The following is a 230686-nucleotide window of genomic DNA, read 5'->3' as shown; positions in this document are numbered from 1 at the left end:
ATCAAAGGCTCGTAAAATAATGGTGGTGGATGACATGGATAAGATAGCTCCTAAGAAAATACTGTCCATAAAATTCCATCCCATTAGTTTACCTGTAGTAAAACCAACAATAATCATAGCGGCAATTTGTACACCCGCAGTAATGCTGGCAGAACCACCTACTTTAACCAGTTTCTTAAAGCTAAATTCAAGTCCTAAACTAAAAAGCAAGAAAATAACCCCAATTTCAGCCCATACTTCTACACTTGCCTTTTCTTGAACGGTCGGAAACAACGGAAAGTGAGGTCCTGCTAAGAACCCAGCAATTAAGTAACCTAAAACCAAAGGTTGTTTTATTTTCTTGAAGATCAGTACTGCAATACCTGCTGTCATTAAAATCAAGCCTAAATCAGAAATAAGAGGATATAAGTGGTGAGAAGTCTCTGCGGCTCCTTGCATAAAGTATGTTTTTGAGATTTTTTAAAGATACAAAATTACCACGAGTGTGTATTGCCTATTTGTATATTGTTTGCAATAAAAAAGCTGCTTTCATTGAAAGCAGCTTTTTTTATGATGATGTGATTTTGTTTCTTAATGAATTTCAAAATTATCAATATGTAAATCATAAGCAGCATTGCTACCTACTTTTAGAGCAAAAATATCACCAGTAGCAGCCGTGTTTATAGCAACATTAGAAATATTTAAGGTTACTTTAACCCATTTGCCATTCGTATCTATTGTGCCAGCATACGCATTAGTACCATTGCCTGCATCATTAAGATCGGCTTTGTTTAATGTTACTGCCATACTGTTTAGGTTAGATACGTTAAATACATCGTATCCTGAACCAGCACGGTAAATGTTTAAAGATAATGATTTGGTTGATGTACCTTTTACCCAGAACGTAATTTTGGTTGGTGTTGCAGGAATGGTTCCTTTAGCTGATGCCATAATAGTGAAAACATAATCATTAGCTGTTGGCGTACCATTGATGTGTAACGAGTTAGTGCCTAAAGCCCCAGTACCCATACCTTGAACAGCATATGATTTTAAACCAAAGTTGTTTACACCACCTGTAAAGCTAGCCCAGTTTTCAAAATCTGATCCAGTAAAGAAAAGATTGGTTGGTGCAGTTGGTTCTTCTCCGTTTCCAGGATCTTCGCCAATGCGATCTTCTGTTAACTGAATATCATTAAATGTGCGCGCCATAAATTGGTAATCGCTGTTGAACTTAGTTAAAACACCACGAATTTTACCGCTGTTTTTCACCACAACCTGTGATGCAAACTTAGCAAACTCGCTTGTTCTAAAAATCATGGTACCTGTAGCGTCTTCAATATTGTGATTGGTTGCACCGCCTAAAACATTAGCCGCATCGTAGTACGTTTTTCCAACTGCTTTATCAGCAAATTGTACTTTTTCAATTTCTACTAAAGTGTTTATGTATTTGTCGCTTTTTAATTCAGCAAGCGTTCTGGTGTGTACCAAATCTTTTTCAGCTACTTTGACATTTGAAGGCAGTACTTTTTTGTAGAAATCAGATTTTGACATTCTACCCACACTTGTTTCTTCAAAGATATCACCTACAACCAAAGATCCATTGGCAATCATAAAGTGCATATCTTTTAAATAGATGTATACTTTGCGCCCTGGAGCCATATCGTTTACAATGTTGTACATATCAACGGGTACCGAAAAACCTAAAGTACCTTCTAAATTTTGAAAAGATACCGATTTGTAAAACGTACCGCCTTCATCGCTAGATGATACATATGCCTCTATAATATCGTTTTCTGTATATTGTTGCAATGTTGTGTTTGCTTTAGCATACAATTGGTCTAATGTTATAGTAGGTGTAGCTTGGTGGTACTCAATAGTTGGTACCGAAACATCGTCGCTATTGGCACAGCTTGTTGTTATTAAAGTTGTAGCAATTGCTAAACTTAAAAAGGTATATTTTATAGCTTTCATTGTTACTTTAATTAAAATACTTTAATGTTATCAATCATATAAGAACCAGCGTTTGCACTTGCAGTTCCGCCTGTTGCTTTAAAAGCAATATGTATGTTGCCGCTAAATTCTTTTAAGTTAATACCACCAGAATTTACCCATACATAGTTTTTAGAACCAGCTTCAGGTTTTTTAAACTCAAATTTTACCCAAGTAGCGGTAGCAACATCGCCTGTAAAGTTGTTAGAAACATACAACTCTAAGTTGTTATTGGTACTGTTTACTACGTGGTGTTGTGACGATTGAAAAGTAAGACGTTTTACATTTGCCGCATCAATATTAATGGCTGGGGTTACAAACCACGCAACGTTTAACTGTTGGTTGCTTTGAAAAGGTGAAAATTCGTAATATTCGTTCTCAGATCTTGCGTCTTTTTTTCCTTCCCATTTTCTTGTACCTGCTTCCGCAAAATTAGTATAAGGTGTTTCGTCAAACTCTTTTGTGCTAGCACCTTTAAAATCTACTTCAAAAATAGTATTGTTAATTTTAGGTAATACTTGCTCATCTTCTGGGCTACATGCTGTAAACAAACTTGTAAGAGCAATAGCCGCTATAGGGAATATATAATTTATTTTTTTCATATCACTTTCAATTAAAAGTTGATGTATAAGTTTAAGAAATAAGTTCTGCCGTACCCGTAGAAATACTTAGGACCAAATGAACGTGTACCACTTGCGTGATCCATTAACAATTCGCGGTAATTTGCATTACGTGCTTGTTCAAAACCACCAGTTTTGTATTCTAAACCTAAAACGTTGTTAATAGAGGCAAAGAAACCAAAGGTTTTTCCGCTAATTCTCCAAGATTTACCTCCTGTAATATTTAATAAGAAAATATCGTCTAGTTTTTCTTGTTTTAATAAGTTGCGCGCTGTGTTGGTATCAATATCAGAAAAAGCGGCACCACTTTGTCCTGGTTCTGCAAAGAAATTGTTGGTTCTTAACAATGGCGAAATATCTAAATACAAATCGGTTAAGAAGTTAGCATTAGCCCCAATCCACCAATAGTTAGGATCGCGGTATTCAATTCCTAAAGAGTATGCTTGTTGTGGGCTTCCTGCAATACGGTAGTTTTTAATGTAACTTGTACCGTAGTTTACCATTGGGTTTAAACCATTTTCACGACGGCTGTCTACGTTTAAGTAAACATCTGCATTGTCTGAGTAAATTGCCTGGCCAAAGTTGGCAGCAGCAGTAACTTTAATGGTTTTAGTTGCTTGGTATTCTGCACCAAACTCTAAGCCCATACTTTGTTTGCTAATGTTACGTGTTACTTCAGAAACAAAATCACTAGGGGTGTCTGTATCTACATCAATACCATCGGCATAGAAGAAAGCAACTTCAGCAGCGTCTTTAATTTCATTGAAATAGGCACCAATACGACCTTTTAATTTAGGTGTACGAATGATGTAACTTAAATCGGTACCAAAAACTTTCTCATCTGTTAAACCGTCAATTGTAGCATCACTAATGCGTACGTTTGAGTAGCTGTTTCGAATTGATGGCGCTTTGGTGTAATAACTTGCGTTAAAGTTTAAAATGTGTTGACCAGTAACTTTGTACGTTGCACCCCCTTTAAAACCGTAGTTTTCAAACGATACTTTTTGTCCTTTTCCAAAAGAAGTATCTGCATACAATCCGTTTTTATACAAACCATCTCTTTGATAATCTGTGTACGATGCGTTTTGTGCTAAATAGAAATCAAACTTACCAAAGTTAAATTTAAACTGAGTAAATAAATCTACCACATTAGCGCGCATAATGTAATTGTATCCGTAACGGTCTCCTTCGTAAATTTTTCTGTTAGGATTGTTTAAGTCAGAGTCACCGTTTTCAGCTTTTAAGAATAAATCTTTATCAACTAAATATGATCCACCTAATAAATCAATCATTTCTTGATAGTTTTCAGAATATAAATTGCGGTACGTTAAACCAGCATTAAAACCAATGATGTTTGATAATTGTGTGTTAAATAAGGTGTTAGCTGTTAACTGTTTGTCTTGCATAACATCTGCATATAAAGCGTTTACAGAAGCACCGCCTAATGAGTCTTTAGCATTTTGTTTGTACAAACGGTTCCAATCAATTTGAGCGTTTTCTAAGAAATTAGCTCTTGCTTCATCAGCCTTAGTATAATTAGGAGCCCAAATTGGGTTGGCACCATCTGTATTGTGCAAGTTCATGTAATAACTTGGCAATTCTTTATAATAGGTAGGGTCTGGATTGTTAGCACCGTTGTAATCTAAACGAGTGTTTGATATTTTTCCAAACTGATATGCTACATTGGTATTTAAGCTCGATTTTTCACTGATGTTCCAGTAATGGCTCAAAATAAATAAAGGCTCTTCTACATCTTTATCGCGAGAGTTGCGTTTTTTACCGTTTTGATACCCCCAGTATGAGTTGTATTTGTATCCTTTTAAATCAATTACTTCTTGTGTGTTTGGCGAGTTTTTACCACGGCTGTTTTGCGCGTAAATAGAAGATAAGTTGATGCTGTGTTTGCTGTTGATTTTTTTCTCGATAGCTAAAAAGAACGATTTTGCATCGTAATCTGTTCCATCAAAGAAACCTTCTTTTGCCATACGATACGATCCTGATGCTGCATATGCCCATCCGTTTGCTGTCATACCAGATCCGTAAGTTGCCATAGCACGTCCGTTGTAGTTGGTATTAGTACCCGATAAAGAAATACGAGTACCTGTACGCATAAACGATGCACGTGTGTTAATAGCTTGGTTACCTAAAATACCACCAAAAGTATAATCATCTGGCATTGATCCTGTGGTAAACTCTTGGTTACGTGTAGCATCATTTAAACCACCCCAGTTAGAATATTGCGGGCGACCATCGTAAATTTTGTTCATAGAAATACCGTTAATAAACGTATTTCCATACTCGTTATCAAGTCCACGTACTCTAAAACGTGCTTGCCCCCAGTTAAAAGCTGCTGCTTGTTGAAAAGCATCACGTGATGCTTGTAGTAAACCCGAAGTAGTTTCAGAACCCGAATTGTCATCACCTAAATCGTTTTCGGTTAACGTAATTAAACTTAACTGTTGTTCAGAAGTTAAATCTTCTTCTAAATAAATAGTACCTAAATCGATACTTTCTGTTGTAGAAACTTCTAAAGCAAAACGTTTTTGGGTGTACCCCGTAAAGTTAATAAGCAACACTTGGCTACCCGCAGTTGGGTTTGTAATTACAAACGTACCTTCTTCATTTGTAGTTGCCGATAAATTAGTGTTGGTTAAATTTGCTGTTACATTGAATAAGGGTTTCTGCGTTTTTGCATCAACTACCAAACCACGTAACTCTGTTTCTTGTGCCCAAGATGCCACTGTAAATAGCATTAAAAAAATACAAAGTAGTAATTTTTTCATAAAAAACTAATAATGAGTTATTTAAAATTTGCGAAGCTTAAAATAAACTTAACATGCTGCAAAGGTATATATTTTATAAATATTAATTAATTTTGTCAACAGTTTTGTTTAAAACTTCATGTTAACTTAATATTGTTATGAAACTAAAATTACTACTTTTAGTAGCTTTGCTTGGCGGTACTGTTGCAACACAGGCGCAAAAAAAATCGTATATGGTACATACCGTAAGTTTTTACAACTTAGAAAACTTGTTTGATACCATTAGAGATGAAAAAATTTACGATGAAGAATGGACACCGAAAGGAGAACGCAGCTGGGATGGTAAAAAATACCAACAAAAATTAGAAAACCTAAGCAGAGCTATTGCTGAAATAGGTACCGATGAAAACCCAAATATGCCTACTATTTTAGGGGTTAGCGAATTAGAAAACAAAAAAGTGTTAGAAGATTTAGTAGCCATGCCCAAATTGCAAAAAGCAGGTTACGGTATTGTGCATTACGATTCGCCAGACCGTCGTGGTATTGATGTAGCGTTACTTTATCAAACCAAACACTTTAAACCAACAAGCTCTAAAAACATACCGTTATATATTTATGATGCCAGCGATGCCAAGTATAAAAACGATAACAACGGTAAAGGCAAACGTATTTATACTCGCGATCAACTATTGGTTACAGGTTTGCTTGATGGTGAAGAAATGCACTTTATTGTAAACCACTGGCCATCGCGTTCTGGTGGCGAAAAGAAAAGCAGCCCTAATCGTGAGGCAGCCGCAGCTTTAAACAAAAAAATAATCGATTCTTTATATCAAATCAACCCAAACGCAAAAGTAATGACGATGGGCGATTTAAATGATGGACCATATAATAAATCGGTGAAAGAAGTATTAAACGCCAAAGCAAAGAAAGAAGAAGTGAAAGAAGGCGGCATGTTTAACCCTATGTACCAATTGTATAAAGAGGGGCACGGTACCATTGCTTACCGCGATGCTTGGGATATTTTTGATCAAATTATTTTATCAGAGCCTTTGTTAAGAAAAGACTATTCTTCTTACCGTTATTGGAAAGTAGGTATTTTTAACAAACCTTTCTTGGTACAAAAAACAGGACAATACAAAGGGTACCCATTGCGTAACCAATTAAGCGGAGAGCCTGGTTTTAGTGATCACTTTCCGGTATATATTTACTTAATTAAAGAACAGTAACAATAAAAATCCATCTTATATAAAGATGGATTTTTTTGTTTTTTTAAACTGATGTATTACTATAGTCTTTTTTTACTTATATTAGTTTTTGCTCATAAAACGTTAAGGTTTTATTACAGAAAACTAAATTTAAGTATCTTTACACGAATTTTTATTAATTAATACAAACAACGCAAGTTGTTCTATATATATGGCATGTACCAATTGTTTTCAATGTTTGTGAGGATATCTAACTCGTGTCATAATTAAGATTAATAACAAGTTCTTGTCAAGCTAGTTTGAACCGACGTTGTGTTCGTAATCTCAAATTTAATGAACTGTGTTCCATTGTAAACTCTAGTTAGTATCATATCTAAATAAGTAATGTCTAGTTTAGTGCTAAGCATAGTTTAGTAAATTCATCCTTATCATTAAAGTTGGTTTTATATTACTATGTTGAGCATTAATAACCGCAAACAAAAGTGAAAACGTTATGTGTTATTAAAAACAAAATAATGGGTATAAAAACATAACTTAAAATTACCTATTTTTGCTACTGCAAATTTTAAATCATTAACCCAAATTTATCTATGAAAGTAGCTGTAGTTGGCGCAACCGGAATGGTTGGCGAGGTAATGCTAAATGTTTTAGCAGAACGTAATTTTCCTGTAACAGAATTAATTCCGGTAGCATCGGAGAAATCGGTTGGTAAGGAAATAGCTTTTAAGGATAAGAAGTATAAGGTGGTAAATTTGCAAACAGCCGTTGAAATGAAACCCGATGTGGCATTGTTTTCGGCAGGTGGAGAAACATCATTAGAGTGGGCACCAAAGTTTGCCGCGGCAGGTATTACGGTTGTTGACAACTCATCGGCTTGGAGAATGGATCCAACCAAAAAATTGGTTGTTCCAGAAATCAATGCAAATGTGTTAACTAAAGACGATAAAATTATTGCCAATCCTAACTGTTCTACTATTCAGTTGGTTATGGCATTGGCACCCTTGCACAAGGCATACAACATTAAGCGTGTAGTGGTTTCTACCTATCAATCTATTACAGGTACAGGTGTAAAAGCGGTACAACAATTAGAAAACGAATACAATGGCGTGCAAGGTGAAATGGCATATAAATACCAAATTCACCGCAATGCTATTCCTCATTGCGATAGTTTCTTAGACAATGGATATACCAAAGAAGAAATGAAATTGACCAATGAAACCAAAAAAATTATGGGCGACGATACCATTAAGGTTACGGCTACTGCTGTGCGTATTCCGGTAGTTGGTGGACATAGTGAAGCGGTTAATATTGAGTTTGAAAACGATTTTGATGTAAACAAAGTACGTGCCTTGTTGCAAGAAACGGAAGGAATTATGGTACAAGATAATTTAGATACGTTTACCTACCCAATGCCTTTGTACGCACAAAATAAAAACGAGGTATTTGTAGGAAGAATCCGTAGAGATGAAAGTCAGCCAAATACATTGAATATGTGGATTGTTGCCGATAACTTACGAAAAGGTGCTGCAACCAATACCATTCAAATTGCCGAATATTTGTTAGCAAACCATTTAATAGGATAACAACCTTATAATTTTACAAAACGTACTAAGAAAGTTTCTATAACAAGTAGAAACTTTTCTTGGTTTTATATAGTATGAAAGATAAATTATGGTCGGGCAATTTTATGAATGCCTGCATTGCAAACTTTTTAATGGGGTTTGCTTTTTACTTAATTGGTGCTACTATGCCCTTTTATATTGGTACTAAGTATGGTGCTACCGAAGTTGAAACTGGATTGGTTTTGGCAAGTTATATTATAGCAACATTAATTGTACGTCCGTTTTCGGGGTATATTGTTGATGCGTATTCACGCAAAAAGGTATACATTATTGCGTATTTCTTTTTTGTGTTTGTGTACTTTGGTTATATGTGGGCATCAACCCTTGTATTGTTTGTAATAGCACGTATGTTACATGGCGTAACGTGGAGTGTTATAACCACAAGCAGTAGTACAGTAGCTATTGATATTATACCATCGGCTCGTAGAGGTGAGGGGTTAGGCTTTTTTGGATTAACCACAACGGTTGCCATGGCAATTGGACCTTTTATTGGTTTGTATTTGTATGAGCATTATCCGTTTGAATATAATTTTTACAGTACCATTACCGTTGGTATTATTGGGTTGATTACGGCTTTGTTTATAAAGGTTCCTAAACGCGCTTTAAAAGAAAAACAAATACTATCATTAGATCGATTTATATTAAAACCCGCATTGCCTATTGGGGTTAATGTTTTGTTTATTGCAATTAGTTTTGGAATGGTTTTTACGTATGCAGCTAAGTTTGGCTTAAACGAATTAAAAATAACCAGTACAGGCTTTTTCTTTTTGTTTATGGCTATTGGTATGGCAGCTTCGCGTTTTTTTGCGGGTAGGTTGTTAGATAAAGGCTATGTAACGCCTTTAATGTTAACGTCTTTATTTATTATTACATTAGGATATACCGCTTTTGGTTTGGCAACATCTGAATTGTTGTATTTTGGTTCGGCATTATTTATTGGTTTAGGTTACGGTATGGCATCGCCATCCTTTCAAACAATGATTATTAATATAGGTACAAACGATCAGCGTGGTACAGCCAATTCAACCTTCTTTTCTTTTTACGATTTAGGCATTGGTATAGGTATGGTATTAAGTGGTTTTTTGGCAACGGCGTTTTCAAGTTTTGGTCATTTGTTTTTATTGTCTGGTTTACTAGCCTTTATAGGATTGATTTATTTTTACTTTGTATCAAGAAAGGTTTACCAAAGAAAGAAACAGTTGTAAAACAATTCGTTGCAACAAATAAATAAAATGGTTACTTTTGTAAAATGAGACTAAATAAGCGTTTTATATCGATGTTCTTAAGCATGTGCGTTATGGTAACGCTTATGTTTCAATCGGTGCATACTTATACGCATTTAGTTACTGATTATTTATCAGAAACATCTCATCAGCATACAAAACACGATAAATATGCAAGTCATCATTCTGATGATTGTCAAATTTGTCATTTTACTTTAAGTCCATTTACAACTGTTTCTACAGATGTAATTCACTTTTATCCTACTACTTATTATCCAAAATTAAATGTTGCTTACCATGTATCTTTACATGAAACTTCGTTTGATTTTGTTCAACTTCGCGGACCTCCTGTTTTTGTATAATTTATTACATTAAGAAAATTACAAATACAAATAGTATCACAAATGCGTTTATTTATAACGATTGTTTTGTGTATGCTTAGCTATGGCGTTTACAGTCAACATATTTTAAAAGGTGTGGTGCAAAATGCTATGGGCGAACGTATACCTAACAGTCATATCGATTTAAGCAGTAATTGTGTTGATACCGATTCTCAAGGCGTTTTTACATTTCAAAACCTTACAAGCGAAACTTATGTTTTAAAAGTTTCAGCGGCTGGTTATGGTATGTATCAAGAAACTATTCAGTTAAATCAATCAAAAGAACTAACGATTGTTTTAAACGAAGAAGAAACCTTGGAAACGGTTGTTATACATACTGCCCAACAAAATGCTTACAATCAGCAAAAAGTTAATCAAAAATATCTTCAAGAAAATTACAGTGGTAGTTTAGCTAAAACACTTGCTAATGTGGTAGGGTTAGATGCGGTAACTATAGGATCGCAAACTGCCAAGCCCATGATGCGTGGTTTAGGCTTTACCCGTATGGCGGTAACCGAAAATGGTATTAAACAAGAAGGTCAACAATGGGGTGCCGATCACGGCTTAGAAATAGATGCTTTAACTACCGAAAGTGTTGAGATTATTAAAGGTGTAGGCACTATTACACACGGATCGGACGCGATTGCCGGAGTGGTAGCTGTTAACAACGAAACCATACCAGCCAATGGTTTTAAAGCACAATATGTAACCACAGGGCATAGTGTAAATAAATCGTGGGCAAATGGTTTGAATGTTTCCTATAAAAAGAACAATCATTTTTATAAGTTAAAAACATCGTACAGTTCTTATGCCGATTATAAAGTACCTGTTGATGAAATTACCTATTTAGGCACAAAAATACCTTTAACAAATGGTATGATGACCAACACTGCTGGAAACGAATTTTCGGTTTATGGGCAATGGGGGTATATATCGGATAACTTTCAAAGTATTTTAAGTGTAAGTCAGTTTCAAAGTAATTCTGGTTTTTTTGCAGGTGCGCATGGTATTCCGTCTGTTGATGATGCAAAGCCCGATGGCAATGATCGTAACGTAGGTATGCCTAATCAAGAAGTAAAGCATACCAAAATTACCTATCATGCCAAATGGTTGCAAACGCATGATGTTTGGGACTTAAAAGTAGGATTTCAACGTAATCATCGTCAAGAAAACAGCCTGTTTCATTCGCATTATTCCAACCAAGTAGCACCAGAGTTACATCCTAATTTAGAGTTAGATTTTAAACTAAATACCTTTAATACCGAACTAACTTATAAGAAAGATTGGTTGTTAGATCATACATCAACATTTGGTGTACAACAGCAATATCAAGTAAACGATATTGATGGGTATAGTTATTTAATGCCAAAGTATGATAGATGGAATGTTGCTGTTTTTGGAAAGCATTTATGGAACATCAACCCAAAATTAAATGTTGAATTGGGGGCAAGGTATGATGTAGCTAACATGAAAGTAGCTTCGTATTTTGATGATGTTTTATATGAATATCTTATCAATCGTGGTACAAAAGAAGATACCGCTAAAGAAAACGCACAACGAAGCAACGCGTTAAACAAAGATTTTTCAAGAGGAAATGTGACGTTAGGCGTATCGTACCAAATTTCCGAAGATTGGGAAAGTACGTTTACGGTAGCATCTAATTTTAGATTTCCAACAGCCATGGAATTAAGTTCTAATGGAATTCATCATGGGGCTTTTCGCCACGAAAAAGGAAATCCTAATTTAGATGTTGAAAAAGGATGGGCTTTTGATTTAAGTCAGCACTACCACATTAAAAATTTCAAAATAAACGCAAGTGCCTATTTGTACTACTTCACTAATTATATTTTCTTAAAACCTACAGGCAGTTTTTCTATTTTGCCTCACGGTGGTCAGGTTTATGAGTATAGTCAATCTAAAGCAATGCTTACAGGTGTTGAGGTAGATGCGCAATACCAATTAAAACAACTAGGTTTGCAAGCGCAGTTTGCTTATTTATACAACCAACAAATTAGTGACAATGGTGTTAATTACCCTTTGCCGTTTTCAACACCTATTAATGGGCAATTTAAAGCGAGTTATTTATTTAACGATGTGTCTTTTTTTCAACAAAATCAGTTGCAGGTAAGTACAAAGGTAGCTTTAGCGCAAAATAGAATTGCCCAAAACGAAGAGGTAACTCCAGGATATGCCCTTTTTAATGCGCAATGGAGTTCGGTTTTAAATTTTAAAAGCGTGAAACCTCAAATTCGCTTACAGGTAAACAATTTGTTTAACAAAGTGTATTACCACCACAACAGTTTTTACCGCGCGTTGGATATTCCAGAGTTTGGTAGATCTGTACAAGTTTTTTTAACAATCCCAATTAATTAAAAAGTAAAATCAATCATGAAAAAAATAATCAATTTAAGTTTCGTCTTATTAAGTTTCGTATCAATTGTAGCATGTTCAGATAGTGAGGACGCTGATACAACAAAACCAACAGTGAATATCATCTCACCAACCGATCATCAAGAAATTGAGCCTGGTACTACTTTAAACTTTAAGGCTGCTTTAGCTGATAACGTAGGACTAAAAAGTTATAAAATTGAAATTCATTCGGCTGAAGATGGTCACGAACATAAAGCTAGAAAAGGAGGTGGAGATTTTGAATACCATATAACAAAAGATGTACCTAATAGCGCTAAAGATTTTGAAGTGAATCAAGCAATATCAATTCCTACAGATGCTGCCGAAGAACATTATCATGTGGGTATAACCGTAATTGATGTAAACGGTAACCAAAATCAGCAATTTGTTGAGGTATTTATTGGTCATGAACACAATCATTAATGTTAAAAGAAGACTCGTAACGAGTCTTCTTTACATTTTAACGCATACTAAATTTTAAAATTATTCGTTTATCTTTGAAAATTAAATATTTAAATATGAAGTTTTTTAAACACGTTTGTCTTTTGTTTTTAGCGATTGTTTCATTAGTAAGTTGTAACGATGAAGAGCCAGATACAGTTGGTCCTACGATTGAAATTACCAACATTCCTGATAATAAAGAGTATAAGTTTGGTGAGAGTTTAGTAATGAACTTTAAGTTTACAGATCAAACGGGGGTATATGAATATGCTTATGAAGTTTATTCTAAAGATAATTTACCAAAAGAGTTTTCAGTTGCACAAAGGTTAATTGATTTGCAAGGATATTTCACAGAAATCAATCAAATACAAACGATTTTGTTACCAGAAAAATCGGCTGCAGAAACCTACCAAGAAGGTGATTATATTATAAAAGTACAGGCTTCAGATATTAATCAAAGAGTTACAACGTATTACAAACCAATAAAAATTGTTTACCCAACAGAATAATTAAATAAGCTATGAAGAAAATAATTGCCCCGTTATTAATTTTATCTGTTTTTGCTTTAACATCATGTAAAGATGATGATAAAATAGATGATTTTAAACAATTACCTAAAACCATTACAAGCACTTCAGGAAACATTCAGTTTACCTACAGCACAAATGGTCAGTTGGTAAAAGTTACTGATAAAGATTCAAATACATCCTATACAGAGACACTGTTTACCTATGATAATGAAGGAAGAATAGTGAAATTTGTAAATGTTTATAATGAAGAAGGTAGCGTTGAAACAGATACTTACACTATTACCTATTTACCAAATAACGAAGCTAAAATTATAGACGAGAGTAATGATTATACTTTAGTTAAGTTTAATGGAAATGGTCAGGTTTTAAGTTTTAATAACTTATCTGAAGTAACTACTTTTACTTATGACAGTAAAGGAAATGTTGTTAAGATTAGCGACGATACATCAACTACAACAGTAAGTTATAATAATGATAAAGGTATATTAAGTGGAGTAACTTCACCTAAATGGGTGTTGTTATTAACTGATAGTGACTTATTCTATTTTGGAGGAAACAATCCTGTTTCTGTAAATTATGTCTATCAAAATAATGGTAGTACCAATACAGCTTCAGATACCTATACCTATCCAGTAGAGCATATTGTAAACGGATATCCTACGCGTATGCTGGTTAAACATACCGAATCTGGTGAAACTAATAATGAAACCTACAGTATTAATTATTAAATTGTATATATTTGTGTCATGTTTAATATAAGAAATTAGCTAAAACATAGTGTTTTTCTTATATTAAACTTTTTTAATCTTAAAAACATTAAATTTAATTTATAAAAATATGAAAAAAATTACTCTAGCTCTTATTGCTATCTCAGGAATTGCTTTTTCGTCTTGTGCTGATGTAGTACCTGCTGACGACCCTACAGAAGGAGGTACAAAATTGGTTCCTTTAAAAATTGTTGAAGAAGACGGAACAATTGCTTTTACGTATGATGCCCAAAATAGATTTTTAGAAATTAAGGAAGAAACTACGAATCCTGAAGATTATACACTAAGTACATTTAAGTACGAAGGAGATAAATTAATAAGTTTGAAAGTTGATGCAAAATCAAAAACTTCGTCTTATGTGGAAGAGTATACCTTTACATATCAAGCAAATAAAGTTACTGCCAATTTAAAATATACTGCCAATAATAATACAGAAGAATATACAGACGAGTTAAAGATTGATGATAAAGGGAGATTAATTAATTATGATTTTGCAACTCTTAGTTATGACTCATCTGGAAATGTTAATAAAATAGTTAACCCTGATGAAGAATATTTGTTTCAGTATGATTTTAGAAATGGAGTCTTTAAAAATGTAAAAACACCTCAATGGGTAATGGTTTATGCATTAGATAAATTCTACACCAATTCTGTCAATAACTTTACTAAAACTACTTTTATAGATCAAGAAGACGGAGAGGAAATTGATGTTAATATTTTTTATGAATACAATAGATTCAATTTTCCTAGTAAAATGACGGTAATCGATGAAGATGCCAAAAGTTATATTTCAACAATTCAATACAACACTACTTTTAAGTAACTGTATTTTAATACCAAACAACAACACTTATGAAAAAAATCATTTTATCAGCTATTGTATTAGCAAGTATTTCTTTAACATCTTGTAAAGATGATGATGACAAAAAAACGGATGAAGGAACTGTAGACATCTCTAAAATGTACTTGCCTTTAAAAATGGTAGCAGATGATTATACTACTAATTTTACCTATAACAACAAAGGGCAAGTAACCAAAATTGTTGAAAGTGATGGATTTGAATACTCTTTTAAATACAATGACAATCAGTTAGTTGAAGTTGTTGAAATAGATACTTCTACATCAACTGCTTCAACAACAACTTATACTTATAAACAAAATGGTAACACCATTACTTTAAATTCAGTATATGAATATAATGGTAGTAAAAATGAAGATAGCGAAACATTAACTCTTGATGCTAAAGGTAATTTAATTGATGATGAATACTTTACCTATTCATATGATGCAAATGGAAACATTACGCAAATGGCAAACAAGTATGGTGAAAAAGCTACCTTTACTTACGATGCTAAAAATGGTGTTTTTAAAAACTTAAATTTACCTAAGTGGGTTACTTCCTATATAATAGATTACAAGCCTAATATGGTTAATAATGCAGTAACTATTAAATTCGAAAGTGAAGAAGATCCAGAAGATAATGATTCTGGAACAATTAAGTATGATTATAATGCAGATGGTTACCCAGTAAAAATGATAGTTGATTCAGTAGTTGAAGGGAATTTCACGCAAACAATAGAATACACTAAAAAATAACAAACAACACTTAAGAAAAAAATTATTTTATCAGTTATTGTATTAGCAAGTATCTCATTGACTTCTTGTAAAGATGATGATGACAAAAAAGCAGATGAAGGAACAGTAGATATTTCTAAAATGTACTTGCCTTTAAAAATGACAAGTGATGGATATGTAACCTCATTTACCTACAATAACAAAGGGCAAGTTACTAAGATTGTAGATACCGATGGGTATGAGTACTCTTTTACTTACAATGGCAATCAGTTAATTAGCTTTGCAAGTATTGATCCTAGCTCTAAAACAATATATACATTTAAGCAAAATGGTAATACAATTACTATAAATTTGGATGGAAATGTAAATGGTGAAAAAGTTTCAGATACCCATATCTTAGAAATAGATGCTAAAGGTAATTTATTAAAAGACGACGAAGCTACTTATACATATGATAGTAAAGGAAACAACACTAAAGTGTCTTATGGTGAAGGTGAAGAGGTAATTTTAACATTTGATGATAAAAATGGTATCTTTAAAAACTTAAACTTACCTAAATGGGTCTCTACTTATTTGTTATCTTATAACGGAAACTTAGTAAACAATCTTTTATCGTATGATTATAAAGATGTTGATTTTCCAGAAGATAATAATTCGTCTAAAATTACTTATGAATACAATGCAGATGGTTATCCATCAAAAATCACTTCAGAGTATAAAGATGAAGCTGGAACTGATTCTGAGGTACAAACAATAGAATACACTAAAAAGTAATACTACACAACTTAATCATAAAAACTTGCCAACCTCGGCAAGTTTTTTTATTTTGCGGGTTATCTAAAACAGTAAAAATGAAAAAGCTAGTTCGTTCTATCTTTATTGCATCGGTGATAACATCATATACCGCACATGCACAAACAAATACAATGAAATATCCTGAAACGCAGAAGAAAGATGTGGTTGATACCTACTTTACCACTCAAATATCCGATCCTTATCGTTGGTTAGAAGACGATCGTTCTGCAGAAACTGCTGCTTGGGTTAAAGCCCAAAACAATGTTACGTTTGCCTACCTAGATAAAATACCTTATCGTGAGCAATTAAAGAAACAGCTAACCGAAAAATGGAATTATGAAAAAGTAGGCGCTCCGTTTGTTGAGGGCAACTATACGTACTTCTATAAAAACAACGGTTTACAAAACCAATCGGTGTTGTACCGCAAAGACAAAGCAGGTAAAGAAGAAATTTTCTTAGATCCCAACACTTTTTCTAAAGATGGTACTACTTCTTTAGACGGTGTTTCGTTTACAAAAGATGGTAGCTTGGTGGCTTACTCTATTTCTGAAGGAGGAAGCGATTGGCGTAAGATTATTGTATTAGATGCCGTTACCAAAAAACAAATAGGTGAAACGTTGGTTGATGTAAAGTTCTCTGGAATGTCTTGGTATAAAAACGAAGGTTTCTATTATTCTAGCTACGATAAGCCAAAAGGAAGCGAACTTTCTGCTAAAACCGATCAACACAAATTGTATTACCACAAATTAGGTACTAGTCAGAAAGAAGATAAAGTAATCTTTGGCGATAAAATACAACGCCGTTACGTAGGCGGACGTGTTACTAATGATGCCAATTATTTAATCATTACTGCATCTACATCAACATCAGGGAACGAGTTGTATGTAAAAGATCTTACCAATTCATCGGCACCATTAGTTACCATTTTAAATAATTTTGATACAACCACGGGTATTTTAGATAATAAGGGCACACAATTTTATGCCGTTACCAATTACAAAGCCCCTAACCAACGTGTAGTAACATTTGATATTGCAAATCCAAAACAAGAAAATTGGAAAGATGTTATTGCCGAAACCAATTTTGTGGTAAACCCATCAACAGGTGGCGGTTACATCTTTGCAAATTATATGAAAGATGCTATTTCAGAAGTAATTCAGTATGATTTTACAGGAAAGCAAATTCGCAAAGTACAATTGCCAGGTATTGGTACCGTAGGTGGTTTTGGAGCCAAAGAGAAAGAAACCGAATTATACTATTCATTTACCAATTACATCAATCCAGCAACCATTTATAAGTACGATATTGCTAAAGGAACATCAACCGTTTATCAAAAACCTAAAGTGTTGTTCAATAGCGATGATTACGAATCTAAACAAATATTCTATACCTCTAAAGATGGTACAAAAGTACCTATGATCATCACGCATAAAAAAGGATTAAAGTTAGATGGTACCAACCCAACTATGCTATATGCTTATGGCGGATTTAATGTATCGTTAACACCTAGTTTTAGTGTAGCAAATGCTGTGTGGATGGAAAATGGCGGCGTATATGCTGTACCAAACCTACGTGGTGGTGGTGAATATGGTAAAAAGTGGCACAATGCTGGTACCAAAATGCAAAAACAAAATGTGTTTGACGATTTTGTTGCCGCAGCGCAATATTTAATTGATAACAAGTACACATCGTCTAGTAAATTGGCTATCAGAGGAGGGTCAAACGGAGGGTTATTAGTAGGTGCTACCATGACTCAACGCCCAGATTTAATGAAAGTAGCTTTACCAGCCGTAGGTGTATTAGATATGTTGCGCTACCATACCTTTACCGCAGGCGCAGGTTGGGCGTATGATTACGGAACAGCAGAAGACTCTAATGAAATGTTTCAGTATTTAAAAGGATACTCTCCTATACACAACGTAAAAGCAGGGGTTTCTTACCCAGCAACTATGGTTACAACTGGTGATCATGATGATAGAGTAGTACCTGCTCATAGTTTTAAATTTGCTGCCGAGTTGCAAGACAAAAACAAAGGCAACAACCCTATGTTAATTCGTATTGATGTAAATGCAGGACACGGCGCAGGTAAATCGGTACAACAAACCATTAATGAAAATGCCGATATACAAGCTTTTACCCTTTGGAATATGGGTGTTAGTAAATTGTAATTATAAGTTTACACTTATCAAACACCTGCAAGGTATAATTCCTTGTAGGTGTTTATAAAAAAAGACATTATGAAAAAAATGAAGTATCTCTAAAATATGCAGCCTATTCTACCTTATATATTGTAGTAGCAATATTAGTATTTGTTTACTTGCTTTTAGGAGAAGCGAGTTTAGGAGCTATATTATCTCCTTTGTTTTGGATTCCATTGATAAGTACTTTTTTATCTGGTTATTATATCTTTACAAAAATAAAAAAGGCTTGGTTGTTGGGTATTACGCATTATATACTTGCACATGTTTTTGTGTTTCTTTTTTTCTTCATTATTAGATTTATGTATAACTTTAAAGAACATAGATTAATCACTAATCTTGTGGAGTCTTTTGAAAAGGGAGTAGAATTAGTGATAATGAGTTTAGTTGGAAGTTATTTTATTTTACCTTGCTTTATTTTAGGAGGGTATTATTTAAGGAAAATAACAACAGTTAATTATTTTTACAGAACAATAATTAAAAAACAAAAAATCCATCGCTAGAACGATGGATTTTTTTATACAGATGGTTTATCTCCGTTAGCCATAGTAAATTTAATTGATTTCTTAGGATAAGCCTCAACACTCATGGCGCTAGGGTTATTTATTAGTTTTTTAATACTAATTTTATCGCCTAATTTAAAATCAGCCATAACCATTTTATAATCTAATAAATAAGGTCCGCAAAAAAAGTTCCCTTTTTCATCTTGCTCAATAATACCTTGGTACAAACCTTCTTTTGTTTCTTTTCCCATAAAGCGTGTTATTAAACAACAAAGATACAAATTGCCCACTAATTTAGCGGCTATTTTATTTTTAATACACCACTAAACCAATACTATTTTAAAAGTGATTTTTTACCTAATTTAATAATAAAATGAAAACGTTTAAGAGTATGAATCCAATCAATAGTGTGTTAGACCAAGAAACCATAGCTGCTTTTTTAACACAACAAAATCAATTATTAAACATTCTTACAAACGCAGAAAAGATCAATTTAAATAGTTTACGTATTACTACAAGTATTTCAAGTATCATCAAACTAAAATTAGGCGACACTTTACGTGTTATTATCTATCACAACAAAAGACATATAGTACAAGCACAAAAAGTTATAGAAGGTATAGCAGATAGTTAAAAGGCACATTTTTTGATATTATTAACATATAAAATACAATTGTATGAAAAAATATCTTTTTTTATTAGGTTTTGTTGTACTAGGTATAACAACTAATAGCTGTTCTGATAATGAAAGTAACACAAGTGATGATAAAGCAAAAGTAGAGTTAAGACTTACCGATGCACCAGCACATTTTGATGCAGTCTTTATTGATTTAGTAGGTGTATCATATAAAATGAGCAATGGAGAGTGGCAAACATATACGATTACTCCTAAGGTTTATGATTTACTTGAGTTAAATAACGGATTAGACGTTGTCTTAGGAAACGAGTGGTTGCCTGTGGGACATTTAGATGAAATTAGATTACTTTTAGGTAAAAATAATAAAGTAGTTATTGATGGTGTTACACATGATTTAGACACACCGTCAGCACAACAAAGTGGTTTAAAAGTGAAAGTTAATACCAATTTAGTTGCGGGAAATGTCTACAAAATGTGGTTGGATTTTGATGCAGGAAAATCAATTGTAGAGCGTGGTAATGGTTCTTATGGATTAAAGCCTGTTATACGCGCATTTACAGAATTAACAAATGGACAAATTGAAGGAAAAGTAATTCCATTAGAAGCACTTGCTACTGTTTATGTTATGCAAAATACTACAGATACTTTAGCTATTTCAATTCCTAATGAAACGGGTTATTTTAAATTTATGGGACTACCAGAAGGTAAATATACTTTAAAGGTAAATCCTGCTAATGAAAACTTTTCGAGTCTTACTCTAACAGATGTTCCTGTTCAATTTGGAAAAATTACTACTGTTGAACCAATAACGTTGCAATTAAAGTAAAAAGTAATGTTCAAAAAAAATAAAACACACTATCTACAAACAGAATAGTGTGTTTTTTTATTATTTATTTTTTAAGTAAAGTTTACTTACGGATTAAAAATCAGCAACATAAATACAGCAAATAAAACCAAATGCATTATCCCTACTATGGGCGTAGTACGCTTTCCCGAAAAAGTAATAACACTTAATAGAAGCGTAATGGTAAACAAAATGGTTTCGGTTGCAGTTAATCCAAACAAAACATTTTTTTGACTAATTAAACCTACTATTAAAACAGATGGAACGGTTAAACCTACGGTTGACACAAATGCACCATGACATAAGTTAATAGCGCGTTGAAATTCGTTATTTAATGCTGCTTTTACAGCTGTCATAGATTCTGGTGTAAACACAATAATAGCAATTAAAACACCACCTAATAATGTTGGTAATTTAGCTGCTTTTATACCAAAATCTACTACTACAGCCATATTGTGCGATAATAAAACAATAGGTAATATCATGGCTAATAATATTCCGGAACGTATCCATAACTCACGTTTATCATTTTTACCAGAATGAGTGGTATCATCATTATTTGCGGTAACATTTCGCTCATTAAAAGGAATCTCTAAAAAACCTTTTTTGGGTTGAATATACAAATGTTGATATCCTTTCATTTGAAACTTTAAAAACAAACCGTACAGCACTACAATAAAAACAGAAAATGCAATTGCTTGGGTGTTGGTAAACATACCTCCGCCGGCACCTTCAATAAAATTAGGTAATAACAAACCAATACCACCAAGCATAATAATCATTCCTAAGTATGATGTAGTTCCTTGCGCATTGTATTCTTGTTCACCGTATTTTAATCCGCCAAGTAAAATACAAAGTCCAATTACAAGGTTCATAATGATCATCATAACAGAAAAAATAGAGTCTTTTCCAATAGTAGGATTTTCTCCTGGACCTAACATTACAGCCGAAATTAGAATTACTTCAATAGAAACAATAGAAAGCGTTAAAATTAAAGTTCCGTAAGGTTCGCCTAATTTATGTGCTAATTCATCGGCTTCTTTTACCACGCCAAAAGCGGCTGCAATAATAGTAAAAAGCAACACTAAAAATCCTAGAATAGCTGTAGTAATGGTCATGCTTTCATTAAAAACATTATGACCTAAAAACATAAAAACGCCAACAACTACCCAAACCAATAACAGCCTAATACGTGTATTGGTTGGTACAATTTCTTTGAACGATAATTTTTGATTATTTTCCATTCGTTTGATTTTTTTATTTAAAAAACGATGTAAAAATAGAAAGAACCCACAAGAAGAAATTTATCCTATGATAAATAATGCGATTATTTTATTTTTCGAATTCTACTTAAACTTACTTGTGTAATGCTAAGGTAAGAAGCAATATGTTTTAAGGGAACTCTTTGAATAAGACTAGGCGAAATCTCCATTAATTCGTCATAACGCTCTTTAGCTGATTTCATTTTGGCCGAGATTAATCTGCTTTCAATTTTTAAAAGTTCTTTTTCGGCTAAACGTCTTCCCCAATTGGCAATGTGAATATCTTCTTGAAACAGCTTACGCAATACTTCAATATTCAATTCATACAACTCACAGTTTTCTATCAATTCAATATTTTCGTATCCTTTTTTACCTTCAACATAACTTTTCATAGACAATATAGTAGCCGCTTCTTCGCCAAACCAAAAGGTAATGTCTTGTTCTACAAAAGGTGCAAACGCACGCACAACCCCTTTTTTAATAAAGTAAATGTTTTGTTCAACACAATTTGCCTGCATTAATAGATGATTCTTAGTAAAATGTATTTCTGAAATATGCTTTTTTAACTGCTCTTTTGAAGTTATAGGCATTTCATAAATTTGATCAAGAATGATATCTATTGTCATTTAATATTAAAGTTTTTACTAAGATACTGTTTATTGTGTTTGGATTAGTGATATATGTTAGCCTTAAGCAATTATAAAAAAGTGCAAATGCATTATTTACTTTTTAAACTTAACGATTCGATGTAAAATGTGGTTAAAGTTTGGTTGTTAGCTGTAATAGTTTTTTTTCAGTACTTTTTTCACTATATAAAAACTTAGAACAATTAATATTCCAGAAATTATACCTGTTAAATATCCCATTTTAAGTACATCAATTTTTACTACATAAACAATTCCTATTTGAAAAATAACAACAGCTAAAATTAAATATAAAACCTCTTTAATGGATATTTTTTCAAACGGAGCATTTGTCATTTTTTGCTTATACAATGCTTTAATATCCTTTTTAAATAACAATACTATAAGAAGTGTATCAATAATAAATTGACATATGTTATTCCAAAACAAAACATTAGGTTTTAAAGATATTAATGTTAAAGGAATTGAAATAAAGTATAAAATAATAAATACTATTCTCATCCAATTTTTTCTTTTTAACAAAAAGTATCCCATTACTCCAAAAATAAATAAAGTAATGTAATTCGTTATTTGAATATAAAAAGGTCTGTTTAAAAAGATATTAGAAGTTATCATATTTGAAACTCCCAAAAAAATATGTAATAGGACAAGAAAAAAAATGATTCGATTTTTTCCTAAAGATTTTGAATAAATTTTGTCATCGACTACCTCAATATTTTCATGTTTTACTTTGTTAATTGGTTTAGGCTTACCTGATTTATATTTGTATTTTATTGATTTTACATTTGGCTCTATTGAAAAGATATCATCACCACAAGTTTGATAAATTACACTCATAATTAATTCATCATCCGTTAAACCAGCAAATTCTTGAGGTAAAGCCTTTCCTTCGTTTATCTGAACATCACCTTCTGAGATATATTTTTCTCTTATAAGCTTTTTATTTTCATAATATTCAAAATAATACTGACTAGAAGTGTCTCCATAAATAAATTTGGAAAATTTTTGTCCTATTTCGGATAGGGCTGAAAAATCTTCTCCAAAAAACGGAATGTTGGCTCCCATTGTAATGAGGGTTCCATTCTTTAATTGAGTAAAGAATATTTCATCATCTTCTATGTTATTTGAAATAGCTTCTTCAAAACAATTTTCTTCAATTGGTCCTTCTATATTTATATTCAGTTTGTCAGTAATTTCTCTTAAATCATTAATTTTTGCACTAATTGCAATTCCAATAGTATTAATGCCCATTTTAGATTATGTTTTTATAATTGATGCAACTAATGTTTCATCGTAATATCGTTTTGTACGTTGCTGTCTAATTTAATCATGTGCTTATCAAATTCTACAAATTCTGAATTTTCATCATTTACTTCTTCGATAAGTTTTTCTTTTTAAAAAAGCTTTTTCTAAGTTCTAGTGTAATTCTAGCTCCCAACATTCATAGGGAGGTTCAACTTTAAATGATGAATCAAAATAGAAATGTAAATAATCAGTTGCTCTTTTTTCTGCATATTTTGCATTTATTACATTCCCTTTTTCATCAAGCTCAATAACATTTGTAAATATTGCATAAACTTGTTCTATTGCACTTGGTTCCTCTCCCTAAAAAGATAAGTAATCAATACCTTCAAGTGTATTTTGTGTACCACTAGCCAAAAAATATGAAAACTTTCTTAATGCACTAGAAAAAGAATTACTAAGTTTCATTTATAATAATTCTTTAATTTTTTAGGACATCGTCCTAAAAAATTAAAGATAATACAATTTCATTAAAGCGTTACTATGGCTTGTTTCATATCGTGGTATAATAAAACAGTCCAATGGTTTTGTTTTGTTTGTTGTTCTGTAAAAATCTAGGCAATTCTTTTACCCAATATTTTTAAACCCTTTTCTTCTCCGTCAAGTAAAGCAATATTTGGAAGGGTTGCCCAATCTTCAAAACCAAAGTGATGAAAAAGTTTTAAACTAGGTTCATTATGAGAAAAAATAAAGGCTAGTAAGGTTTTTACACCAAAGCTTGGTGCTTTTTCTATACAATAAGCAATAATTTGCTTACCAAGTCCTTTTCCTCTTTGTGAAACATCTAAATAAATGCTTATTTCTACTGTTGCATCATATGCAGCACGACCATAAAACGATTGAAAACTAACCCAACCAATAATTTCATTTTCAGTATTTTCTATTACCCAAAGTGGACGATTTGTTGCGTTATGATCATGAAACCAATTCATTTTACTTTCAATAGATACAGGTTCAAGGTCTGCTGTAACCATTCTTGATGCAATAACCGAGTTATAAATAGATACAATGTTTTTTAAATCAGTAATGGTTGCATTTCTATAAGTTATATCTAACATTGTATTCTTTTTTTGCAAAGATACTTGTTTTAAGCTTGGCAAAAGGAGATGGTTTTAGGTTTTAACTTCAATATTGGTAATCTTGAACTTGTTTCAAGATCTCACAAGTGAATTTTTTAGAATGCTAAATTAAAATCTTAATTATTAGGTATTTTAAACAATAACATTAAAGCATAAATTTGTAAAATAGTTTGTATAATATTAACTACTGTAATAATCGGGTTTTGTGTTATATTAATAATCATTATAGGCAATGTAATTAACCCAAAAATCATAAAAATCAATAAAACATATTTCATCCAATCATAACCTTTACTTACTAAATATCCCATTGCCACAATTATTGCTAAAACCAAAAATGCTATGAAAATTCCAAAAAAATTACTTAAAATATCTGGGCTTAATATCATGTTTATAATACCTAATGCCGCCGATATATACATAAGTTGAGCCGCTTTTGTATGGTTTGGATGAATAATGACTTCAGAAGCTTTGTTCTTGTTATCAACTAACAATAATATACTTTGGGCTTCTTCTTCGGTAAACACTCTTCCTCTTGTTTTAAGTATTTCAAATGCATATAAACTTGCTTCGGGTACAAACCTGTTCCCTTTTTTTATGTATTCTTCAAGTTCAGTATTGGTTTTGGTTTCTAAAACACTTTTTCTTACGCTCATAATTGTTAATTCAGTAAGTATTAATTTTTATTGCGAATATATGTTTTAAGCTTGATATAATGGTGTAAGTTTTATGTTGAATGTTCTATGTTTTAGGTTCAATCATTATCATCTTGAATTTGTTTCAAGATCTCACAAGTGAATTTTTTAGAATACGAAGCTGAGATCGGAGATTCAACGTAGTTAAACAAATTCAGTTTCACAAAAAAATAAAGAATCAACCAATAATAAATCAAACCTTATTTGTTTTTCATATCTCTATAAATACTTACATTTATACAGCTTAAATTTTTGCTATGTACGGTTATTTACTTGTTTTACATTCTTATATGCGTTGGTTAGTGGTTATTTTGCTAGTTGGCGCGCTTATTTTTTCATTTATAAATAAAAAAAAGCAGGCTATATATACCATAAGACATTACAAAGCATTTAATTTTGTAAAACATTGCTTTAATATTCAGTTTATTATAGGTTTGGTGCTACTAGTTCAAAGCCCTTTAGTACGTATTTTTTGGAAACAAATAGTACAAGCAGTAAAGTGGCGCGAAATACGTTTTTTTGGTTTAGAACATCCCTTTATGATGATTTTAAGCATTGTATTACTCAATCTTTTTACTCACAAAAGCAAAACAAAACTTAATACTACCAAAGGTTTTGTGTATTTGTTTACGGTATATTGTATTATTTTGTTTCTTTTATTTGTTTCGGTTCCGTGGTCGTTTTCTCCGTTTACATCCCGACCAAATTTTAGATTCTTTTAAGCTAATAATCGTTCTTTTTTTATAAATTCATACAAAATTTAATCAGCAATTCATGCAAATTAATAAAGTAGAGCTTAGAAATCTAGAAATAGAAGATTATATCGAGTTAAAAAATTCAATGCTGCAAGCATATGAAGAAGGAGTAGAGGATCCGTATTGGAAAAAGGAAGAAATTCGTCGCTTATTAAAAGTTTTTCCCGAAGGTCAAATTGTTATTGTGGTAGATGATGTTGTGGTGGGCGCGGCTTTATCGCTTATTGTTGATGAAAGCTTGGCTTTAAGTAATCATAAGTACAACGATATTGTTACCGATAGTAAATTTAATGCACACAACCCCGATGGCGATGTTTTATATGGTATTGATGTGTTTATACATCCTAATTACCGTGGTTTGCGTTTGGGTCGCCGTTTATACGATGGTAGAAAAGAGTTATGTGAACAGTTAAATTTAAAGTCGATTATATTTGCGGGGCGCATACCTAATTATCACAATTTTTCGAAAGATCTTACCCCAAAACAGTATTTAGATAAGGTAAAAACAAAAGAAATTCACGATCCTGTAATTTCTTTTCAAGTAAATAATGATTTTCACATCAAACGTTTATTAAGAAATTACCTAGAAGGCGATCATGACTCAAGAGATTATGCTGTTTTGTTAGAATGGAACAATATTTCGTACGAAAAATCGCCGGTATTAATCAATGCCAAGAAAAGTGTGGTGCGTTTGGGGTTAATTCAGTGGCAAATGCGTCCGTTAAACAATTTAGAAGAGTTTTTTGATCAGGCCGAATTCTTTATTGATGCGGTTTCGGGTTATGAAAGCGATTTTGCTACCTTTCCCGAGCTTTTTGTGGCACCTTTAATGGCAGATTATAATCATTTATCCGAATCTGAAGCTATAAGAGAGCTTGCCAAATATACAGACACCATTCACAAACGTTTTCAAGAACTTGCCATACAATACAACATCAATATCATTACAGGTAGCATGCCTTATTTAGAAGAGGGTACGTTATTTAACGTAGGTTTTCTGTGTAAGCGTGATGGATCGTCAGAAATGTATCGAAAAATACACATTACACCTAATGAGCGACTATATTGGGGTATGCAAGGCGGCGATGTAATTCAAACTTTTGATACCGATTGTGGTAAAATTGGTATTATTATTTGTTACGATGTAGAATTTCCTGAATTGCCCCGAATTATGAGCGAAGATGGTATGGAAATTTTGTTTGTGCCGTATTTAACTGATACGCAGAATGGATATACTCGTGTTCGCAGCTGTGCGCAAGCGCGTGCCATAGAAAATGAATGTTATGTGGCAATAACGGGTTGTGTTGGTAATTTACCAAAGGTTAATAATATGGATATACAATATGGGCAGGCAGCCGTTTTTACTCCGTCGGATTTTGCATTTCCAAACAACGGAGTTAAAGCAGAAGCTACTCCAAATACCGAAATGACACTGATTGTTGATGTGGATTTAACCGCCCTAAAAGAATTACACGAATTAGGAAGCGTGCGCATTAAAAAAGACCGTCGTTTAGATTTATACAAACTTAGAAAACTTAAATAATTGAAAAATATTGCTTTATTAGGTGCTGGTTGGTTGGGTACATCGTTAGCAAAACAGTTACAAGAAACGTATTTTGTAAAAGTATCAACAAGATCGTTAGAAAAGCAAGTAAAACTGCAACAACAAGGTTTGAAGACTTTTATTGTTGATTTAGATGCAGATGATACTCATACTAATGATGCCTTTTTTATAAATGTTGATGTGCTTATAGTATCATTAACACCGCAATCTATAGAAGTTTTTAAAAAGTTGATTGCTTTGGTTGAAAAACACGCTATTAAAAACGTGTTGTTGTTTAGTTCAATTGGTGTTTATGCTGGTTTAAAAGGAGCTGTTACTGAAACTTCTGCATTAAATACAGAAAACCCAAAAGTAGCTTTATTAAAAAGTATCGAAGATATGTTTTTAAGCAACAACCATTTTAATACAATTGTTTTACGTTTGGGAGGATTAATAGGTAATGACCGGCATCCGGTATTTCATTTAGCCAAGAAAAATGTTATTGAAGATGGCAACGAACCTGTTAATTTAATTGATAAAGATGCTATTATTGAAATAATTAATACGTTATTATTAATGCCTTTTACATCAACAGTTTTAAATGTGATTAATGATAATCATACTACAAAAGAAGTTTTTTATACCCAAGCAGCAAAACAGTTAAACCTAACATTACCTGCATTTAAATACAATGAAATCCCACATAATAAAATAGTATCCAATGAAAAACTACAACGTTTTTTAAACAATAAAAGCTGACATCGTCAGCTTTTATTGTTTAGAAGAAAAGAACTTCATGTGCTACAATTTCTGTAATGGTACGTTTTATCTTATCCTTATCTTCATAAGTTCTGTATGTAATTTTACCTTCAATGGCTATTTCTTTGCCTTTTTCAACATACTTTTGAATTATTTCTGCTGTTTTGCCCCAAGCTACTATATTATGCCATTGGGTTGATTCTACTTTTTCGTTTTTATCATTATAATAAAAATCGTTAGTGGCTAATGAGAAACTAACTTTGTTTCCGTTGTCAAAATTTTTTGTTTCTGGTGTGTTGCCAACTCTACCAATTAAACGAACGCTGTTTCTTAATGTACTCATGGCTTATAAATTTTTAAATGATTAATTATTATGATACAAATGTAAAATGGTTGTCAAATTATAATCGGTTGTTAATCGTTTAAAGTCGATTATAAACATTTGTTGTCGGTTAAGATGCTATATTTCCCGTTTAAAAGTATAATGAAATGAGAAAGATGTACCACTAACACCTAAATCTTGTACATTGACTAATTCCCAACCTTCTGCACCTAATTTGTTCAAAATAGTATCAATTTCGTTAGTATCATAATTTAAACTCCAGCTTCCTTTTGAATCTATTTTAATGGTTTTGTATTCAAATTGTTTCATTTTAGTATTTTATTTATTTTAAATAAAGTTACGTTATTTTTTATACGTAAAATAAAAATACAAATTAAGTTTACAACCAATAAGCACTTATAAAAATTAAAGTATACATTTGAAAAAAAATACAAAATGGTTCAATCAAAGCTAAGTACTACCGCCTATTTTTATAGTTTATTAATTTTAAGTTTTCCTATATTAACTGTTGTTTTAGTGCGTAAATTTCTAGAAATGTTTCAAGATAATTGGCATTGGGGTTTAACTGTATTTTTAATTTTCTGTGGCTTAGTTAGTTTGTTCATTATTATTTGGGGCTTTTTTATTGAGATGAATATGCGTATGGGTATTGTATCGGTAGATAGTGAAAATGTAATGATGAAACAATTGTTAGGTTTTGGTACAAAACACTCTTTTAAAACACAAGAAATTGATGGTTTTGTAATTCGTGATTTTAAACAACGCGGACAATATCATGAATATTGCTATCTAATAAAAGATAAAAAAGCGGTATTAATGTTTTCTAGTTTGTATTACAAGAATTACATGGAAGTGCGTGCTGAAATTCAAAAACACATAAAACAATTAAAATAATATGAACAAAAAGCAAAAACAAACCTCATTAGAACGTATTGTTGATGGCATTGTTTTTATAAGTTTGCTTGTTTTTTATTTCATTATTTGGCGCTACAACAGAAAAAATAATGTAGATATCCCTGTACATTTTAATATACAAGGTACTGCCGATGCATTTGCAAGCCCAGAGCACTTATATGGTTTAGCCGCTTTAAATACAGTATTAATTGCAGGCTTATATCTTTTAAAATGCAAAAACATATCTTTAAATTTTGGACAAGAGGTTACCCCGACTAATAAAGATGCTGTTATGCAAGTAATGCGCCAAACATTATCGCTTTTTGCTTTAAGTATTGTGGTTATTTTTGGTATTATTCTATATGAAACAATTACTTACGATAGTAACAATACTGCTTATTCTTTTATTTTGATATTTGTTAGTATTAAAGTGCCTATTGTTTTTTACTTTCTTAAAACGCAAAATATTAAACAGTAATTTGTATATTTAAAATAAAAATGACCAAAATTTGTTTAGAATGCGGTGAAAAAATCGTTGGTCGTGAAGATAAGAAGTTTTGTAACGATGCTTGCCGCAATACCTACAATAATAAACGTAATAAAGATACTACCAACTTAATTCGGAACACACATAATAGTTTGCGAAAGAATTATCGTATTTTATTGGATAATAATACAGAAGGAAAAACAAAAATCAGTAGAAAAAAATTAAAAGATTTAGGGTTTGATTTTTCTTTAATAACATCTATCTACACTACTAAAACAAACAACACCTATTATTTTATTTATGATCAAGGTTACATGCCTTTAGATGACGATTGGTATATTTTAGTAAAGAAAAACTGAAAATTGAAAAAATATAATAGATAAACGCTTTTTTATTTTAAACGTACAAAATAACAATAAGAAGGAATGCTAAATTTTTGAATTCCGTAGCCGTTGGTAGATGGAAAAGAAGAATACAGTTCCATTTGGTTGTTTTCTACATCAATTGATTTAACAATACCACAATGCCCCCAAGTTTCTGTCCAAAACTGTACAAAATCACCTGCTAAAACATCTTCCTTTTCTATAGACGTACCAACCCCTTTTGCTATTAAAGCATAATGCACTCCTTGGGGTATAGGTGAGTTGTTTTTTATTAAATTTTGAATATTTTGCTTGGTAATAATGCGTATTCTTTGCTTATCTGTAGGGTTTATATCTACAAATTTCTGAAGAATGGCAATAACTAATTCGGTACACACTGCTTTTTCATAAGTTGATGAAATAGTAGGACCCCATTTTTCAACCGCGTTAACAATTTCTTTATTTTTTTAGGAATTGATACTATAATAGGTTGTTTTACCTGTTTTTCGGGTACAACTGTGTTTTTTTGCTGGCAACCAGCGCAAACACCACTTAATAATAATATGTAAATTTTATAGTTCATTTAGATAAAACTGTATAAAAAAGAATGGACTAACACTAGTTTAAGGTTAAAAAAAGGATTATTTTTTTCAAAATATGTAAAGTAGTGCGTAGGTTATTCTTTATAACTTATTTTTTTCCATGTTTCTAAAGCCCATTCTAAATCCTTTTCATTATCAAAGTAAAAAAAGTTTTGCAAAACAGTATTGTCTGCAATGGTAAAAGCACATATTAAATGATACTCAAGATCTCTTTGGGCATCATACTCTTTAATATGATACCCTATTTTTAATAAATGGTCTTGTTTAAGTTGGTATCTTTTAATAATATCTATTTCTAACCCTCTCTTGCTTATTTCTTGTTCTTTTTCTTCACAAATTGCTTCTTTTTGTTTACCAGCGTAGTTTAAAAGGGTTAATCTTACCGTTTTATCGCCGGTTGTAAACATTAAATCATTTCCTTCGGGTTTTTTAATAAATAAATTGTTAAGAAGTAACGTCCATTCGTTTGTAAGTTGATGTTCTACCATAAAATCATCTTCTAACGGATAATCAATTACCTCAATCCATTCATTATTTGTTGTTTTTTCCCAAACACTTCCAATTCCTTTATATAATAATAAATGAGCAATGGTTTCATCTATCTTTAGAATTGTTTTTGGATCGTAAATACCAAAATTGTTTGGGTTTTCTGAATATTCATCTGATTCAAAACCCGAAAAGATACGCCATCCGCTATCATTTTCATTAGAAGGCTTTTCTCTAAAAATAAAATTTGGTTTATAGTTTTCTTCTGTAACCATTTTAGATGACATGACAGCACCTATGTTTGGAAAATCGTTTATTTGAAAATTTCTCATAGCATATTGGCTTACTAATTTGTAGCGTTGTTTTGTTGGTTAATAAAAGTACATGGTAAATATAATTTTCGCTTTTATTACTCAATATTAGGTATCGATACTTTTAAATGGGTTTTAGTTTCAAAATTTGCAATCCACTTTTTACCGTATTTTTGTTGCATTTTTAGGTTATTGGCAGTGTTAATTACTTTTACACTATCAATTAGTTTAGAGGTAACCTCACAATAAGCAACTCTTTTTAAGTTAAAGCCATATTTTTGTGTAATAAGGGTATCTCTATCTTCAATATAGTCAATAGGCGCTAATTCACCGTACAATAGAAATGTAGGCAAGGGTTCTTGCTTGTGTATTTTTGTTTTGTTAGTATGAGTTAACGCTTCTTTATTATAAGTATCCGTTTTATTACTACAAGAAAAAAAAGATAGGGTTGCAAAACAAAATAAAACCATTTTCATTCTTATAAAGTTTATAACATGGTGTATAACAGTATTAAAGGTATGAAAAATAAATTGTTTGGGATGGAATTACTTTAAAAAATGATGAATTTATACTTGTTGTTTTTTGGAAATTAATAACATAATTGAAGTAAACTATTAGTAAGTTTTAAAGTGAGACAAAGTCTCTTAGGAAAGATTACTATATAATACTTTAAACGATTATTGATTATTTTAAGATATTATTAGTGTATTTTATTGCTTTATTAAGCAATGTATGTTGGTTTAAAATCAAAAGTTTTAAATATTTCTTCAATATTAATTTTACTATTCTTTGGTAAGTTTATTGTTGCTATATTTCCAAAATCAATTTGCCAAAATCCTCCAATTTTAGATATTTCTTCGCCTAATAATTCGTATTCTTCTATTTTAAATTGCGAGCTCAGCAAAAATTTATATGTTACAAAATCAGATTCTTTTATGATTTTTACAATCTCGTGAAATCCTTCATCATTTATTTTAGTTTCAAATTCAACTCCAAGTGATAATCGACAATCAATGATTTCATCTTCAATTGTTCTAAATATATTATTAGAGATTTCTTCTACAATTATAGTTGTTGATGTATTTTCTGTTTGATTATATATTTGGATTTCCTTATTTTTCATAAGAACTAAAGATAATACAATTTCATTAAAACGTTACCATAGCTTGTTTCATATCGTGGTATAATAAAACAGTCCAATGGTTTTGTTTTGCTTGTTGCTCCCAAATTTTACGTAATTCCATGGCTTTATGTCCGTCATAATCGGTTTTAAAAGCAATGTGGCGCTTTAAATGTCCGTAAGTAGGTAAGTTATCGGCACCATAAAAAACAGTTTCGTTGTTTTCATTTATCCAAAAAACTTGATGGTAAGGTGTATGTCCTCCTGTAACTTCAAATGTAATTTCAGAAGATAATGAACCTGCATCGTCTGTCATCCACTCTACATTTGGCAATGTTGCTAAAGCACTTAAAAGTTGATTATCGTAAGACAAACTTTCGGTTTTTTCTAAAGCATATTCAAACTCTCTTTTTTGAATGTAAATGGTTGCCTTAGGAAAATTCTGAATAAAAACATCGTTTTTAAAATAACCTAGTCCATCAGTATGATCTTTATGTAAATGCGAAAGTAAAATTTTAGTAATGGATGATGGATCAACATTGTTTTCAATCAATCTTTTTATAATAATGGGTTGATTATCCTCAATAAAACCTAAACCAACATCTAACAAAATTACATCGTTTGCAGTAGTAATTAAAAAAGGTTGAATAGCAAGTTGAATGGCTACCTCAGCATCATTTGGAACTAAATAACGAAAGTTTTTGGCTTTATCAACTTTAAAATTTCCTTGTTTAATTACTTTAATTTCCATTCTTAGCAGGTTGTTTTATGTGTAGAAATAAATGTTTTACAAACAAAAAGGGTATAAAATAACAAAAGTACCTGCCATAAAGAAAACAGATACTTTTGCTTAACCAAAAAAAACACTTATGAAATCCAAATGTACGAAAAAATAAATACCGTACAACTTAATCTACATTAAGTTTATGTGTTAAAATTATCTTAATTATTAAAGTTAAGTTTATAAGTTGCACCTAATTGTATCCAACGACTTGGCATTGGTACTGCAGCAACTTCTTTATAAGTACTATTAAATAAATTAGTGCCTTGTAAATAGGTTTCTATTTTATTAAACTGATACATTAGTTTTAAATCAGACACAAAATATCCTTTGTTTAGCTCTCTTTTAACGTAACGATTTTGAAACTGCACACCAAAGTTATTATACTTATAATGTAAACCAACAATGGCTTGATGTTTTAAACTTTCGATTGAGTATTTTGATAATACCCCAGAAACATCTTCTTTCTTAGGACTTAAATACTGGTAACTTAATGTATAGGCTAATGTTTGATTTGCTGCCACTTGTATATCTTGATTATAACGTACATTGAACCCTTTTATGTTATGATTTCCTAAATTTTGCGGTTGATAAGGAACATCGGCAGAAACTCTTGTCCAATCAATAAAATCAGAAATATTACGTTGAAAAGCACTTACAACCAAACGTTTGTTGTTTTTGTTATAATGCACGCCCAATTCATACTGCCAAGCTGCTTCTGGCTTTAAATTTGGATTTCCAATGTTACCTGGTCTTTGATTTAAATACAAATCTGTAAACGACGGAATGCGCTGACTACTGCCTACACTTGCTTGTAATTTCCAATCGGTATGAAACCAATAAGCAACATCAGCACCAGGATACCATTGAAAACCATAATCGGTATTGTAATTCCAATAAGCTCCTACATTAACTACTAATTTATCGTAAAAAGTATTTTTGTATTCTGCAAACCATCCGTGATTTTTACGATCATGCGCTCCTAAATTAGAACTATTAATATCTTCTAATCGCATTTCGTATCCAACACCAAAATCACCAAAATCGGTTGTGTAACTTCCATTCAATTCAAACATAAAAGCGTTAGAATAATGTAAAGAACGCGCTTTGCTTAAATCGTTTCTATAAAATCGATAATCGTCTTCATTGTAACGATTGCTAATTCTGGGCTTAATGGTTAATTTATCGGTTATTCTATGAGTACTTCCTACACTTAACAATAAGGTTTCAACCAACTCATACGATTCTTTATCATGTGGCGCCGCGTAATATCCGTTTGCACCAAATTCGTTGTTAATATAACCACCCATCCACTGTATTGCATTGGCATCGTTTACATTAAAATTACCTTGATACATTGCTTTTAAATTGTCTGATGCCGTGTTGTATCGTTGACCATTGTAATCTTCTTTACCAATACTTAATAAATGACTTGTTTTACCTGTATTTACACCAGCTGTTGCTTGCACACCACCGCCCGCATACATACCAGAACCATCACCAGCTTCTTTATCTTTAAACGAACTACCTGCATAAGCATGTATTTGTATAAAATTATCGATACTTGCTTTGGTTACAATATTTACAGCACCTGTTAAAGCATTAATACCGTAAACGCGCGCAGCTGGGCCTTTTAAAACTTCAATACGCTCTATAGCTTCTAACGGAATGGGTAAATTCATGGAATGATGTGCCGTTTGAGCATCGCTCATTTTAACACCGTTCCATAAAACCATAGTTTGTTCAAAAGATCCTCCGTCAATACTAATATCTGCTTGAGAACCAAACGGACCTCTTTGACGAATATCTACACCACTTACATAAGCAAGAATCTCATTTAAGGAAGATACCGGTAACTTTTTAATATCTTCTTTGGTAATAACTTGTGTATTACGGGTTGATTGTTGAAAAGGAATTTGCAATCGGTTTTCATTGATGATAATTTCATCCATTACTTCTTCAGATGGATCTACCTGCGCAACGGATACCATAGGAATAAATAGTGTTGCTAAGAAAAGGTATTTGTTTTTCATTATTTAAATCGTTCATTAAAAATCGATGCAAAAATCGTAACTTGCCGGACGATACAAATAGTCCACTTTAAAAGTAATGTATAGTCCGGATAAAGATCTTCTTTTAAACATCATCAGCCCAAATAAAAATAGCACAACTGCGCTTTACATACAAATAGCGCAACAACTTATTAATGCTATACAAAGAGGATATTTGCCTGTAGGTACATTATTGCCTGGCACAAGGATATTAAGTAATTGGTTGCAAATTCATAGAAATACCGCTGTTGCTGTGTATGATGAGTTGGCATCGCAAGGTTGGGTTGAAATTGTTGCCAATAAAGGTACTTTTGTGCTGAATCCAGTAAAGCAAAAACCAAGCACGCAAACGATATCTATTCCTTATTCAGAAAATTACCCCACCCGTACAGGTTTTAGGTTTCATGAAAGCATTCATTTGGCATCGCCTTACGAAACCATCACCACAGAATATGCTTTTAACGATGGAAGCACAGATATACGCTTGCATTCTAAAAACCAATATGCACGTTGGTATACAGCGGCTTTAAAAAGAGCATCGATACTTAAAAAAGAAAAGACATTAGGAGAAAAAGCATCGTTTTTTGAAACGCAATTATGTAATTACTTAAATGCAACCCGTAATTTACATATTACTCCTAAAAACTTATTGGCAACAAAAAGTACCGAAATGAGTTTGTACTTAATTGCACAATTATTATTAAATCCAAATGATGTTGTTTTGGTGGGAAATTTAAGTCATTTTGCTGCTAATATGATTTTTCAGCAAGCCAAAGCAACCATAAAAACAATTCCAGTTGATGCTTACGGATTGGATGTTGATTACATAAAAAAACATTTTACTAAAAATAGTATTCGGTGTGTATATTGTACTCCGCAAAGACATTATCCATCTACTCAAAGTTTAAGTGCGCAACGCAGATTGGCTTTGTTGCAATTGGCAAAAGAATACGGTTTTGCTATTATTGAAAATGATTATGATTACGATTTTCAGTTTGATGCTGCTCCTACATTACCCATGGCAAGCGCCGATACTCACGGACTTATTATTTACATAGGTACTTTTGGACAAGTATTGTTTCCATCATTTGAAACAGGTTTTATAGTTGCACCCGATAATTTTATTAACGAAGCTAAAAACTACAGCAATATGATTGATCCGCAAAACGATGTTATTAAAGAACAAATTATTGCAGAAATGATTCATGAAGGCGAAATACACAGACAAGTAAAGAAAATGGCGTTGCTTTATAAAGAGCGTCGTAATACAATGTGCACATTGCTCAATGAACATTTTGGATCATTAATCACTTATCACAAACCCAATGGGGGTTTAGCTTTATTTATTGAGTTTAAAAAACACATATCATTAGTAAAACTTGCTGCTATGATGCATCAAAACCACGTTACTTTGCCTAAAAACATTTTGTATCAAACTAAAAATACGTGTGGTATACGTTTAGGTTTTGGTCATTTAAATAATAATGAAATGATATACGCAATAGAAACGCTTAAAAAAGCCTACAATACCGTTATTTCTGAACAACTATTACCTTTTATTTAAGAAAGATGCCTGTTGTTTTATATTATATTTGAAGCAAACATTTTTGAAATGAAAAAAAACATCGGCTCTATATTATTTCTTGTAGTAATTTTTTTATTATTATTTGTGCCATCGTTTAAAGCATTGGTAATAAAAGGATTTTTAGCAACAGGTTTGTTTAATTCTAAGATTCAACCAAAAACCGAACAAGTACATATAATAAATACGGTAAACGGTAATGTTACTTTTTTAAATAACCAAAATCAAACTATTTCTTTAAGTAGTTTAAAAGGAAAAGTAGTTTTTATCAATTTTTGGGCTACTTGGTGTGCTCCTTGTCTTGCTGAAATGCCTAATTTAAATGAATTATACCATCAATTTAAAGATAACACCCATATTGTTTTTATAACAGTTGAAATGGATGGTAATAAAGAAGGTGCACAAAAACTATTTGCTACCAAACAATGGAACTTGCCTTTGTATTATCCACAATCTTCATTACCAGAACAATTATATACAGGCTCTTTACCAACAACAGTTGTTATTGATAAAACCGGAAACATTGTTTTTAAGAAAGAAGGTTTTGCACAATACCATAACGCAACTTTTATACAACAGTTGAATGAGTTGGCGCGTTAGGAATTATATATTGAGCATTATTAATTAAGCATAAAACACTTTCATTTAAAACAATAATTATGTATTTTTAATAAAAATAAACAAAGTTATATATGAAAAAGTTAATCATTCCTTTTGTATTTGGAGCTTTGGTTTTTACATCATGTAAAAAAGAAGAAAACAAAATACAAGAACCAATGGCAGATCCGCCAGTTGAGAACAGCACAGAAGTAGTCAATACAAATACTGCCGAAGATGTACAGGTTGAAAGTATTCCTACTTTTAAATATGCCGAAGCTGATAAATTTGTAAAAGAATACGACACTTTTATTACAAGTTATAAAGTTGCTACTGCAAATAAAGATGATAAAGCCTTAAAAGAGTTAGGGCCTAAGTTAAATGATTTTCAAAAACGTGGAGTTGAGTTAGCTAAACGCATTCCTGCAGAAGAGGCGGTTGCTTTTCAAAACTTTTTAACCAAAATAGAACAAGAAATTAAATAATTTAAAAAGACGGTTACTAGAACCGTCTTTTTTTACACATTAATAGTTTGTAAGTTTGCAGACAAATTCTGTTCAAAATGTTAGAAAATAAAGATCAAAGTAAAACTGCTCTTGGCCAATTAGGCGAGTTTGGTTTAATACAACATATTACTCAAAACTTTGCAATACAGCAAAAATCAACAGTAAAAGCTATTGGAGATGATGCTGCTGTGTTGGATTTTAAATCAAATAAAGCAGTTGTGTCGACTGATTTGTTGGTAGAAGGTGTGCATTTTGATTTAAGTTACATGCCATTAAAACATTTGGGTTATAAAGCTGTAGTTGTCAATATTTCTGATATATGTGCAATGAACGCAGTTCCAACCCAAATTACAGTTTCAATAGCGGTGTCTAATCGTTTTCCATTAGAAGCTATCGAAGAATTGTATGAAGGTATTCGCTTGGCTTGTAATTTTTATAAAGTCGATTTAATTGGTGGCGATACCACTTCAAGTACCACTGGTTTATTAATCAGCGTAACTGCTCTTGGAGAAGCTAAAGCAAAAGAGATCACATACCGTTCTGGTGCTAATGAAAGCGATTTAATTGTCGTTACTGGCGATGTAGGTGCTGCTTATATGGGATTGCAGGTTTTAGAAAGAGAAAAACAGGTTTTCTTGGTAAATCCTAATAATCAGCCTAATTTAGAAGACTACTCTTATATTGTTGAGCGACAATTAAAACCTGAAGCACGTACCGATATTAAAGATTTATTAAAGAAGTTAGATGTACAACCAACTGCTATGATTGATGTTTCAGATGGTGTTTCTTCTGAAATCATGCATCTTTGTAAGGCTTCAAATGTTGGATGTAATTTGTACGAAGATAAATTACCTTTAGACCCACAGCTTATCAACGTTTGTGAAGAGTTTAATTTAGATAGTACCACCATTGCCATTAATGGAGGCGAAGATTATGAATTGCTTTTCACTATTAAAATGACCGATTTTGATAAAATTAAAGGAAATCCTCATTTCACAGTTATAGGTCATACCACTATTGCAAGTGAGGGTATGCATTTAATTACACGTGAAAATACCAAGTTGCCATTAAAAGCACGTGGTTGGAATGCCTTAAACGAAGAAGAGTAAATTTAATAAACACTATATGAGAAAAATTTTTACATTTTTGCTAATCTTTATTTTTACTAATTTATTTGCTCAAAATAAATTTGAACTAGGTTATTACATCGATCAATCTGGAAATAAAGTTGAAGGAGAAATTTCTGAAATTCAAATAAATAATTTTCCTGATAATTTTATATTTCGTAATGGAAAAAACACAGAAGTAATTCAAACAAGTTTAGTCTCAAAGATAAAATACGGTATTGATGTTTTTGAAAAAAGACAGTTTCAGTACGATTTATCTACAAGTAATGATTTGAAGAAGATGTCTAAGCAAAAGGATGTTGAATTAGAAGATAAAACGGCCTTTTTACAGTTAATAGTTGATGGTAGGTACAAATTATATAAGTATGTTAATAATGGAACATCAGTGTTTTTTTATGAAGATACATCAGGACAGTTAACAACTTTAAATTATAAAAAGTATGTAGAGAATGGTACAGATATTAAAGAAAATAAAGAGTATCTAACACAATTATCTCAAAATGTACAAAGTGATTCAAAAAAGAAAGATTATTTTTCTTCTGCAATAAAATACAATGATGCAGATTTAATAGATTATTTTACAAAAGTTAACGGTAAGAGTGTTAAAAGAGAAACGAAGTCTCAATTTAAATTTAACTTTTTTGTTGGATATTCAATTAGTACCATGGGAATTAATTTCTTACAAAGTGTTGATTCTAAAAAATATCAGCACATAACCGCAATGCCAGAAATAGAATATGTTCTTAATAAGAATGTTAGTAATCCAACTAGTTTTTATTTCAATGTTAAATACCGTTCAATAAAAGCTGATTATGAAGAGGTTTATGTTCGTAAAAATTGGAACCATAAGGTAGATTACCAATCATTGTGTTTTTCAATAGGAGCAAAACAATATTTCTTGTCATCAGATAAGGTTCAGTTATATGGAAAATTAGGGATTGGTTATGATAATCCTCTAAAAGCTGAAATTTTATCTCCAATGGAATCATGGAATTTGAATCCAATCTTTTTTGATCATCCTAGTGCAGGATTAAATTCTGGTTTAGGAGTTAAGTTATATAATTCTTTTTTAGTTGAGATTGATTATGATTATGTATTTAAAACATCATATCTAAACAAGAACACTTCATTAAACTTAAAAGTAGGCTATTCATTCTAATAAAAAACCAGAGTTACAACTCTGGTTTTTTATTTAATGCGAACTCAACATGTTTTTAGGGTCTAAATACATATCTAACTGTTCTTTAGTTAAAATATTGTGTTCTAAAATCAACTCATAAACACTACGGTTTTCGGCAAGTGCTTGCTTGGCTATTTTGGTACTGTTTTTATAGCCAATTATAGGGTTTAAAGCTGTAACAATACCAATACTATTCTGTACTTCGGCTTTTAAATGATCTGTGTTAGCAGTAATACCTTCAATACATTCAACTCTAAGGGTATCTAATGCATTTGTTAAAATTTCGATAGAATCAAATAAAGTAAGAGCAATAATAGGCTCCATTACATTTAATTGTAATTGCCCCGCTTCTGCTGCCCAACTAACAGTGGTTTCATTTCCAATGATTTTAAAACACACTTGATTAACCACTTCTGGAATAACAGGATTAACCTTTCCTGGCATAATGGATGAACCTGGTTGTTTTGGTGGTAGATTAATTTCAAATAAACCCGTTCTTGGTCCTGAAGCTAATAAACGTAAATCGTTACAAATTTTAGACAGTTTTAGAGCTAATTTTTTTAAGGCAGCTGCATATCCTACAAAACCACTAGTGTCTGATGTAGCTTCAACTAAATTCTCTGCTAGTTTAACAGGCTCGTTTAATAAGGTTGCCAACTTTTCGGTGCAAAGCTGCGCATATCCTTTAGGAGCATTTAATCCTGTGCCAATTGCGGTAGCGCCCATATTTATTTCTAAAAAATGAAAAGCTTGTTCTTGTAAATAAGGAATTTCCTTTTTCAATGTAAACGCAAAAGCTTCAAATTCTTGCCCTAAAGTCATAGGAACGGCATCTTGTAATTGAGTGCGTCCCATTTTTATTACATTTTCAAACTCTTTTGCTTTTCTATCTAATGAGAAAAATAATTTTTCTAAAGCATTTGTGACGTTTTTTGACGATTGAAACAAAGCGAGTTTTAAAGCAGTAGGATATGCATCGTTAGTAGATTGCGACATGTTTACATGATCATTTGGTGAGCAGTATTGATAATCACCTTTAACATGCCCCATTTTTTCTAAAGCAATATTTGCAATTACTTCATTTGCGTTCATGTTAACCGATGTACCCGCGCCACCTTGAATCATATCAATAGGAAATTCATTAAAATACTGATCTTTTAAAATGTCTAAGCAAGCCTCAGAAATAGCTTTTTTTAAATCTTCATTGATTAATCCTAATTCAAAATTAGTTTCCACGGCTGCTAACTTAACTACAGCTAACGATTTTATAAAAATAGGATATTGATATAATTTGTGTTGAGATATTTTAAAATTATTTAAAGCGCGTTGGGTTTGTACACCATAATAGGCATCTGTAGGAATTTGAAGATCGCCTAATAAATCAGATTCTGTTCTATAGGAATTCATTTTTTATTTCTAAATTACAAAAAATGTAGCACTACAGCGTTATGATTTCATTAATATTAACAAAAATAAGTTCGATTTTCTAAAAATGATAAAAAGCATTTTCAATATGCTCTATTTTATTTTCGTTTTTTTCAATAACAATACTAATTATATCAAACCTAATTTCGTTGTCTAAGTTGTGTTCCTCGCAAAACTGATTAATAGCCAAAACCATGAGTTTTATTTTGGCTTTGTTTACAAATTCATAAGGCAAACCTACTTGAGTTGAGGTTCTTGTTTTAACTTCAACTACAATTAATTGATTGTTATGTAGTGCAATAAGGTCTATTTCGGCTTTTTTGTAACGATAATTTTGAGCAATGATTTCATAACCTTTTGATACAAGAAAATCTTTGGCTAGTTCTTCTCCTTTCTTACCAATATCATTATGAATAGCCATTACAAATACGTTAAAAAAGTGTTTTCGTTTGTTACTTCAAAACCAACTTTGGTACCCAATTTTAAAGCTCTATTATTTGATATATGTCCAGCAGGAAAATCAAAACAAATTGGAAAATGATATTCTTTACAAATATCCAAAACAATTTGTTTTACATCGTATCCAAAAGGAATTTGATTATCGTGCATATCGGTCATTCCACCAATGATTAATCCAGCTAAATGATCAAAATAGCCATTGCGTTTTAAATTATAAAACATGCGATCAATATGATACAAATACTCATCTAAATCTTCTAAATATAAAATTTTACCATGTGTGTTTAAAGACGATTTTGACCCAAGCAAACTATAAATAATAGATAAATTTCCGCCAACAAGCAATCCTTCGGCAGCGCCTATTTTGTTACTTGCATTTGTAGGAAAACAAAAAGAATAGTTGTTATTAAAAAGTGCATTTTTTAAGGTTTCTTTAGCTTCCGCACTTGCACGTGGTACCGAATAAGGCATAATGGCATGAAGTGTTGCTACACCTAAATTATGAATATGATTGTGCAAAACGGTAATATCGCTAAAACCAATAAGCCATTTAGGATTTTCTAAAAATGCTGTGAAATCAATTTTATCAATAATTCTAACAGTTCCGTAACCACCACGAGCAATCCAAATAGCTTTAATATTAGGGTTGTCTAACATTTGTTGTAAATCGGCAGCTCGTTGTTCATCGGTACCTCCTAATTGGTTTACATTAACATCTATTGTAGAACCTAATTCAATATGCAATCCCCAGGATTCAAAAAGACGAATTGCTTCTTGAGCATCATCACTAGAAAAGCTACGTGCCGTACAAATAATGCCTACAGTATCGCCCTTTTTTAAATAAGTTGGAGTTTTCATTTGTTAGAAATTTTAAACAAAAATATTAGTTAAATTGATAGTTGTGTATTTATTACAAAATTAAAACACAAGAGCTAAGATAAATAACATTTCTTTAAGTTTTGATTGCTTTTTACTATAAGTAAAAATGATTAAATTTGTATAAATTTTTAAATTAAAAAATTATGTATCCACAAGAAATTGTAAAACCTATGCAAGAAGAGTTAACTTCTGCTGGTTTTCAAGCATTATATACTGCAAATGAGGTTGAAAACGCTTTAGCTAAAAACGGTACTACTTTGGTAGTTGTAAATTCGGTTTGTGGTTGTGCAGCTCGTAATGCGCGTCCAGGTGCAGTTATGAGTTTAGACAATACTAAGAAACCTGAAAATATTGTAACTGTTTTTGCTGGTGTTGATAAAGAAGCTGTTGATGCAGCGCGTGAAAAAATGTTTCCTTTTCCACCATCATCTCCTTCAATGGCGTTGTTTAAAAATGGTGAGCTAGTACATATGTTAGAACGTCATCATATCGAAGGAAATCCTGCAGAGATTATTGCTGAAAACCTTAAGGAAGCTTATAACGAGCATTGTTAATTTTTTTCTTAGAAATAGCATAAAAAACCATCGTTTTACGGTGGTTTTTTTTATTTGTCGTATATTTGACAATAAATCGGTTAAAAGTGCACAAAGTTTTATCTTATCCTATAAGTATTGTATATTATTTGTTCTTAAGTTTAAGCTTATTACTATTTCATCCAGTACAATGGATTTGTTTAAATTTATTTGGATATCAGGCACATAAAAATAGTGTTGATATTTTGCAGTGGTTTTTAATGAGAAGTGCAAATGTTTTAGGTACTACTTTTTCGGTTAAAGGAAGAGAAAAGTTGCCAGTTGATAAACCTATCATTTACGTTTCTAACCATCAATCAATGTTTGATATTGTATCTATTATTTGGTTTCTGCGAAAAACACATCCAAAATTTGTAAGTAAAAAAGAATTAGGAAAAGGCATACCAAGTGTATCCTATAATTTAAAACATGGTGGTTCTGTTTTAATTGACAGAAATGATCCAAAACAAGCATTACCAACCATTAAAGGTTTGGGTGAATACATTCAAAAACACCATCGCTCAGCGGTTATTTTTCCTGAAGGAACACGTTCTAAAGACGGAAAACCAAAGCGTTTTTCAGAAAACGGTGTAAAAATGTTGTGTAAATTTGCTCCTGATGCTTATGTGGTGCCATTAACCATTAACAATTCTTGGAAAATGTTCCGTTTTGGTATGTTTCCAATGGGGTTGGGTAGTGCAATAACTTTAGAAGTGCATGATGCAATGAAAGTTTCAGATTTTGACTTCCAAACGTTATTTCAAAAAACCGAGGAAGCTATTGTTTCTTCTATAAAATAACGCAACTTTTAAGTTGTACAAAACATAATAAAATGTCTATTCAAAATGTTAGATTAGAAGTAATGCAGTTCTTGGAAAAGAACATAGATACTTTTGTGCAGAATTATTTAATTCCGGTAGAAAAGATTTGGCAACCTTCTGATATGTTACCTGATTCTCGCAACGAAAACTTTTTAGAAGAAGTGCGTGAATTACAAGCATATGCAAAAGAATTGCCTTACGATTTCTGGGTTGTTTTGGTTGGTGATACTATTACCGAAGAAGCTTTGCCAACTTATGAATCATGGTTGTTAGATGTAGATGGAGTAAACCAACGCGGGGGAGAAGATGGTACTGGAAACGGTTGGGCAAAATGGATTCGTCATTGGACAGGTGAAGAAAACCGACATGGTGATTTGTTAAATAAATATTTGTACTTATCTGGGCGTGTAAATATGCGCGAAGTTGAAATTACAACACACCATTTATTAAACGATGGTTTTGATCCAGGTACAGACCGTGATCCGTATAAAAATTTTGTGTTTACCAGTTTTCAAGAATTAGCTACTTATGTATCGCATAATCGTGTAGCGCAGTTAGCTAAGAAATATGGTGACCATAAATTGTCTAAAATATGTAAGTTAATTGCGGGTGATGAAATGCGTCACCATCATGCGTATTCTGAATTTGTTGAGCGTATTTTTCAAGTAGATCCATCAGAAATGATGAAAGCGTTTCATTACATGATGAAAAAGAAAATTACCATGCCTGCTAATTTAATTCGTGAATCGGGTGGGGCAATTGGCGATGCTTTTCACAATTTCTCAGAATCAGCGCAGCGTATTGGTGTATACACCTCAATGGATTATGTTGATATTTTAAATAAGCTTATTAAGCGTTGGGAAATTGATAAAATTAATAATTTAACCGATGAAGCTGAAAAAGCACGTGATTATTTGATGAAATTACCAGATCGTATGGCAAAATTAGCAGATCGTATGAAAATTTCAGAAGAGCCTCACGTTTTCAAATGGGTTACTCCTGCAATAGTAAAATAACAATACAAAGCTGATAGAAATATCAGCTTTTTTAATGCAAACAATTATGACATATATTGATTTAACCATAAATTACGTAAAAAAAGAACTAGAAAATGTAGAAGCCGGCCATGATTGGTTTCATATAGAGCGCGTTTACAAGAACGCTCTGAACTTATTAAAGGAAGAAAAAGCAAATGAACAAGTAGTTATTTTAGGCGCTTTATTGCATGATATTGCCGATAGTAAGTTTCATAATGGTGATGAAACCATAGGTCCTAAAAAAGCTTTGGATTTTATGAATACCCTTGATATTTCAGATGATGTAAAAGACCATGTAGTAAAGGTTATCGAAAATATTTCATTTAAAGGAGGTAATTTCGAAAGAAAGTTCACTTCAAAAGAATTGGATATTGTGCAAGATGCTGATCGTTTAGATGCAATTGGTGCCATTGGAATTGCACGTGCTTTTCAGTACGGAGGTTTTAAAAATAGAACCATTTACAATCCTGAAGAAAAGCCAAAGTTTAATATGACTAAGGAAGAATACAAGAAACACGAAGGCACAACTATAAATCACTTTTACGAAAAGTTACTTTTGCTAAAAGATTTGATGAATACCGAAACAGGAAAACAAATCGCTCAAAACCGTCATGAACATATGGAAGGTTTTTTAAAGCAATTTTTGGATGAGGTTGAGGGGGTGAAATAAAAAACAGAGCATTTGCTCTGTTTTTTTTACTTTATAGAACTCATCATATAAGCTTGTAACGATTTTAACTCATCATCGCTCATTGTTTTTAAAACGGCAAAATTAGTTTCCATTAAACTATATTGAGATGGATCTACAATAGGATCAGCTTTTTTACGTAAAAAAGCGACCATATCACCGTTTTTCTCTTTGTAAATTTTAGCAATATCTTTAATACTTGGACCAATTACTTTTTTATCCATTTGATGACAAGAAAAACAAGCTGCTTTGTTGCTCTCAAACAATTCTTTTCCATCGGCAATTAATTGCTCTTCAGGACTAAGAGTAGATGCAACTTCCTCAGGATATAACTCCTCTTTTTTTTCTTCTTTCTTTCCACAAGAAATAACTGTTAAGGCTACAATAGCCAGTGCGAAAATTTTTTTCATATTACTTTTCATTTAATAAAATAGCTGCTTCTTTAGCAAAATAGGTTGAAATTAAACTGGCACCTGCGCGTTTAATACACATTAATTGTTCCATCATAATTTTATCGTGATCTAACCATCCTTTTTCGGCTGCAGCTTTAATCATCGCATATTCGCCCGAAACATGATACACCGCAACTGGTATGTTTACGTTATCTTTAACTTCACGAACAATATCTAGATAAGCAGTTCCCGGTTTTACCATAACCATATCGGCACCTTCTTCGGCATCCCAAACCGCTTCTTTAATAGCTTCAATTCGGTTGGCATAGTCCATTTGGTATGTTTTTTTGTCTTTAGGAACTACTTCGCCCGTTTCTTTAGGTGCAGAATCTAAAGCATCGCGAAAAGGTCCGTAAAAAGCCGATGCATATTTAGCTGAATAACTCATAATACCTACATTTATAAATCCTGCTTTATCTAAACCTTCGCGCATACGTAAAATTCTGCCATCCATCATATCACTTGGTGCAACAAAATCGGCACCAGCTTCGGCATGAGAAACCGCCATTTTTACCAACGCATCTACTGTTGAGTCGTTTTCAATATCGCCGTTTTTAATGATACCATCATGACCATACATTGAATACGGATCTAAAGCTACATCGGGCATTACAATCATTTCAGGCACTGCCGTTTTAATGGCACGAATGGCTCGTTGCATTAATCCATCACTATTCCAAGCTTCTTTTCCCGTGTTGTCTTTTAAATCATCGCTAACTTTTACGTAAATATTTACCGCACGAATACCTAAATCAAACAATTCTTGAACTTCTTTAACTGTTAAGTCGATTGATCTGCGAAAAATCCCTGGCATTGATGGAATTTCAACGGCCTGATTTTCTCCTTCCACAATAAACATTGGGAACATAAAATCTGCTGGACTTAAACTTGTTTCACGAACCAAACTTCTAATTGATTCGTTTTGTCTTAATCTTCTACCTCTTTGTAATGGGAACATAATGAGTGCTTATTAGATTTCAGAAATCAGATTTCAGTGATCCGTTTCTGAATTATTTAGTTTATTAATTAATGCGTAAAGCATTTTTCTTATTTCTTGAATTTTCTCTTTAAGATTTTCGCCATTATTAGCATCAAGATACCTTAAATCAACACTTAAAATTATTTGATATTCTAGCTCGTTGCAAGAGCCATAAGCAATTGATAAAAACCTAGCGAAATCTTTATTTGTAAATCTACCAGCTCCTTCAGCAATATTAGTTGGAATTGAACTAGATGATCTTTTCATCTGACTTATTAATCCAAATATTTCATCTTTTGGAAAAACAGTTAGCTCTTTATAAATCTCTAAGGTTAAATGATGTGATTTTTCCCAAACTTGTAATTGTTTATAATTTCTCATATGACAATCTTTATGTTCTGATTTCTGTTTTCTGAAAGCTGCTTTCTATAAGATTAAACCCAATCTCTTGGCTCTGTCAAAACTTTAATCAGTTTTTCTTCTTCGCTTCCTTCTTCAGGATGATGATCATACACCCATTGTACATGCGGTGGTAAACTCATTAAAATAGATTCAATACGACCGTTGGTTTTTAGTCCGAAAATAGTCCCTTTATCATGAACCAGATTGAATTCTACATAACGCCCACGACGGATTTCCTGCCACGTTCTGTTTGCATCTGTATAAGGTAAATTCATTCTTTTTTCAACAATAGGCACATAACAATCTAAGAAGCTATTTCCTACTTCGGTTACAAAATTGTACCAATCTTCCATAGACATTTGTTCGTTTTCTACTAAATGATCAAAGAACAAACCGCCAATTCCGCGGGCTTCGTTTCTATGTGCATTCCAGAAATAATCGTCACAAACTTTTTTGTATTTAGGATAAAACGTTGGATTATGCTTATCGCAAGCTGTTTTACATATTTGATGAAAGTGTACAGCATCTTCTTCAAACAAATAATACGGTGTTAAATCTTGTCCGCCACCAAACCAAGAACCTACTTTAGTTCCTGCTTTATCATACATTTCGAAATAGCGCCAATTAGCGTGAACTGTAGGTACCATTGGGTTTTTAGGATGGATAACTAAGCTTAAACCACAAGCAAAAAAATCGACATCGCCTACGTTAAATGCTTTTTGCATGGTTTCGGGTAATGCTCCGTGAACAGCCGAGATGTTTACACCTCCTTTTTCAAAAACGACTCCGTTTTCTATCACACGTGTTCTTCCACCTCCGCCACCAGGGCGTTCCCACAAATCTTCTTGAAATTTGGCAGAACCATCAACCTCTTCTAATTTAGCTGTAATGGTATCTTGTAATTGTTGTATGTATTGATAAAATTTATCTTTCATTTTTTTTATTTTTTTTCTAATGAAAAAGGGTTTCAACTAAAAAATTGAAGCCAATTACAATTAGAAACATAATATAAGGTATTGCTACAAACTCAAAATCAGTCTTGTATTTTAGTTTACAAATCTTATTTGTAATTGCCATAATAGTTACAATAAGAGGAAATAATAGAATAGTTAGCAATATTAAAATTGCATTAACCATCATTCCTCCGCAATTTATAGGTTCAATTGAAATTTTAAACCAATAATAAATAGCTACACATATCCATAATAGCAATATGAATAAAATGGGATAGTTATATTTATTTTGGATTTTAATCATTCCTTTATTAACCTATAAATTCTTTTAGCCTTGTGATATTATTACTTATATTTTTACAAGGTTTTTTAAAACCTTGCAGAATGTTTTACAACTTTCCGATTTTATTCATAATTTCAAACGAAAACATTTTGCTTTCTTTTTGTATGAATTGATACAAGTTTTTTGCTCGTTCTTTTAATTGTTGATTCGGCATTTTTGCATCTAAAGCAACCAAAATATCGGCTAATTTTTCAATATGTTCCCAAGGCCATTTTAAATCAATTAATTGTTGAAAAAACAATTTTTCTTCTTTAGCTAAAACATCACTTTGAGATAAGCCTGTTTCTTCTAAAGTTGTCCAATACAAAGCTTCGTTCCAATTTTCGGGCACAAACGTAATTCCTGAAAGCTTTTCTAAAATTGAATTTAAACGTTGTTGTATTTCGTCTTTTTTACTTGTAAGCATTTTGTTGAAATATTAATCTGCAAGGTTTTAGAAACCTTGTAGGTTTACAAAAATATTGAATCAATTTAGTTAGAATTTTCTATTCAAAAGTGTAAAATTCTGTTAAGTTTTCGATTTCTTTCAAGTGCATAAATTTAAAATTTTCGATGTCAGAAAAAAGATCAAACACATCTTCTCTTGGTAAAAGCGTTTCTTTATCTGAAAGAAAAGAAGCATAAGATGAAAAAGGATATTTAGTAAAATTTAATTGTAAATGTTTCATTGGATTTTGATAAATATAAACAATTAAATTCCGTAAATAATTTTCATCTTTTAATTGAATCCTCTTAAAATGCTTTTCAAACAAACTTCCTGTTCGGTTTTCTTGTTTGTTATATGCCTTTGCGTAAGCATTAAAAAAGTTTGAAAACTTTTGTGTTACCTGTGCTTCATTTAAAACTTTAATGGCTAAATGAAAATGATTATCCATTAAACAATATGCATAAATGATGATTACATTTTGCAAATGCTCTTTAAGCTTTTTTAGAAAGAATCTTTTATTTTCATCATTAGAAAAAATAGTACAACTGTTTATTCCACGATTATAAATGTGGTAAAAACATTCATTTTGTAATACTTCCAATTTCATAATTCTAATCTAAAAAAAGAATCCTACAAGGTTTTGAAACCTTGCAGGACTAGCTTTATTTATTGTACTCTTTAACTGCTTCAATGAATGCTTTGGCGTGATCTACTGGAATATTTGGTAAAATACCATGACCTAAATTCACTACTAATTTATCTTTCCCAAATTCATCAATCATTTGGTGAACCATTTTTTTGATGGTTGGTATTGGCGATAATAATCGAGAAGGATCAAAGTTTCCTTGTAAGGTAATATCGTTTCCTGCAAATAAACGTGCATTTTTAGGAGAACACGTCCAATCTACACCTAATGCTTTTGCTTTAGATTGTGCCATTTCGCCTAATGCAAACCAACATCCTTTTCCAAAAACAATCACTTCGGTAACTTCAGACAATGCTTCTACAATTTGATTAATGTATTTCCAAGAAAATTCTTGATAATCTACTGGAGATAACATTCCGCCCCATGAATCAAAAATTTGAACAGCATCAACACCTGCTTTTACTTTTTCTTTTAAGTAAGCAATGGTAGTATCGGTAATTTTTTGTAGTAATACGTGCGCTGCTTCTGGTTGAGAAAAACAAAATCCTTTGGCTTTATCAAAGCTTTTAGAGCCTTGCCCTTCTACAGCATAACAGAAAATAGTCCAAGGCGAACCTGCAAAACCAATTAAAGGCACCTCGTTATTCAACATTTCTTTAGTTATTTTAATGGCTTCCATTACATAACCTAAGGTTTCTTGAATGTCTGGAACAATTACTTGCTCAACATCTTGCGCCGTACGAATTGGATTTGGCAAAAAAGGTCCAACGTTTTCTTTCATTAAAACTTCAATATTCATTGCCTGAGGTACTACTAAAATATCCGAAAATAAAATAGCAGCATCTGATTTCACGATATTGATGGGTTGAACGGTAATTTCAGCAGCAATTTCGGGCATTCTACAACGTGTAAAGAAATCATACTTGTCACGTAATGCACGGAATTCTGGTAAATATCTACCTGCTTGGCGCATCATCCAAACCGGAGGTCTTTCAACAGATTCTCCTTTTAAAGCTCTAAGAAATAAATCGTTTTTTAACATATTTTAAAAGTTTTCAGTCAACAGCAATCAGCTGTAAATGTTGTTTTTTATTTGTAATTCGAGAATAGAGGAATCTTTTTAGATTTCTCACTTTGTTCGAAATGACATATTATTGTTTATAATAATTAATACATTGTATGATGACATTTTCAACTGTTTGTTGGTTTGCAATCACAATGTTTTCTGTAATTCCTTTTAAAGCATCGGCAGTTGTGGTACCAATACAAAAACACATTTGATGGGTAATGGTATTTTGTTTTAAATAACTATGAATGCCCGACGGACTGTAAAACAACAACGCATTGGTTTGTGCGTTGATTTTTATCGAATGTTCGCTGTTTGCGTATACGGTATACTCATCAAACATAATTTTAGCATCATGCATGGCAGTTGGCAAAGTATCTCGACGAATACTGCTGGCAAAAAAAGCAATGTGCTCATTTTTATACTCCGCTTGAATGATTGGAGCCAACTGATCTGCGTATTCTCTTGAAACTAAAACGTTAAAACCGTTGTCCTCTAATAATTTATGTGTTTTAGAACCTACACAAATAGTAGGTATTTGTTTTAATTGATGTATTTCTTTATTTTCTAACACACTTTTTACACCATTTTGAGAAGTAAAAAGTAATAAAGAAGGTTTGCTTTTAATTTGAAATGGAAGTGAAGTGATTTTAATAAAATCGGCTTCAATAACAGAAAAATCGGCATTTAACAAAAATTGCTTTTGATTGCTTTTTAATTTTTTTGTTGATAAAACACAGATCTTATTTTCCATTCTTTTATTTCTCCACTTTTGTCATTCCGAGGAACGAGGAATCTTTTTGAGATTCTTCACTCCACTTTGTTACGTTCAGAATAACAAATGAATTATTTCTTTAATTGCGAACGCAGCTCGGTCATCAAAGCAGTTCCACCGTTTTCTAAAATTTCTTTGGCTGCAAAAAAACCTAATTTTTTCCATTCGCTAATAGGTACTGTTTTTTCGATTTCAAACTTTTGCTTGCCATCTAACGAGAACAAAGCACCTTTAAAATGCATAGTATCATCATGCTCATTGTATTTTGCAATAGCACCAATTGGAGCAGTACATCCACCTTCTAACGTGCGTAAAAACTGTCGTTCAATATGCGTAGCAATTTCCGTTTCAATATCGTTTAATTGCGCAAGGGCATCTAACGTAAAATCATCATTTTCCATCGCCACCACCAACATAGCACCTTGAGCAGGAGCAGGAATCATCCAATCTAAATTGATGAATTCGGATGGCTTTAAGTTGATTCTTTCCAAACCAGCCGCAGCAAAAATAGCTCCGTTCCAGTTGTTGTCTTTCAACTTTTGCATGCGCGTATTTACATTTCCACGTAAATCTTCTACTGTATGTGTTGGGTATTTATGCAACCATTGCGCTTTTCTACGTAAAGAACCACTTGCAATGGTACCTTTGGCATTCAAAAAATCAGTTGAACCTTTGTGTACTAAAATATCTAAAACATTGGCTCTTTGCAAAACGGCAGCTTGTACAATACCTTGCGGCAAAGCGGTAGGCACATCTTTCATAGAATGTACTGCAATGTCTACTTTGCCTGAAATCATAGCAACATCTAAGGTTTTTGTAAAAATTCCAGTAATACCTAGCTCGTACAAAGGCTTATCTAAAATAATATCACCGTCTGATTTTACTGCAACAATTTCTGTTTTGTAGCCTAAATCGTTTAATTTTTTTGATACCGTATTGGCTTGCCACAATGCTAATTCGCTATCGCGGGTGCCAATTCTAATTGTTTTACTCATTACTTAAAGTTTCTAATTGAAAAACTTTTTCAATCCATTCAATACTTTCCTCAACTTCTGTTTCTTCATTTTTTAAATGATTGGCAAAATGAGTCGTAATTTTTTGAATGATTCTATTTGAAATAATGTTAGCTTGTTCTTCGTTGAAGTTTTCTAATTTCTTTTTTTGGTAGTTTAATTCATTCTCCTTAATTTCTTGCAACTTGGCTTTTAAGGCATGAATTGTTGGTGCAAATTTGCGTGCTTGCGTCCAGGTAACAAATTCATCTTTAATTTCTTCGATGATTTCCATTGCCTGTGGCACATATTGTTTGCGTTTCTCTAGTGTATCGTCTGTCATTTGCGATAATTGATCTAAATGAATCAACTCTACACCCGGAATTTCTAAAACATTATCGTTTACATTTTTAGGAATTGATAAATCTAAAATCAACAATGGTTTCTTTAGGTTTAACAATTCTTTATCAATGGTTGGATTTTGCGCACCTGTAGCAACAATTAGCACATCAGCATTTTGAATTTCGGCTTGTAAATCGGCATAATCTTTTACAATTAAGTTGAATTTACCTGCAATTTTTTGTGCCTTATCTTTTGTACGATTGATTAGTGTAATTTGATTGTTTTTAGTGTGTTTTACTAAATTTTCACATGTATTACGACCAATTTTTCCTGTGCCAAACAAAAGAATGTTTTTATCGGCAATTTCAGGAACATTTTTTAAAATATATTGAACCGATGCAAAAGATACAGATGTTGCACCTGTACTTATTTCGGTTTCATTTTTTATACGTTTACTTGCTTGGATAACAGAATTTACCAAACGCTCAAAATAGTTATTGGTTAACCCTTTTTCACGCGCCGATATAAACCCAGTTTTAACTTGACTAATAATTTCAAAATCGCCCAAAATTTGGCTATCCATTCCGGTACCCACTTTAAATAAATGGCTAACAGCTTCGTTATTTTTATGCACATAAGCTACACGCTGAAAATCTTCAACCGTACCGTTACTGTGTTTACATAACAAAGATATTAACTGAAAAGGATGCTCTGCAAAACCATAAAGTTCTGTTCTGTTGCAAGTTGAAATTGCCATTAAAGAAGGAATGCCTTCTATTTGTGCTTGATCTAATACGTTTAATTTTGCTTGGTCGCTTAAACTAAATTTACCTCTAGTTTCTGCGTCTGCTTTTTTGTAATTTAGTCCCACAACATAGAAATGCGATGGTTTTGTTTTATTATTGTTTTCCATTCTCTATCAATCATAAAAAGCAATACAAATTTAAGTCCATTAAACGGATTAAAATAACGCTGTAAGGACTAAAATTATCGAAAAATATTTTCAGTTGTTTTTTTATCGATATTTTTATTATAAGCCTTATATTTGTTGGAGTTAGCAAAACGCAAGAATCTAAAATTTAGAACTATTCTAAATAATAATATCGATTCTTTAAAATGATAAATAACTTTAAAAATAACGCTATGAGTACCAACGAAGATGTAATTTTAGAAGATGATTTTATTTGCATGCGATTTAAGAATGATTCTGATAATCTGCAAGTTATAGAAAGAGATTTAACGCATGGCGTAATGCAGTTTCATTTTGTTTTAAAAGGGAAAGGAAGGTTTTTGTTCAATCAAGGTGCTTATGACATTCAAGTAGACGAAGAAAGCAGTTTAACGCTTTATAATCCGCAAAGAAGCTTGCCTATTCACTTAGAAATTAATACTAATTCTTGGGTTGTTTCGGTTATTATATCTATTAAAAAATTTCACGAATTGTTTTCAACAGAGGCAGAATTTATTCCTTTTTTGAATAAAGAAAATATTGATCGCAAGCATTATACGCAAGGCAATATTACACCGTCTATGTCGGTTGTTTTGTATCAAATAATGAATTTTAATTTACATTCATCGGTAAAAAAACTGTACTACAAAGCAAAAGTGTATGAGTTGCTAAGCTTGCTTTTTAATAAACCGGAAGATACAGACGATGAAAGTTGTCCGTTTAAAACCGATGAAGAAGAAACAATGAAAATTCAACAAGCCAAAGATATTTTGTTGAAAAACATGGCTGAACCACCAACATTACAAGAACTTGCTGATAAAATTGGATTGAATATTAAAAAATTAAAACAAGGTTTTAAGCAGGTTTATGGCGATACGGTTTATGGTTTTCTTTTTGATTACAAAATGGAATACGCACGTAAATTATTAGACAGTGGTACTTATAATGTTAACGAAGTAGGTTCAAAAATTGGATATAGCACTGCAAGTCATTTTATTGCGGCTTTTAAAAAGAAATTTGGCACTACTCCAAAAAAATATTTAATGTCTGTAAATTCTGCAACAAGTAATTAAAATTCATTTATAATTTCAATTCAATACAATTCACCCAAATTTGTTGGCGGTCTTTTGTGGCTTCAAAATTGTGCAACATAAAATCTTTGTTGTAGACTACTTTACTGTCAAAAAGCAAAATTCCGTTTACATAAACCATTACTTTTTTGTTTAGATTGATCATTTCTGGTGAAATATTGATAGCGAACGATTTTATACACGATGTTTCTATCCTAAATACGTTTTGGTTGTATTCTGCTTTTATTTTACCTGATTTTCTAGGGAAATCGAAAGCCTTTTTATCAACAACTTGTGTTATTAAACTGTCGTTTTCATTATAGCTTAACCATTTGTCAATTTTAAAATTCAATTCTTTATGCCAACTGGTTTTTGAGCTTAAAGTATCTAATTTTGCTTCCGAAATCCAATCGATGTTTCCATAATTATCATCATCAAACTCCCAAGTAATTGTTTTAGGAAAAGAATTTCGCTTTCGGGACATTAAATCGTTAAAAAGAATAACATAAGCAGGTTCTGATTCATCAAATTCAGGAAACCAATGTGGAAAACCATTGTAGCGAAACTCTTTATAATCTGCATTGACTTGATGCATTAACTTGGTAAAATCATCGTTTGCATTGGGCGGATAATAATAATCTTGATCTGTAGAAAAGTTGATAAACGAACGATTTTTACTGTTTTCAATAAAAGTACCGCCTGTAAAAACTTTTGGTTGCGTATTAAAACCATAAAACCCTGCAAAAGGTGTTGGTTGTTTCATTAAATACGAAAAAGAACCTGTTGCACCGTTAGAATGTCCTGAAACAAAAACTTTATCATCGTCTACATTGATTGTTTGCTTAATTTGTTTCAACATTTCCGAAATCATAAAAAAACCGTTGTCTGAAGTCATCCAATTGTATTCTTTATTTGCACTAGGAAAAACCAAAATCACATCATTTATATTAGCATATTTTGTGTAAAATCGGTTCCAATCACCTAAGTTCCAATTTGCAAGCTGGTATTCAAATAAATTAGAATAACGTACAGCTCCGTGAAGAAAAAACAAAACAGGATATTTCTTTTCAGGCGAATAATGAACAGGCAAATGAATAAAATACGATGTTTTTACAGAATCGTTTATAGCAAAAGAAATCGAATAATTTTGATTGTTTTTAGCTTTGTACGGATGAAATTGCTTTAATGCTTTATAAAGCTTTTTTGTGTTTTTAATTTGTGAGAAATCGTTTTTTGAAACATCGTAAAACTCATTCTCTTGCTCTTCTAGTGTCTTAAAAAATTGTTCCTTTTCTTTTAAAGCGTTATCTTTTATAGCAATCCATCGGGTATCTGCTAAAATATTTTGGAATTCTGTTTCAGCTAACTTTCCAACAATATATTCCCAAACCGGATATCCATCTTCATCGGTTTTTAATTTCACTAATCGGTTAAGGTAATTAAACGCTTCATTGTTCTTTTTCAACTTTGCAGAAAGAGACGATGCTATGTACAAACCATCAACATTTACACTATCGGGATATGTTGCAAAGGCATTTTCATACATGGCTAATGCAGTTGTATTGTTTTTGCCATCTTTTGTTTTTTGCATAGTTTCATACGCTGCGTCTATTAAAGTAGTGTAATTTTCTTGGGCGTTACCCAATGCAAAAGCTAAACAAAAAATGAAGATTGCTAAATGTTTCATAGGTTTATAATTGAAATGTAAAATTAGCTGACCATTTTTTGAAAAACTTGTAAAATTGGAACATTACTTTTTTATATGCCAAAAAATGTCTGCGTCACCCAACACAGTTCCTTTTTCAAAAAATGTTTTTGGCGCGTTTTCGGTTAGTTTTTTATATGTTTTGTTGAAGTGCGATTGATCGTTAAAATTAAATTCGTGTGCTAATTCTGTGAAATTTTGATCTGGATTTTCGAAGAGTTTTTTATTGATTGTTTGACGAAAAAGTACAATTTCGTGAAACTTTTTAATAGAAACACCTAAATGCAATTGAAAAAGTCGGTTTAAATGCTGACGACTTATTTCTAAAACGTCCGAAATTTCGGCAACTGAAAAATTCTCATAATGCTTAAAAATATAAGCAATGGCTTTTTCTAACGGAGTATTATCAAACTTACAAAATCTTTTTTCTAAGGATTGATCCAATATGTTAGTTAATTTATGAATATCAATTGTACTAAAAAGATTAGAAAGTTCTTCTTTTGATAAAAAATCAAAATGGGTGATGTAATCTGTAAAATTTTGATTGTTATAAAATTGCTGAATTCCCAAAGGATGAAAAACAATTACAACACGATAAATAGCGCCCAAACGTTTTACATTCAAAACTTTATCACGAATTGGAGTGAAAATTTGAAAAGGTTTTGCTATTTTGTTAAAAGTAATTTCGCCGCTTTCTAATAATGTATGCGACTTATACAAAGATAAAGTGTTGTTGAAATGCGGAAAACATTCAAAAGCATCTACTTCATTATCGGGCTGAATATCTAAATAATAATAGTCAACATATTGCCGAATAAGAGGATTTTTAGGTTTAAATGTTTCAAAAATAGTTTTCATTTAAGTTTCAAACTAATACAATAGTCAAAGATAAGGTTTTCGTAGTTTTAAACCTTAAAAGCTGTGATTTAACTTTTGAAAGTACCATTTACAAACTGTCAATTATTTATTGTAAATCAAAAGCTTTATCTTTGCAAAAACATAAAAAAATGAAGGGAGTTTTATTAGTAAATTTAGGTTCGCCCGAAAGTCCGGAACCAAAAGATGTGAAACCTTATTTAGACGAATTTTTAATGGATAAGTACGTTATTGATGTGCCTTATTTATTGAGAGCTTTTTTAATTAGAGGAATCATTCTGAGAAAAAGACCCGAAGAATCATCACACGCTTACAAAAAAATCTGGTGGAAAGAAGGTTCGCCTTTAATTGTTCTTTCAGAGAGAATGACCGAGAAAGTAAAGAAAAACACCGATGTTCCTGTAGCACTTGCTATGCGTTACGGTAGCATGACTATTGAAAAAGGATTGCAAGAATTGGCAAACGAAGGCGTTACCGATGTACTATTATTGCCTTTATATCCGCAATACGCTATGGCTTCTACTTTAACTATTGAAGTTTTAGCAGAGGAAATTAGAAAGAAGAAATTTCCGAACATGAAAATTACAAACTTTCCTGCTTTTTATAATAAACCTGATTTTGTTCGTGTACTTTCTAATTCAATTAAAGATCATGTAGCAGGTTTTGATTATGATCAGTTGGTTTTCTCCTATCACGGAATTCCTGAACGTCACGTACGTAAAACCGATAAAACCAAATCGCATAAGAAATTTATAACCAACGAAATGTGTTGTGAAGTGGGAACACCAGCGGCAGAATTTTGTTACCGTACCCATTGTTACGAAACAACACGTTTGGTTGTGGAACAATTAGGTATTCCAAAAGAAAAATATTGCGTAACTTTTCAATCTCGTTTGGTAGGTGATAAATGGTTAGAGCCTTATACCGATGTTGAAATTGATAACATGCCTGCAAAAGGTATTAAGAAAATTGCAGTTGTAACGCCCGCGTTTGTAACCGATTGTTTAGAAACATTAGAAGAAATTGCCATGCGTGCCAACGAAGATTTTAAAGCCAACGGTGGTGAAGAATTTTTAGCTATTCCTTGTTTAAATGATGATGACGAATGGTGTAAAGTTGTTGGCGATTGGATTAACAATTGGGCTAAAGCGTAATTTATGTACTTATATTTAAAAGCATTACATATTATTTTTATAGTATGCTGGTTTGCCGGACTTTTTTATATTGTTCGGCTTTTTGTGTATTATGCAGAAGCACAATTAAAGCCAGATATTGAAAAGGAAATTCTTTCAAAACAATACCAAATCATGACCAATAGGTTGTGGTTTATTATTACCTATCCCGCAGCAATTTTAGGAACTATTTTTGGTTTGTGGATGTTATTTGAAAATCCTGCTTTGCTAAAAATGCCTTGGATGCATGTAAAATTATTGTTTGTTGCCTTGCTGTGGATTTATCATTTAAAATGCCATCAGTTTGTAAAACAAATAGCATCAAATACACTTCAAAAAACGGGGTCTTTTTTTAGAATTTGGAACGAAGGCGCTACCCTTATTTTGTTTTCGGTAGTGTTTTTAGTTATCTTAAAAAATGCTTTTAATTGGATTTTTGGCGTAGTAGGTATTTTTGTATTGGCAATGTTGTTAACTTTAGGGTATAAATACTATAAAAAAGTACGCAATAAAAACTAAAAGCGTTTATGGCCAAACCATTCAGCATACAAAGAACATCGTTACGTATAAGAATTTTCATATCTATGATTTTTCTTATCATTGTATCGTCTGTTTTAATTGCAATGGTAACCATATATCAATTTAAAAAAGAGGCTAGAAATTATCATCAAGATCGATTAGAGCGTAAGGAAAGTGCTGTTAATGAGCATGTTAATTTTATTTTACAAACCACCAAAATTCCTGCAAGTACAGAGAATCTTCCTTTAATTTTTAAAGATAAAATTTACGAACTTTCTACCATTCATAATATTCAAATTAATATTTACGATTTAAAAGGGAACCTTTTAATTACTTCAAAAGGCAATTTTATTGTTGATAAAATGGATAATGAAGTGGTTTCTCCCATTATTTTGAAAATTATCGAATCAACTGCGTCCAAACGTTTTGTTGATTTGCGTATTATTGATGGCATCACGTATCGTTCTTCTTACAATTACATTAAAGATGTGTCTTTTAAACCACTTGGTATTATTAGCATGCCTTATGCCGAGGAAACTTCTTTTTACGATAATCAAGTAGAAAGCTTTTTAATTCATTTTGGTCAAATTTATATCTTTATGTTTGTTTTGGCTATTGTATTAGCTTATGTTTTATCTAGTTACATAACCAAAACCATAAAATTGATAAGCGAGCGTATCCAATTAACGAATATCAATCAGAAAAACGAAAAAATTAAGGTAAGTAATGCCTCGTATGAAATTGAAGCTTTAATTGTTTCTTATAATGAAATGGTTGATAAGTTAGAAGAATCAGCCGATAAATTAGCGCAAAGTCAGCGTGAATTGGCTTGGAGAGAAATGGCAAAGCAAGTGGCGCACGAAATTAAAAATCCGTTAACACCAATGAAGTTAACTGTGCAAAGTTTTGCTCGTCGTTTCAATCCAGAAGATCCCAAAATTGATGAAAAAATGAAAGATTTTTGCGATACCATGGTACAACAAATTGATACCATGAGTGCCGTAGCATCTGCTTTTTCTAATTTTGCATCGATGCCTGCACAAGAAAATACTACTTTAAATGTGGTGAAAGTAGTGCAGTTGGCGTTGGATATTTTTAATGAAGATTTTATCCGATTTGAATCAACCGAGAAAGAAATAATTGCCGTTTTTGATCAGTCGCAAATTATCCGCATCATTACTAATTTGGTTAAAAATGCCATACAAGCTATTCCTAATTATGAACCTTTTCCGCGTATTTTAGTAAAAGTTGAAAAAGTAGAAACAGATGTTTTAATTACCATTTCAGACAACGGTACAGGCGTGCCAGATAGTATAAAAGATAAAATATTTGAACCCAAATTTACAACAAAAACAAGTGGTATGGGCTTAGGTTTAGCTATGATTAAGAACATGATTGAAGGGTATGGCGGCACCATTTATTTTGAAACGCAAGTAAATAAAGGCACTACATTTTATGTGCAATTACCAATAACTAATTAAAAAAGAAAATATATGTCATTTGAAAACATTTTAGTAGAGAAAAATCAAGCAATTGCAACTATTACAATTAATCGTCCAACTAAGTTAAATGCTTTAAATAAAGCTACTATTCAAGAATTACACAATGCTTTTGCAGATTGTGATGCCGATACAAACATTAGAGCTATTATTATTACAGGTTCTGGTGAAAAAGCTTTTGTAGCTGGTGCCGATATTTCTGAGTTTGCTAGTTTTAGTACATCTGAAGGATCAGATTTAGCAAGAAAAGGACAAGAGTTATTGTTCGATTTTGTAGAGAATTTAAATACACCTGTTATTGCGGCTGTAAATGGTTTTGCTTTAGGTGGTGGATTAGAATTAGCAATGGCAGCGCACATGAGAGTAGCTTCTGATAACGCTAAAATGGGATTACCTGAAGTTACTTTAGGTGTTATTCCTGGTTACGGCGGTACACAACGTTTGCCTCAATTAGTAGGTAAAGGACGTGCAAATGAAATGATTATGACTGCTCAAATGATAGATGCTAACACAGCATTAACTTACGGATTGGTAAACCATGTAGTTGCACAACCTGAATTGTTAGAGAAAGCAAACGAGATAGCGTCTAAAATTGCGAAGAATTCACCAACTGCTATTACACAAGCTATTAAAGCAGTTAACGCTAATTTTAAAGATGGCGTTAACGGATTTGATGTAGAAATTGATCGTTTTGGATATTGCTTTGGTACGGAGGATTTTAAAGAAGGAACAACTGCTTTCTTAGAAAAACGTAAAGCCGATTTTAAAGGAAATTAAAAGTTATAAAAATAAAAACCCATTCAATTTGAATGGGTTTTTTTACTAAAATTATTTAGCTTTCATTTTGTCTAAGGTTTTGTTGTAACCTTCTTTAACATCTTCTCCTGCTTTTTTAGCTCCTGCTTCAACTTCTTTTCCAACTTCTTTAGCTTTATCGCCTACTTTTTCAGCGCCTTCTTCTACTTTGTTGGCAGCATTGCTAACTCCGTCTTTAACATCTTCAGCAACATTACTTACTCCTGCTTTTAAATTATCCCAAGAAGATTTAGCTTCATCTCTTACTTTAATAGCAGCAGCTTCTGCTTTTTTATCACCTTTAGCAATAGCAGCTTGTACATCAGCTTCTGCTTTATCATACTTTGTTTTAGCTTCGTCAATCTTTGCTTGAACCGCAGGATCTACATTTGTTTCAGTTGTTGTAGTGGTAGTCTCTGTTGTTAATGAATCATTAATTGAAGTTTCTGTAGTAGTTGTAGTTTCTTTTTTACAAGCTGTTATAGACAATAAACCTGTAGCAATAGCAATTAATAAAATGTTCTTTTTCATAATTTAGTTTTAAATATTTAGAATAAAAGTAATAAAAAAAACGAAACATTTTAATTTTTATTATTTTTTGTAATTGGGTTTTTCGTAAAAATTCATTTGTCGTTTTATGGCATTTTTTCTACGATTGGTGTATTGCGAACCATTGGCTGCTTTAAATTTTCTTGGGTTGGGTAAAATAGCAGCAATAGCAGCAGCTTCGGCTTTTGTAAGATTGTTTGCCGATTTGTTGAACCAGTGTTGAGATGCCGCTTCAATACCATAAATGCCATTGCCCATTTCAATAGAATTTAAGTACACCTCCATAATGCGTTCTTTGCCCCAAACAACTTCAATAAGAACTGTAAAATAAGCTTCTAAACCTTTACGTAGATAACTTCTTCCTTGCCAAAGAAAAACGTTTTTTGCCGTTTGTTGGCTTATTGTGCTTCCGCCTTTTATTTTCTTTCCTTTTTGATTGTTTTGATATGCTTTTTCAATGGCTTTTACATCAAAACCGTTGTGCGATGTAAACTTACCATCTTCACTAGCAATAACTGCTTTTTGAATATTGATTGACATTTCATCAATAGAAACCCAATCGTGCTTCCATACTACTTTTTCGCCTGTAGATATTTGTTCTACACAACGTATAACCATTAGTGGAGTTACAGGAACTGGAACAAATTTAAAAATAATAACCAACCCAACACTTATTCCTAAGAAGTACAGAATAAGCTTTCCTATAAATTTTAAAACTTTGCTAAACATAAATCTAATAAAAAACGGATGTAAATATACATCCGTTTTTTTAATTCTTAGCTCTTTTGTTTTTGATCAGTTTTATAACAAAAGGTACTGTTGTTATTATAATTATGATAATGATAATGTGCTCTATATAATGCGTTAAATCAAAACCATAGTTGTCTAATAAAATGCGGTACAAGTAGTGCCCGGCAAATATCAATGAAAATGCCCACGCTATTGAACTAATAATGTTGTAAAACAAGAACTTTTTAAACTCCATATTAGCAACACCTGCAATAATAGGCGTAAAAGTACGAACGATAGGTAAGAAACGTGCAAAAATAATAGCTCTACCACCGTGCTTTTCAAAAAAAGCTTTTGATTCTAGTAAATATTTCTTTTTAAACAAAAGACCATCTTCTTTCTGGTATAAGTAATTGCCACTTTTAGCACCAAACCAATAACCAAATAAGTTACCTACAATACCTGCTGCTGCTACCATTGATGCAACACCTAAAACATTTAAAAAATCGCTTTCTATCTCAACAACTTCGCTCATTAATGCCTTACTGTAGATACCCGATAAGAAAAGTAACGAATCACCCGGTAAAAAGAAACCTGCTAATAAACCTGTTTCGGCAAAAACAATAAACAAAACAACATATAAGCCAATTTTATGGCCTGCTATCTCTAAATTTATGTAGAATTCAGGATTGATTAAATCGCCCCAATTAAAATCTTCCATTCTAAAATAATTGTGTAGTATTTTTTCGTCCGTGAAATTACTCATAATTTTTTATTTTTTAGGGTCTCTAAATAACCTAAAACAAAACTTTAAGGAATTTTTATCATTTATATTTTCGTAATTTTAGCCACAATTAAAAAAATGTTCAAGAATGAAACGTATTTTATTGGCAACTTTATCTGTTGTTGCATTAAATGCTACAGCACAAGATAAGGTAATGACCAAAGAATTACTTTGGCAATTAGGGCGCGTAAACCCAGTTGGAATTACCGAAAAAGGCGATTACCTTATTTATAAAGTAGGTACGCCTAACATGGAAAAGAATAAAATTGAGTACAAATCATACCAAGTAAGTATTGATGGTAAGAGAGTGAAAGAACTAGAAAGTACGGATGGCTTATTGAAAGACAGAAATCTTTCGCCAGATGGTAAATTTTCGCTTTCATCAGAAGACGTTAAGGTAAATAAAGTGTTAGGGAAAGATCGTTATCCTGAGTTAAAAGACGCTACCGTTTATGTGTACGATGGTTTAGATTACCGCCATTGGGACAAAGACAGCGATGGATCTTTTAGTCACGTGTTTGTAACCAATTTAGAAACCAAAGAAAAAACCGATCTTTTAAAAGATGAGCCTTATTACAGTCCGCAAGCGCCTTTTGGTGGTGAGGAAGATTATATTTGGCATCCATCGGGTAAATCGGTTATTTATGTTTCTAAAAAGAAATCGGGTACTGCTTATGCAACTAGTACCAATACTGATTTGTACGAGTATAATTTAGATACCAAACAAACCGTAAATCTTACCGAAAAGAACGTAGGTTATGATACCCATCCAACCTTTTCACCAAATGGAGACTTGTCTTGGTTGCAAATGAAAAACGATGGATACGAAGCCGATAAAAACGATATTATTGTACGCCACAAAGGGGTTGACATCAACTTAACTGCTGGTTGGGATGGTACTGTAAACAGTTTTGTTTGGAGTAAAGATGGCAAAAAAGTGTATTTTAATGCAGCGGTTGATGGTACACAGCAAATTTTTGAAGTAAACTTTCCGGGCGTTAGTCGTATTGCTGTAACCGTAAAGCAAATTACAAAAGGCGAGTTTGATGTTACCGGCTTTGTTGGTTTTTCAGGAAACAAGTTATTGGTTACCAGAACCGATTTTAACACAGCAAGCGAAGTATACTCATACGATTTAAAAGCTAAAAGCTGGAACAAAGTTACCCACGTTAACGATGTTGCTTATAGTAAAATTGCTAAAAGCAAAATAGAAAAGAAATGGATAACTACTACCGATGGTAAAAAGATGTTGGTATACGTTATTTTGCCTCCTAATTTTGATCCTAACAAAAAATACCCAACCATATTGTATTGTGAGGGTGGTCCGCAATCGGCTTTAACGCAATTTTACTCGTTCCGTTGGAACTTTCAATTAATGGCTGCCAATGGTTATGTTATTGTAGCGCCTAACCGCAGAGGAATGCCAGGGCACGGAGTAGAGTGGAACGAAGCTATTTCTAAAGATTGGGGCGGACAAGTAATGAACGATTACTTAACTGCTATTGATGAAGTTTCTAAAGAAAAGTATGTAGATACGGCTCGTCGTGGGGCTATTGGTGCAAGTTATGGTGGTTATTCGGTATATTTTTTAGCGGGTATTCATGAAAACCGATTCAAAAGTTTAATTGCACATTGTGGTGTGTTTAATTTAGAATCGATGTACGGAACAACCGAAGAGGTTTTCTTTACCAATTGGGATGCGGGTGGACCGTATTGGGATAAAAACAACGCAGCAGCACAAAAAACATTTGCACAGTTTAATCCTAAAAACAACGTAGCTAAATGGAATACGCCTATCTTAATTTTCCATGGTGGTAAAGATTATCGTGTGCCTATAGGCCAGGGGCAAGAAGCCTTTGCAGCAGCACAACTACAAGGTATTAAAAGCAGGTTTGTGTTTTTACCCGATGAAAACCACTGGGTACTAAAACCACAAAATGCTATGGTTTGGCAAACCGAATTTTTTAATTGGTTAAAAGAAACATTGTAAATGACATAAAAAAATCCTTCTAGAACACTAGAAGGATTTTTTTATATTACTTATTTAAAGTATTGTTTAAAAAATCAATTCTCTCTTGTAGGTAAACATCTTTATTGTTTTTAATGTCAATTAGAATTGGGAGAGAACTGTAACTTAATATTCTATAGCATAAAAAAAAATCACAATTAACTAATTGTGATTTAAAGAGCCCTCGAAGGGATTCGAACCCATATCATCAGAACCGGAATCTGATATTCTATCCAGTTGAACTACGAAGACAATAACGCTATTAAGCTGTTAAAAGTTTTTTAACAACAGTTGAAATTGTTTTTCCGTCTGCTGTACCTACTAATTTTGCATTGGCTAAGCCCATTACTTGTCCCATTGCTTGCATACCAGAAAAGTTGCCTTCACTAATAATAGTAGCAATAATGGCTTCAACTTCAGCTTCGGTTAATTGTTTTGGTAAAAACTGTTCAATAACCGCAGCCTGTGCTAATTCAGGTTCTGCTAAATCGCTTCTGTTTTGTTCTGTAAAAATAGCAGCTGCATCTTTGCGTTGTTTTACTAATTTCTGAAGGATTTTAATTTCATCGGCTTCTGTTAACTCTTCTGCGTTTCCAGATGTTTTTGCTAACAATAATTCTGATTTTATTGCACGTAATGATTCTAAAGCCACTTGATCTTTAGCTTTCATTGCTTCTTTTAAAGCCGTAGTTATATCATTTTGTAAACTCATTGATTGGGTATTAGTTAAGGTACAAATATACAAAAAAGCCTTAAAAAGCGTGATGCTTTTTAAGGCTGAGGTAAATATAATCTAATTAGAAATTAGTCTACATTGTCATGTAAAAACGAATTGTTAGATCTTAATTGTACATCATTATTTCTGTCTGAAGAAATTGAGGTACGAGAAACATTACTGTTAGTGTTTTGATTTAAATCAACTCCCATGCGTTTGTAAGCAGGTTCACGTTCTAAATCGTTTAACTGATTACTTGCCGCATTGAATTTGTGGTTAAACTCTTTCATTTTGCGTTTGCGTTCTTCAGCACGTTCTCTAAGAATATCGTTAATTGATGCTTCTAAAGGAGAACTATCGTCTTGTAATAAACGAGTTTGTTGTACAGCTGGAATTGCTTCATCAGTGCGTACAGAAAACATAAAAGCTTCTTCCTCTTTCTCAACTACCTCTTCGGTTGGTTGAGATTGTAAAAGTTGCTCTTCTACTTCCATATAATCGTTTAAATTATAACGGATAACTTCTTGAGCTGTTTCATTTTGTTGAACAATTTCTGTTGGAGCATTTGTTTGCTCTGTATTAGTGTTCAAGTCAAAACTAAACTCGTTTGCAGTACCGTTAAAATCTAATTCTTGCTCAAGTAATTCAAACGAAAACTGCTCAGCCATAGTAGGTTGTAAATTTTGAACAACTTGCTTAGGCTTTACAATAACAAACTCAGGTTCGTTTACAATAATATCCCTAATGTCTACTGTTTTAACCGTATTTTGTGGTGTTTCAACTATTGGCTGTGGTGCAGGAGTAGCTTTTTGTATTTCAAAAGCTGTATTTTGTACTGGCTGCGCCACATTTTGTTGTTGATTAATAGTTTGAGTTTGGATTATTGTTTTTTTTTCAACCTCGTTTGCTGCGCTATTTCCTGATTCATCGTCTAAATTATAAACAATTTTTGGAGCCGCCTGAAAGTTGAAATTGTTTTGCAATGGTTGTTCTGGCGTTGGTGCAGCTGTAAATGATGGCTGAGCCGAACCTGTTAAATCGGTTGTAGCTTTTTGCTCTTCGCCTAAATGATGAATGATTTTGTTTTTATTTTCATCATTCGCATTCACAATCATTTTTTGTTGCTCAACATTAAAACCTGTTGCAATAATGGTTACCGAAATTGCATCGCCTAAAGAATCATCTTCACCAACACCCATGATGATGTTAGCGTTGTGACCAGCTTCCATTTGGATGTGATCATTGATTTCTCCGATTTCATCAATTGTGATTTCGTTTTCACCCGAAACAATTAACAACAATACATTTTTAGCACCTGTAATTTTATTATCGTTTAATAAAGGCGAATCTAAAGCGCTTACAATTGCCTCTTTTGCACGATTATCACCACTTGCTTCAGCCGATCCCATAATAGCAGTACCTGAATTTGATAAAACGGTTTTTGCATCTTTTAAATCGATGTTTTGAGTGTAATGGTGCGTAATAACTTCAGCAATACCGCGTGATGCTGTTGCTAAAACTTCATCTGCTTTAGAGAAACCTGCTTTAAAACCTAAGTTTCCATAAACTTCGCGTAATTTATTATTGTTGATTACAATTAATGAGTCAACATTTTTACGTAAGTTTTCAACTCCTTTTAAAGCTTGTTCTTGGCGTACTTTTCCTTCAAATTGAAAAGGAATGGTAACAATACCAACTGTTAAAATATCACGGTCTTTAGCTAACTGAGCAATAACTGGCGCAGCACCTGTACCGGTACCACCACCCATACCAGCAGTAATAAAAACCATTTTTGTGTTAGAATCTAAAAATTGTTCAATTTCTTCGATACTTTCTAATGCCGATTGTTGTCCTACTTCAGGATTAGCACCCGCACCTAAACCTTCGGTTAAAGTTAAACCTAACTGAATTTTAATAGGCACTGGGCTGTTGTTTAATGCTTGCGCATCGGTATTACATACCACAAAATCAACTCCTTTAATACCTTGATTGTACATGTGGTTAATGGCATTACTACCACCACCACCAACTCCAATTACTTTAATTACATTCGATTTGTTTTTTGGCAAATCTGGAGAGAATGCTAAATTTTCAAACGCTTGATCCATATGTTGCGGTGTTTTTCTTTTTACTCTGCTTTGTCAATAAAATCTTTAAACTTCTTTATAAATTTTCCTAAGAAACGGTTTTCAATATAAGCCGATGTTCCTGGTTCTACATCTACTTGAATTTCTTGGTTATCTGTTTGCTCTACTTGCTGTGCTTTATCGCTAATAGTATTAATATGTAAATCTACTTTGCCAGCTTCAACAGGTGTTCCTAAAGGTTCTGCCTTTGGTTGAATTTTGATATTGGTTGGATGTTCTTGTACATACAATCTGCTACGTAAATTGTTAATGTCGCTTTCCATCATTAAACCAACTGCTGTAGCATATAAAGGTCTTGATACTAATTTTGCTGATTCTCCTGAAATATGCTCGTTAGGAAAACCAATTCTAGTGTCAATTCCTGTAATGTACTCTACCAATTGTTTGATGTGTTTCAATTCTGATCCACCACCTGTTAAAACAATTCCTGCAATTAATTTTTTACGAGGATTGTCGTATCCATATGCTTTGATTTCCGAAAAAACCATATCGATAATTTCAACCACACGTGCGTGAATGATTTTAGATAGATTTTTTAATGAAATTTCTTTTGCTTCCTGACCTCTTAAACCTGGAATTGAAACAATTTCGTTGTCTTTGTTTTCTCCTGGCCAAGCCGATCCAAAACGTATTTTTAATTGTTCTGCTTGTTTTTCAATAATAGAACAACCTTCTTTAATATCTTCTGTAATTACATTTCCTCCAAAAGGAATTACAGCTGTATGGCGAATAATACCATCTTTAAAAATAGCTAAATCGGTAGTACCACCACCTATATCAATTAAAGCTACACCTGCTTCTTTTTCTTCTTTGCTTAAAACCGAATCAGCCGATGCTAATGGCTCTAATGTTAAGCCTGATAAATCTAAACCAGCATCTTTTACACAACGACCTGCATTGCGAATAGAAGCCGATTGCCCCACAACTACGTGAAAACTTGCTTCTAAACGGCGACCGTACATACCAATTGGTTCTTTTATACCACCTTCTTCATCAACTTTAAACTCTTGCGGTAATACATGGATGATTTCCTCACCAGGTAACATGTTTAATTTTTGTACCTGACCAATTAGTTTTTCAATATCTACTTCAGAAATTACTGTTTCTGGTTTATCACGTGTAATGTATTCTTGATGATGTATGCTGCGAATATGCTGCCCTGCAATTCCTAAAACAACATCGGTAATTTTGCAACCCGCTTCTGTAGAAGCTTGTGCCACTGCCTGTTGAATTGATTGAATGGTTTGGGTAATATTGTTAACAACGCCACGTTTTACACCTAAGCTTTTAGCGTTGCCAATGCCCAAAATTTCAAGTTTTCCATACTCGTTTCTCTTACCTACCATTGCAACAATTTTTGTTGTTCCAATATCTAATCCTACAGCAATGTTTTCTCTATTCATAATCGTTTTATTTCGTGCAAACTACTTGCTCTGTAAATCTTAAATTAACGTTTTTGTAATAACCAATCAGTGTATCGTTTTTTGAATAATGTACAAAGGCTTTGTAGTTATCAAACTTGCGTTGTACATCTTTCATGTGCCCAAATTCTACAATGTAATCATAATCGCGTACTGTAAAATTTAACGATTGATCTGCATTGATTTGTACAGCTGTTATGGTTGTTTTTAAAAAATCGTCTGTATAAATTTCATTCAATATTTTTGCAAAAACTTCTTTGTTTTTATCTTTAATCTGCCCAAATACTATGGGCACATGTGCGCTAAACTGGTTTGATAAAGGCATTTTGTTGCCTTTGTTGTCTAAATAATAGCTTTGATTATTATTTATAACCCTTGCAATGGCTGTTTTTTGTGTTACTTCGGCATGTAATTTTCCATCTACATCTACATAAACATCAGAATGTTCAATCATTGCATTTTTGTTCAGCTTGTCTTCAATCGCCTTTAAGTTTAAATCATTGTTGATGATTTTTGAATCGCGAGGAAAGGTTTGAACAATTAATTTTTCAACCATATCTTGCGTAATAAAGTGATTGTTAGAGCTTAATAATTTTACATCAATTTTTTCAATGTAGCGGGCGCTGTTTCTTGCGTTGGCAAAAAAAAGTAACGACCCCATAAGGACAATTACAAGCCCCAAAAGTACATCGAACCAATTGATTTTTTTTATCATTTTCTTAATTATTTTTTTCTAAGATCTCCTTAATTTCATCTACCATTTCTCCAATATCACCTGCTCCAATAATTAATAAAACATCAAGGCTTTTTTTTGATAAAAAAGATACTACTTCTTCTTTTGGCAGCAAAATTTTATGTGCCGATTTTATTTTATTTATTAACACTTCAGAATTGATACCATCCATCGGCAACTCGCGTGCTGGGTAGATGTCCAGAAGAATTACATCATTAAATGTTGATAAACTTTCTGCAAATCCATCCATGAAATCTCTTGTTCTAGAGAATAAATGAGGTTGAAACACTGCTGTAATGTTTCGGTTTGGGTACATTTCGTGTACCGCTTGGCTTACTGCGTTTATCTCGGTTGGATGATGAGCATAATCATCAATCATCACCAATTTTTCGGTGTTTATTTTGAACGAAAAACGTCTGCGAATTCCTTTAAAACTATCTAAACCTGCTTTTATTTCATCGTTACTTAAACCATAGGTTTTTGCCATTGAAAAAGCCAACGAAGCATTTAAAACATTGTGTTCGCCCGGCATTAACAATTTTATATTACTGATTATTTCGCCTTTAAAATCTAAATCGAAAACACGTTTACCATTTTCAAAACGTAAATTATACGCGTTAATAACCGCAGATCCGTTTACTGAAACTTCGGTTCCATTTATGTTTTTGATGCCTTGCGCTATGAATAAATGTTCCGAATTATCAATTTTAGCAGCAAATTCAGCAAACGATGATTTAATGGCGTCATTCGTTCCGTAAATATCTAAATGATCAGCATCATCCGAAATAATACAAGCAATGTTTGGATGCAAATGTAAAAACGAGCGATCAAATTCATCAGCCTCAACTACGGTTGCTTCGGTACCTGAACCAATTAGGTTAGAATCATATCCTTCTACAACACCACCTAAAAAAGCGGTAACAGGCGCATTTGCATGTACTAAAATATGTGCCAACATGCTTGATGTGGTTGTTTTTCCGTGTGTGCCTGCAACTGCCAGCGAAAAACTATTCTGCGTGATGATTCCTAATACTTCGGCACGTTTTTTAACCGCAAAACCGTTGTTTTGAAAATAATTTAGTTCAGTATGATGTTTTGGAACAGCTGGTGTATAAACCACTAAAGTGTTCTTGTTATCACGGTATTCTTCCGTAATGTGTGCAACATCATCTGTGTAATGAATAACAATACCTTCGGTTTCTAACTCATGTGTTAAATGCGTAGGTGTTTTGTCGTATCCGGCAACATTTTTACCCATACGTTTAAAGTATCGGGCAATGGCACTCATACCAATACCGCCGATACCTACAAAGAAAACATTATGTATTTCTTTAATATTCATTACTGAACTAAATTTAAAATTTGTTTAACTATATCTTTTGTAGCATTTGGTAATGCTAATGTTTTAATGTTTTTTGATAATGCCTCCGCAACCTGATCGTTTGTTAACAGGCGTAGCATTTGTTCTTGAAACTGACTGTCTAAATCGGCTTCTTTCAACAAAACAGCTGCGTTTTTATCGGTAATGCTTTTGGCATTTTTGGTTTGATGATCTTCGGCAACGTTTGGTGATGGAATAAAAATAACTGGTTTGCCTACAATTGCTAATTCTGAAACTGATGATGCGCCGGCACGCGAAACAATAACATCGGCTGCTGCAAACAACAAATCCATTCGTTCAATGAAATCGAAAACAAAAACATCTTTGTTGTTGTGGTATTTCTTGTAATCGTTAATGTAAAACTTACCGCATTGCCAAATTACCTGAACGTTTTGCTCTTTAAAAAAAGACAATTCCTTTTCTACCAACTGATTTATTCTGCGAGCACCTAAACTTCCACCTAAAATAACAACTGTTTTTTTGTTAGGATTTAATCCGTAAAACGTTTGTGCTTCGCTGCGTTTGGTATCTATCGTTAGTAAATCTTGGCGAACAGGATTGCCTGTTTTTGTAATGTTGTTCGATTTAAAATACACTGCCAAACCATCATAAGCCACACAAATAGCGTTTGCTTTCGGAGCCAACATTTTATTGGTAATACCAGGATACGAATTTTGCTCTTGTATTACTGTTGGAATGTTCATTTGCTGTGCTACTTTTACCACTGCGCCGCTTGCAAAACCACCTGTACCAATTACAACATCGGGTTTGAACTCTTTGATAATTTTACGCGACTTAAGTAAGCTAGAAACAAATTTTAATGGAAACATGGCATTATCTAACGTAATTTTTCGTTGAATGCCCGAAATCCATAATCCTTTTATTTCATAACCCGCAGCTGGTACTTTCTGCATTTCCATTTTATCTTTAGCGCCCACAAACAAAATCTCAGCCGCAGGAATTTGCGCTTTAATTTCATTCGCAATAGCAATGGCCGGATAAATGTGTCCGCCTGTACCGCCGCCGCTAATTATAAATTTAGGATTTGCTTTCATAGTTATTTTTTTAATACCGCAAAAATTGGGTTGTCTTCTGAATCTTTATCTAATGTTGCGTCTTCTCCTAACTGTTGTTCTTCTAAAATGCGTTTGAATTCTTCTTGTTTTCGTTCTTGATCTGCTAATTGCGCTTTTACCTGATCTTCTTTTCTAGAAATACTTAAGATAATTCCTAGCGAAACACAGGTCATCCAAATAGATGTTCCTCCTGAGCTTACCAATGGCAAGGGTTGCCCTGTTGTAGGAAATATTTCTACAGCTACACCCATGTTAATAAACGCTTGAAAGACAATGGAAAAACCGAGTCCGAAGGCTAAATATTTACCAAACAAATTGGGTGCGCGATTACTGACAACTAAAAAGCGTAAGAGCAATAATACATATACAATTAATATGGTAATGCCTCCTAAAAAGCCAAATTCTTCAACAATAATAGCATAAATAAAATCGGATGATGATTGAGGAAGAAAGTTCTTTTGAACACTTTTTCCAGGACCAACACCAAACATTTGTCCTTGTGCAATGGCAATTTTAGCATTTTCAATTTGATAGCGATCTTCGTCTTTATCTTCTGATCCAAATCTAGAAAAACGAGCTTCCCAAGTTTTGTAACGCGATGGTGCCAAATCTGGAAACGCTTTGAACATACCAATTGCAAATACAATCATTATAGCACCAGCTGCAATTATTTTTGCCATGTACTTTGTTGGATATTTTCCAACAAAAAGCAACAATGCAATGGTGAATAATATTATAGCAGCGGTTGATAAATTGGATGGAAGAATGGGTCCTACAATAAAAGCCATAGGAACTCCTAACCATAATAGCGACCAACCAAAAGTGTATTTTTCATCAGCAAAACGCCATAAAAACCATGAAACATAAGCAATTAAAGCAATCCATCCTAAAGACGAAGGTTGAAAAGATATGTTTAACAAAGGTATTTTTAACCAACGGCTTGCATTTGCACCACCAATCATCATTCCTTGTAAAGAAGTAATGACCAATAAGGCAGTAACTGGTATCCAAGCAATAGGGGCAATGAATTTTAAACGATCAAACGGGATGCGATGTACAAAAAAGATAATGACAATACCTACAAAGATATGACCAAAATGTTTGAACAATAACCCAATGATTGAACCTGTACCTACCACGTGTACCAAGTTGGTACTTGCGCTAAAAACAGGCATAAACGAGAACAGGGCCAGCAATATTACATAGGCCCAAATAGCTTTATCTCCTTGAAATTGGGATAATAACTTTCTCATTTTTTATAAATTTTGTACTGCGTTTTTAAATTGTGCGCCACGGTCTTCGTAGCTTTTAAATAAATCAAAACTTGCGCAAGCTGGTGATAATAAAACGGTATCACCTTCTTCTGCAAATTGTGCTGATAATTTTACAGCTTCTGCCATAGAGGTAGCTTCAACCATAATATCAACAATGCTACCGAAAGCATTTTTTATTTTCTCGTTATCAATTCCTAAACAAACAATAGCCTTTACTTTTTCGTGTACAAAGCTCATTAGTTCATCGTAATCGTTTCCTTTATCAACACCACCTACAATCCAAACAGTTGGTGCAGTCATACTTTCTAGTGCAAAATAAGTTGCGTTAACGTTGGTTGCTTTAGAATCGTTGATGTATTGTACTTTGTTAATTTTAGCAACTTTCTCTAAACGATGTTCTGCATTTTGAAAATTTGATAAACTTTCGCGAATTGTTTGTTTGCGAACGCGCATCATTTGCGCAACTAAAGTAGCAGCCATAGCGTTTTTTAAATTGTGTTTGCCTTCTATTGCAATTTCGTTTACTGCAACTGTTATTTCTTCGTTGTTTATCATTGCTATAATGTTGTTGTTTTCTAAATAAGCGCCTTTATCAAATTTTTTGGTTAATGAAAAAGGAACCAATTGTGCTTTTGTTGTGTTGTTTTTTAACCAATTATTTATGGCTTCATCGTCTGCATCGTAAATCAAATAATCTTCTTCGGTTTGATTCACGGTGATACGAAATTTTGATGCAATGTAATTGTCGTATTTGTAATCGTATCGATCTAAATGATCGGGACTTATGTTGGTGATTACTGCGATATGCGGGTTGTAATCGATATTTCCGTCTAACTGAAAACTGCTTAATTCTAAAACAAACAATTTGTCAGGATGCGTTGCTACTTGTTTTGCATAGCTTTCGCCAATATTACCTGCCAAGCCAACATTTAAACCTTCTTGTTTTAACAAATGATAGGTTAAAAGGGTAGTGGTGGTTTTGCCGTTACTACCTGTTATGGCAATGGATGTGTTTTCTGCAAATTGATATACAAATTCAATTTCAGATATCACTTTAATGTCTTTCTCGTGCAATTTTTTTACGATGGGTGCTTTGTCTGGAATTCCCGGACTTTTAACAACAACATCGGCATTTAAAATTTTTGCTTCGGTATGTTGCTGCTGCTCCCAATCAATTGTGTTTTTTCTAAGAACTTCTTGATACTTTTCTGAAATGGCTCCAAAATCGGAAACAAAAACATCGTATCCTTTTTGTTTTCCTAACAAAGCAGTACCAACACCGCTTTCTCCTGCACCTAAAATTACCAACCGCATGTTATCTTAATTTTAATGATATAACACAGAAAATGGCTAAGAAAATACCTACAATCCAAAAGCGGGTAACGATTTTACTTTCGTGATATCCTTTCTTTTGATAGTGGTGGTGTAATGGCGACATTAGAAATATTCTGCGACCCTCGCCGTATTTTCGTTTGGTATATTTAAAATATGCGACTTGTACTACTACTGATAAATTTTCTGCCAAGAAAATACCACATAATACAGGAATCAACATTTCTTTACGCACTGCAATGGCTAAAACGGCAATAATACCTCCAATGGTTAAACTACCTGTATCTCCCATAAATACTTGCGCAGGGTAGGCATTGTACCAGAGAAAACCTACCAGTGCACCTACAAAGGCGGCTATGTAAACCGTCATTTCTCCGGAATTGGGTATGTACATAATGTTGAGGTAATTGGCAAAAATAAAGTTACCCGAAACAAATGCGAAAATACCCAAAGCAACTACGGTTATGGCGGATGTTCCGGCGGCTAATCCATCAATACCATCTGTTAAATTGGCACCGTTTGATACCGCTGTAATAATGAAAATAACAATTGGAATGAATATTAACCAAACGTAATTTTCATAACCATCGCCCATCCATGATATTAATTGACCATAGTTAAACTCGTTATCTTTAAAAAACGGAATGGTTGTAGTAGTCGACTTAATATCAAACTTACTGGTTACACCGGTTTCTAATAAAATACTCGGTGTGTCGCGTACGGTGATGTTGGGATGAAAGTAAAAAATGGCTCCTACTATAATTCCTAAACCAATTTGTCCTACAACTTTAAATCGTCCTTTTAAACCTTCTTTATCTTTTTTGAATACTTTAATATAATCGTCTAAGAAACCAATAACACCCATCCAAATGGTTGTCAATATCAATACTAAAACATAAATATTATCAAGCTTAGCTAACAATAATACAGGTATTAAAGTGGCCATAATAATAATGATACCACCCATTGTTGGTGTACCTGCTTTTTCGTTTTGACCTTCTAAACCTAATTCACGAACTGATTCACCAATTTGCTGTCTGCGTAAATAATTGATGATTTTTTTACCAAAAAGGGTTGAAATTAATAACGATAGAAAAAAAGCTACGCCAGAACGAAACGTTATAAATTGGTATAACGCGGCTCCTGGGAAGTCGAAAATAGAATCTAAATATCTTAATAAGTAGTATAACATAGGTTACTTATTGAATTCGTTTAAAAATTGAATCACTTCTTCTAAATCGTTAAAGTGATGTTTTACTCCTTTAATTTCTTGGTAATCTTCGTGACCTTTGCCGGCAATTAAAATAATATCGCCTGCATTTGCCATTTTACAAGCCGTTTTTATAGCTTGGTGGCGGTCTTCAATTGTAATGTAACGGTTGGTATTTTGCGCTTCAACACCTGCTTCCATATCTTTTAAAATTTCATACGGATCTTCGTTACGCGGGTTGTCTGATGTAAAAATAACCGTATCGCTCATTTCTGTTGCAATACGCGCCATAACTGGTCGTTTTTCTTTGTCTCTATTACCGCCACAACCTACGACTGTAATTAACTGTTCGTTTAATGTGCGAATTTCAGTTATGGTTTTTAGTACATTTTCTAAGGCATCGGGTGTGTGTGCATAATCAACAATGGCTGTGATTTTACTTGGCGATACAATGAATTGAAAGCGACCTGAAACACTTTTTAAGGTGCTTAAATGCAACAAAACTTCTTCTTGGGTTAAACCTAACTCAGTTGCGGTTGCATAAATAGCTAATAAATTAGATGCGTTAAATTTACCGATTAGTTGCACCCAAACTTCGTGATGGTTAATATTAAGCAACATACCGTTAAACTGACTTTCAATGATTTTTCCATTGATGTCGGCAACATTCTGAATGCTGTACATTACTTTTTTCGCAGAACAATTTTGCAACATAAAAGCACCGTTTTTGTCATCGGCATTACTAATGGCAAAAGAAGTTTTGGCTAATGAATCAAAAAATGATTTTTTTACGTTGCGGTATTCTGCAAATGTTTTATGATAATCTAAATGATCGTGTGATAAATTAGTAAAAATGCCTCCTTTAAAATCTAAAGCAGCTGTGCGTTTTTGTGCAATGCCGTGCGAGCTAACTTCCATAAAGCAATGCGTACATCCTTCTTGTACCATTTGGTTTAAAAAACGATTAATGGTAATAGAATCTGGTGTAGTGTGTGTTGCTGGATAAGTTGTGTCGCCTACTAAAATTTTCACTGTAGATAATAAACCTACTTTATAGCCTGCTTTCGTAAATAATTGATGTAATAAAGTAGCAATGGTAGTTTTACCGTTTGTGCCTGTTACGCCTACTAAAGTTAATTTTGATGATGGATTGTCAAAAAAATTAGCTGATATATGTGCTAACGCATCATTTGCATCGTCTACTTTTACATAGGTAATACCTTCGTGAAAAGTTGCAGGATTGTCTTCATATATAACAGCAATAGCACCTAATTCAATGGCTTTTTCTATGTAATCGTGCCCGTTTGATAAAGTACCTTTTTGAGCGATGAAAGCCGAACTTGGAGTCACTTTTCTTGAATCAAAGACAATATCAGAAATAACTACATCTGTAGTACCTCTAACAGCATCAAGCGATACGCGATATAATATGTCTTTTAATTTTTTCAACTTAATTCTAATGTAATTACTTGTTGTTTTGTTATTTTTTCTCCGCTGGTTACTGATTGTTTGTTAACTTTTCCAAAACCAATGGTGTGTACTTTTACACCTAAATTTTCTAATATAGCTACTGCGTCCATTGCAGGTAATCCAACTACATTTGGCATTACGTTACCCGATTGTTTTACGTTGGCATAATACGTTTTGTAGCTTTTTTGAGCTTTGCCCGATGGTGTTTCAATGTTTTTAATTTCTTTCATTGAAGGCACATCGGTAAATATTTTTTGAGCGATACGTTTGAAAACTGGTCCTGCTACATCGCCTCCGTAATAACTGTGTTTTGTTGGTCTGTGGATAACTACAATGCACGAATATTTTGGATTATCAGCTGGGAAATATCCCACAAACGATGATGCATAATACATACCGCCACGATTTCCGTAATTCATTTGCGCCGTTCCCGTTTTTCCTGCCATTGAAAAATCATCCGATAAAAGACCTTTTCCGGTACCTCTTAAAACCACGTTTTTCATAATGGCCTGCATTTCTTTTACTACTTTAGGTTTTACAATTTGAGGGTTAATTACTTGTTTATCAAACGTTTTTATAACCTGATTAACATCTCTAATTTCCTTTACAAATTGTGGTTTCACCATTTCACCGTTGTTAGCTATTGAATTGTATAGCGTTAAGGTTTGCAAAGGTGTTACCAAAATACCATACCCATAAGCCATCCAAGGCAGTGCAATTTTGCTCCAGTTTCTATCTCCAGGTACAGGAATGTACGATTTTGGTTCGCCTTTTAAATCTAAACCAAGTGTTGCATTAAATCCAAAATCTTTCATTTTATCGGTAAAATCCTTTGGATTGTCTTTATAAGCTTGATATACAGCCTGTGTAATTACGGTGTTTGATGATACTTCAAATCCTCTGGCTAATGAAATTTTACCATACCCTCTTCGGTTAGAATCGCGTACTTGTCTGCCAGAAAAAGTAACAATACCACCATGTGTACCATAAATGGTGGCTGTATCTGCCTTACCATCATCTAACAAAGCCATAAACGATGCTAATTTGAAGGTAGAACCTGGATCATGACGCTCTAGTACTGCATAATTTACAGTTTCTGTATACGATCCATCGCCAATTTTGCCAAGGTTAGAAATAGCTTTTACTTGCCCCGTGTTTGTTTCCATTACCACTACAGTTCCGTGATCTGCTTCGTAGTATTCCAAAGAACTTAATAGTGCGTGATGCGCAATATCTTGAATGTAAACATCAATTGTTGTTGTAATATCATAACCATCTTTTGGGTCTACCACGTTTTCATCGTGAATAGGTTTCCAAAGGTTTTTAGACATTTTTTGTACCTTTCTTTTTCCTTCTTTACCTGTTAGGTAATCAGTAAAAGCAGCTTCAATACCTTTTCTGGTAATGGTTTTATCATCGTTTAAACGTTCGTAACCAATTGTTCTGTTGGCAATCATTCCCATAGGATACTCGCGCACATGTACTTGGTTTACAATCATTCCGCCTTTGTACTTACCTAAATTAAACAGCGGAAACGATTTTAGTTTCATGTACTGTGTATAACTTAATTTAGTGGCAATATGTACGTATCTTTTTTTGTTTGAACGTGCTTGTCTAAAGTATGATTCATAAGCTCCAGCTGTTTTCTTAGGGATAAATTTTCCTAAAGAATCAGAAAAACCACGAATGTATTTTTCAAAGTTTTCATTTGATGGCGCTAAAGGATCAAAATAAATGGTGTACTTAGGAATGGATGTTGCAAGTAAACTACCATCTGCAGAATAAATATTTCCTCTATTTGCAGGGATAATTTCATCCTTAATTGTTAAGCTATCTGCTTTGCTACGCCATTCTTCGCCCTCTTTAAATTGTATGATGCTCATTTTAACAAAAATGGCCAAACCAATGGCTAGCATACCAAAAAAAACGAGGTAAATACGATTGTTATCGTTTTTCTTCGCTAATCCCATATCTCATACCATTTTTTTTCTTTTTCAACAACAACTTTGATCTTTTTTGGAGGTACTACTGATGGTACTATTCCGTAAGTTTCCATTTGTTTAGAAACGTTTGATTCCATGCGTAACTGCATCAATTCAGATCGTTTATCAACAAATTCAGATCGTAATTCTTTAACTTGCTCCGTTAAATCTTTAGCCTTCATCATTTTTTGTTCGTAAAAATGGTTGTTGGCAATTAAAACAAGTGTCCAGAAAACAACATATATAATGAAAAGCCAATTTTTCAATGATTGCCCTTCAACCAAGAACTTAGCTTTTATTATATTGTTTAAACCCATATTATTTTTTTTCTGCTATTCTTAATTTAGCACTGCGTGCTCTGTTATTTATTTTTATTTCTTCTGCGCTTGGCACAATTAGTTTTCCAATAGTGTCAAAAGGAACTTCAAATCTTCCGTAGAAATCTCGTTCTGGTTCTCCTTCAAACATTCCGTTTTTTATGAATCTTTTCACCAAGCGATCTTCTAATGAATGATAAGAAATAACACTTAAACGCCCACCAGGTTTTAATAATTCTAACGATTGTTCTAAGAATTCGCGCAGAACATCAATTTCTTGATTTACTTCAATGCGAATAGCTTGATATATTTGGGCTAAAATTTTATTGCTTTTATGGGCAGGTAAAAATTTAGCTAGTACTTTTTTTAATTGTTCCGAGTTTTTAATAGGCTCTGTTTTACGTGCCGTTACAATAGCTGCTGCTAAACCACGTGCATTGCTTAATTCGCCATAAGAAAAAAAGACTTTGCTTAGAGCATTTTCTTCGTAATCATTAATAACTTCATAAGCAGATAAATTGCCGTTTTGGTTCATGCGCATATCTAAATCTGCTTCAAATCGAGTAGAAAAGCCTCTTTCGGCAACATCAAATTGATGTGATGAAACGCCAAAATCGCCCAAAATACCATCTACTTGTTTAATTCCGTAAACACGTAAAAAACGTTTGATGAATCGAAAATTTTCGTTTATTAACGTAAAACGCTCATCATCTAAAGCATTTGCTAAAGCATCGGTATCTTGATCAAAAGCAAATAACTTTCCGTTAGGACCTAAACGACGCATAATTTCTTTAGAATGACCACCGCCACCAAAAGTAACATCAACATAAACGCCGTCTGGTTTAATGTTTAAGCCGTCTACTGTTTCTTTTAACAAAACAGGGTTGTGGTATTCGTATTCGTTATGCTCCATAATTTGTTATTGTACCCATAACTTCTTCTGCTAAATCGCCAAAGTCGGTATCTTCATCGTTTACAATGTTCTCATATAAATCTTTGTCCCAAATTTCAATCAGATTAATTTTTGATGAAAAAACAACATCTTTAGAAATTGAGGCAAACTCAATTAAATCTTTGCTTACTTGTAAGCGCCCAGCCTCATCAATATCCACTATCTTTACACCAGCCATAAACTTGCGAATAAACGCATCGGCTTTACGGTCAAAACGGTTTAATTGATTCAGTTTTTGCATCATTTCATTCCACTCATTCATTGGCCAAAGTTCTACGCATTTCTCATAAACAGAGCGTTTTAGAACAAAACCATCGGCTACAGTAATAAGCTGTTTTTTTAACGCAGCAGGTATCAACACCCTTCCTTTGGTGTCAATTTTACATTCATATGTACCTACTATTGGATGCATAAAACAAGCATGGTTTTAATTGATAAAACAAAAGTAAGTAAAATTTTACCACTTTTTACCACTTTTTACCACTTTGTTGAAAAGTTTTTGAATTACGCTGTTTATGATGTAAGTTGTTGATTTTGAGATTGTAAAATTTTTTTAGTTTTTTCTTAAAAGCATTAAATATATTTCATTGATATTGAGAACTATCTATGTTTTTTTAGAGATTTTTTACTAAATTTAGTAAAAGTGAATAGAGTTGCTAACAGAAATGAAAACGAGAAATGTTAATAAAACCACTTTAATTTTACATGAAATTTTATTAATATCGTATATTTGTACGAATTGACAATCGCATATATGGAGCGAATTATAAAAGAAGAAGGTAAATTTAGGTATGTAGAAATTGGAGAAGGTACTCCAATTGTTATTTTACATGGCTTAATGGGTGGCTTAAGTAATTTTGATGGTGTATCGGATTATTTTCCTAAAAAAGGCTACAAAGTGGTGCTTCCTGAATTACCTATTTATACATTAAGTATTTTAAAAACAAATGTAAAAGCATTTGCAAGATTTGTAAATGACTTTATTAAGCATAAGAAATTTGAAAAAGTAATTTTGTTGGGTAATTCTTTAGGTGGGCACATTGCTTTGTATTATACAAAATTACATCCTGAAACAGTAGAAGCACTTATTATTACGGGTAGTTCTGGTTTGTATGAAAGTGCAATGGGCGATTCATACCCACGCAGAGGTGATTATGAATTCATTAAAAAGAAAGCCGAGGATGTTTTTTACAACCCAGCTGTAGCTACCAAAGAAATTGTAGACGATGTTTTTAATACGGTTAACGATCGTATGAAATTAATAAAAACATTAACCATTGCTAAAAGTGCAATCCGTCATAATATGGCAAAAGATTTGCCTAAAATGCACACGCCAACTTGTATTATTTGGGGAAGAAATGATAAAGTTACGCCACCAGATGTAGCCGAAGAATTTCATGAATTATTACCCGATTCTGACTTGTATTGGATTGATGAATGTGGGCATGCGGCAATGATGGAGCATCCTGATGCGTTTAATACGCTTTTAGACCATTGGTTAACAGAGCGAAATATAAAATAATATGAAGATTAATACAGCCGAATTCATCATTAGTAATTCTGATGTAAAAAAATGCCCAACAGAACCTATACCAGAATATGCGTTTATAGGCAGATCTAACGTGGGCAAATCTTCGTTAATCAACATGCTGACCAATAATAAAGGTTTGGCTAAAACATCTAGTCGACCTGGAAAAACACAACTAATCAATCATTTTAAAATAAATAGCAATTGGTTTTTGGTTGATTTACCTGGTTATGGTTATGCTAGAGTTTCTAAATCAACCAAGGCTGTGTTTCAAAAATTCATTACCGAATATTTTGAAAAAAGAGAACAGTTGGTAAGTGCTTTTGTTTTGGTGGATATTCGTCACGAAGCACAAAAGATTGATTTAGAGTTTATTAATTATTTGGGTGAAGGTGGTGTTCCGTTTGGAATTATTTTTACAAAAGCCGATAAAATTAGCAAAGGTGCTATTCAAAAGCATGTTGCTGCATATAAAAAAGCGCTTATGGCAAATGATTGGGAAGAAATGCCACCGTATTTTGTTACATCTTCTGAAAGTGAATATGGTAAAGATGATGTGTTAAATTACATTGATCAAATCAATCAAGATATTTTTAAAAATAACAGTTTTGTATAAAAAAAAGGATTTCAATTTGAAATCCTTTTTTATTGATATACGGTAAATATTAAGATTAATAAGGTTACAAGCAATCCTAAACTAATAAAATGCAGTTTGGGTGTGCGTTTTTTTAATCGTGCTATTAATGCAATAATTAAAAAAGGTAATGCATACAAAATAATCATGAAAATAAGAGCTGTCATTTCAAAAATAGCTCCTGTGACTATATACTTGTATACATTAACATTTAAAGCAATACCCCAATACAAAACCGTGCAAACACTAATCGCAAAAATAATATGCGAAAGTTTCATTTTAAAGGGTGTTACATTCATGTATAAAGGATGTTATTTTTTATGTAACTCTAGTTTTTCTGCAAAGTAAGCGCAAAAATCGCGCATGGTATCGCTCATTTTTTTATCATCGGTAGCTCGTTCAAAAGTATCCGCCATGGCAACTAATGTTTGGTGAAAAAATACCTTCATTTCATCAACAGGCATTTCTTTTGTCCATAAATCAATACGCAATGTTTCTTGTACTTTACTATCCCAAACAGATAAAAGCATTGCCTTTGCTTGTTCGTTTTCTATACCACCGTCTTTGGCTGTCCATCTAATATCATCTGGAACTTTATTTTCGTCTACGGTTACTTTTATTTTAATTTCTGAAGTATGATTAGCCATTACTTTTTAGGTTTGTATTTAGATTGATCAAATATTGTTTTGGCATCTTTAAGAACCATTTCTTGCAAAGTTACATTATTATTTTTCATATATGCCTTTACAATTTGCCAACCTATGTAAACACCTACACTTCCTGGCGATTCATGATCTAGTTCTAGATAAAATTTTGAGAAAGGCGCACGTTGGATAAATCGAGCAACTAACTTAGAATCATTGTCAAATAAATATTTTTTTTCAACAAAATGTTTCCAAACTTGTGCTTCATTATTTTGCATCCAAGCCATTTGTTCTTTGCTGTAATTCATTTTTAACTCGTCAGACTCATTAGGAAGCAAAACATCTTTCATATACATAACTTTTCCCCAATAAATCATTTGCGAAAGAAAAGTACGATCTTGCGGACGCGGTGTTTTTTGCATAGCAAAGTTTTCTGCTAAATCAACAAAAATGCGGTTTGGTTCAAAATCGCCTAAAGTATATTCATCAAAATCTACATAAAATTTATGGTCTTTTCCTAAATAAGTATCTAACGAAACAATAGCAATAGAATCGGTGTAAATAACACGGTTCATAATATCTACCTCAGATATAATAGTGATTACCTTTCCAGGATTTTCAGTAGGGTAGTAGTATTTTATGTGCTGGAATAATAGCTTTAAATTGTTTTGTAAAGGCGTTAAATCTGCAAACTTCTTTTGGGTTTCGGTATATAATTGTTGAAAAAGCGTATCGTTTTTTTTGCTTAACCAAGTAGAATCAGGAACATTTGGTGTAAGTAAAAACGGATATTTTTGTTTTAATTGCGCTAAATTTTCAGGTGTTGCTTTTGCAAAATCTTGATCAAAACGCTCAATAGAAACCTGCATTGGTATGTTTAAAACCTCATCAGAAACGGCCGTTTCCTTTTTACAGCTAAATAATAATACAGAACCAACAAGTAAATAAAACAAGTTTTTCATCTTTACAAACATTAGTTTTTATAATTTTAAGTCACAAATATACTTAATCAAAATTGGCAATGGAATACAAAAAAATAAATTCTGAAAAAATCGTTGAGCATATTGTTACATGGCTGAAAAATTATGCTGAAAAAGCACATGTTAAAGGATTTGTAGTAGGAATTTCGGGTGGAATTGATTCGGCTTTGGTATCAACGCTTTGCGCTAAAACAGGTTTACAAACTTTATGTGTGGAAATGCCGATACATCAAGCTGAAATTCAGGTTTCACGTGGGCAAGAACATATTAATTTCTTAAAAAACAACTACCCAAATGTAAGCAATACCATTGCCGATTTAACCGCTACCTTTGATTTAATGAATGCTAGTTTGCCAAATGGTACCGATGAAGCGCGTTTGAATTTAACGTTGGCAAATACACGTGCGCGTTTGCGTATGACTACTTTGTATTATTATGCGGGTATTCATCAGTTATTGGTGGCGGGTACAGGAAATAAAGTAGAAGATTTTGGCGTTGGTTTTTTTACAAAATACGGCGATGGCGGAGTTGATGTAAGTCCTATTGCTGATTTAATGAAATCGGAAGTAAGAGCGTTGGCAGCATATTTAGGTATTACCCAAAACATTATTAAAGCAAAACCTACCGATGGTTTGTTTGGTGATGACCGATCTGATGAAGATCAATTAGGTGCTAATTATGATGAGTTAGAAGCGGCGATGTTAGCCTACGAAGCTGGTAAAACGGAAATGGATTTTACAGGTAGAGAATTAGAAGTTTTTAAAATTTACAAACGTTTAAATACCATAAACCAACACAAAATGAATCCAATACCGGTTTGCGAAATTACAGATGAGGTGAAGTTTTAATGAGAATATAGAAAATAGATTTAAAAAAGTCCTATAAGTTTTGCTTTTAGGGCTTTTTTTAAGAGCTAAATCTAGACATTACCCTTCCTAATTGTGTAGAAAAGGTTTGTTTTAATTGGTTGTAATCTACAACATCATTTAGTAATTCGCGTGTGTTTTCTGGTTGCAGTTGCAATTGTTTTTTCAATCCTTCAATAATTTCAAAAATCAAGAACGATCGTAAGGTTAAAATGGTTTCGGTAACGTATTGTTGTACCCCTAAATCTTTGGTTTTAACAATAATGTTTTGTTTTTCCCATTGGTGCAGGTTGTAACGCTCCTCATCCATAATAATCGATGTTATTTCAGAAGATAATTCGGGTGCTACCTGCGTAAGATAACTTTCTAAGTTCCAGTTTTCGTTTGTGTGGTAAAAAGTAATAATGTTGTTGTAAATGGTTTGAAAAACAGGATTGCTCATTTCAATTTCATCTTCTTGCAGGCTTAAAAAAACCTTATCAAATACCTTGCGCTTCACTTGTTTTTTAACGGTAACTACTTTTTCGTCTTCCACTTTTAATTCGTGCTCATCAAAATCTTCCTCGTAATTGCCGTAAATTAGTAAAATCTCAATAATTTTTCGTTCTAAAAGATACATTACATCTACCTTTTCTTTGGTTTCGGTAGGTGTATCCTTTACCACTTCCATCTTTTTTTCTTGAACGAATTTTTTATTGGCTTCCTGAAGTTCTTTTTTACCAATTTGCGCTAAAGTACTAAACAAAACATCTTCCGAAATGTCCATGATAGATGCACATTCTTGCACGTACACTTCGCGCTGAATATAATCGGGAACTTTGGAAATAGAAACAACGATATCACGAATAACATCGGCTTTTTTAATAGGATCGCCACCCGCTTCTTTCATTAAAAGATTGGCTTTAAAACGAATAAAATCGGTTGCGGTTTCTTTTAAATAGCGTTGCAACTCATCAATTGGCGTTTTTTTGGCAAACGAATCGGGATCATCACCATCGGGAAACGTACACACTCGCACGTTCATACCTGCTTCTAAAATTAAATCGATACCACGTAACGATGCACGCATACCCGCAGCATCACCATCAAACAAAACGGTAATGTTTTTGGTTAAACGATTCACCAATCGAATTTGATCGGGTGTTAACGCGGTACCCGATGATGCCACTACGTTTTTAATACCCGCCTGATACATTTGTATCACATCGGTATAACCTTCTACCAAATAACAGGTGTCTTTAGAGGCAATTTCTTGCTTGGCTTGAAAAATACCGTACAAAATTTTACTTTTATGGTAGATGTCGCTTTCGGGTGAATTCAGGTATTTGGCTGCTTTTTTATCGTTGGTTAAAATACGCCCACCAAAACCCAACACACGACCACTCATACTTTGGATAGGAAACATGACACGACCTTTAAAACGATCGAATTTCTTGTCTTCTTTTACAATGGTAAGTCCTGTTTTTTCTAAAAATTCTAACTGATATTCCTTTGAAATAGCTTCGTTAGTGAAAGCATCCCATTGATCGGGTGAATAACCTAATTGAAAGGTTTTGATGGTATCCTCGGTAAATCCACGTTCTTTAAAATACGAATGCCCAATGGCTAAGCCTTCATCGGTTTTCAGCATTACATCGTGAAAATACTTTTTAGCAAACTCGTTTACCACAAACAAACTTTCACGCTCATTTAACGCTTGTTTTTCTAGATCGGTTTGTTCGGTTTCTTCAATTTCAATTTGATATTTGTTAGCTAAGTAACGCAATGCTTCGGGATACGAAAAATGTTCATGCTCCATAATAAAACTAATAGCATTACCACCTTTGCCCGACGAGAAATCTTTCCAAATTTGTTTGGCAGGTGAAACCATAAACGATGGTGATTTTTCGTTTACAAACGGACTTAACCCTTTGTAATTACTGCCCGCTTTTTTAAGTTGAACAAAGTCGCCAATGACTTCCTCAACACGCGCTGCTTCAAAAATAGCATCTATGGTTTCTTTTTTAATCATATTGCAAATATAGGGATTTGACGAAAGATGAAAGAGAAAAGAAATTTAGATTTATTTTTTTATAATTTTTGCATGTTGCGTACCATGATCTGTAGTAATCTTAATAAAATATATGCCTGATAAAAAGCTTTCCATTGTAACAATATTACTATCTTGCTTAAAAGTATCTTTTTTAATTAATTGACCAGACTGATCGTAAATTTCAAACGATTTTAGATTGTAATCGGTTTTGATATATACTTCATTAATAATAGGATTTGGGTACAATGAAAAAGCATCAGTTTTGTTGATGTCATTCAAAGATAATGCACAGTTAGAGGTTATTATAACAGAACTTGATACGGCAGATTTTACAAGTGAACCAAAATGTGAGTTTGGGTCATCAATACAAATACCTAATAAATTATCTAATCTCTCAAGATGATAGGGTTGTAATTGTATCTTATGGTTGTTTCCGTTTTTTAGATTAATGTATTTTAAATTTTGATTATTCAAAAGACTAACATAAGTAAGATTAGGGTTGTTGCTGAAATCTATCGATGTATATACATTATTACTGCCAGAAAAATTTCTTAACTCAGGTAAATTTGATACATCTATTTGAGAAATATAGTTATGAAAAATAGTGACTATTTGTAATTTTGGATTATTTTTAAAATCTATAGATTTTAAATTTCCTCTAGTTACTACAACTTCTTCCAATAAAGGTAAATTTGATAGATCTATTCCATTTGTAAAATTATTATCACTTGCTCCAACGGCTTTAAGTAATGGATTAAGCTGTAGATTAAGGCTGGTAATTCCAGTATTACTAACACTAATTTTTTCTAATGCAGGGTTTCCTGATGTGTCAATAGTTCCTACTGGATTTGAAGCTACATAAAGAGTTTTTAATAATGGATTTTGTGAAACATCTAACGATGTCAAATTATTTAAACTTAGATTTAAATCTACTAAAAGACTATTTTGTGTAAGATCAATGTTGTTTAATTTGTTACTGGAAAGACTTAAATCTTCTAATAAAGGATTTTGGGTTGTGTTAAGTGTGGTTATTTTTGATTGTCCAATATTAACTTTCCTAAGTATAGGAGATCCTGTAATGTCTATTGTTAACAGTTCGGGAGAAATAATACTTAAATTTTTTAATAAGGATTTACTTGATGTGTCTAAAATACTGAAATTACCATTGACATCTATATGCGATAATGTGTGTAATCCTGTAATGTTTAGAGCAGGTATACTGCCATGTAAAGTTAGTGTTGTTAGTTGTGTATTAGATGTTAAATTTACAGGAGCTGAAACTGGGTTATTTCTCAAAACAAGTGAAGTTAAGTTTGGCATTGATGCAATTCCTGTCAGATCCGTAATACCAAAATTAGTGCTTTCAGATATACCAGTAATATTTAAAGCTTCAGTAAGCGAAATTTCGCCATCATTATTAGTGTCGTACCAAGGTTTTATAAATAGTTGTTTAAAATTTGGGTCAGTAAAAATAACGTTTTGTGAAAAAGAACTATTAGTTATTAAAATAAAAACGATTAAAAAGTAGAGTTGTTTCATGATTTGTTTTTTTTTGTTGATTAACAAATGTATGTTTTTTTTGTTAAAGTTTTAAATATATCTAAATAAAATCCGGTTCATAAATTTAAAAATTCATGAACCGGATTTTATTATTATGAAAATATTTTTATTTCGTACTACAACTACTTGTGCATGCTTCTGTAACAATAGGTAAACTGGTTTCTTTAATTTTACCAAAACCACCAATAACATCCATCATATTATGAAAACCGCGTGCTTTTAAAATAGATGCTGCTATCATAGAACGATAACCACCTGCGCAATGTAGGTAGGTTGTTTTTTGCGATGGAAAATCGGCAATATGGTCGTTGATAAAATCTAATGGAAGGTTAGGTACGTTGGTAATATGCGCTGAGGTGTATTCGCCTGGTTTACGAACATCAATTACTGATTCTTCGCCATTATTCATTAATGTTTCTAACTCGGTAGCTGTAATCCTACCAATACTATCGGTTTCAAAACCGGCATCAATCCAACTTTGCATACCGCCTGCTAAATAACCTAATGTGTTATCGTAACCCACACGAGCCAAACGTGTAATGGTTTCTTGCTCACGACCTTCTGGGGTAACCAACACAATAGGTTGGTTAATATCAGTTATTAAAGCACCCACCCAAGGAGCAAAACCACCATCAACACCAATAAAAATAGCACCTGGTATATGCGCTTTACCAAAACTATCGGCATCGCGAACGTCTAAAATCAACGCATCGTCTGATGCTAGTTTAAATTCGGTTGGTGTAAACGCTTTGTTTTTTTCAATAATGGTATCAATTGCTTCGTATCCGTTTTTGTTTAAACGTACATTTTCTGGGAAATAGATTGGTGGAGGTAATAAACCATCGGTAACTTCTTTTACAAATTCTTCTACCGACATATCAGCACGCAATGCATAATTGGTACGCTTTTGCTCTCCTAATGTACCTACGGTTTCTTTGCTTAAATTTTTTCCGCAAGCCGATCCCGCTCCGTGTGCAGGATATACAATTACTTCATCGGCTAAAGGCATAATCTTGGTACGCAAGCTTTCGAACAAAGTCGCTGCTAATTGCTCTTGGGTCATATCTGCTGCTTTTTGAGCTAAATCTGGGCGACCAACATCGCCTAGAAATAAGGTGTCGCCACTAAAAATAGCATAATCTTTACCGTTTTCATCTTTTAAAAGATACGTAGTACTTTCCATGGTATGCCCTGGTGTATGTAAAGCGGTAATGGTGATGTTGCCTATTTTAAAAACCTCACCATCGGTTGCAATGTGTGCATCAAATGCTGGGTTAGCTGTAGGTCCGTAAATGATTTTTGCACCTGTTTTTTCAGCCAAAGTAACGTGACCGCTTACAAAATCGGCGTGAAAATGTGTTTCAAAAATATATTTAATGGTTGCATTAGCAGTCGTTGCTTTATCTATGTATTGTTGTACTTCACGTAAAGGATCAATAATAGCAACTTCGCCGTTGCTTTCAATATAATAAGCGCCTTGCGCTAAACATCCTGTGTAAATTTGTTCAATTTTCATGGTTGAAATCTTTTTCTGGTACAAAAGTACTAATTATTTAATTGTGTAAAAGTAACTTAGGTTACATGGCTTAAAACAGCTCTTTGAATAAAATATAGATGGACATAACGAGTATGAACCATCCAAAAATCTGCCGTAAATTTCCGTCAATTATTCGTTTTGATAATCGATTTCCTATAAATAAACCTAATATCGATATGGAAGAAAATGATAATACAATAGTCCAATCAATGCTGTGTTGACCTAAATCGCCTGTAAAACCTATCAAACATTGAATAGCAATAATGGTTAACGAGGTGCCAATGGCTTGTTTCATAGGTAAATTGGCAAAAAACACCAACACAGGAATAATTAAAAAGCCACCACCAGCGCCAACTAAGCCTGATACCATACCAATTAACAAACCTTGTGTAATTAAAGGTGTAGCTGAGGTAACTACTTTAGGATTTGCAATATTTTTTTGACGCGGTTTTCGAATCATTTTAGACGATGCTGCAAACATTACTACAGCAAAAATCAACATAATTAGTTTTGATTTGGAAATACTAACATTATTGCTTAGCGTAAAAACATCAGGTAATAAAGGTAATAGCTGCGAACGAGTAAAAAATACGGCTAGTAATGAAGGAATACCAAAAAGCAGTACAATTTTAAAATTTACGTTTTTGTCAATCGTATTTTTAATACTGCCAACAGCCGATGTACTTCCTACAATAAAAAGAGAATACGCTGTAGCAATTAAAGGATCAATACCTACAACATACACTAAAATGGGCACCGTTAAAATAGATCCGCCGCTACCAATTAAGCCTAAGGTAACGCCAATAAAGAGTGCTAATACTAAACCAATATAAAAATGTATGTCGTGCATAATGCTAAAAACGTTCTGCAAATTACAAAAAAAATCAACTGTTTGTGCGGAAATATCTTGTTACCTTTGAATGATATTATTCTGTTTACAATGAAAATCGAAACTACAAAATTAAGTGCTGTTTTAAATGCAACTGTATCAATTGAAAATGCGGAAATAGACGTTTTAGATATTTCTATTGATAGTAGATCGTTACGTAATGCGCCACATACCTTGTTTTTTGCCTTAAGTGGTAAAAATCATAATGCACATAAGTATGTTGAAAGTTTGTATGAAAAAGGAGTTCGGTTTTTTGTAGTAGCTCAAAACGTTGAATTACCCAATGACGCGGTTATTTTTACCGTAAAAGATACGCTTAGAGCATTACAAACTTTTGTTGCTTTTTATCGTAAACATTATCATTTTCCGATAATAGGCATTACAGGAAGCAACGGAAAAACCATCGTAAAAGAATGGTTAAATCAATTGTTGCTGCCTTATTATCATATAATTAAAAGTCCAAAAAGTTATAATTCTCAGGTTGGCGTACCACTTTCGGTAATTGCTATAAATGACGAACATAATTTAGGGATTTTTGAAGCAGGTATCTCTCAACCAAACGAAATGATTTTTTTAGAAGAAATCATTCAGCCAACAATTGGTATTTTAACAAATATTGGTCCTGCGCATAACGAAGGATTTGCATCAAAAGAAGAAAAATTGATTGAAAAACTCGTGCTTTTTAAAAATGCCGAAGTTTTAATAAGTGAAAATACATCCTTCATTCAAAAATACAAACCTAGCAACGTAACCTGGTTTAATTGGAGTTTTTCAGAAGATGCCGATGTGCAATTTAAAAGAGAAAATCAAACATTAGAAGTTCGATATTTAAACCACGCATTTACAGTACAGTTGCCTTTTACCGATTTGGCTTCTATTGAAAACATAGCAACCTGCATTACTGTTTTGTTGTATTTAAAAATAGCAGTTGCTGATATAATTGCTTTGGTACCTAAATTACACACGGTTCAAATGCGTTTGCAGGTAAAAAAGGGGAGCAACGATACTTTGTTAATTGATGATAGTTATAGTTCTGATTATCAATCGTTAAAAATAGCATTAGATTTTTTAGAGCAACAAAAAACACATCCTCAAAAAACGGTTGTTTTATCAGATATTTTTCAGAGTGGTTTTCCTTCAGAAGTTTTGTATCAAAAGGTAGGCGAATTGATGAATCAAAACCACGTAAACCGGGTAATAGGTATTGGTACTGAAATTTCTAAATACCTAACCAATGTAACACAATTTCAAAGTTACCCCGATACCAAAACATTTTTGAGCGATTTTAATTTGAAATCATTCCGAAACGAAACGCTTTTGATTAAGGGCTCGCGCAGCTTTGAGTTTGAAAAAATAGTTGCTGAATTAGAAGAAAAAACACATGAAACGGTTTTAGAAATCAATTTAGATGCCGTTAGTCATAATCTTAATTTTTACAAAGAACGCTTACAACCTGGCACCAAAATAATGGTTATGGTAAAAGCCTTTGGTTATGGCAATGGTAGTTATGAAATTGCCAAATTATTGGCGCATCATCAAGTAGCTTACTTAGGCGTTGCTTTTGCAGATGAAGGTGTTGAATTGCGAAAGGCAGGCATTAAATTGCCTATAATCGTAATGAATCCTGAAAACTCGGCGTTTTCAAATATGATTGCGTATCAGTTAGAACCTGAAATTTATAATTTAACCGAGTTGTCTGCATTTATCAATGCAGCCGAAAGTCAAAACATGATGCATTACCCAGTTCACTTAAAACTAAACACAGGTATGAATAGGTTGGGTTTTGTTGAAAATGATTTTGATACTTTAGTAGAAATTTTAAAAAACACGCAAATTGTAAGTGTGGCTTCCATTTTTTCTCATCTTGCAACCAGCGATATGCCCGAAGAAACCGAATTTACACTACATCAAATTAAATTGTTTCAAAGTTGGACAACATCCTTAAAAGATCGTTTAAAAATAAATCCAATACTTCATATTTTAAACACGTCTGGTATCTTTAATTTTAACGAGTATCAGATGGATATGGTGCGTGTTGGTATTGGTTTGTATGGTGTGGGTAATAGCACACAAGAGAATGATCAACTGCAAAATGTAGCAACCCTTAAAACGGTTGTTTTACAAATCAACAATATTAATATGGGTGAAAGCGTAGGTTATGGGCGCCGTTTTAAAGCAGATAAACCAAGCAAAATAGCTACTATTCCTATTGGTTATGCCGATGGTATTCGTCGTAGTTACGGTAATGGCGTAGGATGCGTTTTAATTAATGGTATAAAGGCACCTATTGTAGGATCGGTTTGTATGGATATGTTAATGGCTGATGTTACAAATTGTGATGCAAATGTAGGAGATGAAGTTATTATTTTTGGAAACGATTTACGCATTACCGAAGTTGCAAAGGCATGGAATACCATTCCTTATGAAGTTATGACTGCTATTTCGCAACGTGTAAAGCGAATTTTTTACAAAGAATAACAAAAGTTTAACAAAAAAATGTACTTTTGCCTAAAATAGAAACTAAAATAAGTTGTTATGGGATTTTTAAAAGAATTTAAAGAATTTGCTGTTAAAGGTAATGTAATGGATTTAGCCGTTGGGGTTATCATTGGTGGCGCATTTGGAAAAATTGTAGACAGTGTTGTAAAAGATATTGTTATGCCAATTGTATCAGCAATCATTGGATCGCCAGATTTTAGTAATATGTACTTAGTACTAAAAGATCCTGCAAGTAAAGTAGTACAAGGTATGGCTTTAGCTGATGCGCAAAAAGTAGAAAACGTTGTTATTTTTGCTTACGGAAACTTCATTACAGTTGCAATTAATTTTATTTTATTAGCTTTTGCTGTATTTTTAATGGTAAAAGGAATTAATAAAATGAGAAAACCTGCTGTTGAAGCACCTGCGGCTCCAGCTGGTCCAACTCAAGAGCAGTTATTAGCAGAAATTCGCGATTTATTAAAAAAGCAATAATTTAAAAGCCAATCGAAAGATTGGCTTTTTTTATGATTATGAAAAAAATAATGATGTTTTTGTTGTTCATTATTTCAACAACAGTATTCGGTCAAGAAGAGTTTTATGCTTATGAAGCCTTTGGTGTAAATAATAAGTACGGTGTTGTAAACAAAGGTTATGGTATTGAAATGGTAGCGCCAACCTACAGTAACATTGATTTCTTTTTTAAAGATTATATCGCTTTGTCTAATAAAGATACCGTTGATTTTTACAACAAAACAACCAATGAAAAAGTACGTTTGCAATCAATGGATAATTTCTTGTATCTAAACAACGCCTATTACGCACAATTTAATGACAGTACAAGTACGTATTTAATTCCTGAATATTTTGATAAAAAAATAAAGTTAGCAGCAAAATACCGTTTGATACATAAATACTATCAGTACCTTATTTGTGCAAGCCAAAAGGGGTATGATGTAATGGATTTTGCCGATTTAAATACAGTAAAATTACATGTAAAAGCTACCGATTATTTTTCTTACCTAGCAAACAATAAAGATAATGAAGCGCTATTTATTAATGTTTTTTATGGAGATAAAGCAGTGTTTGTTTACGATGAAACATTAACGCTTTTAAAAACGTATAAAGCCAAAGAAAATGATTTTGATAAGGTAAGAGCCATTGTTTTTAAGGATTTCCCAGAAGCAGACACAAAAGCTATGATGAATTACGAACAGCCTTTGAGTGTTCTTTGGTCTTCAAAATTTGATGGAACATGTACAAAAGTATCTCGTCAAGATAAATATAGAGAACAGTTTTTTACTATAAAAGGTGATTTCAAAGTTGAAATTGTACCTGGAAATACAAATTGGGTACGTTTAATTGATAAAGAATCAAACAATACCTATGAATTTAGAGTGTATTTTGATCATCAAGTATTCGTAATACCTCCAAAATATGTTGAAAGTTTAGAGCTTACGTTTCAGTAATAAAAAAAATCCTTATCGTTTGATAAGGATTTTTTTGTGCTCTTTTGAGCGGAAGACGAGGGTCGAACTCGCGACATTCAGCTTGGAAGGCTGACGCTCTACCAACTGAGCTACTTCCGCGTTTTACGATTTTTAAATCTTCGTTTGATTTTCCAAGAGCGGAAGACGAGGGTCGAACTCGCGACATTCAGCTTGGAAGGCTGACGCTCTACCAACTGAGCTACTTCCGCATTTTACAATTTTTAAATCTTTGTATTGATTTTTCCAAGAGCGGAAGACGAGGGTCGAACTCGCGACATTCAGCTTGGAAGGCTGACGCTCTACCAACTGAGCTACTTCCGCAATTTTTCGATGTTTAAATCTTCGATTGATTTTGTGGTTGCAAATATAGCGATAAAATAAATTTCAATCCAAGAAAAATATCGTTTTTTTTAGTAAAAGCCATCGTGTTTTGTTATAAGAATTAAAATATCAAATAGTTATGTGTGTAAATTTATAAAACGCAGTAAAATCTATTTAATACAAAATTAACACAAAATTAGTTCGGTGTTTACCGAACTAATTGTAGTTTTGCATCAAAATACTTGAAATGCATCAATATTTAGAAAATAGTTTGTTCAAAGAAGTTTCGCTTCATTATGAAAAATACTATAAGTTACAGCCTTTAACAGCCAAAGTTTATGCTTTGTTGGTGTTTGTTAATTGTGCAGAAGGCGTAACGTTTGATGATTTTGTTGAAGTGCTTCAGGTTAGTAAAAGCTCGGTTTCACACAGTTTAAATACACTTGTAGAAATTAATTTTATTGAGCAGTATAAAAAAGAAAACGAAAGGAAAAGGTATTTTAGAATCAATCAGAATCTATTTCTAAAACGCTTAGAAGATGTTCAGGAACGTTTAATTGAAGAAAGAAAAATATATACCAAAATACGAGATTACAAAAAATCGAATACGAATGTGCTGTTTAAAGATGAAGCTTTTAGCTTATACATTGCACATTTGCAAGATGCAAGTAACTCCATAACAAGAACAATTAAAAACTTAAAACTCCATATCAAAACAAATGAAAAGTAAGCTTAAAACTCTTTTAATGGTTATTGTAGGAACCTCAATTGTTGGGTGTTCTAAGAAAGATGCTGCTCCACAAGCGCAAGCACCTATGTTAGATGTTGTTTCAGCAACTACTAAAGATGTTGTAGGATATACAGCTTTCCCAGCTACCATACAAGGAAAAATTAATAACGATGTTCGCGCTAAAATTCAAGGATACATACAAGAAGTTTATGTGCATGAAGGGCAAGTGGTTAGCAAAGGGCAACCTCTGTTTCGTTTAGAAGCAAACAATTTGGCTGAAACAGCAAGTGCTGCAAAATCGGGTATTTCGGTGGCGCAAGCTAATGTTAATGTGGCGCAGGTTGAGGTTGATAAATTGGTGCCATTGGTACAAAAAGGCATCATAAGTTCTGTTCAATTAGAAACGGCTAAGGCAAATTTAGCTTCGTCTAAAAGTATGTTGGCGCAAGCGCGTGCAAATTATGGTACAGCTAGTGCAAATGTTGATTATTCGGTAGTACGCGCCCCAATTAGTGGTGTGGTAGGTCAGTTGCCTTTGAAAAAAGGTAGTTTGGTTGGTCCGGCTGATCCTACGGCTTTAACAACTATTGCAGATGTTAGCTCAGTTTATGCTTATTTTTCAATGAACGAGAAAGAGTATTTTCAGTTCTTAAACGCATCGCCAGGAACAACAATGAATGAGAAAATTAAAAATCTTCCTCAAGTTGAACTGCAATTGGCTGATGGAAGCATTTACACAGAAAAAGGAAAAATTGAAACAGTATCAGGACAAATTGATGCAGCAACAGGAACCGTTCAGTTTAGAGTTGCTTTTTCAAATCCGAATAAGTTGTTAAGCAACGGTAACAGTGGAACCATTCGTTTACCTAAAAAATACACCAATGTTTTAGTGGTGCCAGAAGTAGCTTCTTATGAGCAACAAGGAAAAATTAATGTGTATAAAGTGGTAAATGATACAGCAATTTCTGTTGTGGTTGATGTGGTTGACCGTGTTGATAATATGATTATTGTAAAAGAAGGGGTAAAAGAAGGCGAAACGATTATTGTTAGTGGCGTAGGATCATTACGTAACAAAACGGCAATTAAACCTAAGCAAGTAAACTTTGATACTATTGTTAATGCTATAAAACCAGTTTTCTAAAAAATAAGGTATGTTAAAAACGTTTATTGAAAGACCTGTACTTTCTACAGTAATTTCTATTTTAATAGTTATTCTGGGGGTTTTAGGGTTAACCGTATTGCCGGTAACTCAGTACCCAGATATTGCGCCACCTACGGTACAAGTGGCGGCATCGTACCCAGGAGCCAATGCTCAAACGGTACTTGAAAGTGTTATTGTTCCTATTGAAGAGCAGATTAATGGAGTAGAAGGAATGGATTATATTACTTCTACAGCCAGTAACGATGGTTCTGCATCTATACAAGTAGTTTTTAAACAAGGAATTGATCCGGATATTGCTGCGGTAAACGTACAAAACCGTGTGGCGCGTGCAACGCCTTTGTTACCTAACGAGGTAACACGTTCTGGGGTAACTACGCAGAAACAACAAACATCATCGTTAATGTTCTTGTCGTTTTATTCTGAAAATAAAAACTACGATGCTACTTATATTCAAAACTATATGAACATCAACGTTATTCCTGAAATTAAAAGGGTAAATGGTGTTGGTGATGCATCGGTTTTTGGAGCAAAGAATTACGCTATGCGTGTTTGGTTAGATCCTACAAAAATGGCGGCTCATGGTTTAGTTCCTTCAGATGTTACAGCAGCAATTAACGAGCAATCGTTAGAAGCGGCGGCAGGACAGTTGGGTGAAAACTCGGGTGAATCGTTTCAGTACATCATCAAATACAGCGGTAAATACAAAACAGAACAGCAGTATGAAGACATCGTAATAAAATCGTTGGCAAACGGACAAGTATTGCGTTTAAAAGATGTAGCTGAAGTTCAGTTAGGCGCACAAACTTACGGAGGATATTCTGAGTTAAACGGTATGCCAGCTGTGGCAATGGCCATTTATCAAACACCAGGTTCTAACGCGCAGGATATCATCAACGATATTAAAAAAGAATTAGAAACCATTCAGAAAAATTTACCTGAGGGTATTCATTATAAAATCAATTTAGATTCTAATGAATTCTTAGATGCTTCTATTGAAAAAGTAGTACATACGTTAATTGAGGCCTTTATTTTGGTATTTATTGTAGTATATATTTTCTTACAAGATTTTAGATCTACGTTAATTCCGTTAATTGCAGTACCCGTTTCTATTATTGGAACTTTCTTTTTCTTGAATTTATTTGGATTCTCGCTTAACTTATTAACGTTATTTGCGCTTGTCCTCGCCATTGGTATTGTGGTAGATGATGCCATTGTGGTAGTTGAAGCCGTGCACGCAAAAATGGAAGAAACAGGGCAAGATGCACGTACAGCAACCCTGAATGCTATGAGCGAAATTTCGGGTGCTATTGTATCTATTACCTTGGTAATGTGTGCGGTATTTATACCTGTAACTTTTATCACTGGGCCAACAGGTGTTTTTTACAAACAATTTGGTGTAACGCTTATTGTGGCAATTGCTATTTCGGCTTTAAATGCATTAACATTGAGTCCGGCGTTGTGTGCTTTGTTCTTAAAGCAACACACAGATGAACACGGAAAAAAACGCAATTTTGTACAACGCTTTTTTGATGCTTTCAACAATTCGTTTAATGCAATGACCGAAAAATACGGACGTTCATTTAAGTTTTTATTCAAGCATAAATGGGTTTCTTTAGGTATTTTAATTGCATGTTTGGGTATTACTTATTACGCTAATAAAACAATGCCAGCAGGTTTTGTACCAAGTGAAGATCGTGGGTTTATTATGGGTAATATCGAATTACCTGCAGGAGCATCTGTGGATCGCGTTCAAAAATTAGAGAAAGAGTTTTCAGCACAAGCTCAGAAAATTCCAGGAATTGAATCGGTAACGGTTATCTCGGGTCGATCTATTATTTCGGGTGCGGGTTCTAACTACGGTTTCTTAATGATTAAAATGAAAGCGTTTGCTAAACGTACTAGTGCCGATGAAGCAACGGACGTTGTAATTGGTAAGTTGTTTGGTTTAGCTGGTAAAAACTTCCCTGAAGCAAAAATGATTTTCTTTCAACCGCCAAGTATTCCAGGTTTTGGTATGTCAGGAGGTTTTGAAATGAAATTGTTAGATAAATCGGGTGGCGATTTAAAAGATTTCGATAAAGTAACGCAAGATTATATTGCGGCTTTAATGCAACGCCCAGAAATTATGTATTCGCAAACATCGTTCAATACCAATTATTCGCAGTACGAAATTAAGTTAGATATTGTACGTGCAAAACAATCGGGTGTTTCGGTAAGTAATATTTTCTCTGCTTTGCAAGGATATATCGGTGGTAATTATGTAAGCGATTTTACGCGTTTTGGTAAACAATATCGTGTAATGTTGCAATCAATGCCAAACGATCGTAAAAATATTTCAAGTTTAAACGGTATGTTTGTTCGTACAGCAACAGGCGCAATGGCTCCATTAAGTCAGTTTGTAACCTTAGAAAAAGTATACGGACCACAATCGGTAAACCGTTTCAACTTATTTACTTCGGCAAATATTTCAGGAGCTCCTAAACCAGGATATTCGTCGGGTGATGCTATTAGAGCGGTACAAGAAGTTGCTGAAAAACAATTATCATCAAATTATGGTATTGATTTTACAGGTTTAACTCGTGAAGAAATCAATGCAGGTTCGCAAACCATCTTAATTTTTGCATTGTGTATTGTGTTTGTGTATTTTATTTTGGCAGCGCAATATGAAAGTTATATGTTGCCATTTGCAGTAATTTTATCATTACCAACAGGTATTATGGGGGCGTTTATGTCGCAAAAAATAGCAGGATTAGAAAACAATATTTATTTCCAAATTGCACTCGTCATGCTCGTTGGGTTGCTCGCTAAGAATGCCATCTTAATTGTAGAGTTTGCCTTGCAACGAAGAAAACACGGCGAAAGCATTTTACAAGCAGCAATATCAGGAGCCAAAGCACGTTTACGACCTATTTTAATGACATCGTTTGCGTTTATTTTAGGATTGATGCCGTTGGTTTTTGCAAGTGGTGTGGGTTATATAGGAAATCGATCAATTGGTACAGGTGCTGCTTTTGGATTGTTAATTGGAACTATTTTAGGAGTATTTGTTATTCCGGTATTATTTGTGATTTTTCAAGCTATTCAAGAGAAAATCAAACCTGTAGTATTTGATCAAAAAGTAATTCAAGAATAAATATGAGAACGATATATAAATTATCATTTGTAGCATTTTCGGCGATTACTTTACAATCGTGTATCGCTACTAAAGATTATCAAAAGCCAGAAGTTTGGAATAATGCTTCGTTTAATACTAATACAGTAGTGCGCGATAGTGCGGTGCAACAAGTAGTTGCTTGGCGCGATGTTTTTACCGATTCTATTTTGCAAGGATATATTAGTACTGCTTTAGAGAACAATTTAGATGTGCGTACTGCTTTAGAAAATATCAAACAGGCAGAATCGTATGTAGCGCAAGGAAAATTTGGATATTTACCAACGTTTAATGTAGGTGCTAATTATACACACTCTGTAAACTCAATCAATACGCAATTTGGTCGTATTTTGGGGCAACGTCAACGATTAGATCAGTTTGATATTACAGGGAGTTTAGGATGGGAAGCTGATATTTGGGGTAAAATTACCAGCCGTAAATTAGCTGCTGAGGCTACTTATTTGCAAACTGTAGCAGCACATCAAGCCATAAAAACGCAGTTAATATCTTTGGTTGCTAGTAATTATTACAATTTATTGGCTTTAGATGCGCAAAAACAAGTGGCTTTAAAAACCATTGAAAACCGTACTAAAAGTTTAGAAACCAATAAAGCCTTAAAGGATGCAGGTAGAGTTACCGAAGTAGCGGTAAAACAAACTGAAGCACAATTGTTAAGCGCGCAAGCTTTGTTGTTGGATATTGACAACAATATCAAAGTACAAGAAAACAGTTTGAGTATTTTACAAGGATTGTTCCCTAAAGAAATGGAACGCTCTTCGTTTGATGGTCAACAATTAGCAGTTAATGGAGTAGAAGGTGTTTCAATTGAAGTATTAAATAATCGACCTGATGTTTTGGCTTCAGAGCTTGGCTTTAGAAATGCTTTTGAATTAACCAATGTTGCCAAGGCAAGTTTTTATCCAACCTTGAAATTAACAGCATCGGGTGGTTTGCAATCAGTTGATTTTGAAAAGTTATTCGATCCAACATCGTTTTTTGCAAGCATTATTGGTGGTATCACACAGCCTATTTTAAACGGACGTCAAATTCGTACTCAATATGAGATTAGCTTATCAAATCAAGAAAAAGCATTTATCAATTACAAACAAACGGTTTTAAATGCCAGCAAAGAAATATCAGATGCTTTGTATGCTATTGATACCAATACTAAGAAATTGGTATTGAAAGAACAAGAAGCAACTGCTTACAGCACTGCTGTTCAATATTCGCAAGAATTATTAAACAATGGTATGGCAAGTTATTTAGAAGTGTTAACTGCAACAGAAAGCGAATTAAACGCGCAGTTAAATATTATCACTACACAATATAATTTATGGAATGCGAACATTCAGCTTTACAAAGCAATGGGTGGAGGTGTTGAGTAAATTAAGTAAACAACAAACAACAACAAAAAGCAACTTGTAAAAGTTGCTTTTTTGTTGTTGTAGAGAATTATTCTAACTTATCAATATATTCCCTAGGAGTAATACCCGTATGATCCTTAAAAATACGATTAAATGTAGGCTGCTGTGAGAATCCTGCTTTTGTATAGATGTGTTCTAAAGTAAATGTTTTGAAATTTTTGTTATTCAGTTCATCAAGAACATCATTCATTCTGTATTGATTAATTAATTGATTGAATTTTACATTACCAATGTTTTTCAATGATTTAGAAACATAAGTAGTATTTGATTCTAATACATCAGCTAATTTTTTAATGGTAAGATCAGAATCCCGATAAATTTTTTCTTCTTCAAAAAGGCGTATTATTTTAGAATACAACTCTTGGTATTTATCGTAATTGATTAGAGATACATCTTCGTCTTCCGTTGTTGTAAAAAAGCCTTGAAAATTTTTGTCAGTAATAGTTTGTGTTGCTTGTTCAATAGTAGTATATCGTATAGAATAGGTCTTAATAATCCTACTATAAAAATACAAGCATAAAAGCGAAAAATAACTAGCAATAAAGGCAATAATAAAATTCAGATTATTGATGCTTTCTTCATTTCCAACAAAAGAGTTTCGGTCCAAACCTATACCTAAGTATCCTGAAATATCTTGCATTACATAACAAAGTACAATAATAATGCCTGTTAAAATAACCGTATTTCTAAAGCTTGAAACTACTCTCATAAAAATTATTGTAGGTACATACAATAAAAAAACTCCATAGTTAATAGTACAATTCAATAAACATATCGAAGTTATGATTATTAAGAAGGAATAAAGAATAATGGTAAGTATTTTCTGATAATCAAATGTAGCTTTAGATAAAATATATCCTACAAAAATAGTTATTAAAGCTCCTAAAATAAAAAGTGTTAATGGTATGGCTAAAGAGCCATGATATATTTTAGGAAATAAAAAAAAGCTTAAAAGAATATAAAATAAGTAAACAGATAATACAGAGTATAAAAACCATTTACTAAATGATTTCCATACTTCTACTACATCAATAGTAAATTCTTCATTCTGCATACTAAGTTCATTTAATTAAAACCTTTCTTTTAAGCAAAAGATAACTTTGATGTTCAAAGATAACCAAATGTTAAATTAAAATAGTTTTAACTATTGTTTTTTTTAACATTTAGTTCTTTTTTCTTTTAAAAACCAAACAATTTTCAAATACAAAAAATGATTAGTTGTTGATTATTAATTGTTTATGTTCTTTTTTCAATCAATTGTTTTATTGGTTGAGGAACCGTTTTTTTTAGTTAAAATTTGGATAAATCTTTACAGTATTAAAAATCAATCTGTTTTTCACAACATAATTAGGGGAGTTTTTGTGGAAAAGTTAAAAACAGAAATGCCTTCTTTAATAAATAGTTTTATATGTTATAAGACTAAAAGAAGGCAGATTTTTTATTTAGAAAAAAATATTAATCCAGAAAAAAAATGTTATGAAAAAAGAAAAAAGTACTTAACAAGGTAGCAAATACCGTAATGATTTTTTATTGAGATGCTATGTTAACTTTCTTAAACATCATCCAATAAGTATCTCTTAATAAAGAGGTGCAAATTCTCAATCAAATATTTATTTAAAAATTGTTTAATATGAATTTAAAGCTACTCAAGAATTCTATTAACAGAATAGGAATAGTAGGAAACAATTATTTGTTCTCCGTTCTTATGATGTTAGTACTGTTTGCATTTACAGTCCAAACCGGATTTGCTCAATGTAATATCAGTACATTTACAGCTACACCAGTAAATGGTGTGTGTGTGCAAGATGGAGCTATACAAATTGCCGTGCCAGGTGGTAATAATTGCTTAGCTAGTGCAATTTTAACTAATGCAGGAAACAGTACTGTTTTGCAAACTATTACATTAGATAGTGCTGGTGCAGGAACTTTTAATAACCTAGCACCTGGTAATTATGATGTAACTGTGTCGCAATCTGGTTCCTCTTCAGTAAAGAAAACTGTGTCAATAACTTCTACCTACCAGCCATTTACATATACTGTTGTGGCAAAAAATATTACTTGTAGAACAGGAGATCCATTGTACACAGCAAATGGTGAGGTAACAACAACCGTTTCTCGTACAGGAAATTATGTTTATGAGATTAAATCATTAAATCGTACTTCTGGACCAACTAATGCTACCAGCTGGACTTTTAACAATTTATCTCCAGGAACTTATCAAGTTACCATTACTGAAAATTCTTCTCCAACTTGTATCGTTTCAAAAGATCAAGGTTTTACAATTTCTAATTATACAGGAGGTAAATTACAAACATTTATCCCAGGAAACATTATGGAGTTGCTTTCTACTACAAATTGTAATGCTTGGAATATTGTATTGAATACTAACGGGGTTTTTAATTATGACAATGTTCTAGTTAATAAAGTACTTACAGAGGGTTCTATGACCATAACCTATGGTGGAAATACTTATAATCGAAAAAATTCAACATTACCTGGTATACCTGGTACGGTACCTTATTTTGAGAACGTGCCACCCAATACACCAGTTACTATAAAAATTTCAGATGGATGTGATGAGCGTACTTTTTCATATACTACAGATCCAATAGATAGAGATGATTTTGTTTATAATTTAAACAGTACTTATTCATCAGTACTTTGTGGAGCATTAAACACTGTTACGGTGGAGCAAACACGACCTTCAAATACACCAGGGGTAGGCCGCTATTTGGCTTACAGACCAAATCCATTGGTTACACCAGCAACAGGTACAATAACCTATAAGATTTACGAAGAGCAACCTTTAAATTCTGGGAATTGGGTTTTACTTGAAGCTATTGATGAAACCAGCTATATAATTGGTTTAACTTCAGACTCAGGAATTGGTAGAATATTTCCTAATAATGCAAATGCTGGATATAATCTTGTACAAGGAAATAGATATCGAATTGAAATTGTAGATAATAGTTGTGGTACACCAGTTATACACAAAGATTTTATCTTTAACAAAACCCCAGCAACGCATCCTTTAAGTCGTATGAAATTATCGCAGGGAAATTCGGTGTTAGACGGAACAGGTTATGTTAGTTTAGAAACAACAGATTTAGGACCAATTGGTTTTGATTATACTTTAGGAAAGACCCGTTGGTCTATAGAACGTACCGATGGAGTTAATAGTTATACTTATGCGCCTTCAAATCCTTATAATTTAGCTACAGCAGCAGCAACTAAAACCATTAATTTTCCGTATGTGTTTGAAACTGATTATGCTAGTTTACAAGTTAGACAAGCATTTGATGATCTTCCTCCAGGAGACTATAAAATAGTAGGTACAGATTTGGCTTGTAATATATCAGGTTCTGCTACAATAACCGTTTCTAAATTAGCTTCTTATAATCCTGTAATAAAAGTTACTGCTTCTTCTTGTGGTGCTAATACGATTACATTTGATATGGGACAAGTTAATACTTTAGGATTAACAAACAATACAAGATTGTACAATGCAGTTAATGGAGCAAAAGGTACTTTAGCACAAACTTATACATCAACAGATAGATATAAAGGACAGTTTACCAATATTGCTCCAGGTGATTATTTCATTGTAATGAATGATTTTAGCACTAGTGGGATGTCTGTTCATTCTTTAGCAGTTGGAGGAACCGATAGAAACTCTTCTGTAACAGGTAGAGAAATTTTGGTGCCAGTTACAGTATTGCCTAGAGAAGAGGTTAAATTTACTACAGCCAGTTTATATTGTGATCCTAACAATCCAAATTCAGGAATTATTGTGGTATCAACTACTGGTCAGGCAGTTGGGTTTATCAACTATAAAATTTGGCCAAGTACAGCTAATCCAGATACAGATGCGCCATTAGATCAATATAATACTACAAATGTAACGGAGACTTCTCACATATTCAAAAACTTATCAGCTGGCAAGTATATTGTTAGAGTTATTACCAATTGTGGTTTTACGCAACAAGAAGTGATTTTAGCTAATGGCATACCTACATTGCCAAATCCAACAGCTAGTAAACCAGAGATTTGTGCTCCAGGTAAAGCGGTGGTATTATCAGTAGCTCTTTCAGACGCGGTATTTGATATTGTTTGGAAAAACGGAGCTACTCAGATAGGAACAGGAAGTTCAGTTAATGTAAATCCTACAGTTACAACTACATATACAGTTACATATGCTTTGAAAACTAGTTTAGGATGTGCTAATGTAACACCAACATCTGCCAATGTAACAGTTACTGTTAATACAGATGCAGGAACAGTAAATGCAGGACCAGACCAAACATTGGCGGGTACTACTTTTACAATGAACGCTAAGCAATTAACTTCGGCAAATTCTCAAGGAACATGGACTGTAGTTTCTGTAAAAGATGTTAATGGAAATTCATTAGCAAATAATACAGTACAGATAACTAACGTAAATGTTTATAATACGCAAGTGATTATTCCAGCAGCTTCTACTGTTGAAATGAAATGGACTGTGACTAATGCAGACTGTTCTGGGTCAGATAATGTAATTCTTGTATCAACCGAATCAATAGATGCAATAGATGATAACATGTCATCAACACCAGTTGTAGGACATGCAGGAAACGCAAATGTTGTAAATATATTAACAAACGATGTATTAAATGGTACACCAAACATACCAGCAGCATCGGTAGTTATTTCAATCGTAACTCCAGCAACACCAGTATCTCCAGGGGCAAATGTACCTGTAGTTAATACCACAACAGGTGTAGTAAGTGTGCCAGCAGGCACTCCAGCAGGTACTTATGTAATTGAATACAAAATTTGTACAGTAAACAATACATGTGACACTGCAAAAGTAACCGTAGTAGTAACCGCAGCTAAGATTGATGCAGTAGATGATAACTACGGACCAATCAACGGATATGTAGGCGGTAACACCCCAAGTGTATTAACAAACGATACCTTAAACGGTCAACCAGTAAAACCATCAGAAGTAAACTTAACCCCAGGTACATCAAGCAACCCAGGTTTAACAATGAACCCAGATGGAACTATTACGGTAGCCCCACAAACACCAGCAGGTACGTATACGTACACGTATACTATTTGTGAGAAGTTAAATCCAAACAACTGTGATACTGCAACAGCAACCGTAGTAGTAACCGCAGCTAAGATTGATGCAATAGATGATAACTACGGACCAATCAACGGATATGTAGGCGGTAACACCCCAAGTGTATTAACAAACGATACCTTAAACGGTCAACCAGTAAAACCATCAGAAGTAAACATAACCCCAGGTACATCAAGCAACCCAGGTTTAACAATGAACCCAGATGGAACTATTACAGTAGCCCCACAAACACCAGCAGGTACGTATACGTACACGTATACTATTTGTGAGAAGTTAAATCCAAACAACTGTGATACTGCAACAGCAACCGTAGTAGTAACCGCAGCTAAGATTGATGCAGTAGACGATAACTACGGACCAATCAATGGATATGTAGGCGGTAACACCCCAAGTGTATTAACAAACGATACGTTAAACGGTCAACCAGTAAAACCATCAGAAGTAAACTTAACCCCAGGTACATCAAGCAACCCAGGTTTAACAATGAACCCAGATGGAACTATTACAGTAGCCCCACAAACACCAGCAGGTACGTATACGTACACGTATACTATTTGTGAGAAGTTAAATCCAAACAACTGTGATACTGCAACAGCAACCGTAGTAGTAACCGCAGCTAAGATTGATGCAGTAGACGATAACTACGGACCAATCAATGGATATGTAGGCGGTAACACCCCAAGTGTATTAACAAACGATACGTTAAACGGTCAACCAGTAAAACCATCAGAAGTAAACTTAACCCCAGGTACATCAAGCAACCCAGGTTTAACAATGAACCCAGATGGAACCATTACGGTAGCGCCACAAACCCCAGCAGGTACGTATACGTACACGTATACTATTTGTGAGAAGTTAAATCCAAACAACTGTGATACAGCAACAGCAACAGTAGTAGTAGAAGCAGCTAAGATTGATGCAGTAGATGATACATCAGCACCAATCAACGGATATGTAGGCGGTAACACCCCAAGTGTATTAACAAACGATACGTTAAACGGTCAACCAGTAAATCCATCACAAGTAACCTTAACCCCAGGTACATCAAGTAACCCAGGTTTAACAATGAACCCAGATGGAACTATTACAGTAGCCCCACAAACCCCAGCAGGTACCTATACGTACACGTATACTATTTGTGAGAAGTTAAATCCAAACAACTGTGATACTGCAACAGCAACAGTAGTAGTAGAAGCAGCTAAGATTGATGCAGTAGATGATAACTACGGACCAATCAACGGATATGTAGGCGGTAACACCCCAAGTGTATTAACAAACGATACCTTAAACGGTCAACCCGTAAAACCATCAGAAGTAAACTTAACCCCAGGTACATCAAGTAACCCAGGTTTAACAATGAACTCAGATGGAACTATTACGGTAGCGCCACAAACCCCAGCAGGTACCTATACGTACACGTATACTATTTGTGAGAAGTTAAATCCAAACAACTGTGATACTGCAACAGCAACAGTAGTAGTAGAAGCAGCTAAGATTGATGCAGTAGATGATAACTACGGACCAATCAATGGATATGTAGGCGGTAACACCCCAAGTGTATTAACAAACGATACCTTAAACGGTCAACCAGTAAAACCATCAGAAGTAAACTTAACCCCAGGTACATCAAGCAACCCAGGTTTAACAATGAACTCAGATGGAACTATTACGGTAGCCCCACAAACCCCAGCAGGTACCTATACGTACACGTATACTATTTGTGAGAAGTTAAATCCAAACAACTGTGATACTGCAACAGCAACAGTAGTAGTAGAAGCAGCTAAGATTGATGCAGTAGACGATACATCAGCACCAATCAACGGATATGTAGGCGGTAACACCCCAAGTGTATTAACAAACGATACCTTAAACGGTCAACCAGTAAAACCATCAGAAGTAAACTTAACCCCAGGTACATCAAGCAACCTAGGTTTAACAATGAACTCAGATGGAACTATTACAGTAGCGCCACAAACCCCAGCAGGTACCTATACGTACACGTATACTATTTGTGAGAAGTTAAATCCAAACAACTGTGATACTGCAACAGCAACAGTAGTAGTAGAAGCAGCTAAGATTGATGCAGTAGATGATAACTACGGACCAATCAACGGATATGTAGGCGGTAACACCCCAAGTGTATTAACAAACGATACCTTAAACGGTCAACCCGTAAAACCATCAGAAGTAAACTTAACCCCAGGTACATCAAGCAACCCAGGTTTAACAATGAACTCAGATGGAACTATTACGGTAGCCCCACAAACCCCAGCAGGTACCTATACGTACACGTATACTATTTGTGAGAAGTTAAATCCAAACAACTGCGATACTGCAACCGCAACAGTAGTAGTAGAAGCAGCTAAGATTGATGCAGTAGATGATACATCAGCACCAATCAACGGATATGTAGGCGGTAACACCCCAAGTGTATTAACAAACGATACGTTAAACGGTCAACCCGTAAAACCATCAGAAGTAAACTTAACCCCAGGTACATCAAGTAACCCAGGTTTAACAATGAACTCAGATGGAACTATTACGGTAGCGCCACAAACCCCAGCAGGTACCTATACGTACACGTATACTATTTGTGAGAAGTTAAATCCAAACAACTGTGATACTGCAACAGCAACCGTAGTAGTAACCGCAGCTAAGATTGATGCAGTAGATGATAACTACGGACCAATCAATGGATATGTAGGCGGTAACACCCCAAGTGTATTAACAAACGATACCTTAAACGGTCAACCAGTAAAACCATCAGAAGTAAACTTAACCCCAGGTACACCAAGTAACCCAGGTTTAAGCATGAACTCAGATGGAACCATTACGGTAGCCCCACAAACACCAGCAGGTACCTATACGTACACGTATACTATTTGTGAGAAGTTAAATCCAAACAACTGTGATACAGCAACAGCAACAGTAGTAGTAGAAGCAGCTAAGATTGATGCAGTAGACGATACATCAGCACCAATCAACGGATATGTAGGCGGTAACACCCCAAGTGTATTAACAAACGATACCTTAAACGGTCAACCAGTAAAACCATCAGAAGTAAACTTAACCCCAGGTACATCAAGCAACCCAGGTTTAACAATGAACTCAGATGGAACTATTACGGTAGCCCCACAAACCCCAGCAGGTACCTATACGTACACGTATACTATTTGTGAGAAGTTAAATCCAAACAACTGTGATACTGCAACAGCAACAGTAGTAGTAGAAGCAGCTAAGATTGATGCAGTAGATGATAACTACGGACCAATCAACGGATATGTAGGCGGTAACACCCCAAGTGTATTAACAAACGATACCTTAAACGGTCAACCCGTAAAACCATCAGAAGTAAACTTAACCCCAGGTACATCAAGCAACCCAGGTTTAACAATGAACTCAGATGGAACTATTACGGTAGCCCCACAAACCCCAGCAGGTACCTATACGTACACGTATACTATTTGTGAGAAGTTAAATCCAAACAACTGCGATACTGCAACCGCAACAGTAGTAGTAGAAGCAGCTAAGATTGATGCAGTAGATGATACATCAGCACCAATCAACGGATATGTAGGCGGTAACACCCCAAGTGTATTAACAAACGATACCTTAAACGGTCAACCAGTAAAACCATCAGAAGTAAACTTAACCCCAGGTACATCAAGCAACCCAGGTTTAACAATGAACCCAGATGGAACTATTACGGTAGCCCCACAAACCCCAGCAGGTACCTATACGTACACGTATACTATTTGTGAGAAGTTAAATCCAAACAACTGCGATACTGCAACAGCAACCGTAGTAGTAACCGCAGCTAAGATTGATGCAGTAGACGATACATCAGCACCAATCAACGGATATGTAGGCGGTAACACCCCAAGTGTATTAACAAACGATACGTTAAACGGTCAACCAGTAAAACCATCAGAAGTAACCTTAACCCCAGGTACATCAAGTAACCCAGGTTTAAGCATGAACTCAGATGGAACTATTACGGTAGCGCCGCAAACCCCAGCAGGTACGTATACGTACACGTATACTATTTGTGAGAAGTTAAATCCAAACAACTGTGATACTGCAACAGCAACCGTAGTAGTAACCGCAGCTAAGATTGATGCAGTAGACAACGAGTATGTAGCATTTGATGGTAAAGTAGGCGGTACTACAGCAAGCGTATTAGAAAACGATACCTTGAATGGAGTAGCAGTAATTCCAACAGAAATTACATTAACTCCAGGAGCAAGTCCAAATGCAGGTTTAACAATGAACCCAGATGGTACTATCAGCATTGCAGCAGGTACACCAGCAGGCGCTTATACATATCCATACACCATTTGTGAGAAGTTAAATCCAACCAATTGTGACAATGCAGTAGCTATTGTTATTGTGGATGCAGCACCAGCAGATGTAGTAATAGAGTGTAGCGAAGCTTTACCAACCGATGCACCAATATTCACACCTTCGTCATGTGATCCAGTACAGGTAACGATGACCGAAGAAAGAATAGACGGAACATGTGGTAACAATTACCAAATTGTAAGAACATGGACAGGAGTAGATGCATGTAACAATGTACGCACAGTATCACAAACCATCACGGTTCAAGATACCAAAGCACCTGAGTTTGTAGGCGTATTACCAGAAAACGTAACCGTAGAATGTAATGCAGTACCAAGCGCCCCTGTTTTAGCAGCAGAAGATTGTAATGATGTAACCGTAGCTTACGCAGAAGTACGCAAAGATGGATCATGTGCAAATGATTACGAATTAGTACGTACTTGGACAGCAACTGATGCATGTGGCAACACAGCAACACACACCCAAGTAGTAACAGTTCAAGACACAACAGCACCAGAGTTTGTAGGTACCTTACCAGCTGCAGAGCTTTACATGGCATGTGAAGATTTAAAACCAGCGGAAGTATTAACAGCAACCGATGCATGTGGCGCAGCAACTGTACGCGTTACCGAAGAAAAAGTAGCGGGCAATTGTGATGCTAAGTACGATATTGTAAGAACATGGATTGCAAGTGATGCATGTGGAAACGAAACACGTTATACACAAGTTATCCACTTATCATGTCCAATGGAAGTGTTCAATGCCGTAACACCAAATGGTGATGGAATGAACGACGAGTTGGTATTGAAAGGAATCGATTGTTATCCAGGTAACACCGTAGAGATTTACAACCGTTGGGGTGTATTGGTTTATGAAACCAAGAACTACAACTCAAACGGCAACACGTTCAAAGGTTATTCAGAAGGGCGTGTAACAGTTAAGAAAGCGGATAAATTACCAACGGGTACCTACTATTATGTAATTAAGTACAACTTCGATTTAGGAAACGGACAAGTGTATCCAAAAGAGCAAGCAGGTTACTTACATTTAGAGACAAACTAAAACAGCACGGGACATGAATTTATCACATAAAATCACAAAAATATTGATGGGAATAATCCTGTTGGGCAGCACGCAAGTGCAAGCCCAACAAGACCCACAGTATACCAATTATATGTACAACACGGTGAACATCAACCCAGCGTATGCGGGTAGCCGTGGCGCATTAAGTATTTTTGGATTACATCGTACCCAATGGGTAGGATTAGAAGGGGCACCCACAACCAACTCGTTCTCAGTAAACACACCTATTCAAGACAGTAAGTTAGGAGTAGGGTTAAGTTTTGTAAACGATAAGTTAGGGGTTATTAATGAAAACACCATTAGTTTGGATGTATCGTACACCATTGATTTAAATCAGCGCGATAGCAAGTTAAGCTTTGGTGTAAAAGGATCGTTGAATATGTTAAACGTAGCGTACTCACGCTTAAACAAATTCAATCCTAATGATCCAATGATTCTACATGATATATCAGACGAAGCATCGCCTAACATAGGGGCAGGTATCTACTGGCACAATGAAAAAAGCTACGTAGGTTTATCGGTACCCAATTTCTTAGAAAACAAACGCTTTGAAAACGGAACGCTTTACAGCGCAATGAACCAGCGTCAGCACTTCTATTTAATGGGAGGTCATGTATTTGAAATCAATCCAACCTTGAAATTCAAACCAGCCTTTTTATTAAAAGCCGTAAGTGGAGCACCATTACAAGCCGATGTAACGGCGAACTTCCTAATTCACGACAAGCTAACCTTAGGGGCAGCTTACCGTTGGGATGCCGCATGGAGTGCCTTAGCAGGTTTCCAAGTAACTGATGGGTTGATGTTAGGATACAGCTACGATTCAGAAACCACCAAACTGGGTCGTTACAACAATGGATCACATGAATTATTTGTACGCTTTGAATTGTTTAACAAGTACCGTCGCGTGAATTCGCCACGTTTCTACTAAAAACAAAGGTCATGAAAAAAGGAATCATAACAACAGCCTTAGTATCTGCCTTATTTTTAGGGCATACAGAGATGCAAGCACAAGCCGGCTTAAAAAAGGCCACCAAAGAGTACAACCAATGGGCGTATACCGATGCCATTACCATTTATGAAAAAGTGGTAAAACGCGGTCATGCAACAGAAGAAGTACTTTCAAAATTGGCAAATGCGTATTATTTTAATGCACGCTATGCAGAAGCACAGCCACATTACGAACAATTAATCAACGAGTTTGGAAGCAATTTAGCACCAGAATACTACTACCGTTATGCGCAAACCTTGCAAAACGTAGGACGTGATGCTGAGGCAAAGAGCTATTACAAACAATTTGTAGACAAAGTAGGAAGCGAAACGCAAATAGGGCAAATTCGCAAAAACGAAGCAGCCTTAGAAGCACAAATTCAAGCCAACTCAGGTCGATACGATCAGTTAAGCAACCTGGCTATTAACACGCCAATGGCCGATTACGGAAGTTATGTACACAACAACCAATTGTACTTTACCAGCGCCCGCGATACCGGTAGTTTAAGCAAAAAAGAACACACCTGGACAGGCGAAGCCTTTACTAGTTTGTATACAGCCAATGTATCTAACAACCAAGCAAGCGGCGTAAAGCGCATCAAAGGTCGTGTAAAAAGCATGTACAATGAGGCATCGGCGGTAGTAACCAAAGATGGGCAAACCATGTACTTTACCCGTAACAACTACAACAACAAAACACGTAAGTTTGATAGCGATGGCAATACCAAGCTAAAAATTTACCGTGCAGAGAATGTAGATGGCAAATGGAGTAATGTAACCGAGTTGCCTTTTAACAGCAACGAGTTCAACACATCGCATCCAGCGTTAAGTAAAGATGAAACCATGCTTTACTTTTCATCAGATCGCGCAGGAGGCTACGGTTCAACTGATTTATGGAGTGTAACGGTAAACGAAAAGAGTTACGGATCGCCAAAGAACCTAGGACCACAAATCAACACCGAAGCCCGTGAAACCTTTCCGTTTGTAACAGCTAATAACGAGTTGTATTTTTCAAGCGATGGTAGAGTAGGCCTAGGCGGATTAGATGTTTACGGAGCCGGTATCTTAAGCAATGGTATGTTCTCAGAAGTGCAAAACTTAGGAGCGCCTGTTAACTCAAATTACGATGATTTTGCGTATTATATCGATACACAAAGTAAAAACGGTTTCTTTTCATCAAACAGAGAAGGCGGTAAGGGTAACGATGATATTTACAGCTTTTATGAAAACCGCGCATTGGTATTACAATGCGATCAAAACTTAAAAGTAAAAGTAATTGATGCGCAAACGCGTCAGGAAATCAAAGATGCCACCGTATCGTTATACAACGTGTATTATGAAAATCCGTTAAGCAGCAATGGCTATCAAAACGATGGCTACCGCTTTAATGCTGATTTTGATTGTGGATCAACCTACCGCATTCGAGCAGAGAAGCAAGACTATTTTACCCAAGAAGCTAATGTAACCCTACCAACAGAGAGCGGAGAAACCGAAGCAGTAGTAGTGTTAGAGCGCAGTAAAATACCGCTTAAGAAAGGCGATGATTTATTTAAAGTGTTGCAGCTAAACCCAATTTATTTTGATTTAGACAAACACAACATTCGCCCAGATGCAGCAGCAGAATTAGCAAAAGTATTGGCAGTAATGGAAGAATACCCAGACATGGTTGTAGACATCCGTTCACATACCGATAGCCGTGCATCGCACAAATACAACGACAATTTATCAGACAGAAGAGCCAAATCAACAAGAGAATGGTTAATTTCTAAAGGTATATCTGCATCACGTTTAACCGCAAAAGGTTATGGTGAGCGTGAGTTGGTAAACAAATGTGCAGATGGTGTTAAATGTTCAGAAGAGCAGCATCAACAAAACCGTAGATCAGAGTTTATCATAGTAGATATGTAAACCCGTCTAGAGAATAGAAAATAGAATAAGTAAGAAACGGGGAGAAATCCCCGTTTTTCATTAGAATGAAAATGAATTTTAAAGACATACATATTGGTAGTATTATAAGCACTTTGTTTAAAGAGCAAGAAATTGACATGCAACGAGCAGAACGATTTTTGAACATCAAAGAAGCAGCAATACAACAAGTTTTTGCATCCAAGAACATAGATACCGAATTATTACTACGTTTTAGCAAACTATTAGAGTACGATTTTTTTAGAATATACTCACAACATTTGGTGTTGTATGCGCCGCCCGCATCGCAGAACTACAAAGTGGCAAGTAGTAAAGCGCCACAGTTTAAGAAAAATGTGTACACCAAAGAAATTATAGAGTTCATAGTTGGTTTAATACAAACCAAACAAAAAACAGCAAGTCAAATAATAGAAGAATACCGCATACCAAGAACTACCTTATACAAGTGGTTAAAGAAATATCAATGAAAAAGAAGCAATGAAGATGAAACCAGATTATCAGAAAATATTCCAAGACATGCTCAAATACAATTTTGTTGAGCACAATCAAGCATTATCAGAAAGATTAGAGAAAGGTCCGTTAACCAGCATAGAAGTTATGCAGTTAAATAACCGATTGTTTTACAAAAGCAAACAGCAGCCTTCTATTTACAAGGCATATGATAAAAGTAGTATCAAGAAAATACTACAATACCAGAAAACCCACAACCTAAACAATACAGAACTAGCCAAACACTTTGGTATTAGCAGAAACACCATTGCCAAATGGAAAAATACTTATAGCTTTTAAGTAAGAGTATACAAAATCTTAATTTATTAATAGTTTTATTCCTCCTTCTTCTTACTTTTATACATCTTTCTAAAATGTATTTTTTGTAGCATTCGTTCAATGATTAAATCCGCAATTGTTTCGGCAGCAGGTAAGGTACTTTCAAACAAAGCGCGTTTTAATTTGTTTTCATCTACATCAATTCTATAAAGAATTTGTAGTAGTTTACTAAAATCATTGTGTAGTAAATTGTTAATTACAGCAACAAGTTGGGTACGTTGTTCTGTATCTTCATTTGTATCTAAAGCAACTGTTGTATCAAACAATTGCAAACTCCAATTAACAGCTTCGTTTCCATTCATAACTTAAAGGTATTGAATTTTTAATTTAATGTAGATTTGTTGGCTAGGAAAATGATTTAAACTATCTTCATTAAAAAAAAGAAAATGAAAATTTGGGTCATGTTATGTTCTGTTGTTTGTTTTTGGGCAACAGCACAGAAAAGTGTTGATCATTACGAAGGTTTTGGTGTTAACAAGAAATACGGATTGGTTGATAATCTATCAGGAGTAGCAATTATTGCACCGCAATACGATAGAATTTTATTCGACTTTAATCAATACGTAGCCTTGAAGAAAGGTGATGTAGTTGATTTCTACTCTAAAGAAACAAGCGAAAAGCTATCTTTTAAAAGTACCTATCAATCAGAAGTGATTTTTAAGAACGAAGTTCATTATTATTATCAAGATGATAGGTTTGGTTACTTAATACCAAGTAATGTTGCTAATAGAGTACAACTTCCTAAAATCTACGATTTTGTAAATACAATTCAAAACTTGGTGATAGGTTTTAAAAACAATGCCTTTGATGTTTATGAAGATACAAATGTTACAACTCCAAAAGTAGCGTCTATCAAGGCATCTCAATATCATTTCTATCCTCGTACAATTAGCAATAAGTTAGAAAACGTCTATGTTTTTTATGGTTTAGGTACTGTTTATGTGTACAATGAAACTTTTGTAAAGTTAAAAGAATACAAAAGCAAGGTAAATAATGAAAATGATGTAATGACTCTATTAAAAAAAGATTTTCCTAGAGCCGAAACCAAAGAAATGTATGCTATGGGTATCACAGGACCACCCGATTGGAAATATCATTATTCAAATGGTGTAACCAAGGTTTCAAAATACAGCAATTCGCAACATTATTTCTATCTAACACAAAAGTGCGAAGCGCAAAGTGTACCAGGATCTGAATATTGGGTAGAAATACAGCTAACAGAAAAAGGCGAAACCTATCAATTTAGAGTTGATTTTGAGCAACAACATTTTTATCTTCCCCAAGAATACGTTCAATCATTAGGATTAAAATTCGAAAATTAATATGAAAAAGTTAACAACCCTTATTTTATTGTTTCATTGTGTAATGACTTTTGCACAAAATACCTACGAAGTTTTTCAGTACGATGGTAAATACGGAGTAGTAAACACCAGCACTTTAACAGAGTTTGTAGAACCTAAGTTTGAAAATTGGAACGATTGGTTTAAAGATGCTGTTGCTTTGCGTAATGGGCAAGAATATACTTTTTATAACAAAACCACTGGTAAAGACGAAAGTTTTACAAACACAGAGCAAGGCGCAAGGTTTAATAGCGATTATCACATGCATTTTTTACGAGATGGTAAAACAGTGCTTATTCCAAGAGAAACTAAAAACATGCTTTTTTTTGATAGACGATTTGATGAGATGAAAGGCAGTGGCGGCGATTTAATAGTAAAGTACAACAACATATTTGATGTATACGTAAGACCTGATTTTAAAACGCCTAAAATTAAGAGTATTGAAGCAACAAAGATTTACGATGGACAGATTTTTAGAAAGCGCACCCAGAAAAGTGAGTATGTAACTATTTTCTACGGAAAAGAAGCTGTTTTTGTATACGATAAAAACTTTAATTTGCTTAAAAAATACAACAAAGCAGCTAATTATGATACCCAAATGTACGATGCTATTGCAAGCGAGTTTACCAAAATAGATGAACCTAATGAAGAGTACGGTGTAATGGCTGCACCTGATTATTGGCAAGTTATGTTTAAAGACGGATATTCTATTATAACCTCACAACATTACAAGATATCGTTTAGTATTAAAGGTGATTTTAACCCTAGCACTTTGTACGGCAACCATAATTTTGTTTACTTAAGAGATAAAACAACCCAAAAACGATATGCTTTTATTATAGATTATGATAAAAAACAATTTCAGTTTCCTAAAAAATATCAAGAAGAACTGCAGTTAAAGTTTGTTGATTAGCAAATGATTTATCCTAATAATAGGTATTTTGCTGTACGTATGTTTTTATGATATTTGATGATTAATAAAAATAGAGTTAAATGAAAAAGTACGGTTTGTTTTTAATAGGTTTGGTGTTACTGCTAAGTCAAAATACTTTTTCGCAAAAGCACACCACGCGTATTGATAGCTTATCAAATGTATTAAAACATGCAAAAACCGATACAGCTAAAATAGGTGTGAGAGGTCTTTTGGCGCAAGAATTTATTAAAGTAGGCGATAGTGTAAATGCATTTTCATACGGTTATCGTAATTTAAGAATAGCAAATAAACAAAGTGATAAAGTATACAAAGCATTAGCAAATAGCGATGTTGGATATTTACATTTAAAACTATTGCATACCGATAGTGTAAAGTTTTATTACAACCATGTTTTAAAATTATTAAGCAATCATACCACTTATAAAGCAAAGCGTCTTAAAATAATAGCAACAAATAACTTAGCATACGCTTACTCTGTAGAAGGTAATATGCAAAAAGCATTGCAATTGGTTATAAGCAATTTACCTTTAATTAAAGCAGTAGGCGATAGTGTTGCTTACCGCAGTACCATTCATAATATTTCGGCAACATTCACCTCTTCTGGTGAATATAAAAAAGCCTATCCTTATATTTTAGAGGATATTGCTTTGGTTGAAAAAGGACATTCTGAATACGATAATAAAGCCGAAACATATCTTAGTGCAGCATTTCTTTTGTTAAAGATGGATAGCTTACAAAAAGCATCTTATTATTTAGATAAAAGCAAAGAAAACTTAGTAAAGAATGTACCTCATAATTTATGGGGACGATATTACAGTATTAATGCTCAATACTTGGCCAAAGTAGGTAACATAAAAGAAGCGCGCGCTAATGTTGATAAGTTGTTTACTGATATTAAACTAAATAAGAACGGTACAAATGCTATTGATGCTTATGTAGCCAAACAAGAGGTTGAATGGGCAGCAAAGAATTATAAAGAAGCCAGACAAGCCGCTTTTGAATTGTATAATAGTTATACAAATATGGAATATCTGTTAGCGGCATCTTTATCGGCAAGAGATATATCCTATTTGTCTGAGTATTTAGGCGATTATAAGAATGCGTATACCTATATGTCTAAGTATGCGCAATTAAATGATAGCATAGGAAAACAACAATTAGTGTTTGATTTGCATAATTTAGAAAGCCAATATCAAACCTCAGAGAAAGAAAAAGAAATACTGCAATTACAAGCAGATAAAAAGCAAAGTCAACTAATTCAAAAAAATCAAAAGTTATTAAATTGGTTGTTTGGTATTGGTGCCATGGTTCTTTTATTAGGATTGCTTTTCTTAGTGTATGTTTATAGGAACAATAAATATCAAACCGAACAAAAACTAAAAGACATACAACAACAAACCGATTTAGAAATTACTCAAGCTGTTTTAGATGGCGAAGAACGTGAAAGACAACGCATAGCTCGTGATTTACATGATGGTTTAGGTGGTGCTTTATCGGGTATCAAAATAAAACTTTCGGGTCAGTACAAAAACAATCAAAGTAATGCGCTTAATGAATCCATCATACAATTAGAAGAATCAATAGGCGAGTTAAGAAGAATTGCGCGTAACATGATGCCCGAAACTTTAATTCGTTCTGGTTTAGAAGTTGCTTTAAAAGATTTATGTGTATCCTTAACATCTCCAAACACACAAATAGAGTTACAAACAAACGGCATACAAAAAAACATTGCATTGGTTACCCAAGTACATGTTTTTAGAATTGTTCAAGAACTTATAGCAAACGCTATTAGGCATGGTAAAGCAAGTAACATACTAATACAATGTATTCAAAACCAAAACAAACTGTTTATAACGGTAGAAGATAATGGTGTTGGTTTTACTATTGATAGTAACAATACTTTTAAGCAAAAAGGCATAGGTTTAAGCAATATTGCCAACCGAGTGCGTTTTATGGAGGGAAAAATGGATATAGATACTTCTGAAAACAACGGAACCACAATAAACATCGAAGTAAATGTATAAAAAGAGTGTAAAAATAGCTGTAGTAGATGATCATCCTATTGTAATAGAAGGCATGAAAGCATTGTTTGCTAATGAAGCCAGTAGTTATGATTTAATTTGTTTTGATAAAGCACTTCCCTTTTTAGATTTTCTTAATCAAAATAAAATAGATGTTGTACTGCTAGATATCGCTTTACCCGATATGAATGGTGTTGAAGTATGTAAAATCATTCTAGAAAAGCATCCATTAATAAAAGTAATCGCTTTAAGTAATCAGGCAGAGCAAAGCACCATTTTGCAAATGTTAAACAATGGGGCAGTTGGGTTTTTACTTAAAAGCGTTCCGTCAGAAGAAATCTTAAGCAGTATACAAAACGCTTTAAATAACAAGGTGGTAATGAACAGCGAAATACAAAAAATCATTACTACAACATATGAAAACACCAACAATTTACCATCGTTAACTAAAAGAGAAACACAAATACTACATCTTTTATCACAAGGTAAAACAACGGTAATGATTGCCGATGAATTATTCTTAAGTAAGTTTACCATTGATACGTATCGTAAAAACTTATTGCAAAAGTTTGAAGTTAAAAACACTTCAGAGCTTTTAATACTGCTTTATAAGAACAATTTAATAAAAACATCCTAATTATAGGGTATTATTTTAACTACTTATAGGTATTGTAAAGTACAGCTATGTTGCAGAAATTTGTTTTAAATAAATACATATTAGCTATGAAAAAAGTAAATAATTGTAAAAAGCCGTACGTACTAACAGCAATAGCCTTGTTGTTTGTAGCAACTTTTGTTACTGCATGTAGTAGTGGTGATAGTGAAGATGAAAAACCACAAGCAAGCGAGGGGTTTCTTAAATGTAAGATTGATGGTACCCCACGCGTATTTAACTACCAAGTAGGAGCAAATGATAAGCCCGATGATTTTAATGCCATACATTTTGTAACTGTAGGTGGGTTAGAAACAAATGATCCTAGAACATCGCCTGGGTTTGATTTTCAATTGATATCAGATGAAGGTGCTAAAGAAACAACGTATACCGCTGCAAATGAATCAGGCCCCGATTTAACAGGACAATATTACGTGCAAACCAGTACAGGTACTACAAGTTATATGGGTAACGGTAACAGTGGTACATCTTTTACATTAACCATTACAAGCATTACCAATTGGGGTGTAAAAGGCACTTTTTCGGGTGTTTTAAAAAGTAACGATGTTTTTGTTACCGTTACCGATGGTGAGTTTGCTGCACCTTACAATAAAAACTAAAGCATATCTTTTTCATATTAACCAAAACACCCCTAACTATATGGTTTGGGGTGTTTTATTTTGTAATGCTATATACTTTTTATGATTGAGTTTAGTAAATTCTGCTTAAAAACGTATGTTGTACGTTGTTTAAGCTACTGTTTGTTAGTTGGTTATGTTTTTTTTATTATTCGTATTTTTATATATGAATTTTAAATTATATACAATGGAAAAAGAAAATTTTAAAAGAGAAGTGTTTACAAAACTTAATGAAATTTATGCAATTACTGAAGCATCAATATATACTTATGCTGGCTTAGATTTCATTTCGAAGAGATTAGAATTATTTACCAATTTTTTTGATTCTAAAATATTTAAAGATGTAATCGAAAACTTTGAGAAAAGATGTACAACTGATGAAGATAAGATTGTGTTAACTGAATTACATAAAGATTTTTATTTAAAAAAAATGACGACTATTTATTCTATCTAATTATTAAAATCTCATAACTAATATGTGCGCTTTACTTGTATTTATTATGTAATATAAGCGTGATATTTGTACCAATGAAGGTTTTAACAAAAACCGCAAGGTACTACTTGCGGTTAGTTGTTATTTAAGGTGCGGCAATACTTAAAATATCGCTAAATATACGACTAGGATGTGCACCTACGCCCGCAACACGTATTTCATATATAGTACACGATTTTAACTGTGAAAAAACATGACTTGCTTTAGTAATAGAAATACTTTCCCATAGTTCGCTGCCTTTTATTCTATATTCAATAATGTACGATTTTGCACCAGGTAACTTTTTAAATTTTACCCAAATACCTCCCTTGTTGTTGTTTAACAATACAAAATTACTAGGTTTTTCTAATTCGCCGTATGGTAAGGGTATTTTTGTTAAATCAAAACCAGTACTTGCTAGTGCTGCAACATTGCCATTATAATAGGTTTCTATGTACAATTTAGTTGTTCCTATTAATTTTAGCAATGCTAATTTACTATCTTTAAGCAGTTCTATTGATACCAAACTACGCGATAAGCTATTTTCTATAGCTTCATCATAAGCATCAATAAGTTCTTGTAGTTCACCCCAAAAAGGTATGGCTATTTTTTCACCTTTTATATATGGAGGACTTGCAGATGTTTGCAAAGTATCTTGCGGTTGTAATGAATTTAATATATGCACAGCTTTTTCCAAAAGTTTAGCATGTGATAATGAAGCCGATGGCAATTTTATTTTTTGTTTCATAATCTTTTTTTTATTAATTAAACCATTTGTAGTTTTTGTTGTCATTATTAAAAAAAAGCATGTTGTTTTTTAAAACATTTGTATATAATGCAATAATAGTTTTTTGTTTTTATATAAAAATGATTTAAGAATAGAGCAACATTGCGTTGCATGTACTATAACATTGTGTTGCATGTGCTATAACATTGTGTTGCATGTGTTATAATATTGTGCTGCATGTATCATAACATTGTATTACATGTGCTATAACATTGCGTTGCTTTTTTTTAAAAAGTGATATCATTTAAAATAATTTTTAAATCGTTTTATTGCAAGTATAAAATACATGTGATACAAAACGGAGGTGAAACAATGGCTTTACACTCAACAAAATGCTACTGTTGTAAGGAAGTGTACAACTAAATAGCCAAAAAAAGTTCCTTTCGCATATACTTGTTTTTTATTGGTTATAGTAAATATAACTATTTAATAGATATACTTAGCTATTTAACTAAAAATAATTACAAGTGTTATGTATTTAACAATAAAAACAGTGTTATTTACTAATTAATACGGTAAAGAATAATAAAATTGTTGTTATTAAACCCTATTTACCACTGTTGTATAATAATGCAAACATTAGTAGCATCTTTTAAAGCAAACTCGGTAGCACCCCATGGGCGTAGTGTAGGTTTGTTAAGGTTAGGATGCAAGTATTGTGGGTGCGATGCTTTTACTTTAGTATACACCGCATTAATATCAGGCGTGTGTAATCTAAACTCAGGTCGGTCTTTAAGCGCGTATTCTTCGTTTTCATGTAGAAAAAAAGCCAAATTGTCTTTTTCAACTACACAACAAGGCGCTGCGCTTTGTAAATCGTTATAGCTTATTTTAAAGTCCAAACAATTAACAAATAAATCAATACCTTCTTGAATATCAATATAAAAAACATTAGGAATTAACTTTGTAAAAAGCATATAGTATAAACAATTATGGGTTAATTTTAAATTTTGTACTTTTAAAAGTAATTAAAAATAGCCTTTTTTTATATAAGTAAGCAGATTAATGAAGTATTTAGTAGTTGTTTTTTTAATGATGATGCAGGTTTGTGCGGCACAAAAACAAAGTTTTGTTTACAAAACAAACAATCAGCAGTTTTTTAGAATAAGACCCGGTACCGAAAAAACGTTTCATTACCTAAACATGCAAAAACAAGATATTGTGCAGAACAGTTTGTTTGTTATTGATGAGCATTCTAAAAAATTAATTGTACCACAAGATGGCTTTTACGAGATATCGGCATCGTTTCATTTTAATCCAAGTACAAGTAATATCAAAAACAATAGAGGTGGATTAAACTTTGGTATTGTACAAATCACAAAGGATGCTGAGGTTTATGTAGCCGCTACACGTAAATCGTTCACTAAAGAAAATCAAGATCGGTTTTCTAGAATTGTAGTGCAACCCACCATAGTGTATTTGTATAAAGATGCTGTTGTGGCGCCTGCTATAAGCTCTGGTTTATTAGGTAATGTGCTGTTGGGCTGCGAACTAGGTTGCGATAAAAAACATAAAAAATGTACTTCGTTTGAATGGACTATTAAATTGATTAGTAATGAAAAATCATATCAAAAGTATTATTAGTATTTGCTTGTTATTGGCAAGTTTTATGGGGTTTGCACAAGCGCCATCGCTTTACATACGTAGTATACGCAGTATTCATTTAGAAAATGCGCCGGGTGCATTGCAACCCATTCCTTTTCATGAGGTTGATATGGTGTATAATAAAATAGGTCAGTTTTTAAACAATAAAATTACCGTGAATAAAACAGATACGTATGAAGTATCGGGCTTTGCCAATATTAATCCGGGCGTTATGGGTACATCAACCAAAGACAGTATTCAAATGGAAGTGTATTTAATTAAGAACCATCAACAGCCTACCGAAACCATTTTGGGGAAAGATGCTTTTACCTTTACGTATGGTAATTTTGATGTTGCCGCAGGTTTTCATATTGCACCTATAAAAGCACAACTACAAGCAAACGACGATGTTTCGTTATGGGTTAAAATACTACCCACAAGTACTATTGCCATTAATAAAAGTGCTAAGTACGATCATGTTACCAAACCAACGGGTATGGAACAAATTGCAGGTATGCGCATTGCAAAAGTGGAGTGAGGTGTTTGATTTTAATGATAAATAGTTAACATTACAATTGATAATTGAATAGTATGATATATATAGTAATTAATATTGTAATGATTTTAGTAGGTGTAATAGGAATAATTAAAATGAAAGTACCAAAATTTGATGGTTCTCCAGGGTTTGCGGCTATGTTTAGGCTTTATGTTTCCTTTTACGTATTGCTTATTATGGGAATTATTTTTCTAATTCTTGAAATTAAGGAGAAGATTAATGAAGGTTAGTGATTTGACTAATCTCACTGATTTATAATCATGCGTTTTTGTGTTACAGATTGTAAATAGATAATGTAAAGAATGAAAAATATTATTTTAAGTTTAATAGTTGTTTTAGGTTCAACTTCTTGTAAAGAAGAGCATTCCAATAAACTTAGTTTTGATGCTTCTAAAGTAAATGAAATTACAATACATAATAAAGTTGATTGCAGCTTTGAAAAGTTGGTAAAGCAACAATTAACAATTACAGATAAAAATCAAATAAGTAAAATACTAGATGCTTTTTCTTATATGGAACCTATTGAAGATAGAGGAAATGTAAACATGAAGGTAAGTAATGGTTTCTTTGAACTTAGCTTTAATGAAGGTAATAAAGAAAACTATTTCACAATAAATTACACTATTTATGATGGTGTAGTTATATGGAGTAATGATGGAGGAAAACTATTTAAAAATGATAGATTAGAAATTGTTATCAATGATCTGTTTGTTAAATAAAAACAAAACACTTTATAACAAAGGTGCTAACAACCTACAAATAGATGCAAAGCCTTTGTAATACCATTTTTCGTTTTTCCATGTTTCTACCGTAAACAATTTACTAACCAAAACATCTTCTTGAAACTGTTGGGTAAGTTGTTGGGCAATGGTTTCGTCTAAAATAACAGCCGAAAGCTCAAAGTTAATCAAGAAACTACGCGAGTCTAAATTAGTAGTGCCCACATAACTTAACAAACCATCAATACAAATGGTTTTGGCGTGAATAAATCCTTTTTCGTACAAATACACTTTTAAACCACGTTGTATAAAAGGTTTTAAGAATGATAGTGATGCAGCTTGTACAATAGCAGAATCGCCTTTTGCAGGAATCATTAACGAAATATCAACTCCTTTAGAAACGGCAATAAGCAAAGCAGTTTTAAACGATTCAGTAGGAATAAAGTAAGGTGTGCACAATTGTATACTTTTTTGCGCTGCCGATATACTTAAAATCATCGATTCCATTACATACGGCGGTGTATCGCCTGGCGATGAAAAAGCACATGTTATAGATAAAGGCTTAAAAGCAGTATTTAAGGGCGGTACGTACTTACTGTTTAAATTAAAAGCAATATTAGAAATGCTTTGCCAATGCAACCAAAACTGCATTTGTAGTATTTTAGTAGCATCGCCTTCTATCCGAATAGAGGTATCGCGCCAAAATAAATGATCTTTATTGGGGTTACTGTACTTATCTGAAATATTAATACCTCCTACATAACCAATAAGTCCATCAATAACCACAATTTTTCTATGGTTACGGTAATTACTATTGGCTAAAGACGAGAAACGTACTGGCAAGAAAACTTCAAACTGTATACCTAATGCTTGATAGTGTTTTTGACGTTTAGCTAAAGCACCGCTTCCAAAATCATCAATAATTAAGCGCACTTCAACACCTTGTTTTACTTTATCAACTAGAATATTGAGTATTTGCGTACCAATAACATCTTCCTCAAAAATATAATACTCTAAATGTATGTGGTGCTGTGCGTTTTTTAGATCTTCTAGTAGTTTAGGAAACTTTTGTTCGCCATTAATAAGCAGCTGTGCTTTGTTGTTTGATGTAGGTATGGCATTTTTAGTATACACTAAATACTCAAATACATCGTTTAAATGATCGTCATACGTTTCGGTACGTTTAATTTCTTTGGCAATAAAGTGTTTTAAATCATGCCAACGTTCTTCAATCTTAGCTTTGTAACGGTTATCTAACTTTTTAAAATGTTTTTCTTTCTGAAATTTCTGTCCAAAGAAATAATACAAAATAACACCAATAAAGGGCAAAAAAACAATAACCATAAGCCAAGCAATGGTTTTTTCGGGCTTACCGTTTTCAATTAAAATAGTAATAAACGCAAATACGTTTACTAAAGTTAAAGGTATCCAGTACCATTCTTTAGTAAAATCCCAAATAATTTGTAGGTTTTCCATAATTTGCGTAGTTTTTTCTAAATTACCGATTAGTTAATACATTTGCAATGAATTTTTTTAAGAAATGGTTTGGTAAACCTAAAACAGAGATAGAAACAGGTTTTATGAAGAAGTATTTAGTTGTAGGCTTAGGCAATATTGGTGCAGAATATGTAAATACACGTCACAATATAGGTTTTAAAGCGGTTGATTTTATGGCAAAAGAAGCAGATGTGTCTTTTGAGACTGTTAAGTTAGGATCGTTGGCAGAAGTTAAAGTAAAAGGAAGAACCTTGTTGTTGCTAAAGCCCAATACATACATGAACTTATCGGGCAAGGCAGTACAATATTGGATGGAGAAAGAAAAAATTGCAAAAGAAAACGTAATAATTATTACAGATGATTTAAATTTATCGTTCGGAACCATTCGCATAAAAGCAAAAGGATCTGATGGTGGTCATAACGGATTGAAAAATATTCAATTAATATTAAACAGTGCTGAATATCCGCGTTTACGCTTTGGTATTTCGGATGCGTTTAAGAAAGGTCAACAAGTTGATTATGTTTTAGGCGATTGGAGTGATGAAGAAACAACAGCTTTAAAAGAACGTTTAGAGGTGGTTTCTAATGCGGTAAAAGAATTTGCCTTGGCAGGTTTAAACAATGCAATGAATAATTATAACGGAAAATAATATATGAAAAAAATGATCATGCTAATGGCAATAAGTGCATTAGCAGTTAGTTGCAATACTACTAAAGGTGTTACGGCTACAAATTGGTTAGGTAAAACAGTTACCATGAAATCAGTAACTCCTGAAAATGGAAAAACAACAGCTTCTCGCGAGTTTGAAAAGGGCTTAAATTTAAACGGTTTTGAAGAGTTGTATCCGCAAGATGTTTTCAATCCAGAAACAGTTGTTGTTAAGTATGAGTTTGAGAAAAACAAAGGGAAAGATGTTTATGCAGACGATTTTTACAAAGAAGAATTATTTTTAGAAATACCTGCAAAAGCTTTTAAAAAGGAGTACAAAAATACCGATCTAGAGCAAGTGAAATTGGTTTACGGTAAGCATTGTTACTGTAAAGGAGAAGCAGGTTATTACAAAGTAACCGAAGGTACTTTAAAGATTAACCACAGCGATAAAGCTACTACCGTAAAATTATCGTTTAAAGCACCTGTAACTTCGTTAATTGAAAATGTAGAGTTTACAGTAGAATAAATTTTAAGATGCTTTTTTAAGCATCTTTTTTTATATTTATAAAAAAAAGCATGAGATTTTTAGTGATATTATTTGTTCTTATAAGTGCACCATCTTTAAAAGCGCAAGTAACAACAGATACTTTGGCATATGTTAACGACCCACAGTTAATTTCAAACAATGAAATGGTATCAGAGAACCCCGCTGGTTTGCAAACTAGTAAGGGTATTTCTATCTTAAATTACATAGCAAGCAAGTTTAATTATCCCGATGAAGCCTTACAGGAAGAAATTACAGGAACAATACTGATTGATTTTGTTGTTGAAAAAGACGGATCGGTACAAAGTGTACACGTAATTAGAAAGCTATGTAATGTTTGCGATGCAGAAGCTGTCCGAGTAATAAAAAGTACCACATACCAAGTTTTTAAACATAATGGCGAACCACAAAGAGTACGTTACAGAATACCTATACGCATGATATTAGAATAATTTTGTACCTTTGCACTGATTTTGGTAGAACATTTATGTTCTTTAAAAGGGAATCAAGTAAGATAACATCAAATCTTGAGCTGTACCCGCAACTGTAAGCTATTAAACTTATTGTAAAAACAAACGTCACTGGATTTATTATCTGGGAAGACCTACAATAAGATGCAAGCCAGGAGACCTGCCTAATCATTAATGAACTTTCGGGAATAAAAGTGATCAGGAAATCTTCAAAACAGTTTTTCATTGCTATATATTCCATAAAGTTTCGGGAACAAAACTTTAAATTTTATATATGATGAAAAGAATTAGATTCCTTTTCTTATTGTTTATTTCGCAAATTGGTTTAGCGCAGTTTAATCCTAATGATGTAAAATACTTTGTTGGAACAGGCACAAAAACAGTTTATTTAGTTTTAGACTTTAATGATGAAAATACACCTACATCTTACGTTTGGGGATATCGTTATGATAGCGCAAATTTAACAATGGAAGATTTGTTGAATGATGTAGCAACCGCTGATGTTAAATTGGATGTTGATGTTCCCAGCGGTTTTTTATATTCAATAGTATATAATCATCATGCACCTTCAACAGATGATTATTGGTCAACATGGTCTGGCACTGCATCTCATAACATGAAAGCAAACAAGGGCGTAAATAACGATCCATTGGTTGATGGAAAATGGTACGGTGCATCATACGGATATGGGTTTACACCTTCAACATCATTCTCTCACCCTTCTGAACCGGTAGCTGCTTATAATTCGCAATGGTATAAAGTAAGTGATATAAAAACTTGGTTAGGTACCGGATCAAACCAAAGTTTAGTGATTGTTGATTTTGGAACAGATACAGCTAATAATGCTGATTCGTATGTTTTTGGAATTAAATACAATGGAACAATTACTGCTGAAGCTGCTTTAAATCTTATTGCAACAGAAGTAGCAAGATTTGATTATGTTATGAATGCTAATGAATTGTCTTCAATAACTATTGGTTCTCGTACTGAGACTGAAACTACAAACAATACATGGCAAACATATAAAGGAACGGATCTTTCTAATTGGATAGCCGAAGAAGACTTTTCACAAACTACGCTTGATAACAATCAATGGTTAGGATTAAGTATTGGTACTAGAAGACCATTTACCCCACAAGAAATAACTGCTTCTCTTTCTGTTAATGATATTGTAAAAGTTAATTTTTCTGTTTATCCAAACCCTGCAAACGAGGTGTTAAATGTTCTAACAAACGAAACAATTAAGCAAATTACGATTTATAACATGCAAGGGCAAAAGTTAATTCAGAACACCTCTTCTGTATTAAATATCGCTTCACTTTCGTCAGGAATGTATTTGTTAGAATTACAAACTACAAACGGAACATCTTCAGTTAAATTTATAAAGAAATAACACATAACATGTTTTAGAAAGAAACATAGATTAACTAGTTGTTTCTTTCTTAATTTTTAATGATATAGATTATATGAAAAAAATTACTTTTTTAATAGCTTTAGTGCTATGCAATTTTTTTGGGTTTTCTCAAACAGAATATTTAGACGGAGTACTTGTTTTGAACGAAGGTGGTGCAGGTTCAGGAAATTCAACAATTTCTTTTGTATCAAGTACTAATGTAGTAACAAATAATATTTATGGATTGGTAAATCCAGGAATGAAGTTAGGTGATACAGGACAAAGTCTTACAATGTATGAAGATGTAGCAATAATTGTTTTAAACATTTCAAATGAAGTAAAGATCGTAAATAGCAAAACATTTCAGCATATTGCATCTATTTCAACAGGTCTAGTAGACCCTAGATATTCGGCGGTTTATAACAATAAAGCGTATGTTACATGCTGGGGTTCAACAACAGATGATTATTTAGCTGTAATTGATTTAACAACAAATACAATAGAAACAACTATTACTATTCCTAACGGATCTGAAAAGATTATTGAGGCTAATGGTAAGTTATATATTGCACATCAAGATGCTGATATTGTTTCGGTATATGATATTGCATCGCAGCAATTAGATGAAATTCAAGTAGCTTCAACTCCTTCTGAATTAAAAGTAATAGGGAATAATTTATATGTGTTATGTGGGGTTCAACCTTGGGGAACAGGAACAGCGTCTCTGTATAAAGTTGATTTAACCACAGATACCGTTTCAAGTACTACTGCTGTACCTGCTACCATTAAAGCATTTCACATGGATACCGATGGAACTTATCTATACATGTCGTCTCTTGCAGATATATACAGATACGAAATTGCAACGAATACTTTTGATAGCACTGCGTTTATTTCAACAGGAATAGCAGGTTTTATGGGAATGTATGGTATGAATGTTATTGATGGATCTGTTTATGTAGCCGATGCTAAAAACTTTGTAAGCTCTGGAAGTGCTTATGTATATTCAACTCAAAATGGAACTTTATCACAAACTTATACGGTTGGCGTTACACCTAACCATTTTTATAAGTCTGCTAAGAAAAATCTATCAACAAATAAACCAACAATGGTGTCGGTTTCTGTCTTCCCTAATCCTACTTCAGATGTTTTAAACATCAAAACAGAAGAGCCTATAAAATTGGCAAGCATTTATTCTGTTTCTGGTCAAAAGTTAGTTGAAGCTAAAGCTGATGTTCTTAATGTTTCTCAGTTAAAAGCGGGTGTTTATATTTTAAAAGTACAAACAAACAAAGGTGTTGCTACTTTAAAGTTTGTTAAAAAATAAGTTGTTTGTTACCCTATTTGTTTAATATTAAACTATCTTAGGAACTCCTAAGATAGTTTTTTTTTATTATGCGGTTTTTTATTACAATACTTTTCGTTTTAATATTTGTTAAAACATCGGCACAAAAAATTACAGGTACTGTAGTTGCTCAAGATACAGGTAAACCAATAAAAGGAGTTTCGGTTTTTTTTGACAATACAACTGTTGCTACAGAGACTGATGATAATGGTGTTTTTACTATTAATATTCCGTTTAACAATAAAAATCAATTAATTGTTGTTGCGGAAGGTTATGATTATTTTCTAGTAGCCAATCCTGTTGAAACTAGTCTTAAAATTCAATTGAAGAAAGAGGAGCATTTTATGGAAGAGTTGGTAATTGATAAGAATGTTTTCTCACGCAAAGAATATGTAAAAGCCTTTTATCATTTTTTTATAGGAACTACAGATAATGCCAAAAAATCCAAGATTGTAAACGAAAATGATTTAGTTTTTCATTACGATACAAAAAGCAATCTTTTTACGGCGTATTCCGAAAAACCTATCGAAATAGATAATAAAAGTTTGGGATACCGTATTAAATTTCATATGCAGTTGTTTGAGGTACAGTTTAATTACAAAACCTTGAACCCAGGAAACTATGTTAGCAGTAACTATTTTGGTTATTCTTTGTTTAATGAAATAGGAAAACCAACATCTAGAACAATGGCTAAAAGAGAATCGACATTTAAAAGATCAACTCCTGCCTTTTTTGCAGATTTAGTAGATTCAAACTTAGATCAAAGCGATTATATTTTAGCGGTTAATGGTTTAAAGGTAAATCCGCAAGACTACTTTACTATTAATAAGGAAACTACAGTTGCAACAATTTGTTTAAAGCAAAAACCAACACGTAAAACGCCTGTTGTAAGTAAAAAATCGTTTTCTAATGGTTCTTTCAATCCTAATTTGGCTACAGAATATAAAGAAGTCGAAGTGCCTTTTACTATTTTAAATATGAAAACGCAAGAGCAGTCTATCTTTTATTTTCAGCAAAATTGTACGCAAATTAGTGCTAACGGACAATTATTAAAACCAAATGATGTGCTTTTTGGTGGCTTTTTTGGCGATTTAAAAACAGCCGATATGTTACCTTTTGATTTTTCTAACGAAAAGATAAAAATGGATAGAGTTCAAGAGTTAGAAAAAGCAAATAAGATTCCTGCCTATGAAGAGTTTGAGCAAAACGCGGTTGATTTTTATACTTCAAAAGATTATGTTGCGCACATTAAAGCACGTAAGTTATTTTTTGATAAGCTGAAAGTAACATACAATGATAAAACGCACGAGCCTTTTGCTAAATGGATTGATAAAAACGTACAATATACTTTGTTTTCTTCTAAAGAAGAGGCGGTTGCATTGCATGGTGATTTTGTTTCAAGTTATAAGCTAATTAAAGAACAAATAATCCGTATTGAAAAGATAGAAGATTATTATCGAGAGTTATACGGAGAGAAAGAATTCGATGAAATGTATTCAAAAGCCCTTTTGGGAGGAATTATGAGCAAAGCTGAGCTTCCCAAACCTGAATAAATGTTTGATTTACAATAAACTTAAAGATTGATTTTAAAAGAATAGCAAAAAATGATTTAACAGGTAGTTTATGAAGATGTTTTATTATATAGTTACAATAATTGCTTTGCTGTTTAGTAGTTCGTTAACAGCCCAAATTGTTAGTGTAGGAGGGAAGTTTCAGAAAGATTGGATGTTTCAAACAACCATAAATTATCCTTTTGTTTTTGATGAAGACTCGCGGCACGAAGTTATGCTTGGTTTAGATTATACTTCTAAAAACAATCAAGCACCTTCGGGTTTAACACCTCAAATTACATATGGCTATTATGTAGTAGATAGTGCTTATAAAGACTTTATGGTTATGGCTGGTGTAAGTACTGGTTACACTGTAAATTTAAATTCGGCTTTTAAAAGTCAAATTAGAGTAAGTCCTTTTGTATATGCGGAATATTTTAGTTTCTTAAATGTAAAAGTAGGATACGATTATGGTACACAAATAAACAAAGGTTATCCTTACGTTTCTATAGGATTAGGTGGATTTCATATGTTTAGACATTTTAAAATAATGTAGCACTTTTTATTAATTGATTAGATATTTATACGAACAACTTTAAGTATCATTCCTTTTCAAAACATTCCTTCTAGGTTCATTCGCTTCGTAAAGAGCCATTTTTGAGTGTAAAAAATCGGCAGCATCAGCAGAATCTTTTACTTTTACTGAACTTCTTGCAATCATTTCTGCTTCAAAATCTATCAAAACACTTTCTCTAATTCCTTTTTCTTTCCAATGAGAAAACGAGTTACACTTTTTAGAAATTTCACGAGCTAATGATAAAGCATCTAATAAGGCTTGATTGGCTCCTTGCCCTTTAAACGGACTCATAGGATGTGCGGCATCGCCTATTAGGGTTACGTTTCCAAAGTTTTTTAGTAAATCTTGGTTTAATGATTGTCTGTCGTAAACTGGGTAACCCGATATTTGACTTTCTAAAGTATTTGCCACAATTTCAGGTACAGGTGTGTGCCATTTCGTACGTTTAATAGCTTCTTCCTTTAAGGCTTCCGAACCTTTTGCGTTTAAATATTTTGCATCCTCTTCATTGATAGGAAAGCTCAATTGCCACATCACAGAATCGGCATCAAAAGGCATCATATAGATACGTTCATTACCATTTGCTGTTTGAAAAACCGTTGCCAAATCTAACAAGGAACTATTAGTGTTTTTAAGTGATTTTAACGAACAAATACCTAAAATAACCATACAATCAAGGTAACGTAAGGGAGATTTGTCTTCGTTAATTAATATATTTCTAACTATACTTCGAATGCCATCAGCTCCCACTATAAGATCGGTTTGTGTGGTTTTGATTTTACCATTTATTTGAAAATGCAAATTTGTTTTTCCATCTTTATTTTGATCGAAATCTATAAGTTGGTGTCCCCATTTTATCATTTCGTTTCCGCCTAATTGCTCAATCAACGCCTCTCGTAACGATTGACGTGCTATGTGAATGTTGGTTTTTTTGGAAGATGTTTTCGTATGGTCATCAACCCATTTTCTCATTCCCCATTCGGCAATTACATCTCCGTTGGTGTTATGAACCACGTGTTTTGTAGAAACTACCCCTTTTTTTAAATACGAAATACCAAAACCATGCATTGCTTTACTAGCTTGTTGTAAGGTAAGTCCGTAACCTTGTGAGCGCTCATTAAAACTATTATCACGTTCGTAAATGGTAAACGGAATGCCACGATGTAAGCAAGCAACCGCTAATGCAACACCGCCAATGCCTGCGCCAATAATGGAAATATGTGGTAGATTTTCTGTATCGGAAGTTGGAAAAGAGTCAGAAGATTGTAATCCGGAACCTAAACATTTTTTACAAGTGTATAAAGATGTTGTACTATCTTTTTTTACATTGGTAGAATGGCTATTTTGTACATTTTTTTTTATGCGACGCTTTTTTTTACCCATTCCGCCACATTCTCGGCACGTTGCAAAGCAGGATTTAGATTGCATTTTACTTGTTTTGGATATTGAAAGAAGAAAAAAACAATCCCAATCAACTGATTAGGATTGTTTGGTATTTTAAACTATGCTTTTACATTCAGCATAATTGATAATTCATCTAATTGAGCATTGTCGATTGTTGCAGGTGCATCAATCATCACATCTCTACCCGAATTGTTTTTAGGGAAAGCAATGAAATCACGAATGGTTTCTTGTCCGCCTAAAATAGCTGTTAAACGGTCTAAACCAAAAGCTAAGCCTCCGTGTGGTGGTGCGCCATATTGAAAAGCATTCATTAAGAAGCCAAACTGTTCTTGCGCTTGCTCTGGTGTAAATCCTAAATGTTTAAACATTAAGGCTTGCATTTCTTTATCGTGAATACGGATTGATCCGCCACCAATTTCGTTACCATTCAATACCAAATCATAAGCATTAGCACGTACTTTACCTGGATCAGTATCCAACAAGTGCATGTCTTCTGGTTTTGGTGATGTAAATGGATGGTGCATCGCGTGGAAACGTTCCGAATCTTCGTCCCATTCTAACAATGGAAAATCAACCACCCATAAAGGCGCAAACTCATCTGGTTTACGTAATCCCATACGGTTGCCTAATTCCATACGTAATGCTGATAGTTGGGCGCGTGTTTTGTTAGCAGGACCCGATAATACTAAGATTAAATCACCTTCTTTAGCACCTGTAACTTCTGCCCATTTTGCTAAATCTTCTTGATCGTAGAATTTATCTACCGATGATTTGTATTGTCCGTTTGCTTCGCATTTTACATAAACCATTCCAGATGCACCTACTTGTGGGCGTTTTACCCAATCAATTAAAGCGTCGATTTCTTTACGTGTATAGGTAGCAGCACCCGGAACTGCGATACCAACAACTAACTCAGCCGAATTGAAAACTGAAAATTCTTTATGTTGCGCTACTGCGTTTAATTCACCGAATTTCATCCCAAAACGAATGTCTGGTTTGTCGTTTCCGTACGTACGCATTGCTTCATCGAAGGTCATACGAGGAAATTTCTCAATTTCGATGTTGTGGATGTTTTTTAATAAATGACGTGTCAATCCTTCAAATACATTTAAAATATCTTCTTGTTCGATGAACGACATCTCACAGTCGATTTGTGTAAATTCAGGTTGACGGTCAGCACGTAAATCCTCATCGCGGAAACATTTTACAATTTGAAAATATTTATCCATACCACCTACCATCAATAATTGTTTGAAGGTTTGAGGCGATTGAGGCAATGCATAAAACTGTCCTGGATTCATACGAGAAGGCACCACAAAATCGCGCGCTCCTTCTGGTGTAGATTTGATTAAATAAGGTGTCTCAACCTCACAGAAGTCTAAGTTTGATAAGTAGTTACGAACTTCTTGCGTTACTTTATGGCGAAACAATAAACTGTTTTTAACTGGGTTACGACGAATGTCTAAGTAACGGTATTTCATACGAATATCCTCACCACCATCAGTTTCATCTTCAATCGTAAACGGAGGTAATTGTGATTCGTTTAAAATAGTTAATTCTTTTACTAAAACCTCAATAGCACCTGTTGGCAATTTATCGTTTTTAGCTTCACGTTCAATCACAGTTCCTTTTACTTGAACAACAAATTCACGACCTAATGATTTTGCCATTTCCATTACCGAAGCTTCTGTACGCGATTCATCAAAAATCAACTGCGTAATTCCGTAACGGTCGCGTAAATCAACCCAAATCATAAATCCTTTATCGCGCGATTTTTGTACCCATCCCGCAAGAGTAACTTCTTTATTTACATCGGCTACACGTAATTCGCCGCAATTATGACTTCTATACATTTTTCTAAAAAAATAGTTTACACAAAGGTACTATTTTTGTTGCTTTTTTTATACAACTAACTAAAAAAGTGTATTTTTAATGATTAAATTGAAGAAAAAGAAGATATGAAAATTAAAATGGCGCTGTTATTAATGGTTTGTTTTTTTACAGGTTTTGGGCAAAATAAAGAAGTAAAAGAGCGTATTGAAGATTTACAAGAATCAATTGACGGAATTGCACAGATTGATAAAATGTACGATATACAATTGATCATTAAACCAGGCGATACTGCATTTGATGAAAACGATGATTTTGCATTTACCAAAAGTGTAAAACCTAAAGAATATGCTGAGGTTGCAAAGGTGCTTAGTTCTAAAACGTTTGGGCAAGAAATTATGCCTCCGTATTCACTTTTACAAATTAAGGATACGGATAAGTTTGATTGGGTAGCCATGTTAGGTGTTGATAATTTTTTCTTTGATGAACATCCTCGTTATAAACCCGTTTTAACTTTATCAAAAGTTTATTTTGAAGATGGTACTTCTAAAAAAGCTGATGAACTCTTGGTTGCGAATGCAGCTGAATTACTGAAAGATGATAATAGTAGTTTTAATGATACCTATTTTTTAATAAAATCTACAAAAAGGGTAGCTTCTATCGAATATTATTTGGTTATGGAAGTTACTCAGCATGAAAGTGTGATTTTTACTCCCCAAAAAACAGATTATGTAGTTAACAACCAAAATGTTTCATTAAAAAGTTGGTCTGGTAAAGAAGTGGGGTTTCTTTTTACCGAAGATAATTTAAACCAACTGTTAGGTATGGATGCTGTGTATAAAAACGGAAAGTTTTTAAATGAAAAAGGTTCTAATTCTTCTTCGTTGCCGCCTTTATCTAAACGCAAACAATTTCAAGAATTAAGTAAGTTTTATGCCGAAACGATAAAATCGGCTCAAAAAAATAATTTTAAAACTGTAAAAGAATTAGATGATTACATCCTAAAGAATCATCCGAAAATGGATACCATATCACCTAACAATGTTTTAAAGAACTATTATTTTTCTGGTCCGCCAAGCGAAATTAGAATGTATTTTGCTAAAGAAACATCTTTTAAAAGCAATGAATTAATCAAAAACAATCGTTTTTCGGGTTATGCTAATATTGATAAAAGATCAGTAGCTACCGATTTTAAAACACAGAAAAAAGGAATTGTAAATTTACAAGGAGAGTGGTTGGTAAAACCAGAATATTATAATATTTACAATCAAAATGATTATTTTTTTACCGCAAGAAAAAATGAAAATGATGAAGGTGCTTATTATTGGTTAAGTGATGATGGAAAAAAATGGGAAAATATTGGCAATATAGAACCTTACAGACAAACTGTTTACGGAGATTTTGTTGTTGTTGAAAAAGGTACTAATGGTCCAAAAGGTATCTTCAATATTAAAACAGGTCAAATGGTAATTCCTACGGTTAATGATAATATTTATGTAGATCATAATTTGTTTGTAGTTGATCATAAAGATGAAACGATAATTTTAGATGAAAACACCAAAACCATCTTGGCAGGCAACTACAAAAGCATCCGCATAGATGCGCCTTTTATTTATGTATTGCCACCCAATGCCAATAATTTTAGCGGCTATCAAGTTTACAATTACAAAGGGAAAAATATTTCTGAAAACTATCTTTCTGATGGAGGATATGAAGCAGGAAGTAACATGGTTTTGGTTTACAAAAAAGGAAAAGGCGAATACGAACGCAATTATTTTTACTTAAACGCAAATGGCGATGTAGTCATTACTGTTGATCCTAATAAATATGAAAAAGCAGAACGTTTTAGAAATGGTAGAGCCTTGTTAAAAGAAATTGATGGTTATTATGGTTTTATAAATGAAAAAGGAAAAACAATTATTCCGTTTGATTTAATAGAAGCAGATGAGTTTAGAGGTAAGTACGCAATTGTAAAGCGTAAAGAAACAGAAGACAAAGTTTGGGTTGGTTTAATTGATGAAAATGGTAAACCACACAAAGAGTTTATTGGCTGGCCTTATTACATGGGGTATGATGATAGAACAGATAGCTATTTTTACAATATTGACGATAAAACAATATACGATGGCGATGGAAATTTGGTAAAAGAAAAAGAATAATTTTTAAAAAATAGTAAGTAATTGTTTGAATATTGCACTTTTAGGTAAAAAAACAATAGGTTTTTGTTAAAAAAATGTTTATGTTTGGATACTAACCAGAATCAGTAATTTTAATGGATACAAGAAAGCGCAGCACCATTCTTTTTTTAGGAATGGCACTTTTTGCCATGTTTTTTGGAGCGGGAAATCTTTTATTGCCTGCTTTTCTCGGATTACAAACAAGAACCGATTGGGCTTCTACCTTTACAGGTTTTTCTTTAACAGCTATATTGGCACCTGTTTTGGCTATTTTTGCTGTGGCGGTTTCAGGTAATTATTTTACCGATTTAGGCGCGCGTGCTAACGCAAAATTAGCTTATGCCTTATCATTAATTAATGTTTTGTGTATTGGTCCCCTTATTGCGTTGCCAAGATCAGGAGCATCGGTTTATGAAGTTGCCATTAAACCTATCATTCCAAATGCCCAACCTGTTTGGGTTTGTGCGCTTTTTTTTGGAGCAGTTATGTTTGCTTCCTTTTCTTTAGAGAGAATAACAGGAGTTTTAGGTAAAATATTTGCACCTGTTTTGCTTTTCTTTTTAGGTGTTTTGATTATTCCTGGGTTGTTTTTAGGGGCTGAAACTAATTTGCCTCCTACTATTATAGAAGATCGTTTTTATGTAGGTTTCCAAGAAGGATATCAAACAATGGATGTATTAGCAGGACTGATTTTTGCTGTACTATTAATTGCAGGGGCAAAGCGCAAAAGTTACACACATGTAAGTGATAGGATAGAAGTAGTTGTAAAAGCTGCCTTACTTGCTGCTTTTTGTATGTTATTGGTTTACGGAGGGTTGTTTTACTTAGGTGCTCATGCTACTATTGATGCTGCTAATACTAACAGGTCTGCTCTTATGGTGCACATAGCAACACAGTATTTTGGTTCTAACGGAATTTACCTTATTTCTGTGTTAATGATTTTAGCATGTTTAACTACCGCAATTGCTTTAACTGCAGGATCGGCTAATTTTTTTGAACGATTAACAAACGGAAAATTAGGGTATATAGAAGGTGTAATATCGGTAACTTTAGTATCCATTATTCTTGCAATTACAGGTGTTGATGGTATTATTAGTTATGCAGCTGGTTTGCTAAATTTTATTTACCCGGTAACTTTGGTTTTAATACTTTCTGTATTGTTGTTTGGTAAAATCATCAAAAATCAAAAGCCTTATTTTATAACTTTAATTGTAACTATGTTAATATCGTTTATTAGAGTTTTAATTCAGTGGTTTCCAACCGAAGAGTCTTTTCAGCACGTTTTAAATATGTTGCCTTTGGCTCGTTTTAATTTAGAATGGGTATTGCCAGCTGTATTAACATTTATAATTAGTTGTTTTGCTTTAGGACGTAATTTGAATAAGCAATATGCTTAATAAAGTTGTGAACTTATAAAAAGAAAAGGGATTGTTTACTAACAATCCCTTTTCTTTTTATTTCTTTTCTAATACAACTGAAAGTTTGTTGAAATCTGCCGCTGCATTGATAACCTTTTGATATTGTGGATATAAGTGTGCCGGAAGTTCAGCAAAATCATAAGACTCGGTGTTTTTTACAATTAGTTGATTTCCTTTTATTTCATAAGTTGACATAAAATCAGCAACTACTTTTCCTTCGTATTTTAAGACTTGATTCATGTTAAAAACTTCAGGATTTTTAATTTTATAATCTGATGGAAGTGTTAAAACAATTGTACGATCATACGAATGCGGATTATCAAGTTCAATCGGAAAAACGCGCTCTTTTTCTTCGTACATTTCCATTTGTTTACCAATAACTTCGCCTACTTTAAAAATATAATTTGGTCCTGCTTTGGTAATTAAATCTTTAGCATTTGCTTTTACATTTAGTTCAAAATGTTTTTTACCCACAAATTCTAAACCTTCGTTTTTTGGTTCAACAGATTCTATTTCAGAATCAAAAGTGTAGTTTTTTGCCAAATAATTCAACATTTCTTTATATTCAACAGGATCAGAAAAATCTTTTGCAGGTTGAAAATTTAGCGACTCAAAACCATTAAATTTTATTTTTGAATTCAACATAGGGTCTGTTATGCTTTTAGAAAAATCAATAGCAATATCCATAACAGATAAACTTTGATTTTTTGGAAATTCAATGGTTCTAACTTCAGAAATTGGAACTTCAATACCATTAAATGATTTGGTTTTAACAAACAAACCAAAATTGCCCCCAAATTGATCATCAAACATAGGAGCTCTGTACGCTGGTGCACCAGGCTCTAAATAAGCATTTGCTTTTGGTAAGTAAAAAAGCGCTTCTTTAAAGTTTAGATACGATTCAAAGTTAGGATCAAAAATGTTCTCAAAACGTTCTGTTGTAAATACAATTTCGTAAGGAGTTCCCATCTTTTTAAAGGTATTTACATACAATTTCATTAAATCAAATAGGTTACCCTGTTTATTGGTGATAATATCTGCAATGTTTTGATTTTTAGAAAAATAGCGATTAAACTGTACGTTTTCTTTAATTTGCTTTTCAATATTCTGAACTTGCTCTAATGCATCATTTGATTTTGTGATTTTTTTTACAAAATTATCTAAAGCTTTTTCTTCTGCTTTTGTTAGTTCCTTATTATATACTTCGTATAAGTTTTTGCCGTAATCTGTATGATTGTATAAGTTTTTGGTGTTTGTATAATGGTTTTCTTCTAACTTATAGCTAAAACGTTGTATGTTTTTTGCAACATTACTTTGGCGTTCATTATTTGGAATGGCAGGAATGTTAAAGGCTTCAACGTAAAGAGAATTTTTACCATTTGGATTGTTTGAACGATTTTCTGCTTTTGGAAAACCATTGTATGAAGCTGATCCAAACAATAAGTGTTGCGGATAAATTAATTCAATAGTTGTTTTTTGCACAGGTGTAGTTCCTTGCAGTTTAAGAGAGTTTCCTGATACTTCTGGTTCTCTTTTTATAATGTAGAATTTTTCTAGAATTGCGCCTTTTTCAAGTCCTTTTACAGCAAAATAATTATATTTTGTACCTTTTTGCTCATCAATTTCTTCTTTAATGTCAGATGATTTTAACTCAATTGTTTTTCCGTTTTTTAATATAACACGAAGTTTGTTTGCAATTAAGTTGTCATCTAAACCAACCGGAATGTACACTTTGTTGTTGCGTTCAATTGCATTGTCTGAGTTGATTAGTTTTTTTTCATGAATTAACCAATATTCTGTGGCTACTTCTTTCTCAAAAATAAATTCAGACTTTATATTGCGCTCCAATATAATTTCTTCTTCGTTTTGAAATTTAGGATCAATTTTATATTCATTTGATGAAAACTCATAGTCTTTAAATTCTATTTTTTGTGCTTCAATGTTCCACCCATTCAAACATAGAAAAAGGCTGATAATGGCTATTTTAATTTTTTTCATGTTGTTTAATTATTATGGTTTCTAAATAGTTTTCTTTCAGTTTTTTTAGAGATTCATTCCAAAGGGCAAATTGTTTTGGTTTAATTAAAGTTTGCTTTACTTCAACATCATAATTGAGGTACACTTTTGAATTTTCTTGAGAATAACTAAATTGATAGGCTAGTAAATCATTAGAAAAGGTTGTGCTTTCTGGTAAATAGGTAACACTATGCCCAGAAGGAATTTCTAATACTACTTGATATGATTTTTTTTGCAAAAATTCATGATCAAAAGTTTGGGAACGGGTAGGTTCAAAACTATCATTTTGATAGGGTTTATCTAAAGTTAAATTCAAATAGGTTTCGTTTCCAGAATTAACTAAATAGTTGTCTAGTTCAAAATTATAGTCAATTGAATATGGTTTTTCGCTGTTGTCAAAATCAATTTCCTTAAAATCAATCAGTTTAAATTTATTATTTCCTTTTTCTAGCAAGGCAAAAGCAAAATCTTTTCTTTTTAGTAAATTATCTCCAATAATGCTTCTGTATTGAGCAGCAGCTAAGCCATTGGCGTCAAAAGTCCCTTTTCCTACAATTTTTTTATCAATTAAAGAGAGTTCTATTTTATCATGAATTGTATTGAGGTTTGATTTTACCTCAGGCACCAAACTAATAATATAAGAATTGCCTTGCGCAATTAAAGCTTCTTTTCCTTGAATAAAACTTGACGGTAAACCAAAAGGAACTGTAGCATTGGTGGCATCTAAATAAATGAGTTCATTGTTGTTTATATAGGTAGCAATCATGTGATTGTCTATTGCTGGTGCCGGAAGCTGTTGGTAAGTGTATGGCAACTCTCTTGTGCCAATCCAAGTAAAGTTTACATTAGGAACATTTGCGTATTTTGCCATTTCTGTAATAATACTTGCCATATCCTTGCAGTCGCCAAACTTACGTTCATAAACAAGAGCAGCTTCACGAGGAATAAAACCTTCATAACCACTTTCAAAAGCAACGTATTTAATGTTTTTTTGAACCCATTTAAAAATGGTTTTTACCTTTTCTTCGTTGGTTTTACAATCTTTAATTAAATCAAGTGTAAAGTTTTTAAGTTCTTGGTTTTCTGTTTGATTGATTTTTGAAATAAAAGTGTGGTAATAAGCGTACAATTTATCAATTGATCCTAAAACAGGATGCGTTTGATTTTTTGTTTGATACTCCGAAATCCAAAAATGAAGATGAGGTGCTTCATACATTATACCTGCTGCTTCACTATCTTGTTTTACTACAACAGGGTTTTGTTTTTGAAAAGTAATTGTAGTAATGCCCTTTTTGGTTTCTGTTTGTATTTCTAAATTGTTTTTATCAATATTAAAAAGTTTGTAATCTATTTTAACTGTTTCTGGATAACTAATTTTTAAAGTTCTTTTTTCATTTACAGCACTAGTGGCAAACATAAAACGATGAAGTAGAAACGGATCTATAAACTCCATTTCATATTTTAATACTTTTTTACTGCCAGTGGTAAGATTTGCGAAATTAAACGTTTTTAACTTTACATCGCTATCAAAAACACTTTGACGATCTAGCTTTTTATCAGCTATATGTGCTACTTCTGTTTTTTTTTGCCTTCCGTTTACATTGTTTAAAGTATAAGCCTCGTATGATTTTATTCGAAACAAATCAGAAAATACAATGCTTTCAACAGCACTAAAACCGGTTCCTTTATCTGTAATAATCATTGATTCTTCGTAATTATCTTGTGTAATTACCAATTGATTATTTTTGTTAATACTAATTTGATAATGCTCTGAATAATCAGTTGTTATTTCTGATACACCTGGGTATTTTTGTTGCCAAGATGATAAATCTTGTGCATTTGTATGCGTATTTATCAAAAACAAAAAGCATAGTAAACTACATTGAAACAAGAATGTCCGAGTCAAAAGTGTATGTGTTTTTAATTTTATTGTTTTCATATATTTTGTAAGTTCCGTGGATTTCATCTTCTGAAAATTCAGATTCAATTAATTTATTGCCGTTTTGTTCGTAATATGTGGTTGTACCTTCTCTTTTACCATTTTTATAAGAAGCTTGCATGTACGTTTTACCATTTTCGTAATTAATACGATTAATACCATGAATCCACCCAGTTGTATATTGCGCTTGAAATGCTGTGGTTCCATCTTCAAAATTCAGAACATAATCTCCGTTGTAAGAAAAATCTTTAAAGTTTATTTCTAGACCCTTTGTACCATTTTTATAATACGATTCTACCTTAGTTACTTGTTTTGTAAAGGGTAATTTTTCTGATAACGTACCATTTTTATCAACTGTTTGATAATTTACCGGAGCGCCAAAGTAATATTCAAAAACGGCAAGCGTTTCTCCATTTGTTCCGTAAATTGTAGTATTGCCATGGCGTTCATCAGCAATAAGTTGAATTTCTTGGTGTTTTTTATTGATTCCAGGGATATAAGATGTTTTAACTACATTTTCTTTTCCCCAAACGTAATTAGAGTTGTGCTTTAAATTACCTAAGTCATCATAATATTTTGAAGAACCATGTTGTTTGCCTGAAACAAATTCGCCTTCAAAAATAACTTTTCCAGTAGGAGCATTGTAAATTTGTTTTCCGTGCAATACATTGTTGGTGTAGTTTTCTTTCATTAAAACTAAATCGCCCGCTTTTTTAATCAAACTACCATGTAATTGTCCGTTTTTTAAGGTAGCTGTTTTAAATACTATAGGTGTTTCATTATAAGTAAAATTTCCATTTTTTCCTGCAAACTCAAAAGTGTACGGCTTTTCTCCTAAATAATAGGTAGAGCTGATTATTAAATTTTCGCTCATTAAATCTTTTCGATACAACTTTTCATTTTGAGTGTATACATACTTATCGTTTTCTAGATTATTGTTAATGTAAAACGAGTTTGTTTGAATTTTACCATTATCATAATACAAAATCTCTGGTCCGTTTAAACCATTTGCATCATAATATTGCGTGTATTTTACTTGATTGTTCCAAAAATCTTGAAATAAACCATTGTAAGAATTGTCTTTATATGAAACGCTGTAATCTTTATGACCGTTGTTTAAAAAAGCTTCTACCTTTAAATAATTTCCATCATTATCAAAAGTTGTTTTGCTTTTTAAATACCCTAAAGCATCATAATATTTCCATTCACCAACAGGTTTGCTTTTAGAAAAGTTTCCTTCTGCAATGATATTTCCAACGGCATTAAAATTCTGATAAAAAGATTTGTCTTTGTTTTTTAAAACAGCCTCATTTACAAGTTGAAATTCTGAATGAGAATATTTACCATTTTTGAAATAATGAGTTTGGTATTTATGACCACTTTCATCATAATTTTCAGATGAAGTTAGATTCTCTTTAGAATCATAGTTTTCTTTCTCTAACAATTTTCCGTTAAACGAAAAACTTTCGTTGGAAATAATTTTATGGTCTTTATATGTAATTTGGGATTCAATTTTTCCATTAGGATGATACGTAATGTAGCTTAAAGGTTTTCCTTTTTCATATTTAGATTCTGTTTTTATGTTGCCATCGTCATAATATTCAAGATAACTACCATCAATTTCATTATCAACATAATTAGACTCTACAATTAATTTACCAATTTCATTGTATCTTTTATAGGCTCCGTTAAATTGCCCGTTTTTGTAATTAGCAATAATTTTTGTTGTTCCATCTGGATAAAAACATTGTGATAAACCATTGTAAGCATCATCCAAATACGTGCCTTCACAATTAAGACCCGATGTAGGAAAATAGGTTGCGTATTTTCCATCCGCTTTTCCATTTTTAGAATTAATTTCGATAGTTAATTTTGTGTTGGCGTCGTAGTTTTTTACAACACCCGTTAATTCACCATCTTTATAATTTTCAGAAAGAGTAAGATTTCCGTTGGTTTCATAATAATTTTTTATACCATTAAGCATGTTGTTTTTATAGGTAATATCTGCTTTTTTGGTTCCAAAATAGTTTTCTATAATACCAATGCCTTCAAACTCGTTTTTTTGATTTAGTGGAATAAATCCTTTTTCGCCATTTTCTCTAAAAACCTTATATTTTTGGTTGTTTCTATAGCCTACATAATATTGATCTGTAATTTTTGTAAGTAAAAAATGGTCTACATAGTTCTTTAATTCTTTTTCGTTTTTACTAAACTCTTTTTCAAATTTTGAACTGATGGAAGCTAATGATAAATAAAGATAATTTTTTGTGTGTCCTGCGGTTACTATTTCTTTAAAGTATTTTCCAAATTGATTTTCAAAATATCCATCTTTAATTGGATGACTTTCAAAATAATCCATAATAGCTTGCATGTTTCTTATTGCAATGTCATCAATACTAATTTTCAAAACATAATCCTTATGATATTGAACTTGAGCATTTAGAAGTTCTTCAAGTTCTTTAAAATCATCCCCTTTTTCAGAATATTTTAATTTAGGTTTGGTAGCATAATTTTGATGGTATTTTTTATTTAATGCAAGCAGGGCATTTTGGGCATTTGCAGAAAGAGGTTCTAGCATTAAAAATGTCATTAAAGACAAGCTGCCTTCAACAATTTTTCCATCTTCTAAAGCAAGTGTTCCTAAATTGTATAAAGCGCTAGTGTGAGAAGGATCAATTAATATGATTTTTTTGAAAAGATCCAATACTTCCTGATTCTTTTTTTGTTTATACAACACAATGGCTTTGTTAAACAATAAATGAGTTGATTCTGGTTGTTTTTCTAAACCAATATTAAAAACCTCTATAGCTTCCTCTAGTTTATCATTTTCACTTAAAACAATTCCGTGAAGTGGTAGTAAATCAGGAAACTCTAAGTATTTCTTTGTTTTGTATAGTTCTGATGAAAATGCTAAAGCTTCGCTGTGTTTTTTTTGTGCTAGTAACGAGTTTAATATTTCATATTGTGCAATTAGGTATTTAGAATCACTGATGTTTATTTTTTTAAACTCTTCAATTGCTTTATCATATGATTCTTTTTGATGTAGTTCTATTCCTGCTGAGATGATAGTGTCAGCTGAATACGTTTGTCCAAAAATAGGTAATGATATTAAAGAAAGTAAGGCTAGGTACTTTTGTTTCATAAGTGTTATGGTTAAATATAATAGTGTTAAAAAAAACTTAATGATTTAAGTAAATATAAAAAAAAGAGTCATACTAAAAAATATGACTCTTAAAAAAATAATAGTTTTATACTACCTATTTGTGTCTGCTGTCCAAGAAGCATTATCTTTTAAATAAAGAATAGTTAACTTGCTAGCATTAATTCTAATGTAATGTGTATCGGTTGATCCAACCATTACAGCAGTATTATCATTCTTTTCAATTTCAATCCCTGTAATATCTGGAATGTCATCAGAGAATAAAAAGTTGTATTTATTACCCACTTTTACTACTTGAACAAAACCATTATCATTTGATTTTGTTACTATAGTTTAAAAGTAATAATAGATCTTGGTGAATGATTCATTAAATCTTCGCTAATGCTTCCGTTTAAGAAACGCGCAAAACCTTTTCTTCCGTGTGTGCCCATTGCAATTAAATCGGCATTTTCACGTTCAGCAAAATTCAAAATTCCTTTTTCAATATCTAAATCATTATAGATAGAAAATTGGTAATTTTCTAACTGAAATTGCTTTAAAAAGTCATGTGCCATTTCTTCCGCAACATGTGTTGGTTTAAAATTATTAGGCGTATTTACCATTAAAAAGTGAGGCGTTCCACCATTTGATTTTAAGAAATTGATAATTTTTTGGAAATTTTGCTTTACTTCTTCCGTAAAATCATTTGCTACAATTACTTTATCAAATTTAACTTCAGCTTGATCTCCTTTAATTGCCAAAACAGGTATTTCAGATGTACGAATCACTTTTTCTGTGTTTGATCCAATAAATAACTCCTTGAAACCGCTTGCGCCGTGAGACCCCATCACAATTAAATCAATGTTTTGGTCTTTTGCAACAGTAGTAACTTCGTCAAAAGTTCTACCTAATTTTAAAATTTGAGAAACCGTTAAGCCGTTCAAATCCTGTGATAATGAAATTTCGCTTAAACGCGCTTCTGCATGCTGCTTAAAGAACATAATTTCAGGTAAATCATAACCTGGTTTAATCATGTCCATTGTTTCTTGTGGTAAATCAATTATATGTAATAAAATAATTTCAGCGTTCGATTTTCTTGCAATGCCAGCAGCTGCCTTTAAAGCATTATATGCTTGAGCAGAAAAATCTGTAGGTACTAAAATTTTATTCATTCGTAAAAATATTTGGTTAATACTATGTTATTAATTTTTATAAATATAGTTATTTAATTGATAAATAGCTAAAAAAAACCTTTTCTAAAATAAAATTTGTATATTTGCACAGTTATTTATTGGTAAACTAAATAATGAGGGGACGCGTGTCCCCTCTTTTTATAAAAAAATATGGATTTTAAAGCGCAAGTTAAAGATTTATTAGAGCAAGGGTTAGCAGAGCATCCCGAGTTGTTTTTAATAGATTTTACTATTTCGCCTGATTTTAAAATATCAGTAGTAATAGATGGTGACAACGGTGTTACATTGCAAGATTGCATTGATGTTAGTAGAAGTATTGAACACAATTTAGACAGAGAAGAACAAGATTTTTCTTTAGAAGTAGCTTCTGCTGGGGCAACCGCACCTATGAAATTTCCGCGCCAATATCAGAAAAACATTGGTAGAACATTAGAGGTTACATCTAATGACGATACTAAAATAGAAGCTAAGTTGATAGATGCTAACAACGAAGCAATAAAATTAGAATGGAAAGCCCGTGAACCAAAAAAGGTAGGAAAGGGTAAAGAAACGGTTGTTAAAACTGCTGAAATTCCGTATATTAGCATCAAAAAAGCAGTTGTAGTTATATCATTTTAAAAAATACACATAATTTCATGGATAATATTGCATTAATTGATTCATTTTCAGAATTTAAAGATTTTAAACATATAGACAGAGTTACCTTAATGGCAATTTTAGAAGATGTTTTTAGAAATGCATTGAAGAAAAGATTTGGTTCAGACGATAACTTTGATATCATTATTAATCCTGATAAAGGAGATATGGAGATATGGAGAAACAGAATCGTGGTAGCCGATGGTGAGGTGGAAGATGAAAATTCGGAAATTTCTTTAAAAGAAGCACGTTCAATTGAACCAGATTTTGAAGTAGGTGAAGAAGTTTCAGAAGAAGTGAAATTGTTTCAATTAGGGCGTCGTGCTATTTTAGCATTACGTCAAAATTTAATTACCAAAATTCAAGAGCACGATAGTACCAATCTTTACAAACAATTTAAAGATATGGTTAACGAAGTGTATGCAGCAGAGGTAAGCCATGTACGCCCTAGAGCGGTGATTTTAATAGATGAAAATAACAAGGAAATTATCTTGCCAAAAGAAAAACAAATTCCTTCAGATTATTTCAAAAAAGGAGAAACAGTTAAAGGAATCATTGAAAGTGTTGAGTTAAAAGGAAACAAACCTCAAATCATCATGAGTAGAACTTCTGAGTTGTTTTTAGAGAAGTTGTTTGAGCAAGAAATTCCTGAAATTGCAGACGGAATCATTACTTTGCATAAAGTAGTGCGTATCCCAGGCGAAAAAGCAAAAGTGGCTGTAGATAGTTACAATGAAAATATAGATGCAGTAGGTGCTTGTGTTGGTATTAAAGGATCGCGTATTCACGGTATTGTACGTGAATTAGGAAACGAAAATATTGATGTAATAAGCTACACAAACAATCCAGAATTATACATTCAACGTGCGTTAAGTCCAGCAAAAATTAACAATGTTGTTTTAAATGAGGATACTAAAAAAGCAAACGTTTTCTTAGATATTGCAGAAGTTTCTAAAGCTATTGGTAAAGGTGGTCAAAACATTAAATTGGCAAGTTTACTAACAGGTTATGATATTGATGTAATTAGAGATGGTGCTCAGGTTTTAGAAGAAGATGATGTAGAATTACGTGAATTCTCTGATGAAATTGATGAATGGGTAATTGATGAATTTGTAAAGATTGGTTTAGATACCGCGAAAAGTGTGTTGAAAAATTCTGTAGAAGAATTAGTAAGAAGAACCGATTTGGAAGAAGAAACTGTAGAATACGTATTACGTATTTTAAGTGAAGAATTCGATGACTAATTAACAAACACAACAACACAACAACACACAAAATATACTAAAAGGATCGTATGTCTGATAAAAGAGTAATAAGAATAAACAAAGTATTAAGAGAATTAAATATTTCTCTCGATAGAGCCGTGGAATTTTTGAAAACGAAGAGCTTTGAAATTGAAGCGTCTCCGAATGCAAAAATTTCCGATGAGGAATATGATGCTTTAAACAAACAGTTCTCGGCCGATAAAGGGAAGAAAGAAGCTTCGAAAGAAGTAAGCGAAGAAAAGAAAAAAGAAAAAGAAGAATTACGTTTAGAGCGCGAACAGGAAGAGAAACGCAAAAAAGAAATTGAGGATAAGCGTAAAAAAGAGGAAGAAGATAAGCGCAAAAGAGAAGAAGACGAAAAACGTAAGAAAGAAGAAGACGAAAAGCGCGAGCAAGAAGTTATAAAAGCTAAAGCAGCTACAGTATCTACAATTAAAACAGTAGGTAAAATTGATTTAGATTCAGTTACTAAAAAGCCTGCTGCTGATAAAGCAGAAGCAGCTCCAAAAGCTACTGAAAAATTAAAAGAAACGCAGCCTAAGAATGTAGAACAACAACCAGTGCAACCTAAACAGGAAGCTAAACCTAAAGAGGAAAAGGTTGTTGAGAAAAACACAAAAGAGGCAGATAGTACAAAAACCGAAGCTCCTAAGAAACAAGTTGAAAAACCTGTTGCTGAAGTTGCTAAGGAAACTACGGCTCCTAAAGCGGAAAGTACTGATGAAAACGCAGAGCCAGAAATCATCAAAACACAATACCAAAAACTTTCAGGTACTACTTTCACAGGTCAAAAAATTGATTTATCTCAATTCAACAAACCTAAAAAGAAGAAAGAAGAGCCTAAGAAAGATAATAACAAACCTGGTGGGGCAGGAAACAATGCAGCTAACAATAAAAACAAGCGTAAGCGCATAGAAAAATCAGCAGGTACAAATACACCTAACCAACAAGGTGGTGCAAACAAACCAGCAGGTCAAGGTGGTAATAATCGCCCAGGTGGTAATAACAATAACCGTCCTAGTGGTAATAACAGCAATCGTCCAGGTGGTCCAGGTGGTAATCGTAACTTTAACAAAGGTGGTAATAACCATAGACAACCTGTTGTAAAAGTAGAGCCTACTGATGAAGAAGTAAAAAATCAAATTAAAGAAACTTTAGAGCGTTTACAAGGAAAACAAAACAAATCTAAAGCGGCTAAATATAGAAAAGACAAGCGTGAACTTCACCGTAAAAAAGAAGAAGAAGCACGTGCAGATGATGAATTAAAAATCTTAAAAGTTACGGAGTTTGTAACGGTTGGTGAAATTGCCACTATGATGGATGTGCCTATTACTAAGGTAATTGGAACGTGTATGTCATTAGGAATTATGGTAACCATGAACCAACGTTTAGATGCTGAAACATTAACTATTGTAGCCGATGAATTTGGATACGAAGTACAATTTACAACGGCTGATATTGAAGAGTCTATTGTAGAAGAAGTTGATGCACCTGAAGATTTAGTAGCACGTGCACCTATTGTTACAGTAATGGGTCACGTAGATCATGGTAAAACATCGTTGTTAGATTACGTTCGTAAAGCAAACGTAATTGCGGGTGAATCAGGAGGTATTACACAACATATTGGTGCTTACGGAGTAACTTTAGAAAGTGGTCAAAAAATTACGTTCTTAGATACACCAGGTCACGAGGCGTTTACCGCAATGCGTGCACGTGGAGCGCAAGTTACCGATATTGCTATTATTGTGGTTGCTGCCGATGACGATATCATGCCTCAAACAAAAGAAGCTATTTCGCATGCGCAAGCAGCTGGGGTTCCTATCATCTTTGCAATTAACAAGGTAGATAAGCAAACAGCAAATCCTGAAAAAATTAAAGAGAAATTAGCAGCAATGAATTTCCTTGTTGAAGAATGGGGAGGTACTTACCAATCACAAGATATTTCTGCAAAATTTGGACAAGGTGTTCCAGAATTGTTAGAAAAAGTATTGTTAGAAGCTGAAATGTTAGAATTAAAAGCTAATCCTAGCAAATTGGCAACAGGTACTGTTGTTGAAGCATTCTTAGATAAAGGTCGTGGATATGTATCTACTATCTTAGTACAAAGCGGTACATTACGCATTGGAGATTATGTGTTGGCTGGTAAAAACCACGGAAAGGTACGTGCTATGCATGATGAAAGAGGTAAGGCTGTGAAAGAAGCAGGTCCTTCTCGTCCAGTATCTATTTTAGGTTTAGATGGTGCACCAACAGCGGGTGATAAATTCAATGTGTTTGAAGATGAGCGCGAGGCTAAAGCAATTGCAGCTAAGCGTACACAGTTAATTCGCGAGCAATCGGTTCGTGCACAACGTCATATTACATTAGCAGAAATTGGTCGTCGTATTGCATTAGGAGATTTCAAAGAGTTAAACATCATCTTAAAAGGTGACGTGGATGGATCGGTAGAAGCTTTATCAGACTCGTTCTCTAAGTTATCAACAGATGAAATTCAAATCAATATCATTCATAAAGGTGTAGGTGCTATTACAGAATCGGATGTATTGTTAGCTTCGGCTTCAGATGCCATCATTATTGGTTTCAACGTACGTCCAATGGGTAATGCTAAAACTATTGCAGATAAAGAAGAAATCGATATCAAAACATACTCAATCATCTATGATGCAATTGATGATGTTAAAGATGCAATGGAAGGCATGTTGTCACCAGAATTAAAAGAAGAAATTACAGGTACAGCTGAAATTCGTGAGTTATTTAAAATTTCTAAAGTAGGTACTATTGCAGGATGTATGGTTACTGATGGAAAAATCTTCCGTAACTCTAAAATCCGCTTAATCCGTGAAGGAGTTGTAATTTACACAGGTGAGCTTACTGCTTTAAAACGTTTTAAAGATGATGTTAAAGAAGTTTCTAAAGGATACGATTGTGGTATGCAAATTAAAAACTACAACGACTTAAAAGAATATGATATCATTGAAGCCTTCCAAGAAGTTGAAGTTAAGAAAACATTGAAATAAGAATGTTTTTAGTTAAATAATTGATAAAGGAGCCTTTGGGTTCCTTTTGTCATTTTGACAGTTTTGCGCTTTTTTGTAAATTGGCGTAACATTTGATTTAAACACTAAAACAATTTTAATTATGTATTGGATATTAATAATAATAACCATGTTAGCAAGTTGGTTGGTTGGCAAGCGCTTGCAAAGTAAGTTTGATAAATACTCTAAAGTTCATTTAAGAAATGGAATGAGCGGAGCCGAAATAGCAACTAAAATGCTACATGATCATGGTATTTATGATGTAAAAGTTATTTCTACACCAGGTAGATTAACCGATCATTACAACCCAGCAGATAAAACCGTTAATTTAAGTGAGGCTGTTTACAATCAACGCAATGCAGCAGCGGCAGCAGTTGCCGCTCATGAAGTTGGTCACGCAGTGCAACATGCAACAGCTTATAGTTGGTTAACCATGCGTTCTAAAATGGTGCCAGTGGTAAATATTGCTTCGCGCTTTATTTCTATAACCTTAATTGCTGGTATCTTGTTAATTCAATCGTTTCCGCAATTGTTGTTAATAGGAATCATTTTATTTGCAGTTACAACGGTTTTTTCTATTGTTACCTTGCCTGTAGAGTATGATGCTAGTAATCGTGCTTTAAAATGGTTGCAAACCAAGAATATGGTTACACGAGAAGAATATGCTGGAGCTGAAGATTCTTTAAAATGGGCTGCGCGTACCTATGTAGTTGCTGCCTTATCATCAATAGGAACTTTACTTTACTATGTAATGATTTATATGGGAAGAAGAGAATAATAAAAAACGGACACTTAGTGTCCGTTTTTTTTATTTTAAAACCAAGGCTTGCGATTGCGCATATAGGTGTTGTAAAAGTCTTCATCACTTTTGGTTAAGTAAATAATTCCTTCAACCAAACCAATAATTCCTGTAGCAAACAAAATAAAATAACCAATTACAAAACAAGCAGTAACATAGCCTGCAATTCCTAAAGTTAATAATATAATACCTTCTGTATTGTAGCCTAATACAAACTTATGTACACCAATGTGTCCTAAAATAATAGCTAAAATACCTGCAAGAATTTTTTTACTATTAGCTTCTTGAATATAAGCAGGTTGCTGCTGATATGCTTGTTGGTATTGGTTTTGTTGATTTCCGTAAGGATTGTTTTGCTGAACAGGAGGTTGTTGCGGATTGTTTTGTGGTACTTGATTTCCGTTTTCTACATTGTTGTTTTCTTCCATAGCGTTAGATGATTTTGGTTTAAATATACGAATTATTTTTTGTGCAATTATTTGTGCTAATTTTTCTTTACTTTCAATAGTCCAACCTGCAATATGTGGCGATAGTAAAACATTTTCTGCATTGATTAAATATCGAAAACTTTCAGGTAGCTCATTATCTGAAAACATATTTTCAAACGATGTTTTTTCGTACTCTAAAACATCTAATCCTGCACCTTTTACTTTGCCCGATTTTAAAGCGTCAACCAAATCATCTGTATTAACCGATTTTCCACGAGCAGTATTGATAAACCAAAACGATTTTAAAAATCCGTCAATCATCGGTTTATTAATCAAATGATGTGTTTCAGGAGTTTCAGGTGTGTGTAAGCTTAAAACATCAACTCTTTGCTGTAACTCTTGTAGAGATACTTGCTGTGCATTACCATCGCCCACATGTGGTAAAATATCGTAACATAAAACAGTACAATTAAAACCTTTTAAACGTTGCGCAAATGCTTTTCCCATAACACCATATCCAATAATGCCTACTGTTTTACCTTCTAATTCTATGCCTCGGTTTTCTTCACGTTTCCAAATACCATTGCTAATTTCATTATTAACATAGTTTAATTTGTTGGTAAGGTTTAAAAGCATACCCATGGCATGTTCTGCAACAGCAGTACGGTTTCCTTCTGGTGCTGCTATTAACTGGATGCCTTTTTGCTGCGCATATTCGCAATCAATATTTTCAAGACCAGCACCTACACGACCAATAAACTTAAGGTTTGATGCTGCGTCTAGAAATGTTTTGTCTATTTTAAATCTACTTCTTAAAACAATTCCATCGTATTGATGAATAATTTGTTCAATGGCTTCTTTAGGAGCGTAATAGTTTTCATCGTTTTCAAAACCTGCATTGGTGAGTTCTTCTATTAATAACGGATGATTTTTATCAAGATGTAGTATTTTCATGCAACAAGTAATTTTAAGTAAAGATAGAAAAAAAGCAATCTGAATAGATTGCCTTTTTTATTGTCGTTCATCTGCAGACGGACCGTATAATCCAGGAACAGGAATATCAAGCAAACGTAAATAAACGCTTAACTGCCCACGATGGTGAATTAAATGGTTGGTTATAATAAAACGTACAGCACCTGCTTTAGGCAATTCTGCAATAATATGATCACCTGCTTTTAAAGCCCAATTTTCAAAATAAGTAGCTTCGTCTAAAGCTTCAATTATTTTCTTGTTTTTTTCGTATCCTTTTTCAAGTGCATCTAAAAGCTCATCTACTGTTGTTAATTTTGAAGGAACGTAGTGTTTGTGAAAATCAAAAGCGTCCATTGTTAAAGCAAAAGCAACCCAACCGTGAAGTTCTACAATATGGTTTGCTAATTCACCTACAGACATTGATTTTTCATGAGGTTTCCACCCAAAAACGTCGCTGTTTAAGTTTTTTAATATACGCGCTGTATTGTTTTTTTCGCGCTCTAATTCAATTAATAATGCTTTCTGAATTCCCATAGTTTTATATATTGAGATTTAAATTGATGTTAAAACCCTAAAATAAGTTTTGCAATTGTAAAATAAATTAAAATTCCAAAAATATCATTGCTTGTTGTAATAAATGGTCCGGTAGCAATAGCTGGATCAATGCCGTATTTGTTTAAAGTAATAGGAATAAAAGTGCCAATTAAACTAGCTAATATCATTACAGTAACAAGTGCTAATACAATAGTTGTTGATATTTCATAAGTGGTACCCATTATAAAATGAGTAGCTAACAATAATAATACTGCCAAAATGGTACTGTTTAAAAGTGCCAAAAGCATTTCTTTACCCAAACGTTTCCATAAGGAACCTGATAAACTGTTGTTGGCTAAACCTTGCACTACAATTGCTGATGATTGTACACCAACGTTTCCTGCCATTGCCGCCACTAAAGGGGTAAAGAAAAATAAGGTTTGGTATTTTTCCATAGCTCCGCTAAAGCTTTCGGAAATATTTACAGCAATAAAACTTCCTAATAAAGCAAGTAACAACCAAGGCAAACGTGCTTTTGTAAGTTCCCAAATGCTGTCATCGGCCTCAACATCCTGCGAGATACCCGCTGCCATTTGGTAATCACGATCTGCCTCTTCCTTAATAACGTCAACAATGTCATCAATGGTAATTCTACCTACTAATCTTCCTGTTTCATCAATTACTGGAATGGCCTCTAAATCGTATTTTTGCATGATACGCGCTACTTCAGTATCCTCGGTATCAACTTTTACCGAATCAACTTTAGGAATGTAAATTTCCTTGACTTGCGTGGTGGTTGAAGAAGTAATTAAATCTTTTAACGATAAACGTCCTTTTAAACGCTCTTCATCATCAACTACATAAATAGAATGTACACGCGATACATTTTCTGCTTGTTTGCGAATTTCTTGGATACAAGTTAAAACATTCCAGTTTTCATTTACCTGAATGTACTCTTTCGCCATTAAACCACCCGCCGTGTCTTCGTCATAACGTAAAAGTTCAACGATATCTTTGGCGTGTTCAAAATCTTCTAACTCAGAAATTACCTCGTCTTTAATTTCTTCGGGTAATTCTGCAATAATATCTACCGCATCATCGGTATCCATCTCATCTAACTCTTCCGCAATTTCTTTTGCTGAAAGGTTGTTTAAGATTTTTTCACGAACTTCTTCATCAAGTTCTAAAAGAATTTCGGAACTAATTTCCGATTCAATGATTTTAAACAAATAGCCAGCATCGCCACCGTTTAATTCGTTCATTAATTCGGCAATATCAGCAAAGTGAATGTCCTCGAGCCTGCGAAGGATTTCGCGTTCGTTTTTTTCGGCAATTAAGCCTTCGATCTCTTGGATAAATTCTTTACTGATTTTGAACTCCATAAGCTTCTATTTTTTGTGTTAGGGCAATAAATTCTTCTGTACTTAATTGTTCTGGACGTAAGTTAAATACTTCGTCGTTTTTAATTTCTTCTGATATAAAGCTTTTTAAACTGTTGCGCATGGTTTTTCTACGTTGGTTAAAGGCTAATTTAACTACTGTAAAAAATAATTTTTCGCTACAAGGCAATGTGTAATTTTCTTTACGAATCATACGCATAACACCCGATTTTACCTTTGGAGGAGGCGTGAAAACGTGTTCTGATACGGTAAATAAATATTCTACATCGTAAAAAGCCTGAGCTAAAACGGATAAAATACCATATGCTTTGGTGCCTTTTTTCTCGCAAATACGCTCGGCAACTTCTTTTTGAAACATACCAGCAAATTCGGGAATTTGATCGCGCATTTCTAAAACTCTAAATACAATTTGAGTTGAAATATTGTACGGAAAATTACCTATAATGGCATAAGGCTCGTCTTGAAAAATCTTTTTTAAATTGTACTTCAAAAAATCTTCGCCAATAATATGGTTGTGTAATTTTTCGTAATGTTTTTCTAAATAAGCAACCGATTCGGTATCAATTTCAATTACAAAGGTTTCAATAGGTTTTGCTAACAAATATTTGGTTAACACACCCATACCCGGACCAATTTCTAAAACTTTGTTGTAGCCTTGTAGCGTAAGTGCATCTGCAATATTTTGAGCAACACTTTCGTCATTTAAAAAATGCTGACCTAAATGCTTTTTTGCTTTTACTTTATCGTTGTTACTCATGTTCGCTAATTATTTCTAAATCGGTACGAAAAGTAAGCATTTTATCTGCAAAACGTTTCAAACCATCGCTTCTTAATAAAGGCGCGTGATTGTCTTTGTAATCTTGTAAGGCTTCTTTGGTTGGTGCAAAATATTGAGCAGAGTAGGTTACGCCGCCCATATCTTCATCAACCAAAACTTTTACCAAACGTGCCGATGTAAAACAACCTGTGTTTAGTACTTCTTGTATGTGTTGGGTTTGCATCCAATTAAGCCATTCATCATGAACCGACTCGTCTATATTGATGGTAACGTTGTAAATAATCATACGTTGTATTTTAAAAAAACATCAATCGTTACAATTGATGTTTTTGATTTTTTAATTGATGATATCGAATCCGCAGTAAGGTTTTAATGCGTCTGGAATAACGATGCCTTCTGGTGTTTGATAGTTTTCTAAAATACCTGCCAATACGCGTGGTAATGCTAATGACGAACCGTTTAAGGTGTGTGCTAATTGCGTTTTACCATCTTTTCCTTTAAAGCGTAATTTTAAACGATTTGCTTGGAAGGTTTCAAAACATGAAACAGATGAAATTTCTAACCAACGATCTTGTGCTGTAGAAAATACTTCGAAATCATACGTTAAAGATGATGTAAAGCCCATGTCACCACCACATAAACGTAAAATACGGTAAGGTAATTTTAATTCGTTCAAGATGTTTTTTACATGTTCTACCATTCCATCTAAAGCTTTGTAAGAATTGTCAGGATGTTCTACACGAACAATTTCTACTTTATCAAACTGGTGTAAACGATTTAAACCACGTACGTGTGCGCCGTATGAACCAGCTTCTCTACGAAAACAAGGCGTGTAAGCGGTGTGGCAAATTGGTAATTCACTTTCTTGTAAAATAACATCGCGGTACAAATTGGTAACAGGTACTTCGGCTGTTGGAATTAAATATAAATCATCGGCAACTGCATGATACATTTGTCCTTCTTTATCAGGTAATTGTCCCGTTCCGTAGCCTGATGCTTCGTTAATTAAATGCGGTACTTGTACTTCGTTATAACCTGCATCTGTATTCTTGTCTAAGAAATAAGCAATTAAAGCACGTTGTAATTTAGCCCCTTTGCCTTTGTACACAGGAAAACCAGCGCCCGTAATTTTGGCACCTAAATCAAAATCAATAATATCGTATTTTTTAGCTAATTCCCAATGCGGTAAAGCGCCTTCAAACAAAGTAGGAATTGTTCCATGCTCAAAAACATTTAAGTTATCATCAGCTGTTTTTCCTTCCGGAACAATATCTGCTGGTGTATTTGGAATTTGGTATAATGCGTTTGTTAATTCATCGGTAACCGTATTTAAAATTTCTTTTAAATCAGCTGTTTTATCTTTGAATTGAGTCGATTTTTCTTTTAAGATTTCGGCTTTTGCTTTTTCGCCATTACGCATTAAGTCACCAATTTCTTTGGATAGCTTGTTCGATTCTGCTAAAATGTTGTCTAATTCAACTTGAGTTGATCTTCTTTTTTCATCTAAGTTAATTACGTTCTGAATCATTTCAGTAGCATCAAGATTTCTTTTAGCTAGTGCTTTCACTACCTTTTCTTGATTTTCTCTAATGTAAGCTATCTGTAGCATAATAAATAAATTAATAAAGAACAAAAGTACAAAAAATGTTAAGGAGAAGCAGTGTGTTTTTTTTATTTATATTTGATAAACTAAACTAATGTTATTTGTTATGAGGCTTTTTTACTACATTGTTATAGTTCTGTCTCTATATGGTTGTGCTTATCCATCCAATGATGATAACGCACCTGCAGTTCACAGACCTCCTTTTGAAAAACTTGATCAAAAGTTTTTTAATGAAGCATCAAGTGTTTTGTCAAAACCCGAAAATAAAATACGGTTGGATTCTATAATTGATATAAAATTTGAAAATTATTCTCCTGGTGAAACAAAACCAACCAAGAATGTTTTTTATAATTATATGGATGATGTAACTTATAGGATTACTTATGTTTTTGATTATAATCAAAACAATCATGTTAATAGAATAAGTGTTTACAAAGGATATATAGATGATGTAAAAAGTAAAGGAACTTTGTTAAATCAACTTGATTTTACGTATGATAATCATGATAATATAGTTGAAGTTAAAAAATATTATTCTGACAATTCATTCGTAATGAGTTATTTTACTTATGAAAATAATAAAATGATAAAACATGAATCTGTTTATAATAGTGAGGTTTCTTACGAACAACTATCATATGTAAAAGATAGTGTGAATATTGATTATTACAATATCCATAATAAAATAATAAGTAAAAGTAAGTTAGTGTTAGATGAGTTTAAAAACATTACGTATAGTTCTTTTATTGTTTTTAATTCGCAACAAGTTAGTGAATGGCATGGAGGAAATGTAAATTACCCTAAAAATATATATAAACCTATGGGAGGTGTTTTTCCTGAAAATTTTACTATAGGAATGGCAATATTTAATAATATGGGGACGGAGTATTCTGGGATGCATCTTGATAAAAAGGAGTATCAATTATCAAATTCTCTTCAGCTAAATCAATTTTTTTACCCAGAAATTTTTCAAGTAGGTGATTATTTTTCAGGACATAAAAAACTATATTATTACACGTATTAAAACAATGTTTATGAAAAGAATTATTTTTGCTTTTGCATGTAGTTTTCAAGTCTTAATTTCATCTGCTCAAATTACAACGGAATCACAAAATGAATATCGTTTGTATGAAAAAAAGGCAGCAGAAAAACGATTGTCTTTTAAGCAAAATCCCAATACTTTAAATTATGATGTTAAGCATCATAAACTAGATTTAACAATAAACCCAAATTCATATTACATCTCAGGTGTTGTAACAACGCAATTTGTACCTAATGAAAATTTGCAAACCATTGTATTTGATTTAAGTCATCAATTAAAAGTAAGCGCTGTAACACAAGGTGGTCAAAAGGCTTCTTTTACACAAGCTAATAATGAGTTAACAATACAATTGCCACAAGCTGTAGCAAATGGTACGCAAGGAGAAGTTGTAATTACATATGCTGGCACTCCGCCTTCTGAAAATGAAGCTTTTGTTAAGAGTTTTCATTCGGGCACGCCAATTGTTTGGACACTTTCAGAACCTTTTGGGGCTCGAGATTGGTGGCCTTGTAAACAATCGTTAAATGATAAAATAGATGCTATTGATATTTTTCTAACAACACCATCAAATATGGTTGCGGTAGCAAATGGTTTAGAACAAGGACAAGTAAATAATAACAACGGCACCAAAACCACACATTTTAAGCATGGTTTTCCAATTCCTGCTTACTTAGTAGCTATTGCAGTAACTAATTATCAAATATACAATCAAACAGCGGGCTCGTCTCCAAATACTTTTCCAGTGGTTAATTATTTGTATCCAGAAACGTATGATGCAGCAGTTAGTCAGTTAGCGGTTACATTGCCTGTTATGAATGTTTTTGAAAAGTTGTTTGGAACCTATCCATATCATACTGAAAAATACGGACATGCTCAATTTGGTTGGGGTGGAGGTATGGAGCATACCACGGTTTCGTTTATGGGTGGATTTTCAAGAGGATTGATTGCACACGAGTTAGCGCATCATTGGTTTGGTGATAAGGTTACATGTGGTAGTTGGAAAGATGTATGGATTAATGAAGGCTTCGCAGAATACATGGCAGGTTTGGTAATTGAACATTTAGATGGTGTAAATTCATTTGTGAGTTGGAAGAATAATAAAATAAACAGCATTACAAGTTTACCAAGCGGCAATGTATATTTAACAGATGCGCAAGCTTTAGATTCGGATCGTATTTTTAGTAGTCGCCTTACTTATGACAAGGGTTCAATGGTAGTGCATATGTTGCGTTATACGTTGGGCGATGAGGTTTTTTATAGAGGAATGCAACAGTTTTTAAATGATCCTGCCATTGCGTACAATTATGCTGTTACAACCCAAGTAAAGCAACATTTAGAAGCAGCTTCGGGCAAAGATTTAACCGAATTTTTTAATGATTGGGTTTATGGAGAAGGATATCCATCTTATCATGTTGATGCAGAAACATTATCAGCAACCCAAACAAAAATAAAAGTATCTCAAAAGCAATCGCATAGTAGCGTTTCGTTTTTTGAAATGCCTGTAACTTTAAAGTTGATAGGGTCTGATGGTAAATCGGAAATTGTAGTTGTTCAGCATACACAAAACAATCAAGAGTTTATTGTTGATTCTAATGTTGGGGTTGTAACGGAAATTCAATTCAATCCTTTTCAGGATATCGTTTCAAAAGACAATACTGTAACAGTTAAAAGTTCTTTGAAAGCTTACGGAAACGAAATTAAAGTGATGCCCAATCCTTTTCAATCATCGTTTAAAGTAGCCATACCAGAAAATGTGGTGGTAAAAGCAATGAGCTTGTATGATACAAAAGGAAAACTAATTGCGCAAAATATTAATAATCCGTACAGCGCAGAAAGTCTAGCAAATGGTATGTATGTGGTGCTTATTGAAACAGCAAACCAAACCTATTATAAAAAAGTGCTTAAAAATTAAAATGAACTTAAAGTGTATTAATTACTAAAGTTAAAATAGTACATTTGTGCAACAAAAAAAGAAAGTATTATAATTAATGGACATATTAGTTAAATTATCGCAGTTTTTACTGAGTTTATCATTATTAATTGTGTTACACGAGTTGGGACACTTTATTCCAGCTAAATTATTTAAAACACGTGTAGAAAAGTTTTATCTTTTCTTTGATATAAAGTTTTCCTTATTTAAAAAGAAAATTGGCGATACTGTTTACGGAATTGGTTGGTTGCCTTTGGGCGGGTATGTGAAAATTGCAGGTATGATTGATGAAAGCATGGATACTGAGCAAATGAAACAAGAGCCGCAACCTTGGGAGTTTCGTTCAAAACCAGCTTGGCAACGTTTAATTATTATGTTAGGTGGTGTAACTGTAAACTTTATCTTAGCTTTTGTTATTTACATTGGCATGACGTGGTTTTACGGCGACAGATTTGTAGCTAACGATAGTTTAAAAGATGGTGTTTGGGTAATTTCAGACGATTTAAAAGCGGCTGGAATGCAATCGGGCGATAAAATTGTATCCATTGATGGTGAAAAATTAGAACGTTTTGATAAAGCGCAAGCTAAAATGTTAACGGCTAAAAAAATAGTAGTTAATCGTAGTGGTGAAGCAAAGGAAATTCAATTACCGGTTGATTTTGTAAAAGGAATTATTGAAAATAAAGGAGGTAAGCTAATTGTGCCTCGTATGCCTTTTATTGTTGCAGGTTTTGATGACACTTCATTAAATAAGGATATTTTAAGAGAACGTGATTTTGTTGTTTCTATTAACGGAAATAAAATCAGTTATTACGATCAAATGGAAGGTCTGTTAAAACCTTTTGCAAATCAAACCATTCCTGCAATTATTAAAAGAGATGATGTTGAGCAAACTGTTAACTTAAAAGTAAATGCTGAAGGGAAAATTGGTGTAGCGCCTGCAATGATTTCTAATAAAGATGCTGAAAAATTAGGTTTGTTTCAACTAACAACCAATCATCATTCGTTTGCAGAGTCTATTCCAATTGGTATTCAAACAGGTGTTGATCAATTAGTAGGCTACGGAAAGCAGTTAAAAATGATTGTAAACCCAGATACAGGAGCTTACAAAGGAGTAGGTGGTTTTAAAGCGATATTCGACGTTTTTCCTAATACATGGAGCTGGGAAGCTTTCTGGAGTATCACGGCTTTCTTATCAATTATGTTAGGGGTAATGAACCTTTTGCCAATTCCTGCGTTAGATGGTGGACACGTTTTGTTTTTATTATACGAAATGATTTCAGGTAGAAAACCAAGCGATAAATTCTTAGAGTATGCGCAAACAGTTGGTTTTGTAATACTTATAGGGTTGTTGTTGTTTGCCAACGGAAACGATATTTTTAAAGCCATAACAGGTAAGTAAAAAAAATAACGATTTTTTAAAAAAGGTATTTGTAGAAACGAAAAATCGTTCTATATTTGCATCGCAATAAAGGTAGCATACCTTCCTCCTTAGCTCAGTTGGTTAGAGCATCTGACTGTTAATCAGAGGGTCCTTGGTTCGAGCCCAAGAGGGGGAGCAAAGTTGCACAAGCAACACCTTATTTTTTATTGCAAAATAGAAAACTTAAAATTTAAGTTTCCTCCTTAGCTCAGTTGGTTAGAGCATCTGACTGTTAATCAGAGGGTCCTTGGTTCGAGCCCAAGAGGGGGAGCAAATTGCGAAAGCAATCAACCGATTTAAATTTTATAGTTTCCTCCTTAGCTCAGTTGGTTAGAGCATCTGACTGTTAATCAGAGGGTCCTTGGTTCGAGCCCAAGAGGGGGAGCAAAATGATAAAAGCCTTACAGAAATGTGAGGCTTTTTTGTTGTTATATATCTACTTTTGTTTCATAAGGTTATGGTTAAATGTAATAGTGTTAAAAAAAACTTAGTGATTTAAGTAAATATAAAAAAAGAGTCATACTAAAAAATATGACTCTTAAAAAAATAATAGTTTTATACTACCTATTTGTATCTGCTGTCCAAGAAGCATTATCTTTTAAATAAAGAATAGTTAACTTGCTAGCATTAATTCTAATGTAATGCGTATCGGTTGATCCAACCATTACAGCAGTATTATCATTCTTTTCAATTTCAATCCCTGTAATATCTGGAATATCATCAGAGAATAAAAAGTTGTATTTATTACCCACTTTTACTACTTGAACAAAACCATTATCATTTGATTTTGTTTCACCAGATGATGTGTATGCTACTTTACCGGTGTATCGTCCAATAAAGAAGTCACTATCTGCAGGATCATCATCATCACTACAAGCTGTAAAAACAAAAATGGATAAACATAAAATTCCAAAAATCTTCAATATACTTTTCATAGCTTTAAATATTATAATTAATATGATTAAGTAAAGCAAGCATTGTGCCACAGTATATTAAACAAGACTTTTGTTGATGGTAATAAGAGTTTTTAAGAAAAAGCTGTTTATTTTTTCTACATATAGGGTACATTATTGATTGAATTGTTTTAGATAGAAAAAGGCTAAAATGGCTCCGATACTTGCCATACCAACACCAATTAATACAGGTGTGTTGTATGCAAAACCTAAAGTAATAGGAATGCCACCAAAATAGGCACCTAATGTATTACCAACATTAAAACTTGCTTGTCCGGCAGCTGCTGCAATGTTTTCAGATCCTTTTGCTGAGGTAATTAACATCATTTGTAAAGGCGATCCTATGGTAAAGGCAACCATACCTGTTACAAAAGCCATGACGTATGATAATTGTGTAATATGAGCTGTGAAATACACAACAACTAAAGTGATTGCCATAGTAGAGAAGCATGCAATAGCTGCTTTAGTAGGCGAAATAGTATCAGCAAGTTTACCGCCAATAATATTACCAATAAACATTCCCAATCCTACTAAAACCATAATAAAAGGCACTTTGTTTTCTGCTAATAATCCAATTTTTGTAACCATTGGCGATATGTAAGTTATCCATGAAAACAAACCGCCAGTTCCAATAGAAATAATAGCTATTATTAACCATGCTTTTTTTAACTTAAAGTAAGCAAGTTGTTGTTTTAAATCGCCTGTAGATTTAGTATCAATTTTAGGCAACCAAAAATAAATAGCAGCAAAAGTAACCAAACCTAATAAAGCAATAATACTATAGGTAATGCGCCAAGAATAGTGATGACCAATATAGGTACCTAACGGAACCCCAGCTAAATTAGCAATGGTCATTCCTGTAAACATAAAAGCAATCGCCTGCGCTTCTTTACCTTTAGTAGCTAATTGAGCTGCAACAACAGAACCAACTCCAAAAAAAGCACCATGCGGCAGTCCAGACATAAATCTACTTATTGCTAAAGAGTTGTATTCTGGTGCAATGGCAAACAAACCGTTAAAAACAACAAACAAAATCATTAAAAAAAGCAGTACTTTTTTAGGTGCAATTTTGCCTGTAAAAAGTGTTAATATAGGTGCGCCTACAACTACACCTAAAGCGTATAAAGCAATAAAATGTGCAGCTTGTGTAATTTCAATGTTTTGGTCTTTAGCAATATCCTGTAAAATCCCCATCATGGTAAATTCTGTCATACCAATGGCTAATCCACCAAAAGCTAAAGCTATTAATCCTTTGTTCATTTTTAATGATGTTTTGAGTTTGCAAAGGTACTTCATCCATTTTAAAAGAACTAAAAAGATTGATTTAGTTCGATATTCTAAAAAAAACTTAAAAAAAAAGTACGAATTGTTCAGAATTTAAAATGAATTAATATATTCGTACAACAAAAAATAATAAAAGCTAAAAAGCACAAATTACAATGAAACAAAATATGTCTGAAGATCAGCAATTTATTTTTGACTCAATTTACACCCAAGTTCGTTCCGGATTTTATAGTTTAGAAGATATTCAAAACAATATTATTGAAGAAATTGAAGATAATGGTTTTGAAGATGAAATATCAGAAGATTGGGCGTATCAACAAATTGAAAATGTTTACCAACAACTGCTTGAAGAAAGTAAACTATGGCAAGCACCAACTGAAACGGAGCGATTAATTATGGCTTTTGACGAGTTGGCAACGCAACGAATTATTGCTTTGCATTACCCTGGTTATACTACAGATGATGGCGATTATGAAGCAGTTGAAGTAGAGCGCGCTTTACGTGAAAACAATGAAAAATCAGAAGGATATTGTTTTTATCACGGTCAAGATTTAGAACGTGCTGTACTCGGCGAAGGTTTGTATATATCGTTTCAAAAAATCAATAATGAAAGCGATGTAGTTAGTAAGGAAGTTGCTAAAAAGATTATTGAAGTATTAGAGAAACATAACTTGCCTGTAGAATGGAACGGAAAAGCAACAACCCGCATTTTTATTCCTGTATTTAAATGGCAAAGAGTTTATAATGAAGAAGATAGAGACTTGTTAAATTACAACTATGTAATTGACTCTATTTTAGAAAATCATGCATAACAAAAAGCCAATCAAAATGATTGGCTTTTTTAAACTAAACAAATTAAAAATACTTATAAACGATTTTGTTCTTCTGTACCTTCTACTTTTTGGATTGATTTTACTTTTTGATTTCCAAAATGATAACGAAGTGTAATAGTGAAGTTTTGAGTATCGGTTGAATCAATGAAATAATTGTTCTGGTTGGCGTATTTGGTTGCAATTTTCATTTTTTCGGTATAAAAAATATCATTGAAAGCTAATGAAGCATCTAGCTTTTTATCAAAGAATTTTCGTGTCATTTGCAATGAAGTACTTGAATAATCCGAAATAGTAAAAGTACCCTGAATACTTGGCGTTGTATAGAAATAACTCGCGTTTAACGTCCAATCTGTGTTTTGATCTAATTGAATTTGCACATTGGCACGTCCGTTAAAACTTAGCTTTTTGTTTTCATAAATCTGCTCATCTAATCCCCAAAAAAGTTGTTTTCTATATTCCGTATTTGCACTTAAATCTACTGAAAGTATAGGCGAAATTTCAAAATTCTTGTAAAGTTGCAATCCAAAGGAATGCTCGTCTTTTATATTGGTGTATTTGTATAAAATGGTTTTGTTTTCGGGCATTTGAAAATTAATTTCCATTGAAGGATATTTTTCATATCTAAAATAAGGCGTAATAACAGCGTTTTTAAAACTGTAATTTAGTTCGATATTATGTGTTAAAGTGGCACGCAAACGCGGATCGCCTTGAAAATAAGAATATTCATTGTAGTACGATTTTGTTGGATTTAACCAAGCGTAATACGGGCGTGAAATTCGTTTTCCGTATGATAGTCCTAATTGATGTGTGTTTTCAAACGTTCGTTGTGCATAAAGTGTAGGAAACCATTCTAAATACGATTGTTTGTTTTGATCAAAAGGATTTTCTACAATGCCTTTTAAATTGGTATATTCGGCACGTAAGCCTGCTTTAAATGACCATTTTTCCATATCGTATCCTACCGATGTATAAGCCGCATAATTTTGTTCTTTGTACGAAAATTGATTGCTTTTTTCTGGATTGTATTCTAAATTGCCACTTTCATCATCTGCAAAATCCATTTTAAATTCCGAAGCAATGTTGCTGAATTTTATTCCGTTATCCCAACTTACATTTCCTTTTTTGTAAGCATCATCTATCTGAAAACTTAAAACCTGTGTATTGTTTTTCTCAGTATTTGTAAATTGGTTTTTAGAAGTTTCTTTTTGGGTGATAATATCCTGAAACTTTCTTTTATTGTTGTACGTATATTGTGCGTTTGAAGACAATGTATGATTGTTAATTTTTTGCTGATATTGCACAAATGAATTCAATTTATTGCTCCAATCGTTATGATTATTTAAAGTATAAAACTGAGAAGTGATTTCGTTATTTGCATTGGTAATTGTGGTAGGAATGTTATACAAACCATGTGAATTTGGCTGATAAAAACCGTTAATTCCAAAATTAATTGATGTTAAAGAATCTTTTTGATAGCCCACAATGGCATTCCATGTATTTTGCGATTTGCTTGTGTCTTTACGGTTTGTAATGGTTTTCCATGTTGTGTTATCTTCCTGGTAATGAACGTAATCATTGCTTTTACGCACATAATTACCACCACCACGATAATAACTTGCAGCAAAATTCCATTTGCCAACATTGTAAAAATTGCTTATCCCCATTATTCCTTTTGCGTACATGCTTTGTTCATATTTGCCAAACAAAGTGCCTTTATAACCCAATAATTTGTTTTCTTTTAGTTTGATATTCACAATGGCTGCGCCTGAAGCTTCGTATTGAGCAGGCGGATTGGTAATTACTTCAATAGATTGTAATTCGTTTCCAGGTGTGTTTTCTAAAAGCGTTTGCAATTCTTGTGGCGACATCAACCATTTTTTATCGTTAATAGTCACTAAAATGTTGTTGTTATTGCGTACTTGCAGATTTCCGTTTTTTACAGTGATATTTGGAGTACGCTTTAAAATTTCCCAGGTATTTAGGTTGGAAAGGGTGCTGTTTTCTACATCAAAAACCAAACGATCAATTTTTTGTTTGATTTTAGGTCTTTTGACTTGAATGGTTAATTCTGCTAATTGTTCTTCCGACGATTTTAGTTGAATTGTTAGCGGATTAGTCGTTTCTTCAACAGAAATGAATTGCTTAAATGGTTCGTAAAAAAGCGCATCTATTTGCAATACAACATTGTTTAAATCGGTTTCAAATTCAAATCTACCTAAAGAATCGGTTGCAACAGATTGAATGTATTCTTCATTTGTCGTTACAATTTGAATTTCTATTTCTGATATAGGAATATGTGCATCGTTTAATACAATTCCTTTTATGTTTTTTTGCTGAGCCAAAACCGAAAAGCAACAAAAACAAACGAATAAAGTTATAATATGTTTCATGATTTTTGTTTTTACAAAGTTGCGTCACAAAACGCTTGGCTTTGGTTAATGAACGGTTAACAACGGGTTAATGTGTTTTTACAAAAGCAGCATTGTGTATATTTGCTTTAATGAAAAAGAAAAAAATACATCCAATTGTCTATTTTTCACTGCTATTTGTGGTATTGGTTTCTATACAGGCGTATTTTCTGTACAATACCGTATTGTTAAAACGAAACGAAATTAAGGCAAGAGCCAAAGGAATATTAGAAAAGGTTGATGTTGATTATAAGTTTTTAGAAGACACCAATTGGGATGAAAGTTTGTATAAATGGTATGAATATCCTGATAAGAAAATATCCGAAGCAAGTTTCATTAAAAGTATGAAGTTTGTTAACGATAGTCTTTCGCCAACCTTACAAAAATTTGTTGAACAACAATACAAAGAAACAGGTTTAAAGCTGGCTTTTAAGAAAGAATTAAAGCGCGTTTATGATCTAAAAGCGCATAATGAAATCATTTCAAATCCTTTGGTTATTTACCAAACAAATCCAAAACCTGAGGAAAATTATTTGTTGAGCGAATCAAATTGGGAATCAACTTATTCTGCTTCTAAAACAGAAGATGTAGAAAATATTGATCCTAAAGGTGGTATTAAAAAGTTTGTTTCTCAAAATAGCGAGCGTAGTTACAACATTACCCAAGCTATGTATTTTGATGTTTTAAACCTGAATCAAATTTTATATAAAGAGTTGTGGAGCTTGTTTTTGGTATCCATTGTATTAATGATTTTAGTGCTTTGGTTGTATTTTCAATCGTACAAAAAGTACAAAGAGCAACATTTGCAAGTTTTACTTTTACACGATACCATTGATAATGTGGCGCATGAATTTAAAACGCCTTTGGCAACTTTAAAAGTAGCTTCAAAACAAATGCGTATTATTAAAAAAGATGAAACGCTTGATTTAATGGATAGACAAATTCATAGGTTAGAACATTTACTAAAACCTTTAGATGAGGTTGAAACATTAGATAAAAAAGCTACAGAACAACAAATACATGATTTTTTACAAGATTATACTATTTTGTATCCTGAAATTCATTGGAATATCAACATTCAATCAAAAGACGATTTTAAAATGAGTTCGGTTGAAATGGAAACCATTTTAGGTAATTTAATAGAAAACAGTATTAAGTACGGTGGTAAAATGTTGGATATCAAAGTACTTCAATCTCAAGATTCTTTGGAAATAGGAGTGAAGGATAACGGAATAGGCATTGCAAAAGAAGAACAACGAAAGATTTTTGATAAATATTACCGCATTGCCACAAACAATATTCACAATGTAAAAGGGTTGGGCTTAGGTTTGTATTTGGTTCAAAAAACGGTTCAAAAACACCAAGGAACCATTCAAATGAAAAGTGATTTAGGAAAAGGATGCGAAATAACAATTGAAATATGAGCAAGGTAACGGTTTTATTGGTTGAAGATGAATATGATTTTGGTTTTATATTAAAGCAATATCTTGAAATGTCTGGGTTTAATGTGCATTGGTATCAAAATCCTTTACATGTTTTAGATGAAATAAATGTTGTACAAAACTGTGAAATTGCCATTTTAGATGTAATGTTACCTAATATGGATGGATTTACTTTAGCCAAAAAACTACAAGAAAAGTTGCATTGCCCTTTTTTGTTTCTTACAGCTAAAAATCAACAAATAGACCGCATTTTAGGATTGAAAATAGGAGCCGATGATTACGTAGCAAAACCTTGCGATCCAGAAGAGTTGGTTTTACGGTTACACAACATTTTAAAACGTAAAAGCACCCATAAAACCAATCAATATAAATTAGGAAACTATTTGTTTTTACCCGAACAGTTGTTGCTTACACATGACGAAACAAAGTTTCAGCTTACCGAAAGAGAAGTGAATTTATTGTTACTTTTATTAGAATACAACGAACGAATGATAACGCGCGAAATAATATTACAAAACGTTTGGAATGCAACCGACTATTTTACTGGGCGCAGCATGGACGTTTTTATAAGTCGCCTTAGAAAATACTTTCAATATGATGATCGTATTAAGATACAATCCGTTCGTGGTGTTGGTTTTCAAATTAGTTTTCCCGTAGGCAACTAACTATTTTCTAGTGTACATAAAAGTATAACAATCATAACACTGTTGTGAAATAATAAGCGTATCACCTTGTACAGAAATAGATTCTTTCATTAGTTTTTTGCTTACAATAACATCTTGTGGTTCTGTGCTTTGTATGACTTTTGCTTTCTCAACTTTAAAAACATCTTCAGAGACTAATTTTCCATTCTCAAAGTATTTTATTTTATCGTTCTTAATAACCAATTTCACTTCTTGGTCTGGTTGAGTTGTTCTACCTGTAAAACCGCCGCTTTTGTTTTGTAAAATCCAAGTGCCGTTGTAACCATCTTTATCTTTTTTCAATACACCGCAACTAAAAGTTAATGCCAATGTAAGTAACAATGCAATTTTTTTCATAACTAAAATTTTGTTTAAAAATACTATTTTATACGTTACCTTTCTTAATAGATTTAGTACTTTTAAATAAAAAATGAAATTCGGAAAAGTTGAAGATCCATCTTTAATAGATTTTACACTACCACCAGTTCCTCCTTTAAAGTCTTCATTAATAAACGGTAATGAACAAAATAATCCTTTTGAAGTATTTGTAGGATGTGCTAAATGGAACAAAACCGATTTAAAGGGATTTTATCCAAAAGGCACCAAAGATGAGCTTGTTTACTACGCAAAACAATTTAATAGTATTGAATTAAATGCCACTTTTTACAGCGCACCTTCCAAAGATCAAGTAGCTAAATGGAAAGAAAAAACACCTGCGTATTTTAAGTTTTTTCCTAAAATTCCGCAATCAATCAGTCATTATAGTCGATTATTAAATGTATATGATAAAGTTTTAAGTTTTACCGATGCTTTGTCTTTTTTTGAAGAGCAACTAGGAATGGTTTTTTTGCAAGTACATGATAACTTCAAACCAAAAGATTTTGATCGCTTAAAAGCATTCATTGGCGATTTTCCTAAAGGATACCCCTTAGCTGTAGAGGTTCGCAATAAAGAATGGTTTAATAATGAAGAACTGTTTCATGATTATTGTAGTTTTCTAGAGCAAAACAATGTTACCAATATTATTGTTGATACAGCCGGAAGACGCGATATGTTGCACATGAAGTTAACAACGAATACTGCTTTTGTGCGATACGTTGGGGCAAATCACCCATCAGATTATCAAAGATTAGATGATTGGTTAAACGTTATTGTACAATGGCGTAAAGAAGGTTTGCAAAAATTATACTTTTTCATTCATCAAAATATCGAGTTAGAATCGCCTTTATTGGCAACATATTTTATACAGAAATTAAATAAAATTTTTGATTTGGATATACCTTATCCAGGCAATGACAATCCCACCCTTTTTTAATATGAATACAGATTATTTATCAGGCGCTAAAAAGCAATTTGCTTATTACAAACAGTTGGGCGATAAAACATTTGAACAACTTACCAATACAGAAGCCTTTTTTTGGCAATACAATGATGAAAGCAACAGCATTGCTATTATTGTGAAACATTTATGGGGCAACATGCTTTCACGTTGGACCGATATTTTTACTACCGATGGCGAGAAGGAAAACCGTTTTCGTGATACTGAATTTGAAAACGATGCTCAAACTAAAGAACAAGTTATAGAAAGATGGAACGCAGGTTGGCAATGTTTTTTTGATACCTTAAATACGTTAACACCTGAAGATTTAGATAGAATTATTTATATTAGAAACGAGGGACATACGGTGTTAGATGCTATCAACCGTCAGTTGGCGCATTATCCATATCATGTGGGACAAATAGTATTTATTGGTAAAATGCTGCAAAATCAACAATGGCAATCACTTTCAATTCCTAGGAATAAATCAAATGAGTACAACCAAGAAAAGTTTGCTAAAAGCAAAACACAAACCCATTTTACCGATGAGTTTTTAAACAACAATGAAAAATAAACACTTACATTGCAGCGTTTTTGGTAACAACTAATACATTTTACATGCTATTGTTTTAAGTATTGTTAACAAAACACATCAAAAAAGAATCTTATGGAGAATATGTATAACGATATAATGCAACTAGATATTCCTATTGCGGGTTTATTAGGTATCTTGTTTGTGGTAGTAATTGTAAGTTTGTTTCATTTTGTAATACTTTCACAAATTTATGGTATACCTTTAAATAAATACTTTTTTGCAGTATATCCAACGGTTGTATTAATTGCCTATTTTATGTATCCGCCATTTGCAATATTAGTTGGCATCTTTTTATTTGTATCTACCTTTGCTTTGGCTATTATAGGAATCATTTTTGTTGCACCTTTTGTAAATGCTAAGAAAAATCAATCGTTTGTAGCGCATAGAGAGCTACTTACCAAAGGGCAAAACAAAGCGATTACACCAAAGAGAACACATTGGTTTTTAGAAGGGTTAAAAACCTTGGGTATTACAGCAGGCTTTTTTATAAGTATTGGTTTACTTGGTTTTGTAGGTGTTGTTATTTTCTTTATTGTAGTTGCGGTTCTTGCTAACTATAAAAAAGGAGCCAATATTTTAAAACTACAAAAATCATTACCTACATCAAAAATTAGATCGGTTGCAATGGGTTTGGCAGAGGTTAAGGGTAAAATTATTATTGATGAACCTTTACAAAGTAAAATTAAAAAGAAACGTTGTGCAGGATATTATTATTTAATACAAGATATTAGTCGCGATAAAGACGGTGATGAAAGCTTTACAACCATACATACAGAGTGGCTTTACAACCCTTTTTATTTAGAGGATGAAACAGGGCGAATTAAAGTACTGCCCGATAAGCTAAATGTTATGAAATTTAGTGAAGACTCTTACCGTTCTAATGGTAAAAAGTATACCGAGTATGTTATTGAAGGAGATACCAACAAAGAATATTTAATGATTGGTAAGGTAGATAACATCAATGGTGAACCCGTTTTAACGTATGATGAACATAAAAAAATACTAAGTATTACACCTGTTAGTGCTATAGAAAAGTACAATGAAATGTCTTTTTACTTTAATAAGGTGCGCCCTTATTTTGTTATGTTTTTATTGTGGGCAGCTTTTATACTATCGTCAAAAGTTAGCGTTACCAGCAATGGCATAAGAATAGTACCTCATGCTTATTTACAAGAAAGTTTTAATATCTTTAATAAAAAACAATCTACTGATTCTCTTTCAAATGAAACCATACAGCATAGTGAATTAGACCCAGTAATAATAGAAATAGAAAAAGAATAACTATGGAAAACATTTTAGCCTTATTAATTATAGTTGTATTAGTGGTAGCATTGGTAAGTGCAGGTATAGCTATTTACAACCGTTTGGTGTTTTTAAACAATAATGTAGACAAAGCTTTTGCTAATATTGATGTACTACTAAAACAACGTACCGATGAAATACCTAACTTAGTTGAGGTAGTAAAGCAAAACACCCAATACGAAGAAAAAGTACTTACACAGCTAACACAAATGCGTACGCAGTTTTTAAACACAACAAATGTGGATGAAAAGGTGCAATTGTCCAATCAAATAACCAAATCAATGCAGTCTTTGTTTGCGGTTTCAGAAAATTATCCTGCTTTACAAGCCAATCAAGCGTTTTTGTCTTTGCAAAATAGAGTGTCTCAAATAGAAGATCACATTTCAGACCGTCGAGAGTTGTTCAATGAGTCGGTTGCGTTGTATAACACAGGCATACAAGAGTTTCCTAATGTTTTGTTTGCAGGCATCTTGCGTTATAGCAAACGAAACTTTTTACAAATAACAGATGATGAAAAAGCCTATCAAGGTGTAAAATTCTAACTCATGATTCAAGATTTTCTACGTTATTTGCAAAACGAAGAAGGAATGGTTGTGGTTATTTTTGGATTTGGTATTATTCCATTAGGCTTGTTTCTTTTTTTGTTTGATGCCTTATTAAAAGCCATTGGTTTGCGTAAGTTTTCCCAAACCTTAGCTAATTTATTAGCATTCCCTATTGCATTAACATGGATAGGCGGCTTTGCTACGTCTATGATTTTATTTGCTTCGGGTATTAATCCTATTAAAAGCTTACTTATAATTATGGGTATTTTTATCATTACCTTACTTTATGTTGCTTTAAATTATAACGAAGTGTGCACGTTTATGGATGATAAAAAAACATCCGTTAAAAACAAAGTGAAAGAAGCTTCTGTACAATCAAAAAAATAAAAAGAAAAATCAATATTAATTAAACAAAAAAGCACGCTATGAAAACGTTTTTTGCCGAAAAAGGGTTGGTTACACCAACAAAGTTATTTAGAGAAACCGATGTAATTTTTGCCGAAAAGTTATATTCTACAGAAGAAAGTGTATTAGAAGAGTTTGAAGGACAACCAAAGTTTAGAGACCATCATTTTAGAATTGATTATACTGATATCAATGAAATTATTCCGCACCCCAACTTTGATAATCCTAGTATACAAATCAACCTAAAAAAAGGGTTAGAGTACGCTACTTTTTACTTTGATTTTACTGCACATAATGAGTATACCGATGTTTTAAACTACCTAGTTGCTAAAACAAAGTTGCAAGCTGTAACTCAAAAGGCTAAAGGTTCTTTAGCTTGGACAAAGAACTTGTTGTACGCTATGTTTGCAGGTATATTTGGAGGTTTAATATACAATGCCGCAAAAGCACATGAAGCAGGTGAAGTAATTGATGTTAGTGGGCGCCGTAGTGGTATAAAACGTTTATTAGTGTCAATAGGCGAGAGTTTAGGTAGCACTTTATCATTAGTACTATGGGTAGTTTTGGTATTGGTGTTTTTGTATCTTACTTATAATGCTTACAAAAAATCGGCAGTAATGCAAACGGTTTATAAATAAACCAGTGTTATATGTATTATTATGTAGCGCACATTTTATAAAAAACACATACAAAAGCACCTTACTTGGGTGCTTTTTTGCGTTGTTTTATAACCACAAAATATTAAAAAAGTACTACAAATGCAAAAAAGTAGTATATTCGACACTTATAACATAATAACCTTTTTATGAAAAAAATACTATTTGTTGTAGCATTTATTGCTTTTGGTAAAGCAAATGCGCAAGTATCTTTTAAACCAGGTGTAAAAGCGGGCTTCTCATCATCAACAGTAACAGGTTTAGGTGGTGAATACCGTAACAACTTTTATCTTGGTTTGTATGGTAAATTAAACCTAACACGTGTGTATAATATGCAGTTTGAAATGATGTATTTACGCCAAGGTGTAAACAACATACAAACTTATAGCTACAATGATACCAATTACCAATATGTACCAGGCAAAAGCGGCAATGCTCCTTTAGATTACTTATCGTTAAACTTTATTAATAAGTTTAACTTTGGTAAGTTTAACATGCATGTTGGTCCGGGATTAGATTTTAAAGTTTCAGAACAAGAAGGTATTCATTACAACAATACTTATAACGGTACCTATCAAGAGCCATTGTATACCAACAACAGCGGTGTTGATTTAACGTTTAACTTTGGTGTTGGTTATAGTATTACCGATAATATTGGAATTGAAGCACGTATGCGTCAAGGTTTAATAGAACCTATTTACAGCAACGCTAGTTATTACTCTGATTACGGTGCCAACTTAAACCGTTCGTTTATGATTGGTGTAAACTATACCTTTAAATAAAAATAAGAAGTTGCTTTTAAAGCAAAACATTATAGATACTAATCAGTATATAAATTTATGAAAGCCTTCCTTTTTAAAGGGAGGCTTTTTTATTTACAAAAAAGGTTTATTTTTATATAAAAGAAAATAACTATGAAGAAACAAAAAGTATCACCAGCTTTTGTAGGTGCATCGTGGGTTGCCTTAGCTGCAGGAATGATTGGCTATATTACAGGTTTAGCAAGAGCCGAAATGCTGCTAAATGAAAAAGGATATTATTTTACCATTTTATTGTTTGGATTGTTTGCTGTTGTTTCATTACAAAAAGCAGTAAGGGATCGTATGGAAAATATAAAAGTAACCGATATTTATTATGGAATTTGTTGGTTTGCTACCATAGCATCCATTGTTTTATTAGTTATTGGCTTGTGGAATGCAACCATTTTACCAAGTGAAAAAGGTTTTTATGCTTTTGCCTTTTTGTTGGCTTTATTTGGTGCTATTGCCGTACAAAAGAACACTAGAGATAATATGCTTGATGATTAATGAGAGGGATATTATTATTAATTGGTTTGTTGCTTTCAATATCAGTTTTTGCGCAAAGTAGAGTTGAAATGCGTTTAAATGGTAAAGTAAAAAGTATAAAAGAAGAATACAGAAAATGCCCCATGATTGCTTTAGAAGGAGGTCAGCTAAATTGTTATGAGCGTTCAACTTCTTACAATTTCAATAAAGAAGGAAACTTAGTATTAGAAGAGCAAAAAGTAAGTGATGATGGTTATATAATTGAAAAAATCAACACTAAAGAAGGATATACTTTGGTGAAATCATTAGAGTGGGATGGTGTAAAACGTAAAAGTTTTGAAGAATATTATAACAAGAAAGGAGTGAAAATCAAAGTTGTAAATTACAACAATAGTGGTGAGGTTGCTAATATTTGGGAGTATTCTTACGATAAAAATCAAAGGTTAACTCAAACTAAAACAACCAATATTTGGAACAACGTTATTACTATTTATGAGCATTGGCTTAATAAATATGGCGATATTGTTTTAAGTAAAGAGTTTAAAAACGGTGCTTTAGTTAACGAGGAATCTTTTGAGATTAACTATACTTTTGATAAAAAAGGCAACTGGCTTACCAAAGTGTTTAACAGTCAATATAGCGAAAGCTATAAACGTATCATTCAATATTATTAAGCATCTTAATATCGTATTTATGAAAAAATTAATTGTTAGTGCATTCGTTGTTTTGTGTTGCACCGTGCAAGCGCAAAACCTAAACCATTTTGGTTTAAAAGGTGAGGTAAAGTGTGTTAAAGATGAATATTATCAATATTCAGAGAGTCAGTTAAAAAAAGCAAAAGATCCTAAAGATTGTTTTTCATTGCAAAGTGAAATGGAGTTCACAAAAGATGGCTTTTATATTGATAATGAAAATCGATTATTAGACGATGGAATTACTAGAAAAAAGGAAGAAACAGCAACGGGATATTTAGAAATTGTTTTTAAAGAGGAAGATGGTGTTAAAAGAAAATGGAGTGAAAATTATTACGATAAACAAAATGTAATTAACAAATCAATTAGTTACAATGAAGAAGGCGATGTTTTTATAGTTACCAATTACTTTTACAATGAAAATGGTAAAAAAACTAAAATGATACGTGAATTAAAATTTAAAGATAAGGAACAAACAACCATAAGTTATTTTGATGAATACGGAACATTTAATGCTGCAGAAATGTATGAAAACGATAAATTAATAAGTAGAGAAGAGTTTGTTTTAGAATATAAATTTGATGAAAAAGGTAATTGGATTTACAATTCTGTTGAAACTGATTTTGGAACATCTTTCGTTACTAGAGAAATTGCGTACTATTAAGCAAAAAAGCAACTCAATTGAGTTGCTTACTAATTCAAAAAAATCTCGACATGAGAATACTTATTCTGCAAGGTTGTTAATTTCAGGATCGTTCCAAAATTCTCTTGAGTATTTATTGCCACTGTTATATAAAGTACCCAATTTGAAAATACGATCTGGATTAGGTTTCTCATTCGTTTTAATAGCATCTAAAATGTAAAAGAATGAATTGTTGTTTACTTTTACATTCTTCATTTTAGCAAGTTTAGAGTTTATAGTAAGGTTTTTTGCTAATTTGGCATAACTTGGATAGTAAAAAAGATCGGTTGTTATGTATTTTGCTTGATAACTAATGTCTTCAAAATCAAACTTACCTACAATAACATTCATGGTTGAATTGTGTTTTTTCTTTTCAGGGTCAAAACCATAATTAACTTCTAATATTAGCTTTTTTTCTTCATCAAAAACAAAATATCCTTTCATTAAAAAGCGCTTTTTACTTTTTTCTTTGGGGTTAATATAACAAGTATGTATCGTTTTGTCGCCTACTTTTTTAGCAGTAATGTAAAATTCATACTTCTTTTTTTCTTTAAGCATTGTGCTAATAACATTGTAACGTAGAGAAGTTTCAAGCACAATAGATGGAGGGTTAGCCATTGCTCTACTTGTAGGGTCAACTTCACTGTAATCTTTTATACGAGTTTGTTTTGCTACCATGTCTATTTTATCACCCACATAAAAATCTACAATGCCATCTGCAAAACTGGCTACTTGGTTGTTTTCAATGTAATTTTCTCGGTAATAAGCTTCTAATTTAATGTTCTTACTAAGTGATTTTATAGAATGGTTAATAATATCTTGTAATACAGTTTGAGGGTTTTCATAAATCACAATTTCTTCTAATGTTTCAGAATTCGGAGTTAATTCCCAAACAAATGGTTGTGAGTTGTTAAACGTTTTTTCGCTATAAACATATTCATAATCGTTTATGAAAAGTTTTTTGTTCAAAACAGCATCAGGTAGAACTACTTCGCCGTTATCATTGCTGGTAACAAAAAACGATTGATCTTCACTAATAATTGTAATTTGACTAACAGCTTCTTGGGTTTCTTTGTTTTTAATAGTTCCTTTAAAGTTTTGCGCTTGTATAGCAAAGTTAAAAAGCAAGACTATTAAAGTAAAATAGTGTTTCATAAGGATTTAATATTGTTTTGAATGTTTTGTTATTTACCTAAATACAGTTTTAGTTTTTATTGATAAACAACTGTATTGGTTGATTAATGAATAGTTCTGTTTTAGCTACAAAGATTGATTACTGCTATGAACAATAATACTATAACAAATAGTTTTTCCATTTTTTAATTGATTTTTTTTAACTTAAATACCATTTCATAATTCCGCTAAAAGCTAATCCGTAAAGATTTGTTTGTAAAACAAATGTAGGCGTTATTAAAAAGTTATTAGTAATGAAAGGTTTAGGTGTTTTTTATCAAACTCTATGGTTTATCTCTCTCAGGGTTAAATACTTTTTTCTACCAATTGTTAAGAAATATACTAATGTTAAAAATAGAGGAATTAATACAACAGAAGTGTAGTAGAAATTAAAAGCAAAAGATAGTACAAAATGTAAAAGAATAACTGCAGAGATAAAACCAAACAATTGTTTAGAGTATTTTAAACAGCTTAATTCTAAAGTTTTAGTATCGTTGGTCTTTAAATTAATTAACATTTCAGGGCTGCCACACCAATCAATTTTTGCTTCAATTTTGTGTTCACCTTCAGGGGTTGTAAATTCTTTTATTTCGCCATCGGCAACAGAGCCAATTTCTTTGCCATCAACCAAAATTTTAATCGCTCGCATTTTGTTTGCATACTCATTTGATCTTTTAATGATGATTTTAGCCATAATGTTTTATTTTTTCTTTGAGCAAATATAAAGTTCAATGAAAAGATAAAATTGTAAAATTGGGACACTTTTATTGGTCTTCTAAGAAATGCCAATACAAATCTTCATTGCCTATTTGAGAAATTTTAGGAAGTAATGTTTTTGGCGTTTCATTTGTAATGCTTTTAAAATGCTTAATAAAGTGAGATTGATCGTAATACATATTAAACAAAGCTACATCGGTTAAGTTGACTAATTCTTTGTTTTGCAAAGCGTAGTTCAAAGAATTTCGAAACATCACCATTTTTTTGTAATCTTCGATAGATGAAAGTACATGCTTTTTAAACAATCGCAATAAGGTTTTTCTACTTACTGATGTTATTTTTTGTAATTCATCTACTTTTATCGTTCCGTTAGACAGTACAATCTCTTTAATGGCTTTATGCAACGCTTTTTCTTCAAACGGGCGAAGTATAGATAGTAAGGCATTCTCTAAAATTTGTTGTTGTTCATCTATTGATTGATCTTTTGAAATGTTTGATAAGATGTTTTCAAAACTTTCGTCAAGTTTTATTGATTGAAAGTTTTTATGCATTAACGCATCTAAAGGTTTTGAAATAAAATGATTGATACCTAAAGGATAAAATACAACACCTATTTTATAAAACGAACCTTCCATTTGTACTTGATATCTATCTTTTAAATTGATAGTGTATAAATAAGTGATTTTATCTTTGTTGATAGAGGTAGTAACGTTAGAAGTTTTTTTTATAGTATCAATAATAATATCGTTTCCCTTGTAAATAGTAAGCGCATGTAAATAATTAGGGTAAAAAGAAAATGCTTCGGAATGATTGGTATCATCAGCTGCATGAAAATAAAAATAAGCAACCAGTTTTTGTAGTTGCTCATTTTTAGGCTTTTGCGTAATTAAATAATTATCTTTCTGCATAACGTTAAAGATAAGCTTTTATTCTTCAAACTGATTCATTAGCTCTTTTAGCTGTTTTAAATATCTACCATAAAAACGTTTGATAACCCATTCTGAAAACAATATCAAAAGTAAAATAACAATACTACCCACTATTAAAACCGAGTAAATAAAAGAAGGGTCGGTTTGTAAGGTTTCGTTAAAATGATAGAACTTATCAATAATATCTGTTGTTTTATCTTTTCCAGACATAATAACAAACAACGCAATAGATGTTGGTAATAGCACATAAATTGAGGAACGGTAGGTTTCAATAGCAAAATGAAATTCGTAATACAAACGTATAATACTTTCTCGGCTATTAAACGTATTAGGTTGTTTAATCATTTTACTAATGGTGTAAAATCTACGGTAGTAATACAAACCAAAAATAATAAATTGAAATACTAAAAAGTAGTAAATAAAGCTAATTAAACCTTTAATTTGGTATATATCTATAAAAGGCACCACAAGTATAAAAACAATGCTTACGCCCCAAATAATAGCTTCGCGTTTAAAGCTTTTTATTATTTGTTCTGCCAGCGATTTTGTTTTGGTAAGATATTCCGATTTTATTTCAATATCCTTCTCTGGTTGGTTGTCCCATTTTTTTTGTAACTCATCAAAATTCATATCCGTTCTTTTTTATGATGGTTTGTAATTTTTCCTTGGTTCTATTAAGTTTTACGCGCGCGTTAACTTCGCTAATACCTAAGTTTTCGGCAATTTCTTTGTGGTTCATTCCTTCAAGAAATAAAAAAATCAATGCTTTTTCTACTTTGTTCAATTCTTGCACAGCGGCATAAAAATAGCTTAGTTGCTCTTCTTTGTATGCGTTGCTTTCATCATCTGCTTTATCATAATTGTCGTGTAACTCGTATTTGTCTTGCTTTTTATCTTCTTTTTTAAAGAAAGTTAATGCGGTGTTTAGGCAAACACGGTACATCCATGTAGAAAATTGACTATCGCCTTTAAAGTTTTGGTACGATTTCCATAATTGATACGTCATTTCCTGAATCAAGTCTTCCTGATCTTCTGCATAGTCAAAATACATCCTCGAAATTTTATATAAAATTCCTTTATGCTTTTGCATTAAATCTAAAAAGTCTTTTTCGGTAGCTTTCAATTAAGGTGCTTTTGTAAAAAGTTAGTAACGTGAATTGGTTTTTGTTACATACAAAAATAGAAAACCCGTTAAAATAATTTAACGGGTTTTTAAATAAATTGTACTTGTCATTTCAGCGAAAGGATAAATCTTTAAAGGAATAGATTCTTCACTCCATTACATTTCGTTCAGAATGACAAAAAATGAGGATGTTATCCTAAATATGTTTTCAAGATTTTACTTCTTGAAGTGTGTTTTAATCTGCGAATGGCTTTTTCTTTAATCTGGCGTACACGCTCACGAGTTAAATCAAAAGTTTCACCAATTTCTTCTAATGTCATTGGGTGTTGGTCACCTAAACCAAAGTATAAACGTACAACATCAGCCTCACGAGGTGTTAATGTTTCTAAAGCACGCTCAATTTCGGTACGTAATGATTCGTGAATTAATTCACGATCAGGGTTTGGCGATTCACCCGAACGCAATACATCGTAAAGGTTAGAATCTTCACCTTCTACTAAAGGAGCATCCATTGATAAGTGACGACCCGAGTTTTTCATTGACTCTTTTACATCGTTCACGGTCATGTCTAATTCTTTAGCGATTTCTTCTGCTGAAGGCGGACGCTCATTTGATTGCTCTAACAACGCATACATTTTGTTGATTTTGTTGATAGAACCAATTTTGTTTAATGGTAAACGTACAATACGCGATTGTTCTGCTAATGCCGATAAAATAGATTGACGAATCCACCATACAGCGTACGAAATGAATTTAAAACCACGTGTTTCATCAAAACGTTGCGCAGCTTTAATTAAACCTAAGTTTCCTTCGTTAATTAAATCGGGTAATGTTAAACCTTGATTTTGATATTGTTTTGCTACCGATACTACGAAACGTAAATTAGCTTTTGTTAATTTTTCAAGTGCACGTTGATCACCTGCTTTAATGCGTTGTGCTAATTCTACTTCTTCATCGGCAGTAATTAAATCTACCTTACCAATTTCTTGTAAATATTTGTCTAACGACGCTGTTTCACGATTGGTTACCTGTTTGGTAATTTTAAGTTGTCTCATGTTTTAAATAAACCCTCCTAAATTGTTTACATATAGTTATACGCAAGAAACTTAAAAATGTTACAAAAAAATGTAAAACTTTTTTTATTCGTATGAATCTACGGTGATGTATAAAGGAATACTTGCTGGTACAGCCAGCCATTCGCCATCAGAAGAAGTTCTTGTAAAAAAAGTACTTCCAGTAGTTAAACCTATGTTCTGAAAAAAAGAACCTTCCTTTTTTTCTTCTTGAAATTCTATTTTCTGTTGTTTGATTATTACAGCAATTTTTTTATAACCGCTTATGTACAAGTCCATATCTTCAATGTTGATAACATTCCAGCCTCTGGTTTTATTAGATAAAATGAAGTTAATATTTTGATGAGGTATTCTTTTATATGGTTTGCCATTTTTTACTTCGTAGAAGTAAATAGAAAAGAAACCACGTTTAAAAGTAAAGCCTTCTAAATGCCAATGAATTTTTTTTACTTTTATGAATTTCTCTTTAATATTCATTATCATACCAAACTCATAGCTTGTATTGTAATTGCTACTTGAGTCTTCTCCTGAAAACATTCCTGATCCTTCACTTGTTCTTCCATAAGTTCGTTCAATAATTTTTGCGTTTTTTGGAGGGATTAATATTTCTTGTAATAGCTCAGAAGAAGGCTCTAAAAAAACCGATTGTAAATCTTTAAGGTTTTGTAAAGCAACTGATTTTTTCTCGAAACCAAAAGTTTCAATTACTACATTCAAAGGAAAATTGTATTTTTTAGCATCAACCACAAAAAGTCCATTTTCATTTGCTGTAAAACTTTTTTTATAATCGGGTAATAAAACAGTTGCAAATTCAATGGGCTCTTTAGTTTCTTTGTTACTAATTTGTAACTTTACCTGTTGTGCAAAAGTAGTTTGTGTAACAATTGCACAAATGAGAAATAGAAACGCCTTTTTCATAAGTTTTTGTTTATTCGTAGGAATCTACGGTGATGTAAAAAGGATAATTCATTGGAAATTTATGCCAATCTTCAAACTGAGAGTCTCTTCCTACAATTTGATTTCCTATAGCTGAACCAATATTTACTCCTAAATAATTGTTTTCTTTTTCTTTGTTTAAATCTACTTTAAGTGTTTTTAAAATAGCGGCTACTTTTTTGTTTCCATCAATAAAAATCTCTAAGCCTTCTACATTAATAACATTCCAGCCTTTACTACCTTTTACAATATTGAAATTTATTTTACTATGAGGGATTTTTTTTGTGGGTTTGCCATTCTCAACTTCATAAAATTGTAAGTTAAACATTGCTTTGTTAAAATCAACACTACCAATATGCCAATGTATTTTTTTAACTTTTTTTAATTTATCGTTAGTACTGATGATCATTCCAAATTCTAAACCTGAATCTTTATTGTCTTTATCATAACTTCTAAAAAAGCCAGCAATTTTTCCAGAGCCTTCATTGGTTCTGCCAAACGTACGTTCTTTTATTTTGGCATTTGCAGGAGGGATAATAATTTCTTGTAATAGTTCTGATGCGGGGTCAAGAAGGGTAGTGGTAATAGTCGTGCTGTCTTGTAAGATGATTTCCTTTTTCTCAAATCCAAAAGTTTCTACAACAACCGTTAAAGGAAAATTGTATTTTTTAGCATCTACAACAAAAAGACCTTTTTCATTGGAGACAAAGCTTTTTTTGTAGTTAGGTAATAAAACCGTAGCAAATTCTACAGGTTCATTGGTTTCTTTGTTGCTAATTTGTAGTTTTACTTGTTGTGCTAAAGCTATTTGTGCTGTACATAAGCACAAAAAAAGTAGAAAAGTGTTTTTCATAAGGTTTTGTTTTGCCCAAAAGTAAAAAAACCGATGAGGTTTGCTCATCGGTTTACAATATGTTTAACAAAAACTAGTTGTTTTCTTCTTTCTTATCGTTAGAAGGTTTGTTTTCGTTGTTTCTGTTTTGTGGTCTGCCTTCTCTGTTTTGTGGTCTGCCTTCTCTGTTTTCTGGTTTTCCTTCGCCTTTATGCTCAGGTTTTCCTTCAGGTTTTGGAGGGCGAGGTAATAATGCCTTGCGAGATACTTTTTCTTTTCTAGTTTTAGGATCTAAACCAAGGTATTTAACTTGAAATACATCTCCCATGTTTACTACATCGGTAACATTTTCAGTGCGCTCCCAAGCTAATTCTGATACGTGTAATAAAACTTCGTTACCTGGTGCAATGGTATATTCTACTACTGCGCCAAACTCTAACATTTTAATTACTTTAACTTCGTAAGTTTCGTTAACTTGTGGTTTAAAAGTAATTGCTTGAATTTTTGCTAATACAGCCTCAATACCTGCAGGATCTGTACCTAAAATTTCAACAATACCTTGCTCATCCACTTCGTTAATAACAATAGTTGTTCCTGTAGCTTTTTGTAATTCTTGAATTACTTTACCACCAGGACCAATTAATGCACCAATAAATGCACCAGGAATGGTTCTTGTAATGATTTTAGGAGCATGTGCTTTAACATTTGCGTTTGGTGTAGCAATAGTTTCGGTAATTTTACCTAAAATGTGCATACGCCCTTCGTGCGCTTGTTTCAACGCTTGTTCCATAATATCGTAACGTAAACCATCAATTTTGATATCCATTTGGCAAGCTGTAATACCATCTGCCGTACCTGTTACTTTAAAATCCATATCACCTAAATGATCTTCGTCTCCTAAAATATCCGATAAAACAGCAAAACGAGTTCCGTCTGTAATTAATCCCATAGCAATACCCGATACTGGTTTTTCAATTTGAATACCTGCATCCATTAAAGCTAATGTACCTGCACAAACTGTTGCCATTGATGATGATCCGTTTGATTCTAATACATCTGATACTAAACGAATAGTATATGGACAATCAGCAGGAATCATGTTTTTTAATGCGCGTTGTGCTAAGTTTCCGTGACCAACTTCGCGGCGAGAAACACCACGTAATGGTTTTGCTTCACCAGTTGAGAAAGGAGGGAAGTTGTAATGTAAGTAGAAACGCTCTTCACCTTGTTCACTTGGTAAATCAATAACGTTTGCTTCTCTAGAAGTTCCTAAAGTTACAGTTGCTAATGCTTGCGTTTCTCCACGTGTAAATACTGATGAACCGTGAGCTGATGGTAAATAATCTACCTCGCTCCAAATGTTACGGATTTCAGTTGTTTTTCTACCATCTAAACGTAAACCTTGATCTAAAACTAAGTTACGAACTGCTTCTTTTTGCGTTTTAGAAAAATATTTAGAAATTAATTCTTTTTTCTCTTCTAACGTTTCTTCAGAGAAATTAGCTAATAATTCTTCTTTAACTAAAGCAAATTTTTCACTACGTTCATGTTTTGCGCTTGCTTCGGCAGCAATTGCATATAATTTATCGTAAGCAAAAGAGTGTACTTCAGCCTTAATTGTATCGTCGTTTTCTTCTGGTTCGTATGATCTGTAGCTTAAAGTTAAAGCAGCACGCATTTTTTCTTGTGCTTCAATTTGAACTTTAATAGCTTCGTGAGCAAATTTAATAGCTTCAATCATTTCAGCTTCAGAAATTTCTTTCATTTCACCTTCTACCATACAAACAGAGTCTTTAGAAGCACCAATCATCATATCTAAATCAGATTCTTCTAATTGTTGTTTGCTTGGGTTGATGATTAATTGACCGTTTACACGACCAACACGTACTTCAGAAATTAAGTTGTAAAAAGGAATGTCTGAAACAGCTAATGCAGCAGACGCAGCTAAACCAGCCATTGCATCAGGCATTACGTTTTCATCAAACGACATTAATTGCAACATAATTTGTGTTTCAGCGTGATAATCGTCTGGGAAAAGTGGACGTAAACAACGGTCTACTAAACGCATTGTTAAGATTTCCTGATCACTTGGGCGTGCTTCTCTTTTGAAAAAACCACCTGGGAAACGACCAGCAGCTGAAAATTTTTCACGGTAATCAACCGTTAAAGGTAAAAAGTCGATACCTGGATTTGCCGTTTTTGCAGAAACAGCCGTTGCTAAAATCATACAGTTACCTGAACGAACAACAACAGAACCGTCTGCTTGTTTCGCTAATTTTCCAGTTTCGATTGAGATGGTTCTTCCATCGCCTAAATCGATAATTTCTTGGGTTACTTTAGGAATCATAAATTTTTAATTCTTAATTAAACAATGGGGTGTTGTTGTGTGTTGTGTAGTTGTTGTGTGTGAACCCAATGAAAAACCAAGCTTTAATGCTCAAAATATAAATAAAAAAAGAGGTGCGCATGCGCACACCTCTTTGTAATGGATTATTTTCTAATACCCAATTCTTTGATAATCTCACGATATCTGTTGATATCTTTTTTCTTTAAGTAATCTAAAAGACTTCTTCTTTTACCTACTAAAAGAACTAACGAACGCTCTGTGTTATAATCGTGGCGATTTTTTTTCAAGTGCTCTGTTAAATGCGAAATTCTGAATGTGAATAAAGCGATTTGTCCTTCTGCTGAACCAGTGTTGGTTGCATTTCCGCCATGTTTAGCGAAAATTTCTTCTTTAACTTCTTTAGTTAAATACATGCTAATATTGTTTAAATGATTGTTATGTATGTTTGAATTGAAAAATTCGTTGCAAATGTACATCTTTTTTTTAATTCAGCAATTTATTGTGCTTGTTTTTACGATTGATACACTTTTGCAATTTCATCGGTAAGCCATTCCAATAATTCTTGATCTTTTGTTTGAAAGATATGTTTATATAGACGTGACTGCCAATAAATTTTTTTTTTTGAATGATTCAAATGTTTCATAAATAGTTAAAAGATAGATGAGTATATTACTCACAAAATGTTAAAAGCGTGTTGTTCTTTTTTAAAGATACTTTTTCAATAGTACTTTTGCAAAAAATATGTTTAATTTTTATTGATTACTTTTAATAGTAAGCTATTTTAAATATGTTTTTTTATAAATATTTGATTAACTGTGTTTTATGTTTAATCATAGAATTTAAAAATGGTTACCTTTATACTTTAGTAAAATTGTGTATGAAAAAAATATTACTTATATCTTTAGTAATTCCATTTGTTGGTTTCTCCCAAACCACGAACCACGGCACCATGAAGGTAAGTTCAGGAACAGAAGTATCCACTTATTTTGATTTTGTCAACACCAAGGACGGGAATGTTTTAAACGATGGCTCAATGTACTTTTACGGCGATTACCAAAACCAAGGCTTGTTTAGTTACACAACCAACAGTCGTACGGGTTATGTAGTTTTCGAGGGTAAGAACAAAGCTATTCAAAGCATCTCGGGTAGTTCACCAAGTAGCTTTTACGATGTTTTGTTCAACAAAAGCGGAGGCGATTATGCCTTTCACCTAACCAACGATATCGCCACACAAGGCACAGTAAACCTTGCTGATGGTATCGTTTATATGGACAAAGCCAACGGAGGTGCCTTTGTATTCTTAAAAGGCGCAACCCATGTAAGCACCAGCGATAAAAGCCACGTAGATGGTGAAGTAACCAAAAAAGGTACCGATGCCTTTAAATATCCAATAGGCGATAAAGGTTACTACCGTTTTGCCAGCATTTCCGCACCTGCACAAGAAGCCGAAATCTATACAGGCGAGTATCTTTTAGAAGATTCCAACAGCAAATACCCACATGCTAGCCGTACAGGGGTATTACAAGCCATAGACAACAAAGAATATTGGGTGATCAACCAAAGCGAAAAAAGCAACAATTCAGTAATTGTTAGCTTGTCTTATGACAAACGCACCACCCCGCAAGACTTTGTAAACAATGCAGAGCTTTTGCACGTAGTACGTTGGGACGAAAAACAAAAACTTTGGGTAGATGAAGGCGGTGTGGTTGATTTAGCCAATCAAACGGTAACCACCCCTGTAAAAGTAGAAGGTTTTGGCATTTTTACCTTAGGTACGGTTAAAAAACCATTACTAAACCCAGGCGATGTGGTTATTTACAACGGGGTAACCCCAGATGGCGATGGCATGAACGATTATTTCATCATTGATAACATCAACTACTTCCCAAACAACCACGTAAGTATTTACAACCGTTGGGGAAGAAAAGTGTATGAAACCCAAGGTTACGATAGCAAAGGCAATGTGTTTAAAGGCATGGCCGAAGGCGTAGACGTAGTAGGCAAAGGCGAAAAACTACCAACAGGTACCTACTATTACGTAGTAGAATATTTGTACGATAGAGACGGTCAAAGCCAATGGGTTAAAAAAGTAGGGTATTTACATTTAGAAAATAACGACTAAACCTAAAAAGCAATGAAAACAACAAAAATCATAGTGGCTTTATTAGCTTTAGTAAGCCTTACAGCCACCGCGCAACAAGACCCACAGTACACCAATTATATGTACAACACCATTAACATCAACCCCGCGTATGCCGGTAGCCGTGGATCGTTAAGTATCTTTGGATTACACCGCAGCCAATGGGTAGGTATTGATGGCGCACCCACAACGAATTCGTTCTCAGTAAACACACCACTGGGCGATAGCAAAGTAGGATTAGGAGTAAGTTTTGTAAACGATGCCTTAGGCGTAATGGATGAAAACACCATCAGCGTAGATTTCTCTTACACCTTAGATTTAAACAACCAAGGCAGCAAGTTAAGCTTTGGATTAAAAGGATCGGCCAATTTACTAAGCGTAGCGTATTCCGATTTAAACAAGTACAACCCCAACGATCCACAGATATTAACCGATATCTCAAGTGAGTTCACTCCCAACATAGGCGCAGGTATCTACTGGCATAATGAGAAAAGCTATTTAGGCTTCTCAGTGCCTCATTTCCTAGAAACCACGCGTTACAACAATAATGTACAAAGTACCATGCAACAAAAAATGCATTACTACTTAATGGGAGGTCATGTATTTGAAATCAATCCAACGTTGAAATTCAAACCTGCGTTTTTATTCAAGGCAGTAAGCGGAGCGCCATTACAAGCCGATGTAACGGCAAACTTTCTAATTCACGATAAGTTTACCTTAGGAGCAGCTTATCGATGGGATGCCGCATGGAGTGCCTTGGCAGGCTTTCAAATCACCAACGGATTTTTTGTAGGCTATAGTTATGATAACGATATCAAAGCGTTATCCAACTACAACAGCGGCTCACATGAGATCTTTTTACGCTTTGAATTGTTTAACAAATACCGTCGCGTGAATTCGCCACGCTTCTTCTAAAACCACAAGGACATGAAAAAAGGAATCAGCACAATTGCCCTGGTATCCGCCTTATTTTTAGGAAATACCGTGGCACAAGCACAAGCCGGTTTAAAGAAAGCCGACAAGCAGTATGATCAATGGGCGTATGTAGACGCGTTGGATATCTATGAAAAAGTAGAAAACCGCGGTTACAGCAGTCAAAGCTTGCATGAAAACCTAGGCAACGCCAACTATTTTAATGCCCGCTACGTAGCAGCAGAAAAGCAGTACGAGCGTTTGTTTGCAGAATACAGCAATGAAGACATAGCCCCAGAGTATTACTACCGCTACGCGCAAACCCTACAACACGTAGGTAAGGATGCTGAAGCTAAGCAATACTACAACACCTTTGTAAGCAAAGTAGGCAAGAGTCAAATAGGTGAAATACGCAAAAACGAAGCCGAATTAAAAGCACAAATTCAGGCTAATTCGGGTCGTTACAGCCAAATAGCCAATTTAAGCATCAACACACCTTTTGCCGATTATGGTAGCTATGTACACAACAACAATTTGTACTTTACCAGCGCACGCGATACCGGTAGTTTAAGCAAAAAAGTACACACCTGGACAGGCGCAGCCTTTACCAGTTTGTACCAATATTCATTGCAAAACGAAACCGAGAACGGTAAAAATCAAAAAGTACAACGCATTAAAGGCGATGTAAAAAGCAAGTTAAACGAGTCTACGGCAGTTATCACCAAAGACGGGCAAACCATGTATTTTACAAGAAACAACATTGTAAAGGGTACCCGTAAGTACGATGCTGACAAAAACACGCGTTTAAAAATATACCGCGCCGAGTTGCAAAACGGCAAATGGGTAAAGGTAACCGAATTGCCTTTTAACAGCGATGATTATTCTACTGCGCATCCAACGCTAAGCGCCGATGAACGTACGATGTACTTTGCATCCGATCGTCCGGGAGGCTTTGGTGAAAGCGATTTGTGGCAAGTAAGCATCAACAACGATAGCTTTGGTACCCCACAAAACCTAGGACCACAAATTAATACCGAAGCTCGTGAGAGCTTTCCGTATATGAACGATGCTAACGAGTTGTATTTTTCAAGCGATGGCAGAGTAGGTTTAGGCGGTTTGGATGTGTATGCAACCAAATTAGACAAAAACAATCAGTTTGAAGCCGTACAAAACCTAGGCGCACCCGTGAACTCAAATTACGATGATTTTGCGTATTACATCAACCACAGCACCAAAGAAGGCTTCTTTTCATCAAACAGAGAAGGCGGAATGGGTAACGATGACATCTACAGTTTTGTAGAAGACAAAGAAATCAATCGTTGCCAGCAAGATTTGGTAGTAACAGTGGTAGATGCCAAAACACGCAATATTTTAACCGATGTTGAGATTACCTTGTACGATAGATTGTACAACACCCTAGGTACATCGCACCCAACCAGCAAAGGCAATCAGTTCACAGCCGATTATGTTTGCGGTGAAATGTATCGTTTAAAAGTAGCAAAAACCGATTATATTACCAAAGAAGAAACGGTAACGCTAGACACAACAACGGGCATTACAGAGAAAACAGTTGTTTTAGAACGTAAGAAAGTAGAAGTGAAAAAGAACGACGATTTGTTTAAAGTGCTTCAATTAAACCCAATTTATTTTGATTTAGACAAAGACAACATCCGTCCGGATGCAGCAGTAGAGCTAGCCAAAGTAGTAGAAGTGTTGAAAGAGTACCCACGCATGAAAATAGATGTACGTTCACACACCGATAGTCGTGCAAGCGATGCTTACAACTTAAAACTATCTCAGCGTAGAGCCAAATCAACAGCTAATTGGATGATTGCTCAAGGCATAGACGCCGCAAGAATTACCTACAAAGGTTATGGTGAAACCCAATTAGAAAACCGCTGTAGCAACGGTGTTAAATGTTCTGAAGAAGAGCATCAGCAAAACCGTAGATCTGAATTTATAGTAGTTGAGATGTAATAAATCAAGTAAGATTGAAACAACAAAAGCGGAGAGAAATCTCCGCTTTTTAATTAAATTATAGCTTGGTAAAAGTTAATAGTTACTAAATATAGGTAATTCATCATCTTTTTTTAGTAAATTTACAAATTCTTAAAATCAAACCAAAAAATTAATGTTTCAACGTTACTTTTATAGTGTTTTCTTAGTAGTTGCCTTGTTGTTTGCCAACATTGGGTTAGCTGTTAATATACATTATTGTGGTAATGCTATTGAAAAAATTGAAATTGGTTATGCTTCTTCTATTCAGTGTGAAGAAGAATCGCACGAGAAAGCTTGTTGTAACGAAAAAAAGGAAACTACAGAAGATGCTTGTTGCAAAGATGAAATCATTAAACAAAAAACAGATGATGTTGTTGTAAAGGTTTTCCAAGTACAGCAGTTTAGTAGTTTTATTTCTCCTACAATTTATAAGTTGCAACCTTTGGTAATTTCTAGTGTTAAATTACCTAAAAAATTAGATGTTGCTTTTTATTGTGAAAGCAATGCGCCTCCTTTATACAAGCTTTATAATCAGTATCTTTTATATGCGTAACAAACATTTTTACTTACAAAATGTTTAATTAGTTATGCAATTTTATGAAATATATATTATTATTACTATGCACTTTAGGTGTGCATACACTTTATGCCCAAACAACTTTTAAGGGTAAGGTTTTAAATACCTCAAATCAGGCTATTGAAAATGCTACCATAACGGTAAATGATAGCGTGGTAGCAACAACCAATAATTACGGAATTTTTGAAGCTACTTTAGCAGAACCTTCAATAGCTTACATTTTTGCTGAAGGATACGAAGTTTTTGAAACAGAATTGAACGATTCTGAGCATTTTTATATGGTAACCATTCAAGAGGAAGCCGATTTAAATGAGGTAGTTGTAAATGTTAATAAAAAGAACACACAACGCGGCAGCGGAGCTACCAACACACAAACCATGAATGGCGGCGAGTTGTTAAAAGCAGCTTGTTGTAATTTGGCAGAATCGTTTGAAACCAATCCATCAATTGATGTGAATTTCTCGGATGCCATTTCAGGTTCTAAACAAATTAAAATGTTAGGTTTAACAAGTCCGTATATTTTAATTGCCGAAGAAAATATTCCTTCAGTACGCGGTGCTTCTCAAGCTTACGGATTATCTTTTACGCCAGGTACTTGGGTAGAAAGTATTCAGGTTACCAAAGGTGCAGGAAGTGTTGTGAATGGATTTGAATCAATTTCAGGACAAATCAATACCGAATTAATCAAACCAGCAACCGATATTCCTTTCTATTTAAACTTGTACGGATCTACCGATGCACGTTTTGAAATCAATGCCCATTTTAACGAGAAAATTTCTGATAAATGGAGTTCTTCTTTGTTTGTACACGGAAATACGCGTGTTAAAAAGAACGATATGAACCACGATGGTTTCTTAGATAATCCATTAGGAAGTCAGATTAATGTGATGAATCGTTGGCAATATTTAAATCTTGAAAAAGGTTGGGTGGCGTTTTTAACGGCTCGTTATATGAAAGACGAAAAACAAACAGGTGAAATTGATTTTGATAGCAAAAAACACAAGTTATCAACTTTAAAATGGGGATCTGAATTAAATACTGATAAGTTTGATGCAAGTTCTAAAATTGGTTACGTTTTTCCAGATCAGCCTTACAAAAGCTTCGGATGGCAAAACTCATTCAGTTACCACAAACAAAACTCGTATTTTGGTTTAAATCAGTTTGATATTACGCAACGTAGTATTTATTCTAACTTTTTGTACAGCTCTATCATCAGCAATACCTTACATAAGTTTTCTACAGGAGCTAGTTTTATGTACGATGATTATTCAGAATTTGTTTCGAATTACGGAGATCAAAATTACGATAGAACCGATACAAGTTATGGCGCTTTCTTTGAATATACGTACGATAACGCCGATAATTTAGCTTTAATTTTAGGCGGACGTGTTGATAATTCTAACCGTTTAGGAACTTTTGTAACGCCACGTATGCACTTAAAATACAATCCGTGGGAAAAAACTACTTTGCGTGCATCGGCAGGGCGTGGTAAACGTTTAGCAAATGTGTTTGCAGAAAACCAGTATTTATTTGCAAGTGCTCGTAAATTCAATATCAATAATCAAGGAGGAAAAGCGTACGGAATGGATCCTGAAATTGCTTGGAACTACGGTTTAAGTATTTCGCAAGATTTTACTTTTTTAGGAAAAAATGCAAGTTTAACGCTTGATTTCTATCGTACCGATTTTGAAAACCAAATTGTGGTTGATTTAGATCAATCGGCTAGAAGCGTGAATTTTTATAATTTAGATGGAAAATCGTATGCTAATTCATTTCAAGCCGAATTGAATTACAACATCATCAAGCATTTAAATTTAAGAACAGCTTATAAGTATTACGATATTCAAACTACTTATGGTGACAAAACTTTAGAGCGACCATTACAAGCGAAGCATCGTTTGTTTGCAAATTTAGAATATTCAACGCACGAACATAATGGTGCTTATTGGAAATTTGATGCTACTTGGAACTGGTTGGGTGCGCAGCGTTTGCCTTATACAGGTGATAATTCTACAGAGAATCAATTGGCATCGTATACCAATCCGTTTTCAACCATAAATGCTCAAATTACAAAAGTGTTTTCAGATAAGTTTGAAGTTTATGTAGGAGGTGAAAACATAGGGAATTATCAACAACATCGCGTTATTTTAGGTGCAGATGAACCTTTTGGCAATGAATTTGATAGTACTATTGTATACGGTCCTATTTTTGGGCAAATGTATTACGCTGGATTACGTTTTAAAATAAAATAAGAAGAAATAAAAACAATTTAAAATTACAAAAATGAAAAAGTATTTAGTATTGATGTTGGCAGTTTTAGGAGTTGCCTTTTCATCACAAGCACAAGAGAAAAAGAACAAAAACGCTAAGGTTGATGTAGAGGTGAAAGGAAACTGCGATATGTGTAAAAAACGTATTGAAAAAGCAGCTTTGGGTGTTAAAGGTGTAAAATCGGCTAATTGGCATTCTGATGATCAAACATTACATTTGTTATTAGATGAAAATAAAACCGATGGTTTAAAAGTTTCTGAAGCTGTTGCAAAAGCAGGGCACGATACAAAAGAAGTAAAAGCAACTAAAGATGCTTACGATGGTTTGCACGGTTGTTGCCAATACGATCGTGAGTCTTAAAAGGTTTTCGTGAATAAAGAAATCCGCTCATCGAGCGGATTTTTTTATTTAGCATAATTACGATACGTAATAGGTTCTTCAAGTAAGGCAACTTCTTCAGGAGTAAAAATGGTGTAATTTACTTTAAATGTTTTCCCTTTTGGAATTTCTAATGAAAAACCGCCAATTCCAATGCCATCTAATACATCTAATTCAAAATGAGCGTGTTTCCAATACTCAAATAAATCGTGATCTATCCAAAAGTTAAAATCTTTAATTTTACCAATTAATACATCTTTAGATCTAGGGAAATAACCACCTTTTTTAAAGCACATGGGTTGTGTGCCTTCACAGCAGCCACCTGCTTGATAAAACATTAAGTCGCCAAATTCTGCAGCCAATTCATCAATTAATTGCGAGGCTTTTTCTGTTATCGATACTCTTGAAGTGTGTCCCATAATTTTAATTTTTAAAAGAAGCCCATTGCTTTTTTATCGTACGAAATCAACATGTTTTTGGTTTGACGGTAATGATCTAACATCATTTTATGGTTCTCACGACCAATACCTGATAATTTATAACCACCAAACGGCGCACCTGCTGGGTAATTATGGTAATTGTTTACCCAAACACGCCCCGCTTGAATAGCACGTGGTACTTGATAAAGTTGGTGCGCATCACGTGTCCAAACACCTGCGCCTAAACCGTAAATAGTGTCGTTTGCAATAGCAATAGCTTCAGCTTCGTCTTTAAAAGTAGTTACAGCCAACACGGGGCCAAAAATTTCTTCTTGAAAAACACGCATTTTATTGTTACCTTTTAACAACGTTGGTTTAATATAATAACCGTTTTCAATAGCACCACCTAAATGGTTTGCTTCGCCACCTGTTAAAACCTCGGCACCTTCTTCTTTTCCTAATTTGATATAGTTTAAGATTTTATCGTACTGAATTTTAGAAGCTTGTGCGCCAATCATGGTTGATGTATCTAACGGATTTCCTGCTTTAATAGCATTTACACGTGCCAATACTTTTTCGATAAATTGATCGTAAATAGATTCTTGAATTAACAAACGCGACGGACACGTACAAATTTCTCCTTGATTTAAAGCGAATAATGCAGCTCCTTCTAAAGCTTTATCTAAAAATTCATCATCAGCATCCATAACCGATTCAAAGAAAACGTTTGGAGATTTTCCTCCTAATTCCAAGGTTACTGGAATGATGTTTTCTGTTGCGTATTGCATCACCAAACGCCCAGTTGCTGTAGAACCTGTAAAAGCAGCTTTTGCTACTTTAGGGTTGGTTACTAAATCTTGACCTAATTCTGCACCAAAACCATTTACAATGTTTACAACGCCTGCTGGTAATAAATCTTCAATTAGTTCCATTAATACCAAAATAGAGATTGGGGTAGATTCTGCGGGTTTTAATACTACACAGTTACCAGCGGCTAGGGCAGGAGCTAATTTCCAAACGGCCATTAAAATAGGAAAATTCCAAGGAATAATTTGTGCAACAACACCTAAAGGTTCGTTTACAATTAAAGAAACGGTATTGCTGTCTAATTCTGATAAAGATCCTTCCTCAGCACGAATAACGCCTGCAAAATATCTAAAATGATCAATTGCTAAAGGAATATCGGCATTTAAAGTTTCACGAATTGGTTTACCATTATCAACCGTTTCAACAGCCGCAATCATTTCTAAATTAGCTTCAATACGATCTGCAATTTTATTTAAAATGATACTGCGTTGCGTTGCTGAAGTTTTACCCCACGTTTTAAACGCTTCGGTTGCTGCATCAACAGCTAAATCTAAATCTTTTGCATTTGAATGTGCCGCTTTTGTCATTACGCTTCCATCTAACGGAGTAATTACATCAAAGTATTTTCCAGAAGCGGGCGCTGTCCATTTACCATTAATATAGTTGTCGTAATGAGGTTTAAATGTTGGTCTGTCGTAGATTTTTCCGTTACTCATAATTTATATTATTAAAGATTAATGTTTTATCTTTTCAATTTACGAATAAATAAATGGGTTTTCATTAATAAATTGTTAATTAGGTTTATTTTAGAAAACAAAAAAGCCAATCAATTTGATTGGCTTTTATTTATATGTGATAAAATGATTACATCATTCCTGGCATACCGCCGCCCATTGGCATTTGGCCTGCACCTTCTTCTTTAATATCTACTAAAGCACATTCTGTAGTTAAAATCATTCCAGAAACCGATGCCGCATTTTCTAAAGCTACACGTGTTACTTTTTTAGGATCGATGATTCCTGCAGCTAACATATCAACATACTCATCGGTTTTTGCATTGTAACCAAAATTTCCTGAACCTTCGCCTACTTTTGCAACAATTACAGAACCTTCTAAACCTGCATTTTCAACAATAGTACGTAATGGGGCTTCTACCGCACGCGAAACAATTTGAATACCAGTTTGCTCATCAGCATTTAAAGCGTTAACGTTTGCTAAAGCAGCTTTAGCGCGTAACAAGGCAACACCACCACCTGCAACAATACCTTCTTCTACAGCTGCACGCGTTGCATGTAAAGCATCATCTACACGGTCTTTTTTCTCTTTCATTTCTACTTCAGAAGCAGCACCAACGTATAAAACGGCAACACCACCCGCTAACTTAGCTAAACGCTCTTGTAGCTTTTCACGGTCGTAGTCAGATGTAGTAGTTTCCATTTGTGCTTTAATTTGGTTTACGCGGTTTTTAATCATGTCCGCTTCGCCAGCACCATTAACAATCGTTGTGTTGTCTTTGTCGATAGAAACTTTTTCAGCAGTTCCTAACATTTCTAAAGTTGCGTTTTCTAAAGTGTATCCGCTTTCTTCAGCAATTACTGTTCCTCCTGTTAAGATCGCGATGTCTTCTAACATTGCTTTTCTTCTGTCTCCAAAACCTGGCGCTTTTACAGCAGCAATTTTTAAAGCACCGCGTAATTTGTTTACTACTAAAGTTGATAAGGCTTCACCATCAACATCTTCTGCAATAATCAACAACGCTTTTCCTGATTGCGCAACTGGTTCTAATACAGGTAATAATTCTTTTAACGATGAGATTTTTTTATCGTATAATAAGATGTAAGGATTATCAAACTCTGTTTCCATTTTTTCAGGATTGGTTACAAAGTATGGTGATAAATATCCTCTATCAAATTGCATTCCTTCAACAACGTCAACATACGTATCCGTTCCTTTAGCTTCTTCAACAGTGATCACACCTTCTTTACCAACTTTACCAAAAGCTTCAGCGATTAATTCACCAATAACTTCATCGTTGTTAGCCGAAATAGAAGCTACTTGTTTGATTTTTTCTGTAGTAGAACCTACTTCTTGAGTTTGAGAAGCTAAATCGGCAACAATTGCCTCAACCGCTTTGTCAATACCACGTTTTAAATCCATTGGATTTGCACCCGCAGCAACGTTTTTTAATCCTTCTTTAACAATAGCTTGCGCCAAAACGGTTGCAGTAGTTGTACCATCACCCGCTAAATCGTTGGTTTTAGAAGCAACTTCTTTCACCATTTGCGCACCCATATTTTCTAAGGTATCTGCTAATTCAATTTCTTTAGCAACTGAAACACCATCTTTGGTAACGTGAGGCGCACCAAACGATTTTGAAATAATTACGTTACGTCCTTTAGGACCCAATGTTACTTTTACTGCATTAGCTAATGCATCAACACCGCGTTTTAAACCATCGCGTGCTTCAATATCGAATTTTATATCTTTTGCCATAATTTTATTTAAGGTTTTAAGTCGAAATTTATCTTTCGACTATCTTCTTTTCTCTTTGTTCTTTTGATGATTATATAATTGCCAAAATATCTTCTTCGCGCATAATTAGGTAATCTTTACCTTCTAATTTTAAATCGGTTCCTGCGTATTTACCATATAAAACGCTGTCGCCAACTTGCACAGTCATTGGTTCATCTTTTCTGCCATTACCTACAGCAACAACAGTTCCTTTTTGAGGTTTTTCTTTTGCAGTATCTGGAATGATGATTCCTGAAGCAGTTTGAGTCTCAGCTGCAGCCGGCTCAATAATTACGCGGTCTGCTAATGGTTTAATGTTTAATGCCATATTTTAAAATATATTGGTTAAAATAATTGATTTATATTTTTGTTTTTAGTTTGACCAAAAACGTGCCAACTCTATAAATTGATAATTTGTCATAAAAAAAATGCCAGCTTGTCATAAGCTGGCATTTTGTATTGTTTTATTCTTAATTAATTTGCTGGTTGTGTAGCAGGTGCGTTGTTTGCAGGTGCTTGTTGTTGTGGTGTATTAGCTGCAGGTTGCGTATTTTGGGCAGCAGCAGGTACACTTGGTTGCGCAGGAACAGTATTTGGATCTAAAATTTTAGACTCATTAGAATATCCTGAGTTGAAACTTAAACTAGATAAAAGAATTAAAATAACTAAAGCTCCTGCTAAAGTCCAAGTACTTTTATCTAAAAATTTGTTTGTATTTTGTACACCTCCAATAGATGTTGAACCACCTAATGATGAATCTAAGCCGCCTCCTTTAGGGTTTTGAATCATTACAACAATGATTAAAAGCAAGGCTACTATAGTAATTAATACTAAAAAAATGGTAAACGTATTCATTGGATTAAATATTATTAAATTCTTGTAATTTTTTGATATCTAAAATTCGATTTGCAAATAAACTACTTTTTTCTGGATATTTCAAAATTAATATTTCATAAGCTTGAATAGCTTTTTGATATTTTTTTTGTTCTAAGTATATGCGCGCTAAAGTCTCAGTCATATAATAGGGCTCATCATCTTCTGTACGCTCTATATTTATTACCGGAATTACGGTAGTTTTGCTTGGTGTTATTTTAGGATTTGTTTCGATAAATCGATTAATTAAATCCATCTTTTTTTGTTTTTCTTGTACAGAATCGGTTGTGTTTTGCTCTGCTTTTTCGTCAGATGGCAATTCTATTTCTTCGTTTGAACGATCAATTGGTTGCGCCGAAGTTAATTTTAACCATTCTGTAAACGAAAATTTATCGTTTGTAGAAAAATCTAAAGGTGTACCTACTTCTAATTTTTCTTCTAAAATTTCAACTTCTTCTTTTGGTAGCGAAATTTCTGCTTTTTCCTGTTTAGCTTCGATTTTGGATTTTGAAATTTGATCGATTTTTTGAATCAATTCAGTTTCTTTATCCGCGTTTTCAATATATACCAACGTTTCTAAAACACGTTTTTCAATGGTTTCATCTAAAGTTGGTTCGGGCTTTTTAAATTTGATGTAATCTTCATCAATCACCTCTACATTTTCTATTTGCAACGATTTGTAAATGATGAAATCTTCCGAAATAATATAATCAAACAAAACATCGCGATCTGTTGTATAAGCTGCTGTTTTTTTTAATTCACTGTTGTACAAAAAACTTCTTTGCTGGTGCAATGATTTTAAATACAACGCACGCGCCGATTGTAAATACGGAAATTGATTTATTACGTTTTTTAAATCATCGCCAATAGTATCTGCTAATTGGTACGGATTATTTAAAGCGTTTATGTATTGTTGTGCGTTCATAATGTTACCATTTTGCTAGCGAAGCATTAAAAACATCTTGCGTAATTCGATCATAAATTTCGTCTAAAGCGGTGTTTAATTTACCACCAACTAATTGATCGTTTGCAGGGAAATCATAAAAGTGTGAAAACGTTTTTTCAAAATCGTCTTCAGGATTTTTTTTGTTTGAAAAACGTACCATTACAGAAATATACAAACGGTTTTGCGCCGCAGTTTGGTCGGCAGTAGCAGTCATAGGTGAAATTCTGTAATCGGTAATTTCGCCTTCGTACAACAAATCTGCGTTGGTATTGGTAAGGTTTAAACTGGTTTGGTTTTGTATTAATTCTTGTAATTTATTAGTAAAAGTACGTTCAATACCAGGTTCAACCAATTCTGCATTGTTTAAAAAATAATTTACTTGAAACGATGCCGCATCAATTTTGCCTGTTCCAGTAAAATTATAGGCACCACAGCTATTTAATAAAGTACAAATAGTAATTATTAAAACAAAAAAGCGGGTGTTTTTAATTATTTTATAAATCATACTGTTTTATTTTTCGGTACAATGTTCTTTCAGAAATTCCCAATTCATCGGCTGCAGCTTTGCGTTTTCCACTGTTGCGTTCAAGTGCTTTTTTAATAAGTTGAATCTCCTTTTCTTCTAATTTCAAAGAATCTTCCTCATCAATAGTTTCCGCAATTAAATAATCGTTTTCATCATCAGTATCATCCATGATTTCTTGTGAATGATTGATGTTATTAGGCGATGAAGCGGTTAATTCGTTTAAAGGAATTGATCTATTGCTTGTTTGTGCTGGCGCAGTTTCTTCGGCTTGATTGTAAATACGCTGAATTAATGATTTGTTGCTTTCTTGAAATTGACTTGAATTTGAGTTGTTCATTAATTCAAGTGTAAGCTTTCTTAAATCACTTAAATCGGCTTTCATATCAAACAAAACTTTATACAAAATTTCGCGTTCGTTACTAAAATCGCTTTCTGCTTTTTTTGTTTCGATTAAAGAAGGCAACTGTGCATTGCGATTAGGTAGATACGATTGAATGGTTTTTAGATCGATATCTCTATTGGTTTCAATAACCGATATTTGTTCTGCAATATTACGCAGTTGACGAATGTTACCATCCCATCGGTAATGTTTTAAATATTCTGCAGCTTGCTCTGTAAGCTTTATTGGCGGCATTTTGTATTTGTGAGCAAAATCAGAAGAAAATTTTCTGAAAAGTAAATGAATGTCTTCTCCACGCTCACGCAATGGCGGCAAATTAATTTCTACCGTACTTAAGCGATAGTATAAATCTTCACGAAATTTACCTTTGTCAATTGCCTCAAACATTTTAACATTTGTTGCAGCTACAATACGTACATCGGTTTTTTGAACTTTAGACGAACCTACTTTCATAAATTCGCCATTTTCTAACACACGCAATAAACGTACTTGTGTGGTTAAAGGTAGTTCACCAACTTCGTCTAAAAAAATAGTACCTCCGTTAGCTACCTCAAAATAACCTTCGCGGGCACCAACTGCTCCGGTAAACGCACCTTTTTCGTGACCAAAAAGTTCAGAATCAATGGTGCCTTCAGGAATAGCACCACAGTTTACCGCTATATATTTGCCGTGTTTTCTATGCGATAACGCATGTATAATTTTTGGAATATTTTCTTTACCAACGCCGCTTTCACCCGTTACCAATACAGAAATATCGGTTGGTGCAACTTGAATGGCTTTTTCAATGGCCCTGTTTAATTTAGGGTCGTTACCAATAATTTCAAAACGTTGTTTTATGGCTTGAACTGATTCCATTTCTTTTGTTTTTTACGATTGCATTTCCGAATATCCTACAGCTTCTCCTATTAAAGTTGCCGATGTACAATCGTTAATTTTTACTAATACAAAATCGCCTACTTTATAATTTTCTTTAGGGAAAACTACGGTTGTGTTTTGCGAGTTTCTTCCAGACCAATGCTCGTCTGAACGTTTTGATGTTTTTTCAATTAACACTTCAACCGTTTGGTTTACAAAACGTTTGGTGCGTTCCATAGCAATGCGCTGTTGTAAATCAACAATTTCTTGCAAACGGCGTTTTTTTACAGGCTCTGGTACATCATCTTCCATTTTTCTGGCAGCCATTGTTCCTGGGCGCTCTGAATAGGCAAACATATAACCAAAGTCGTAATTTACATATTCCATTAATGTAAGCGTGTCTTTATGGTCTTCTTCGGTTTCGGTTGGGAAACCTGTAATCATGTCTTGTGATAAAGAAATTTCAGGAATAATGCGGTAAATGGTATCAACCAAAGTCATGTATTCTTCACGTGTGTGCTGGCGGTTCATTTCATGTAAAATACGCGTAGAACCCGATTGAACAGGTAAGTGTATGTATTTACAAATATTATGATGCTTTGCCATAATGTGAATCACTTCTTCGTGCATATCTTGTGGATTTGACGTAGAAAAACGGAAACGCATTTTTGGATACGTTGTTGCACACATGTCTAACAACTGAGCAAAATCTACCGCTGTTGCTTTTTGCATTTCGGTAGCTTTGTCGTAATCTTTCTTTAAACCACCGCCGTACCATAAATATGAGTCTACGTTTTGACCTAACAATGTGATTTCTTTAAAGCCGCGTTCATGCAAGTCTTTAATTTCTTCCATAATACTTTTTGGCTCACGCGAACGCTCACGACCACGTGTAAAAGGTACTACACAAAACGTACACATATTGTCGCAACCACGTGTAATAGAAACAAACGCTGTTACACCATTGCTGTTTAAACGTACTGGCGCAATATCGCCATAGGTTTCTTCTTTTGATAAAATAACGTTAATGGCATCTCTACCTTCATCAACTTCTTTTAATAAATTAGGAATGTCTTTGTAAGCATCTGGTCCTACAACCATATCTACAATTTTTTCCTCTTCTAAAAACTTGCTTTTTAAACGTTCAGCCATACATCCCAAAACACCTACTTTCATTGATGGATTGATTGATTTTACAGCATTGTATTTTTCTAAACGTTTACGAACCGTTTGTTCTGCTTTATCTCGAATAGAGCAAGTGTTTACTAAAACTAAATCGGCTTCCTCTAAATTTTGAGTGGTATTATAGCCTTCGTTTGCTAAGATGGATGCAACAATTTCGCTATCAGAAAAATTCATCTGACAACCGTAACTTTCAATAAAAAGTTTCTTTTTATTATCGCTTTTATGTTCTAAAACAAGGCTTGTTCCTTGTTTGCTTTCTTCAATTACCTTTTCCATAAAATCATAATCGTGTACGAATCAATTTGCAAAGATACAATTAAAATTAATTTTATGACAAGATGGCAGATGTTTTCTAAATATTTTTAAAACGACTTTTTACGACGTTTAAAAAACGTATCTTTACTAGCATGAAGCAGTTTACAAAACATATTTGTTATTCGGGCGGTGCAGAAGGTGCTGATACTTATTTTGAGTTTTTCTCGAACAAATTTGCTGTTGATGTAATTGCGTATTCTTACAAAACCAAGCATCATACTTCTGAAAATAAATATGAGTTAAACGAAATGCAATTTGCCGAAGGAGTTAAACATGTTCATAAAGCCAATTTAGTTTTAAAACGTGCCAAAGTAAATTCATATTTAAAGTTACTTGCGCGCAATTGGTTTCAGGTTAAAAATGCAGACGAAGTTTTTGCTATAAGTATTTTGAAAAATACAGATAATGGATGGTGTGTACAAGGTGGTACGGCTTGGGCAGTGCAAATGGCAATAAATACCAATAAGCCTGTTTTTGTGTTTGATCAAGATCAGGTACAGTGGTTTTATTACGATTATTACTATAAAAACTTTAAAAAGTGTGTTAATAATCCTAAAATAACAGCTTTGCACTTTGCAGGTATTGGTACGCGCAACATTAATTTGTTTGGCATTAACGCTATTGAAAATCTTTTTAAAAACACTTTTGAATAAAATAATATGGCTACAAAGCATAATTTAATTAGTAGATTAACACGTATTGTGGAACTTTTTCAAACGCATAACGGTAGCGGATTAAGTTTTGAGGATATTAACAGTAAATTAAAAGGAGTTCATGCCGATGATGATAATAGTATTTCTTTGCGAACTTTTCAACGTGATTTAAAGGATATTGAATCATCATTAAACATTACAATAAAGTTTGATAAATCGCAGAAAAAGTATGTGTTGCAAAACAGTGCTTTTGTAAATGGTTCTAAAAATCAGCAATTGTTTACTATGGATAGTTTAAAGATGTTGCATATTGCGCAAGATGTTTCTACAACTGATTTTATTTTAATTGATGACCGAAAAGCTTTGGGTTTAGAGAATTATCAAACAATTAAAGAAGCTATTTGTGAATATAAGTATCTGGAATTTGAGTATCAAAAGTTTGATCAATACAAAGCTAATCGTCGTAAATTAATGCCATTGGCTTTAAAAGAAAGTAAATTTCGCTGGTACGTAGTGGGTTATGAGCTAAAAGATGGTTTGCGCCAGACCTTTTTAAAAACATTTGCGTTAGATCGTATTTACGATGCACAATTAGGAACTAATTTTAAGTTACAAGAATCTGTTTCTGTAAAAAATCATTTTAATCATTTTATTGGCGTTACCACAAAACCACTTGCTAATTTTACCGAAGCAGTTACGGTGCAAATAGAAACATCTATAGAATATGGTAAATATTTTAGTTCATTGCCTATTCATCCTTCGCAAAAAACCGAAATCGAAAACGGTAAAACCATAATATCTTTAGAGGTTATTCCTACAATGGAGTTGGTTTCTGAGCTATTATCGCACAATCATCAAATAAAAATAATCCAACCAAAAGAATTGGTTAAAGAACTAAAAAAAATCTTGACGCAAAACTTAAAACAATACAGTTAAAAGTGTTGTTGAAAAAAAATAGATGCACCTTTTTTTGATATAATTAAATAGTATAAAAAGCTTTATTTAAAAAAATCATATACTTTTGCTGACAAATTAAAGTAGAATGGCAAAGAATTTAGTGATCGTGGAGTCGCCTGCAAAGGCAAAAACAATAGAAAAATTTTTAGGAGCTGATTATCAGGTAGAATCTAGTTTTGGGCATATTGCCGATATTCCTTCAAAGGAAATTGGTGTGGATATTGAAAATAATTTCAAACCAAAATACGAAGTTTCTGCTGATAAAAAAGCGGTAGTTAAAAAATTAAAAGATTTATCTAAAAAAGCCGAAACGGTTTGGTTAGCATCCGATGAAGACCGCGAAGGAGAAGCTATTGCTTGGCATTTAGCCGAAGAATTAAAGCTGAAAGAAAACCAAACAAAACGAATTGTTTTTCACGAAATTACAAAAACTGCCATTCAAAAAGCCATTGAAAACCCAAGAGGTATTGATTATAATTTGGTAAATGCTCAGCAAGCGCGTCGTGTTTTAGATCGTTTGGTGGGTTATGAGCTTTCGCCTGTTTTATGGAAAAAAGTTCGTGCAGGTTTATCTGCAGGTCGTGTGCAATCGGTTTCTGTACGTTTAATTGTAGAACGCGAAAGAGAAATTGAGCAGTTTAAAAGCGAATCTTCTTTTAGTATTACTGCCGAGTTTATGGCTGAAAACGGAAAATCGTTTAAAGCTAAATTGCCAAAGAATTTTAAAACACAAGAAGAAGCGTTTGCTTTTCTAGAAAAAAATATTGAAGCACAATTTAAAGTTGCCGATTTAGAAACAAAACCTGCAAAAAAATCGCCAGCTGCGCCTTTTACTACTTCTACTTTACAACAAGAGGCGTCGCGTAAATTGTATTACACTGTTGGTCAAACAATGATGTTAGCACAGCGTTTGTATGAAAGTGGGTTAATCACTTATATGAGAACCGATAGTGTTAATTTATCACAAGATGCAATTAAAGCTGCCGAAACGGAGATTGTAAATTACTACGGAAAAGAATTTAGTAAACCACGCAATTTTTCTACAAAAGCTAAGGGTGCACAAGAAGCCCACGAGGCAATTCGCCCAACAGATATGTCGCGTCATTCGGTGAATATTGATCGTGATCAAGCACGTTTGTATGAATTAATCTGGAAACGTACCATTGCATCTCAAATGAGCGATGCGCAATTAGAACGTACCAACGTAACTATTGCGGCAGACAAGCACAATCAAAACTTTATTGCTTCGGGCGAAGTGTTACTTTTTGAAGGTTTCTTGAAAGTATATCTTGAAGGTAATGATGATGAAGATGAAGAACAAGAAGGTTTGTTGCCTGCATTAAAAGTAAACGAACGTTTAACAAACAATGGAATAACAGCAACGCAACGTTTTTCACGTCCCCCGGCACGTTATACCGAAGCTGCTTTGGTTAAAAAGTTAGAAGAATTAGGAATTGGTCGTCCGTCAACCTACGCACCAACAATTTCAACGATTATTGCACGTAATTATGTAGAAAAAGGTACAACCGAAGGTAGTGAGCGTAACTATGAAGTGTTGAGTTTACAAAATGGTAAAATTACAACTGCTACACAAATTGAAAAGGTGGGCGCTGATAAAGGAAAATTAGTGCCTACAGATATAGGTATGATTGTTACCGACTTTTTAGTGAAAAATTTTGATACCATTTTAGATTACAATTTTACAGCAAAAGTAGAAGAGAGTTTCGATGAAATTGCAGAGGGTAATTTGAATTGGACCAAAATGATGAACGAGTTTTACAGTCATTTCCATCCAACAGTAGTTGATGTTGAAAAAAATGCAGAACGTGAGTCTGGAGAACGTGTGTTAGGAACCGATCCAAAATCAGGAAAACCCGTTTTGGTGCGTTTGGGTAAATTTGGGCCTATTGCTCAAATTGGAGACGCTGATGACGAAGAAAAACAATTTGCAAGCTTAAATGCATCTCAAAATATAGGAAGTATCAATTTAGAAGAAGCTTTGTCGTTATTCTTATTACCAAAAACTTTGGGTGAATATAATAACGAATCAATAGAAGTAAATAATGGTCGTTTTGGTCCTTATGTTCGTTATGCAGATCAGTTTATTTCACTTTCAAAAGGAGAAGATCCGTTAGATGTATCTTTAGAACGCGCTATTGAGTTGATAAAAGAAAAACAAAAAGCCGATGCACCTATTGCAGAGTATCAAGGTTTACCTGTGCAAAAAGGAGTGGGGCGTTTTGGTCCGTTTTTAAAATGGAACGGTATTTTTATCAACGTTAACAAAAAATACAATTTTGATAATTTATCTAAAAACGATATTGAAGAATTAATTGAAGATAAAATTCAAAAAGAAAAAGATAAAGTTATTCACGATTGGAAAGAAGAGGGGATAAAAGTTGAAAAAGCACGTTGGGGCAGATCAACCATTTTAAAAGGAAAAATTAAAATTGAACTAAGCAAAGATGTTGATGCAGCTGCATTAACCTTAGAAGATGTTCAAAAATTAATCGAAGAGAAAGCGCCAGCAAAGAAAACCGCAGCCAAAAAAGCACCAGCTAAAAAAGTAGCGTCTAAAACCACAGCTGTAAAAAAAGCACCTGTAAAACGCGCAACTAAAAAATAAAAACTCTTATGTACGAAATTTTAAAACCAATCTCTACAGAGTTAGAAACATACATACAAACATTGCCTAAGCATTCGTTAGGTAAAACAATTGACATCCACACTTCTAAATCATTTCCTGAGTTAGATAATGTACAAATTGCCTTTATTACAGTGAATGAAAGCAGAGGTACGCTGTTAAATAGCAAAGAAGATATTAATTTTGATACTTTGCGTAAGAATTGGTACCAGCTTTTTCCTGGAAATTGGACATCAAAAATGATCGATTTAGGGTCTATTGAAGCTGGAGAATCTATTGAAGATACGTACGTGGCTGTAAAGCTCATTGTATCCGATTTGCTAAAAAAGAAAATACTACCTATTGTTATTGGTGGTTCACAAGATATTACCTATGGTATGTACCGTAGTTATGATACCCAAGAGCAAAGTGTAAATTTAGTTTGTATAGATAATAAAATTGATGTTGTAAATGATGTTGTAAATCCTTCAGAATCATTTATGACGCGTATTATTATGGAGGCACCAACCAATTTACATAATTTTAGTGTGTTAGGATACCAAACATATTTTAATTCGCAAGAAGAAATCGATTTAATAGAGAAGATGTATTTTGAAGCATATCGCTTAGGAGAAGTCATCTCAAATGTTAAAATATCAGAACCTGTTTTACGTGATGCAGACCTAGTAAGTTTAGATTGTAATGCAATTAAATCAGCCGATTTAGGATTTTTTTCACACTTTAATCCAAATGGTTTTGATGGGCGAGAAATCTGTGCTTTAGCACGTTACGCTGGTTTAAGTGATCGTGTAAGTAGTTTTGGTGTTTTTAATATTGATAATGTATCAGAAAAAAGTTTGCTAATTACGCAGATTTTATGGTATTTTGTTGAAGGATTCAATTTCAGAATGAATGAATATCCTTATATTAGCAAAGCAAATTATTTAAAATACATTGTGCCTTTAGAAGAGCAAGAATTAATTTTTTATAAAAGCGATGTTTCGGATAGATGGTGGATTGAAATTGAAGGGCTTGATAACAAAGATCATAAAATCTTATTTCCTTGTAGCCATGATGATTACAAGCAAGCTTTGCAAAATATTGTACCTGAAAGATGGTGGCTTGCTAATAAAAAACTATTGGCTTAACATTTTCAAAATAAAATTGTTAAATATAAATTAAATTTTTTTTTAAGATTTCGTTGTATATTTAAAAATAATTAAATAGGTTTACGCTTTGAATAATTTTTTAAAATAAAACCCCAATTAATATATGAAGAAGTTCATTACACTTTCTGCGGTTGTCTCGTTATTATTCGGTTGTGGTTCTGGTGATAGAGGAGAACTACTAGAAGGAACTCAAGGAAAACGCTGGATTACCGAAAAGCCACAGGGAATGGCTTTCATACCTGGAGGATCTTTTACAATGGGTAAAACTCATGAAGATTTATTAGGGGCAGAAGATGCACCGGCTCGTAACGTAACCATTGGTTCTATGTATATGGACGAAACGGAGATTACCAATAATCAATATCGTAAATTCGTTGAGTTTGTTAAAGATTCTATTACAAGAACACGTTTAGCTATCATGGCTGATGAAATGGGAATGGATCAAACAGCAGGTGGAATTGGTGCTTTTGCATTTCAAGAAGTACAAGATCCATCGTTAAATCAAAATCAGTCTGCTTATGATCGTTATATGTATGATAACTATTATAGTATGGCAATGGATGATGATGAATACGCAGGTCGTCGTTTAAATAAAAAAGCACGTTTAATTACAGATCCAAAACGTTATCCAGATGAATATTACGTAGAGGTAATGGATTCATTGTACATTCCAGCTGTTCAAAACTTGAATGGTATGATTACGTACGATGTTAAAAAATTAAACTTCAAATATTCTTGGTGGGATACTAACGGTTATATAAATGATTCTTCAAACGATTCAAGAAACCGTCAGTCTAAGTTCTTAAAAACAGAAATTGTAAATGTTTATCCAGATACAACTGCTTGGGCTAAAAACTTCAACTATTCTTATAATGAGCCAATGTTTAAAGAATATTTTTGGCATGAGGCTTACGGAGAATATCCAGTTGTAGGAGTTACAGCACATCAAGCAAAAGCTTTTGCAGCGTGGAGAACCCTTTACAAAAAATCATACTCAACAGACCGTAAAATGAATCACAGTTTATATGAGTACCGTGTTCCTGAAGAATCAGAGTGGGAATATGCAGCTCGTGGAGGTCTTAAAAATGCAATGTATCCTTGGGGAGGTCCTTATACAACAGATGAAAAAGCTTGTTTCTTAGCTAACTTCAAACCAGATAGAGGAGATTACGCTGTTGATGGAGCTTTATATACAGCTGAAGCACGTTCTTACAAACCAAACGGATATAACTTATATAATATGGCTGGAAACGTTGCTGAGTGGACAAACTCATCTTATGACGAAGAAACATATTTATTACAATCAGGTTTAAAACCAAAAGGTAGAACAACTACTAATCCAATAAAAGTTGTACGTGGTGGTTCTTGGAGAGATCCTCACTATTTCTTACAAGTTGCTACACGTGATAGAGAAAATGCTGACTCTGCTCGTTGTTACATCGGATTTAGAACAGTTGTTTCTGCACCAGGGCCGGGCTTGTTAAATGAAGCTAATGCTCCTCAAAGTGGAAGAAATCAAAAATAATTAAACTATTAATAAACTAACTAACTATAAATTAAATTAAAACATAAGAGATGGCTATACCTAAAAAAGTAATGAATTTCTGCTACGGTATGGGAGCAGCAGTTGTAATCGTTGGAGCATTATTTAAAATTACTCACATGGAGTTTGGACCTTTAAATGGTAACAACATGTTAACTGTAGGACTTTTAGTTGAGGCTTTGATTTTCGCAATTTCGGCTTTTGAACCAGTAGATGATGAAGTAGATTGGGCACTTGTTTATCCTGAATTAAAAGGTGGTGCGCCAAGAACTATGCAAGTAGGCGGTAATGTAGGGGTTACAGGTACTGTAGCTACAACATCAGTAGGTGGTTCTCAACCAGCACCAGCTGTACACGTACAAACTTCTGCACCAGCGCAAGCACCTGCTTACGCAGCAGCTACTCAACAACATGTTGCAGTTGCACAGCCAACAATGGAGAGAAGTTTATTATCAGAGAAATTAGATAATATCTTAAAAGAAGCTAAAATTGACGGTAACTTAATGGAAAGCTTACGTGATAGTATTAAAAATTTCGAAGCAGCTGCAAAAGGAATCGCTCCTACAGTTGATACAGTAGCTTCATCTAATAGATATGCTGAAGAAATGGCACAAGCTGCTCTACAATTAGAGTCTTTAAATTCTATGTACAAAGTACAATTAGAAAGTGCTACTAAAAATGCAGATATCAATAGAGAGGTTGCTGAAAACAATTTAAGATTGAAAGAGCAAATGATGTCTTTAACTTCTAACTTATCAACTTTAAATGCGGTTTATGGTGGAATGTTATCTGCTATGGGTAAAACAGCTAATTAGTATTAACTTTTAAAACATTCTAATTAGACATGGCAGGAGGAAAACAAACCCCAAGACAGAAGATGATTAACCTGATGTATTTAGTGTTCATCGCGATGATGGCCCTAAATATGTCAAAAGAAGTGTTAACAGCTTTTGGATTAATGAACGAGAAGTTTGAATCAGCTAATATAAGTGCTGATGAAACAAATAAATTTTTATTAGGTGGCTTAGCTTCTAAAGCTAACGATGAGCCAGCGCGTTATACAGAACCATATCAAATGGCTCAGAAAGTTCAAAAGCTTTCAAATGAGTTTTACAATTATATTGGTTCTTTAAAAGTAGATGCAACTAAAGGCTTTATTAACGATCCTGTAACTAATAAACTTCCTTACGAACAAATGGACAAAGGACAGGAGATTGATTACGGTTGGTTTGAAAAAGATGGTTTATCTGCAAAAGGTAAAGAAATTGAAGCTCGTTTTGCAAAATATCGTGCAGACTTTAAAGCAATTATTGGAAATGATGTTAAGTATAAATTTCTTATTGAGAATATTGATGCTAAATTCAACACAAATCCTGTAAAAAATAAAGACAATCAAGATATTGAATATTTAGATTATCACTTTAAAGGGTATCCTGCAGTTGCATCATTAGCATATTTATCTGCTTTACAAAATGATGTTAGAGTATTAGAGCGTGAGTCTTATGACTTATTCTTAGGTAACTCATTAAAACAAGCTGCTTCTATGAAAAATTACCAGGCTATGGTTATTACTGATAAATCAGTATACTACCAAGGTGAGGCTATTAAATATAAAGTAGTTTTAGGAAGATATGATAACTCAACTGTTCCTACTTCAGTAGTAGTTAACGGCTCAGCTATTCCTGCTTCAAGAATCAAAGCGGGTCAGGTAGAATCAACAAGTGTTGCTTCAGGTTTAGGAGAACATAAATTTACAGGTAAGTTTACATTCATGGAAGATGGAAAACCTGTTGTGGTTGATATCTTGAATTCTAATTACGTTGTAGTTGGTCGCCCAAGTTCTGCTACTATTTCTGCAGATAAAATGAATGTTGTATATATTGGTTTAGATAACCCAATTTCTATTACTGTTGAAGGTATTACTTCAGATAAAGTAAATGCAAGTGCAACTAATGGTACATTAAAGAAAACGGGTAATGGTAAATATGTTTTTGTACCTAGTGCTGGTAAAGAAGCTGTTATTACTGCTACAGGTACAATGCCAGATGGTAAAGCAATTACTTCTAAACAAGTATTCCGTATTAAAACACTTCCTCGTCCTCGTGGATTAATCCGTGGTGAGTATGATGCAAAAGGGCCTGCTAGTAACTTAGCTCAAGTTTCAGTAAGTGCTAAAATGGAGGATTTTGAATTTGATGTGAATTTAAGAGTAACACAATATACTATTGTCTTCCCAGGTATGGGTTCTGAGGTAGTAAATGGAGGAGGTTCATTACCAGCTTCAGCTGCCTCAAAAGCAAGTCGTTTACGCCCTGGTGATGTAGTACGTATTGTAAATATCAAAGCAAAATTAGATAACGCTCCGGGTGTTGTGATCAAAGATCCTACAAACGCAACGTTTACAATTCAATAAAACAAATAGATTATGAAAAATATTAAGAATTTATTTTTTGCAATGTGTGCGGTTGTGGTTTCAACTGTTACCTTCGCTCAAAACAATATTTTGAATGCACAGTCTCCTGAAGAGATTGGAGAGCAATCTATTGAGGATATTTATGCGAAAGCAGATGGACCTATTCCATATGAATATGTGAATGATCGTGATGTTATTTTTCAAAAGAAAGTTTGGGAAGTATTATCTTTAGATCAAAAGCAAAATTTAGTTTATTATTTTCCTTTAGAAGAAACTATTGATCGTAAGCCTCTTTGGAATATATTAAAGGATGCAGTAATGAGTGGTAAAATCACTAAAGCGTATGAAGATGATAATTTCAAATGGAAAATTAATCCTAAAAACTTAGAGAGTAAGTTTGTTAGAACTGATACTGCTGAAGCTGGTAAGGAACAGTTTATGATGGAAGGAAAAATTGATAAACAATATATTTATCAAGTTGAGATTAAACCTACTGATGTAAAAGAATATCGTATCATGGGTATGTGGTATTTAGATCGTAATGCTGGTGAGTTAAAATACCGTATGTTAGCAATTGCACCTGTTGTTACTGATTTAGCTACTAAAGGTACTGATTATGAACAAGCGGTTCCATTATGTTGGATTTTCTTCCCAGATGCGCGTGAAACATTGTATAATTCTTATGCATTTAATGAGAAAAACCCTGCAATGAAGGTAAATTACGATTTCTTGTTTAATGCACGTAAGTTTGCAGGAACCATTTACAAAACCGATAATATCTATGGAGACAGAGATATTAAGGATTATGTACAAGGAAATGCAATGATGCAATTACTAGAAGCAGATCGTATTAAAGAATCTATCCGAGATTTTGAAGATGATTTATGGAATTACTAATTTTGTAATGAATTAATATAAAACTCTTATCAAAAATGATAAGAGTTTTTTTATACTATGAAAACAGATTATATTATTGTTGGCGGTGGTTTAGCAGGTTTGTGTATGGCTTTCACACTTTATAAAGCCAATAAAACGTTTGTAGTTATTGACGGTGATATAAGGTCGTCTTCTAAAGTGGCAGGCGGCATGTTTAACCCTGTTGTTTTAAAGCGATTTACATCAATTTGGGAATCAGAAGCTCAGTTGAAATTAGCAGATGATTTTTATCCACAAGTAGAGAAGTTTCTAGACGCTTCTTTTTATCATCAAATGCCTATTTTTAGAAAGTTTGCAAGCATTGAAGAGCAAAATAATTGGTTTCTTGCTTGTGATAATTCTAATACGGCCCCTTTTTTAAATCCGAAGCTTTTTAATGAACAGCTTAAAGGTATTAAAAGCAGTTTTTATTTTGGTGAAGTTTACAATACAGGCTTTTTAAATGTAAATCAATTTGTTATATCCTATCAAAATTACTTAAAGAGCATTAATGTTTTAAGAAGTGAGTATTTTGATCACAAATCTTTAATAATAAATGATTCTTCCATTTTTTACAAAGATATTGAAGCAAAGCATTTAATATTTGCAGATGGTTTTTCCATTTTGAACAATCCTTTGTTTCATTACTTGCCTGTTGACGGCACCAAAGGGGAATTGCTTTATGTTAGAATACCTGATCTTAAACTAAAAGTCATTGTAAAATCGGGTGTTTTTATTATTCCAATAGGTAACAATTTGTACAAAGTGGGGGCTACTTATAATTGGGAAGATAAAACAGATGCAACTACTGAAGCTGCAAAAAAAGAACTTATAGAAGGTTTAGAAGAATTGCTTGATTGCGAGTATGAAATTATCAATCGTGTAGCAGGAATTCGCCCAACTGTAAAAGATCGTCGCCCTTTGGTTGGTGCGCATTACCAACATGAAAATGTTTACGTTTTAAACGGTTTAGGTACACGCGGCGTGCTTTTAGCGCCTTATCTTGCAGAAATATTGCTCCTTAACATTGAAAATGATGTACCTTTGGATAAAAATATCGATGTAGCTCGATATTATAAAAAATTACAATTAATAAAATAGCAACATGCTAAATATACACGATTTGTCCGTTTCATTTAACGGAGATTATTTGTTTGAAAGTGTTACTTTTCGATTAGGAGCTGGTGATAGAGTTGGGTTGGTAGGTAAGAATGGAGCAGGAAAATCAACGATGCTTAAAATTATTTCTCGCGAAGTGCAACCAGATTCCGGTGTTATTGCATCCGATAAAGAAATTAAATTAGGTTTTTTAAAGCAAGATATTGATTTTGTTCAAGGAAGAACTATTCTAGAAGAAGCTTATCAAGCTTTTGATGATATATTGTACGTTGAAAAACAGTTAGAGGAAACCAATTTTGAGCTTGCTAATAGAACAGATTATGAAACCGAAAGTTATCATGATTTAATTGAAAAAGTAAGTGATTTAACACACAGATATGATATTTTAGGCGGTTATCAATACCAAGGAAATACAGAGAAAATTTTATTAGGTTTAGGATTTAAAAGAGAAGATTTTGATCAGTTAACCGATACTTTTTCTGGTGGATGGCGTATGCGTATTGAGTTGGCTAAGTTGTTGTTACAAAACAACGATATTTTGCTATTAGATGAGCCTACTAACCACTTGGATATTGAATCTATCATTTGGTTAGAAAACTTTTTACGATCGTTTTCTGGTGCTGTTGTATTGGTTTCGCACGATAAAATGTTTTTAGACAACGTAACCAATCGCACCATCGAAATATCGTTAGGTAAAATTTACGATTTCAATAAGCCGTATTCTCAATATTTGGTTTTAAGAGAGGAAATGCGCGAAATGCAATTGGCAGCTCAAAAAAATCAAGCTAAGAAAATTGAAGAAACTGAAAAGTTAATCGAAAAGTTTCGTTACAAAGCTACCAAAGCTGCTATGGCGCAATCGCTTATTAAAAAGTTAGATAAAGTAGAGCGAATTGAAGTAGATGAGGACGATAATGCGGTAATGAATATATCTTTTCCAGTTTCTATTACACCAGGAAAAGTGGTGTTGGAAATTGAAAAGGTAACGAAGAATTACGGTGAGAAAACAATTTTCCAGGATATTAATTTAATGATCGAAAGAGGAAGTAAAATTGCTTTTGTGGGTCAAAATGGTCAAGGTAAATCAACTTTGATCAAAGCAATTATGAACGAGTTTGATTATGACGGATCTATCAAAGTTGGTCATAATGTGCAGTTAGGTTATTTTGCGCAAAATCAAGCAGATTATTTAGATGGCGAAAAAACGTTGTTAGACACCATGATTGATGCTGCTACCGATGCCAATAGAGCTAAAGTGCGCGATATTTTAGGATCGTTTTTGTTTAGAGGCGATGATGTAGAAAAGAAAGTTAAAGTTCTTTCTGGAGGCGAACGTAACCGTTTGGCGTTAGCTATGCTGCTTTTAAAGCCAATTAATGTGTTGTTGATGGATGAGCCTACCAATCACCTTGATATTAAGTCTAAGAACGTTTTAAAGCAAGCATTAAAGAAATACGAAGGTACTTTGTTGTTGGTTTCCCATGATCGTGACTTTTTACAAGGAATGACAGAGAAAGTATACGAATTTAAAGACAAAAAAATCAAAGAATATTTAGGCGATATTAATTATTTCTTAGAAGAAAGAAACGCTACCGATATGCGTGCTTTTGAGCAAAAAAAGGATACACTTCAATATAAGGTAGTTGTTGAAAAGAAAGAAAATAAGTCACTTTCTTACGAAGATCAAAAACGATTGAAAGCATTAAATAATCGTTTAAGTAAAGCAGAAAGTACTATTACAGATCTCGAAAAGAAAATTGCTAAAGCCGATGCCGAATTAGCTAAAGATTATGAAAAGTTAATGAACGATACCAAATGGTTTTCATCGTACGAAAAACTTAAAAAAGATTTAGAAAACACCATGACTGATTGGGAAGAAATTCAAGAAGAAATTGATAAGGCATAAAAAAAGCAAGGTTTTAAGCCTTGCTTTTTTGTTATTTATTAGGAAACGTTTCCAATACTTTGGTTACAAATTCTTTTGTTCTTTCTTCTTTTTTGCTTTGTTTGTTGGTTAAATAACCTGTTCCTTTACCTTGCCAAATAAGTTCTTTGTTAGATGCCTTTAATACATCAATAAACAAAATGCCTTGTGTAGATGTTGAAACCGATTGATAACCTGGCCCCATCATCCAAGGATTCCATCCCCACGGACGGTAATAACCATAACCCCAGCCACCATAATTATTTACATGAACCACTTGTTTAGCATCGGTAAACAAATTAATTAGCAAATCCGGATTTTCGCTTTTTGTATATCCTTTAGCTGCCATTTGTTCGTCAATTGCTTTTAAGATGCGTTTTTTGTCTAAATCAGAAATATTGATTTTATCAACTCCATCTTTCATAAACGCATACGTTTTAAACTCGTTAAAGTTAACAGAGCTATCATAATCTGTGTTTACTTGCACCGAACTACACGATGCTAAGAATAGCACAGCTAATAGTGGTAAAAATTTTAATAGTTTCATATGTTTTAATTTAATAAGTTATCGTCTACTAAATTAGGAAGTGTTACTTTTAATAATGGTTCTGCTTCCATTGCACGTTGAATAGCAAACATAGCACCCTCATTACGCGCCCAGCTCCTTCTTGATATTCCGTTGTTTACATCCCAGAAAAGCATTGATTTTAAACGTTGTTCTGCTTCTGAAGTTCCATCAAGAAGCATACCAAAACCACCATTAATTACTTCGCCCCAACCAACGCCACCGCCGTTGTGAACAGATACCCAAGTAGCACCACGGAAACTATCGCCAATAACATTGTGAATGGCCATATCGGCTGTAAATCGAGAGCCATCATAAATATTTGATGTTTCGCGGTACGGAGAATCGGTTCCAGATACATCGTGGTGATCACGACCTAACACTACTGGTCCAATTTTTCCTGCTGCAATAGCATCGTTAAAGGCTTTTGCAATGTTAGCACGACCTTCAGCATCGGCGTATAAAATACGCGCTTGTGAACCCACAACTAATTTGTTTTCTTGTGCGCCACGAATCCATTGAATATTATCTTTCATTTGTTGTTGAATTTCAGCAGGCGATGTTTTAATCATTTCTTCTAAAATTTCACAAGCAATATTGTCTGTTTTTTGTAAATCTTCTGGATTATTTGATGCACAAACCCAGCGGAAAGGTCCAAAACCGTAATCAAAACACATTGGTCCCATAATATCCTGTACGTAAGAAGGGTATTTAAACTCACGACCCAAAGTTGGATTTGGATTCATAACATCAGCACCAGCACGCGATGCTTCTAATAAGAAAGCATTTCCGTAATCAAAGAAATAGGTTCCTTTTGCTGTGTGCTTGTTGATAGCAGCAGCGTGGCGACGTAATGTTTCTTGAACTTTTTCTTTGAATAATTCTGGTTCTTCCGCCATCATTCGGTTTGATTCTTCAAACGATTGATCTGCTGGATAATAACCGCCTGCCCAAGGATTGTGTAGAGATGTTTGATCAGAACCTAAATCGATATGTACATTTTCTTGATCAAATTTTTCCCATACATCCACAATGTTTCCTAAATAAGCAATAGAAACAATTTCTTTATTTGCTTGCGCTTTGCGAACACGATTTACCAATACATCTAAATCTTCAATCATTTCGTGAATCCAACCTTGTTCGTGACGAATTTTTGTGATTTTAGGATTTACTTCGGCGCAAACCGTTACACAACCAGCAATAGTTCCTGCTTTTGGCTGCGCCCCACTCATTCCACCTAAGCCAGAAGTTACAAATAAGTTCCCTTTTGGTTCTTTGCCAATTTTTCTAAATCCGTTTAAAACCGTAATCGTTGTTCCGTGCACAATTCCTTGCGGACCAATGTACATATACGAACCTGCTGTCATTTGTCCGTATTGCGTTACACCTAAAGCGTTGAATTTTTCCCAATCGTCTGGTTTCGAATAATTCGGAATCATCATTCCATTGGTAACAACAACACGTGGTGCGTTTTTGTGCGATGGAAACAAGCCCATTGGGTGCCCCGAATACATAACTAATGTTTGCTCATCAGTCATTTCGCCCAAATACTTCATGGTTAATAAATACTGTGCCCAATTGCTAAAAACGGCTCCGTTACCACCATAGGTGATTAATTCGTGCGGATGTTGTGCTACAGCATAATCCAAGTTGTTTTGAATCATCATTTGAATGGCTTTTGCTTGTAACGATTTTCCTGGGTATTCGTTAATATCTCGAGCATACATTCTGTAACTTGGACGGAAACGATACATGTAAATACGACCGTATTTTTCTAATTCTTCTTTAAATTCTGGAATTAAAGTTTCGTGATGTTGTGGTTCAAAATAGCGCAACGCATTACGCAACGCTAATATTTTTTCTTCGGCAGTTAATATTTCTTTACGCTTTGGTGCGTGATTAATAGTGGTATCGTATAAAGCAGTTCGTGGTAAAACTGCTGGTATTCCTTGTAGTATTTCTTCTTGAAATGTCATGGTAATTGGTTTTGTTTTTTTTCGAACTTGATCGACTAATTTATTAAATCCGTACGGACAATGTTTACAACCGCTCATACAGCAATACCCTCTGTTTAAAAGATATTTTTCTGTAAAAATGCGAAAGCCACGATCCGAAAGATAATAATCTTCTCCTTCGATTAGATTTTTATTCATCATAACTACAAATTTAATAATTCGTACGATGATTTTCAGTATCTTTTTTTAATATATTGTAATTTTGCTTTATGCGATTGATTATTTCAAAATTTTGGGTGCCAAAAGGGTTTTCGGGTATAACAATTTATCCGTTTATTTTTGCACGTGAAAATTTTTGGAAAAACAATACCATATTCATCAATCACGAGAAAATACATTTGCGTCAGCAGATTGAAACATTGGTGCTTCCTTTTTTTGTTTGGTATGGTTTGGAGTATTTAATTCGTTTACTTCAATACCAAAACAGAAAAAAAGCGTATCGAAACGTTTCTTTTGAGCGTGAAGCTTATGCAAATGAACAAAATCCTCACTACTTAAAAGAGCGTCGTTTTTTTAGTTTTTTACGATATTTATGATACAACCTCAGCAACAATCATTCAATCAAAAGATTGATTTTCCTAATGCGTTTGAAATAGAAGTTTATGTAAAGCGAGAAGATGTTTTGCACACAGAAATATCGGGTAATAAATTTAGAAAGCTAAAATACAATTTAGAGGAAGCAAAACGTTTAGGTAAAAATACATTATTAACTTTTGGCGGAGCTTATTCTAATCATATTGCTGCAGTTGCAGCAGCTGGACGCGATTATGGTTTTAAGACTATTGGTGTAATTCGTGGTGATGAATTGGCTGATAAATTTCAAGATAATCCTACGTTAAAGAAAGCGTTTGATGACGGCATGCAGTTTTATTTTGTTACACGAACGCAGTACAGAGAAAAGCATCACGAACATTTTTTACAAGAATTACATGAAAAGTTTGGTGCTTTTTATATGGTTCCCGAAGGCGGCACAAATGAGTTAGGAGTAAAAGGTTGTGAGGAAATACTAACTGAAGAAGATACTGTATTCGATTTTGTGTGTTGTGCAGTAGGTACAGGCGGTACCATTTCGGGTATTATTAATAGTTTACACTTACATCAAAAGGCGATAGGATTGCCAGTTTTACAAGGTGGTTTTTTGTTTGATGAGGTGAGGAAATACACAAAAAACAAACAATGGAATTTAGTAACTGACTATCATTTTGGAGGTTATGCAAAAATTAATATCGAATTGAAACAGTTTATGCAACAATTTTTTAAAAAATATTTAATATCTTTGGATCCTGTGTATACTTCAAAAGTAGTTTTTGGAGTGTTTGATTTAATAAAAAAAGGGTATTTTACACCCCATTCAAAAATATTAATTATTCATACTGGAGGTTTACAAGGACTTCAATCTAACATTGCTGATATATGAAGAAGGTTTTAACAATGCTGTTAACAGGTTTTATTTTAATGAGTTGTAGCGCAGCGCATAACACAAAAGTAAAAGATAAAATTGTTAAAGAATACGGAACACCAAACGATCCTAAACGAAAGGTAGTTGTTAAAACAAGATCAGAAATAAACAAAGAAAATACTCCTGTTGTAGAAAAGAAAACTACAAAACCTACAAATCCACTTTTAGATAAAGAAGAGTTTAAAAACAGCAATTCCGAAACTTTAATTGCTACCTCTAAAGTAAATGTTTCTAAAAATACCATTGAAGATTATGTTGATTTATATGCCGAAGCAGCTATGCAAAGCATGAAAACATACGGAATTCCTGCAAGTATAAAATTAGCACAAGGTATTTTAGAATCGGGTTCTGGCAATGGTACATTGTGTAGAACAGCAAATAATCACTTTGGTATTAAATGCAAAGACGAATGGACTGGCGAAACAGTTGCACATACTGATGATGCGCCTAACGAGTGTTTTAGAAAATATAGCTCAGCAATGGAATCTTATAACGATCATTCTGAATTTTTAGCTCACAGAGTATATTATAAAGATTTATTTTCACTTGATAAAAGCGATTATACTGCTTGGGCAAAAGGATTAAAGAAAGCAGGTTATGCAACTGATCCTAAATATCCTTCAAAATTAATTGGAATCATAGAGCGTTACAGACTTTATGAATACGATCAAAAGGTGTTGAATAGTAAAGACTACACGCCTGTAGTAAGAACTCAAGAGCAACAACAACCTGTTTTTACTCCTACAAAAGAACATTTATACACAGTACAATCAGGTGATACTTTGTTTGCAATATCGCAAAAGTTTAATGCACCTGTAGATCGTATTAAATTATTAAACAACTTAAAATCAAATAGCCTAAATGTTGGGCAAACCATAAAAATTCAATAATAATGTTATACAAACGTAGCAGCGAGTTATTTGTTGAAGCTGCAAAATATATACCGGGAGGAGTTAATTCTCCCGTTCGTGCGTTTAAATCTGTCGGTGGCACACCTATTTTCGTTAAAAAAGCAAAAGGCGCTTATTTGTACGATGAAGATGATAAACGTTACATCGATTATATCAACTCATGGGGGCCAATGCTTTTAGGGCATGCGTATGAGCCTGTGGTAAATGCGGTTATCGAGAAAACAAAGTTGGGTACATCGTTTGGTACACCAACGGCTATTGAAACCGAAATTGCACAATTAGCTGTTTCTATGGTGCCAAATATTGATAAAATTCGTTTTGTGAATTCTGGAACCGAAGCTTGTATGAGTGCTGTGCGCTTGGCACGTGGATTTACAGGTCGCGAAAAGATTATCAAGTTTAGAGGATGTTATCATGGGCATTCTGATTCATTTTTAATTGCTGCAGGCAGTGGTTTGTCAACTTTTGGAGTGCCTTCAAGCCCTGGAGTTACAAAAGGTACGGCTCAAGATACTTTGTTGGCAAACTATAACGATATTGAATCGGTAAACGAGTTGTTTCAAGCAAATAAAAACGAAATTGCGTGTATTATTGTAGAGCCAGTTGCGGGAAACATGGGCTGTGTTCCACCTGTTAATAATTTCCTTGAAAAGCTTCGCGAGGTTTGTGATGCCAATGGTGCCTTACTTATTTTCGATGAAGTAATGACAGGTTTCCGTTTAGCTAAAGGTGGTGCGCAAGAATTGTTTGGCGTTAATGCAGATATCGTTTGTTTTGGAAAAGTAATTGGTGGCGGTTTGCCAGTAGGTGCTTTTGCTGCACGTAACGAGATTATGAACTATTTAGCACCTGTTGGGCCGGTTTATCAAGCAGGTACGTTATCAGGTAATCCATTGGCTATGGCTGCGGGCTTAACCATGTTGCAAGAAATTAACAACGATGCCGAGTTGTTTAAAAGATTAGAAGAAAAAACGGCTTATTTAGAAGCAGGTATGCGCAAAGTATTAACAGAGAACAATAAAACCTATGTGATTAATCGTGTAGGATCAATGATTTCTGTGTTCTTTTGTGATAACGCTGTTGAAAATTATGAAGATGCAGCTAAAGCAGATACACCCGACTTTAAAGCCTTTTTTCATGGTTTGTTAGAGCGTGGTATTTACATTGCACCATCAAGTTATGAAACATGGTTTATTACCGATGCTTTATCATACCAAGATTTAGACGAGACTATTAAGGCAGTTGCCGAAGTAACAAAATAACAATCAACGCTCAAGGAATTGAGCGTTTTTTATGACATCTACTTAAAATGAAAAAAATAACATCATTACTGTTTATTGCGTTGGCTTTTGCCTCGTGTGAAAAGAAAACTACTACAAAAAGTACAACATCAGTTGTGGGATATACGATCAAATTAAATTCAACAGCCGATTTAGAAACCTTATTAAAGGTAGAGAAGTATCCGTTGATATCGGCACATCGTGGGGGAGATGCAGCAGGATATCCCGAAAACTGTGTTGAAACCTTTGAACGTGCTACCGCTTTTGGTCCTTCTATTATTGAAACGGATATTGCTATGACAAAAGATTCGGTTTTGGTATTGATGCACGATGATACACTTGATAGAACTACTACAGGTAAAGGGTATGTAAGTGATTATACGTATGCCGAATTGCAACAGTTTTATTTAGAAGATTATAAGAAAACCAAAACAACTTATAAAATACCTACGTTAGATGCTGCTTTAGAATGGGGCAAAGGTAGGGTAGTTTATACCTTAGATGTGAAACGAGGTGTGCCTTATGAAAAGGTAATTGAAAGTATTCGTAATAACAAGGCCGAAGCTTACAGTATTGTGATTACCTATAATGCCGATCAAGCTAGGGCGTTTCATAAGCAAGCTGGTGATATTTGGTTATCGGTATCGGCAAATGGCAAAGAAGATATACAACGTTTAAAACAATATAAGGTTAATACCAATAAAGTTGTTGCGTTTGTTGGGGTAACAGAGCCTACGCCTGCTACCATAAGTTATATGCAACAGCAAAATATCCCTATGATATTAGGTACTATTGGAAATCTTGATAAAAGTGCAAAAACCAATGGTGATGCCTTATATCAATCGTATTTTGAGAAAGGTATACAAATACTTTCTGCCGATAGAAACAAAGAGGCGAGTGAACAGGCATTGCAATATGCTAAAAAGCATAACTTAACCTCGCAGTTTATACAGACAAAGTAATAAATGTGACGCATAACACAGTTATCATCTATTTGTTTTTTTACCACAGATGCACAGATTTACATCTTTTTTGAAAGAAAAACTGAAGTTAATGATTTACACAGATGTTGAATACTTCGCATTCAATTATATATGTTCATTTATTATTTGGCACAGATACACAGATTTACATCTTTTTAAAAAAGAACCGTTAAAAATCATTATTAAATACATCTGTGTATCTGTGGTGATTACACTGTACTTTGGGTTGTAGTGTTATGTATGTTGATTTGTTTTTTTTATACAGATACACAGATTTACATCTTTTTTAAAAAGAACCGTTAAAAATCATTATTAAATACATCTGTGTATCTGTGGTAATTACACTGTACTTTGGGTTATAGTGTTATGTATGTTGATTTATTTTTTTATACAGATACACAGATTAATATCTCTTTTACAAAAGAATCGCTAAAAATAATGATTAAAATATCTGTGCATCTGTGGTAATTACATTGTACTTAATAACGAATAAAACAAAAAACAGCAACCTAAATGGTTGCTGTTTTCATTATTCTTCCATATCCCAGGCGTTTTTCTTTTTGCCTCCAAACTTCTCTAGCTTGTAAGTTAACGAGAACATAACGTACTGTTTTAAAATAATGTCTTGACTATCGTAAATAGCTGTTGGCGATGCCGTTCTGCGTACGCTTTGGTTTTGATTTAATATATCATACACTTTAACCTTTGCCAATAAACGTTCGCTTAAGAAGTTGTAGCCTAAGCTGGCATTCCATAACAAATAATCCTTTTTAAAGCCATCTGCAATGTTAGAGTTGTATTCATACATAACATCACTACCAAAAACTACGTTCTTAGGCCAGTATGAAGTTGCCATAAAGCCTGCCTTATGTACAAAATAGTTGGTTTCTTGTACAGGCAAATTATCATACTTCATGTAATTAATATCATAGCTATAGCTAGGTTTTAGGGTAAGCTTTTTATTAAAATCTAAGGTAACGCTTACCTCAGGTTTTAACGATGTGCCATTAGATGTGTACCAAACATTGTTTTGTACCCCTTTGTTTTTATTGCCATTAAAATCTAAACCAGCTGCAAAGCTTAATTTATTTTTATCGCCTAACTTAAAATCTTTATTATAGTTAATACCAGACCAGTAATAGTACGTATCATTAATATTAGTATACGTAATGGTACTAAAATAGTTGGCATCAAAAGTACTAATCATACCTGTACTTCTTGGGTTATAGCTACCACCAGCATACAAATAGTAGCCCGAACGTGATTGCCAATCATAGTTATTAAAGCCTAAGTAAAAGCTGTGTTGTTGCGTTGTTTTAAGGTCTTTATTACCTTGCATGGTTGATAAAGTACCCGATAAATCTACATACTCTAACAACTGTGACATATAAGGACTTGTTTCTTGGTACGAGTAGTTGGCATAAATACTCATTGATTTACCTATGCGGTAGTTACCATACGTACGTATGCTTGGTAAAATGTCTAAACGTTGGTTTAAAAAGTTCTCGTTATTGTAAGCCGATGCTACATTATAGTTGTTAATAGTAGTACC

The 230686-nt window shown here is 33.3% G+C and carries 210 protein-coding genes, 7 tRNA genes, 1 pseudogene and 1 riboswitch (2 of these 219 cut by a window edge); of the genes and pseudogenes, 112 read left to right on the top strand and 106 right to left on the bottom strand.

Translation table 11 applies throughout. The annotated features are described in order from the left end of the window. The 4 genes from H1R17_RS03760 to H1R17_RS03745 all read right to left on the bottom strand — a co-directional run. On the bottom strand, window positions 1–438 hold the beginning of the coding sequence (locus tag H1R17_RS03760) for a cation:proton antiporter (RefSeq protein WP_163431414.1). 1785 nt of this gene lie to the left of the window's left edge; 438 of the gene's 2223 nt are visible here — the first part of the coding sequence; the start codon lies at window positions 436–438; the stop codon falls past the left edge of the window. Window positions 439–570: 132 nt separating this feature from the next. Next, window positions 571–1950 carry a DUF5689 domain-containing protein gene (locus H1R17_RS03755; protein ID WP_163431413.1) on the bottom strand — a complete coding sequence of 460 codons (1380 nt, stop codon included), beginning with the start codon at window positions 1948–1950 and terminating at the stop codon, window positions 571–573. Window positions 1951–1961: 11 nt separating this feature from the next. Next, entirely contained in the window at window positions 1962–2570 is a 609-nt protein-coding gene (locus H1R17_RS03750) for a hypothetical protein (protein ID WP_163431412.1), read from the bottom strand. A gap of 11 nt (window positions 2571–2581) precedes the next feature. Beyond that, window positions 2582–5371: a TonB-dependent receptor gene (locus H1R17_RS03745; protein WP_163431411.1), complete on the bottom strand. Its 2790-nt coding sequence runs from the start codon at window positions 5369–5371 to the stop codon at window positions 2582–2584. A gap of 137 nt (window positions 5372–5508) precedes the next feature. On the opposite strand from H1R17_RS03745, the gene H1R17_RS03740 reads away from it, so the two are divergent. The 12 genes from H1R17_RS03740 (at window position 5509) to H1R17_RS03685 (ending at window position 18465) form a co-directional block, all read left to right on the top strand. Next, a complete protein-coding gene (locus H1R17_RS03740) occupies window positions 5509–6576 on the top strand; it encodes an endonuclease/exonuclease/phosphatase family protein (RefSeq protein ID WP_163431410.1) in 1068 nt (355 codons plus the stop codon). Window positions 6577–7145: 569 nt separating this feature from the next. Further along, on the top strand, window positions 7146–8138 hold the full coding sequence (locus H1R17_RS03735; RefSeq protein WP_163431409.1) for an aspartate-semialdehyde dehydrogenase: 993 nt from the start codon (window positions 7146–7148) through the stop codon (window positions 8136–8138). A gap of 74 nt (window positions 8139–8212) precedes the next feature. Next, window positions 8213–9382, top strand: coding sequence for an MFS transporter (locus H1R17_RS03730; RefSeq protein ID WP_163431408.1), 1170 nt, complete (start codon window positions 8213–8215; stop codon window positions 9380–9382). A 44-nt stretch (window positions 9383–9426) separates the two neighbouring features. Beyond that, complete coding sequence (locus H1R17_RS03725) at window positions 9427–9762, top strand: hypothetical protein (RefSeq protein WP_163431407.1); 336 nt, start codon at window positions 9427–9429, stop codon at window positions 9760–9762. Between the two features lie 42 nt (window positions 9763–9804). Beyond that, window positions 9805–12153 (top strand): TonB-dependent receptor, encoded by a 2349-nt coding sequence (locus tag H1R17_RS03720; RefSeq protein ID WP_163431406.1) that lies wholly within the window; start codon window positions 9805–9807, stop codon window positions 12151–12153. Between the two features lie 15 nt (window positions 12154–12168). Next, complete coding sequence (locus H1R17_RS03715; protein ID WP_163431405.1) at window positions 12169–12612, top strand: DUF4625 domain-containing protein; 444 nt, start codon at window positions 12169–12171, stop codon at window positions 12610–12612. Window positions 12613–12707: 95 nt separating this feature from the next. Further along, window positions 12708–13139: a hypothetical protein gene (locus tag H1R17_RS03710; protein ID WP_163431404.1), complete on the top strand. Its 432-nt coding sequence runs from the start codon at window positions 12708–12710 to the stop codon at window positions 13137–13139. A gap of 11 nt (window positions 13140–13150) precedes the next feature. Then, complete coding sequence (locus tag H1R17_RS03705; protein ID WP_163431403.1) at window positions 13151–13888, top strand: hypothetical protein; 738 nt, start codon at window positions 13151–13153, stop codon at window positions 13886–13888. A 109-nt stretch (window positions 13889–13997) separates the two neighbouring features. Next, window positions 13998–14750, top strand: coding sequence for a hypothetical protein (locus H1R17_RS03700; RefSeq protein ID WP_163431402.1), 753 nt, complete (start codon window positions 13998–14000; stop codon window positions 14748–14750). 29 nt (window positions 14751–14779) lie between these two features. After that, window positions 14780–15523 (top strand): hypothetical protein, encoded by a 744-nt coding sequence (locus H1R17_RS03695; protein WP_163431401.1) that lies wholly within the window; start codon window positions 14780–14782, stop codon window positions 15521–15523. Window positions 15524–15580: 57 nt separating this feature from the next. Beyond that, window positions 15581–16276, top strand: a complete 696-nt coding sequence (locus tag H1R17_RS03690) for a hypothetical protein (protein ID WP_163431400.1) — start codon at window positions 15581–15583, stop codon at window positions 16274–16276. Window positions 16277–16428: 152 nt separating this feature from the next. Further along, on the top strand, window positions 16429–18465 hold the full coding sequence (locus H1R17_RS03685) for a prolyl oligopeptidase family protein (RefSeq protein WP_370520249.1): 2037 nt from the start codon (window positions 16429–16431) through the stop codon (window positions 18463–18465). Between the two features lie 547 nt (window positions 18466–19012). Here the strand turns inward: H1R17_RS03685 and H1R17_RS03680 are convergent. Continuing rightward, the gene (locus H1R17_RS03680; RefSeq protein ID WP_163431398.1) at window positions 19013–19249 is read right to left on the bottom strand and encodes a hypothetical protein; all 237 of its coding nucleotides are present in this window, start codon (window positions 19247–19249) and stop codon (window positions 19013–19015) included. A gap of 122 nt (window positions 19250–19371) precedes the next feature. On the opposite strand from H1R17_RS03680, the gene H1R17_RS03675 reads away from it, so the two are divergent. Further along, on the top strand, window positions 19372–19632 hold the full coding sequence (locus H1R17_RS03675) for a hypothetical protein (RefSeq protein WP_163431397.1): 261 nt from the start codon (window positions 19372–19374) through the stop codon (window positions 19630–19632). Between the two features lie 43 nt (window positions 19633–19675). Continuing rightward, a complete protein-coding gene (locus tag H1R17_RS03670) occupies window positions 19676–20461 on the top strand; it encodes a DUF4382 domain-containing protein (RefSeq protein WP_163431396.1) in 786 nt (261 codons plus the stop codon). Window positions 20462–20547: 86 nt separating this feature from the next. On the opposite strand, the gene H1R17_RS03665 is transcribed toward H1R17_RS03670, so the two are convergent. The 5 genes from H1R17_RS03665 to H1R17_RS03645 form a co-directional block, all read right to left on the bottom strand. Further along, window positions 20548–21723, bottom strand: a complete 1176-nt coding sequence (locus tag H1R17_RS03665) for a calcium:proton antiporter (protein ID WP_163431395.1) — start codon at window positions 21721–21723, stop codon at window positions 20548–20550. Between the two features lie 83 nt (window positions 21724–21806). Continuing rightward, the gene (locus tag H1R17_RS03660) at window positions 21807–22367 is read right to left on the bottom strand and encodes a Crp/Fnr family transcriptional regulator (protein WP_163431394.1); all 561 of its coding nucleotides are present in this window, start codon (window positions 22365–22367) and stop codon (window positions 21807–21809) included. A 147-nt stretch (window positions 22368–22514) separates the two neighbouring features. Further along, on the bottom strand, window positions 22515–23636 hold the full coding sequence (locus tag H1R17_RS03655; RefSeq protein WP_163431393.1) for a hypothetical protein: 1122 nt from the start codon (window positions 23634–23636) through the stop codon (window positions 22515–22517). A gap of 605 nt (window positions 23637–24241) precedes the next feature. Next, window positions 24242–24745, bottom strand: a complete 504-nt coding sequence (locus H1R17_RS03650) for a GNAT family N-acetyltransferase (protein WP_181729250.1) — start codon at window positions 24743–24745, stop codon at window positions 24242–24244. A 137-nt stretch (window positions 24746–24882) separates the two neighbouring features. Beyond that, window positions 24883–25422 (bottom strand): hypothetical protein, encoded by a 540-nt coding sequence (locus tag H1R17_RS03645; RefSeq protein ID WP_163431392.1) that lies wholly within the window; start codon window positions 25420–25422, stop codon window positions 24883–24885. A gap of 296 nt (window positions 25423–25718) precedes the next feature. Between H1R17_RS03645 and H1R17_RS03640 the strand changes: the two genes are divergently transcribed. Genes H1R17_RS03640 through H1R17_RS03630 form a run of 3 tightly spaced genes read left to right on the top strand, consistent with a single transcriptional unit; the run spans window position 25719 to window position 28518 of the window. After that, window positions 25719–26183, top strand: coding sequence for a hypothetical protein (locus H1R17_RS03640; RefSeq protein ID WP_163431391.1), 465 nt, complete (start codon window positions 25719–25721; stop codon window positions 26181–26183). Between the two features lie 52 nt (window positions 26184–26235). Further along, on the top strand, window positions 26236–27759 hold the full coding sequence (locus H1R17_RS03635) for a bifunctional GNAT family N-acetyltransferase/carbon-nitrogen hydrolase family protein (protein WP_163431390.1): 1524 nt from the start codon (window positions 26236–26238) through the stop codon (window positions 27757–27759). Then, entirely contained in the window at window positions 27760–28518 is a 759-nt protein-coding gene (locus H1R17_RS03630) for an NAD(P)H-binding protein (protein ID WP_163431389.1), read from the top strand. It begins immediately after the preceding gene. A 19-nt stretch (window positions 28519–28537) separates the two neighbouring features. On the opposite strand, the gene H1R17_RS03625 is transcribed toward H1R17_RS03630, so the two are convergent. Both H1R17_RS03625 and H1R17_RS03620 read right to left on the bottom strand, forming a co-directional pair. After that, window positions 28538–28861, bottom strand: coding sequence for a single-stranded DNA-binding protein (locus H1R17_RS03625; protein ID WP_163431388.1), 324 nt, complete (start codon window positions 28859–28861; stop codon window positions 28538–28540). A 117-nt stretch (window positions 28862–28978) separates the two neighbouring features. Then, complete coding sequence (locus H1R17_RS03620; RefSeq protein ID WP_163431387.1) at window positions 28979–29170, bottom strand: DUF4177 domain-containing protein; 192 nt, start codon at window positions 29168–29170, stop codon at window positions 28979–28981. A 126-nt stretch (window positions 29171–29296) separates the two neighbouring features. Between H1R17_RS03620 and H1R17_RS03615 the strand changes: the two genes are divergently transcribed. From H1R17_RS03615 to H1R17_RS03605, 3 genes are read left to right on the top strand one after another with little or no spacing between them, the layout of a single operon-like run. Continuing rightward, on the top strand, window positions 29297–29755 hold the full coding sequence (locus H1R17_RS03615; RefSeq protein WP_163431386.1) for an ABC transporter permease: 459 nt from the start codon (window positions 29297–29299) through the stop codon (window positions 29753–29755). Between the two features lies 1 nt (window position 29756). After that, complete coding sequence (locus tag H1R17_RS03610) at window positions 29757–30233, top strand: hypothetical protein (protein WP_163431385.1); 477 nt, start codon at window positions 29757–29759, stop codon at window positions 30231–30233. Window positions 30234–30253: 20 nt separating this feature from the next. Continuing rightward, on the top strand, window positions 30254–30601 hold the full coding sequence (locus tag H1R17_RS03605; RefSeq protein ID WP_163431384.1) for a hypothetical protein: 348 nt from the start codon (window positions 30254–30256) through the stop codon (window positions 30599–30601). Between the two features lie 32 nt (window positions 30602–30633). On the opposite strand, the gene H1R17_RS03600 is transcribed toward H1R17_RS03605, so the two are convergent. From H1R17_RS03600 to H1R17_RS03575, 6 genes are all read right to left on the bottom strand, one after another. Further along, window positions 30634–31002, bottom strand: a complete 369-nt coding sequence (locus H1R17_RS03600; protein ID WP_163431383.1) for a hypothetical protein — start codon at window positions 31000–31002, stop codon at window positions 30634–30636. 278 nt (window positions 31003–31280) lie between these two features. Further along, window positions 31281–32024, bottom strand: coding sequence for a DUF2185 domain-containing protein (locus tag H1R17_RS03595; protein WP_163431382.1), 744 nt, complete (start codon window positions 32022–32024; stop codon window positions 31281–31283). Between the two features lie 77 nt (window positions 32025–32101). Then, on the bottom strand, window positions 32102–32479 hold the full coding sequence (locus H1R17_RS03590) for a hypothetical protein (RefSeq protein ID WP_163431381.1): 378 nt from the start codon (window positions 32477–32479) through the stop codon (window positions 32102–32104). Window positions 32480–32724: 245 nt separating this feature from the next. Beyond that, window positions 32725–33126 (bottom strand): hypothetical protein, encoded by a 402-nt coding sequence (locus tag H1R17_RS03585; protein ID WP_163431380.1) that lies wholly within the window; start codon window positions 33124–33126, stop codon window positions 32725–32727. A 25-nt stretch (window positions 33127–33151) separates the two neighbouring features. Next, window positions 33152–33874 (bottom strand): MBL fold metallo-hydrolase, encoded by a 723-nt coding sequence (locus H1R17_RS03580; protein WP_163431379.1) that lies wholly within the window; start codon window positions 33872–33874, stop codon window positions 33152–33154. 191 nt (window positions 33875–34065) lie between these two features. Continuing rightward, window positions 34066–35937, bottom strand: a complete 1872-nt coding sequence (locus H1R17_RS03575) for a TonB-dependent siderophore receptor (protein WP_163431378.1) — start codon at window positions 35935–35937, stop codon at window positions 34066–34068. 76 nt (window positions 35938–36013) lie between these two features. Between H1R17_RS03575 and H1R17_RS03570 the strand changes: the two genes are divergently transcribed. The 5 genes from H1R17_RS03570 (at window position 36014) to H1R17_RS03550 (ending at window position 40926) form a co-directional block, all read left to right on the top strand. Next, on the top strand, window positions 36014–37519 hold the full coding sequence (locus H1R17_RS03570; protein ID WP_163431377.1) for a PLP-dependent aminotransferase family protein: 1506 nt from the start codon (window positions 36014–36016) through the stop codon (window positions 37517–37519). Between the two features lie 48 nt (window positions 37520–37567). Next, on the top strand, window positions 37568–38137 hold the full coding sequence (locus H1R17_RS03565; protein ID WP_163431376.1) for a TlpA disulfide reductase family protein: 570 nt from the start codon (window positions 37568–37570) through the stop codon (window positions 38135–38137). A 92-nt stretch (window positions 38138–38229) separates the two neighbouring features. Then, entirely contained in the window at window positions 38230–38619 is a 390-nt protein-coding gene (locus H1R17_RS03560) for a hypothetical protein (RefSeq protein WP_163431375.1), read from the top strand. 77 nt (window positions 38620–38696) lie between these two features. Then, window positions 38697–39749 (top strand): thiamine-phosphate kinase, encoded by a 1053-nt coding sequence (thiL, locus tag H1R17_RS03555; protein WP_163431374.1) that lies wholly within the window; start codon window positions 38697–38699, stop codon window positions 39747–39749. 16 nt (window positions 39750–39765) lie between these two features. Then, window positions 39766–40926: a hypothetical protein gene (locus tag H1R17_RS03550; RefSeq protein ID WP_163431373.1), complete on the top strand. Its 1161-nt coding sequence runs from the start codon at window positions 39766–39768 to the stop codon at window positions 40924–40926. A 33-nt stretch (window positions 40927–40959) separates the two neighbouring features. On the opposite strand, the gene aspA is transcribed toward H1R17_RS03550, so the two are convergent. The 3 genes from aspA to H1R17_RS03535 all read right to left on the bottom strand — a co-directional run bounded on the left by aspA (window position 40960) and on the right by H1R17_RS03535 (window position 43689). Continuing rightward, window positions 40960–42354 carry an aspartate ammonia-lyase gene (gene aspA, locus H1R17_RS03545; RefSeq protein WP_163431372.1) on the bottom strand — a complete coding sequence of 465 codons (1395 nt, stop codon included), beginning with the start codon at window positions 42352–42354 and terminating at the stop codon, window positions 40960–40962. Between the two features lie 79 nt (window positions 42355–42433). Further along, entirely contained in the window at window positions 42434–42793 is a 360-nt protein-coding gene (locus tag H1R17_RS03540) for a YraN family protein (protein WP_163431371.1), read from the bottom strand. Then, complete coding sequence (locus H1R17_RS03535; protein ID WP_163431370.1) at window positions 42793–43689, bottom strand: LD-carboxypeptidase; 897 nt, start codon at window positions 43687–43689, stop codon at window positions 42793–42795. The genes H1R17_RS03540 and H1R17_RS03535 overlap by 1 nt, the downstream gene beginning before the upstream one ends. A gap of 164 nt (window positions 43690–43853) precedes the next feature. Between H1R17_RS03535 and H1R17_RS03530 the strand changes: the two genes are divergently transcribed. The 4 genes from H1R17_RS03530 (at window position 43854) to H1R17_RS03515 (ending at window position 46810) form a co-directional block, all read left to right on the top strand. Then, window positions 43854–44264 carry a BrxA/BrxB family bacilliredoxin gene (locus H1R17_RS03530; RefSeq protein WP_163431369.1) on the top strand — a complete coding sequence of 137 codons (411 nt, stop codon included), beginning with the start codon at window positions 43854–43856 and terminating at the stop codon, window positions 44262–44264. Between the two features lie 86 nt (window positions 44265–44350). Continuing rightward, window positions 44351–45082 carry a 1-acyl-sn-glycerol-3-phosphate acyltransferase gene (locus H1R17_RS03525; protein WP_163431368.1) on the top strand — a complete coding sequence of 244 codons (732 nt, stop codon included), beginning with the start codon at window positions 44351–44353 and terminating at the stop codon, window positions 45080–45082. Between the two features lie 32 nt (window positions 45083–45114). Further along, window positions 45115–46119, top strand: a complete 1005-nt coding sequence (locus H1R17_RS03520; protein ID WP_163431367.1) for an acyl-ACP desaturase — start codon at window positions 45115–45117, stop codon at window positions 46117–46119. Window positions 46120–46165: 46 nt separating this feature from the next. Continuing rightward, the gene (locus H1R17_RS03515; RefSeq protein ID WP_255481741.1) at window positions 46166–46810 is read left to right on the top strand and encodes an HD domain-containing protein; all 645 of its coding nucleotides are present in this window, start codon (window positions 46166–46168) and stop codon (window positions 46808–46810) included. Between the two features lie 26 nt (window positions 46811–46836). Here H1R17_RS03515 and H1R17_RS03510 read toward each other — a convergent pair whose 3' ends face one another. From H1R17_RS03510 to hemA, 10 genes are all read right to left on the bottom strand, one after another. Next, window positions 46837–47238 carry a c-type cytochrome gene (locus tag H1R17_RS03510; RefSeq protein ID WP_163431366.1) on the bottom strand — a complete coding sequence of 134 codons (402 nt, stop codon included), beginning with the start codon at window positions 47236–47238 and terminating at the stop codon, window positions 46837–46839. 1 nt (window position 47239) lies between these two features. Next, complete coding sequence (hemB, locus tag H1R17_RS03505; RefSeq protein WP_163431365.1) at window positions 47240–48238, bottom strand: porphobilinogen synthase; 999 nt, start codon at window positions 48236–48238, stop codon at window positions 47240–47242. Between the two features lie 33 nt (window positions 48239–48271). After that, the gene (locus H1R17_RS03500) at window positions 48272–48640 is read right to left on the bottom strand and encodes a four helix bundle protein (RefSeq protein WP_163431364.1); all 369 of its coding nucleotides are present in this window, start codon (window positions 48638–48640) and stop codon (window positions 48272–48274) included. A 53-nt stretch (window positions 48641–48693) separates the two neighbouring features. Next, entirely contained in the window at window positions 48694–49596 is a 903-nt protein-coding gene (gene hemF, locus H1R17_RS03495) for an oxygen-dependent coproporphyrinogen oxidase (RefSeq protein WP_163431363.1), read from the bottom strand. A gap of 407 nt (window positions 49597–50003) precedes the next feature. After that, window positions 50004–50363, bottom strand: a complete 360-nt coding sequence (locus tag H1R17_RS03490; protein WP_163431362.1) for a hypothetical protein — start codon at window positions 50361–50363, stop codon at window positions 50004–50006. Window positions 50364–50442: 79 nt separating this feature from the next. After that, complete coding sequence (locus H1R17_RS03485) at window positions 50443–50991, bottom strand: transposase (RefSeq protein WP_163431361.1); 549 nt, start codon at window positions 50989–50991, stop codon at window positions 50443–50445. Window positions 50992–51046: 55 nt separating this feature from the next. Next, window positions 51047–52072, bottom strand: coding sequence for a uroporphyrinogen decarboxylase (gene hemE, locus H1R17_RS03480; protein WP_163431360.1), 1026 nt, complete (start codon window positions 52070–52072; stop codon window positions 51047–51049). Between the two features lie 109 nt (window positions 52073–52181). After that, window positions 52182–52850 carry a uroporphyrinogen-III synthase gene (locus H1R17_RS03475; RefSeq protein ID WP_163431359.1) on the bottom strand — a complete coding sequence of 223 codons (669 nt, stop codon included), beginning with the start codon at window positions 52848–52850 and terminating at the stop codon, window positions 52182–52184. A 92-nt stretch (window positions 52851–52942) separates the two neighbouring features. Further along, window positions 52943–53866 (bottom strand): hydroxymethylbilane synthase, encoded by a 924-nt coding sequence (hemC, locus tag H1R17_RS03470; protein WP_163431358.1) that lies wholly within the window; start codon window positions 53864–53866, stop codon window positions 52943–52945. Beyond that, window positions 53859–55118 carry a glutamyl-tRNA reductase gene (gene hemA / locus H1R17_RS03465; RefSeq protein WP_163431357.1) on the bottom strand — a complete coding sequence of 420 codons (1260 nt, stop codon included), beginning with the start codon at window positions 55116–55118 and terminating at the stop codon, window positions 53859–53861. The genes hemC and hemA overlap by 8 nt, the downstream gene beginning before the upstream one ends. Window positions 55119–55348: 230 nt before the next feature. Between hemA and H1R17_RS03460 the strand changes: the two genes are divergently transcribed. Continuing rightward, window positions 55349–56227: an AraC family transcriptional regulator gene (locus H1R17_RS03460; protein WP_163431356.1), complete on the top strand. Its 879-nt coding sequence runs from the start codon at window positions 55349–55351 to the stop codon at window positions 56225–56227. Window positions 56228–56234: 7 nt separating this feature from the next. On the opposite strand, the gene H1R17_RS03455 is transcribed toward H1R17_RS03460, so the two are convergent. Both H1R17_RS03455 and H1R17_RS03450 read right to left on the bottom strand, forming a co-directional pair. Beyond that, window positions 56235–57911: an alpha/beta hydrolase-fold protein gene (locus H1R17_RS03455; RefSeq protein ID WP_163431355.1), complete on the bottom strand. Its 1677-nt coding sequence runs from the start codon at window positions 57909–57911 to the stop codon at window positions 56235–56237. Window positions 57912–57974: 63 nt separating this feature from the next. Next, on the bottom strand, window positions 57975–58787 hold the full coding sequence (locus tag H1R17_RS03450) for an AraC family transcriptional regulator (protein WP_163431354.1): 813 nt from the start codon (window positions 58785–58787) through the stop codon (window positions 57975–57977). A gap of 149 nt (window positions 58788–58936) precedes the next feature. On the opposite strand from H1R17_RS03450, the gene hemH reads away from it, so the two are divergent. The 4 genes from hemH to H1R17_RS03430 are packed head-to-tail and all read left to right on the top strand — an operon-like array spanning window position 58937 to window position 62772. Then, complete coding sequence (hemH, locus tag H1R17_RS03445; protein WP_163431353.1) at window positions 58937–59959, top strand: ferrochelatase; 1023 nt, start codon at window positions 58937–58939, stop codon at window positions 59957–59959. Between the two features lie 3 nt (window positions 59960–59962). Beyond that, complete coding sequence (locus H1R17_RS03440) at window positions 59963–60496, top strand: CopD family protein (protein WP_163431352.1); 534 nt, start codon at window positions 59963–59965, stop codon at window positions 60494–60496. A gap of 8 nt (window positions 60497–60504) precedes the next feature. After that, window positions 60505–61977 (top strand): ATP-binding protein, encoded by a 1473-nt coding sequence (locus H1R17_RS03435; RefSeq protein WP_163431351.1) that lies wholly within the window; start codon window positions 60505–60507, stop codon window positions 61975–61977. Window positions 61978–61989: 12 nt separating this feature from the next. Further along, window positions 61990–62772: an enoyl-CoA hydratase/isomerase family protein gene (locus H1R17_RS03430; RefSeq protein WP_163431350.1), complete on the top strand. Its 783-nt coding sequence runs from the start codon at window positions 61990–61992 to the stop codon at window positions 62770–62772. Between the two features lie 51 nt (window positions 62773–62823). On the opposite strand, the gene H1R17_RS03425 is transcribed toward H1R17_RS03430, so the two are convergent. The 3 genes from H1R17_RS03425 to H1R17_RS03415 are packed head-to-tail and all read right to left on the bottom strand — an operon-like array spanning window position 62824 to window position 64789. Beyond that, complete coding sequence (locus tag H1R17_RS03425) at window positions 62824–63321, bottom strand: hypothetical protein (protein WP_163431349.1); 498 nt, start codon at window positions 63319–63321, stop codon at window positions 62824–62826. A 60-nt stretch (window positions 63322–63381) separates the two neighbouring features. Beyond that, complete coding sequence (gene mtgA / locus H1R17_RS03420) at window positions 63382–64068, bottom strand: monofunctional biosynthetic peptidoglycan transglycosylase (RefSeq protein WP_163431348.1); 687 nt, start codon at window positions 64066–64068, stop codon at window positions 63382–63384. A 40-nt stretch (window positions 64069–64108) separates the two neighbouring features. Beyond that, window positions 64109–64789: a DedA family protein gene (locus H1R17_RS03415; RefSeq protein WP_163431636.1), complete on the bottom strand. Its 681-nt coding sequence runs from the start codon at window positions 64787–64789 to the stop codon at window positions 64109–64111. A gap of 151 nt (window positions 64790–64940) precedes the next feature. Here H1R17_RS03415 and H1R17_RS03410 point away from each other — a divergent pair, with 151 nt between their 5' ends. Next, window positions 64941–66842, top strand: a complete 1902-nt coding sequence (locus H1R17_RS03410) for a S9 family peptidase (protein WP_163431347.1) — start codon at window positions 64941–64943, stop codon at window positions 66840–66842. 197 nt (window positions 66843–67039) lie between these two features. On the opposite strand, the gene H1R17_RS03405 is transcribed toward H1R17_RS03410, so the two are convergent. The 15 genes from H1R17_RS03405 to mraZ form a co-directional block, all read right to left on the bottom strand. After that, a tRNA-Arg gene (locus tag H1R17_RS03405) sits at window positions 67040–67112 on the bottom strand. Window positions 67113–67122: 10 nt separating this feature from the next. Further along, a complete protein-coding gene (locus H1R17_RS03400) occupies window positions 67123–67572 on the bottom strand; it encodes a GatB/YqeY domain-containing protein (protein WP_163431346.1) in 450 nt (149 codons plus the stop codon). A gap of 92 nt (window positions 67573–67664) precedes the next feature. After that, entirely contained in the window at window positions 67665–69683 is a 2019-nt protein-coding gene (gene ftsZ / locus H1R17_RS03395) for a cell division protein FtsZ (protein ID WP_163431345.1), read from the bottom strand. Window positions 69684–69703: 20 nt separating this feature from the next. After that, the gene (gene ftsA, locus H1R17_RS03390) at window positions 69704–71125 is read right to left on the bottom strand and encodes a cell division protein FtsA (protein WP_163431344.1); all 1422 of its coding nucleotides are present in this window, start codon (window positions 71123–71125) and stop codon (window positions 69704–69706) included. Between the two features lie 7 nt (window positions 71126–71132). Beyond that, a complete protein-coding gene (locus tag H1R17_RS03385; RefSeq protein ID WP_163431343.1) occupies window positions 71133–71858 on the bottom strand; it encodes a cell division protein FtsQ/DivIB in 726 nt (241 codons plus the stop codon). A 4-nt stretch (window positions 71859–71862) separates the two neighbouring features. Next, window positions 71863–73218, bottom strand: coding sequence for a UDP-N-acetylmuramate--L-alanine ligase (gene murC / locus H1R17_RS03380; RefSeq protein ID WP_163431342.1), 1356 nt, complete (start codon window positions 73216–73218; stop codon window positions 71863–71865). Next, window positions 73218–74312, bottom strand: coding sequence for an undecaprenyldiphospho-muramoylpentapeptide beta-N-acetylglucosaminyltransferase (gene murG, locus H1R17_RS03375; RefSeq protein WP_163431341.1), 1095 nt, complete (start codon window positions 74310–74312; stop codon window positions 73218–73220). The genes murC and murG overlap by 1 nt, the downstream gene beginning before the upstream one ends. A gap of 2 nt (window positions 74313–74314) precedes the next feature. After that, a complete protein-coding gene (locus tag H1R17_RS03370) occupies window positions 74315–75586 on the bottom strand; it encodes an FtsW/RodA/SpoVE family cell cycle protein (protein ID WP_163431340.1) in 1272 nt (423 codons plus the stop codon). Between the two features lie 3 nt (window positions 75587–75589). Continuing rightward, window positions 75590–76921: a UDP-N-acetylmuramoyl-L-alanine--D-glutamate ligase gene (gene murD / locus H1R17_RS03365; protein WP_163431339.1), complete on the bottom strand. Its 1332-nt coding sequence runs from the start codon at window positions 76919–76921 to the stop codon at window positions 75590–75592. A gap of 1 nt (window position 76922) precedes the next feature. Continuing rightward, window positions 76923–78131, bottom strand: a complete 1209-nt coding sequence (gene mraY / locus H1R17_RS03360) for a phospho-N-acetylmuramoyl-pentapeptide-transferase (protein ID WP_163431338.1) — start codon at window positions 78129–78131, stop codon at window positions 76923–76925. Between the two features lie 3 nt (window positions 78132–78134). Continuing rightward, a complete protein-coding gene (locus tag H1R17_RS03355; protein WP_163431337.1) occupies window positions 78135–79598 on the bottom strand; it encodes a UDP-N-acetylmuramoyl-L-alanyl-D-glutamate--2,6-diaminopimelate ligase in 1464 nt (487 codons plus the stop codon). Further along, window positions 79595–81589, bottom strand: coding sequence for a penicillin-binding protein (locus H1R17_RS03350; protein WP_163431336.1), 1995 nt, complete (start codon window positions 81587–81589; stop codon window positions 79595–79597). Before H1R17_RS03350 ends, H1R17_RS03355 begins: the two co-directional genes overlap by 4 nt. Beyond that, the gene (locus tag H1R17_RS03345) at window positions 81580–81918 is read right to left on the bottom strand and encodes an FtsL-like putative cell division protein (RefSeq protein ID WP_163431335.1); all 339 of its coding nucleotides are present in this window, start codon (window positions 81916–81918) and stop codon (window positions 81580–81582) included. Before H1R17_RS03345 ends, H1R17_RS03350 begins: the two co-directional genes overlap by 10 nt. 1 nt (window position 81919) lies before the next feature. Continuing rightward, on the bottom strand, window positions 81920–82831 hold the full coding sequence (gene rsmH, locus H1R17_RS03340) for a 16S rRNA (cytosine(1402)-N(4))-methyltransferase RsmH (protein WP_163431334.1): 912 nt from the start codon (window positions 82829–82831) through the stop codon (window positions 81920–81922). Next, window positions 82821–83282, bottom strand: coding sequence for a division/cell wall cluster transcriptional repressor MraZ (gene mraZ / locus H1R17_RS03335; RefSeq protein ID WP_163431333.1), 462 nt, complete (start codon window positions 83280–83282; stop codon window positions 82821–82823). The genes rsmH and mraZ overlap by 11 nt, the downstream gene beginning before the upstream one ends. 342 nt (window positions 83283–83624) lie before the next feature. On the opposite strand from mraZ, the gene H1R17_RS03330 reads away from it, so the two are divergent. After that, entirely contained in the window at window positions 83625–84392 is a 768-nt protein-coding gene (locus tag H1R17_RS03330) for an alpha/beta fold hydrolase (RefSeq protein ID WP_163431332.1), read from the top strand. 1 nt (window position 84393) lies between these two features. Then, window positions 84394–85014 carry a ribosome biogenesis GTP-binding protein YihA/YsxC gene (yihA, locus tag H1R17_RS03325; protein WP_163431331.1) on the top strand — a complete coding sequence of 207 codons (621 nt, stop codon included), beginning with the start codon at window positions 84394–84396 and terminating at the stop codon, window positions 85012–85014. A gap of 29 nt (window positions 85015–85043) precedes the next feature. On the opposite strand, the gene H1R17_RS03320 is transcribed toward yihA, so the two are convergent. From H1R17_RS03320 to gldB, 3 genes are read right to left on the bottom strand one after another with little or no spacing between them, the layout of a single operon-like run. Further along, window positions 85044–85310, bottom strand: coding sequence for a hypothetical protein (locus tag H1R17_RS03320; protein WP_163431330.1), 267 nt, complete (start codon window positions 85308–85310; stop codon window positions 85044–85046). A gap of 33 nt (window positions 85311–85343) precedes the next feature. Further along, entirely contained in the window at window positions 85344–85679 is a 336-nt protein-coding gene (gldC, locus tag H1R17_RS03315; protein WP_163431329.1) for a gliding motility protein GldC, read from the bottom strand. Further along, window positions 85679–86638: a gliding motility lipoprotein GldB gene (gene gldB, locus H1R17_RS03310; protein WP_240453331.1), complete on the bottom strand. Its 960-nt coding sequence runs from the start codon at window positions 86636–86638 to the stop codon at window positions 85679–85681. The genes gldC and gldB overlap by 1 nt, the downstream gene beginning before the upstream one ends. A gap of 59 nt (window positions 86639–86697) precedes the next feature. On the opposite strand from gldB, the gene nadE reads away from it, so the two are divergent. Next, entirely contained in the window at window positions 86698–87504 is an 807-nt protein-coding gene (gene nadE, locus H1R17_RS03305) for an NAD(+) synthase (RefSeq protein ID WP_163431327.1), read from the top strand. Between the two features lie 58 nt (window positions 87505–87562). Here nadE and dnaG read toward each other — a convergent pair whose 3' ends face one another. The 4 genes from dnaG to H1R17_RS03285 all read right to left on the bottom strand — a co-directional run bounded on the left by dnaG (window position 87563) and on the right by H1R17_RS03285 (window position 93501). Then, the gene (gene dnaG, locus H1R17_RS03300; protein ID WP_163431326.1) at window positions 87563–89533 is read right to left on the bottom strand and encodes a DNA primase; all 1971 of its coding nucleotides are present in this window, start codon (window positions 89531–89533) and stop codon (window positions 87563–87565) included. 51 nt (window positions 89534–89584) lie between these two features. Next, complete coding sequence (locus H1R17_RS03295) at window positions 89585–91093, bottom strand: T9SS type A sorting domain-containing protein (RefSeq protein WP_163431325.1); 1509 nt, start codon at window positions 91091–91093, stop codon at window positions 89585–89587. Between the two features lie 127 nt (window positions 91094–91220). Continuing rightward, window positions 91221–92630 carry a rhodanese-like domain-containing protein gene (locus H1R17_RS03290; RefSeq protein ID WP_163431324.1) on the bottom strand — a complete coding sequence of 470 codons (1410 nt, stop codon included), beginning with the start codon at window positions 92628–92630 and terminating at the stop codon, window positions 91221–91223. Window positions 92631–92700: 70 nt separating this feature from the next. Beyond that, window positions 92701–93501, bottom strand: a complete 801-nt coding sequence (locus tag H1R17_RS03285) for a sulfite exporter TauE/SafE family protein (protein ID WP_163431323.1) — start codon at window positions 93499–93501, stop codon at window positions 92701–92703. Window positions 93502–93591: 90 nt separating this feature from the next. On the opposite strand from H1R17_RS03285, the gene H1R17_RS03280 reads away from it, so the two are divergent. Genes H1R17_RS03280 through H1R17_RS03270 form a run of 3 tightly spaced genes read left to right on the top strand, consistent with a single transcriptional unit; the run spans window position 93592 to window position 97487 of the window. Further along, entirely contained in the window at window positions 93592–96018 is a 2427-nt protein-coding gene (locus H1R17_RS03280; RefSeq protein ID WP_163431322.1) for a bifunctional UDP-N-acetylmuramoyl-tripeptide:D-alanyl-D-alanine ligase/alanine racemase, read from the top strand. A 57-nt stretch (window positions 96019–96075) separates the two neighbouring features. Then, window positions 96076–96513 carry a large conductance mechanosensitive channel protein MscL gene (mscL, locus tag H1R17_RS03275; protein WP_163431321.1) on the top strand — a complete coding sequence of 146 codons (438 nt, stop codon included), beginning with the start codon at window positions 96076–96078 and terminating at the stop codon, window positions 96511–96513. Window positions 96514–96551: 38 nt separating this feature from the next. Beyond that, entirely contained in the window at window positions 96552–97487 is a 936-nt protein-coding gene (locus H1R17_RS03270) for a hypothetical protein (protein ID WP_163431320.1), read from the top strand. 47 nt (window positions 97488–97534) lie between these two features. Here the strand turns inward: H1R17_RS03270 and H1R17_RS03265 are convergent. From H1R17_RS03265 to H1R17_RS03255, 3 genes are all read right to left on the bottom strand, one after another. Beyond that, a tRNA-Gly gene (locus H1R17_RS03265) sits at window positions 97535–97607 on the bottom strand. Between the two features lie 37 nt (window positions 97608–97644). Then, window positions 97645–97717: transfer RNA gene (locus H1R17_RS03260), tRNA-Gly, on the bottom strand. A gap of 39 nt (window positions 97718–97756) precedes the next feature. Then, a tRNA-Gly gene (locus H1R17_RS03255) sits at window positions 97757–97829 on the bottom strand. A 247-nt stretch (window positions 97830–98076) separates the two neighbouring features. Between H1R17_RS03255 and H1R17_RS03250 the strand changes: the two genes are divergently transcribed. From H1R17_RS03250 to H1R17_RS03235, 4 genes are read left to right on the top strand one after another with little or no spacing between them, the layout of a single operon-like run. Further along, entirely contained in the window at window positions 98077–98559 is a 483-nt protein-coding gene (locus H1R17_RS03250; protein ID WP_163431319.1) for a GbsR/MarR family transcriptional regulator, read from the top strand. After that, the gene (locus H1R17_RS03245; RefSeq protein ID WP_163431318.1) at window positions 98549–99700 is read left to right on the top strand and encodes an efflux RND transporter periplasmic adaptor subunit; all 1152 of its coding nucleotides are present in this window, start codon (window positions 98549–98551) and stop codon (window positions 99698–99700) included. The genes H1R17_RS03250 and H1R17_RS03245 overlap by 11 nt, the downstream gene beginning before the upstream one ends. A gap of 10 nt (window positions 99701–99710) precedes the next feature. Beyond that, entirely contained in the window at window positions 99711–102854 is a 3144-nt protein-coding gene (locus H1R17_RS03240) for an efflux RND transporter permease subunit (protein WP_163431317.1), read from the top strand. A gap of 2 nt (window positions 102855–102856) precedes the next feature. Then, window positions 102857–104257: a TolC family protein gene (locus tag H1R17_RS03235; RefSeq protein WP_181729249.1), complete on the top strand. Its 1401-nt coding sequence runs from the start codon at window positions 102857–102859 to the stop codon at window positions 104255–104257. 67 nt (window positions 104258–104324) lie between these two features. Here H1R17_RS03235 and H1R17_RS03230 read toward each other — a convergent pair whose 3' ends face one another. Further along, on the bottom strand, window positions 104325–105350 hold the full coding sequence (locus tag H1R17_RS03230) for a helix-turn-helix domain-containing protein (RefSeq protein WP_163431316.1): 1026 nt from the start codon (window positions 105348–105350) through the stop codon (window positions 104325–104327). Between the two features lie 576 nt (window positions 105351–105926). On the opposite strand from H1R17_RS03230, the gene H1R17_RS03225 reads away from it, so the two are divergent. From H1R17_RS03225 to H1R17_RS03205, 5 genes are all read left to right on the top strand, one after another. Beyond that, a complete protein-coding gene (locus H1R17_RS03225) occupies window positions 105927–114824 on the top strand; it encodes a gliding motility-associated C-terminal domain-containing protein (protein ID WP_181729248.1) in 8898 nt (2965 codons plus the stop codon). A 13-nt stretch (window positions 114825–114837) separates the two neighbouring features. Beyond that, the gene (locus H1R17_RS03220) at window positions 114838–115773 is read left to right on the top strand and encodes a type IX secretion system membrane protein PorP/SprF (RefSeq protein WP_163432429.1); all 936 of its coding nucleotides are present in this window, start codon (window positions 114838–114840) and stop codon (window positions 115771–115773) included. A gap of 11 nt (window positions 115774–115784) precedes the next feature. Further along, a complete protein-coding gene (locus tag H1R17_RS03215; RefSeq protein WP_163432430.1) occupies window positions 115785–117740 on the top strand; it encodes an OmpA family protein in 1956 nt (651 codons plus the stop codon). 71 nt (window positions 117741–117811) lie between these two features. Further along, on the top strand, window positions 117812–118225 hold the full coding sequence (locus tag H1R17_RS03210) for a transposase (RefSeq protein WP_163432431.1): 414 nt from the start codon (window positions 117812–117814) through the stop codon (window positions 118223–118225). Between the two features lie 16 nt (window positions 118226–118241). Next, window positions 118242–118547, top strand: coding sequence for a helix-turn-helix domain-containing protein (locus tag H1R17_RS03205; RefSeq protein WP_163432432.1), 306 nt, complete (start codon window positions 118242–118244; stop codon window positions 118545–118547). 35 nt (window positions 118548–118582) lie between these two features. Here the strand turns inward: H1R17_RS03205 and H1R17_RS03200 are convergent, their stop codons facing one another. Beyond that, window positions 118583–118888, bottom strand: a complete 306-nt coding sequence (locus H1R17_RS03200; protein WP_163432433.1) for a hypothetical protein — start codon at window positions 118886–118888, stop codon at window positions 118583–118585. A gap of 84 nt (window positions 118889–118972) precedes the next feature. Between H1R17_RS03200 and H1R17_RS03195 the strand changes: the two genes are divergently transcribed. The 6 genes from H1R17_RS03195 (at window position 118973) to H1R17_RS03170 (ending at window position 124625) form a co-directional block, all read left to right on the top strand. Next, window positions 118973–119908 (top strand): hypothetical protein, encoded by a 936-nt coding sequence (locus H1R17_RS03195; protein WP_163432434.1) that lies wholly within the window; start codon window positions 118973–118975, stop codon window positions 119906–119908. 1 nt (window position 119909) lies between these two features. Continuing rightward, the gene (locus H1R17_RS03190; protein ID WP_163432435.1) at window positions 119910–120839 is read left to right on the top strand and encodes a hypothetical protein; all 930 of its coding nucleotides are present in this window, start codon (window positions 119910–119912) and stop codon (window positions 120837–120839) included. An 80-nt stretch (window positions 120840–120919) separates the two neighbouring features. Further along, a complete protein-coding gene (locus H1R17_RS03185; protein ID WP_163432436.1) occupies window positions 120920–122884 on the top strand; it encodes a sensor histidine kinase in 1965 nt (654 codons plus the stop codon). Further along, window positions 122877–123518, top strand: coding sequence for a response regulator transcription factor (locus H1R17_RS03180; RefSeq protein ID WP_163432437.1), 642 nt, complete (start codon window positions 122877–122879; stop codon window positions 123516–123518). The genes H1R17_RS03185 and H1R17_RS03180 overlap by 8 nt, the downstream gene beginning before the upstream one ends. 86 nt (window positions 123519–123604) lie before the next feature. Then, the gene (locus H1R17_RS03175) at window positions 123605–124153 is read left to right on the top strand and encodes a hypothetical protein (protein WP_163432438.1); all 549 of its coding nucleotides are present in this window, start codon (window positions 123605–123607) and stop codon (window positions 124151–124153) included. A gap of 205 nt (window positions 124154–124358) precedes the next feature. Next, a complete protein-coding gene (locus H1R17_RS03170; protein ID WP_163432439.1) occupies window positions 124359–124625 on the top strand; it encodes a hypothetical protein in 267 nt (88 codons plus the stop codon). A gap of 124 nt (window positions 124626–124749) precedes the next feature. On the opposite strand, the gene H1R17_RS03165 is transcribed toward H1R17_RS03170, so the two are convergent. Further along, window positions 124750–125391 carry a fibronectin type III domain-containing protein gene (locus tag H1R17_RS03165; protein ID WP_163432440.1) on the bottom strand — a complete coding sequence of 214 codons (642 nt, stop codon included), beginning with the start codon at window positions 125389–125391 and terminating at the stop codon, window positions 124750–124752. Between the two features lie 590 nt (window positions 125392–125981). Further along, window positions 125982–126347 (bottom strand): hypothetical protein, encoded by a 366-nt coding sequence (locus H1R17_RS03160; protein WP_163432441.1) that lies wholly within the window; start codon window positions 126345–126347, stop codon window positions 125982–125984. An 88-nt stretch (window positions 126348–126435) separates the two neighbouring features. Between H1R17_RS03160 and H1R17_RS03155 the strand changes: the two genes are divergently transcribed. The 3 genes from H1R17_RS03155 (at window position 126436) to H1R17_RS03145 (ending at window position 128289) form a co-directional block, all read left to right on the top strand. Continuing rightward, on the top strand, window positions 126436–127014 hold the full coding sequence (locus H1R17_RS03155; protein ID WP_163432442.1) for a hypothetical protein: 579 nt from the start codon (window positions 126436–126438) through the stop codon (window positions 127012–127014). Beyond that, window positions 126986–127552 carry a hypothetical protein gene (locus H1R17_RS03150; protein WP_163432443.1) on the top strand — a complete coding sequence of 189 codons (567 nt, stop codon included), beginning with the start codon at window positions 126986–126988 and terminating at the stop codon, window positions 127550–127552. Before H1R17_RS03155 ends, H1R17_RS03150 begins: the two co-directional genes overlap by 29 nt. 320 nt (window positions 127553–127872) lie before the next feature. Further along, complete coding sequence (locus tag H1R17_RS03145; protein ID WP_163432444.1) at window positions 127873–128289, top strand: hypothetical protein; 417 nt, start codon at window positions 127873–127875, stop codon at window positions 128287–128289. A gap of 12 nt (window positions 128290–128301) precedes the next feature. Here the strand turns inward: H1R17_RS03145 and cls are convergent, their stop codons facing one another. Then, complete coding sequence (gene cls / locus H1R17_RS03140; RefSeq protein WP_163432445.1) at window positions 128302–129765, bottom strand: cardiolipin synthase; 1464 nt, start codon at window positions 129763–129765, stop codon at window positions 128302–128304. A 104-nt stretch (window positions 129766–129869) separates the two neighbouring features. Between cls and pth the strand changes: the two genes are divergently transcribed. From pth to H1R17_RS03105, 7 genes are all read left to right on the top strand, one after another. Beyond that, a complete protein-coding gene (pth, locus tag H1R17_RS03135) occupies window positions 129870–130436 on the top strand; it encodes an aminoacyl-tRNA hydrolase (RefSeq protein ID WP_163432574.1) in 567 nt (188 codons plus the stop codon). 3 nt (window positions 130437–130439) lie between these two features. Beyond that, window positions 130440–130964 carry a hypothetical protein gene (locus tag H1R17_RS03130; protein ID WP_163432446.1) on the top strand — a complete coding sequence of 175 codons (525 nt, stop codon included), beginning with the start codon at window positions 130440–130442 and terminating at the stop codon, window positions 130962–130964. A 50-nt stretch (window positions 130965–131014) separates the two neighbouring features. Beyond that, on the top strand, window positions 131015–131434 hold the full coding sequence (locus H1R17_RS03125) for an energy transducer TonB (RefSeq protein WP_163432447.1): 420 nt from the start codon (window positions 131015–131017) through the stop codon (window positions 131432–131434). Window positions 131435–131439: 5 nt separating this feature from the next. Beyond that, a riboswitch (cobalamin riboswitch) is annotated at window positions 131440–131635 on the top strand. A 91-nt stretch (window positions 131636–131726) separates the two neighbouring features. Then, window positions 131727–132845, top strand: coding sequence for a T9SS type A sorting domain-containing protein (locus tag H1R17_RS03120; protein WP_163432448.1), 1119 nt, complete (start codon window positions 131727–131729; stop codon window positions 132843–132845). Window positions 132846–132918: 73 nt separating this feature from the next. Further along, window positions 132919–134172 carry a DUF5074 domain-containing protein gene (locus H1R17_RS03115; RefSeq protein WP_163432449.1) on the top strand — a complete coding sequence of 418 codons (1254 nt, stop codon included), beginning with the start codon at window positions 132919–132921 and terminating at the stop codon, window positions 134170–134172. Window positions 134173–134240: 68 nt separating this feature from the next. Next, on the top strand, window positions 134241–135743 hold the full coding sequence (locus H1R17_RS03110; RefSeq protein ID WP_163432450.1) for a carboxypeptidase-like regulatory domain-containing protein: 1503 nt from the start codon (window positions 134241–134243) through the stop codon (window positions 135741–135743). 70 nt (window positions 135744–135813) lie between these two features. Further along, window positions 135814–136296 carry a hypothetical protein gene (locus tag H1R17_RS03105; RefSeq protein WP_163432451.1) on the top strand — a complete coding sequence of 161 codons (483 nt, stop codon included), beginning with the start codon at window positions 135814–135816 and terminating at the stop codon, window positions 136294–136296. A gap of 39 nt (window positions 136297–136335) precedes the next feature. Here H1R17_RS03105 and H1R17_RS03100 read toward each other — a convergent pair whose 3' ends face one another. Continuing rightward, a complete protein-coding gene (locus tag H1R17_RS03100; protein ID WP_163432452.1) occupies window positions 136336–137745 on the bottom strand; it encodes an FAD-dependent monooxygenase in 1410 nt (469 codons plus the stop codon). 74 nt (window positions 137746–137819) lie between these two features. Beyond that, complete coding sequence (aspS, locus tag H1R17_RS03095; RefSeq protein ID WP_163432453.1) at window positions 137820–139574, bottom strand: aspartate--tRNA ligase; 1755 nt, start codon at window positions 139572–139574, stop codon at window positions 137820–137822. A gap of 105 nt (window positions 139575–139679) precedes the next feature. Between aspS and H1R17_RS03090 the strand changes: the two genes are divergently transcribed. Together H1R17_RS03090 and brnQ are read left to right on the top strand one after the other, a co-directional pair. After that, window positions 139680–141710: a WG repeat-containing protein gene (locus H1R17_RS03090; protein WP_163432454.1), complete on the top strand. Its 2031-nt coding sequence runs from the start codon at window positions 139680–139682 to the stop codon at window positions 141708–141710. A 113-nt stretch (window positions 141711–141823) separates the two neighbouring features. After that, window positions 141824–143125 carry a branched-chain amino acid transport system II carrier protein gene (brnQ, locus tag H1R17_RS03085; protein ID WP_163432455.1) on the top strand — a complete coding sequence of 434 codons (1302 nt, stop codon included), beginning with the start codon at window positions 141824–141826 and terminating at the stop codon, window positions 143123–143125. Between the two features lie 57 nt (window positions 143126–143182). On the opposite strand, the gene H1R17_RS03080 is transcribed toward brnQ, so the two are convergent. The 5 genes from H1R17_RS03080 to H1R17_RS03060 all read right to left on the bottom strand — a co-directional run bounded on the left by H1R17_RS03080 (window position 143183) and on the right by H1R17_RS03060 (window position 151412). Then, on the bottom strand, window positions 143183–145144 hold the full coding sequence (locus tag H1R17_RS03080; protein WP_163432456.1) for a DUF3857 domain-containing protein: 1962 nt from the start codon (window positions 145142–145144) through the stop codon (window positions 143183–143185). Continuing rightward, on the bottom strand, window positions 145131–147020 hold the full coding sequence (locus H1R17_RS03075; protein ID WP_181729247.1) for a transglutaminase family protein: 1890 nt from the start codon (window positions 147018–147020) through the stop codon (window positions 145131–145133). Before H1R17_RS03075 ends, H1R17_RS03080 begins: the two co-directional genes overlap by 14 nt. A gap of 19 nt (window positions 147021–147039) precedes the next feature. Beyond that, window positions 147040–150243, bottom strand: coding sequence for a toxin-antitoxin system YwqK family antitoxin (locus tag H1R17_RS03070; protein ID WP_163432458.1), 3204 nt, complete (start codon window positions 150241–150243; stop codon window positions 147040–147042). Window positions 150244–150354: 111 nt separating this feature from the next. Further along, window positions 150355–150546 carry a hypothetical protein gene (locus H1R17_RS03065; protein ID WP_163432459.1) on the bottom strand — a complete coding sequence of 64 codons (192 nt, stop codon included), beginning with the start codon at window positions 150544–150546 and terminating at the stop codon, window positions 150355–150357. Window positions 150547–150587: 41 nt separating this feature from the next. Further along, a complete protein-coding gene (locus tag H1R17_RS03060; protein ID WP_163432460.1) occupies window positions 150588–151412 on the bottom strand; it encodes a universal stress protein in 825 nt (274 codons plus the stop codon). A 171-nt stretch (window positions 151413–151583) separates the two neighbouring features. On the opposite strand from H1R17_RS03060, the gene rimP reads away from it, so the two are divergent. The 4 genes from rimP to H1R17_RS03040 all read left to right on the top strand — a co-directional run bounded on the left by rimP (window position 151584) and on the right by H1R17_RS03040 (window position 157147). Beyond that, window positions 151584–152051, top strand: a complete 468-nt coding sequence (gene rimP / locus H1R17_RS03055) for a ribosome assembly cofactor RimP (RefSeq protein WP_163432461.1) — start codon at window positions 151584–151586, stop codon at window positions 152049–152051. 17 nt (window positions 152052–152068) lie between these two features. Beyond that, window positions 152069–153313, top strand: coding sequence for a transcription termination factor NusA (nusA, locus tag H1R17_RS03050; protein WP_163432462.1), 1245 nt, complete (start codon window positions 152069–152071; stop codon window positions 153311–153313). Window positions 153314–153363: 50 nt separating this feature from the next. Next, a complete protein-coding gene (gene infB / locus H1R17_RS03045) occupies window positions 153364–156351 on the top strand; it encodes a translation initiation factor IF-2 (RefSeq protein ID WP_163432463.1) in 2988 nt (995 codons plus the stop codon). Between the two features lie 121 nt (window positions 156352–156472). After that, window positions 156473–157147 carry a zinc metallopeptidase gene (locus H1R17_RS03040; RefSeq protein ID WP_163432464.1) on the top strand — a complete coding sequence of 225 codons (675 nt, stop codon included), beginning with the start codon at window positions 156473–156475 and terminating at the stop codon, window positions 157145–157147. Window positions 157148–157182: 35 nt separating this feature from the next. Here the strand turns inward: H1R17_RS03040 and H1R17_RS14195 are convergent, their stop codons facing one another. The 7 genes and pseudogenes from H1R17_RS14195 to serS all read right to left on the bottom strand — a co-directional run bounded on the left by H1R17_RS14195 (window position 157183) and on the right by serS (window position 162889). Further along, window positions 157183–157596: a TM2 domain-containing protein gene (locus H1R17_RS14195; RefSeq protein ID WP_240453361.1), complete on the bottom strand. Its 414-nt coding sequence runs from the start codon at window positions 157594–157596 to the stop codon at window positions 157183–157185. A 21-nt stretch (window positions 157597–157617) separates the two neighbouring features. Beyond that, window positions 157618–158550: pseudogene (locus H1R17_RS03035) on the bottom strand (2-hydroxyacid dehydrogenase); the annotation flags it as partial. A 57-nt stretch (window positions 158551–158607) separates the two neighbouring features. Continuing rightward, window positions 158608–159102, bottom strand: a complete 495-nt coding sequence (locus H1R17_RS03030; RefSeq protein WP_163432466.1) for a DinB family protein — start codon at window positions 159100–159102, stop codon at window positions 158608–158610. Between the two features lie 29 nt (window positions 159103–159131). Beyond that, window positions 159132–160484: a magnesium transporter gene (gene mgtE, locus H1R17_RS03025; RefSeq protein WP_163432467.1), complete on the bottom strand. Its 1353-nt coding sequence runs from the start codon at window positions 160482–160484 to the stop codon at window positions 159132–159134. Next, complete coding sequence (gene rsmA / locus H1R17_RS03020; RefSeq protein ID WP_163432468.1) at window positions 160465–161259, bottom strand: 16S rRNA (adenine(1518)-N(6)/adenine(1519)-N(6))-dimethyltransferase RsmA; 795 nt, start codon at window positions 161257–161259, stop codon at window positions 160465–160467. The genes mgtE and rsmA overlap by 20 nt, the downstream gene beginning before the upstream one ends. Beyond that, the gene (locus tag H1R17_RS03015; protein WP_163432469.1) at window positions 161252–161566 is read right to left on the bottom strand and encodes a DUF4286 family protein; all 315 of its coding nucleotides are present in this window, start codon (window positions 161564–161566) and stop codon (window positions 161252–161254) included. Before H1R17_RS03015 ends, rsmA begins: the two co-directional genes overlap by 8 nt. A 51-nt stretch (window positions 161567–161617) precedes the next feature. Continuing rightward, window positions 161618–162889, bottom strand: coding sequence for a serine--tRNA ligase (serS, locus tag H1R17_RS03010; protein ID WP_163432470.1), 1272 nt, complete (start codon window positions 162887–162889; stop codon window positions 161618–161620). Window positions 162890–162989: 100 nt separating this feature from the next. On the opposite strand from serS, the gene H1R17_RS03005 reads away from it, so the two are divergent. The 6 genes from H1R17_RS03005 (at window position 162990) to H1R17_RS02980 (ending at window position 167663) form a co-directional block, all read left to right on the top strand. Then, window positions 162990–163907, top strand: coding sequence for a hypothetical protein (locus H1R17_RS03005; protein ID WP_163432471.1), 918 nt, complete (start codon window positions 162990–162992; stop codon window positions 163905–163907). A gap of 10 nt (window positions 163908–163917) precedes the next feature. Beyond that, window positions 163918–165837, top strand: coding sequence for a M1 family aminopeptidase (locus H1R17_RS03000; protein ID WP_163432472.1), 1920 nt, complete (start codon window positions 163918–163920; stop codon window positions 165835–165837). Window positions 165838–165913: 76 nt separating this feature from the next. Next, entirely contained in the window at window positions 165914–167257 is a 1344-nt protein-coding gene (rseP, locus tag H1R17_RS02995) for an RIP metalloprotease RseP (RefSeq protein ID WP_163432473.1), read from the top strand. A gap of 83 nt (window positions 167258–167340) precedes the next feature. Beyond that, window positions 167341–167414 (top strand) — tRNA-Asn (locus H1R17_RS02990). A gap of 61 nt (window positions 167415–167475) precedes the next feature. Continuing rightward, a tRNA-Asn gene (locus H1R17_RS02985) sits at window positions 167476–167549 on the top strand. A 40-nt stretch (window positions 167550–167589) separates the two neighbouring features. Continuing rightward, window positions 167590–167663, top strand: a tRNA-Asn gene (locus H1R17_RS02980). Between the two features lie 175 nt (window positions 167664–167838). On the opposite strand, the gene H1R17_RS02975 is transcribed toward H1R17_RS02980, so the two are convergent. Further along, complete coding sequence (locus tag H1R17_RS02975) at window positions 167839–168213, bottom strand: hypothetical protein (protein ID WP_163432474.1); 375 nt, start codon at window positions 168211–168213, stop codon at window positions 167839–167841. A 132-nt stretch (window positions 168214–168345) separates the two neighbouring features. After that, entirely contained in the window at window positions 168346–169491 is a 1146-nt protein-coding gene (locus tag H1R17_RS02970) for an MFS transporter (RefSeq protein WP_163432475.1), read from the bottom strand. 179 nt (window positions 169492–169670) lie between these two features. Between H1R17_RS02970 and H1R17_RS02965 the strand changes: the two genes are divergently transcribed. After that, window positions 169671–170327, top strand: a complete 657-nt coding sequence (locus tag H1R17_RS02965; RefSeq protein WP_240453356.1) for a hypothetical protein — start codon at window positions 169671–169673, stop codon at window positions 170325–170327. A gap of 53 nt (window positions 170328–170380) precedes the next feature. Here H1R17_RS02965 and H1R17_RS02960 read toward each other — a convergent pair whose 3' ends face one another. Beyond that, window positions 170381–172738 (bottom strand): outer membrane beta-barrel family protein, encoded by a 2358-nt coding sequence (locus H1R17_RS02960; RefSeq protein WP_163432476.1) that lies wholly within the window; start codon window positions 172736–172738, stop codon window positions 170381–170383. Between the two features lie 110 nt (window positions 172739–172848). On the opposite strand from H1R17_RS02960, the gene H1R17_RS02955 reads away from it, so the two are divergent. Then, complete coding sequence (locus H1R17_RS02955) at window positions 172849–174180, top strand: sensor histidine kinase KdpD (protein ID WP_163432477.1); 1332 nt, start codon at window positions 172849–172851, stop codon at window positions 174178–174180. After that, window positions 174177–174863 (top strand): response regulator transcription factor, encoded by a 687-nt coding sequence (locus H1R17_RS02950; RefSeq protein ID WP_163432478.1) that lies wholly within the window; start codon window positions 174177–174179, stop codon window positions 174861–174863. Before H1R17_RS02955 ends, H1R17_RS02950 begins: the two co-directional genes overlap by 4 nt. Here the strand turns inward: H1R17_RS02950 and H1R17_RS02945 are convergent, their stop codons facing one another. Continuing rightward, complete coding sequence (locus tag H1R17_RS02945; RefSeq protein ID WP_163432479.1) at window positions 174864–175238, bottom strand: hypothetical protein; 375 nt, start codon at window positions 175236–175238, stop codon at window positions 174864–174866. Between the two features lie 73 nt (window positions 175239–175311). Here H1R17_RS02945 and H1R17_RS02940 point away from each other — a divergent pair, with 73 nt between their 5' ends. The 10 genes from H1R17_RS02940 to H1R17_RS02895 all read left to right on the top strand — a co-directional run bounded on the left by H1R17_RS02940 (window position 175312) and on the right by H1R17_RS02895 (window position 182344). Next, on the top strand, window positions 175312–176196 hold the full coding sequence (locus tag H1R17_RS02940; RefSeq protein WP_163432480.1) for a DUF72 domain-containing protein: 885 nt from the start codon (window positions 175312–175314) through the stop codon (window positions 176194–176196). A gap of 1 nt (window position 176197) precedes the next feature. Further along, window positions 176198–176773, top strand: a complete 576-nt coding sequence (locus H1R17_RS02935) for a DUF1572 family protein (RefSeq protein WP_163432481.1) — start codon at window positions 176198–176200, stop codon at window positions 176771–176773. Window positions 176774–176866: 93 nt separating this feature from the next. Continuing rightward, entirely contained in the window at window positions 176867–178075 is a 1209-nt protein-coding gene (locus H1R17_RS02930; RefSeq protein ID WP_163432482.1) for a hypothetical protein, read from the top strand. Window positions 178076–178077: 2 nt separating this feature from the next. Next, window positions 178078–178638: a LemA family protein gene (locus tag H1R17_RS02925; protein WP_163432483.1), complete on the top strand. Its 561-nt coding sequence runs from the start codon at window positions 178078–178080 to the stop codon at window positions 178636–178638. A 3-nt stretch (window positions 178639–178641) separates the two neighbouring features. Further along, window positions 178642–179028, top strand: coding sequence for a hypothetical protein (locus tag H1R17_RS02920; RefSeq protein WP_163432484.1), 387 nt, complete (start codon window positions 178642–178644; stop codon window positions 179026–179028). Between the two features lie 38 nt (window positions 179029–179066). Continuing rightward, entirely contained in the window at window positions 179067–179684 is a 618-nt protein-coding gene (locus tag H1R17_RS02915; RefSeq protein WP_163432485.1) for a hypothetical protein, read from the top strand. A gap of 167 nt (window positions 179685–179851) precedes the next feature. Beyond that, a complete protein-coding gene (locus H1R17_RS02910; RefSeq protein WP_163432486.1) occupies window positions 179852–180484 on the top strand; it encodes an outer membrane beta-barrel protein in 633 nt (210 codons plus the stop codon). A 132-nt stretch (window positions 180485–180616) separates the two neighbouring features. Beyond that, window positions 180617–181009 (top strand): inner membrane protein YiaA, encoded by a 393-nt coding sequence (yiaA, locus tag H1R17_RS02905; protein ID WP_163432487.1) that lies wholly within the window; start codon window positions 180617–180619, stop codon window positions 181007–181009. Further along, window positions 181009–181662 carry a hypothetical protein gene (locus H1R17_RS02900; RefSeq protein ID WP_163432488.1) on the top strand — a complete coding sequence of 218 codons (654 nt, stop codon included), beginning with the start codon at window positions 181009–181011 and terminating at the stop codon, window positions 181660–181662. The genes yiaA and H1R17_RS02900 overlap by 1 nt, the downstream gene beginning before the upstream one ends. Before the next feature lie 19 nt (window positions 181663–181681). Beyond that, the gene (locus tag H1R17_RS02895) at window positions 181682–182344 is read left to right on the top strand and encodes a hypothetical protein (protein ID WP_163432489.1); all 663 of its coding nucleotides are present in this window, start codon (window positions 181682–181684) and stop codon (window positions 182342–182344) included. A 60-nt stretch (window positions 182345–182404) separates the two neighbouring features. On the opposite strand, the gene H1R17_RS02890 is transcribed toward H1R17_RS02895, so the two are convergent. From H1R17_RS02890 to rpsO, 10 genes are all read right to left on the bottom strand, one after another. Next, window positions 182405–183517 carry a hypothetical protein gene (locus tag H1R17_RS02890; protein ID WP_163432490.1) on the bottom strand — a complete coding sequence of 371 codons (1113 nt, stop codon included), beginning with the start codon at window positions 183515–183517 and terminating at the stop codon, window positions 182405–182407. A gap of 295 nt (window positions 183518–183812) precedes the next feature. Continuing rightward, entirely contained in the window at window positions 183813–184229 is a 417-nt protein-coding gene (locus H1R17_RS02885) for a hypothetical protein (RefSeq protein WP_163432491.1), read from the bottom strand. A gap of 70 nt (window positions 184230–184299) precedes the next feature. After that, entirely contained in the window at window positions 184300–185160 is an 861-nt protein-coding gene (locus tag H1R17_RS02880) for a helix-turn-helix domain-containing protein (RefSeq protein WP_163432492.1), read from the bottom strand. A gap of 18 nt (window positions 185161–185178) precedes the next feature. Beyond that, on the bottom strand, window positions 185179–185811 hold the full coding sequence (locus tag H1R17_RS02875) for a hypothetical protein (RefSeq protein ID WP_163432493.1): 633 nt from the start codon (window positions 185809–185811) through the stop codon (window positions 185179–185181). After that, window positions 185801–186304: an RNA polymerase sigma factor gene (locus H1R17_RS02870; RefSeq protein ID WP_163432494.1), complete on the bottom strand. Its 504-nt coding sequence runs from the start codon at window positions 186302–186304 to the stop codon at window positions 185801–185803. The genes H1R17_RS02875 and H1R17_RS02870 overlap by 11 nt, the downstream gene beginning before the upstream one ends. A 191-nt stretch (window positions 186305–186495) precedes the next feature. Then, on the bottom strand, window positions 186496–187359 hold the full coding sequence (locus tag H1R17_RS02865; RefSeq protein WP_090677933.1) for an RNA polymerase sigma factor RpoD/SigA: 864 nt from the start codon (window positions 187357–187359) through the stop codon (window positions 186496–186498). 84 nt (window positions 187360–187443) lie between these two features. After that, window positions 187444–188295, bottom strand: coding sequence for a carboxypeptidase-like regulatory domain-containing protein (locus H1R17_RS02860; RefSeq protein ID WP_163432495.1), 852 nt, complete (start codon window positions 188293–188295; stop codon window positions 187444–187446). Window positions 188296–188305: 10 nt separating this feature from the next. Beyond that, window positions 188306–189166 carry a carboxypeptidase-like regulatory domain-containing protein gene (locus H1R17_RS02855; RefSeq protein WP_163432496.1) on the bottom strand — a complete coding sequence of 287 codons (861 nt, stop codon included), beginning with the start codon at window positions 189164–189166 and terminating at the stop codon, window positions 188306–188308. A gap of 73 nt (window positions 189167–189239) precedes the next feature. Beyond that, on the bottom strand, window positions 189240–191492 hold the full coding sequence (locus H1R17_RS02850; protein WP_163432497.1) for a polyribonucleotide nucleotidyltransferase: 2253 nt from the start codon (window positions 191490–191492) through the stop codon (window positions 189240–189242). Between the two features lie 143 nt (window positions 191493–191635). Then, window positions 191636–191905 (bottom strand): 30S ribosomal protein S15, encoded by a 270-nt coding sequence (gene rpsO, locus H1R17_RS02845; protein WP_163432576.1) that lies wholly within the window; start codon window positions 191903–191905, stop codon window positions 191636–191638. Between the two features lie 464 nt (window positions 191906–192369). On the opposite strand from rpsO, the gene H1R17_RS02840 reads away from it, so the two are divergent. The 6 genes from H1R17_RS02840 to H1R17_RS02815 all read left to right on the top strand — a co-directional run bounded on the left by H1R17_RS02840 (window position 192370) and on the right by H1R17_RS02815 (window position 199750). Beyond that, the gene (locus H1R17_RS02840) at window positions 192370–193614 is read left to right on the top strand and encodes a gliding motility-associated C-terminal domain-containing protein (RefSeq protein ID WP_163432498.1); all 1245 of its coding nucleotides are present in this window, start codon (window positions 192370–192372) and stop codon (window positions 193612–193614) included. A 12-nt stretch (window positions 193615–193626) separates the two neighbouring features. After that, complete coding sequence (locus tag H1R17_RS02835) at window positions 193627–194547, top strand: type IX secretion system membrane protein PorP/SprF (RefSeq protein ID WP_163432499.1); 921 nt, start codon at window positions 193627–193629, stop codon at window positions 194545–194547. Between the two features lie 12 nt (window positions 194548–194559). Next, window positions 194560–196521, top strand: a complete 1962-nt coding sequence (locus H1R17_RS02830; RefSeq protein ID WP_163432500.1) for an OmpA family protein — start codon at window positions 194560–194562, stop codon at window positions 196519–196521. Window positions 196522–196675: 154 nt separating this feature from the next. After that, complete coding sequence (locus H1R17_RS02825) at window positions 196676–197095, top strand: hypothetical protein (protein WP_163432501.1); 420 nt, start codon at window positions 196676–196678, stop codon at window positions 197093–197095. 44 nt (window positions 197096–197139) lie between these two features. After that, complete coding sequence (locus H1R17_RS02820; RefSeq protein WP_163432502.1) at window positions 197140–199371, top strand: TonB-dependent siderophore receptor; 2232 nt, start codon at window positions 197140–197142, stop codon at window positions 199369–199371. Window positions 199372–199402: 31 nt separating this feature from the next. Beyond that, window positions 199403–199750: a heavy-metal-associated domain-containing protein gene (locus H1R17_RS02815; protein ID WP_163432503.1), complete on the top strand. Its 348-nt coding sequence runs from the start codon at window positions 199403–199405 to the stop codon at window positions 199748–199750. A 44-nt stretch (window positions 199751–199794) separates the two neighbouring features. Here H1R17_RS02815 and H1R17_RS02810 read toward each other — a convergent pair whose 3' ends face one another. From H1R17_RS02810 to miaB, 9 genes are all read right to left on the bottom strand, one after another. Then, window positions 199795–200187 carry a DUF779 domain-containing protein gene (locus H1R17_RS02810; protein WP_163432504.1) on the bottom strand — a complete coding sequence of 131 codons (393 nt, stop codon included), beginning with the start codon at window positions 200185–200187 and terminating at the stop codon, window positions 199795–199797. 11 nt (window positions 200188–200198) lie between these two features. Continuing rightward, entirely contained in the window at window positions 200199–201710 is a 1512-nt protein-coding gene (locus tag H1R17_RS02805) for an aldehyde dehydrogenase family protein (RefSeq protein WP_163432505.1), read from the bottom strand. Window positions 201711–201858: 148 nt separating this feature from the next. Next, window positions 201859–203487, bottom strand: coding sequence for a chaperonin GroEL (gene groL, locus H1R17_RS02800; protein ID WP_163432506.1), 1629 nt, complete (start codon window positions 203485–203487; stop codon window positions 201859–201861). Between the two features lie 70 nt (window positions 203488–203557). Beyond that, complete coding sequence (gene groES, locus H1R17_RS02795) at window positions 203558–203833, bottom strand: co-chaperone GroES (RefSeq protein WP_163432507.1); 276 nt, start codon at window positions 203831–203833, stop codon at window positions 203558–203560. A gap of 146 nt (window positions 203834–203979) precedes the next feature. Then, on the bottom strand, window positions 203980–204360 hold the full coding sequence (gene secG / locus H1R17_RS02790) for a preprotein translocase subunit SecG (protein ID WP_163432508.1): 381 nt from the start codon (window positions 204358–204360) through the stop codon (window positions 203980–203982). 4 nt (window positions 204361–204364) lie between these two features. Next, window positions 204365–205303, bottom strand: coding sequence for a tetratricopeptide repeat protein (locus H1R17_RS02785; protein WP_163432509.1), 939 nt, complete (start codon window positions 205301–205303; stop codon window positions 204365–204367). A gap of 4 nt (window positions 205304–205307) precedes the next feature. Further along, a complete protein-coding gene (lptE, locus tag H1R17_RS02780) occupies window positions 205308–205829 on the bottom strand; it encodes an LPS assembly lipoprotein LptE (RefSeq protein WP_163432510.1) in 522 nt (173 codons plus the stop codon). Further along, the gene (locus H1R17_RS02775) at window positions 205819–207105 is read right to left on the bottom strand and encodes a sigma-54-dependent Fis family transcriptional regulator (protein ID WP_163432511.1); all 1287 of its coding nucleotides are present in this window, start codon (window positions 207103–207105) and stop codon (window positions 205819–205821) included. The genes lptE and H1R17_RS02775 overlap by 11 nt, the downstream gene beginning before the upstream one ends. Before the next feature lie 12 nt (window positions 207106–207117). Then, entirely contained in the window at window positions 207118–208566 is a 1449-nt protein-coding gene (gene miaB / locus H1R17_RS02770) for a tRNA (N6-isopentenyl adenosine(37)-C2)-methylthiotransferase MiaB (RefSeq protein WP_163432512.1), read from the bottom strand. Between the two features lie 131 nt (window positions 208567–208697). On the opposite strand from miaB, the gene H1R17_RS02765 reads away from it, so the two are divergent. The 10 genes from H1R17_RS02765 to H1R17_RS02720 all read left to right on the top strand — a co-directional run bounded on the left by H1R17_RS02765 (window position 208698) and on the right by H1R17_RS02720 (window position 221903). Further along, a complete protein-coding gene (locus H1R17_RS02765; protein ID WP_163432513.1) occupies window positions 208698–209258 on the top strand; it encodes a hypothetical protein in 561 nt (186 codons plus the stop codon). Window positions 209259–209264: 6 nt separating this feature from the next. After that, window positions 209265–210194: a YafY family protein gene (locus H1R17_RS02760; protein WP_163432514.1), complete on the top strand. Its 930-nt coding sequence runs from the start codon at window positions 209265–209267 to the stop codon at window positions 210192–210194. Window positions 210195–210300: 106 nt separating this feature from the next. After that, complete coding sequence (topA, locus tag H1R17_RS02755; RefSeq protein WP_163432515.1) at window positions 210301–212841, top strand: type I DNA topoisomerase; 2541 nt, start codon at window positions 210301–210303, stop codon at window positions 212839–212841. 8 nt (window positions 212842–212849) lie between these two features. Continuing rightward, window positions 212850–213986 (top strand): formimidoylglutamase, encoded by a 1137-nt coding sequence (locus H1R17_RS02750; protein ID WP_163432516.1) that lies wholly within the window; start codon window positions 212850–212852, stop codon window positions 213984–213986. A gap of 124 nt (window positions 213987–214110) precedes the next feature. Then, entirely contained in the window at window positions 214111–215532 is a 1422-nt protein-coding gene (gldK, locus tag H1R17_RS02745) for a gliding motility lipoprotein GldK (protein WP_163432517.1), read from the top strand. Window positions 215533–215582: 50 nt separating this feature from the next. After that, entirely contained in the window at window positions 215583–216365 is a 783-nt protein-coding gene (gldL, locus tag H1R17_RS02740) for a gliding motility protein GldL (protein WP_163432518.1), read from the top strand. Between the two features lie 29 nt (window positions 216366–216394). Next, window positions 216395–217963, top strand: a complete 1569-nt coding sequence (gldM, locus tag H1R17_RS02735) for a gliding motility protein GldM (protein ID WP_163432519.1) — start codon at window positions 216395–216397, stop codon at window positions 217961–217963. A 12-nt stretch (window positions 217964–217975) separates the two neighbouring features. Then, a complete protein-coding gene (gene gldN / locus H1R17_RS02730; protein ID WP_240453357.1) occupies window positions 217976–218860 on the top strand; it encodes a gliding motility protein GldN in 885 nt (294 codons plus the stop codon). 57 nt (window positions 218861–218917) lie between these two features. Next, window positions 218918–219979 (top strand): FAD-binding oxidoreductase, encoded by a 1062-nt coding sequence (locus H1R17_RS02725; protein WP_163432520.1) that lies wholly within the window; start codon window positions 218918–218920, stop codon window positions 219977–219979. 4 nt (window positions 219980–219983) lie between these two features. Further along, complete coding sequence (locus H1R17_RS02720; RefSeq protein ID WP_163432521.1) at window positions 219984–221903, top strand: ABC-F family ATP-binding cassette domain-containing protein; 1920 nt, start codon at window positions 219984–219986, stop codon at window positions 221901–221903. Between the two features lie 31 nt (window positions 221904–221934). Here H1R17_RS02720 and H1R17_RS02715 read toward each other — a convergent pair whose 3' ends face one another. Both H1R17_RS02715 and H1R17_RS02710 read right to left on the bottom strand, forming a co-directional pair. Then, entirely contained in the window at window positions 221935–222468 is a 534-nt protein-coding gene (locus H1R17_RS02715) for a DUF4136 domain-containing protein (protein WP_163432522.1), read from the bottom strand. A 5-nt stretch (window positions 222469–222473) separates the two neighbouring features. Further along, the gene (locus tag H1R17_RS02710; protein ID WP_163432523.1) at window positions 222474–224642 is read right to left on the bottom strand and encodes a urocanate hydratase; all 2169 of its coding nucleotides are present in this window, start codon (window positions 224640–224642) and stop codon (window positions 222474–222476) included. Between the two features lie 68 nt (window positions 224643–224710). On the opposite strand from H1R17_RS02710, the gene H1R17_RS02705 reads away from it, so the two are divergent. Genes H1R17_RS02705 through H1R17_RS02685 form a run of 5 tightly spaced genes read left to right on the top strand, consistent with a single transcriptional unit; the run spans window position 224711 to window position 229113 of the window. After that, on the top strand, window positions 224711–225037 hold the full coding sequence (locus H1R17_RS02705; protein WP_163432524.1) for a hypothetical protein: 327 nt from the start codon (window positions 224711–224713) through the stop codon (window positions 225035–225037). Then, window positions 225034–225918, top strand: coding sequence for a 1-aminocyclopropane-1-carboxylate deaminase/D-cysteine desulfhydrase (locus H1R17_RS02700; RefSeq protein ID WP_163432525.1), 885 nt, complete (start codon window positions 225034–225036; stop codon window positions 225916–225918). The genes H1R17_RS02705 and H1R17_RS02700 overlap by 4 nt, the downstream gene beginning before the upstream one ends. Beyond that, the gene (locus H1R17_RS02695) at window positions 225915–226850 is read left to right on the top strand and encodes a glucosaminidase domain-containing protein (protein ID WP_240453358.1); all 936 of its coding nucleotides are present in this window, start codon (window positions 225915–225917) and stop codon (window positions 226848–226850) included. Before H1R17_RS02700 ends, H1R17_RS02695 begins: the two co-directional genes overlap by 4 nt. 2 nt (window positions 226851–226852) lie before the next feature. Next, window positions 226853–228133 carry a glutamate-1-semialdehyde 2,1-aminomutase gene (gene hemL, locus H1R17_RS02690; RefSeq protein WP_163432526.1) on the top strand — a complete coding sequence of 427 codons (1281 nt, stop codon included), beginning with the start codon at window positions 226853–226855 and terminating at the stop codon, window positions 228131–228133. Between the two features lie 47 nt (window positions 228134–228180). After that, on the top strand, window positions 228181–229113 hold the full coding sequence (locus tag H1R17_RS02685) for a glycerophosphodiester phosphodiesterase family protein (RefSeq protein WP_163432527.1): 933 nt from the start codon (window positions 228181–228183) through the stop codon (window positions 229111–229113). Between the two features lie 550 nt (window positions 229114–229663). Here H1R17_RS02685 and H1R17_RS02680 read toward each other — a convergent pair. Then, window positions 229664–230686, bottom strand: partial view of an outer membrane beta-barrel protein gene (locus H1R17_RS02680; protein WP_163432528.1) — the 3' end only. The gene runs 1749 nt beyond the window's last position; only the last 1023 of its 2772 coding nucleotides appear in the window; its start codon lies beyond the right edge, outside the window; its stop codon occupies window positions 229664–229666.

Source organism: Flavobacterium sp. xlx-214 (assembly GCF_013874595.1).
Taxonomy (GTDB): domain Bacteria; phylum Bacteroidota; class Bacteroidia; order Flavobacteriales; family Flavobacteriaceae; genus Flavobacterium.
This window is presented reverse-complemented; position numbering and strand designations above follow the sequence as displayed.

Bases quoted from the DNA above. Each gene is read 5' to 3' on its own strand.
- H1R17_RS03115 (WP_163432449.1), top strand. From the start codon at position 132,919: ATGAAAAAAATTACTTTTTTAATAGCTTTAGTGCTATGCAATTTTTTT.
- H1R17_RS03515 (WP_255481741.1), top strand. From the start codon at position 46,166: ATGACATATATTGATTTAACCATAAATTACGTAAAAAAAGAACTAGAA.
- rseP (WP_163432473.1), top strand. From the start codon at position 165,914: ATGGACATATTAGTTAAATTATCGCAGTTTTTACTGAGTTTATCATTA.
- H1R17_RS03040 (WP_163432464.1), top strand. From the start codon at position 156,473: ATGTATTGGATATTAATAATAATAACCATGTTAGCAAGTTGGTTGGTT.
- H1R17_RS03455 (WP_163431355.1), bottom strand. From the start codon at position 57,911: ATGAAACATTTAGCAATCTTCATTTTTTGTTTAGCTTTTGCATTGGGT.
- H1R17_RS03560 (WP_163431375.1), top strand. From the start codon at position 38,230: ATGAAAAAGTTAATCATTCCTTTTGTATTTGGAGCTTTGGTTTTTACA.
- H1R17_RS03160 (WP_163432441.1), bottom strand. From the start codon at position 126,347: ATGCTTTTTACAAAGTTAATTCCTAATGTTTTTTATATTGATATTCAA.
- murG (WP_163431341.1), bottom strand. From the start codon at position 74,312: ATGAAAGCAAATCCTAAATTTATAATTAGCGGCGGCGGTACAGGCGGA.
- H1R17_RS02840 (WP_163432498.1), top strand. From the start codon at position 192,370: ATGAAAAAAATATTACTTATATCTTTAGTAATTCCATTTGTTGGTTTC.
- gldL (WP_163432518.1), top strand. From the start codon at position 215,583: ATGGCTATACCTAAAAAAGTAATGAATTTCTGCTACGGTATGGGAGCA.
- H1R17_RS03370 (WP_163431340.1), bottom strand. From the start codon at position 75,586: ATGAGAAAGTTATTATCCCAATTTCAAGGAGATAAAGCTATTTGGGCC.
- groES (WP_163432507.1), bottom strand. From the start codon at position 203,833: ATGGCATTAAACATTAAACCATTAGCAGACCGCGTAATTATTGAGCCG.
- H1R17_RS03680 (WP_163431398.1), bottom strand. From the start codon at position 19,249: ATGGGAAAAGAAACAAAAGAAGGTTTGTACCAAGGTATTATTGAGCAA.
- H1R17_RS02805 (WP_163432505.1), bottom strand. From the start codon at position 201,710: ATGAGTAACGGAAAAATCTACGACAGACCAACATTTAAACCTCATTAC.
- H1R17_RS03240 (WP_163431317.1), top strand. From the start codon at position 99,711: ATGTTAAAAACGTTTATTGAAAGACCTGTACTTTCTACAGTAATTTCT.
- H1R17_RS03155 (WP_163432442.1), top strand. From the start codon at position 126,436: ATGAAGTATTTAGTAGTTGTTTTTTTAATGATGATGCAGGTTTGTGCG.
- H1R17_RS02875 (WP_163432493.1), bottom strand. From the start codon at position 185,811: ATGAATTTTGATGAGTTACAAAAAAAATGGGACAACCAACCAGAGAAG.
- H1R17_RS03450 (WP_163431354.1), bottom strand. From the start codon at position 58,787: ATGAAAACTATTTTTGAAACATTTAAACCTAAAAATCCTCTTATTCGG.
- H1R17_RS03735 (WP_163431409.1), top strand. From the start codon at position 7,146: ATGAAAGTAGCTGTAGTTGGCGCAACCGGAATGGTTGGCGAGGTAATG.
- H1R17_RS02710 (WP_163432523.1), bottom strand. From the start codon at position 224,642: ATGATGAATAAAAATCTAATCGAAGGAGAAGATTATTATCTTTCGGAT.
- H1R17_RS03635 (WP_163431390.1), top strand. From the start codon at position 26,236: ATGCAAATTAATAAAGTAGAGCTTAGAAATCTAGAAATAGAAGATTAT.
- hemE (WP_163431360.1), bottom strand. From the start codon at position 52,072: ATGTTAAAAAACGATTTATTTCTTAGAGCTTTAAAAGGAGAATCTGTT.
- H1R17_RS03685 (WP_370520249.1), top strand. From the start codon at position 16,429: ATGAAATATCCTGAAACGCAGAAGAAAGATGTGGTTGATACCTACTTT.
- H1R17_RS03620 (WP_163431387.1), bottom strand. From the start codon at position 29,170: ATGAAACAATTTGAATACAAAACCATTAAAATAGATTCAAAAGGAAGC.
- H1R17_RS03285 (WP_163431323.1), bottom strand. From the start codon at position 93,501: ATGCACGACATACATTTTTATATTGGTTTAGTATTAGCACTCTTTATT.
- H1R17_RS02865 (WP_090677933.1), bottom strand. From the start codon at position 187,359: ATGAGACAACTTAAAATTACCAAACAGGTAACCAATCGTGAAACAGCG.
- H1R17_RS02820 (WP_163432502.1), top strand. From the start codon at position 197,140: ATGAAATATATATTATTATTACTATGCACTTTAGGTGTGCATACACTT.
- H1R17_RS03745 (WP_163431411.1), bottom strand. From the start codon at position 5,371: ATGAAAAAATTACTACTTTGTATTTTTTTAATGCTATTTACAGTGGCA.
- H1R17_RS03290 (WP_163431324.1), bottom strand. From the start codon at position 92,630: ATGAAAATTGAACAAATTTACACAGGATGTTTAGCGCAAGGCGCTTAT.
- H1R17_RS03440 (WP_163431352.1), top strand. From the start codon at position 59,963: ATGTACTTATATTTAAAAGCATTACATATTATTTTTATAGTATGCTGG.
- H1R17_RS03125 (WP_163432447.1), top strand. From the start codon at position 131,015: ATGAGATTTTTAGTGATATTATTTGTTCTTATAAGTGCACCATCTTTA.
- H1R17_RS03530 (WP_163431369.1), top strand. From the start codon at position 43,854: ATGTATCCACAAGAAATTGTAAAACCTATGCAAGAAGAGTTAACTTCT.
- yiaA (WP_163432487.1), top strand. From the start codon at position 180,617: ATGAAGAAACAAAAAGTATCACCAGCTTTTGTAGGTGCATCGTGGGTT.
- H1R17_RS03200 (WP_163432433.1), bottom strand. From the start codon at position 118,888: ATGAATGGAAACGAAGCTGTTAATTGGAGTTTGCAATTGTTTGATACA.
- H1R17_RS03715 (WP_163431405.1), top strand. From the start codon at position 12,169: ATGAAAAAAATAATCAATTTAAGTTTCGTCTTATTAAGTTTCGTATCA.
- gldB (WP_240453331.1), bottom strand. From the start codon at position 86,638: ATGAAAAACTTGTTTTATTTACTTGTTGGTTCTGTATTATTATTTAGC.
- H1R17_RS02765 (WP_163432513.1), top strand. From the start codon at position 208,698: ATGAAGCAGTTTACAAAACATATTTGTTATTCGGGCGGTGCAGAAGGT.
- H1R17_RS03550 (WP_163431373.1), top strand. From the start codon at position 39,766: ATGAGAAAAATTTTTACATTTTTGCTAATCTTTATTTTTACTAATTTA.
- hemH (WP_163431353.1), top strand. From the start codon at position 58,937: ATGAAGGGAGTTTTATTAGTAAATTTAGGTTCGCCCGAAAGTCCGGAA.
- H1R17_RS03330 (WP_163431332.1), top strand. From the start codon at position 83,625: ATGGAGCGAATTATAAAAGAAGAAGGTAAATTTAGGTATGTAGAAATT.
- secG (WP_163432508.1), bottom strand. From the start codon at position 204,360: ATGAATACGTTTACCATTTTTTTAGTATTAATTACTATAGTAGCCTTG.
- H1R17_RS03425 (WP_163431349.1), bottom strand. From the start codon at position 63,321: ATGAAAAAGAACATTTTATTAATTGCTATTGCTACAGGTTTATTGTCT.
- H1R17_RS03580 (WP_163431379.1), bottom strand. From the start codon at position 33,874: ATGGAAATTAAAGTAATTAAACAAGGAAATTTTAAAGTTGATAAAGCC.
- H1R17_RS02850 (WP_163432497.1), bottom strand. From the start codon at position 191,492: ATGATTCCTAAAGTAACCCAAGAAATTATCGATTTAGGCGATGGAAGA.
- H1R17_RS03030 (WP_163432466.1), bottom strand. From the start codon at position 159,102: ATGGGAATTCAGAAAGCATTATTAATTGAATTAGAGCGCGAAAAAAAC.
- hemB (WP_163431365.1), bottom strand. From the start codon at position 48,238: ATGTTCCCATTACAAAGAGGTAGAAGATTAAGACAAAACGAATCAATT.
- H1R17_RS03195 (WP_163432434.1), top strand. From the start codon at position 118,973: ATGAAAATTTGGGTCATGTTATGTTCTGTTGTTTGTTTTTGGGCAACA.
- H1R17_RS02700 (WP_163432525.1), top strand. From the start codon at position 225,034: ATGATACAACCTCAGCAACAATCATTCAATCAAAAGATTGATTTTCCT.
- H1R17_RS02750 (WP_163432516.1), top strand. From the start codon at position 212,850: ATGTACGAAATTTTAAAACCAATCTCTACAGAGTTAGAAACATACATA.
- H1R17_RS03280 (WP_163431322.1), top strand. From the start codon at position 93,592: ATGAAAATCGAAACTACAAAATTAAGTGCTGTTTTAAATGCAACTGTA.
- H1R17_RS03670 (WP_163431396.1), top strand. From the start codon at position 19,676: ATGAAAAAATATCTTTTTTTATTAGGTTTTGTTGTACTAGGTATAACA.
- rpsO (WP_163432576.1), bottom strand. From the start codon at position 191,905: ATGTATTTAACTAAAGAAGTTAAAGAAGAAATTTTCGCTAAACATGGC.
- H1R17_RS02695 (WP_240453358.1), top strand. From the start codon at position 225,915: ATGAAGAAGGTTTTAACAATGCTGTTAACAGGTTTTATTTTAATGAGT.
- dnaG (WP_163431326.1), bottom strand. From the start codon at position 89,533: ATGATTAAAAAAGAAACCATAGATGCTATTTTTGAAGCAGCGCGTGTT.
- gldM (WP_163432519.1), top strand. From the start codon at position 216,395: ATGGCAGGAGGAAAACAAACCCCAAGACAGAAGATGATTAACCTGATG.
- H1R17_RS03430 (WP_163431350.1), top strand. From the start codon at position 61,990: ATGTCATTTGAAAACATTTTAGTAGAGAAAAATCAAGCAATTGCAACT.
- H1R17_RS03615 (WP_163431386.1), top strand. From the start codon at position 29,297: ATGGTTCAATCAAAGCTAAGTACTACCGCCTATTTTTATAGTTTATTA.
- H1R17_RS03225 (WP_181729248.1), top strand. From the start codon at position 105,927: ATGAATTTAAAGCTACTCAAGAATTCTATTAACAGAATAGGAATAGTA.
- topA (WP_163432515.1), top strand. From the start codon at position 210,301: ATGGCAAAGAATTTAGTGATCGTGGAGTCGCCTGCAAAGGCAAAAACA.
- H1R17_RS03210 (WP_163432431.1), top strand. From the start codon at position 117,812: ATGAATTTTAAAGACATACATATTGGTAGTATTATAAGCACTTTGTTT.
- hemA (WP_163431357.1), bottom strand. From the start codon at position 55,118: ATGGAAAACAATAATAAAACAAAACCATCGCATTTCTATGTTGTGGGA.
- H1R17_RS03570 (WP_163431377.1), top strand. From the start codon at position 36,014: ATGTATAGTCCGGATAAAGATCTTCTTTTAAACATCATCAGCCCAAAT.
- H1R17_RS02785 (WP_163432509.1), bottom strand. From the start codon at position 205,303: ATGAACGCACAACAATACATAAACGCTTTAAATAATCCGTACCAATTA.
- H1R17_RS03660 (WP_163431394.1), bottom strand. From the start codon at position 22,367: ATGACAATAGATATCATTCTTGATCAAATTTATGAAATGCCTATAACT.
- H1R17_RS02970 (WP_163432475.1), bottom strand. From the start codon at position 169,491: ATGAACAAAGGATTAATAGCTTTAGCTTTTGGTGGATTAGCCATTGGT.
- H1R17_RS03565 (WP_163431376.1), top strand. From the start codon at position 37,568: ATGAAAAAAAACATCGGCTCTATATTATTTCTTGTAGTAATTTTTTTA.
- serS (WP_163432470.1), bottom strand. From the start codon at position 162,889: ATGCTACAGATAGCTTACATTAGAGAAAATCAAGAAAAGGTAGTGAAA.
- brnQ (WP_163432455.1), top strand. From the start codon at position 141,824: ATGGATACAAGAAAGCGCAGCACCATTCTTTTTTTAGGAATGGCACTT.
- H1R17_RS03750 (WP_163431412.1), bottom strand. From the start codon at position 2,570: ATGAAAAAAATAAATTATATATTCCCTATAGCGGCTATTGCTCTTACA.
- H1R17_RS02685 (WP_163432527.1), top strand. From the start codon at position 228,181: ATGAAAAAAATAACATCATTACTGTTTATTGCGTTGGCTTTTGCCTCG.
- H1R17_RS03165 (WP_163432440.1), bottom strand. From the start codon at position 125,391: ATGAAACAAAAAATAAAATTGCCATCGGCTTCATTATCACATGCTAAA.
- H1R17_RS03645 (WP_163431392.1), bottom strand. From the start codon at position 25,422: ATGAGCGTAAGAAAAAGTGTTTTAGAAACCAAAACCAATACTGAACTT.
- H1R17_RS03475 (WP_163431359.1), bottom strand. From the start codon at position 52,850: ATGGAAAATAAGATCTGTGTTTTATCAACAAAAAAATTAAAAAGCAAT.
- H1R17_RS03000 (WP_163432472.1), top strand. From the start codon at position 163,918: ATGAAAAGAATTATTTTTGCTTTTGCATGTAGTTTTCAAGTCTTAATT.
- H1R17_RS03230 (WP_163431316.1), bottom strand. From the start codon at position 105,350: ATGCAGAATGAAGAATTTACTATTGATGTAGTAGAAGTATGGAAATCA.
- H1R17_RS03705 (WP_163431403.1), top strand. From the start codon at position 13,151: ATGAAGAAAATAATTGCCCCGTTATTAATTTTATCTGTTTTTGCTTTA.
- H1R17_RS03730 (WP_163431408.1), top strand. From the start codon at position 8,213: ATGAAAGATAAATTATGGTCGGGCAATTTTATGAATGCCTGCATTGCA.
- miaB (WP_163432512.1), bottom strand. From the start codon at position 208,566: ATGGAAAAGGTAATTGAAGAAAGCAAACAAGGAACAAGCCTTGTTTTA.
- H1R17_RS02815 (WP_163432503.1), top strand. From the start codon at position 199,403: ATGAAAAAGTATTTAGTATTGATGTTGGCAGTTTTAGGAGTTGCCTTT.
- gldK (WP_163432517.1), top strand. From the start codon at position 214,111: ATGAAGAAGTTCATTACACTTTCTGCGGTTGTCTCGTTATTATTCGGT.
- H1R17_RS02895 (WP_163432489.1), top strand. From the start codon at position 181,682: ATGAAAAAATTAATTGTTAGTGCATTCGTTGTTTTGTGTTGCACCGTG.
- H1R17_RS03720 (WP_163431406.1), top strand. From the start codon at position 9,805: ATGCGTTTATTTATAACGATTGTTTTGTGTATGCTTAGCTATGGCGTT.
- H1R17_RS03250 (WP_163431319.1), top strand. From the start codon at position 98,077: ATGCATCAATATTTAGAAAATAGTTTGTTCAAAGAAGTTTCGCTTCAT.
- H1R17_RS03460 (WP_163431356.1), top strand. From the start codon at position 55,349: ATGAGTACCAACGAAGATGTAATTTTAGAAGATGATTTTATTTGCATG.
- H1R17_RS03350 (WP_163431336.1), bottom strand. From the start codon at position 81,589: ATGGGATTAGCGAAGAAAAACGATAACAATCGTATTTACCTCGTTTTT.
- rsmH (WP_163431334.1), bottom strand. From the start codon at position 82,831: ATGGAGCATAACGAATACGAATACCACAACCCTGTTTTGTTAAAAGAA.
- H1R17_RS02825 (WP_163432501.1), top strand. From the start codon at position 196,676: ATGTTTCAACGTTACTTTTATAGTGTTTTCTTAGTAGTTGCCTTGTTG.
- H1R17_RS03675 (WP_163431397.1), top strand. From the start codon at position 19,372: ATGAAAACGTTTAAGAGTATGAATCCAATCAATAGTGTGTTAGACCAA.
- H1R17_RS03590 (WP_163431381.1), bottom strand. From the start codon at position 32,479: ATGAAAATGGTTTTATTTTGTTTTGCAACCCTATCTTTTTTTTCTTGT.
- H1R17_RS03500 (WP_163431364.1), bottom strand. From the start codon at position 48,640: ATGAGAAATTATAAACAATTACAAGTTTGGGAAAAATCACATCATTTA.
- H1R17_RS03110 (WP_163432450.1), top strand. From the start codon at position 134,241: ATGCGGTTTTTTATTACAATACTTTTCGTTTTAATATTTGTTAAAACA.
- aspA (WP_163431372.1), bottom strand. From the start codon at position 42,354: ATGAATTCCTATAGAACAGAATCTGATTTATTAGGCGATCTTCAAATT.
- H1R17_RS03295 (WP_163431325.1), bottom strand. From the start codon at position 91,093: ATGAAACAACTCTACTTTTTAATCGTTTTTATTTTAATAACTAATAGT.
- gldC (WP_163431329.1), bottom strand. From the start codon at position 85,679: ATGGCTAATCATACTTCAGAAATTAAAATAAAAGTAACCGTAGACGAA.
- rimP (WP_163432461.1), top strand. From the start codon at position 151,584: ATGGATTTTAAAGCGCAAGTTAAAGATTTATTAGAGCAAGGGTTAGCA.
- H1R17_RS02940 (WP_163432480.1), top strand. From the start codon at position 175,312: ATGAAATTCGGAAAAGTTGAAGATCCATCTTTAATAGATTTTACACTA.
- H1R17_RS03605 (WP_163431384.1), top strand. From the start codon at position 30,254: ATGACCAAAATTTGTTTAGAATGCGGTGAAAAAATCGTTGGTCGTGAA.
- murC (WP_163431342.1), bottom strand. From the start codon at position 73,218: ATGAATATTAAAGAAATACATAATGTTTTCTTTGTAGGTATCGGCGGT.
- H1R17_RS03400 (WP_163431346.1), bottom strand. From the start codon at position 67,572: ATGAGTTTACAAAATGATATAACTACGGCTTTAAAAGAAGCAATGAAA.
- H1R17_RS03270 (WP_163431320.1), top strand. From the start codon at position 96,552: ATGAAAAAAATAATGATGTTTTTGTTGTTCATTATTTCAACAACAGTA.
- H1R17_RS03150 (WP_163432443.1), top strand. From the start codon at position 126,986: ATGAAAAATCATATCAAAAGTATTATTAGTATTTGCTTGTTATTGGCA.
- H1R17_RS02705 (WP_163432524.1), top strand. From the start codon at position 224,711: ATGCGATTGATTATTTCAAAATTTTGGGTGCCAAAAGGGTTTTCGGGT.
- H1R17_RS03120 (WP_163432448.1), top strand. From the start codon at position 131,727: ATGATGAAAAGAATTAGATTCCTTTTCTTATTGTTTATTTCGCAAATT.
- nadE (WP_163431327.1), top strand. From the start codon at position 86,698: ATGGAATACAAAAAAATAAATTCTGAAAAAATCGTTGAGCATATTGTT.
- H1R17_RS02965 (WP_240453356.1), top strand. From the start codon at position 169,671: ATGAAACAAAATATGTCTGAAGATCAGCAATTTATTTTTGACTCAATT.
- infB (WP_163432463.1), top strand. From the start codon at position 153,364: ATGTCTGATAAAAGAGTAATAAGAATAAACAAAGTATTAAGAGAATTA.
- H1R17_RS02910 (WP_163432486.1), top strand. From the start codon at position 179,852: ATGAAAAAAATACTATTTGTTGTAGCATTTATTGCTTTTGGTAAAGCA.
- thiL (WP_163431374.1), top strand. From the start codon at position 38,697: ATGTTAGAAAATAAAGATCAAAGTAAAACTGCTCTTGGCCAATTAGGC.
- H1R17_RS02900 (WP_163432488.1), top strand. From the start codon at position 181,009: ATGAGAGGGATATTATTATTAATTGGTTTGTTGCTTTCAATATCAGTT.
- gldN (WP_240453357.1), top strand. From the start codon at position 217,976: ATGAAAAATATTAAGAATTTATTTTTTGCAATGTGTGCGGTTGTGGTT.
- H1R17_RS03695 (WP_163431401.1), top strand. From the start codon at position 14,780: ATGAAAAAAATCATTTTATCAGCTATTGTATTAGCAAGTATTTCTTTA.
- H1R17_RS03490 (WP_163431362.1), bottom strand. From the start codon at position 50,363: ATGCTTACAAGTAAAAAAGACGAAATACAACAACGTTTAAATTCAATT.
- H1R17_RS02830 (WP_163432500.1), top strand. From the start codon at position 194,560: ATGAAAAAAGGAATCAGCACAATTGCCCTGGTATCCGCCTTATTTTTA.
- H1R17_RS03385 (WP_163431343.1), bottom strand. From the start codon at position 71,858: ATGATAAAAAAAATCAATTGGTTCGATGTACTTTTGGGGCTTGTAATT.
- cls (WP_163432445.1), bottom strand. From the start codon at position 129,765: ATGGAAAACCTACAAATTATTTGGGATTTTACTAAAGAATGGTACTGG.
- H1R17_RS02810 (WP_163432504.1), bottom strand. From the start codon at position 200,187: ATGGGACACACTTCAAGAGTATCGATAACAGAAAAAGCCTCGCAATTA.
- H1R17_RS03100 (WP_163432452.1), bottom strand. From the start codon at position 137,745: ATGCAATCTAAATCCTGCTTTGCAACGTGCCGAGAATGTGGCGGAATG.
- H1R17_RS03060 (WP_163432460.1), bottom strand. From the start codon at position 151,412: ATGAATAAAATTTTAGTACCTACAGATTTTTCTGCTCAAGCATATAAT.
- H1R17_RS03235 (WP_181729249.1), top strand. From the start codon at position 102,857: ATGAGAACGATATATAAATTATCATTTGTAGCATTTTCGGCGATTACT.
- H1R17_RS02855 (WP_163432496.1), bottom strand. From the start codon at position 189,166: ATGAAAAACACTTTTCTACTTTTTTTGTGCTTATGTACAGCACAAATA.
- pth (WP_163432574.1), top strand. From the start codon at position 129,870: ATGAAGAAGTATTTAGTTGTAGGCTTAGGCAATATTGGTGCAGAATAT.
- H1R17_RS02860 (WP_163432495.1), bottom strand. From the start codon at position 188,295: ATGAAAAAGGCGTTTCTATTTCTCATTTGTGCAATTGTTACACAAACT.
- H1R17_RS02715 (WP_163432522.1), bottom strand. From the start codon at position 222,468: ATGAAACTATTAAAATTTTTACCACTATTAGCTGTGCTATTCTTAGCA.
- H1R17_RS03175 (WP_163432438.1), top strand. From the start codon at position 123,605: ATGAAAAAAGTAAATAATTGTAAAAAGCCGTACGTACTAACAGCAATA.
- H1R17_RS03090 (WP_163432454.1), top strand. From the start codon at position 139,680: ATGAAAATTAAAATGGCGCTGTTATTAATGGTTTGTTTTTTTACAGGT.
- H1R17_RS03625 (WP_163431388.1), bottom strand. From the start codon at position 28,861: ATGAGTACATTAAGAAACAGCGTTCGTTTAATTGGTAGAGTTGGCAAC.
- H1R17_RS03665 (WP_163431395.1), bottom strand. From the start codon at position 21,723: ATGGAAAATAATCAAAAATTATCGTTCAAAGAAATTGTACCAACCAAT.
- H1R17_RS03655 (WP_163431393.1), bottom strand. From the start codon at position 23,636: ATGGGCATTAATACTATTGGAATTGCAATTAGTGCAAAAATTAATGAT.
- H1R17_RS02925 (WP_163432483.1), top strand. From the start codon at position 178,078: ATGGAAAACATTTTAGCCTTATTAATTATAGTTGTATTAGTGGTAGCA.
- H1R17_RS02720 (WP_163432521.1), top strand. From the start codon at position 219,984: ATGCTAAATATACACGATTTGTCCGTTTCATTTAACGGAGATTATTTG.
- H1R17_RS03725 (WP_163431407.1), top strand. From the start codon at position 9,427: ATGAGACTAAATAAGCGTTTTATATCGATGTTCTTAAGCATGTGCGTT.
- H1R17_RS02885 (WP_163432491.1), bottom strand. From the start codon at position 184,229: ATGGCTAAAATCATCATTAAAAGATCAAATGAGTATGCAAACAAAATG.
- mraZ (WP_163431333.1), bottom strand. From the start codon at position 83,282: ATGCATCCAATAGTAGGTACATATGAATGTAAAATTGACACCAAAGGA.
- hemF (WP_163431363.1), bottom strand. From the start codon at position 49,596: ATGAAAGATAAATTTTATCAATACATACAACAATTACAAGATACCATT.
- ftsA (WP_163431344.1), bottom strand. From the start codon at position 71,125: ATGAATAGAGAAAACATTGCTGTAGGATTAGATATTGGAACAACAAAA.
- murD (WP_163431339.1), bottom strand. From the start codon at position 76,921: ATGCGGTTGGTAATTTTAGGTGCAGGAGAAAGCGGTGTTGGTACTGCT.
- H1R17_RS02945 (WP_163432479.1), bottom strand. From the start codon at position 175,238: ATGAAAAAAATTGCATTGTTACTTACATTGGCATTAACTTTTAGTTGC.
- H1R17_RS02775 (WP_163432511.1), bottom strand. From the start codon at position 207,105: ATGGAATCAGTTCAAGCCATAAAACAACGTTTTGAAATTATTGGTAAC.
- hemL (WP_163432526.1), top strand. From the start codon at position 226,853: ATGTTATACAAACGTAGCAGCGAGTTATTTGTTGAAGCTGCAAAATAT.
- H1R17_RS03520 (WP_163431367.1), top strand. From the start codon at position 45,115: ATGTCTATTCAAAATGTTAGATTAGAAGTAATGCAGTTCTTGGAAAAG.
- H1R17_RS03215 (WP_163432430.1), top strand. From the start codon at position 115,785: ATGAAAAAAGGAATCATAACAACAGCCTTAGTATCTGCCTTATTTTTA.
- H1R17_RS03700 (WP_163431402.1), top strand. From the start codon at position 13,998: ATGAAAAAAATTACTCTAGCTCTTATTGCTATCTCAGGAATTGCTTTT.
- H1R17_RS03575 (WP_163431378.1), bottom strand. From the start codon at position 35,937: ATGAAAAACAAATACCTTTTCTTAGCAACACTATTTATTCCTATGGTA.
- mscL (WP_163431321.1), top strand. From the start codon at position 96,076: ATGGGATTTTTAAAAGAATTTAAAGAATTTGCTGTTAAAGGTAATGTA.
- H1R17_RS02835 (WP_163432499.1), top strand. From the start codon at position 193,627: ATGAAAACAACAAAAATCATAGTGGCTTTATTAGCTTTAGTAAGCCTT.
- mtgA (WP_163431348.1), bottom strand. From the start codon at position 64,068: ATGTTTAGCAAAGTTTTAAAATTTATAGGAAAGCTTATTCTGTACTTC.
- H1R17_RS03410 (WP_163431347.1), top strand. From the start codon at position 64,941: ATGAAACGTATTTTATTGGCAACTTTATCTGTTGTTGCATTAAATGCT.
- H1R17_RS03740 (WP_163431410.1), top strand. From the start codon at position 5,509: ATGAAACTAAAATTACTACTTTTAGTAGCTTTGCTTGGCGGTACTGTT.
- H1R17_RS03220 (WP_163432429.1), top strand. From the start codon at position 114,838: ATGAATTTATCACATAAAATCACAAAAATATTGATGGGAATAATCCTG.
- H1R17_RS03610 (WP_163431385.1), top strand. From the start codon at position 29,757: ATGAACAAAAAGCAAAAACAAACCTCATTAGAACGTATTGTTGATGGC.
- rsmA (WP_163432468.1), bottom strand. From the start codon at position 161,259: ATGAGTAACAACGATAAAGTAAAAGCAAAAAAGCATTTAGGTCAGCAT.
- H1R17_RS14195 (WP_240453361.1), bottom strand. From the start codon at position 157,596: ATGGAAGAAAACAACAATGTAGAAAACGGAAATCAAGTACCACAAAAC.
- H1R17_RS02880 (WP_163432492.1), bottom strand. From the start codon at position 185,160: ATGCAGAAAGATAATTATTTAATTACGCAAAAGCCTAAAAATGAGCAA.
- H1R17_RS03320 (WP_163431330.1), bottom strand. From the start codon at position 85,310: ATGAAACTTTCGCATATTATTTTTGCGATTAGTGTTTGCACGGTTTTG.
- H1R17_RS03190 (WP_163432435.1), top strand. From the start codon at position 119,910: ATGAAAAAGTTAACAACCCTTATTTTATTGTTTCATTGTGTAATGACT.
- hemC (WP_163431358.1), bottom strand. From the start codon at position 53,866: ATGAGTAAAACAATTAGAATTGGCACCCGCGATAGCGAATTAGCATTG.
- H1R17_RS03510 (WP_163431366.1), bottom strand. From the start codon at position 47,238: ATGAAAAAAATTTTCGCACTGGCTATTGTAGCCTTAACAGTTATTTCT.
- mgtE (WP_163432467.1), bottom strand. From the start codon at position 160,484: ATGGAGTTCAAAATCAGTAAAGAATTTATCCAAGAGATCGAAGGCTTA.
- groL (WP_163432506.1), bottom strand. From the start codon at position 203,487: ATGGCAAAAGATATAAAATTCGATATTGAAGCACGCGATGGTTTAAAA.
- H1R17_RS02915 (WP_163432485.1), top strand. From the start codon at position 179,067: ATGAAAACGTTTTTTGCCGAAAAAGGGTTGGTTACACCAACAAAGTTA.
- H1R17_RS03755 (WP_163431413.1), bottom strand. From the start codon at position 1,950: ATGAAAGCTATAAAATATACCTTTTTAAGTTTAGCAATTGCTACAACT.
- H1R17_RS03185 (WP_163432436.1), top strand. From the start codon at position 120,920: ATGAAAAAGTACGGTTTGTTTTTAATAGGTTTGGTGTTACTGCTAAGT.
- H1R17_RS03205 (WP_163432432.1), top strand. From the start codon at position 118,242: ATGAAACCAGATTATCAGAAAATATTCCAAGACATGCTCAAATACAAT.
- H1R17_RS03180 (WP_163432437.1), top strand. From the start codon at position 122,877: ATGTATAAAAAGAGTGTAAAAATAGCTGTAGTAGATGATCATCCTATT.
- H1R17_RS03535 (WP_163431370.1), bottom strand. From the start codon at position 43,689: ATGAAAACTCCAACTTATTTAAAAAAGGGCGATACTGTAGGCATTATT.
- lptE (WP_163432510.1), bottom strand. From the start codon at position 205,829: ATGATTTATAAAATAATTAAAAACACCCGCTTTTTTGTTTTAATAATT.
- aspS (WP_163432453.1), bottom strand. From the start codon at position 139,574: ATGTATAGAAGTCATAATTGCGGCGAATTACGTGTAGCCGATGTAAAT.
- H1R17_RS03145 (WP_163432444.1), top strand. From the start codon at position 127,873: ATGAAAAATATTATTTTAAGTTTAATAGTTGTTTTAGGTTCAACTTCT.
- yihA (WP_163431331.1), top strand. From the start codon at position 84,394: ATGAAGATTAATACAGCCGAATTCATCATTAGTAATTCTGATGTAAAA.
- H1R17_RS03595 (WP_163431382.1), bottom strand. From the start codon at position 32,024: ATGAGAAATTTTCAAATAAACGATTTTCCAAACATAGGTGCTGTCATG.
- H1R17_RS03070 (WP_163432458.1), bottom strand. From the start codon at position 150,243: ATGAAACAAAAGTACCTAGCCTTACTTTCTTTAATATCATTACCTATT.
- H1R17_RS02760 (WP_163432514.1), top strand. From the start codon at position 209,265: ATGGCTACAAAGCATAATTTAATTAGTAGATTAACACGTATTGTGGAA.
- H1R17_RS03640 (WP_163431391.1), top strand. From the start codon at position 25,719: ATGTACGGTTATTTACTTGTTTTACATTCTTATATGCGTTGGTTAGTG.
- H1R17_RS02890 (WP_163432490.1), bottom strand. From the start codon at position 183,517: ATGAAACACTATTTTACTTTAATAGTCTTGCTTTTTAACTTTGCTATA.
- H1R17_RS02955 (WP_163432477.1), top strand. From the start codon at position 172,849: ATGAAAAAGAAAAAAATACATCCAATTGTCTATTTTTCACTGCTATTT.
- H1R17_RS03105 (WP_163432451.1), top strand. From the start codon at position 135,814: ATGAAGATGTTTTATTATATAGTTACAATAATTGCTTTGCTGTTTAGT.
- H1R17_RS03710 (WP_163431404.1), top strand. From the start codon at position 12,708: ATGAAGTTTTTTAAACACGTTTGTCTTTTGTTTTTAGCGATTGTTTCA.
- H1R17_RS02950 (WP_163432478.1), top strand. From the start codon at position 174,177: ATGAGCAAGGTAACGGTTTTATTGGTTGAAGATGAATATGATTTTGGT.
- H1R17_RS03015 (WP_163432469.1), bottom strand. From the start codon at position 161,566: ATGATTATTTACAACGTTACCATCAATATAGACGAGTCGGTTCATGAT.
- H1R17_RS02725 (WP_163432520.1), top strand. From the start codon at position 218,918: ATGAAAACAGATTATATTATTGTTGGCGGTGGTTTAGCAGGTTTGTGT.
- H1R17_RS03435 (WP_163431351.1), top strand. From the start codon at position 60,505: ATGGCCAAACCATTCAGCATACAAAGAACATCGTTACGTATAAGAATT.
- H1R17_RS03650 (WP_181729250.1), bottom strand. From the start codon at position 24,745: ATGTTAGATATAACTTATAGAAATGCAACCATTACTGATTTAAAAAAC.
- H1R17_RS03345 (WP_163431335.1), bottom strand. From the start codon at position 81,918: ATGGGTTTAAACAATATAATAAAAGCTAAGTTCTTGGTTGAAGGGCAA.
- ftsZ (WP_163431345.1), bottom strand. From the start codon at position 69,683: ATGGATCAAGCGTTTGAAAATTTAGCATTCTCTCCAGATTTGCCAAAA.
- H1R17_RS02960 (WP_163432476.1), bottom strand. From the start codon at position 172,738: ATGAAACATATTATAACTTTATTCGTTTGTTTTTGTTGCTTTTCGGTT.
- H1R17_RS03130 (WP_163432446.1), top strand. From the start codon at position 130,440: ATGAAAAAAATGATCATGCTAATGGCAATAAGTGCATTAGCAGTTAGT.
- H1R17_RS03485 (WP_163431361.1), bottom strand. From the start codon at position 50,991: ATGAAATTGGAAGTATTACAAAATGAATGTTTTTACCACATTTATAAT.
- H1R17_RS02930 (WP_163432482.1), top strand. From the start codon at position 176,867: ATGGAGAATATGTATAACGATATAATGCAACTAGATATTCCTATTGCG.
- H1R17_RS03415 (WP_163431636.1), bottom strand. From the start codon at position 64,789: ATGGAAGATTTTAATTGGGGCGATTTAATCAATCCTGAATTCTACATA.
- H1R17_RS02935 (WP_163432481.1), top strand. From the start codon at position 176,198: ATGAATACAGATTATTTATCAGGCGCTAAAAAGCAATTTGCTTATTAC.
- nusA (WP_163432462.1), top strand. From the start codon at position 152,069: ATGGATAATATTGCATTAATTGATTCATTTTCAGAATTTAAAGATTTT.
- H1R17_RS03080 (WP_163432456.1), bottom strand. From the start codon at position 145,144: ATGAAAAAAATTAAAATAGCCATTATCAGCCTTTTTCTATGTTTGAAT.
- H1R17_RS02920 (WP_163432484.1), top strand. From the start codon at position 178,642: ATGATTCAAGATTTTCTACGTTATTTGCAAAACGAAGAAGGAATGGTT.
- H1R17_RS03585 (WP_163431380.1), bottom strand. From the start codon at position 33,126: ATGAAAAATAAGGAAATCCAAATATATAATCAAACAGAAAATACATCA.
- H1R17_RS03005 (WP_163432471.1), top strand. From the start codon at position 162,990: ATGAGGCTTTTTTACTACATTGTTATAGTTCTGTCTCTATATGGTTGT.
- H1R17_RS02975 (WP_163432474.1), bottom strand. From the start codon at position 168,213: ATGAAAAGTATATTGAAGATTTTTGGAATTTTATGTTTATCCATTTTT.
- H1R17_RS03170 (WP_163432439.1), top strand. From the start codon at position 124,359: ATGGAAAAAGAAAATTTTAAAAGAGAAGTGTTTACAAAACTTAATGAA.
- H1R17_RS03245 (WP_163431318.1), top strand. From the start codon at position 98,549: ATGAAAAGTAAGCTTAAAACTCTTTTAATGGTTATTGTAGGAACCTCA.
- mraY (WP_163431338.1), bottom strand. From the start codon at position 78,131: ATGTTATACTACTTATTAAGATATTTAGATTCTATTTTCGACTTCCCA.
- H1R17_RS03540 (WP_163431371.1), bottom strand. From the start codon at position 42,793: ATGGCTATTCATAATGATATTGGTAAGAAAGGAGAAGAACTAGCCAAA.